We start from the raw sequence: 230686 nt of genomic DNA, 5'->3' as shown, positions 1-230686 counted from the left end.
AGCCCCAGTAGCAGAACACCGCCACCACCATGCCCTGGGCCAGGGCGGCGAGCGAGGGGATCGTGAAGGGGTTGAACCAGTCCAGGCTGAACGGCTGGGTGCCGGCGAACAGGCCGTAGCCGCAGAAGCCCAGCAGCACCAGGTACTCGAAGGCCAGGAGATAGCGCTGCAGCCGTGCGGCGACGTCGGCCCCGGTGACGGCGGCGAGCGTGGCGGCCACCAGCACCGTCATTCCGAGCAGCGTCGACTGCAGCGTGCTGTCGGGATTCAGGGTCAGTCCGGCCAGGTGGTGCAGTCCCGCCTGGCCGGCGAGCTGTATCAGGGCCGACCCGGTCACGGTCGTCGTGTAGGCGAGGAAGACGACGGTTCCGACGACGTTCACCCAGCCGGAGAGGAACCCCAGCCAGGGGCTGACCGAGCGGCCGACCCAGACATAGCTGTTGCCGCAGTTGGGCTCGACCCGGTTGAGCCGGGAGTAGGCCGCGGCGATGCCCAGGATCGGCAGGAAGGCGAGCAGCATGATGATCGGCAGATGCAGCCCGACGATCCCGGTGAGCAGCCCCATCCCGAGGCCGATGCTGGTGGTCGCGGCGGTGGTGGACGCGGCGATGACCACGCCGTCCAGTACGCCGAGCGACCTTCTCATGTCTGTTGCCATCGGGCCACCGCTTCGCTCGGGACTGGGTTGGAGCGACATGCAATCCTGCGGGCTCTTAACACGTCAATGCTGTTGACATAAGCTCGCGCCATGACCGACCGGCAGATCCTCGGGACCGCGCGGCCGCGCCGCCGCCCCACGAAGCAGGGCACGGTGCTGTCCGAGGCGCTGATCGTCGAGACCGCGCTGCGGCTGATCCGCCAGCACGGATCGGCCGCGCTGACCGTACGGCGGCTGGGCGCGGCGCTGGGCGCGGACCCCAGCGCGCTCTACCGGTACTTCCGCAACACCGACGACCTGCTGCTCGCCGTCGCCGACGAGCTGATCGGACAGGCCTTCGCCGGCTGGTCCCCGGTCGGCGACTGGCGCGCCGACCTGCGCGAACTGGGCCTGCGGATCCACTCCGCCTATCTCGAGCATCCGCAGGCGGCGATGCTGGCGGCCTACCGGGTGACCGGGCGGCCGCACGAGGCCTTCGCCATCGAGTCGATCCTGAGCGTCCTGCGCCGCGGCGGTTTCCCGGATCCGGAGGCGGTCCGGATGTACCACACCTTCGTCGACACCGGCCTGGCCTACGCGGCCCTGGACGCCGCCAGCGCCGCCCTTCCACCGCAGGCGCGGGAGGCCGAGCGGCAGGTCTGGGAGCGGACCTACGCCTCACTGCCGGCCACCACCCACCCGCACATCGCCGCCACCTCGCGACTGCTGCAGGCCGAGATGGGGCGCAGCGCCTACGCCAAGACCCTGGACCTCTTCCTGGACGCGGCAGCGGCCCGCCTCGACGCGCTGACGGCCGGCCGGCCGTCGCCGCCGCTCGCTAGCATGGATCGATGACCACATCTCATGTGCTGACCTGGGCGGTCAGCGAGAGCGACGGGTACGAGACGGCGTGGATCGAGCTCGACGGCAGCACGCTGCGGGCCCACGGGCGCGTGGTCGGCACGGTGCCCGAGCCCTACTGGATCACCTACGAACTCGACACCACGGAGGACTTCGTGACCCGCCGGCTGCGGGCCACCTCCGAAACGGCCGGCGGGACCACCGAGTTGGACCTGCGTCGCGCCCAGGACGGACGATGGACGGTGAACGGCCGACCGGCGCCCGGCCTGGACGGCGCGCTCGACTGCGACCTCGGCCTGTCCCCGCTCACCAACACGATGCCGGTGCTGCGCCACGCCCTGCACCGTCTGCCGGGCGAGCAGGACTTCCTGATGGCCTGGATCCACGTCCCCGACCTCGCGGTCCGGCCCAACCGGCAGACCTACACCCACCTCGGCACGAACCGCGTGCGCTACGCCTCGGGCACCTACCGGGCGGACCTCACCCTCGACGCCGACGGCCTCGTCGTCACGTACCCGGGCCTGGCCCAGCGCCGCTGAGTGCCTCCGCGGGCCCGGGTCCGCCGCGTGGGTCAGCCCACGAGGGCGTTGTACATCTGCCAGCCGGTGGTGACGATCAGGCGGGCTGCGAACGGTGTGGAGGGGTTGCCGGTTCCGGGGTAGGTCCAGAGCCGGCCGGTGGTGTCCCGTGCGAGCAGATCCGGCTTGCCGTCGCCGGTCAGGTCGGACGTGCCGGCCAGGAGGTTGTACATCTGCCAGCCGGTACCGACCTTGAGCCGGGTGGCGAAGGGCGCCGCCGCGTTCCCGGTGCCGCGGTAGAGCCACAGGACGCCGGTGGTGTCCCGTGCGATCAGGTCCGGTTTCCCGTCGCCCGTCATATCGCCCCCTCCGACCAGCATGTTGTGCATCTGCCAGCCGGTACCGACCTTGAGCCGGGTGGCGAAGGGCGCCGTCGCGTTCCCGGTGCCGCGGTAGAGCCACAGGACGCCGGTGGTGTCCCGTGCGATCAGGTCCGGTTTCCCGTCCCCGGACACATCGCCCACGCCGACCAGGGCGTTGTAGATCTGCCAGCCGGATCCGGCCTTGACGCGCGTGGCGAAGGGAACCGCGGTGTTTCCGGTGCCCTTGTAGTACCAGAGGACGCCCGAAGGCTCCCGCGCGATCAGGTCGCCGGTCCCGTCGGCACGGAATCCGGAGAGGTCGATCAGGGCGTTGTAGCCCTGCCAGCCGGCACCGACGCGGTAGCGGTACAGGAACGGAACGGCGCCGCCGCCGCTGCCCTGGTACTGCCACAGCACACCGGCGCTGTCCCGAGCGACGACGTCGGAGCGGGTCGCGCCGCTCGCGGGGCGCGTACTGCTGATCTGCCGTACGTCGTCGGCCCGGACCCAGGCCAGGCGGTGGTTGAACCGGATCGGGAGGAACGTGGTGGTTCCGGTGACGAGCTTGTGGTCACCGGGGGCGCTGTTGTCGTAGTTCATGGCGTGGAAGTAGTCCCCGGCCACGGACGGGCCGCCGGGCACGTAGGCCTGTCCTGCCGGGAGGCTGTACTTCGTCAGCGCCTTGTCGGTGTCCGCCTGGACCGGGACGTCGGTGCCGGTGTAGTCGGCCGTCTGCGGATACGCGCGGCCGTACACGGGAATGGAGGCGAGCCCCGCCTTCGGGGTGACGACCGGCTGTGCGGTCGTGCCCGCGGGGGCGGTCAGCCGGCCGCCGGGGTTGTAGAACCAGCCCTGCCGCCCGCCGTACCAGATCGCCGTCCAGTCGTCCTTCACCGCGGCCACCACGTAGTGGCTGCCGGCGACGGCCTTGGCCGCCCAGTCCGGGCCCTGTGTGCTGCCCGCGGCGCCCGCGCGCAGATACGGGTCCGCGATCAGTGGCGAGCCGGTGGAGGCAGCGGTGTACAGATAGAGGAAGTTCGCCGGGCGCGGGGTCTGCGTCGCGCAGGTGGGGGAGCAGTACACGACGGCCGGCTGGTTGGCCGTGGTGAACGGCGGCGCGACGGTGATCTCCTGGCCGACCAGGACGGGACTGCCCGCACCGCCGTCGCCGGTCGGAGCGCCCATGAGGGCGAAGTAGTGGTTCCAGTCCCAGTAGGGCCCCGGGTCCCAGTGCATGCCGGCCACGTAGGCGTCGATCGGGCCGGGGACCTCGTCGTGGCCGATGATGTGCTCGCGGTCCAGCGGAATGCCGAAGCGGGCGGCGAGGTACTTCACCAGCGCCGCCGACGACTCGTACTGGGGCTCGCTGTACCAGGACCCCGTCTTGATGGCGAAGCCCTCGTGCTCGATGCCGATCGAGTGCATGTTGAGGGTCTTGTTGCCGGCGTGCCAGGCGGTGTCCTTGGTGGGCACCGTCTGGGTGACCAGACCGTCGGAGGCGCGGATGAGGTAGTGCGCGCTGGCGGACTTCGCCGGGTCCTGGAAGACGCTCAGCGAACTGTCGTAGCTGCCCTCGGTGTCGTGGATGACGATGTAGCGGATGTCGACACCGTCGGCCGGCCGGTTCGTTACGTCGTAGTTGCCGTAATCGGCCGGATCCGTCCCGTTCTTCTGAAATGCCGCGGCCCGGAAGTCGCAGTTCAGGCCCGAGGGACATTCGGGGACCGGGGCGACCGCGGTACTGGCGAACGTCGCGGCCAGGGTCAGCTTCGCCGGCTTCACGGGGGTGACCGACGGGTCGGCGGGCAGGGTGACCCGCTGCCCGTCCGACGTGACCCGGCTCCCGCCGCGGTTGATGGTCTGGAAGACCCGCTGCGTGAACAGCTGGGCGCCCTTGGCGTCCGGCGCCTGGCTGTAGCGCGCGACGGCCGCGTACCACCGGCCCGGGTCGTCGGGCAGCGAACCGGCGGCCTCCTTCTCGTACTTCGCCAGCAGCGCCGCCCCACCCCGCACGCTCTCCTCGCGATCGGTGCGCAGCGAGCCGGCCGACTCACCGGTCAGCTCGGCGGCCGCGTCCAGCGTGTGCAGGCGGGGATCGGAGGTGTCGGTCCGGTCGTCGCCGCCCCGCAGCGCACGGGTCGCGTTGAACTTCTTCATCCGGGCCGGATCGCCGCTCATGTTGAGATGCGACAGCCGCTCCGCCCGGGTGGGCTCCTCGACGTCCTCGGCCGTCACCTGGGTCAGGCCCATGACGTTGTAGTTCCCGGCCGTACTCGGCCGGCCCTGGTGCGTCTCCCACCGGGTCAGGTGGTACGAGACCGCCATCAGCACGCTCTGCGGTACGTGGAACTCCTGCGCGGCGTCCGCGAACTCCCGCTGCAGTCCGGCGGCCGGATCCACCGGGGGAGCGGCGCTGTCGGACGGGTTCGCCAGCGCGAACGTCCCTATGGCCGCCACGGATCCCGCGATGAGTGTCGCCGCGATGCCGATCGGCAGGAACTTTCCCGAGCGGCGGTGTGTACGGGTCAACGACCTGCCTCGATCTTCCGGCGCATCGCGCGCCCCCGGTGTGCCATGTGAGAGACAGGCAGGACGCTAGCAGCGGGAAGGCGGGACGAGCGCTCGGGGGGTCCGAGGGGACCCCTTCGGGGGCGGGGGGACATCCGAAACGGTGACTGGAGCCGTCCCGCCGCGGTCCGGGAGGCTGACCGCAGTACTCCGGGTGCGGTCGCGGGTGGGGCGGTGGCGGTGTGCTGTTCGCTCCTCATCAGCAGACCGCCGAAAGGGCCAGGGATGACGACCCCCAACAACGCGGGCAGCGGCGGCACGATGGCCGGTTACTCGGTCACTCCCGAGGGTGTCGCCGCGGCGGCCTCCTACGTGACCACCCAGGCCACCGATGTCGATGCCAAGATCGCCGCGCTGCGCAGCTACGTCGCCGGCCTGGGCAACATCTGGCAGGGCTCCGCACACGCCGCGTTCGAGACGCTGATGATGGATTACGACATCTACGCGCGGATGATGCACGACGCGCTCTCCGACATCGCGTCCGGGCTGCGCGGCAACTACGTCAGCTACACCGAGTCGGAGCAGGCGAACCTGGCCAACCTCCGCCAGGTGCAGCTGCCCGCGGCCCGGTTCTGACGATCCGTCCTCCGGCGGTCCGTCCCGCGCCCGCCCCCTTCACGACAGGAGCACCGGCATGAGCTTCTCCGACGCCGTCCCGATCAACGTCCAGCAGGAGCTGGAGACCGCGGGTCCTTATCTGAACGGGCAGGCGGCCGAGATCTCCGGGGAGCTGCACCGGCTCGCCCAGTACCTGGACCAGCTGCCGGAGATCTGGCAGGGCGCGGCCTCCGGGTACTACCAGGGGTTGCAGGCCGAGTGGAACGTGGCCGCCGAAGGGCTGTTCGGGCCCGAAGGGGTGCTCGGCCAGATCGCCCGCGCGATGAACGTCAACTGGGCCAACTACAGCGACGCCGAGTGGGCCAACTCACAGACGTGGAACCACCACTGACCGACCGCAGGGGTTGGTTCGACAGGCCTCGACGACGACCCCGCACCTCACTGAACGATCCCGAGAGAGTTCCGCATGGCTGACAAGCACTGCCGCGTGACGGTGATCGGCGCGCGCAAGCGGGTCGACCTCGCGGTCCCCGCCGCCGCCCCGATCGCGGAGTACGTCACGACGCTGGCCCATCTGTGCGGCGAGGAGGAGCTGGAGGCGCTGCCGGCCGCGTGGTCGCTGGCGCTGGTGAACGGCCGCACACTGCACCCGGTCTCCTCGCTGAGCGACGCCGGAGTGGTGGACGGCCAACTGCTGTATCTGCGGGACGCCGCCGAGGGGGAGTTCGAGGAGCCCCTGGTCAGGGACCTCGACGAGATGATCGCCGAGGTCGCCGACTCGTTCGGTGATCTGCGCTGGACCTCCCGTACCCGGGCCGCCACCGTCGCGGTCCTCGGGGCGGCCTGGCTGGTGGCCGCCTGTCTGGTACCGGCGGTGTCCGGTGCATGGCCGGGTACGTCGGCCGGTCCGCTGGCGCTGGGCACCGGCTTCGTCCTGCTCTTCACCGCCTGGGGCCTGCGGCGCAGCGGTACGGCCCCAGGCGGACGGCCGACCCCGCAGAACCGGCTGGCGCTGCCGCTCGCGCTGAGTACGGTGCCCTGCCTGGCGGTCGCCGGGTGGTTCCTGCCCGATCCGTCGGCCGGCAGCCCGCTCGGGGCGGCGCTCGGCGCGATGGTCGGCGCGGCCGCCGCGCTCGGCGCGGTGCCGTCGGTGGCGGGCGCGGCGGTGCTGGTGTTCGGTGTGGCGGGCGCGGCCGTCGTCGGTCTGCTGACGGGCCTGCGGACGGACCTGGCCGAAGGCGCGGCGGCCGTCGCGGTCGCCGGTTACGGCATGCTGCTGGCCGCCCCGTCGCTGGCCGGCCGGCTCGCCGCGGCCTGGCCGGTCGTGGCGGAGGAAGGCGGCCCCGCGGGCTCCGACGACAGCCTGGTCAGGACGGTGGTGCTCCGCGCCCGTAACGTCCTGCTCGGCTGGACCTGTGCGGTCTCCCTCACGCTCGCTGTCGCCCTCGCCGTGCTGGGTGCCTCGCACGGCGGGTACGCGCCGGCCCTGGCCGGCTGCCTGGCGGTCGCGCTCCTGCTGCGCGCCGGTACGTTCCGGCTGCTGGGCGAGGCGGTCCCGGTCGTGGTGTGCGGCGCGGCCGGCCTGTTCAGCGCGCTGCTGGCCGTCCCCGCGACGACGTCGGCCCCCGGCTGGACCGGGCCGGTGGCGGTCGCCGCGGCCGGGGCGGTGCTGCTGGGTACCGGTGCCGCACTCGCCTTCCGGCGCCCGGCCGGCCGGACCGAACAGCCGAAGGCGCTGCGGGCGGTGGCCGGACTCTGCTCGGTGGCCGCGATCCCGCTGGCGATCGGTGTGTTCGGCGTCTTCCAGCACCTGGCCACGTACGGACACCACCTGTGAGTCGGGTGAGCGGGACGGCTCCGATGCGCGCGCTCCCACCCGGACGTGTGTCTTCACTTGGACGCGCGCCGTCACCTGGACGGTCACCCGCCCGCGGACACGCGCTCTCACACGAGTACTTCGGACGCGGGCCGGATGTGGCCCGGCAGCCAGCGTGCCGGACCCGACTCGTCGACGTAGCCCAACGCGATCGCCTTACGGGTCAGTTCCGCCTTGTTGCCGGCGTTGAGCTTCGCCCGGATGCGCTTCACATACGTGTTGACGGTCGACTCGGTGAGCCCCATGCGGCGGGCTATCTGGCCGTGCGTGTACCCCTTGGCGATCAGGCGCAGCGTCTCCACCTCGCGGCGGGCCAGGCACTGGCCCTCGCCGGGCGACATGCGGCCGAGTTCGGCGTGCAGATGCGTGGCGAGCCCGGACGCGAGGTAGAAGCCGCCCCGGGCCACCGCCTCGACCGCGGACAGGAACTCGGTTTCGTCGGTGTGCTTGGTGACGAAGCCGTACGCCCCGGCCTTCACCGCGGCCAGCAGGTGGTCCCGCTCGTCCGACGGCGACATGATCAGTACCGCGCTGTCGACGCTCAGATCACCGATCGCCTGCAGGGACGCCTCGGCGAGATAGGGAGCGGGGTCGAGGACGATCACGTCGGGGGCGAGCCCGGTCTCCGCGAATTCCTCCAGTGTTCCCACCGATGCGATGACGTCGAGCCAGGAACTGCGGGCAAGAACTTGTTCGATCCCCATTCGGGTCATGCGGTGGTCTTCGACGATGCCAACGGTAGGCATGACTCGGCCCTTCGATCTACCCATCCCCGTACAGCCGTCTCCTGCGACCCTTCTAATGGGTGTTCATGCCAAGTTCTATCATTTTCTTCCACTTGCGGTAGTCACCGCCCGCACGCCCCCGCGCGTGCCATGCCGGCCGCTGCGGCGCAGCCCGGAACCCGACGTGGAACACCTCCCGCGACCGTCCTCAGAACGTCTCGAATTTCGTCCGAAACACGCGGGTGCCGCGCGCCCGCCCACACCCCGGAGTTGGGCAATGGCTGAATCCGAGCAGCAGTCCGAGCAGCACGAAGGCATGGACCGGCGAGGTCTCGCCGCTGCTTTCGTCAACGAGGTCAGGCAGCCGGGGACCCGGCCGCGGATGCTGCCGCGGGCCTGGGCGGTGGGCATCGTCGTGGCCGTGGTCGGCGCGGGGGCGGTGGGGGTCGGCATGATGGCCGCGAGCGGCGGTCACTCCGACGCCAAGGATTCCGTCAACGCCGCGGTGAAGCGGCCCGCGACCGGGCCCGGCAGCCCTTCTGCGGTCCAGAAGTACCCGACGCAGCCGTCGAACGGCGGCTCGGGCGGCCCGGGCGGTACCGGCGGCAACGGGCCGGGCGGCCCCGGCATCCCCGGCACGGTCGACGGCCCCGGCGGCCCGGTCCCGGCGGGCGGCGCCGACGCCGTCGTCCCCGGCGCGCCGTCCTCGACCAAGGGCCCCGTCCCGGGCGGCACCGCGGGCGCTCCGCCGGTCAACCGCAACAGCCTGCTGGCGAAGAAGGCCGCCTACACCGCGGTGGCCGGTTACGGCTGCGCGAAGACCGAGACGTACGGCTTCGCCGAGCACGGCCGCAACAGCAACGGGGTCAAGGGATGGCTCGCGGTGAAGAGCGGCGGATGGAAGGCCGACGGCTGCAACGGGCAGTTCGACGCGATGCCGATGTCGGGCAACGCCGGCAAGGACGACCCGGACAACTACGCCACGTGGTATTTCAGGCCGGTGGCGGCGGTCACCAAGGGGGCCTGCCAGGTCCAGATCTACGTCCCCAACGACAAGGACATCACCCATGTCGGCGGAAACCCCGCCCACTTCGAGGTGTTCAACTCCTTCAGCCTGTCCGACAAGCCGATCCACGCCTTCGACATGTCGCAGTCCGGACGCCTGGGGACCTGGGTGCAGGTGGGCTCCTTCCCCATCACCAAGGGACTGCTGATGATCAAGCTGGACAGCCGGGGGCAGGACTGGCACGGCAGCACGGTGACCTACGCGCACCTCGCCGTGACCCAGATGCGCGCGACCTGCAACTGACCCGCGACGCCTGCCTACCGCGACCGCCTGCCTACCGCGACCGATTGGACGGAGCCGAGTGAGCCAGAAGTGGGTCCGGGTCGCCCAGCGCGGCTGGGGTGTGCAGCACACCATCGGCGCCGCGGTGCGGGGCGCGGCCGACGGCGCGACCGTCTCCGTCATGCCCGGGGAGTACCAGGAGAGCGTCCTGCTGGAGCGCGACGTGTCGCTGGTGGCGGAGAAGGGACCGGGCACGGTACGGATCACGCCCGCCCGGGGCCCGCGCTCACCGTGTCCGCGGGCAGCCCCTCGGTGCGGGGGCTGGTCCTGGAAGGCGCGGACCCCGCGGAGCCGGCCGTCGTGCTCAGCGGCGGCGCACCCGTGCTCGACGGTTGTGAGGTCGTCGGCGGCCGGGTGGAAGTGACCGGACAGGCCGCCCCGACGCTGCGCGACTGCCGCGTCCACCGGGCGGCCGGCGCCGGACTGCGGCTGGCCGGGGACAGCCGGGCCGTCGTCGAGGACTGCGCGGTGGCGGACATCGACGGCATCGGCATCCAGGTCACCGAAGGCGCCGCTCCCGAAGTCCGCGGGACCACGGTCGGCCCGGCCACCGCGGAGGGCCTGCACCTCGGCGGAACGAAGGGCGGCACGTTCGAACGCTGCGAGGTGACGGGCAGCGGCGGCGCGGCCGTCCGCGTCGTCGGCGCGGCGGCCCCGCGGCTGCGCTCCTGCCGCTTGCACGGCAACCGGGCGGCGGGCGTCCACGTCTCGGCCGACACCCCCGTGCCCGCCGTGTCCCCTGCACCCGTCGCGGAAGGCGCGTCGGGGAGCGCCTCGGCGGACCGGGACGCGGCCGACGGCGCGGCCGACGCGAGCGGGACGGTACTGGAGGACTGCGAGATCTCCGGCACCGGAACGGCCGGCCTGCTCGCCGACGAGGACGCCAGGGTCCTGCTGCGCGACTGCCGGATCTCCCGCACCGGCGGCGCCGGGATCATCGCCGTCGACCGCAGCCGCCTGCGGCTGTACGGCACCACCACGGCCGACACCGGCGACACCGGCCTCGCGCTGGGCGGCCGGGCGGCGGTACGCGCCGACGGCGGCGGATTCCTCCGCGCCACGGGCAACGGGGTTTACGCCGCAGGGGACTGCGAACTGACCCTGACCGGCTGCGAGGTGGCCGCCGCCGGGTACAGCGGCATCCACCTCGGCGAGGGTGCCGGGGCGGTGCTGACCGGCTGCCGGCTGCACGACACCCCGGAACACGGGATCCGCGCCACCGGCAACTCCCTGCTGTGCGCCGAGGACACCGGCATCGAGCGGGCCAGGATGGCCGGGGTGTCGGTGGAGGAACGCGCCGACGCCGCGCTGCGCGGCTGCACGGTGAAGGGCACCGGCACCGGCGTACGCCTCCACACCCCGCACCGCCCGCTGCTCGACGACTGCGAGATCACCGCCACCGAAGGCACCGGGGTGGAGATCGGCCCGGGCACCGGAGCACTGCTGCACCGGACCCGGATCCACCACACCGGCGGGTCGGGGCTGCTCGCCGGGGAGGACAGCACCCCCGCCCTGGACGGCTGCGGGATCGCCGACACCCAGGGCAGCGGCATCGTGGTGCGTGCCGGTGCCCGTCCCGTGGTGCGCGGCACCTCGATCGCCCGCACCGCCAAGAACGGCGTCTACCAGGACGACGGTTCGCACGGCGTCCTGGAGGACTGCGCGCTCTCCGCGACCGGCTTCCCCGCCCTGTACGTCGGCAAGGCCGCCGACCCGGCCGTACGCCGCTGCCTGTTCCACGACACCGCCGAGGACGTCGCCTCGGCCGACGGGGCGGCGGCGGTGATCGAGGAGTGCCGGGCGGACCGGGTGAAGGTCTCCACCCTGCCGGTCTCCGAGCGTAGGGTGCTGCCGGCCGGCCCGGCCGGCATCGCCCGTGCCGTGCCCGGAAGCGCGGACGGCGCCGGCACGGAGAGCGGCGCCGGCACCGGTGAGGCCGCCGAGGAGTCGCTGGAGACGCTGCTCGCGGAACTGCACCGGCTGGTCGGCCTCGAACGGGTCAAGCGCGATGTCGGCACCATGGTGAACCTGATGCAACTGGTGCGCCGCCGCCAGGAGTTGGGGCTTCCGCCGCCACCCACCAGCAGGCATCTGGTGTTCGCCGGGAACCCCGGCACCGGCAAGACCACCGTGGCCCGGCTGTACGGGCGGATCCTGCACGCCCTGGGCATGCTCTCCAGCGGCCACCTCGTCGAGGCGGACCGCGGGGACCTGGTGGGCGAGTACGTCGGACACACCGCGCCCAAGACGCAGGCGGTGTTCCGGCGGGCGCTCGGCGGGGTGCTGTTCATCGACGAGGCGTACGCGCTGGTGCCGCGCGGCCAGGGCGGCGACTTCGGTCAGGAGGCCATCTCCACCCTGGTCAAGCTGATGGAGGACAACCGCGACGAGATCGTGGTCATCGCCGCCGGCTACCCCGGGGACATGCAGCGGTTCGTGGACGGCAACCCCGGCCTCGCCTCCCGGTTCACCCGCACCCTGACCTTCGACGACTACCTCGGCACCGAACTCGTCGACATCGTCCGCCACCAGGCGGAGCAGCACCGCTACGACCTGCCGGAGGAGACCGTCGCCGCCCTGGCCGGCTATTTCACCGCCCTGCCGAGGGACGAGGGCTTCGGCAACGGCCGTACCGCGCGGCAGGTCTTCCAGCGGATGACGGAACGCCACGCCCAGCGGGTCTCCGGCGTTGCCGACCTCACCGCCGAGGACCTGTCCCTCGTGCTGCCGGAGGACCTGCCGGAGCTGGGCGCGGCGATCTAGCGACCTGAGGAGTGGATCCGTCGTCGGTCGGGTGCGAGTCGCCGTCCTGGACGGAAGATCCCGCCGGATCAGGCCTTGGGGGTGGGGGTGATCGCCGGCATGATGGAGCTGAAGTCGGCGATGGCGTAGGCCTGGCCCGCCGTGTTCAGACGGCCCATGTAGGCGCCCGAGATCTCGATGGCGTCGGCGACCTGACGCAGCGCGTGGGTCAGCTCGGGATTGATGATCGGGGCGAACTTCGCCGCCGCTTCCCGGATGGGCTTGTTCTCCGCCACCCACGTGTCGATGTGGTCGCCCTGGCTGACCATTGTCGCGGCGCTGCGCCCCGTCGTGGTGGTGGTGGCCTCCTGGCCCCAGAACATGGGGCTGGCGACGACGACCTTGACCTGCTCGTGCAGGGCGTTGTAGGCGTCCACCATGGTGCGGTTGGCGGTCAGCATGGTCTCTTCCGCGGACCGGATCGTCCCCAGGTTCACCATGAGTGCCGAGTGGGGGTTCGGGGCGGCGGCCGGCGCCGCGCCGGGGGCCGGCTTCGTTCCGGCCATCCCGATGAAGGGCGGCGGTGCGTCCCACTGCATGGACAGGACCGGGTCGGCCACCGGATTCGGGGGAGTGGCGTCAGGGCCCCCCGAATCAGCGCCTTCGACCGGCGGCTTGTACAACGGGGAACTCTTCGGCTCGGCCACGATGACTCCAGTTCCGGGAGTGGGACACCGCTCCACGCGCCCGGAGAGCCCGGAGCGGTGGGGCACGGGCAGCATGCCGTCTTCCATCGTTCCGTACGGCCCGTCCCCATGGGAGGTCCCCGTTCGGGGACGCCGGGGCGGCAGAAAGCGGGGATGTCGTGCTCCCGGGACCGCTGCCTAGACTCCGTTGGAGCGAGCGGTACGGAACCCTACGAAACCCGACGAACGAGCCCCTGGGAGGTGCCTGCCGTGAGCCTCACCCTGCAGGATTTCAAGGTCGCCCTGCAGAACCTCCAGGACGTGACCGAACTGGTGCGGCGCAAGGGCGAGGACATCAGGGACGACATCACCCAGATCAATACGAGCCTGGCGAAAGTGGACTGGACCGGGCCGGCCGGCACCTCCTTCGTCGAAGTACACCGGGTCTACACCGGCAACATGGCCGAACTCACCTCGCTGCTCGACGAGATGGTCAGGCGGATGCGGCACTCCTACCGGACGTATCACGACATGGAGCTGGCCAACTTCAACAACGTCAACTCCTGAGCGGAGCAGTCATGGCCACGCCGACGCCCCACCCCGACCAGAACCTCGCCGTCGTCTCGGTGGACCTCCCGCCACTGACGCTCCCTCCCCAGCGCGACTACAGCCTCGACACCATCGCCGTGGCGCCCGAGCTCCTGATGACCGCCGCGACCGAGGTCACCACAGCCGTGCACGGGATCGTGGACAGCCTGACCGCCATCAACACCGGACTGGCCGAACTCCAGCTCGGCTGGGCAGGGGACACCGCGTCCAAGGCCAAGGAGTTCAGCGACCAGTGGAACGCCTGCATGACCGAGATGTTCGGCAGCAAGGGCCACACGGCGGACGGTGTACTCAACCGGCTGGTGGACGCGCTGAGCGGAGCCCGCAGCAACTACGACGGGGCTGAGGACTACATCATCAACGTCCTCTTCAATCCGTTCACCACCCTGCTCAACGCGGCTCCGCCGCCCCCACCGCCGGCAGGCGCTCCCCCGACGGACCCCGGGCCGGGGAACGCGCCGGACCCCGCACCCATGAACCCCGTCAAAGAGGTGTTCGAAAGCCCCGCCCCGTCCGCCTGACCGACGGTACGACCGAGCCCAGCCCGAACACCGAGAGGCACTCCAGGTGAGCACCCATCAGGCCCTGTGTGCGGCGCCGGCCGCCATGGGGGGAGTCCTCTCATGAGCAGGATCCCCTTCCACCGGCCGACCCGCGCGCTGCCGCCCGCCCTGCCCGATCAGCGGGTGGTGCTGCCCGCACCACCGGAGTCCCCGCAGAACTCCGGTGCGTCGGCGACCACCTGGCTGACCCTGCTGCTGCCGCTGATGAGCAGCATCAGCATGGCCGCGTTCATGGTGATGTACCGCAAGCCGCTGCTGATCGCGTTGGGTGTGGTGTTCGTGCTGGTCTCGGTGGGTGCCACCATCGCGGTCCGCTACCAGATGAACAACGTGACCCGGCAGAACAAGACGCGGCAGCGGGAGCGCTATCTGCGCTACCTGACCGGTGTCCGGCAGACGGCCCGCCAGGTGGCCGACGGGCAGCGGCTCGCCGCCGGCTGGCTGCACCCCTCACCCGAGCGGCTGTGGGCGCTGGCCGACCGCCGGCGCCGGGTCTGGGAACGGCGTGCCACCGACGAGGACTTCCTGCGGATACGGCTGGGCCAGGGGCGGGCCGCCCTGTCCACCCCGATCCAGCTCGGTTCCCGCGAGGACCCGATGGCGGACTACGACGAGAAGACCCACGCCGCGGCGCAGCGGGTCATCGAGCTGGCCGCCATGGTCGGCCGCCAGCCCGCCGTGGTGGACCTGTCCAAGGCCGGTGTGGTCAGCCTGCTCGGGCCCGTGGACCGGACCAGGGCGCTGGCCCGGTCCCTGCTCTGCCAGCTCGCCGTCCTGCACGCCCCCGACGACGTCACCGTCTCGGTGTGCACCGGCGGCAGCCCCGACTGGGAGTGGGCGAAGTGGCTCCCGCATGTGCACGAGGCGGGCGCGGCGGGTCCCGCCGGAGCGGTCCCGCTGGTCGCGGAGGACTTCGGTTCGCTCTCCGACGCCCTGGAGACCGCACTGTTGCGCGCCCAGACCGACCGGGCGGCGCGCCGGGGGCCGATGAGGGTCGGCCAGAATTCGGCGCCGGTGCACCGGCTCGTCGTCCTGCTCGACTCCTACGACCCGGCCGCCGACTGGGCGCGCGGCACGGTGGCGACCGCGCTGCTCGAAGCTGCCGGGCCCGACCTGGGCATCACCGTGATCTGCCTGGTCGCCGCCGAGCGCGACGAACCGACTCGCACCGAGGTGCGCGCCCGGGTGGGCGAGGACGGCTCGCTGGTCCTGGAGGGCCGTCGCGGCGAGTTGTACAGCGCGGTCCAGAACGGCGTCGCGGACGCCCCTGACCCGGTCCTGTGCGAACTCACCGCGCGGGCCCTCGCCCCGCTGAGCCTGTCGGAAGAGGCCGAACAGCTCCTGGCGAGGACCATCACCCTGCCCGAGATGCTCGGCACCCCCGACGTGGCGTCCTTCGACCCGTCCGCGGGCTGGATACCGGCCGGGGACGAGCGGCTGCTGCGGCTGCCGATCGGTGTGTCGGGTGACGGCGACCCGATCGTCCTCGACCTCAAGGAGTCCGGGCAGGGTGGTATGGGCCCGCACGGCCTGGTCGTCGGAGCCACCGGCTCCGGCAAGAGCGAGCTGCTGCGCACCATGGTCACCGGCCTCGCCATGACGCACTCTCCCGAACTGCTCAGCCTGGTACTGATCGACTTCAAGGGCGGCGCCACTTTCGCCGGTGTCACCGGGCTGCCGCACGTATCCGGCCTCATCACCAACCTGGCGAACGACCTGTCGCTGGTCGACCGGGTGCGAGCCGCCCTGCAGGGCGAGCAGCAGCGCCGCCAGCGGCTGCTGCGCGACGCCGGGAACGTCGACTCGCTGCGCGAGTACCAGCTGCGCCAGGCGGCGGGGGAGAGCGACGTCCACGGAAAGCCGCTCGAACCGCTGCCGTATCTGCTGATCATGGTCGACGAGTTCGGTGAACTGCTCTCCCAGCGGGCCGACTTCCTCGACCTGTTCGTCCAGATCGGCCGGGTGGGCCGCAGCCTCGGCATGCACCTGCTGCTGGCCACCCAGCGGCTGGAGGAGGGCCGGCTGCGCGGTCTGGAGTCGCACCTGTCGTACCGGATCTGCCTGCGGACCTTCAGCGCCGCCGAGAGCCGCGCCGTCATCGGCACCCCGGACGCGTACTCGCTGCCCTCGATCCCCGGGTCCGCCTACCTCAAGGTGGACGAGTCGATCTACCAGCGGTTCCGTGTCGCCCATATCTCCGGCCCCTACGTGGCGCCGGGCGAGGGACAGGGGCCGGGGAAGGCGCCCCCCGTCGTCCCGTTCGAACTGCGCACTCCCCCACAGGAGGAGCCGGCGGAACCGGTGGTTCCGCAGCGGCCGGTCCTGCTGGCAGGACCGACCGAGATGCAGGTGGCGGTCGAGCACGTCTGCCGGTTCGGGCAGTCGGTGCACCAGGTCTGGCTGCCCCCGCTGCCGCCGGCCATCCCGCTTGACAGCCTGCTCGGCCCCCTCTCCGACGTGCCGGGACGGGGGCGCCAGGCCGGACTGTGGTCGGGAAGCGGCCGGCTCGCCTTCCCGGTGGGTGTCATCGACCTGCCGCTCCAGCAGCAGCAGTTGCCCCTCCAGTTCGACTTCGACCGCACCCACGGCAACCTCGCGCTGGTGGGCGCGCCGCAGACCGGCAAGAGCACGATGCTGCGCACGATGCTGATCTCCGCGATGCTCACCCACACCCCCGAGGAGGCGCAGTTCTACTGCCTGGACTTCGGCGGCGGCAGTCTCCACCCGCTGGAGAGCGCCCCGCACGTGGGCGCGGTCGCCGGGCGCCGGGACGTACAGCGGGCCCGCCGGGTGCTGGCCGAGACCGGGCGCCTCATGGCGGCCCGCGAGCAGCTCTTCGGTGAGCTGGGTGTCGATTCGGTGGCCGGGTTCCGCGCGATGCGGAAGGCCGGCAAGCTGCCGGCCGGCACCAGGGCCGCCGACGTGTTCCTGCTGCTGGACAACTGGGGTGCGATCAAAACCGAGTTGGAGGACGCCGAGGCGTCCGTGGTGGAGATCGCCTCGCGGGGGCTGGGCGTCGGGGTCCATGTGATCCTGACCGCCAACCGCTGGGCCGATGTCCGGATGAACCTGCGGGACAGCATCGGCGGGCGGCTGGAACTGCGGCTGAACGACCCGACCGAGTCCGAGGTCAGCCGGCCGGTGAGCCGGCAGATCCCGCACGGCGTCCCCGGCCGCGGAACCGTACCGCCAGGAGTGCTCTACCAGGCGGTGCTGCCCCGGCTCGACGGCCAGGAGAGCACCGAAGGCCTGGCCGAGGCCCAGGAGGAGGCGGTCGCCAAGATCACCGCGTCCTGGTCCGGCCCGGTCGCCCCACCCGTGCGGATCCTGCCGGAACGCGTCCTGCTCTCGACCATCGACCGGCAGGCTCTGGCGGACGACGAGGTGGCCGTCGGTCTCGGCGAACTCGACCTGGAACCGGTCGGCATCGCGATGGGCGCCGCCGATCCGCACTTCCTGGTGCTCGGCGACGCCGCCAGCGGAAAGTCCTCCTTCCTGCGCACCTGGATGCGCGGCACTGCCGCCCGCCGCACCGCCTGGGAAGCCCGGTTCATGGTCATCGACTACCGGCGCAGCCTCCAGGACGCCGTCCCGGAGGACTATGTCGGCGCCTACGCGGGCGACGCCCACGCCGCCGAGGCCTACACGCAGCAGCTCATGGCCAAGCTGGACGAGCGGATGCCGCCGCAAGGGATCTCCGCCGCACAACTGCGGGCCCGCGACTGGTGGGAGGGGCCCGAACTGTACGTGGTGGTGGACGACTACGACCTGGTCGCCTCAGGCCGCCAGTCCCCGGTCGCCGGACTCGCCGACTACGTCACCCAGGCCCGGGAGATCGGCCTGCACGTGATCCTGGCGCGCCGGGTCGCCGGCGTCGGCCGACCGCTGATGGCCGACCCCCTGCTGTCGCGGATCAAGGAACTGGGCTCCGGGGGACTCATCCTGTCCGGCGACTCCCGCGAGGGACTGCTCCTCGGCGACCAGCGGGCCGCCCAGCGGCCACCGGGCCGCGGCGTCCTGGTCCGGCGGAGCAGCCCCGTGTCGCTGCTCCAGGTCGCCCTGTCCGATGAGGACGTGTAACGCCGGCTCGTCACGCGGTTCGTATCGCCGGCTCATTGCGTCAGCAGGCGGTGCCTGTCCGGAACGCGTATCCAGCAGCAGTGCTCAGCGGCGCTCAGCCAGAGGGTGGTAAAAGATGGACGCTCCCAATTCCTCGGATTTCGGTCCCGGCAACATCTTCGCCCTGGGCAATGCCTGGATCGACATGGGCCAAACGATTCAGGACGAGGCCACCGTCCTGTATACGGCGGTCGAAGGAATCGCGTGGACCGGGGACGCCCGATTCGCCGCCCGTGAAGGCATTGTCGCCGTCTACAACAATGTCCTCTTTCCGGCCCGGACAACGTGCTGGGCCATCGGCGATTCCATCAACGACTACGGCCGGGCCATCGAGACCATCCTGGCCAAACAACAGGCGGCGGCCAATGCGGCGGGTCTGGCCGAAATCATCGGCACTATTCTCGGATTCGTTCTTCCGCTCGGCCTCGGTCTGCTGGCCAAGCTGATCGCGCCGCTGCTCGAGGGCCTCATAGCGGGCATCACCTCGATCATCAAAGCGCTCGGCGCCGCCATGCAAACAGTGGTCAAGCTGGCCGGATTCATCGCCGGGGTCGTCGGCGGGGCCGCGACGCAGCTGGGTGTCGACCTGCTCTCCCAGTGGATCGGCGACAAGGCCTACGACGTGCCCTTCGAGATCGACTGGAAGAGCGAGGGCATCAGCATGGGGGTCGGGGGCCTCTTCGGTGGCCTCACCGTCCTGCCCCACCTGTACCCCGGCGGGGGCAAGGGCCCTAAGGGCGGCACCATTGCCCCAGAGGTCCCAGTGCCCAAACCGACCGTCCCCAAGACACCCGGGACAGCGGGGGTCGGCGAGGGGGGCGTTCACCAGGTCCCGGTTCCGGGGGAGATGCCGCCGCCGGCCCTCCGCGGGCCGGGAACGGGAGGCCCCACCCCGGTCGGCGGCCTGGGCCCGAACGGGCCCCGGCCGGTGGAGCCCATCCTCGCCCCCGGCGGGCGCCCGCCCGAAACGACACCGCCCAGGCCCGGCCCGGGCGGCGGCGGGGAAACCCCGGTGCTCAACTCGGGCAACAGCGCTCCGCCCATCACGCCGGGCAGGTCGGGGACACCGGGCGCGCCGGGCGCGGACGCGCCGAGAATCGGTAGCGACCGGGCCGGCGGCCAGGGGACCGGCCACGAGCCGGTTCTGGGGATCCCGGACGGGAAGAACGCGCACACTCCCGGCGCCGGGACGGACCAGCCGGGCACTCCGGGGCTGGGCGGCCCCGGTACGGCGCCCGGCTCCGGCCACTCGGGGAATCCGTCCCCGGGACGGGGCATCGGCGAGAACGCCGACACCCATTCCCCCGCAGCACAGCGGACCGCGACCCCGGATCCCGCCTCCCGCGCAGTACCGGACCCGTCCACGTCCACTCCCGGGCACGGCACCAGGGCACCGGGCGAGCCGAGCGCGTCACCGGGCGGTGGCAACCGAACGTCCGAGAGCCCCAACTCCCAGAACTACAAGTCCTCCTTCGAGCAGCAGCCCAAGGAGATGGGGAAGGGTACGACAGGTGACGGAACGTCACCGAACGTCCGGAGCGGGCAGGACCCCGCGTCGCTCAACCAGACCAACCCCACCTCCACGAAGTCCGCTGCCGCGGGGGACGGAGTCAAGGAGGCGTCCGGCTCCGGCTCCGACTCCGGTGCCGGCAAGCACGGCATCATCAAGAAGTTCACCGAGGTCCCGCAGACAGCGCGCGGCACCGCACGGCCGGTGAACGAGGCCGGGTCCGGCTCGAATTCCGTGAACACTTCACAGAAGACGGCCTCCGGTTCAGAGACCACCACCCTGGAGAATTCCGCGAACACCTCGGTGTCCGCCAAGGGATCCAGGGACGGCAGCAGCGCTCCGTCGAAGGGCGGCGACGGCAAGGCCGGCCAGGGTGCGCCGGGCGGGAGGCCGGGGGCGTCCGAGGCGTCGCCTGGGGAAGGCCGGAAGTGGACGGTTCACGAGAATGACAAGGCTCTGAAGGCGGTGACGACCAAGTCGTTCTCGGGCGAAGGCAACTCCCTCGGAAGGAGCGAGGGTTCGGCGGCGGGCCGGCCGGCGGAGGTGTCCGGGCCGCCGACTGAGGGAACCGTCAAGGGCAAGGCCGCGGCCGAGGTGGCGGCGGTGCGGAATCGTGATGCGCAGTCGCGTGCCAATGCGGCCGACGATCGCCGGTTCACCGTAGAGCCGGCTCGTGAACCGGGCGCCGAGGGTGCTGCGGCTGACCGGCCGGGTTCGACGGCACGCGTATCACCGCGTGCCGGCGAGGTGGGGACGTTCGCCGATCTGGGCAAGGCTCCGGCACCGAAGCCGGAGCCGTTCACCGGAGAGGGCAACTCCCTGGGAAGGGGCGAGGGTTCGGCGGCGGGCCGGCCGGCGGAGGTGTCTGGGCCGCCGACGGAGGGCACTGTCAAGGGCAAGGCCGCAGCTGAGGTGGCGGCGGTGCGGGATCGTGATGCGCAGTCGCGTGCCAATGCGGCCGACGAGCGTCGTTTCACGCTGGAACCAGCGCGTGAACCTGAGGTCGGGCCGGGATCGACGGCACACGTATCACCGCGTGCCGGCGAAGTAGGCACGATCGCTGACCTGGGCAAGGCCCCGACACCCAAGCCTGAGCCGTTCACCGGAGAAGGCAACAAGCCGGGTACCGGGAAGGGTTCGGCGGCGGGCCGGCCGGCGGAGGTGTCCGGGCCGCCGACTGAGGGGACCGTCAAGGGCAAGGCCGCGGCCGAGGTGGCGGCGGTGCGGGATCGTGATGCGCAGTCGCGTGCCAATGCGGCCGACGAGCGTCGTTTCACGCTGGAACCAGCGCGTGAACCTGAGGTCGGGCCGGGATCGACGGCACGCGTATCACCGCGTGCCGGCGAAGTAGGAACGATCGCTGACCTGGGCAAGACCCCGGCACCGAAACCTGAGCCGTTCACCGGAGAAGGCAACAAGCCGGGTACCGGGAAGGGTTCGGCGGCAGGCAAGCCGGCGGAGGTGTCCGGGCCGCCCACTGAGGGCACCGTCAAGGGCAAGGCCGCAGCTGAGGTGGCGGCGGTGCGGAATCGTGATGCGCAGTCGCGGGCCAATGCGGCCGACGAGCGTCGTTTCACGCTGGAACCAGCGCGTGAACCTGAGGTCGGGCCGGGATCGACGGCACGCGTATCACCGCGTGCCGGCGAAGTAGGAACGATCGCCGACCTGGGCAAGACCCCGGCACCCAAGCCGGAGCCGTTCACCGGAGAAGGCAACAAGCCGGGTACCGGGAAGGGTTCGGCGGCGGGTAAGCCGGCGGAGGTGTCCGGACCGCCGACGGAGGGCGCCGTCAAGGGCAAGGCCGCGGCCGAGGTGGCGGCGGTGCGGGATCGTGATGCGCAGTCGCGGGCCAATGCGGCCGACGATCGCCGTTTCACTCTGGAACCAGCGCGTGAACCTGAGGCCAGGCCGGTGCTGAAGGCGGCCAAGTCGCCGAGGGCCGGCGAAATGATGACGATTGCCGACCTCAAACCCGACGAGCCGCCGACGGGGGGACCGATGGGTCGCGGTGAAGGCGGGGACGGCGGGGGTGGTACCGCGACCCGAGGGAAGTCCTCGGGGAGCAGCACCGAGACGGCGCCGGCCGGCCGGCCGGCGGAGTCGAGCGGGTCGTCGTCGCGTACGACGGAGCACGAACCTTCGGGGACCGCGAACGAGAACTCCGCCGATGGCCACTTCCCCGGCGAGGGTGAGGCGCTCGGCTCGGGAGAGCACGGCGACGCAGCCGTCGGCGGGAAACCCGGCGCGGGAGAATCCGGCACGGCGGGCGACGCCGCCGAGGCGCGGGCCAAGACGTACGCGGAGAGCCCGGAGGCCAAGGCCCGGCTGCAGAAGAGACTCAATGCGACGGCCCAGGCCAAGGCGGACGCCGACGCCAGATGGCAGATGTCGGAGGACCGACGGCAGCGGGTCGCCGAGGAGAATGTCCGCGCGGATCAGCAGCATCAGGACAGGCTGGCCCGAGACGAATCCGCGTGGCAGAAGCTGGTGGCCGATCAGCGCGACAAGTCGGGTGGTGACTCCGGGAAGCTCGGCGACATCTCGCTCTCCGATGCCCGGGCGCGCATCCAGGAGCGAGTGAACGCCCGGCTGGATGTGGCTGCCCGCGACTACCAGGGCCCTTCGGACTTCGACGCCATCGACCGGCACTTCGCCTCTGTTCAGCGGGAGGCAGAGCGGACGGCATGGCGCGAGCTCGCCGGCGACCTCGGCATCAATGTCGAGTCGTTGGAGCGTCGGGGACTCCTGTCGACGTTTCCCGGGCACGAGCCGGCCGTACCGGTACGCCCGGCTGCGTCCGACGTACCCAGCTCGTCGGGCCGCCTCACGCTCGACCCTCCGCACCGGACTGCCCCGGTCACCGTTGAGCCTGTCGAGACGCCGGCGCCGCACGCCCGACCGGAAACGCGCCCGGAGACGCGCCCGGAGACCCACCCGGAAGGCGGTACCACACCCACCACCCGGACCTCCACCAGCGTTTCGCGGTTCCTGGCCGGTGACGAAGAATCCGCCTCACGACCGCCGGTGGCATCAGGCCCGTCCGCCCCCGCGGTGACGCCCGACCCCGATCGGGTCGACGCCGGTGGCGCGGGCGGCAGGGTCACCGAGGAGGACCTGATCCACACCTCCGAGGTGCTGGCACCTGCGACCAGTACCAGCAGCACCCCGACCAGGGAGCAGCGGCTTGGTGCCGGGGCGCTTCTGAAGGTGCACGACGACCTCTTCCCTGAGGCGGGCCCTCGCAACGACTCCACCGTGCGGGCGCTGCGGGAACTGGAGACCTTCATGCGCGCCAGGTACCCCGCGATGGACGGGTTCCTCACCGGGGGCTGGCTCTCCGCTCTGACCCACGAGCTGCTCGGCCTGCACCCTCTTGAGCACGCCACGCCTCAGGACCTCCGGGCGGTGGTCGAGGCGGTGGCGGGCGTCGAGGAACCGGGACCCGTCGAATGGGATCGGCTGTTCGCCGCATTGGCGCCACGACGGCCCGAGGCCATCCTCCCGGTCGAGCCCATCGCCGATCCCGGTTCCACCGCCGAACCCGAACTCGATGTCGCTGCCGCGCCCGTACAGCCGGTGACGACCGGAAAGTCGCATCTCCCCGGCAAGCTGCTGGGCCAGGACGAGAAGACCCAGGTCGGAATCGCCTTCGGCAAATCCAGGAGCAAGCCGCCGGCGGACGCGATCGTCGATGACTTGACGACGTACGACTGGTACTGGCCGCGTCAGAAGGAGACGGAGCCGGAGAAGGGCGGGATGGCCCCCGCCAAGCCCGCACCGGTGAAGCTCACCAAGCACACCCGCGACCTGAGCGAGATCTCGAAGGCGCCGCTGTTCCTGGTCGTTCTTCCCAAGAGTGCCCACGAGGAGTTCATCGCGGAGGACGTGGCCGAGGCGGTGCGGGTCTCTCCCGCTGTGGCCGTATTGCCGGCCGATCACCAACTCCTTCTTCTCGGTTCGCGCGAACTGGCCGACAGCCTCGAGTTTCCGCGGGCGATAGCCAAGGCCACCGGGCGGACCGTGTGGATCAACACCGCGTCGTCCACGGTGACGGATCAACGCATTCGAGTAGAGGCGAAGAAGAAGGCGGGGGCGGAACACGGCTTCTGGATCCGGGAGGTTCCCCCGCTTCCCGGCCAGTCGGTGCCGGCGGCCGAGACGGCTCCCCAGACGATGGCGTTGCCGCGTATCGAGACCATGACGGTCAAGAAGGGGGACGACGGCCGGTGGGCCGATGCCAACATTCCGGACACGTTGGACGATGAGGAGCTCTTCACCCAGGCGGCCGTTTTCCCGTGGAACAGGCAGTCGGGCGGCCGGTTCTACTACGAGGAGTCCCGCGAGCGGGAATTCGAGCTCACCCGCCGTGGCTTCGACGCCACCAAGCCGCATTTCCAGTATCTGCCGACCAACTACACAGTGCCCGAACCCGGGGCGGAAACCGCGGTCGAACTGGCCCCCGACCTCGATTCGATCGCGCTGGTTCCGTGGGATGTGACGCAGCCCATGTACACGGTCTTCACCCATGCCACGCATCTGGCCGCGTGGATGCCGACCATGGCAGCGGCGGAGGAGGGGAAGTACCAGCAGAAGCACGTCAACGTGCCGGGCACGTCGCTCGGTGCGGCGCTGCGCCGCAGGCCGAGCCTGCAGCGGATGCCTCCGCGGGCGCAGATCCTTCTGATGGCGTGCCAGGCCGGGGCCAGAGGTGTTCACGGCCAGGTGGTCGCCCAGCAGGTGGCCGATGCGACCCAGCACGTGGTGTGGGCGTCCACGACGACGATCTGCCTTTTCAACGACCGCCAGGACATTTCCATCGGCATCATCCGCAATGAGCACGGGACAACGGGCCGTTGGGTGAAGTTCGTTCCAGGAGGCACGTCCGAAACGGAGCTGGGATCGCACGCTCCGCCGAAGGCGAAGCCCGTGGAATCGGCCAAGGCCAAGGCGAAAAGAGTCAAGAACAAGGCAAAGGTCGAGGACATACGGGGTGTCCGGAGGTTTGCCGCGGAACCGGTCTCAACGATGACGGAGCCGGCGGCACCTGTCGCACCCGCAGAACCGACCGCACCCGCAGAACCGACCGCGGTGTCCGCGGCGTCCGCGACAGCCGACCCCGGCAAGGTGGCTGCCGGCGGCGTGGGCGGCAGGGTCACCGAGCTGAAGCTGCGCGCGATCGCCGAGACACTGACCAAGGACGCGACGCCGACCGAGGAGAAGACGTCGTCGACGGAATCCGCTCCGTCGCGGAAGGAGCTGCTCGATGCCGGAGCGCTCCTGAAGCTGCACGACGACCTCTACCCGGAAGAGGGCGACCTCGCTCTCAAGGTGCCGGCGCTCCAGAAACTGGAAGTCCTCGCACACACCCGATATCCCGTGATGAAGGCCCGCCTGACCGGCGGCTGGCTGTCGGCTCTGACACACGAACTGCTCGTCCTGCAGGCGCACCAGCACGCCACACCAGCGGAGATCCGTGCGGTCGTCGACGCAGTGGCGGCCGTCGACGGACCCGTGGTCTGGGACGAGCTGTCGGAGAAGCTGGTCTCGCAACGGCGCCCTGTCGCCACGCCGGACCCTGCCGCCGTCCCGGACGGCCCTGCCACCGTCACGGAGTCCGACGCCTCGGAGCCGGCCGGCCTCACGCCCGCGCCCATCCCTTCGCCCATCCCCGCGCCGAAGGTGGAACCCAGGAAGCCGCATGTTTCCGGCGCGTTGACAGATGCCGACGGCACGACCGTGGTCGGAATCGCCTTCGGTAAGAACAAGAGCAAGCCCCCGGCCGCCGCGGTCGTCGGCGACCTGACGACGTACGAATGGCACTGGCCGCGTCAGAAGGAGACGGAACCGGAGAAGGGCGGGAAGGCCGCCGCCAAGCCCGCACCGGTGAAACTCACCAGGCACACCCGCGACCTGAGCGAGATCTCGAAGGCGCCGCTGTTCCTTGTGGTCCTTCCCAAGAACGCCCACGAGGACTTCATCGCGGAGGAACTGGCCGAGGCGGTGCGGGCCGATCCGGCCGTGGCGGGACTGACCGCCGATCACCAGCTCCTGCTCCTCGGTCCCAGCCGCATGGCCGAGACCCTGGAGCTTCCGCGCGCGATCGCCAGGGCCACGGGGCGGACCGTGTGGACCAGCACGGTGACGTCCGGCGTGGTGAAGGGTCGCATTCGAGTCGAAGCGGAAGAGAAGGCGGACGGGGAGCACGGCTACTGGATCCGTGAGGTTCCGCAGGAGTCCGGCGACGAGCCGGAGACCGAGGGCTTCAGCCTGCCGAGCGTCGCCACCATGGTTGTCGAGAAGAAGGACGGCCGGCGGGTCGACTCGGGGGTCAAGGGCTCCATCGACGACGAGGACCTCGACAGTCAGGCCCTGGTGTTCCCGTGGAACCAGCAGTCGGGCGGGCGGGTCTTCTACTCGGACTCCCGCACCCGGGGTTTCGAGCGCACGCGCAGCGGGTTCGACGCCACCAGTCCGCATTTCCAGTACCTTCCCCTCGATTACGAGAAGGTCGAGGACTCCGACTACTCGAGCGACATGACGCCCGACATCGATTCCATCGCGCTGGTTCCGTGGGACGTGACGAAGCCCATCTACACGGTCTTCACCCATGCCACGCATCTGGCCGCTTGGATGCCGACACGCGATGCGGTGGAGGGGGACGAGCCGCTGGTGCACAAACACCTGCCGGGTACGTCCCTCGGAACGTTGCTGAGCCGCCGGCCGAGCCTGCGGCGCTTGCCGCCGGAGGGCCAGATCCTGCTGTGCGCCTGCCAGGCCGGTGCCAGAGGGGCCGACGGCAGCGTGGTCGCCCAGCAGGTGGCCGACCGGACCAACCACGTGGTGTGGGCCTCCACGACGTCGATCTACATCTTCCACAACCGGCCCGACGTGCCCTTGAGCATTCTCCGCAACGAAGACGGCACACGGGGTCGCTGGGTCAAGTTCGTCCCGGGGGGAACTCCGGAGACGGAGCAGGGCTCCTACCCGCCGGTGAAGGTGCAGCCTCCAGCCGTCGTCGCGCCCGACCCGAAGACGAAGGGCCAGAAGAAAAAGGAGGTCAAACCCCGCAAATCGAGGGCCGGCGAGACGTCGACGTCGGTGGAGACGTCGGTGGAGACGGGGTTGGAGACGGAACGGGAAGCCTTCGAGATACCCGCCCGGATCCCGTCGTCCGCTCCGTTCAAAACCTCCAGCAGTGCGGCCTCGACCGCGGAGGGCTCGCACTCGGAGGAGGGGGCGCCCGCCGACCCCGCCGACCCCGCCGCTTCCCAGCGGGAGAAGGCGGCTGCCGCTGCCGAGGCGCGGATCGCCGCTGAGCTGAACGATCCGGCTGCTCGAGCCCGTGCACAGGTCCGGGTTGATGAACAGCGGCAGGCGGCGGAAAGGGAGACGAAGCGGAGGGCCTGGGCCGACGCCATGGACAAGGCGCGGCTCGTCGCCCGGCTGGAGGTCGCCCAGCAGGCGCAGCGGCGGGCCGCCGAGGAGAACGCCCGGCGGGAACAGGAGCAGGCCGCACTGGCCGCGGCCGATCCCGCAGGGCTGTACGAACCCCAGCGCGTGCCAGAGGAGTTCGCGAGCGACCACCGCTTCGACCTCGACCCGAAGTCTCCCCGGAATCGCATCCCGTTCCCGGGCCACACCCCGTGGGAGACGACCCCGGAGGCAACTGTCGGCGAAGCGGGTGACATCGGCCCGTCAGTAGCCGCGTCCGAAGCTGCATCCGAAGGGACGGACGAGCCCGCCGAGCCCGACGAGGCGCCCCGGATCCCCGCGCAGGACAAGGGGAAGGGAAGGGCGACCGACCAGGGCGACGCCGTCGACGGCGCCGGAAGTGACGCCGTTGCTGAGCAGCCTGAGCAGCCGTTTCCCCGCTACAACCGTGCCGATTACGAACCGGCCGGCGACGCCGACCTCAGCGGCCCCAGCGGGACCAGCGGAGTCAACCCGTCGGCCGAGCAAGCGAAACCCGCAGAACCCGCAGAACCCGCAGAACCCGCTGAGTCCGTCGAGCCCACGCAGTCGGTCGAGCCCACGCAGACCGTCGAGCAGCCGCCGGCCGCTTCCCTCGCGGCTCCGGCCCCGCCCGCTCCGTCCCTGCCGGCCGGTCCGCTGCCGGCCGGGTTGGCCCGGTTCGGGCTGACCGAGGTGAAGGACGTCGCCCAGGCGGACCTGGACGCGGTTCTGGCCTCGATCAGGAGAGCTCTGCCCGCGTCGCTCTCCCATCACGCCGACGTGGACGGCCTCTTCCACATCGCCCTCTCCGAGAAGGGGTTCAAGGAGATCTTCGAGGCCGCGCGCGGGGACGGCTGGGCCGTCACCGTCGGTGCCGGGCCGGACGCCCACGAGGCCGTGGTCAAGGTCGAGCTGACCAACGGGACGGGTCAGGACGGCGCAGAGGAGAGCAAGGTCGCGCGGAGCCAGGGGGACAGCAAGACCGGCGCCGTCGACCAGAGCGACAAGGCCAACGAACGACCCGAACTGACGATCGTTCAGGTTCCGCTCACCATCGGCCAGGGCACCGACGCGGCGCTGCGGACCATCAGTCCCACCGTCAGCGTCAAGGGGCTGATCAGTACGGTCGCCCGCGAGTCCACGGCGAACCGTGCGGTCCAGCAGTCGCGCGCCAGCACCAGCACCGGATACTGGCACCCGGTCGCCTTCGACTCTGCCTGGCAGGTCACCGTGCGCCCGGCCGCCGGCACCGGGACCTCCGCGACGTTGAGCGGTACCCCGGGCGGCCTCGTCCTCAAGGTCCCCGCCCACGTGGTCACGGCCGCGGCCCGGGCGGAGGAACTGATCCGGGCTGCGGAGACGGCGGGCGCCGGAACCACGGCCGTGGCAGGAGCACCCCAGCCGATGCGGCTGCCGCCGCTCCATGTGCCCGAGTACGTCAGCACCGGCGACGGACGCCTGCTGCGGGACGTACTCGCCTTGCTGCCACCGGAGTTCAGGGTGGTCGGCAGCGGTGCCTACGAGACGCTGCGGGACTTCCTCAGCAGGCCGAACATGGAGGCCTCCTTCGAGCAACTCGTCAACGAGCGACTGATGTCGCCGACCCTGGAGGCCGCGACCCTCCTGGGGGCCAGCCGGGCCGTGGTCCGCGTGCGGGCCAGGCTGGACGCTCCTCAGCTGCTCGGTCCCACCGATGACGTGTCGCTGGACAACGGGACCAATCTCGGCACCGAGAACAAGACCGCCACCGGCGCCACACACTCCGTTGCCGTCTCGGTCGGAGCCACGTTCGGGTGGCTGGTCAAGCAGTTCGAAGGGAAGAAGGGGAGCGGCAGTTACGACGGCGTGGGCGCCAGCGTGAACCTGGCGGCGGGCGCGAAGGACACGCACACGTCGACGACCACCACCGGCGTGAACGCGGAGCAGACGCTCGGCTACTCGGGCACCACCCACCTGTACAGCGGCCGGATCACCTACGACGTCACCGTGGCGGTCGAGGGCGGGGGCGAACGCACCACCGTGGTACCCGTCGACCGGGGCGTCCGGGTGCGGGTTCCCGACCCGGGCTCCCCGCTGGGCGTTCACCCCGCCGACGCGTACGAGCGGCAGGGGCCGGCACGGCACCTGGCCGCCGACGGCCTCCGGGCCGGAACCGTGCTGTGGGCGGGTGGGTCGCAGGACGTCATGGACTCCATCGCCCAGCGGCTCAGGCTCAGGCTCAGGCTGGAGAGTGAGGGGCAGCAGTTCAAGGAGACCGCCAACGCACTCCGGAACCTGACGACGGCGTTGTCGCAGTCGGGCATGCAGGGTGTGTTCTGGGGCGGCGATTCCCTGCTGCTGAAGGTCCACACCCGGCGGACCCCGTACCCGCATCCGGAATACGTGCAGGTCATGATCCGGCCGCGCGCCACCGGTCCCGCGCTGTTCCGGGGAACGAGCGACAGCCTCGAGGTGACCAGCAGCGCGAAGAGCAGCGGAAAGCTGGAGGGGAAGCAGGCGCAGACCCGGTCGCTGGAGGGTGGAGCGGATCTGTCCGTCACCTTCGGCCTGGGGACCGCCACACCGCTGCGCGCACTGGTCCCCAAGGTGGCGGGCAAGGGCACCTACGAGTGGGAGAAGACGACCACCGCCACGACGAGCGTCGGGCGTACCCAGCAGGCGGTGGGCCCCAAGGAAGCCGCCGTGTTCCTGGTCCCGGTCGAGTACGAGATCACGATCCGCCACCAGTCCGGCGCGCTGGAGCCGGTGCCGTCGGTGCCCGCACAGGTACAGGTGCTGGTCCCGATCGATCTGGCCCCGGAGGGTGCGAGCCCCCGTCCGGTCGCCGGGACGGATGTCAGGAGGGACGCCGGATCGCTGACCACCGTGGCGCACGAGCAGCCGACGGTGCCCAACGGGGCGCGGACGGTGGAACTGCCCGGCTTCCACGCCGTACTGCGGGTGAACGGGGTGGACCCGCTGCCGGAGGGCGTCCGACAGGTCCTGCTGGCCAGCGCCACTCACGAGGAGCCGGCCCCCGCACCCCGGCCGACCCGGTCCGCCCGGCCGTACGAACGGGCGATGGCCTACCTCGCCCAGGTGTCGGCGGCGCTGCCGCTCGGCCCCCCGGTGGCCGGCGGATACGCCACGATCGCGTCGCAGCAGGTGGAGTCGGCGTTCAACGAGGACATGGTACGGGCCAACTTCCAGCGGATCCTGCACGACGGCTACGGGACCGGGCCGCTCTTCCGTTACGGGCGGATGACCGACGGGATGGACCAGGCACGGCTCGCCGGGGCCCTGAGCAACCCGCGCATCGTGGGCCGTGGTCAGGTCGAGCTGAAGAACACCACCACCGGCGGGAACGCGGTCAAGACCGCCGCGAAGTCCGGCTCTTCGCGTGAAGTCGGGCTCGCCTTCGGCTTCTCGGTGGCGGTGCAGCGGTGGACGGTCACTCCAGGTGTGGGCGCCAAGCCGTACACGGCGAAGTCCTTCCGTACCACCGCGCTGGATTCCGGCGCCGGCCAGGAGAGTGCGGTGACCTACACCGGCCCCGGACTGTTGGTGAGCCTCGATGTGACCTACCTGATCAGTGGGAACAGCGGGTCGCGGAACGTCGTCACGGACGTACTCGGCGGGTTCGCGGGACCGGTCGTCCGCAAGCAGCTCCATGTGCCGGGCGGGGTGCAGGTGTGGATTCGCGAGCAGGACGCGGCTCAGTACTTCCACCTGAATCCGGACGGCACCCCACTGACCGCGACCTCGTCCGTGACCGCAACCGCAACCGCAACCGCGACCGCGACCGCGCCGGTGACGGTGCCGTTGACGGCGGCGGGTATCGGCGGGTCGTCCACCGGGGCGGTCTCGCCGCCGACCCAGGTGACGCTGGATCCGCCCCCTTACTACCGGCCTCTCCGGACGGCGGCCCCGACGCCTGCCACCACCACCTCCCCGGCCGTGCCGAGCGGGTACTCCCTGGGTGACTCGGACCTCGGTCCCGTCGATCCCCGGCCGGTGGTACGGCAGTTGCGAGAGGCCCTCGGCAGGCTCCCGAACACCTGGCTGACGGGTTCGGCCGCCGCCCGCACCCGTGCCCGGCTCGAACAGCAGATGATGCTGCTCGCCTCTCCCGAGGGGCTGGGCGGGCTGTTCGACGTGCTGACCGGTGGCGGACTCTCGGTGCACGAGTACGACGACGGCCCCTTCGGCCGCTACCAGCTCCAGGTGCTGGTGAAGGCGGAGCTGTCCAACCCCCGCCACGTAGCTCCCCAGGTGACGGAAGGCACCACCGCGGCCGAGATCACCTCGAACGCCACCATCGGCCAGGAGGACATCGCGGAGAGCTCGCGGGGCGCGGAGGCCTCGGTCGGCCTCACCTTCTCCAACAGCCTCCAGACCAAGGACTTCGCCCGCGCCGGCGGCAGCGGAGCCGACGCGAAGTACGTCCGCGAGCGGGGGCTGACGGCGACCGGGAGCAAGACCGGCAAGACCGGTTCGACCAGCAAGCACGGAGCCGCCGGAACGGCGTCGTGGGTGCACGATGTCACCTGGAGCGTCAGCGTGCGCCGGGTCCAGGGCTGGGGCAGGCTTCCCCAGCTCGCCACCCTGGGAGTCTCACAGCTGGCGGGCCGCGGGGGAGTGTGGCGCCATGCGCCACGTTTCCCCGTCGCGGACGGAGTGCGTTCCACGACGCCCGCGGACGACTCCGTCGCGCATGTCGGTACCGTCCCGGCGACGGTCACGGTCACGGTGCCGCCACCGGGGGACTTCGTCCTGCCCGCGAACAGCCGGGTCCTCACCTACCACTTGCCGCCCGCCGTGTGGGTGGCGGTGGACGGTCTGCTGCCGGCCACACTCACCGCGCCGTGGACCGACCATGTGCTGCGCAGCCAGCTGAACTCCACGGCGCTGGCAGCACAGTTGCAGCGTGATCCGCAGGCCGTGTACCGGATCGGCGGCCTGGCCGGCGAGCCCGGCGTGGTCAGCCTCCTGCGGGAGATCCAGGTGCGGACCCAGTTGCGGAACCCCCGCGTGGTGTCCTCCAGCGAGACGCTGACCCTGGCCGGCAAGACCGAGGCCGCCGGCGGGGACAAGGTCAAGGTGACGGGATCCCAGGGCGTCAACGCCGGGTTGCAGGGCACCGCCACCTTCCAGGTCGCCACCATCACCGAGGTGGGCAACGGCCCCGGCGGCGCGGACACCTGGACGCCGTCGGTGGCGCTCCCGCCGTACAAGACCGACTTCACGAGGGAGGCCACCTCCGAGGCATCGGCGAAGAAGAAGGGGAGCAGCAGCGGCGAAGGCCGTACGTACCTGATCCAGGCGGACGCCTCGATCTCCCTCACCGGCCTGGGCAACTGGTGGGGCCGCGGCGGCGAGAGGAACGTCGTCGTCCCCGGCGGAGTCTTCTTCCGCACCGATGAGGAGGGCGCCCGCGAACTGGGCCTGTTGCCACCGGTGGTTCCCGAACCGGTGGTCGCTGAGCCGGTCGTTCCCGAGCCGGTCGTTCCTGCGCCTGTGGTTGTCGAGCCGGTAGTGGCGGTCGAACCGGTTGTTCCCGCGTCGGAGGAGCGCGCCCCGGAGCCGGTCATCACACCGCCGGTTGCCGAACCAGTGGTCGTCCCGCCGGTCGTGCACGTAGCGCCGACCGTCAACGAGCCCGCCGTCAACGTGCCGACCGCCAGGCAGCAGGGCGTGCGGCCGGAGGACGCCCGGGCCTTCCACGGCCCGGTCACCGCCACGGACGACAGCTCGGACATTCCCCTCCAGGACCTGGCGCCCAGGAGCAGTGCGTCCGCCCCCGCCCGCCCGGCCCGTTCGACCCTCCCCCCGGCCGCCTTCGGACCCGTACCGTCGGGCGCGCGGAGTACCCTCGGCGTCCCCGCGCCGCCGCTGCTGGCGCCCGGGGACTGGGCCGACGTCCGGCGCTTCGCGGAACCCGCGCTGATGGTCACCGAGCGGTTCGATCCGGAGCTGGCAGGCCAGGCGGGGACGGGGCCGATCGGTGGTCCCACGCTGCCCGGCCGCTATGCGTCCCGGCAGCGCGAGCTGCGCTGGCTCCAGGGCCAGGAGACCACGATCACGTACGACCTGCGGCACTTCGAGGTGCGGCCGGGGCAGTGGGTACGCGAGTTCACCTTGCGGCTGCACCTCGAGCCGTACCAGGGCACGACGCTGACCTACGCCGGGCGAACGGAGCTGTGGAACGCGGCGACGGCCGCGGTCGACCGGTACTTCAACGGCAGGTTCCGGCTGCCGGGCGGGGCGCAGGTCCATCTGCACCTGGAACTGTCCGGTACGGCCGAAGGTGCGCACCGGACGATCCAGGTGCGCCCCGGCGACGGCACGAGCAACCAGCTGGTCTGGTTCGCGCAGAGCTCGGCGGGCGTGCTGCTGCACGAGCTGCTGCACTTCCTGGGACTTCCGGACGAGTACGCCGACGCGTTGATGGCGCTGCGCCAGGAGTCGCGGACGAGCCGGTTCGCGGATGACCAGGGGGTCATGGGAGAGTCCGCCAACGAGGCGGCCTTCGCGGTACTGGACCGGCATCTCCAGAGGATCGAGGCGGTGTCGCAGTCCGGTCCTGTGGTGCGGGATCTGTCCCACACCCGCTATCTGGAACTGCTGGCGGACGACCACACAGCCCCGGATCGGACTCCGGACCACTCCGCCGCCGCAGGCAGCCCCACCGACGACGGACCGGTCCACAGCCCGACCTCGGCGCCGTCGAAGGCGAAGCCCGTCGGCAAGTGGAAAGCCGTGATGCGACGGAAGGACCAGGCGAACTGGCAGGGGATCGTGGACCTCCTGCGGCCCCCGCTCCCTGCGGAGTCGAGCACGGCCACGGCGGGCGCCGGTCCCGGCACGGTGAACAAGAGTCCGATCCCCTTGACCCTGTCCATCGGCGACCCGCGGGTGTCCGGCGACACCGTGCTCGGTCACCTGAAGCGGTGGATCGGTGAGCAGCTGGCACCGGTGGGCGGCCCGGTCACCGCGCCGAGCTTCACGCTGACGGGGGACAAGGTCCCGACAGTGTGGAAGGCCGGACTCCATGAGGTGCAGCTCTTCGTACCGGCGAGGGACGTGCCGGAGGAGGTACCGACCCCGCTCACCGGGCAGGCGAACGTGTTGGTCACTTTCCACGTCACCATCGAGCTGCCGGTCGAGGTGGGATCCGCGAGCACCGCCTCCCCGGACACTGCGGCGACCACCGTCGTGCCGGCCGAACCCAGCGACGAGCAGAAGCTGGTGGTGGGACGGGAGTTCAGCGAGGTCATGCTGCAGGTGACACCGAGCTTCTTCCTCTCCGGCGGTGCCGGAGTGAAGCTCATGTTCGGCAGCCCCCGGCCGATCGCGGATCTCGACTTCCGTCTCAACGACCGGGACCTGTCACCGAGGAATCTGCTGGAGGACATCAACGCCCGGCTCGTGGAGGATGTCCGCTTCACCGGAACGTTCGCCGTGGATGCCAAGGACAAGCAGGCCATCACCGGGGTCATCAACGGTGTGGAGATCACGGTCGGACCGAACAGGACCGTGGTGTACGAGCCGGGCACGGTGATGGAGGGCATACCCGTCCCGAGCATCGCGGACATGGTCTCCGACAAGGCACACGCGCTGGCCGACCGCCAGGGCGAAAAGGTGTACAAGGATCTGTTTGATCTGCTGTGGTCGGTCAAGGGCCTTCCGGAGGGCGGTGCCGTGTTGCTCAGTGAGCTCGGCGATCGACGCGGCGACGCGCACGCCGGTCGGCAAGGCATCGCCGTGGGCGCTGCCGGCCGGGTACAGCTCCTCAACGCCTTCAAGTGGAAGCTGCAGACCCTCACCAGGGGTACCAAGATCGGCTTCCTGAAGAATCATTGGAGCACGTTCGGTTCGGAGGTTGAACTGAAGGAACTGGTCACGACGTTGAAGGCGCTGCTGAAAGCGCTGAAGGTCCCCGAGACCCCGGACCCCAGCAAGCACCGTCTGATCGTGATGGCCGGCAACTTCACCGGGGACATGTTCGGGGTGTCCGCGGCGCTCCTGGTCAACCCCCATCTGCATGTGGCCGTGGTGTCCGGGGGCACCGTCACCGATCAGGTGAGCGGATTCCTGCGGGATTCGCTCGGCGGCGGCGCGAGCCGGGTGCACGTGGTCACGGACGCCCAACCGCACGACCTCTACCGGCGAGCCACCGACAACCGAGGCGACAGGCCGGTGCCCGAGGAGTTGCCGTACGGAGATGCCGTGCCGGCGATTCCCCACGGTCTGCGAAATCCCAGGTTCCAGGACCCGGTGTCCCGGGCGACCGGGCAACTGGCGGACAGCTGGGCGCAGACGAGCAGAGAGGCGGTCCGCCGCGCCTGGGGGATGAGTTCCACCGCGCAGGACACCGCTGTCGAGGGATTTCTTCAGACGGCCGGGGTACCCACCCGTGGCACGTTCGTCATGCTGTGGACCCGGTTCAGCGGCAAGAAGGGCGGCCCCCACCCCCAACATGACACCAGCATCACGGGGGTTCGGCAGCTGATCACCGAGCTGCCCCCCCATGTGCAGGTGGTGCTGGTCGGTGACAAGGATCGGAACGCGGTCAAATTCCAGCAGATGGCGACCAATGCCACGCGCGTCCACGACCTGACCGAGTTCTGGAGCAGCGATGCGTGGCTCGCCGGATTCCCTGATGGTGGTCGAACCCATCAGTTCCAGCTCTTCGACTATCTGCACCGCATGAACCCGCAAGGGGTGCGGCACCTGGGCTTCCGGAGCGGAAACCTGGAGATCTACGCCCTGCTCGGACACCACGTCCGTTACCTGGAGGAGGAGGGCAACGGCCAGGCCACGCGGATGACGCGCCTGGAGAGCATCGGTTACAAGCGACTCGAGGTGTCGAAGCCCCCGAGCCTCACCGGTCAGTTCATCGTGATGAAGGAGCGGGAGAAGAACGGCAGGGGCGCGGAGACGAAGCTTCCCTGGCGCGTGACCGGTCCGCAGGCGGTCGGTCAGCAGTGGAAGACGCCCGGCTGGAAGGAGCTGAAGTGGGTCGAGCTGGAGACGGTCCAGCTCAACGACCGGACGCTGCGCGGCTTCGCGCCCACGGATCTGACCAGAATCATCGATGAGCTCACGCGCCCTGCGGAGCCCACTCCCTCGCGCCCCTCGAAGCCCCCTCGGGTTGCCGCCGAACCGGTGGGCACGCCTTCGCAGGCACCCCCGCGGGCGCCCGCTCCCGCACTCGTCCCCGAACCCGTCCCCGAAGAACCCGAACGCGAACCCGCACCGGCACCCGCACCCGACCTCGTATCAGTGCCCCTGATCCAGAACCGCGCGCTGCTGCGGGGGCGTCTGCAGGTACTCGACTGGATCACCGACGATCCACTCACCGGGCGGGGCCACCGAGGTTCCGGCCGGGGGCAGTTGCGCTACGGACGGGGCACCCTCGACGCCGGCGGGCTGACCGGGGACCATCCCGTCCGGGCCCTCCTCGATCCGTCGGCGGGTGGCGCGGGCAGGCCGCCGGAGGTCATGTCGGTGACCGGCATGGTGTGGGACGGCGACGGCGACCGGTCGGCAGCGGCCGTACGGGCCCTGCTCCAGGACGTCGCACGGATCGCGCGGACCGGCAACGTCGACACCGTCCTGGTCGGAACCGATCCGCGGACCGGCGAACAGCTGCTGGAACCGCTCGGTTTCCATCCGCTGGACCCCGCCCAGACCCTCTGGCAGGGCTCAGCGGACCACCTCCAGCACGCCCTGACAGCAGTACCCACCGACCTGATCGTGGACGACTGCGCCTCCGACACCCGCTGACGGCCGGGGCCGGGGCCGGGGCTCCGGCCCCGGCCCGCAGGCCGTCCCGCTCGCACTTCATGAGCCGTCGCACCGTGGACCTTCCGTCCGACGATGGGCCGAGTGCCGATCGACATGACAGATGTCATAGCCTGACCACGACGAACATCTCTGGTGCGCACATCACGCCCTGAACCAGAATCGTGCCTCGTAAGGCACACGGATTCCAACGTTCGGGGGACAGTCGTCATGAGCAGCATCACCGACCCACACGACGCGGCCACGCCTTCCGAGGCCACGCCTTCCGAGGCCACGCCCTCGGAGGCGGGGACCGCGGCGGACGCGGCCGGGCTCGCCGGGATCAGGCCGCTGCCGGTCTGGTTCTTCGCTTCCGAGGGCATCGCGGCCGGAGCCTGGGACTTCCTCAAGGCCGACTCCGACTCATGGATGATTCTCGCCGTGCTGGCCGCGATCAACATCGTCATCGGCGTCACGGTCTTCGCCAAACGCCGCAAGCTCCTCAAGGCCATGCTGAAGAACAACCACACCCGCGCCATCTTCATCGGCCTGGTCGCCCTGCGCCTGGGACTGCACGTGGCCTTGAACCTGGTCGGCGCCCCGATCACCACCGTCGCCGGGCACTGGGCCATGGCGGCACTGATGACCGCGACCACCGTCGGCCTGCTGTGGTTCGACCAGCGGACGTGCTTCCGTGCCCTCGGTCTGACCCCCGCCCGGTCCTGAACGACAGTTCCGGGACGGGACCCGTCAGCACAGGACCCGAAGCGCTCCGGGTTGCACCCTTGCCGTCATGGGGAGGACGTTGTCGACCTCGCCGTCCGCCCCGTAGGGGATCTCGCGGTCCGCCTCGATGCGGACTTCCTTGCCACGGAGGACCTCTATCTCCGGCCGGTTGATGTGTGCGCCGGTCTTCAGTTCGTTCATGATGGTGAAGAAGAGGCGCTTGGGTGCTTCACGGATGATGACGACGTCCAGCAGTCCGTTGTCGAGGCGGGCGTCCGGGGCGATGAGGCGACCGAAGCCGTAGTAGGCGGAGTTGGCCGCCACGACCGTGTAGCCGCGCCGCTCCCGCGAGACGCCGTCCACGGTGATCCTGAAGTCGGCGGCCCACCAGGTGGCCACCGCGCGCAGCCCGCCCGCGTAGTAGGAAGCGGAACCTCGCAGGAGCCGTGAGGTGTTGGCGTGACGGTTGGCCAGCGCGTCGACGCCCGCGTAGACGCTGCCCAGGACGACGGTTCCGGTGTGGGCCGCCGACTCGACCGCGATGGTGTCGATCCGTCGCGGTGTGCCCTTCAGGAGCAGTTTGGCCAGAGCGGGCGGCTCGTTGGGAAGGCCGAGGGCGCGGGCGAAGTCGTTGCCGCGGCCGGCGGGGACGATTCCGAGGACGGCTTCGGTGCCGCTGAGGGCGCCGCCGACGCAGCCCACTATGCCGTCGCCGCCGACGGCGAGGACGATGTGCCCCTGCTCGGCCGCCTTCAGCGCGATCTCCCGGGCGTGTTCCAAGCTGTTGCTGTACTGCGTGTCGAGCTGCGCTCCCGCTTGCCGGAGCAGACGGGCCAGCGGGAGCAGGGCCGCTGTTCCGGTGGCCCCCCCGGCCGAGGGGTTGACGACCGCTGTGAACTGTCGCATGAAGGTGCCTCCGAAAGGCATGAGTGACCAGTCAGCGGATGGGGAGCAGGATGCCGGGGTTGAGGATTCCCGCGGGGTCGAGGGCCGCCTTGACGGCTTGCAGGACGCCCACCCCGAGCGGGCCGATCTCCCGGGCGTACCAGTCGCGATGATCGGTCCCCACGCCGTGGTGATGGGTGATGGTGCCGCCGGCGGCGAGGATGGCGTCGTTGGCGGCGCGCTTGGCGGGCGCCCAGTGGGCGACCGGATCCTCCCCCTGGGCCGAGACGACGGTGAAGTAGAGGGATGCGCCGGTCTCGTAGACGTGGGAGATGTGGCACATGACCAGGGGCGGGGTTCCCGCCTCGGTCAGGGTGGCGGTGAGCGCCTGGCGTACGGCTTCGTAGAGTGCCGGGATGCGGGACCAGAAGGCCGCGGTCTCCAGGGTCTCGGCGAACGCGCCCGCGTCGAGCAGCGAGTCGCGGAGATAGGGCGCGTTGTAACGGCCGTGGGCCCACTTCTCACCGGCCGCGTCCACGAGTTCACCTCCGCATGCGCGCAGGACGGCGGTTGCCCGGGCCCGCCTGTTCTCCGTGTCCTCGGCGGTGCCCTCGTACCCGGCGATGGCCATGACGCCGGCCGGCTGGGGGTCTGCCGACTCTCCGCCGATGCTGTCCGGCTGAGCCAGCCCGACGAAGGTCTCCGTCTCGTCCGAGAGGCGCAGCACGGTGGGGAGCGGGCCGTCCTGGGCGAGTCGGCGCAGCGCGGTCGCCCCGGCCTCGAAGGTGGGGAATCGCCAGCCCTCGTAGACCTTGGTCGTGGGCAGCGGCCGGATGCGTACGGTCACCGAGGTGATGACGCCGAACGCGCCCTCGGAACCCAGGATCAGCTGGCGGAGGTCCGGGCCGGCGGCGGACCGGGGCGCACGGCCCACTTCCAGGGTGCCTTCAGGAGTGGCCACCGTCAGCCCGAGCACCATCTCGTCGAAACGGCCGTAGCCGGCCGAAGCCTGCCCGCTGGAGCGGGCCGCCGCGAATCCGCCGATCGTCGCCCACTCGTACGACTGCGGGAAATGTCCCAGGGTGAAACCGTGTGCGGCGAGCAGGGCTTCCGCCTGAGGTGCGCGGAGCCCGGACTGCAGGGTCGCGGTGCGGGAGACCTCGTCGAGGGAGACCAGGCTGTTCAGCCGGCGCAGGTCCAGCGCGACGAAGGGGCCCGGCCCGGTAGGGGCGAGTCCGCCGACCACCGATGTGCCGCCGCCGAAGGGAACCACCGCCACGTTGTGCTCGGCGCAGATCCGCAAGACGTCGAGGACGTCCTGGTGGGATCCCGGCAGCAGTACCGCATCCGGTATGTCGTCGACCTCGCCGGCGCGGATCCGCAGGAGGTCGGGGGTGGACTTGCCGCGCGTGTGCCGGATCCGGGTCTCCGCGTCGGTCCGCAGACGGGCCGGGTCGCCAAGACGTTCGGCGAGGGCTCGGCGGGTCCCGTCACCGAGGCCGGACTCGGGCACGGCGATGTCGCCGAGCTCGGCCGCCCCGGCGCTCCGGGGCTTGACGCCGAGCAGGTCTCGCAGCAGGCCGAGCACTGAATCGGGCAGCGGCGCCGCCTTGGCCGGGTCGCCCCAGCCGCTCCACAACATGTCCACCATCAGGGCTTCCTTACCGATCGGATCCGCGGGCGCTGTGTTCTGCGGCCCCCGCTGGTATTACACTGTGACAGATGACGCCCATTCGTCACAAGCACTCGGACGGCAACGCCGTACTCGACGCCGCACGCGACTGCGTTCTCGCCGTCGGCGTGCGCCGGACCACCCTGACCGACGTGGCCCGGCGTGCCGGGGTCTCGCGCATGACGCTGTACCGCAAGTGGCCGGACGTACGGACACTCGTGGGCGACCTGATGACCCGCGAGTGGGTCGCCGTCGCAACGGACGCCCTGCCCGGGCACGACCCCACGGCTCCCACCCTCGTGCGACTGGTCGACGGCCTGACGGCCGGCGTGCGGGCGTTCCGCGCCCATCCGCTCTTCCACAAGATCATCGATGTCGATCCCGAACTGCTGCTCCCCTATGTGCTCGACCGCCGGGGAGCCAGTCAGGACGCACTGCTGGAGCTCCTCGTCGCGGCCCTGCGGGAAGGGCACGCCGACGGATCCGTCCGTGCGGACCACCCCGTCCGGCAGGCCCGTTCCCTGCTGCTCATCGCCCAGGCCTTCACGCTTTCGCTGCGCACGATGTCCGACGAGACCGACCCCGACCTGACCGCGGCAGCTTTCGACGATGAACTGCGGATGATCCTGGAGAGGACCCTCACGCCATGAGCCCCCACCCGCTGCCCCGCCCGGCCCGAGCCTCTTCCTCCCTGAACGCCGGGCGCCGGTCCCGGGAACTGACCGAGGTCGCCGCCGGCCTGAAGGTCGACGTCCTGGTCGTCGGGCTCGGCGCGACCGGCGCCGGCGTCGCCCTCGACGCGGCGTCCCGCGGTCTGTCGGTGGCCGCGATCGACGCCCACGATCTCGCTTTCGGAACCTCCCGATGGAGCTCGAAGCTGATCCACGGCGGCCTGCGCTACCTCGCCTCCGGCCAACTGGACGTGGCCTACGAGAGCGCGGTCGAGCGGGGGGTGCTGATGGAGCGCACCGCCCCGCACCTGGTCCACGCCCAGCCCTTCGTGCTGCCGCTGACCCCGTTGGTCACGCGGCGGCAGGCCGCACTGACCTGGGCCGGATTCACGGCGGGCGACCTGCTCCGCGTATCGGCCGGCACCTCCCGCCGCACCCTGCCCGGCCCCCGCCGGCTGTCCGCGGTGGAGACCCGGCATCTCGCCCCCGGTCTGCGCCAGTCCGGGCTGCGGGGCGGACTCCTGTCCTGGGACGGCCAACTCAGCGACGACGCCCGGTTGGTGACCGCTCTCGCCCGCACCGCCGCGACCCGTGGCGCCAGGATCCTGACCCGGGTCCGTGCGCTGGAGCTCACCGGCGCCGGAGCCAGGGTGCGTGATGAACTGACCGGTGAGGAAACGCAGATACGGGCCCGCGCCGTGATCAACGCGACCGGAGTGTGGGCCGGCGGTCTCGTCGAGGAGGTACGGCTGCGCCCGTCCCGCGGCACCCATCTCGTGCTGCGGTCCCAGGATCTCGGCCTGATGGCGGCCGGGATGCACATCCCGATCCCCGGCGAGAGCAACCGCTTCGCCCTCGTGCTGCCGCAGGGCGACGGACGGGTCTACGTCGGACTGACCGACGAGCCCATCGAGGGGCCGGTCCCGGATGTCCCGGAAGTGCCCGAGACGGACATCGGCTTCCTGCTCGATGTCCTGGGATCAGCGCTCGAGGTGTCCCTCGACCGTACGCACGTGGTGGGCGCGTTCGCCGGCCTGCGTCCGCTGCTCGACATCGTCACTCCGGAGACGGGCTCCCACGGACCGGATCGCACCGCCGACATCTCCCGCCGGCACGCGGTTCTGACCTCGCCTCAGGGCGTCACGACGATCGTCGGCGGCAAGCTCACGACCTACCGGCGGATGGCCCAGGACGCGGTGGACGCCGCCGTCACCACACGCCGCCTCGCCGCCGGACCGTGCCGCACCACCTCCATTCCGCTGGTCGGAGCCGCGCCGCCGCGAACCCTGACCACGCTCGACGCACCCGCCCGCCTGATCGGGCGCTACGGAGTCGAGGCCCCGGCCGTCCACGCCCTGGGCGCCTCGGACCCAGCTCTCCGCACCCCCGTCGCCCCCGGCCACACCGTCACAGCGGCCGAGTTGCTCTGGGCGGTGCTCCACGAAGGAGCACTGGACACGTCCGACCTCCTGGACCGTCGCACTCGCACCGGCCTGGTTCCCTCCGACCGGGAGGCGGCCATGGGCGCGGCGCACGAAGCACTCGCCAGGGGCAACGCGTCGGAGCTCCCCACCTGAGGGTCGGTCACCACGGGCCCGGTCGTGGATTCATGCGCAAGTGCCGCGGACCGGCGCGCACACGGGGGCAGTGCCCGGCCGATTTGTGGCGACTACTATGAGAGACGATTCGGTCACATGAGGTAACGGAGGCGTGATGCTGGGTCTGGTTCCCGGAGCGAAGACCGGGTCGGGGGTACGCAGCCTGGGGCTCGACGAGATCACCTCGCGGCCCACGGTTCTCAAGTGCATGGGCCGCAGTTACAGTGCCGCACGGTCCGGCGGTGCGGTGGTCATTCAGGACGTCACCGACATCACGCATCCGCTCCCGATGGGCAGGGCCGAACCCCGCTCGGGAAGCATGTGGAGCGTCCATACTCCCCGAGGCCGGCTGGCCGCCCGCACCGATGAGACCCTGCAGGCGATCGCGGCGCTGAGGGAAGCCAACTGGCCGCCCCGTGACCCCTGCCCGCAAGGGGGGCGGGGGCCGGGAACCGTCTAGCGGAGGCCGTGTTCCGCGGCCTCAGCCGGTGCTGTCCGCGCGCCCCGCGCGGTGCAGGAACGCGTCCACGAGCCGGTCGGTGAAGTCGCGGCCGATCGGTTCGCCGGTCACCAGGAAGCGGTAGTAGACGGGGCCCACGAGTTGGTCCGTCTCGGCCGCGACGTCCAGGCCGGCGGGCAGGTCGCCGCGGTCCACGGCGCGGTCCAGCGGGAGGCGGTCGCGGCGGCGCTGCTCGTCCAGATACCGGCCCTGGAGGTCGGCGGCGAAGACCGGGTCGAGGTGCGCCTGGGCCATCAGGGCCTTGAGGACCGCTCCGGAATCGGACCGGCCGAGGAACGCGGCCAGCCAGCCCAGATGGTCGCGCAGATCGCGGGCCACGTCGCCGTGGTCGGGCGGGGCGGGTTCCTCGGCCACGTCCTGGAGGAAGGCCTCCATGAGGATGTCGGTCTTGGTGTTCCACCAGCGGTAGATCGTCTGCTTGGCCACACCGGCGCGCGCCGCGATGCCTTCCACCGTGACGCCCGCGAACCCCTTCTCGGCGAGCAGGCCGTCGACGGCCTCCAGTACCGACTCCCGGGCCTTCGCGCTCCGTCCGTGACGGTTCCCGTGGTGGTCCCGGCCCGCGCCGCGGGGGGCGGTGTCCGCTGCGGCGCCCTTCGCGACACTGCCCGCCACGTCAGTGCCCGCCACGTCATTCCTCGTCACGACGGTGCCCTCCTCGGCGGTGCTCTCCTCGGCGGTCCCCGCCGAACCTGCTGTTCCGCCTGTGCTTCGCCCCAGGATAGACCTACCCCCTAGACGCAACGCAACGGTGCGTCTAGTCTAGAGCCATGACTTCCACCAACACCCTTACCGACCCCCGTGTCGAGTCCGCCCTCCGCAGCATGTTCGCGGACGCGGCGCGGGACGACGCGACCGTGGCCCGCATCATGGCGGGGCGTTCCGACGACTGCGGATGGCAGACGCCGCAGGAGCACGCCGACGCCGTGGCCGAGGTCTACATGCCGATCTCCGCAGCGGGCGGCCAACTGCTCTACAACCTGGTCAGGGCGATCCGGCCGGCCACCGTCGTCGAATTCGGGATGTCCTTCGGGATCTCCACGCTGTACCTGGCGGCCGCCGTGCGGGACAACGGCACCGGGCGCGTCGTCACCACGGAACTGAGCGAGGCCAAGATCGCCGCAGCTCGCCGCACCTTCTCCGGGACCGGCCTGGAGGACGTGGTGACGGTGCTGGCGGGAGACGCCCGCGACACCCTCGGCGGGCTCGGCGTCCCCGCCGACTTCGTCCTGCTCGACGGCTGGAAGGACCTCTGCCTGCCCGTACTGCGGGTACTGGAACCGCACTTGAAGCCCGGCACCCTCGTCGTGGCCGACGATGTCGACCTGCCCGCCCTGGGCCCGTACCTGGAGTACGTGCGCACCCCGGCGAACGGGTACCAGAGCGTGACCTTCCCCGTCGAGGACGGCATGGAGATCAGCTGCCGCCTCTGAACGGCGGTTGAGCGGACGACCACCGGGGCGACAGCCGCCGGTGGCACCCCGCTGTCATCATCCCGTCCCACGAGCCGGATCATGTTCCCGGCCGGCGGAATCGCCGAAAACCCCGAGAGGAGGAGACCGAGGTTGTGTGCCGCCTGCGGAATCCCCACCCACATATCCGAGCCTGAAGTGACCGCGCCCGACGCGGAGCTCGTCGCACCCTCGGGTGCCGCACCGCCACCGGCGAACACCTCCCGCCGGTTCGCCGCACTGCGCAACCGTGACTGCCGGCCCTATCTCCTCGGCTCGATGCTGGCGATGATGGCCGACAACATCGAACACGTCATCACGTACTGGGTGCTCTGGCAGACGTTCCACTCACCGGTGCTGACCGGCTTTCAGGTGATCAGCCACTGGGTGCCGTTCCTGCTGCTCTCGATGTGGTTCGGCGCGCTGGCCGACCGCTACGACTGCCGCCGCGTCATCCAGGTGGCCCAGGTGGTGTTCATGGGCGTCTCCGCGGCCTGGGGGATCCTGTTCCTCACCGGCTCGCTGCACATGTGGGAGGCGTGCGTGCTGCTCGTCCTGCACGGCCTGGCCGGGTCACTGTGGGGGCCGGGCGAGCAGTTGATGCTCCACGACTTCGTGGGCCCGTCGGAACTGCCCAGTGCGGTACGCCTGAACGCGACGTTCCGCAGCCTGGGTGTGCTGTTCGGGCCGGTGATCGGGTCGGCGTTGCTGCTGGGGCTCGGCCCGACCGCCGGTATCTTCGCCAACATCGCCTTCTACCTGCCGCTCACGCTCTTCCTCTTCCGCACCAAGTTCACCGGCCACACCCGGGACCGGCACAGCCGTCCCCGGGTCGGAGCCCTGGAGTCACTGCGGGTGCTGCGGGAGGTCGGATCCAACCCCACCCTGGTCAGCATGATCGTCCTGGCCGGCCTGGGCTCCTTCTTCGTCGGTTCGTCCATGCAGTCCTCGATGCCGATCTTCGCCCACGACCTGGGCGCCGGCGCCGTGGGCACCGCCTACGGTGTCCTGCTCTTCGCCAACGGCGCCGGCGGGGTCATCGGCGGCATCGTGCTGGAGGCCACCGGCTGGGTCAGGCCGCATGTGGCCGCCGCCGTCCTCAGTACCGCCCTCTACGGCGTGACCAGCATCTTCTTCGCGCTCACCACCAGCTACCCACTCGCACTGGCGCTCCTGCTGGTCGGCGGCGTCGCCAACCTGGCCTCGATGTCGATCGGCCAGACCGTCGTTCAACTGCTCGCACCGGCCGCCGACCGCGGCCGGGTCCTCGGCGTCTACGGGATGTCCGCGAACGGCCTGCGCGCCGGCAGCGGCTTCACCGTCGGCCTCCTGGGCGCCGTCATCGGCGTCCGCACGTCGCTCGCGTACAGCGCGACCGCACTGTGCATCGGCACGGCCGCCGCCGGGCTCCACGCACTGCGCGGAGCCCGCCGACCGGGTGGAAGCGGAAGCGGAACCGGAACCGTGCTGGAGGACCACCGCGAGACGGCGCCAGGTTCCTGACTTCTCCGGTCAGCAGCCAGCCGTCGGCCGTCGGCCGCGTGGGCCGTCAGCCGTCAGCCGTTGGTGGCGGCCGGTCAGCGGTCGGCGGTCACGGTGCCCGGTGGTCGCGCGGCGGGAGTCGGTTGGGCGGGGACCAAGGCAGGCCAGCGGATCCGGGTGGCGCACAGGGAGACCAGGACCGCCGAGACGGCGATGGCGCCCATGCCCCACGTCAGACTGCTGCCGCTCGCGATGAAGCCGATCACGGGCGGTCCGGCCAGCAGGCCGATCGTCCCCATCGCGGCGACCAGGGCCAAGGCGTCCGGCCCCTGCCGGGCCGCGGCAACGTAGACGCACGGCGTGACGGCCGCGACGCCCAGGCCCACGCAGGCGAACCCCAGCAGCGCGGGGAACACACCGCCGGCCACCAGGGCGACCGCCAGTCCGGCCCCCGCGAGCGCGCTCCCGGCCACGACGATCCGTCCGTCGCCCCAGCGGGCGCGCCAGCCGTCGGCGAAGATCCGGGCGAGCACCATCATTCCGGAGACCACGGCGATCCCCAGCGGTGTCACCCGCGGTCCCGCTTCGGCGATGTCCTTCAGGTAGAGGGAGGACCAGTCGTTCATCGCACCCTCGGTCACGGTGCCGAACACCATGGCGAGGCCCATCCAGATGGTCACCCGCGTCGGCAGGACCAGCCGGCGCTTCGGCCGCACTGCCGGCTCCGTCTGCTCCGCCTGCTCGGACGTGGAGTCCGCCTCCTGCTCCGGAGTGGAGTTCAGCGTGGCGTCGGGCGCGGACTCCACCTGCTGGTCCTGCGGCAGCAGCCCGGACTGCGTCAGGCCCACCGCGAGCAGCAACAGCAGGGCGGCCGCCGTGAAGTGCACCGCCAGGGACGAGGTGAACAGGTTCACGCCGACGGCGAGCAGCGCCGCGGAGAGCGAGCCCGCGCTGAACGTGGCATGGAACCTGGCCATCACGGTCCGTCCGTACTCGACTTCGAGCGCCGCTCCCTGCGCGTTCATCGCGACGTTGAGGAAGCCCACCGCCACGCCGTCGAGGCAGATGACCAGCAGGGTGACCGGGTAGTTCGGCAGTACCGCCAGGACCAGCAGGATCAGGCCCAGGACGAGGGCGGACAGCAGCGACAACAGCCGGGAGCCCAGCCGCTTCATCGCCGGCGGAACCAGCGGGAACGAGATCACCGCCCCCGCACCGCCTGCCATCAGCAGCAGGCCGACCTGCGCCGCGCTCAGGTCGAGGTGCGTCTTCAGCGTGGGCAGCCGCGAGACCCAGGTGGCGTACTGGAACCCGAGGAAGAGGAACAGCGCCGCGATGGCCAACTGCGCTCTGCGGAAGGGGTCGTGCATGCGAAACATGTGTGAATCAGCCTACTTCGTCCGACGATGGTGATCCGCGCGGCGGATCCGCTGGGTACTGCTGTCCCGGTCCGGGGCGCGCTCTACAGCGCCTTGGACATGTAGACGGCCTCCGTGCCATAGCTCTCGGGGAGGCCGACCTCCGCGTGGGCGGCGTAACCGAGGCGACGCCAGAGGACATGGCTGCGCTGGACGGCCACCATGGAGATCCGGTCGAAGCCCTGCGACCGCGCCTCCTGCTCGATCTGCCGCACGAAGTGCGGCGACAGCCCCCTGGCGCGGAGTGCCTCGGTGATCACGAAGTCGTGCGCGTGCAGATTCGCCGACCTGTGGTCGGACGCTTCGGTCAGCGTGAGGTCCGGGCACTGGCCCGGCGGATAGGGGAGGGCGAGCAGATAGCCCCCGAACTGCCCTTCGTGCTCCAGGACGAAGCAGGTGGCCGGTGATACGCGGCCCCTGGACCGCAGCACCTCCGGTCCTTCGGACAGGCCGCTCGCGGCGTAGGCGCGCGCTTCCAGCGCCACGACCTCGTCCCAGTCGGTGTCTGCCAGCCGGCGGAGGCGGATGGTGTCGTCGGCCACTCTTCAAGCCCTTCCGGTGGATCGACCGGTGGATCGACTGGTGGACTGACCGGTGGGTCGACCGACGGCTCTGCTCGCCGCCACCAGTGGACGCCACGCGTCGATCAGCAGCGCGAAGTGCTCGGTGTCGACCTGGGCCCGGTCGAGCAGTCCCTGCCGCAGCGGCACCAGATGGTCGGCGAACTCGGCGTACTTGCGGCCGAGTTGCCGGTAGCAGCGGTCGATGACGTCCAGCCGCCGGATGTTCTCCGTGCGGTCCGCACCGGTGGACCGCCGGACGAAGCCGGATATCGAGGCGGCGCGCACATGATGCTGCGGGTCGAGCAGTGCCGGACCGGCTTCCTCCAGGTCGAAGTAGACGGGATGGAGATAGAGCATCGACAGCAGGAACTTCACGAACCGCACCTGGTAGTCGGTGAATCCGCTGCCGGTCCGCCGCTCCGCGGTGTAGAAGTTGACGATGTGGCGGTTGTGCACGACCGCGGGCAGCGGGGCATGACGGACGACGTGCAGCAGGAAGTAGTCGCTGCCGATCGTGTCGGTCGCGGGCGGCAGCGGGACGCGCTCGTACAACTCGCGGTCGAAGCCGATGTTGCACATGTCCAACCGCCAGATGTCCGGGACGTCCAGCACCGACCGGTCGACGCTGAACGGCTCGGTGCCGGCGCCGATGAACGACTCCTGGACCAGGCCCTGGACCTCCTCCGCCGGCCACTCGGGCGGGGCCCACAGGCTGACCACGTCGTGGTAGATCCCGGGGTCGGTCTCCTTGATCTCGCTGACGTCGACCGACAGTTCACCCACGAACGATCCGCCCACCATCGACACCGGCTTCCGGCCGTGCACCGGGTCCAGCGCGTTCTCGGTGACGCCGTCGGCGGCGTCGGCCCCCGGCTTCCCGAGGGACAGCAGCTCGTGGTGGATCGGGAAGACCGGCTTGCCGTCCAGGGTCTGGTAGCCGCTGTCCGAGTCCCGGCGGTGGATCGACTCGCAGCCGAGTGCGGCGGCGAGCAGGAAGGCCCGGTTGGTGCAGGCTCCGTAGGAGACGGCGGCCGGCAGCATCAGGTCGAGCAGCAGCTCGGGTTCGGCCTGACCGGAGCGCTTGATCACCTCCCGCAGGAAGTCGCGCTGCCGCGCCTCGCCGAGGTGGTGCACGATCACGTTCGGCACAGCTGGGAGTGCGTCGACGGCTTTGGCGTGATCGGCGAACGTCGAGGCGTCGGAGGAGTCGAGGATCAGCAGGTGGACCTCGACGTCGAACCGCCCGGCGGCGTAGGCGGCCTCCTCGCCGATGTCGGCGATGGTCGCGGTGCAGGCCCGGTTGGTGGGAAGGGTCAGGCAGATCCTGCGCAGGTCGGTACCACGACCCACTGTGCGGAGACTCACTGTGCGGACTCCGTTCCGTGCCCGGAGGTTCCGTGCCCGGAGGTTCCGTGCCAGGAGGTGAGGCCCAGCAACTTCTCTCCGAGCTCGTTGAGTTCGGCGGCCTTGTACCGGAGCGACTCGTGCGTGACGGCGTCGCCGACCAGGGTTCCGTTCCAGTCCGGAGTGCTGAGGGTCTCCCAGGAGCTGATCCGGGAGCGGCGTAGCTGCTCGCTCTCCTCCAGAGCGGGCATCATCGAGACGTACTGGACCGCCCGGACGCCGTTCTCGGAGGTGTTGCGGGCGACGCCGTGGGCCAGGGCGCCGTTCCAGATCAGCAGGTCGCCGGCGGACAGCTCCGGCCGGACCACCGGGTATGCGTCCCGGTCGACGGCGGGCCGGATCGGATCGCGGTCGGCAGGCTGGCCGAGCTTCCACTCGTCGAACCGGCGGAACAGCTCGGGGTTGCACTGGAAGCCGCCGTGGTCGGGCCGGGTGTCGGTGAGCGCGATGATGCCCTGCACCCGCTGCGGTATGACGCCGAGCGTGCTGTCGATGTCCCAGTGGAGTTCGATGTCGAAGCCCTTGTCGGTGGGTTCGATGAGGGCGCGGTCACGGTTCTTGATGTTGGGCGGGTTGAGGTTGAGACGGTCGAGGGTGACCCAGAGCTCCTCGCAGTCCCAGACGTCGGCGAAGGCGTCGTAGACGCGCTGCGTCTGCCGGCTGTCCCAGACCAGCTGGTGGTGGTACGCCTCGACGAAGCCGTAGACGTGCAGATGGCGGTCCAGCTCGTCACGGTAGGGCCGCTGCTCGTACCAGGTGTCCGGACGGTTCGGGTCGAGGCCCTGGAAGTCCCAGGCGAAGTCCAGCAGGCTCCTGGCGGACTCGGCGGGGACCGCCTCCTTGACCACGACATAGCCGTAGGTCTGCCAGAAGGCGAGGTCCGCCTCGGAGAGCACGCGCAGGGGCTGTTCCTTGCGGAGGTCCCTGAGCGGGGTCGGCGCGAGGTACGTCTCGCCGTCCGCACTGAAGTACGGGCGGCGGGAGGCGGCTCGGTGAAGATACTGATCGGGGGCGGGCATGTAGGAACTCCAGAAAACGGGTGGGTCAGGTGGGCCATGTGGGTCAGGCGGGCGTATGGCACGCGCGTTTCGCGCCGGTGGCGGCGAACGGCCGGAGCGTGCCCGCGGGGGATCAGGCCGGCGGACTCGCCTCGTCGTCCGTCACCGCGGATCTTTCGGGCTCACCGGCGGTCCAACCGCACGGAAGCGGATCGAAGCCGTTGAACCCCTGGGTCATGTAACTCGTCGCGTAGGCGCCGCTGGAGAGGATCCACACCGGATCTCCGGAGGCGACCGCCCTGGGCACCTGGACCCGACTGTGCTCCTGGGCGTAGGCGTCGTCACTGTCGCAGCTGGGGCCCGCGACGACGGCCGGAACGTACTCCCCGTCCCGGTGGGACGGAAAGACCAGCCGGTACTGCAGCTCGTCCATCTCGTAGAGGCCGTTGAACTTCCCGCAGCTCAGGTAGAGCCAGTACTCGCGCTCGCCGTCGAGCTGCCGGCGCGACGACAGGCGGAGGACGTGCGCCTTGATCGCGCCCTGGTCGGCGACCAGGTAGCGGCCCGGCTCCATGACGAAGTCCAGCTCGGAGCCGGAGATCTCCCGCAGCCGCTGCATGCCCTCCCGGATCACCACGAACATCTTGTCCAGCGGCGGGTCGAGCGGGTTGCCCCGGCGGTCCAGATAGCCGAGGGCGGGCAGGCCGCCGCCGAGGTTGACGTGGTCCAGCAGGATCCCGCTCCGCCGCAGGCTCACCAGCAGGTCGCCGATGCGATGGAAGGCCTCCCGCCAGGCGTCGCACGTCATCTGCTGCGAGCCGACGTGCACCGACACCCCGGCCGGTGACAGTCCCGCCGCCCGCGCGGCCTCCAGGACGAGCACCGCGTCGGCAGCCGAGCAACCGAACTTCCGGCTGAGCCCCCAGAGCGCGCCCTCCCCGCTGGTGGCCAGCCGGCAGAACATCCGGGCGCCCGGAGCGTGGGTCGCGATCGCGGCGACGTCCTCCAGGCTGTCGGTCGCGAAGTCCCTGACACCCAGGCGGTACGCCTCGGCGATGTTCCGGTCGGACTTGACGGTGTTGCCGTAGTGGATCCGACCCGGTGACACGCCGGTCCTGACCGCCTGAGCGATCTCGTTGGGACTCGCCGCGTCGAAGCCCGCGCCCTGCGCCACCAGGTGGGTCAACACCTCGTCGACCGGGCACGCCTTCATTGCGAACCGGACGTCGACGCCTGGTAGTTCCTCGGTCAGTGACCTGTACCGCTCGCCGATCCCGGCGAGGTCGTAGATGATCCGGTCCTCGGACTCGGTCGCGAGGGCGGCGTGCAGAGCCGCACTGATCGGGGCCGGTCCCGGTCTCCTCATCGCAGTACCTGGCCGATGCCCGTGGCTTCGGCCGTCCGGGCCGCGTCGGTGAGGGCCTATGGCCGGCCCTGATTGCTGTTGGCGTGCCATGTCTATCTCCGCGCTCGGGTCATGTTCACGTTCCTTGCGAAGGCGGACACCCTCGCAAGGTCCTGGACCTGGACCGCCCTGACGGCATTCTCGGGGCAATTGCGGACACTCTGCGGGACGGGTAGCGGTGGTGAAGATGGTGCAGGTGTCGGTCGGACTCGGTCATGCGGTCCTTCCAGGCTCGGGTCTTCGGTGGCGGGGGGCGGATCGAGGGCACGACGAATCCAGGGTCGACTCCCGGCGCGCTGGGCACCACTTTCGTGGAGCCCATGACGGTCGGTGGGCGGCGGACGCACCCCTCGAGAGGCTGGACACGCGCACGGACCCTGGGCTCAACATTGGACTAGACCAGCTTTCGACGTCAACCCTTTCCGGTCGCCAACTCGCCTTCCCGGACGGCAATTCACCCGCAATCTGCTTGCCACGGCCGGAATTTGACGCTCTGTCATGTCTGCTGGTCAGTCGGTTAGGACGAGGGACGTCATTCAGTCGTCACCGCCGCGACCGACCCCGGCGGGGCGTACTTCCCGGCAGCCCGGAAGGTGGCCGGCTGCGCCGCCTGACCAAAGTGCCATCAGCTCCCGGCGGGGGCGAGCGGAAGCCCGCCGGAGGCGCGGGCCCCGGCCAGTCTTCGACCTGGGACACAGCCTGTGCATGACGACGACGAGCCGGTCTTCAAGCGAAGCAACTGGGGAACCAGCCGCTACTACTACAACCCCCGCAACCCTCTCGGCCTTGCCCTCATCGTCATCACCCTGCTCGTCGCGGCGACGATGCTGATCCTCATGGCCAACCGGGCAGGACCGTTCAAACTCCCGCCCGCCCAAGCCCCCTGGAGCCCGCCACCATACGACTACTCCTGGCCACCACCCTCAGCCGCCCCAACCCCCTGGCCGCCCGTATCACCGATCACCGACCCGCGGTGCCATAGCCGTACATGACGCCGAGGTCGTCGCGGCCGTCGCCGTTGTAGTCACCGGCGACCATGTGGGGCATGGAGGCGTAGTAAAAGTTGCCTGCAGGGCTGGGGCGGGCGTCCCACCCCCGCCGAACGGCTTCAGATCCTCACGTCGAGGACTGCATGACGACCCGCTCACCCTCTCCCCTCGGTTCCTCGAAGTTGGCCAGGTAGCGGTTGAACAGCGTCTCATCCACGGTGACGGCATTGGCACCCTCTACGCCGCTCCGTACTTCGAGGCGGCGCTCCAGCGTCGTCCGGTCAGCCTTGAGGTGGACCAGTTCCCATTGGCAACCGTGGCTTTCAATCAGCGCCTTGTAGTCGTCGCGGGCGGCCCGACTCCAGAAGCTGTAGTCCACCACCACGTCACGCCCGGCCAGCATCAGCTCGACCAGTTCCTGCCGTTGCTCGCGGCGGATCACTTCCTTGAGCCGGTCGAACGCCTCAGATTCCAGCACCAGGCCGGCGTCGCGCTGCCCGAGCCGTTGCCAGACCACTTCGTCGATCGACAGCCGGGCGTAACCGCGTCGCACCAGATCCATCGCGTAGGTGGTCTTGCCCGCTCCGGGAAGACCGCACATCAGCACCACCGTGCTCACTTGCCCCGTCATGGAGCCAGGTTAGACCGGCCAACCCGGCGAACCTATGCGGTCAGAGCAGTAGATCGCCCTTGGCCATCTACTGGTGCGGCCCGTCCCAACTCATCCCGCCGGCAGATCCACGTCCCGCCCTCGTGCGGCTCGCGGAAGACGTCAAACAGGAACTGACCGCTCGCCGGATCCCGCAGCCAGGTCTGGTACGTGGCCGCCAGCGCTTCAGCTCCCGCCCCCGGGCGGACCCGCCCCGAACCCACCGCGTCAAACACGCACTCGGGGAAGCGGTCCCGGATCTCCGGGAACACCGCCGCAGGCACGCAATCTCGAGATCGCCGTGTGGCCGCGACTGCCCCCCGCGGAACAGATCCAGCGCCCACCCCGCCGCGACGCACCAGGGCGCATCGATCCCGCTCAACCGCTCCGCGACTTGTTCCGGACGCCAGGCATCCGCCCAGCGGGCTTCCAGTTCGTCCGCATCGAGCACAGCGCCGCCAGGCGGCAGGGATTCGGTCATCGGCACAATTTACGCCGCAACCCGACCGGGGCGCGGTTATCTGTTGGACCGCAGCCAGGCCCGCTACCAGGGGCGGATACGGCTTCATTGTTGTGTGTGGCTTCTCGGGGTTGAGAGGTAGTGGCCGGCCGCGCAGCCCAAGGCATCCTCCGGGGACCGAGGAAGTCAGTGGGCAGGAAGCCGTCTTCGTGCTTGTCGGATCTGTTCAGATAGGGGGCGCGGGAGTGTCAGGTGATGGCGGAGTCGCCGTAATCGATGGGCTCGCGCAGTAGCTCGCTCGCCGCCCGATGGACCTTCGCCAGGGCGGTCAAGAGGGATTCACGTTCGGTCTCGGTGAGATCCGCCGTGACCTTCTCCTCGATCAACCGCCGTTCCGCTGCGACCGGTTGCTGCAGCGCACGCCCCGCGTCGGTGAGCCAGAGCCGGACGAGGCGGTTGTCCCGGTCATCACGGCGACGGGTGAGCAGCCCGGAGGCGGTCATCCGGTCAGCCATCTTGACGACGGTGGGCGTCGTGACGTTCAGCGCGGCGGCGACCTCGCCTGGCGTGCTGCCATCACGCTCCCACAGCGCCGCGAGCAGGTAGTTCTGTCCGACGTGCAGCCCATGGCGTCGCATGGCCGCGTCGGCCAGGGCTCGGAGGACCTTCGACGTTCTGCCGTGCAGGTCCAGGAACTCTGCCATCGGGGCCTTTCGGTGATGTGCGGAAGCGGATGCCCGAGCCGCAAGCAAGTCGATTGACGGCTAATCATTCACCGGCTAACGTTCCTTGCGATTCGTTAGACGGCAAACGACTTTGGGAAGCCACGATGATACTGGTCACCGGAGCCACCGGGCACATCGGCCGTGAACTCACCTGCGAACTCGACGCGAAGGGCGCGAAGTTTCGTCTCCTCGTCCGCGACCCCGCCCGCGCTGCCGGACTGTCCGACCGCGCCGAGCGCGCCGTCGGCGACCTGGGGGATCCCTCTACACTGACGCCGGCCTTCGCCGGCGTCGACAAACTCTTCCTGCTCACCCAGGGCATCGGCACTGACTACACCGCCGCCGCCATCGCCGCGGCCGAGGCCGCCGGGGTGAGCCACATCGTGCACCTGTCTTCCCTCCACGTCGCCCTTGACCCGCTGCCCGCGATGGCCCGCTGGCATCACGAACGCGAGGAGATCATCCGCGCCTCCGCAATACCCGCCACATTCCTTCGGCCCGGCGGTTTCATGACCAACGCCTTCGACTGGCTACCCACCATCCGCGAGGGAAACGTCCTCGACCCGGTCGGCCCGGGCCGCTACGCGCCGATCGACCCCGCGGACATCGCCGCGGTCGCCGCCCTCGTCCTCACCGAGGCCGGCCACCAGGACAAGGAGTACGTCCTCACCGGCGATGAGACGTTCACCGTCACCGAGCAGGTTCGGGTCATCTCCCAGACGATCGGCCGCGACATCGAGGTCCGAGAAGTGACCACACCGGACGAGGCCGTACGGTTCCGCTTCCCCAACGGGGCACCCCAGGCACTCGCCGAAGCCGTCACCGAGGGCTTCAACCTCATGCGCGCCGACACCATCGGGTTCCGGACGGACACCGTCGAGCGACTACTCGGACGCAAGCCGCGGACTTTCGCGGACTGGTGCGCGCGCAACGCCGACGCGTTCCGACGGCCTGAAACCGCCTGAGCCGAGAGACGACCACGCGCTCTTCCGATTCTGCTGATCGGTCTGCCCACCATGCCGGTCTGCGCCGCCCCGCCCGCTGGGCCTGACCGCCTCCGAAACGGTTGCCCGCCGAGACCGGCACGCCGTTATCGCGCTGGTCATGTCCCGGCTGACCGCGGCGTTCCCGAACGATGTCAGGGTTCATTCCCCCGTGCACGCCTCGTGGACGAACCAGAAGGCGTCCAGCCATTCGTCGCTGTTCCACATGACGGGCATGGCGCCGGCCGGGTCGAATGGAATGTCGGGGGCGTTGCTGTGGACCAGGCAGATCAGCCGGCGCTGAAGTACGGCCGCACGATGGGCCCGGTCGGAGATGATGGCCTGGATGACGACCCGGCGCGACTGGTCAGCCCTCGCCGTCCGCAGGCGGCGTCGGGGGATCCTCCGACCGTATGCAGGTCGAACAGCCGCACCACGGCTTCCCGATCCTGTTCAGGGGTCAGCGGAACTGGACGACCGGCACGGTGAGCCTGACGACCAGCCCTGACCAGGTCAGATTGTGGCCCTCTCCGAGCTTGAGGACCAAGAACTCACGGAACCCGAACAGGAGAGCGTCCCCGCTCCCTACGTCCATTCCGAGAAGGAAGGTCACCGCCTGGTCGAATCCCAGCGGGTCGCCCTTGGGGATGAACATGCCTGGCCTCTTCCTGAAGGCCCGGATCAGTTCTCGCCCGTCCATTCTCACCTCACGTTGCTTTGTGACCTCACGCCATGCGGCATCCTCGCAGTGCTGGCTCACACGATCCCAATATCGGGGTCGCGGATTGCGGGGAATCCGTTCGCGAGGGTTGGCGCACGGTTCGGCGCACGCCGGCGGTGTGGTTGACGGTGTCGCAGGGTGTGCGTCGCCGGAGAGCAACAGCACGCCCGAGCGCCTCTCCTGAGCCTGACCTGCGGTCACGACTCTGGGTGACCGTTTGTCAGTGGCGGCGGCTACCTTGAGATCATGGAAGATCGGCCGCGCTGGCCGGTCCGTGGGGAGGGGTGTGTCATGGCGGCTGCGCGGGCGGAAGAGACGACGTATTTGGAGCTGTCGCAGGACGACGGCGGGGCGCACAAGTTCTACGAGGTGACCGTCGACGGCACGACGGTTTCCGTGCGGTACGGGCGGATCGGCGCGGCCGGGCAGCTGCAGATCTCGACGTTTCCCACGGGGGAGAAGGCGAAGGCCGCGGCGGCGAAGAAGGTTGGTGAGAAGGTCCGGAAGGGATACGCGCCGGCGGTGGCGGGGCAGCGCGCAGCGCGTGCGGTGACGCGACGCCAGGTGACCTCGGCGCCCTCCACGGCGCGGGCGACGGCGCCGGTGTTGTGGCGGTTCCGTACGGGCGCTTCGGCCTTCGGGATCCATATCGACGAGGACCGCTGCTGGGTGGGGAACCAGCGCGGCGATGTCTACACCTTGGGCCACGACGGCGAGGTGCTGGCCCGGTTCTCGCTGCCGGACGGGGTCAAGTGCCTGGTGGCGGACGACTTCTGGATCTATGCGGGGTGTGACGACGGCAAGGTGTACGACCTGTCGTCGAAGGTGCCCTTCGCCGCCTATGAAATCGCCGACGACGTGGACATCTTCTGGCTGGACATCCACGAGGGCGTGCTGAACGTCGCCGACCGCAACGGCGGTCTGACCGTCATCGACCACGAGGACGAGTTCCAGTGGTCGCGCAGGTCGGCGGGCTCGAGTGCGTGGATGGTGCGGGCGGACGACCGTGCGGTCTTCCACGGGCACAACCAGGGGGTGACGGCCTACGCGGCCGACGGCAGCGGGGAGTTGTGGCACACCCGCACCACGGGGAACGTGCTGTTCGGGTGGCAGGAGGACACCGCGGTGTACGCCGGCACGGGGCGGCGTGTGGTGGAGCGCCTGTCGAAAGCAACGGGCCGGATCGAGGCGACGTACGCCTGTGACACCGCGGTGTACTCCTGCGCCACGTCCCAGGGCGGCCAGTACGTCTTCGCGGGCGATTCCGCCTCCTCGGTCTACTGTTTCGACGCGGATGGCATCCGGCTGTGGAAGTTGGGCACGGGCGGCGGCTCGGCGCTCTCGATGCAGTACCGGGACGAGAAGCTCTACATCGTGACGACGGACGGCTCGCTGGCCTGCATCGACGCGAGCGCGGCGGCGATCGCGGCGGCGCAGACCGGCACGGTGCCGGTGGCGAGGGATGTCAAGGAAGCTGCCGCGCTGCCGACTTACACCCCGGCGGCGACCGTGGCGACGGTGAGCGCGGTGCCCGCGCCCGGGGCCGGGATCGTCGTGGAGTGCGTGCAGGTTGGCGGGCGGCTGCGGGTCCACGTCGTCTCGGACGGCTTTGAGCCGACGTGGCACGTCCAGTTCCCGCGCTCCATGCGGCAGATCGGCGCCCGCTATGTGGTGGACGCGCTGCACACCTCATCCGGCGGTTTCTACCGGGTGCGGGGCGAGATCAAGCGGCTGGTGTAAGGCTGCGGACGGGTGCCGCTGGCCCCGGCACCCCTCCCCGCCGACCGGCCGCGCCTCGGCCGGCGCCCCGCGCTGTGCCTGGCCGCGCTCGCTCGGCCCGCGGCGCGTGCCGTCGAATCCACCCTCGACCTCATCAACAGCTACTGACCTCTCCGTCTGCCCGGGCCCGGCCGAACACCCGGCCCGGGCAGCGCCGGCCCTGAAGGCCAACCGCAATGCGCCGTCGCCGCTACCCCATCCCCGGCGCCGAGCGGGCCCTGATCGAACCCCTCCTGCCCGTCCCGGCCTGCGAAACAGCCACGGGCGTCCCGAGAAGCACCATCGCCGCGAGATCGTCGACGCGATCCGCTACGTGGTCGACACCGGCTGCAAATGGCGGGCTCTGCCGGCGGATTTCCCGCCATGGAGAGCGGAATCTGGTGTCAACTACTGCCCGAGTGGATCAGGTTGCCGCGACCCGATCAGGCGGTGCTTGCGGGCCCGGGCGCGTTGAGGCCACAGCCCCAGCAGATGACCCGGTCGGCGCCCTTGGGACAGCAGCTCACGGCCCAGTTCAGGCCGCGGAGGTGATGTAGCCCTCAGGGTCCAGTCGCCGATCGGTTTGGTTGTGCGGCGGCGGGTTGGGCGGCGGCGGCTTGGCCGGTCGGCGCCCAGGGCGAGTCGTGCTGAGGGAAGGGACCGCACGTCGGTTCCATTGTTCGCAGACGGGAACCGCAGGTGCCCGTGCTCCGCCATGCTGACTCTCATGAACGACACGGTGGATGTGCGGGTGGCGGCGGCCAGGTTCGACCGGAGCGGTGCGGCCGAGGACCAAGCCCTGGCCGAGGACGAGCGCAAGCGGGTACTCACCGAGTTCCCGCTGCAGGAATGGCCGACGCTGCCACTGGAGCGCTACGCGCTGGGCCTGGACCCGGCGGGGTCGCTCATGACGTACTGCCGGCTGATGGAGTTCGGCGTCCCGCGTCTGGGCAGCATCAAGGGCGGCAGCGCCGCGAAGCACATCATGTACCGACACAACTCCGGCGAGTGGCGCGTGGCGGCGCCGCTGCGCAATCTGCAGCAGCAGGATGCCTGGGCGCAGCTACGGGGCCAGTACGTGCAGGCCTTCGAGGCGGCGGCCGCAGGAGACTTCGAAGCCCTGGACGACCTCGATGTCCTGCGGTTCGGGCCGGCGCTGGTGACCAAGTCGCTGGCCACCTATTTCCCCGAGCATTTCCTGCCCGTCTATTCGTCGGACCATCTACGCCGATTCCTGACCCTGCTCGGCGCGGCGCCCGAGCGTGATGCACCGACGTGGCGCCTCAACCGCAAGCTGCGGGAACTTGTCCGGTCGCGGCCCGAGTTCGAAGCCTGGACCGGGCACGAGGTGATGCACTTCCTCTACCAGGACTTCGATCCGCGTCCGCGGCAGCGCACGATCTGGAAGATCGCCCCCGGTGAGCGCGGCCGCCTGTGGCAGGACTGCCTGGAGGGCGCGTTCATCTGCGTCGCCTGGGACGAGGTGGGCGACCTGGGCCAGTACCAGAGCGACAGCGAGCTGAAGCAGGCTCTGGACGTGGCCGGGCCCGACAACACCGGCGGCAGCCTGAGCACTGCGCGGAGGCTGCTGGCCTTCCGGGACCTGGAAGCCGGTGACCGGGTGGTGGCCAACCGCGGCGTCTCCGAGATCCTGGCCACCGGTACCGTCACCGGGGGCTACCGCTTCGATCCGGACCGCTCGCAGTTCCAACACCTGGTCCCGGTGCATTGGGACACTTCCCACGCGCAGGTTCTGGCGAAACCGCAGCACGGCTGGCGCTCCACCTTCGCCAAGGTGGACCCCGAACGCTTCGCCAAGTTCACCGCGCGCCGCGCCGGTTCCGCCGCAACCGGGAGCTCACCGAACGGAGCACAGCCGCTGGAGCTCCCCGAGGAGGTCCAAGGCGTGCTGGACGCGCTGCAGCGCAAGGGGCAGGTAATCCTGCACGGACCGCCCGGCACCGGCAAGACCCGGCTCGCGCTCAATGTCGCCCTCGCCCTCGGTGGCCGGGCCGACGCGATCACCGCCGACTCCGCCCCACGTGCCGAGGCGCTGGCAGACGTGCTGACCGGTGAACGGGTGCGCTTGGTGACCTTTCACCCTTCCTACGGCTACGAGGACTTCGTCGAAGGATTCAAGCCCGACCTCTCCGCCGTCGGTCCCGGGTTGACCCTCGCACTGTCCGACGGGCTGTTCCACACCCTGTGCCAGGCGGCCACCGCGCAACCCGAGCACACCTTCCTGCTGGTCATCGACGAGATCAACCGCGGCGACCTGCCGCGAATCTTCGGCGAGCTGATCACCTTGCTGGAGATGGACAAGCGCGGCCTGCCGGTTACCCTCCCGATCAGCAAACGCAGCTTCTCGGTGCCACCGAACCTTCGCATCATCGGGACGATGAACACCGCAGACCGCAGCACCAGCCACCTGGACGCCGCCATCCGCCGCCGCTTCGCCTTCCTGCCCGTCGCCCCGGACCCGGACGCCGTCTCGGGCACGGTCGGCCCCCTGGATCTGGCCGCGTTCTTCGAGTCCCTCAACACCCGCATCACTCGACACCTCGACGCCGACCACCAGATCGGGCACGCCTACCTGCTGTGCGCGAGTGGGCCGATCGCCACCGAAGGCGAACTCGCTGCCGCCTTCCACCACGAGGTGATCCCGCTTCTGGAGGACTACTGCCTGGGTCGGGCCGACCTGCTGCACCAGATCCTCGGCCGTCTGGTCGACGCGGACACCGGACGCCCGTCGCTGATGACTCCCCAGGACCTTGTCGCCGCCCTGGCCACCGAATTCACCAGCGGCGAGCCGGGCCCCGATGCCTGAACGCACCGAGATCCGCCTCGGCGAGTACCAGTCCGCCCGAATCGGAATCGAGCAGCTCACTTCGCGCGATGTCGACCGGCTGCACGCACTCCAGGACCGCGGCGGCCTCACTCTGACACCGGATCGCACAGGGTGGCGGCTGAAGGCGGATGCCACCGTCGGCGTCCTCATACTGGACCGGGTCCGACTCGTCCTCGAGCCCAAGTTCGCCATCCCCGGCGCACAACTCATGCGCTGGCTCGCCTACGCCCTCGCCGCGCCGGTGCCACACCAAGCCACCGCGCGGCCTTGGGCCACCGACCACGACGGCTATGCGGACCTCATCGCCGCCGCACTTCTGGCGGAATGCCAGGCACTGCTGCGAGATGGGCTGCGACGGGACTACGTGCGCCAAGAACGACTGGAACCCCTGGTGCGCGGACGGTTGGATGTCGCCGCTCAGGCCACGCGCCGATACGGCCAACTCGACCAGCTGCATGTGCGCACCTTCGACCGTGAACCCGACATCTGGGACAACCGCGTGCTGGGCACGGCGCTGAAAGCCGCGCTGCCACTGGCGCGCAATCCCGACCTTGCCCGCGCCCTGCACCAGACCGCCGCAGCGTTCTCGCACGCCCCTACTCCTGGCGCGGCCCTGCGCGCCTTGGACCGAGTCCAGTACACCCGCCTGAACGTCCGCTACCACGCTGCCCACAGCTGGGCCCGTCTGCTCCTGCGCGGCGGCGGTGTCACCGACATCCTTGCCGACCACGGGGCCACGGCGGAGAGTCTGCTGTTGGCCATGCCCGCCCTCTGGGAATCAGTCGTCCGACGCCTCGTCTCCCAGGCTGCGGCAGCCAACGGCGGGCGAACTGTCCCCGCCGGCGGCGCGACCGGGATCACCGTCCGCGGCGACCTGGGGAACAGCTCGACATTCCGCCCCGACGTTCTGGTGAGTCTCCCCGCCCGTGACACGGCACAGCCGCGGCTGCTGCCGGTGGACGCCAAGTACAAGCGCTACGACCGCCAGAGCGTTGGCGCCGACGACGTCCACCAACTCCTCACCTACATCGCCGGCTACGCCCCCGATGACACCCCGACCGCCGTGATCATCCATCCTCAGCCGGGCGGCCATACCCATCGCACTCTGCGCGTTGTCGGCCCGGCGCGGACGCTCGGCACCATTCACGTGCTCGGCATCGACACGCACGCAACCCCCGATGAAGCAGTCACCATCGTGCGGTCCGCGCTGCGGTAGACACCCGCAAACGGGCGATGTGCCCGCCGCGGACAGTCCCGCCAGCACGAGGAACACCGGATGGTCGCCGCCGAGCGGTCCGGCCAGCGCGGCTCCGGCGAACGGTGAGCGCGGTGGCGTCGGTGATCGGCGCGGCCAGCAACCCCGACAGCCGTCCGTGGGCGGCCGTGCTGCAACCGGTTGGTTTTGGCCTCCGGGGAAGCGTCGGAGCAGATTCGGCGATGTCGTGTTCGCCACGATGTGCTCCGTGAAACCCCATTCGCGCCCTGGTCACGGCTACACAGTGTTGCCTACGATGGCACCTTGCGTGAATCGAGCGAGTTGAGCGTGCCTGCACGGCACGATGGGGGCCCGATGAGCTACAGCGACACACCTCTGCCCGTGACGGTCGACGTGAACGTGCCCAGCGTCGCCCGAATGTACGACTTCCTACTCGGCGGGAAGGACAGCTATCCCGTCGATCAGGACGCATGCGCAGCATTACTCGAAGAGGTGCCCAGCACCAAGGCACTTGCGGTCAACAACCGGCGCTTCCTGCAGCGGGCCGTACGCACCCTGGCCTCGGAGTACGGCATCCGCCAATTCGTCGACCACGGGTCGGGCCTGCCCACCCAGGACAACGTCCACCAGGTCGCCCAGCGCGTCGACCCGTCCTGCCGTGTCGTTTACATCGACAACGACCCGATGGTCATGGCCCATGGGCGGGCCATCTTGGAGGAGAACACCTCCACCACGGTCATCCACGCCGACATGCGCGACACCGACACCATCTTCGAACACCCCGACACCCGCCGGCTCATCGACCCGGACCAGCCCACCGCCGCATTGTTCGTCTCGGTCCTGCACTGCATCCCCGACCAGGACGACCCCGCCGCCCTGGTGCGCCGGGTCGCTGACCGGCTGGCACCGGGCAGCTTCCTGGTGGTGTGCCAACTCGTCAGCGACGACCCCAAGGTCCGGGACTTCGTCACCACCTTCATGGACGAACAGACACACGGCCACTGGGGCCGGGTCCGCGAGGAGAAGGACGTGCAGGACTTCGTGACCGGCATGGACATCCTCACCCCGGGCCTGGTGGAAGTCTCCACCTGGCGTCCGGATACCGATCTGTTCCCCCATCAGGCCACTCAGGAATGGACCGAATTCGGCGGGGTCGTCCGCCTCCCCTGAGCGGCTGCCGCAGGGGTCCGATCAGCTGTAGCGCTCTCTGATCGTGGCGCGCAGCAACGCCCGGGTATCAGCCGGCGTCAAGGCGATCTGCGACAGCAGGTCCAACTGCATCCGGTAGTCCGCGGTGTGTTCGGGGTCCTCCTCGAACACACCGCCCTTGGGCAGCTCGGTGTAGGCCACATCCGCCAAGTCCTGGTGCGGGAACCGCAGGTAGGTGAAGGCCATGCCCGGTGCCACCGCCTCCGGAGGACACTGAGGGATGATCTGCAGACGGACACGCGAGGCGTTCTCGGACAACTCCGACAGGGCCAGCAGCCGCTGCAGCTGCTCCGCCATCACCTGCGCCCCACCGTAGTTCCGGTAGAGCACGGATTCGTCGATGACCGCCCACAGCGTGGCGCCGCCGGGACGCACCAAGAGCTCCTGACGCTGCATCCGCAAGCGGACAGCGCGCAGGATCTCCGATTCCGACGTCGGCCTCCGGCCACGACGGATCACTGCCTCGGCGTAGGACTCCGTCTGGAGCAAACCCGGCACCAGCATCAGCTCGAACGTGCGGATGAGCGATGCGCCTTCCTGCAGATCGATGAACCGATCCAGCCAGTCCAAAAGCTTGGGGTTGCCGCGCTGCCACCACCCGCGCCGGTCGGCGTTGGCCAACAGTGCCAACAGCACGGCGGCATCGTCGTCCTCGACACCGTAGAGATCGAGCAGAGCGACCACATCGGACTCGTGGGCAGGCCGCTTGCCCTCACCGCTCTCAATCCGGCAGAGCTTCGCGGTCGACATCCCCAGATGATGCTTGACGTCCGGCCCCGTGAAGTCCGCCTCCAGGCGCATGCGCTGCAGAAGACTGCCCACCAGCTTCTTCAACACGAAAGGTGTCGGGGTGACCGGATTGAGGTAAGGCTCAAGTGCGGCAATGTGCAGACGCTCGGCGGACACGTGGGCTCCTAGTCAAATACGTCGGGAATAACCCTTCCATCTCGGAGCCCACGGTGCACTCGAACGCCGATTTGTCCCTCTGTGGGAATCAGATGAAACGATCGAACTCCCCGTCCCGGGCTCCCGCCAGGAAAGCGGCGATCTCCGACCGTGTGTACACCAGCGCCGGCCCCTGTGGGTGGCGGGAGTTGCGCAGTGCCACCTCTCCGCCGGGCAGTGCAGCGGCTTCCACGCAGTTGCCGACCGGATCGCTGTGGGAACTCTTGACCCATACGACACCCGTCAGGGCCGTCGCTGAAATGCCATTGGTGACGCTCTGCATAGCCTTCTCCATCAATAGCGTGTTCGATTCAAGCCGATGCCCGATCGCGTGGGGCCGCCCCCTGACGGGGACGCGCGTGCCATGGAGATCGGAACTGCCGAAATTCCCCGTGGAATTCCACGAGGCGTACGGATTGCAGGGATACTAGTCATGCCGAGGCGTCAGATTCGGCAGGCTGTGGACGTCCTCCGGGGGAGGAAACGTGCCACCACGCGCCGGGCACTGCGCGCTTGCCCAGCGAACACCCGAGCGTGCGCGATCCCATCGGGTCAGTACATTCACCCGAACGGGGCGTTGAGAACATGGTCCGATCGGCGCGAGCGTGCTGACGCGGTTCTCGTACTCGCGACGGGCCTTGCGCCGGGCCGGAACAGCCGGGACATCCTGGCCGCCGTCGAGCGGCTGGCAGCGGTCGAGGAACTGACGGTGCACGGCGGGGACTGTGGTCACGCGCAGGGTGTAGCCCTGGCCGCGCCGAACCGTTGCCCCCTTGTCGAGCGCAGTCCGCTCGGCGGGTTCCAGGCCGGCCGAGCGGAGGGGTCGGCGACCTTGACCGGCATGCCGAGGGTGACCGACAGTTCCGAGGCGGGGACGTCCTCCTCGATGGCGGTGTGGTCGGGCGGGAGGACGGCGACAGCCGTGCGGATCGCGCCGCGACTGACGCTGTGGTCGCGCGCGGTCAGAGCTTGCAGGAGAGCCGCTGCATGTCCTGTGCGGTGGGTTTGAAGATGGATTGGTAGTCCCCGGTGGAGGTGTCGGCTCCGGAGTACTTCTGTGCGGCTACGGGGAAGTTGTTCTTGAAGTCCTGGGCCCACTGGTTGTCGAGGAAGGCGCTCAGTAGTTCGTCGAGCTTGGCGCAGTCGGCGTGATGGCCCCCAAGGATGCCGATGCCCGTGTACTGGAGTTCACCGAAGACGCCGGGGAGTACCACCTGGTACTTCGTGGGGTTGGAGTTCACGTAGCCGTAGAGGATGAGCGCGTCGCTGAAGACGGCGTCGGTGTCGGAGCGGTCCAGGAGGTTGAGGCAGTCCTGTGTGGTCTGCACCTGGGTGGCCATGTTCGCGCCGGGAATCTTCGTCCTGGAGCCGGTCGATCCCTCGACGGTGCAGACGCTCTTGTCCTTCAGAGCGGCCTTGTGCGTGAACCGCTTGTCGTCCGCACGAACCAGGAGTGCTTGCGGGGAGACCATGTAGGGGCCGGCGAAGTCGATGCCCTTCTGATTCCGCTCCGGGGTGATCGAGTACGTGGCGATGACGAGTTTGAGGCTGCCGTCCAGCAGTCCGCTCTCCCGGCTCGCGTAGTCGATGATCGTCGATACCGTCTTGGCATTCTGCGCGGCGCCGATGTTCTTCATGACGTCGATGTCGAAACCGGACTGGTTGATGGTGCCGGTATCGAAGCCGGGTGCGTCGTTCACGGTGCCGACGACGATAGGGCTGGTGAGTACGGAATCGCCGCCTGACGAGCCCGGCCCGGAACAGTTGACCACCAACGCGAGGGTGAGCAGGCCGGCAAGCGTGATCGCGGTGTGGCGCGCCTGGCGCACGATGGTTCTCCCGCCATGGTGGGTGTACGGAGGGGTGATGGGGGAGTGCTAGTTGGAGAGCGTGACTTTGGACAGGCTCAGGTCGACCGCGCAGTTGGGATCCCGGGGGTTTTCCACGCGCACGGTGAGAGTGATCTGCCGCTGGTTGGGGAGCAGCCGAATCCTGGCCGGTTCGCCCGGGACCGTGGTGATGGGAGTGGCGGGGCCGGCCGCCGAGGCATTGAGCAAGGACAATCCGGTCTCTGGACTGCAGTTGCCCTGCGCGCCGTCGGTATCGACGGCCTCGATGGTGACGGCGATGGTCTTCCGGGACACCGTGACGGGACTGTGGAAAGTGGCGGAGCCGCCGGGCAGCACTCCTCTGTTGCCCGTGAGGCTTGCCTCGGCCGTCACGTTCTTGTCCGTGTTCGCCTGGTGATACGCCCACAGTGGCCACATCGCGGAGGTCAGCAGGTCCAGGCACAGGATCGCGACGACCGACCAGGTGACCGCCTGCTGCGGAACTGACGGCATTCGCAGCGGTGCGAACAGGCCGAGGACCGCGACGACGACCGCCACCAGGCCGCCGAAGCCGGCGACGACGCGCGACAGTCCGTCGGTAGTGATCGCGAGAGTGACCAGCAGAGCCACTGTCCAGATCGCAGCTACCACGCAGGCTGGTAGGAACCAACCAGGAGGTGCTGGTACGGGAGGAGGTGGGGCCGGGTCGGGATCGGCGGGGTCCGGGGGCGTTGCCCCGTCGTCCGGATCATCGCCTGGTAAGGGTGGTTCGGCCATGGCAGTGCATCCCCCGAAGTTCCGGCCGACGGTATGTCAGCTGAAGCGGAACCCAACCCTTGCATGCCGCACGGCCGCCCCGCAGGGAATACGCATGTTGGCCCGCCGGGCCTCTGTACCCGTCCGGTTGTGGTTCATCGGTCTGTCGTGGATCAATGCGGTACGACTGCGCGCAGTCCTGGCTGCAGCCCGAGGCGGATGCCCCTGAGCGCAGAGTCTCCGCACGTCCTGAGCCGCACCGCACCAACTGATTCGCGCTCGGTGTCGGTCTGGCTTCGCCAACGGAGGTAGTGGCGCGCAACCGGCATGACGCCAAGAAGAAAAGAGCAAATTCCCGCACTGGCGTTCGTGTCGAATCGATGACGCGCCGGAAAGAAGATATTTACTTCGGTACAGGGTAGGACGTAACCATGATCGCCGAGATAGGCTGCTGCTTCACTCTTTGTATGAGTGAACTATTGGGGGGATCATGGAGGTTGCTGTTCAGGCTGCGTATATTACCGGCTCCGGCTTTGTGCTGGCAGCGGTCGTTTCGGCGAGTGCGGCGATCTATCAAGCGAGACGAAACAGTGTGACGGGCCCAAATGCTCCCATCGGCTCTGCTGTGAGACCGGGCTCCAGTGGGGACCCGTCGAGATACGACTCGAGTCCTCAAAAACTATGGATGTTAACATCTGGGTTGCTCTTCCTGTCCATTGCCCCGTTGCTGGTATTGCTGCTCTCCGATGGGTCGGAGAGCAGCAATAGTGGTGCTCCATCGGGGGTCAATTCGACCAGTGCGCCTTCCGCGAAGCCCCCGCCGGGCAGCCTGGTCCCAACGACCGGCGCGTCCTCTTTCGATGGGCCGCAGGGAGGTTCCGCCCCGCCAACTGGGGCCCCTTGCTCGGCAAAGGTGAGAATCGTCTCGCCAGTCAGCGGGAGCCAGGTCGATGGTGCGCGCGGCGTACGAATCGAGGGCGACGCCTGTGGCCTGAGCAATGAGTCAGCATGGCTCTTTGATTACGACTACGGAAGCAAGTCGTACTACGAGGACTACGGAGATAGCCCAGGGCCCATTGTATCCAGAAATGGAAAATGGACCTTTATCAACAGCCCGATCGGGAATAAGGGCGATGATCGGGTCAAGTACACGCTCACACTTGTTCTCGCTTCTCCGGATTGCAATGGCAAATTACGTGCAATCAAACCGGACGGCACTGAATACTCTATTTCGGAAATGCCTCCCGGTTGTGTAATCGCCCAAGGAGTCGATGTCTATGTAACTTATTGAATTCGGGCGTTCGAAGTTGGAGTTCGACGTCCTTCTTTGATTTCCAGTGTGGTGGACACATCGCTCCAGGGGCGCTCTCCGCCGAAGCCCCGCATCTCGCCGAGGACTCGCCCCTCCGCCTGCGAGTCAGTCGAGCCCCCGCCCCGCCCACGCTTCACCACGCCCGAGACAGCGCAGAGATCAACTACGGGACGGCCTTCGGTGGATGAGTCATGCCTGTGCGGCGTTGACGCTCGTGCAGTGGTGGATCTGGATAGGTGCGCCCGCCGTGAGCGACCCTCCGGACGCGTCCAGGCATCGGCTGCCGACTGCGGAGACGACCTGGGCCGGAACAGCATTGGGGATCGCCGGCGCGAAGCCAGCGGATGACCTGTCGTGCACGGGTCATGCGTCCCAAAATTCGAACCCTGCCGGACCTTCATCCGACGTCGCCCGCCCGCCCGCTGTTCGGCCAGTGGGTGAGCGGTCGTGCCCGTCGGGTGTGCCCTGTGCGGTGAAAGATCGTCGGCGACCTCGACACCTTCGTGGATACCGGCATGCGCTCCTGCAGCGCTGGGGACGAGAACCCGTACCGCCTGGCCCGGGGGCCCCGGGGGGGCACTGTCAACCACCCATTAGAAGGAGACACGCCGGAAGATGATCGTTCCTGCAGCCCTGACCGCCTAATCTGCAGGCGGATCGCTGAGCGGTCGTCGGTACGGCCGCCCAGCGGCTGTTCCCAGTTTTCTGTAGCGGAGGTAGCTGTCCTGTGTCGCCCCACGTCAATCCCACTGTCGGAAGACGCCGACTGGGATCGGAGTTTCGCGCGCTTCGACAGAGCAGGGGTTTGACAGCCCAGCAAGTGGCAAAAAAGTTGCTGGTCTCGCAGGCAAAGATCAGCCTTCTGGAGAACGGTCGCCGCAGGGTCAACTCACGCGATGTCCGCGATCTCTGCGAGGTGTATGAAGTTCAGGATCCACAGGTTGTCGATGCCCTGATGCGAATGGCCGAGGAATCGGGTCAATCCGGGTGGTGGAAGGAGTACGGCGACATCCCGCACAGCGTCTACATCGACCTCGAAACCGATGCTGCGGCCATCCGCTGCTACGAATCCATGGTGATCCCCGAACTGCTGCAAACTCCGGCCTACGCCCGAGCAGTTATTGCAGGAACGATCCCGCACGCTACGGCAGAGCAGGTCGACACGTGGGTTCACGTACGGTTGCGCCGTCAATGGCGGGTCGACGACCTGGACCACGCACTGCACTTGTGGGTCGTGCTGGACGAGTCGGCCTTGCGTCGCGTCGTAGGCGGTGGCGAGGTCATGCGGGAGCAGCTGGAGCGGCTGCTGGACCTCGGCGGCCGACCGCACGTCACCGTGCAGGTCATCCCGCACCACGCGGGAGCGCATCCTGGCATGGCTGGGCGGTTCTCGATCGTCGAGTTCGCCGACGCCTCGGACCGGAAGGTTGTGTACCTGGAAGGGTTGACCAGCGATCTCTATCTGGAGAAACCCCCCGACGTGCAGCGCTGCGGCGTCATCTACGAGAGTTTGCAGGCCAGGGCGCTGGACCCGGTCGCTTCCGGGCAGCTCATCACTGATGTCATCAAGTCGTATATCGGGGCGGAGTTCCAAGACTCCACACGGCCCGATGCGTCGCCACCGCCCGGAGGCTGACCGGCGAAGAAGCTGATGGGCAGGGTGCCGCCGCCGCGGCGGACGAAGACACCTGCTCGCGCTGGCGGCGCGCGGCGGAGTCGATGACGATCCGCCGCGCGCTGCTCGTAGCCGTCGCCTGTGCGGGCGACGGCTACGAGCGCTCAACGCGCTGCTAGGTGCAGGTTCAGCTGCGGCCTCGCCCATCCGCACGGTGAGTGGGCATCACATGCCCTGCCCCGGCGTTGGTGCTACGCGCAGTCGCTGTCGTGATCTCAGTGATCGGCGCCGTAGGCACCGTGGATGTCGTGCGGCTGGCCCTGGTCATCGTGACCCTGAGGCTGGTCACCGTAGCCGTGGTTGCCGGATTCTCCGCCGTTGTCACCGCCGGGGTAACCACCGGTTTCTCCGCCGTTGTCACCGCCGGGATAGCCACCGGTCTCTCCGCCGTTGTCGCCGCCCGGGTAGCCGCCAGTGGTACCCGCGGTGGGGCTGCCGGTGGTGCCTGCCGAGGCGCTGCCCGTGGTTCCGGCGATGAGACCGCCAGGGGTGCCGCCGATGACTCCACCGGTCAGGACGCCGCCGAGCAGACCGCCGTTGGTGCCACCCGTTGTCACTCCGGCGATCAGGCCGCCCGAGGTGGTTCCGCCGGTTGCGGTGCCACCGGTACTCGTGCCGGCGATCAGGCCGGTACCACCGGTGATCACGCCACCCGCGGTGCCGGCCGCACACGTGGCCCGGGTGATCTTGTTGGTGTCCAGGGTCACCGAGCCGTTGCGCGCCAGCGCCCGGCCGTCGATGCTCGCACCCGTGGTGGCATTGATGGAGGTCAGCGCCATGATGGTGCCCACGAAGGTGGAGTTGGTGCCGAGAATGGCAGTACTTCCGACCTGCCAGAACACGTTGCACGGTGCGGCACCGTTGACGAGGAGCACGCGGCTGGCGGACGCCGTCGTCAGACCGGAGCCGACCTGGAAGACCCAGACGGCGTTCGGGTCGCCCTGGGCGTCCAGGGTCAGAGTGCCGGTGAGCCCGAGCGTGGAGGAGGCGGTGTAGACGCCCGGAACCAGCGTCAGGCCACCGGCGTCCGGGGGAAGGGCGCCGTTCGTGGCCTGGCCGGCAGCGTTGTTGTAGGCCGCGACCAGGTCGCTCTTGGCTTGCAGCGCCACCGCGTCGTGGGAGTGCTGAACTCCGTTCACCAGGCCGGGCGGGAAACCGGTGATCGACGTACCCGGATCCACTCCGAGGTCTCCGGTGATCACCGAAGGACCGGTGTTGGTGACCGACTCACCGGACAACACCGCGAAACTGGCCGCCGTCGCCAGCGGTACGGGGGTGGCGATGGCCTGGGCCGGGCTCGACGTCATGGCGACCATCAGAGCGGCCATGACTGCCGCGACCACCGCCGCGATCCAGGCCGAAAGGGTGCGTGCATGGGGGACTACAGGGGCATTCAGGGTCATCGAGGGGCCAACTCCTGTGTGGGGGTAGTGGCGCAATCGGTGCTTCTTTGCCAAACAGAGGCGCCGACTTCTGTCACCGGCATATTACGGAGTCACGTAATCCGGAATGCGACGCATTCGGGTGATCGGGGAACGTCACCCATTTGCGACCGTGCTGCGATAACCATACGAACTTGTTCGGCGGACGTGTCCGTTAAGCAACGGATCTCTAACGCCGTTTCATATGTGGGGTGTTGGAGTTTCCCTGCGGGCTGAGGGAGATTGCGGAGCTCTCTTTCCGTTCCGCACTTACCTGGCCTTCCGCGGATTTCTGCGGTCCCCGCGGCCGGCCTTGCGGCAGACCTCTGCCGCTACCAACGACCCCTCCGCCTCGCCGCATACGAAACGGTCTTGATCTTCAGTGGCACGAACTCGCGTCCGTCATCGTTCGGCCCGGTCCGCTCCATGATCTGGGCAGGACGAGAACCCCCGCGCCGATGACGTCGGACTCGGCCACGGCCACGGCCACGGGGAGCCTGCGGAGCAGGTTCGCCGTGGCCGTGGCCGATCAGGTGAGTCAACGGCGCCGCGACCCTGCCGCGACCGGGTTGCCGATGGTCATGGCCGTGCCGGCTGCCCGATGTCGAGTTGGTCTTCGAGGGCGACGATGCGGCAGGCGGTTTCGATGGCGGTGCCCTGGTCGACGAGTTCGCGGGCGCGGGCGGCGATGCGCAGTTGGTAGCGGGAGTAGCGGCGGTGGCCGCCCTCGGACCGCAGGGGGGTGATCAGGCGGGCTTCGCCGATCGCGCGGAGGAACGCTGCGTTGGTGCCGATCATTTCGGCGGCGCGGCCCATGGTGTAGGCGGGGTAGTCCTCGTCGTCGAACCGGTCGGACGGGCTCGGGCCGGCGGGATTCGTAGGGGGCTGGTCGGTCATTACGCCTCTTCGTGTCTGATGGTCATGCGGCCTCCTGGGGAAACGCGTGGAGGGGCCCCGGGAGCCGTACTGGCTTCCGGGGCCCCATGGGGCGGATCAAACACCATCTACTTCTACTACCGGCGCGTGCGTGCCGGTCCTGCCGTATTCGCATCGCCGCGTCGGGGGAACACGGAATGCAGGGATCTTGAATGCCTGACCGGGGACCACCTTCCAATCCGGGGCCTTGCGAGTGCCTGCACACACCTGCCGTGCGGGCGATCCTGATGGTGTCGCTCCGAACCTTTCCTGCTCGTACCTGAACGACGAAAAACTACTGACCTGCTGGTACTTCAGATACTGCGGTCCTGCGATCACAACTGCTGGTGGCCTTCACTGCACCGCCGTCCGGCAGCCAGCCCCGTCGCCCGTCCCGCAACTGCTCTGGCTCAGAACCCCACTGCCGAACCTCCTGGCGCGCGCGCCCGCAGCCGGCGCCTTCACCAAGAGACCACTCATCCACTGCTGTACTGCTGGTACCGCTGTCAGAACTGCACTTGCTCTCCTGCGCGGCAGTTCGTGTCTGCCGCGCCCTGCTTCCCTCTTGGCTACGACAGGAACACTACCCACACTCGCAGGCGAATGTCTACTGCCATCAGGATAGATTTCCGTGCCAGTGGGGGGCAGGCATACTGCTCCCGCCCAGCACGACCAGAGAGTGCGCCAGAGCCCGGAAGGGGCAGGAGAACGGCATGCGAAGCGAACGCTCCCCGGTCCCGGAGACCGACATCTGCGACCTGTGCGCCCGACGGCTTACCCAGGGATGCCAACTGGGCGTCGTCCCGGACTCCTCCGCGATCCACGCCCGCAGCCCGGCGCGCGACGGCCGGCGACCGGTCGTCGCCTGCTCCCCCGAGCAGTTGGCCGTCCTGCAGCAGGAGTACCGGACGCGCCCGTACGTGCCCGAGGAACTGTGGGCCGGGCAGATCGACCGCGCGCAGGCGCTTCAACCCAAGGCGCTCAGCAGGGATGCGCTGTCGGCGGCAACGGGCCTCAGCCACCTGGAAATCCAGCGGGCCCTGGCCTGGAAGAGACACCGCGACAGGCGACTGTACGAGCAGGACCGGCAAACACCCGAAGTCGGTTGAAGGAGCCGACCGTCCTTCTGTTCCCTTGCCGGTGCTGCCGGTGCTGCCGGTGCTGCCGGTCCCGCCGGTCCCGCCGGTCCCGCCAGTGCGTGGCGGACGGCACGGCGGCTTGTGGAGTGGGGGCGAACATCCTGCCGTCCGTCGATGGGGTCGGTCGGACCTCCGGAGGGTCCCGGTAGGCCCTGCTGTGCCCACTCCGGCTGCCTCAATGTGGAAGCAGGGACCGGTTCCCGCCGGGTCGTGTCGCCCCCTGATCCATCTGCCGAGAAGACGTGAGACCGTGCAGCACCGCACCGTACGAGATGTCATGACCCACCAGGTTGTGAGCGCCGACGCAGAGTGTTCCTTCAAGGAGCTCGTCGGGATGCTGGCCGACAACGACATCAGCGCCGTGCCGGTGGTCGATGGCCAGGGCAGGCCGGTCGGTGTCGTCTCCGAGGGGGATCTGCTGCGGAATCAGGCCTCCCGGCCGGACCCGCTGGGGCATGGGCAGCTCGCCGACCCCTCGGACCCGACAGGTGTCCAGCCCGAGGCCGCCGTCGGCCTGATGACCGGCCCTGCGCTCACCGCCCGGCCGGAATGGTCGGTCGTCGAGGCCGCCCGCGCGATGGAGCGTGACGGAGTGAAGCGCCTCGTGGTCGTCGACGAGATCGGGCGGCTGGCGGGCATCGTGAGCCGGAGCGACCTGCTGCGTGTCTTCCTGCGCACCGACCGCTTCATCCGGGAAGAGATCGTCAACGACGTCCTCGGCCGGACACTGCGGATCGCCGAGGGCGCGGTCCAGGTCCAGGTGCGGGAGGGCGTCGTCACCCTCCGCGGAACGCTCGGCCTGCGCAGCCTGGGCCTGCTCGTGGTCCGGCTCACGCAGGGCGTCGACGGGGTGGTGAACGTCCACGATCTGATGGTCTTCGACGTCGACGACGCCCCGGCCTTCCCGGAGCCGTCGGCCGCGCTGCCGGCGACCCCGTGACCGTTCTCGCATCCGCACCGCAGGCCACCGGCTCCGGAATCACCACGGCGGCCGGCCGGCCCGTCGACGACGCCCTCCGGGCGGCGGGTACGACGCGGGACGGTCTGTCGGCGGGCGAGGCGGCCGAGCGGCTGCGCACCTGGGGGCCGAATGCGGTCACCTCCCATCAGGCCAGGCTGCCGGCGGTGCTGTGGCGTCAACTGCGTTCCCCCTTGCTGGGGTTGCTGCTCGCGGCGGCGACGGCCTCGTACTTCGTCGGGCAGCGCGGTGACGCCGTGATCATCGGAGCCATCGTGGCCCTGTCGGTGGGGCTCGGGTTCGTGAACGAGTACCGCGCGGAGAAGGCCGCCGAGGCGCTGCACGGCCAGATCCACCACGAAGCGGTGGTTCTTCGGGACGGCCGGCCCTGCAAGGTCGACGTCACCGAGCTGGTGCCGGGCGATGTCGTCGAGCTGAAACTCGGAGAGATCGTTCCGGCTGACATCCGGCTTCTTGACGTTGTGAGTCTGGAGTGTGACGAGTCGGTCCTGACGGGGGAGTCGCTGCCGCTGCCCAAGGGCACGTCCGCGGTGCCGTCCGGTACCCCGCTGGCCGAGTTGTCGGGCTGCGCACTGATGGGCACCGTCGTGCATGCCGGCAGCGGCAGGGGGGTGGTGGTGACCACCGGCGCCGCGACGGAGTTCGGGAAGATCGCGGCAGGCCTGGGCACGCACCAGTTGGAGACCGAGTTCCAAGTCGGACTGCGCCGGTTCTCGATGCTGCTCGTCTACGTCGCGGGTGCGCTGACCACGTCGATCTTCGCCGTCAACGTCCTGCTGCACAAACCGCTGTTGGAAGCGCTGCTGTTCTCGCTGGCGATCGCCGTCGGGATCACGCCGCAGCTGCTGCCGGCCGTGGTGTCGACGAGTCTGGCCGCCGGGTCCCGGCGGATGAGCCGGCGGAAGGTGCTGGTCAAGCGACTGGTGTGCATCGAGGACCTCGGGGACGTCGATGTGCTGTTCACCGACAAGACGGGCACGCTGACCGCCGGCCGTATCGACTTCATGCGGGCGCTGCCCGCCGACGGCTCCACCGGGGACGAGCTGCTGCGCTGGGGTCTGCTGTGCACGGAGAGCGGCGGCGCGGACGGTCCGGCGGTGGGAGGCAATCCGCTGGACGCGGCCCTGTGGGAGTCTGCCGCGTCGCAGCGCCTGCGCGGGACCCTGGCGGGCAGTACTCGGCTCGGGTTGCTGCCGTTCGACCACGACCGGCGCATGGTCTCCGCCGTGGTGCGTGACAGCGCGGGTGTGACGACGCTGGTCACCAAGGGCGCTCCTGAGAGCGTGCTGGAGCGCTGCGTCGACGTACCCGACGCGGCCCGCGAAGCGCTGGCCGCCGAGTTCGCCGCAGGGAACCGCGTGGTCGCGGTGGCCACCCGTACCCCGGTGGGCGGGGAACGGCCCACCGCCGCGGATGAACGAGGCCTGCGTCTCGCCGGCCTGTTGGTCTTCCTCGACCCGCCCAAACCCGACGCGGCCGCGGCGCTGCTGAGGCTGGCCGGTCTGGGGATCACGGTCAAAGTCGTCACAGGGGACAATCCCGCGGTCGCGGTCAAGGTCTGCGACGACCTCGGACTGCCCGCCGGACGGGCATTGACCGGGGTGGATCTCGACGCGCTGGACGACGCCGAACTCGCCGCGGCGATCGTACGCACCACCGTCTTCGCCCGGGTCAGCCCTGAGCACAAGGCACGTATCGTCCGGATCCAGCGGACGACCGGCGGTGACGTCGCGTTCCTGGGCGACGGCGTCAACGACGCACTGGCTCTGCACGCCGCCGACGTGGGCATCTCCGTCGAGTCCGGCACCGACGTGGCGAAGGACGCCGCGGACGTGATCCTGCTGGAGAAGAACCTGGACGTGCTGGCGGACGGCGTGGTGGAGGGGCGGCGGATCTTCGCCAACACCATCAAGTACGTCCTCATGGGCACGTCCAGCAACTTCGGCAACATGTTCAGCGCGGCCGGCGCGTCGTTGTTCCTGGGATTCCTGCCGATGCTGCCGTCCCAGATCCTGCTCAACAACCTGCTCTACGACACCAGCCAGCTGGCGATCCCCACCGACCATGTCGACGAGGAGCAGCTGCGCAGGCCCTCGCACTGGGACATCGGCTTCATCCGCCGCTTCATGGTCTGCTTCGGTCCGATCAGCTCGGTGTTCGACTTCGCCACGTTCGGCGTCATGCTGTGGGTCTTCCACTCCGGACCGGTCCAGTTCCGCACCGGCTGGTTCGTGGAGTCCCTGGCGACCCAGGCGTTGGTGATCTTCGCGATCCGCACCCGCCGCAGCCCGTTCTGGCGCAGCCGTCCCAGCCTGCCGCTGACCCTGGCCGCCTTCGGGGTGGTCGCGGTGGGAGCGGTACTGCCGGCAACACCCCTGGCGCACACACTCGGCTTCGCGCCGCTCCCGCTGGGCTTCTTCGCCGCCCTGGCGGCCATGGTGGTCTGCTACCTGGGTCTCATCGAGATCGGGAAACGGCTCTTCTACCGGAAGCAGTCCGCCGCTCCGACCGATCCGATCCGAAAGCGGGACCCCTGGCGGCATCTGCGGCGTCGTGGGGCCGGCTTCAGCGTCCCCGGCCGGTTGGGCCACCACAGCCCTGTACGAGCCGGCTGAACGGGGACGGCCGGACCCCTGCGGCGAGCCCTCGCCGGCCGTGCAGGCCGCCGGCAGGGCCGTTCGGCCCCCGGAGGGACCCGCAAGGCCCCTCCGCTTCCGTTCCTCCGCCTGTGAGGCTGGAAGTGAGCGGGATACCGCACACCACTCCGCGACTTCGCGCGGTACACCATCGACCGCGGTCCGACGACTCTCCGGAGGGCTCCATGTCCGACACGAGCGCGAACTCTTCTGACCGCCCCATCGTGGTGGGTACGGACGGCTCACCGCCCGCCCGGCACGCCGTGCTTCTCGCGCTGCGCGAGGCACAGCTGCGCGGTACCGGGCTGCGGGCCGTCTGCGCCTACGACTACGGGCCGGACCGCTACGCCGGCTACGAGTGGCTGACCGCGTCGGACGACGCCGGCCTGTACGTACAAGTGCGGGACATCGCTGAGCAGGCGGTGACCGACACGGTCGCCGAGCTCCAGAAGGAGCTCGGCGGCACACCGGTGGAGGTGGAGGTCGTGGTCGAACCGGGTCGCCCGTCGCAGGTGCTGCTGGAGGCCAGCGCGGACGCCTGCCTGCTGGTGGTCGGCTCCCGGGGTGCCAGCTCCTGGGGGCGTCTCATGACCGGCGCCGGTCCTGCCCGCCACACCGCCGCGCACGCTGCCCCGTGGGATGTCATCTGAGGGAGACATCGCACGACGTACGGAAAGGGCCGGCCTGAGGGCCGGCCCTTTCCGTCGATGCGCCGTTCAGCGGGTCCGGCTCAATCGCGCGGGGGAACGGTTAACTCGCTCTGCGGTGTCCCGGGAACGAGTAGGACCGGGCAGTGGGAGTGATGCAGCAACGCGGTCGCGACCGGACCGAGTTGAGGTCCCAGCAGGCCCGGCCGGAGGTGCGCGGTGACCACGATGACGGCCGCTCCGCAGGTGGCCTCCAACAGGGCGTGCGTAGCACCGGACCGTACGGTCCGTGTCTGCACGGGAACCTGCGGATACGTCTCCCGCAGCGGTGCCACGACCTGGCCGGGTACCGCCTCCTCCGTTCGCGCCCGCCGTGTGATGTCCTCCTGAAGGCGGCTGGTGGGTACCGGGGCGTATCCGACGGGCGGCAGATGCCGGTAGGTCCAGGCATGCAGGACCCGCAGCGGCGCTTCGCGCCGTGCCGCCTCGGCGAAGGCGTACCCGGCGGTGTCGGTGTCGGTGTCGTTCTCCAGCCCGAGCAGGACCTCACCACCGGGCCCTGAGCGGTCGTGCCACGCGGCGTGGTCGCCGCGCACGATCAGGAGGGGGCTCTGGGCGCGGGCCGCCACCCGCAGACTGACCGACCCGAACAGCCTCCCGGCGAACCCGGGCAGATCACGGGTGCCGACGACGGTGAGGGCCGCGTCCCGGCCACGGCTCACGATGGCCTCGGCCGCGTCGCCGACCACCGCAGCGGTGCTCACCGCGAGCGCCGGGTAGCGGTGGCGTGCGCGGGCCACAGCCGACGCGAGAACCGGTCCGGCCTCGTCGAAGCCGGGCACGGCATAGACGATCTCCAGACCGGTGGCGCGCCGGCCCGCCTCGACGGCGGCCTCGTCGAGCGCTCGCATCGATACGATCGAGCCGTCGACGCCGACGACGACGTGTCCAGCGGTCATGTCCGGTCCTTCGCGGGTCCGCTGCTCAGGACGACCTTCAGTGCACCGGTGTCGGCGGCCCGGGAGAAGACGTCGTACGCCTCCTCCATCCGGTGGAGCTCGAAGTCGTGCGTCACCAGGGACGACGTGGGCAGCCGCCCGGCGGCCATCATCCGCAGCAGGGCGGGGGTGGAGTACGTGTCGACGAGTCCGGTGCGGATCGTCAGGTTCTTGCTCCACAGGGTTTCCAGATGGAGTGTCGCGGGCTTGCCATGGACCCCGACGTTGGCCACCCGCCCGCCCGGGCGCACCATGCGGGTGCACATCTCGAAACTCGCGGGCACGCCCACGGCTTCGATGACCACATCGGCCCCCAGGCCGTCGGTCAGGTCCGAGACCAACTGCTCGGGGTCCTCCGCGGCGTTGACCACCGTGTCGGCGCCCATGCGCTTCGCTGCTTCCAGGCGGGCCGGCGCGAGGTCGACGGCGATGATCCGGCCCGGCGAGAACAGCTGAGCCGTGGTGATGGCGGCAAGTCCGATGGGGCCGGCGCCGACCACGACGACCGTGTCGCCAGGACCCACCCGCCCGTTCAGCACGCCGACCTCGTACGCCGTGGGATAGATGTCGGCCAGCAGAACGGCGTCCTGGCTGTCCACAGCGGCGGGCAGCAGGTGCACCGACAGGTCGGCGAACGGTACCCGGACGTACTCGGCCTGCGTGCCGTCGATCGTGTGGCCGAGGATCCAGCCACCGCCGCCGAGGCACTGCCCGTACGCGCCCTCCCGGCAGAAGCGGCAGCGTCCGCAGGCCGAGATGCAGGAGACCAGGACCCGGTCACCGGGCCGGACCGTACGAACACCGCTGCCGACCTCGACGACCTCGCCGACGGCCTCGTGGCCGAGGACGGTGCCTGGTGGGACCTCCGGTACGTCGCCCTTGAGGATGTGCAGATCCGTACCGCAGATGGTGACGGCATCGACGCGGACGATCACGTCATCAGGGTCCTGGATCCCCGGGTCGGGAACGTCCTTCCACGCGGACTGCCCAGGGCCGTGGAAAACGAATGCCTTCATGGCCGTTCCCTTCGTCGAATGCGTCCGGCGGCCCACTACGGCTTCCGCCCGGGAAATCCCGGCCGCGGGAACGGCCCGGCGGGGCCGGTGCCCGCTCCGCAGTCCCTCAGGTACAGCCTGACCCGGCACCGGTGCCGGCCGCTTGGGCCACTCGGACCCGGTACGGGGGTCCAACCGGCCCGCATCGCCGAAAGGCCATAGCGTGGACCCTCAGTACCTTCAGCACTCGCTCCCTGATGGAGGCCGCCGTGGCAGCCGGCAAGAAGTCCCGATCGAGCGCCCCGCGTCAGGAACGGCTGCCGCGGCGGCTGTACGAGAGCGAGCTGCTCCGACTGCAGACGGAACTGGTCAAGCTGCAGGAGTGGGTGCGTGCCGAGGGCGTCCGGCTGGTCGTGGTCTTCGAGGGACGTGACGCGGCCGGCAAGGGCAGCACCATCAAGCGCGTCACCGAGCGCCTCAACCCGCGGGTCGCCCGGATCGCCGCGCTGCCCGCGCCGACCGAGCGCGAGCGCACGCAGTGGTACTTCCAGCGCTATGTCGAGCAGCTCCCCGCCGCAGGCGAGATCGTGCTGTTCGACCGCAGCTGGTACAACCGGGCCGGTGTCGAGCACGTCATGGGGTTCTGCACCAAGGAGGAGTACGGACGCTTCCTGCACCAGTGCCCGATCTTCGAGCGGATGCTGGTCGAGGACGGCATCCTGCTGCGCAAGTACTGGTTCTCGGTGAGCGACGCCGTGCAGGAGGAGCGCTTCCGTGCGCGGCTCGAAGATCCCACCCGGCGCTGGAAGTTGTCACCGATGGACCTGGAGTCCGTCACCCGGTGGGAGGCGTACTCACGCGCCAAGGACGAGATGTTCGTGCACACCGACATCCCCGAAGCGCCCTGGAACGTCGTCGCCAGTGACGACAAGCGCAGCGCCCGGATCAACATGATCAACGATCTGCTGTCGGCGATCCCGTACCGCGAGGTGACGCGGCCGACACTGGAACTGCCCCCACGCCCTCCCTCCACCGGCTACGAGCGGCCGCCGCGCGACCTGCAGACCTACGTACCCGACCACGCGGCCGCCCTGGCGCGTGGCGGCGGGGCCTCCGACTGAGCCGGCGCCGCCGATGACCGGGCCTTGACGCCGGTGGCCGTCCGGATACGGGCCTTGGCGCCGTAGCCATCCGCCCCGCCACGTGTCACATGACCCTCTTCCGGGCCACCGCTGCCGTCCAGGGAGCTGCCGGCGGCACGGTCCGGAGACGTCAAGGCGTGCAGGACTGGTAGCCGTTCAGCCCTCCCAACTGCGGGACCAATGGCCCTCCTTGTGGCCCTGGCAGGCCCTCCATGCGGACTCGGACCCGAACCAGGATGAGGGCAGACGGCGATCCGGCCGTGCTCTGAAGTGGCGAGACGCACCGCCAGGCCTGACGACCACGGCCGCCGGCAACGCTCTCGCCCGCCAATCGAACCGAGGCACGCCATGCCCGTCCTGATGATTGCTGTCGTGGTCCTGCTCCTCCTGCTGATCGGTGCGATGGCCGTGAAGATCGTCAAGCAGTACGAGCAGGGGGTGCTGTTCCGGCTCGGCCGGGTGCTGGGCGAGCGCAAGCCCGGTCTGCGGCTGATCATCCCGTTCGTCGACGTCCTGCACCGGGTGTCGCTGCGGATCGTCACCATGCCGATCCAGTCGCAGGGCATCATCACCCGCGACAACGTCAGCGTCGATGTGTCCGCGGTCGCCTACTTCCGAGTGGTCGACCCGGTGAAATCCGTCGTCGCCATCGAGAACGTGTACGCGGCGATCGACCAGATCGCGCAGACCACGCTGCGCAAGGTCGTGGGCCAGCACACCCTGGACGAGACGCTGTCCGAGACGGACACGATCAACCTCGACATCCGCGAGATCCTCGACGTCACGACGGTCGAGTGGGGCGTCCAGGTGACGCTGGTGGAGCTGAAGGACATTCAGCTGCCCGACAGCATGAAGCGGGCGATGGCCCGGCAGGCCGAGGCCGAGCGGGAGAAGCGCGCGAAGATCATCAACGCCGAGGGCGAGTCGCTGGCCGCCGCGGCCCTCGGTGACGCCTCGGACGTCATGATGGCCCACCCGCTGGCCCTGCAACTGCGCAACCTGCAGAGCCTGGTGGAGATCGGCGTGGACAAGAACACCACCGTCGTCTTCCCGGCCCCGCTGATGAGCACCATCGGCGAACTCGGCTCCTTCCTGGCCCGCGAGACCGCGGCGGCGATCCCGGTCGCCCCGCCGGCGGCCAAGGACGCGGAAACGCCGCCCGTCACCAAGCCCGCGTTCGTCGACATCACGACCACCGACGCACTGGCCGGTTCCTCCAACGGCAGTCCTCGAGCGATCGGCAAGTAGCGGTGGTCGAGCCGGAGCCGGGATCGATGTGACGAACCGGACCCACTCCGGCCCGCAGGACGCCGTTCCCGTCGGGTGACACCGGCGCTACGGCCGTACCGATCGACGGCGGGTCCGTCGCCTTGACAGTGATCAGAAGTGAGGACGATCCCGTGACCGAGAAGGTCAACAACGCGCCGACCGAGGACGATACGACGTCCGGCTCCCCTGGCCGGACACCCGGGAAAGGGATGTTCGGGCTGCCGACCGCGACCGCGCTCGTCATCGGTTCCGTGATCGGTACCGGGGTGTTCGCCCTGCCGACCGCACTGGCACCGTACGGCCCGATCAGCCTGGTCGCATTCGTGCTCGTCACCGTCGGCGCGCTGGCCCTGGCCTTCACCTTCGGCGCACTGTCCAAGCGGGTACGGGGATCCGGCGGCCCCTACGTCTACGCCCGGGACGCCTTCGGCGACTTCGCCGGCTTCCTCAACGCGTGGTCCTACTGGATCACGGCGTGGGCGGGCAACGCGGCCATCGTCGTGGCCTGGGTCGGGTACGTGGAGGTGTTCTGGAACACCGGCCACGCCAAGGCCTGGTCGATCGTCATCGCCATGGTCGGACTGTGGATACCGGCGGTCATCAACCTCTCCGGCGTCCGGAACATGGCGGTCACCCAGATCGTCACCACCGTCCTGAAGTTCGTGCCGCTGCTGTTCATGGCCACCGTCGGGCTGCTGTTCATCAAGGCGCACAACTTCGGCGCCTTCAACGCCGGCGGCACCTCCGCCGGTGCGGCGATATCCGCCGCCGCGGCCATCGCCCTGTTCAGCTATCTCGGCATCGAGACCGCGTCGGTTGCCGCAGGCCGGGTACGGGACCCGCAGCGCAACGTGGGCCGGGCGACGATCCTCGGCACCGTCGGCTGCGCGGTCGTCTACATCCTGGGCACGGTGACGGTGTTCGGCACCGTCTCCAACGCGGCTCTGCAGAAGTCGGCCGCGCCGTTCACGGACTCGGCGGATGCCATCTTCGGCGGCCGGTGGGCCGGCCAGGCCGTTGCGGTCGCGGCGATCGTCTCCGGACTGGGCGCCCTGATCGGCTGGACCCTCATCGTCGCCGAGATGCCGATGGCCGCGGCGAAGGACCGCCTGTTCCCGGCCGCGTTCGGCCGCACCCGCAAAGGCGTTCCGGCGTTCGGGATCGTCAGCTCGACGCTGCTCGCCTCCGTCCTGACCGCTGTCAGTTACAGCCAGTTCGAGAAGGTCTTCACCACCCTCGTCCTGCTGTCCGTGGTCACCGCCGTGATCCCCTACATCTTCAGCGCCGGTGCCCAGCTGTACTGGCTGCTCACCCGCGGGCGCCAGACCCGGTGGCCGCACCTGCTCCGCGACTGCGGAGTCTCCGCCGTCGCCCTGGCCTTCTCGTTCTGGTCCCTCGCCGGCAGCGGCTACCAGGCCGTCTACTACGGGCTGTTCTGCCTGCTCCTCGGTCTGCCGGTCTACATCTGGCTCAAGGCCGCCCGCAACGAGTACGGCGAGACACCGGTGATCCCGGCCGGCGAGCCCTCCAGGACCCTCGCCACAGACGTCCCGCCCCAGCCGGTGGCTCCGGTGGACCCGCTCGTGGGGCACACGACGTGACCCGGCCCCCGACACCTTCCGGCACCGGCCCCCGACCTTCCCCGCTCGTCAAGGAGACCACCATGACCCGCACCCTCGGAGTGCATTCCGAAGTGGGCCCGCTGCGCGAGGCCATCGTCCACCGCCCCGGGCTGGAGCTGAACCGCCTGACGCCCGGCAACTGCGACGAACTCCTCTTCGACGACGTGCTGTGGGCCGACAAGGCCCGCGAGGAGCACGACACCTTCGTCCAGGTACTCCGCGACCGCGGTACGACGGTCCACCACTTCGACCACCTCCTCGCCCGGACGCTGGAGCGCCCGGAGGCACGGGCCTTCGTTCTGGACCGCATCTGCACTCCGGAACTGGTGGGCCCGACCCTGGCGGCACCTCTGCGACGGCTCGCCGACGAGGCGGACCCTTCGACGCTGGCCGAACTGCTCATCGGTGGAGTGACCCGCGCTGACCTGTCGCCCCTGCGAGTGCGCAGCCTGCGCTGGCAGAGCCTGGAACTGGACGACTTCGTCCTCGCGCCGCTGCCCAACACGCTGTTCCAGCGCGACAACTCGGCCTGGATCTACGGCGGCGTCACCATCAACCCGATGGCCAAGGCCGCCCGGCAGCGCGAGTCCCTGCACAGCCGCGCCGTGTACACGTTCCACCCGCTGTTCGCGGACGCGACCTTCCCGGTGTACTACGGCAACGACGACACCAACCATCAGCCGGCCACCCTCGAAGGCGGCGACATCCACGTCCTGGGCCGAGGTGTCGTCCTGATCGGGATGGGGGAGCGGAGCACCCCGACGGGCGTGGAGATCCTCGCCCGTGAACTCTTCCGCAGCGGACAGGCCACCACCGTGATCGCCGTCCAACTCCCCAAGTCACACGCCTTCATGCACCTGGACACCGTGCTGACGATGATCGACGTCGACACCTTCGTCCGCTATCCCTACCTCGACCCGAAGTCCCTGCGCACCTGGGTGATCGTCCCCGCCGACCCGCGGGAGACCGTCGAGCACGACACCGGCGGCCTGCACGTCGAGCAGCGGGACGACCTGTTCGCCACCATCGCCGACGCCTTGGGCCTGGACAAGATCAGGGTGCTGTCCGCCGACGAGGACGCGCGGGCGGCCGAACGCGAGCAGTGGGACGACGCCAACAACTTCCTCACCGTCGCACCCGGGGTCGTGGTCGGCTACGAACGCAACACCGTGACCAACGCGATGCTCCGGGACAACGGCATCGAGGTCATCAGCATCCCCGGCAGCGAGCTGGGCCGCGGCCGGGGCGGGGCACGGTGCATGACCTGTCCGACCCGGCGCGACGGGATCTGACCCCGCCCGCGACCCGCGCCCCGGCGAGCCCGTCACCATCCTCGATCAGCCCATTGTGAGGACTTCCCCCATGCCCGCTCAGACGCCCACGACCACCATCCACCACCGGCCCGGATCCCTCCTGAAGGAGCTCGACCTCGACAAGGCGGGATTCCTGGCGCTGATCACCGCGGCCGGGCAGCTCAAGGCAGCCAAGGCGAACGGCTCCGAGCGCCCCCAACTGGAGGGCAGGAACATCGCGCTGGTCTTCGAGAAGAGCTCCACCCGCACCCGCTGCGCCTTCGAGGTCGCCGCCCACGACCAGGGCGCACAGGTCACCTACCTGGGACCGGAGGGTTCCCACATCGGACGCGAGGAGTCGATCCGTGACACCGCCCGGGTGCTGGGCCGGATGTTCGACGGCATCGAGTTCCGCGGATTCGCCCAGGACACCGTGGAGGAACTGGCCGACCACGCCGGCGTCCCGGTGTGGAACGGACTCACCGATGAATGGCACCCGACCCAGATGCTCGCCGACGTCCTCACCATGACCGAGCACCACGCCGGCCCCGTCGAGGAGATCGCCTACTGCTTCCTGGGCGACGGCCGGAACAACGTGGCCCGTTCCCTGCTGATCACCGGCGCACTGCTCGGCATGGACGTCCGCATCGCCGCACCGCGCGACCTGTGGCCCCCGGACGAGGTGATCGCCGAAGCTGACAGGCTCGCCGTGACCAGCGGGGCCCGCGTGCTGGTGACCGAGGACGTCGAGCAGGGCGTGGCGGGCGCCGACTTCGTCTACACCGATGTCTGGGTCAGCATGGGGGAGTCGGACGAGCAGTGGAGTACCCGCATACCGCAACTGCTGCCCTACCGCGTCACCGAGAAAGTGCTGCTCGCCTCCGGCAAACCCGACACGAAGTTCCTCCACTGCCTGCCGTCCGTCCACGACCGCAGCACGCAGCTCGGCCGGCGGCTGTTCGACCGCTTCGGCCTCGACGGGGCGGAAGTCACCGACGAGGTCTTCGAGTCGCCGCACTCAGTGGTCTTCGACCAGGCCGAGAACCGCCTGCACACCATCAAGGCCGTCCTCGTCGCCGCCCTGGGCGCCTGAGATGCGCATCGTGGTCGCGATCGGCGGCAACGCACTGCTGCGGCGCGGTGAGAGGCCCGACGCCACCGTGCAGGTCGACCACATCCGCGCGGCCGCCCAGGCCCTCGCACCACTGGCACTGCACCACCAGCTGATCATCTGCCACGGCAACGGTCCCCAGGTCGGAATGCTCTCCCTGGAGAGCGAGAACGACCGCGAACTGACCCACCCGTACCCGTTCGACGCACTGGTCGCGCAGACCCAGGGCATGATCGGCTACTGGCTGGCCCAATCGCTGCGCAACGCGGGAGTGACCAAGCCCGTCATGAGCCTGGTCACCCAGACGCTCGTCGACGCGTCGGATCCCGCCTTCGCGGCCCCGACGAAATTCGTCGGCCCGGGATACCCACACGAGCAGGCCCAACGGCTCGCCGACCGGCACGGCTGGACGATCGCTGTCGACGGCGACCGCTGGCGCCGGGTCGTCGCCTCACCCGAACCACGGCGGATCATCGAGCAGGAGTCGATCGACCGGCTGCTCGACCACGAAGCACTCGTCATCTGCGGGGGAGGCGGCGGAATCCCGGTCACCGAGGGCGGTGTTGGCCAGCTGCAGGGCGTCGAGGCGGTCGTCGACAAGGACGCTACGGCCGCTCTTCTCGCGGTGGCCGTCAAGGCCGACCGGCTGCTGATCCTGACGGACGTGCCCGCCGTGATGGAGGGCTTCGGCACCCCTGAGGCCACCCCGCTGCGCCGGCTGGCCCTGGACGGTTGGGAAGCACTGCACTTCCCCGCAGGCTCCATGGGACCCAAGATCGCGGCTTGCGCCCACTTCGTCGGAAGCACCGGCCGACCAGCCGCCATCGGATCACTCGACGACGCTGCCGCGGTTCTCGCCGGCGACGCCGGGACTGTCATCGTCCCCAGCGATGCGCCGGACACGAGCGGCCGGATCACGGCCGGGACGACCGCGGCGATCCAGCGCTGAGGCCCTTCGCCGGTCCGGTTGCCGGACCGGCGGAGGGTAGGAGAGCGCCCGGCGGGATCCCCGCCGGGCGCTCTCTCAGTGGAACTGGCCGAAGGTCCCACCGAACAGCTCCCTCAACTCAGCGGCTGTCCGGAGTGGGTGGCCGGCGGCACGTCACTCAGGAATGACGACGACCGGGCACGGTGCGTGCTGGACGCAGTGTTGGCTGACCGAGCCGAGGAGGATCCCGGCGAAGGTGCCGTGTCCCCGGCTGCCCACGGTCAGCAGCTGTGCCCCGGCCGCGGCCTCCAGGAGCACCTCTGCCGGATGCCCCTGCACCACTCGCGCGAGTACCTCGACGGGCTGGTCGAGGTGCCCGGACACGTCGGCGATGGCTGCGTCGAGGTTCTTGCGGATACTCGCTGCGATCTCACTGGTATCGATCGCACCGGGCGACCAGCCGTAGCTGTAGACATAGGTGTCGGGGTTCTGCCAGGTGGTGATCGCCTCAACGCTGGAGCCGGTCAGCCGTGCGTAGGTCATCGCCCATTTCAGCGCCGACTTGGAGCACTCCGATCCATCGATTCCGACGACCACGCGTCGTGCGAGTTCCGGGGTCTGCTGCGGCATTGTCGAGCTCCTGGGATCGAGGCGGCCGGCCCACGTGGGCCGGCCGCGGTCTGCGTGCGGGGGAGTGCGGGGTGCGGCTCGGCCGGACAGGCCCTAACCGACCACGGTGGGCGTGCGGGGATCGGTGGGGATCGGCCGGATCTGCTCGCGGGCGGCGATGAGCGCCGCCCCGATGTCCCGGGTGCCGGTGGAGACGCACAACGTGTAGGCGATGTCCTGGAGCTGTCGGTGGACATACGGGTCGACGGCGTCGGTTCGGGCCTGTAACTGCAGGGCGTCGTAGCGTTCCAGCAGGTTCCGCAGTACGGCGGGGTGGGCCATCAGCATCGTGGGGTCTCCCTCGGCTCAGCGTTCGGTGCGGCTGTTCAGATGCAGGCGCGGCGCCGTAGGCGTGCGCGAGCGAGTAGCCCGGCTCCCCGCCCTCGTGGATCTTCGGCATTGTCAAGGCAGCTGTCCTGGTGGGTCGGTGAGCTGGTGCCAGGCATATCCATCGCCTCCGCAAGCGCCGAACCGGTGTTGCTCCTACTCTGCGACACGGTGCGATGCTGCCTCTTGGGCCGATGAGGGACATCCGGGGGGGCCGAACGGCCCTCGTTGTGCGTGACGATGCGTCGGGTGACCGACGGGTCAGCGGACGTGAATCCGGCGTCCGGTGATCCGGTCCGCGTCGATCCGCACCCACAATGCGCGGTCCCCGCCTGCCCACGGGCCGCTGTGGGTCCGTTCGATGAGCTGCCGGACGGTGTCGGGATCCGTGACGTGTTCGGCGCTGCCGACCACGAGCACGCTCCATCCCTGGCTCAGCGCCTCGTCGATGTGGTCCACCTCGAAGGCGACCCGGGTCCCGATCGACAGCGCGGGCGCGGATCCCGGCGACGTTCTGAAGGCCGGCGACCCGTCCGCCATCTGGTAGTTGACGGGGACGATGGCGGGACCGCCGTCGCCGGTCACGGCAACACGTCCCACCCCGTGCGTGGACAACCGGGCCCGGCACTCCTCCGGCGTCATCTCCACCAGTTCCGGATGGCGGGCGGCCTTTCCGAGGCCGGGCGGCAGGTCCGTGCGGCCCCCGCGCAGCTCGGAGACCGTGGTCTGCAGCGCGTCGGCGAGGCTCAGCAGGAGGACCGCGCTGGGGACGGCGGTCGGCTGCTGTTCCAGATACTCCAAGTAGGGCGTGGCCATACCCGCCTGGTCGGCCACCTGTTCGCGGGTGAGGCCCAGTTGCTCGCGGCGCGATGCCAGCCGCCGTCCCATGTCTCCGACAGGCCGTGGCCGGACGGAAGCGGCGTCTGTTCTCGTCTGCTGGTTCATGGCCAATCGCTTCCCTTTTGATGTCGGTCGGTGCTCCGGGCGGTGGCGTCAGCCGTCGTCCTCCGGGCCGCCCACCGATACGGAGGCGCCGCGGTTCACGCCGAAGGGGCCGTACAGATCGAGCAGCCGGGTGCGCGTGTTGTGCAGCCGGCTGCCGATGACCGCCGCGCAGAGCAGCACGAATTCCTGTCCCAGTCCGGGATCGGCCGAACACAGGTCACGAACCGCCGCCGCCGGGAACTCCGTGGCCTGCACGGCGGTGCGGGCCTGGGCTCCGAGCTGCCACCGGAACGGCGGGAACAGCCAGGACCAGCCGAGGAGTTCGCCTGCGGAGAGGGTTTGCACCACGACGGCCTGGCGCCCGGGAACGTGCAGGTCCAGGGCCACCTCGCCGCGGTCCAGGACCCAGAAGCGTTCGGCGGCCCGGTCCGCTTCGAAGATGCGTGCGCCGGTGGGAAAGGAGACCGGTGTGGACAGCGCCAGCAGTCGGTCACGGTGTGCGGTGGTGAGGGTGTCGAGAAGGTAGTGGGTCGTGGACATCGCACTGTCCGTTTCCGCGGCTACGCGGGATCCGACGTGGTGCAGGCGGTGGTCGCTTCGCCGCTGTGGTTGTCCATCAGTCCTGCCTGCCCTCTCATCCTCACCCCGGGCGGGCGGACGCGGGCAGGGGCCGAACGTCCTCAGCTGCCGGCAGGGCGGCCCGGGTACGCCGCCGACCGATCACGGAGGGTGACGGTCGGCTGCGCATCCGGGCGCGCACCGCCTCTTGGTGATCCGGCTGGCTCAAAGGGCGGGCACCACGGCCACCGGGCACGGGGCGTGGTGCAGCATGGCGTGGTTCACCGAACCCAGTTGCAGGCCCGGGTGGCCGCGCCGGCGGTGTGCGCCGACCACGAGGAGGTCAGCCCCGGCAGCTGCCCGCAGCAGAGCGGGCGCCGGCCTGGCCTGCTCGGCCTTGCGCCGCACCTCGACCTCGGTGTCCCCCAGGTCCGGAAGTCGCACCGCGTTCAGCAGGGACTGGGCCCGGTCGGACGCCGCGCCGACGTCCATGAGGACGGACATCCCCGACAGGTCGACGTCCGGGTGCCAGGCGTGGACGAGCTCCAGGTCGGCGTGGCCGGCCACCGCCTCCTCGACCGCCAGATCCACCGCCGCCGAAGCATCGTGCGGCCCCACACCCAGCACGACCCGACGGTGCCCTGGCTCCGCAGGTGCTCCTTCTCCGCGTACCACCACCACGGGGTACGGGGCCCGGGCGGTGACCCGCAGGGCCACCGAGCCGAGGAGCAGTCCCGGGAACCCGCCGTGGCCACGGGTCCCCAGCACCAGCAGCGGTGAATGGCGCTGCAGGCCCAGCAGCGCGGACAGGACGTCCTCGGCGAGCAGCTCGGTTTCCACCGGCACCCCGGGCCGGCGCTTCACCGCCCGCTCACCCGCGGAGTCCAGGATCTCCTGCACCGCTTTGCGCTCCGGAGCGAGTTCGCTGTCGTCCAGGGTTTCCTGCTCGTAGCGCTCCCACAGACAGGCGTGGACCAAGCGCAGCCCCAGCCCGCGGCGGAAGGCGTCGTCGGCCGCCCAGTCAACGGCTCGCAGACTCTCCGGCGAACCGTCGACCGCGGCCACTACACACGCGATAGTCATGATCTCCTCCGCTTCGCGGGGGTCACCGCCGGTGTCCGGCGCCGTGTTGGCCTTCCTGGTTCAGGCGGTCCTGGGCCTGGGTCGCGATCACGGCGGCCTGGACGCGCCGTTCCACCCCCAGCTTGGCGAGCAGCCGGGAGATGTGGTTCTTGACGGTCTTCTCCGCGAGGTAGAGCCGCTGTCCGATCTGCCGGTTGGTCAGTCCTTCGCCGACCAGCGCCAGGATCTCCCGCTCCCGTTCGGTCAGGCTGGGCAGTGCCACCGCTTCCGGTGCCGGTTCCTCCGCGCCGCGCAGCTTGGCCATCAGCCTGGCCGCGGCGCTGGGGTCGAGCGTCGACTGTCCGGAGGCGACGGTGCGGACGGCCGAGACCAGGTCGGAGCCGCGGATCTGTTTCAGCACGAACCCCGAGGCGCCGGCCATGATCGCGTCGAGCAGCGCCTCCTCGTCGTCGAAGGACGTGAGCATCAGGCAGGCAAGATCGGGCATCCGGGAGCGCAGTTCCCGGCAGACCGTCACTCCGTCACCGTCCGGCAGCCGCACATCCAGCACAGCGACCCGCGGGCGCAGCGCGGGAATACGGATGAGGGCTTGCTCCACGGTGCCGGCCTCGCCGATCACTGTGATGTCCGGTTCGTCGTCCAGCAGGTCACGCACCCCCCGCCGCACCACTTCGTGGTCGTCGAGGAGGAAGACCGTGATCCCGGCCGCGGGAGTGGGAGGGTCGCTGTCGGACATCAAGAGCTCCTGAATCCTGCGCCGGGATGCTCCGTCCAGCGGACAGGTCCCGAACCGCGCTCACCGATCAGTCTGCGGCTCCCCGCACGGCGGTACCAGGGCCAGGTGGCCCTGATCCCAAGGCATCACCGCCACCGCATACCTCCCATTCTCCGCCCTTCGGAGCCCTGGCACAGCAGCTGGCGCCCGCGGGCGGCCTTGCGGCGCACTGGGGCGAGTACGGTGGAAGGGGCTGGGAAGGTAGGCCTCCGTCCTCTCACCATGCACCTGGAGGCATATCGGTGGATAACGTCGACGAGGGCCTCGGGCAGTCTCCGCAGGTGCGGCTCGATGAGCTTCTCGAGGAGTTGCAGAGCCGGCTGGACGTGGCGCGCGGCACCCGGGACCAGGTCCGCGGCCTGCTGGAGGCGGTGCTCTCCGTCGGGCGTGAGCTGGATCTGGAGCAGGTGCTGCGCAATATCGTCGAGGCGGCGGCCGTGCTGGTGAAGGCCGAGTACGCGGCGCTGGGCGTGATCGGGCCGGACGGCGAGCGGCTCGCCGAGTTCCTGACCGTCGGTTTCACGCCCGAGCAGATCACGGCGATCGGCGCCTACCCGTCGGGGCACGGAATCCTGGGTGTGCTGATCCGCGATCCGCACCCGTTGCGGCTGCCGCGGATCTCCGATCACCCCTCCTCGTACGGTTTTCCGCCGAACCACCCGCCGATGGACTCCTTCCTGGGGGTACCGATCCGGGTGCGCGACCACGTCTTCGGCAATCTGTATCTGACGGAGAAGCGCGGCGGTGGGCAGTTCGACGCCGAGGACGAGTCCGTCCTGGCCACGCTGGCTGTGGCCGCCGGGGTGGCGATCGACAACGCGCGGCTGTACGAGGAGTCCAGGCGGCGCGAGCGGTGGCTCCAGGCCAACGCGGAGATCACCCACACGCTCATGGCCGGCAGTCCGCGCAGCGCGGTCATCAGCCTCATCGCCGAACGCGCCCGCGAGATCACCGGCGCGGAGCTGGCCCTCGTCGCGCTGCCCGTGGACGACGCGGCGGCGCTCTCCGTCGAACTCGTCATCGGGCGGGACGCGCCCGCGCTGCGCGGTCTGGTCGTGCCGGTCGAGGGCAGCCTCGTGGGTGCCGCCTTCTCCTCCGGGAGGCCCGTGACCAGCGAGAACATCAACCTGGACGAGTCGGTCCGCACGGACGTGCCGCGCAATGACCGGCTGGAGGCCGCGGTCGCGGTCCCCATCGGTACGGGTGACGGCCCGCGTGGCGTACTGCTGTTGGTCCGCGCGGCGGGCGGGACGGCCTTCACCGATGAGGAGATCGAGCCGCTGCAAGGGTTCGCCGGGCAGGCGGCGGTGGCGATGGAGCTGGCCGAACGGCGTACCGACGCCGAGCAGATCGCGCTGCTGGAGGACCGGGACCGGATCGCCCGTGATCTGCACGACCTCGCGATCCAGCGCCTCTTCGCCACCGGGATGACGCTGCAGAGCGCGGGCCGCTTCATCGAGCACCCCGAGGCCTCGGAGCGGGTCCGGCGCGCTGTCGACGATCTGGACGAGACCATCAAGATCATCCGATCGACCATCTTCGGTCTGCGGTCCCGTGAGACCGGCGCCGAACACACCCTCCGGGCCCGTACGGTGCGTGCCGCATCCGATGCCTCCGCGGTCCTCGGCTTCACTCCGAGCGTGCGGATGGAAGGGCTGCTCGACACCCAGGTGCCGCGGGAGGTCGCCGACCATGTGATGGCGGTGCTGGCCGAGTCGCTCAGCAACGTCGCGAAGCACGCCCACGCCACCCGCGTGCAGGTGGCCCTGGAGACCGACGGCCGGCACGTCGTCCTCACGACGACCGACAACGGCGTCGGGCTCCCGGCGGAACGGAACGGCAACGGCCTGCGGAACATGCGGGAGCGCGCGCTGCAGCTGGGCGGGGACATGGAGTTGGTCTGCCCGCCGGACGGCGGGACGACCCTCGTCTGGCAGGTGCCGGTCAAGGCGGAATAGCCGATCCCGACCGGCTTCCTGCCGGCGCTCGCCTCCGTCAGGGCATATCGGCGGGAGACAACTGGACCCGCTCCGCCGGAACGTAGCCATTTCCGTCCACGACGCGCCCTGCGACGAGTTCGGGTTCGACATGGATGAAGACTCCGTCATCCGTCCCCAGCCACGGCCGCGGACCGCTCGACCGCAACCGCGCTTCCTTCACCGGGTTGGTGACCACGGAAGCCCGGCCGGTGACCACCACACTCCAACCGGTGTGGCCCGCCTCGTCGAAGTGGTCCGCCTCGAACGCGACCACCGCACCCCGCACCGCGCGGGCCATGTGCGATGCGGCGGACGCCTGGAACAGCACGGCACCGTCCGGGTCCAGGAGGAAGTGCACCGGCAGAACGGTGGGCAGGGCATCCTCGGTGTAGATGACCCGGCCGATCGTCACCAGAGACAGCAGACGCAGGCTCTCCCCGCGATCCAGCTCCCGAAATCCGTTGTGCCGGTGCATCGTTCCGTCCTCAATACCGCCCATGTGATCATGGCGGGCCGATCGGCCCCCGTGCGGTGATATGGGCGCTGTGCAACCACGAGTGCGAGTCGGGCCAGGGACCGGGAACGGTCTCCCGGTCGGGCCAGAAGCGTTGTGCACAGTCGCCCACTGACCATGCTTCCTCATGACGCCCGCACACGATAGGGCCGCACGTCCCGCACCAGGGCCACATGGCCCTGGGCACCACCGGGCGGACGTGCTCAGCCGTGCTCAGCCGTGCTCAGTCGTGCTCAGTCGTGCGGGACGACGGCGACCGGAACGGCGGCGGGGTGCAGCACGGCGTGAGTGACGGAGCCGATGTGCGCGCCGATCTCCGGCGTGCGGGTGCGCCGGCCGACGACGACCAGGTCCGCGCTGCGCGCGGAGTCCACCAGATGGTGGGAGGCCCGGCCGGTCCCGCCTGTGCGGTGACCTCCACGCCGGGGAACTTCTCCCGCCACGGACGCAGCGCGTCGGCCGGCGCGGTCTTCTTCTGCTCCGCCGGTTCCCCGCCGACGTCCTGGTTCACGGCGAGGTCCGGGGTCCCGAAAACGGTCAGTCGGAGAGGGGGAGAATGCGGGAGGTGCCCGGGGCGATGGTGAGGGAGCGGCCCCCGAGCCGGATGCGGACAGGAGGCTCGTCCGAGGGCGGAACGCTGATGCTCAGGCTCCCGGCGTGCATCGTCAGTCCAATCCCCCAGTGACTGAGGTAGCGGATGGAGAGACGGTATTCCGACAGTTCCGGGAGCGGCGCCGGGTCGAGTGACAGCTCGTCCCCGTGGACCTCCAGTCCGGTCAGGCCGCGCTGGACGAGGTCGAGTGTGCCGGCCATGGCGCCCAGATGTATGCCCTCGGCGGTGGTGCCGCCCTGAAGGTCGGCCACGTCTCCGGTGAGCGCCTCCTGGCAGTACTTCCAGGCGCCGGCGCGGCGGGCGCGGGCCAGTACCCATCCGTGGACCAGTCCGCTGAGTGTCGAACCGTGGCTCGTTCTGCGCAGGTAGTGGTCGACGGTCGTGCGCCACATCTCGTCGTCGAGGCCGTACCCGAGCCGTCGGAAGAGTGTGGTGAGTTCGGCCGGGGAGAAGAGGTAGCCGAGCATCAGCACATCGGCCTGCTTCGACGCCTGGTACGCGTTGACGGTGTCGCCCTCGGCCTCCAGGATCCGGTCGAGGCGCCGGATGTCGCCGTGCCGGGCCCGGTAGGCGTCCCAGTCCAGTTCGGCGAGGTCGCCGTAGCCCTCGAACTGGCTGATGACCCCGCGGTGGAAAGGCACCCGCAGCCGGTGCGAGACGTCCTCCCAGAGCTTGAGTTCTCCCGCGTCCAGCGCGATGCGCTCGAACAGCGCTTGGCGGCGCGGAGCCGGCAGGCCCTCGGCGAGTTCCAGAGCGCGGGTCAGCACCCAGGCGGCCGTCACATTGGTGTACGCGTTGTCGTCGAGCCCCGGCTCTGCGGCACCGGGGTACGCGTCGTGGTATTCGTCCGGGCCGACCACACCACGGATCCGGTAGCGGCCGTATTCGTCGTCCCAGACCGCGCTGTTCGCCCAGAAGCGGGCGATCTGCAGCAGCATCTCGGCGCCCGCCGTGTGCAGGAACTCGGTGTCCCCGCTGGCCTGGCAGTACTGCACGACGTTGTAGGCGATCGCCGAGCCGACATGGTGCTGGAGCCGTGAGTGATCGGGCAGCCACCGCCCTGAGCGGGGGTTCAGATGCAGCGTCTGGGTCTCCTCGCGGCCGTCGCTGCCGCTCTGCCACGGATACATGGCACCGGTCCGGCCGGCCGCGGTCGCCGAGCGGCACGCCTGGCCCAGCCGCCGGTAGCGGTAGGACAACAGGGCCCGGGAGACCTCCGGAAGGTGCAGGTTCAGGAAGGGCAGGACGAACAACTCGTCCCAGAACACGTGGCCGCGGTAGGCCTCACCGTGCAACCCGCGGGCCGGCACGCCCACATCGAGATCGGCCGTGTGCGGGGAGAGGGTCTGCAGCACATGGAACAGATGCAGCAGCAGTACGTCTCCGGCCTCGCCCGGCACCTCCAGCTCCGCCCGCTGCCACAGGCGCTCCCACGCGGCTTCGTGGGACGCGAGCAACGCGGTGAAGTCACCGGCCTGCTGTACCCGGCCGATGGCCGCGTGCAGCGGATCGCTGATCGCCGGGTCGCGCGAGGTGTGCAGCGCGACGGTCTTCTCGACGATGACAGGGGCGTCGGGCCCGATGGGCAGCGTCAGCGCATGGGTGGCGGTGCGGTCTCCGGTGACGAGCCGGACCGAGGCGGGGATGCTGCCGGTCACCTGGGTACGGGCGGCCATCGCGATGAGGATGTCGGAGGCGGTGGTGCGGCATTCCAGCCATACGGTGTTCGGCCCGGCGGTGCCGGTGTGCCAGCGGCCGAGGTGCCGGCCGTTCAGATCGCGATAGCGGTCGACACCCGAGTTGGTGATGTCACCGTCGAGGGCGGATTCCACCTCCAGCTCGCCCGCCCAGCCTTCGGCGGTGAACTCCGTTCGCAGGGCGGCCAGATGCGGATCGCCCATGTGCACGAGTCGGGACTGCACGACGGTGATCCGGCGACCCTGCGCGTCACACAGCCGCATCCGTCGCGTCAAGGTGCCGCGACGCAGATCCAGGACCTGCCCGTATTCCAGAAGTGCACCGTCGCCCGGGGAGAGCCAGGGGCCGGGCGCGGTATCGCTGTCGGGATCCGTGTCGGAATCCGTGTCGGAGGTCGCGTCGCGGGCGCGGAAGCGCAGCGGCAACCAGTTCGGCAGGTTGACGATGTCCTCGTTCTCGACCGTCCGTCCCGCTACGGTCGACGTCAGCCGGTTGTAGCAGCCGGCCGCGTAGGTACCCGGATAGTGCGCGGTGCCCGCTGTCGCCTCGGGTGCGGCGCCACGGGTGGCGAAGTAGCCGTTGCCGAGGGTGCACAGCGATTCGCGCAGCCGCTCCTGCGCCGGGTCGTATCCCTCGTAACTCCAAGTCCAGTCGGACATCGTCAGTTCTCCCCGCCGGTCAGCAGTTCGGCCAGGTCGCGGACGACGATGCTCGCGCCGTGCTCGCGCAGGTCGGTGGCGCTGGTCGGTCCTGCGGTGCGGTCGACGCCGACCACCAGGCCGAAGCCGCCGCGGCGGCCCGCTTCCACACCGGCCAGCGCGTCCTCGATCACCGCCGCTTCCGATGCCGGTACGCCCAGCCGCCGGGCGGCTTCCAGGAACAGTGCCGGGTCGGGTTTTCCCGCCAGTTTCAACCGGGCCGCCTCCTTGCCGTCCACCACGGTCCGGAACAACTCCCGTACGCCCGCGCCCGCGAGGAGTTCGGGCGCGTGGCGGGAAGCGGAGACCGCGGCGCACGGGACGCCGGCGGCGTGCAGCGCGTGCAGCACCCGTACGGTGCCCGGCCAGGCGGCGATGCCCCCCGCACGCAACTGCCGCGTGAACAGCTGCTCCTTGCGGGCGGCGACCGCCTGCACGGTGCCCGTTCCGGGCGGGTCGTCGGGGTCGCCCAGGGGAAGCCGCAGGTCGCGCGAGGCGAGGAAGGCGGCCGCGCCGTCGAGCCGGTTCCTGCCGTCGACATAGCGCCGATAGTCCTCCACCGGGTCGAACGGGTGGTCGTGTCCCGCTGCCCGCAGGCAGGCATCGAAGGCGGTCCGCCATGCGGCGGCGTGCACCCGGGCCGAATCGGTGATCACCCCGTCGGTGTCGAACACCACAGCCCGCACCGACCGCAGGGCCGGTCCGAGCATGGCGGCCGGGGCCGTGGCGGTGTTCCGTCCCGGACGGACAGGCGTCTGCCCGGCGCTGCGGCCGGCGGTCTCAGGTACGGCCATGGTGGTGCCTCCTGGTTCGGTCGGGACAACGCCCGTCCGGCCCGGCACGTCATGCGACGCGGCGGGCCGGACGGGGTGGGGTGGGGTGGGGTGGGGTGGGGTGGGGTGGACGGGGTGGGGCGGCCGGCTCGGGTGGGTGTCAGAGCAGCCAGCGGTGGTCGCGGACGACCGGCAGGCGGGCCCAGATCCGGCCGAGGCCCCAGACGGTGCCGGCGGAGGCGACGGCGAGCGCGATCATGACGGCCGCGTACAGCAGGTGGTAGTCGACGAGCGGGTTGCTGGACATGCTCAGCGAGCCGTCGGAAGCATGCCGGGCCGGCGGCCATTCCGCCATCCACATCAGCCCCATCATGGCCGTGCCCGCCACGGCGGCGAACCGCAGTGCGACCCCGGCCGTCAGGGCCACTCCGATGCTCAGCAGACCGAGCATGAACAGCCAGTTCGCCCAGCCGGCGCCCGCCCAGGAATGGAACGTGGACTCCATGGGACCTGCGGAGACCCCGCTGAGGAAGCCCTTCGTCGGCGAGCCGCCGTCGACCCAGCCCTTGCCCGACGAGGTCGCGTAACCCCAGCCGAACGCCTTGTCGAGGAAGGCCCACAGGAAGATGAACCCGGTCAGGACCCGGATCCCGGCGAGGACGCGAGCGCCGGTCGACGTGACCGCCAGTGCGGGCGACGTACCGGACACCGCTGCCGCACCGGCCCTGTGCCGTGACGGCAGGTGGAACCCGGTGTGCTGCTGCGGGTGCTCGTGGACTGCCATGATGGCCATCCCTTCCGGGACTTGGAGGAGTGACGCGGCAACCGCGTCCGGTCTCAATGTGCCGTTCCAGGGGCCGGGACCCCAGGGGCTCGCAGTCCCGGCGAACGGGCCGAACGTCCCTACTCCGAGGACCCGTTCGGCCGACCGGGGACAGAACCGGGTTCGGTTCCGGGCTCGGCGTCCTTCGGCACGCGGCAGCGGGGCCGCGCTCCGGGTGAGCGCGCGTATCTCACTCCGGGCGCCGGCCCTGCGGCCCTCAGCCCGTTCATGGTGTCGCGGGTTCCCTGGTCAGTTCACGCGCGACCCTGTGCGCCCAGAGCCGGATCCGTTCGGGGTCCCGGAAGTCCCCGCCCCGGCCGGACTTGAGGATCATGCGGGCGATCCGGCCCCTGGCACCGTCCTGCAGACAGCCGCCGAAGGTGACGTGCCCGCGGACCTTGAGGCGGTCGGCGATGCGCTGGACACCTGCCACCGGTGGCAGGACGAGCTCGCCCGCCGTGGCGTCCAGCGGGCCGCTGCTGAACAGCCAGACGGGCCGCTCGGCCAGATCCGCCCGGTGGTGCCGGGCGAAGCGGACCGCTTCCGGGCGCCATCTCCCGGCGTAGAGGGCGCTGCCGACGATCACGGCGTCGTAGGAGCCGACACCGTCCACCTCGGATACGGCCAGCACCTCCACCGCGAGGCCCTGCTCCCGCAGCGTCTCGGCGACCATTCCGGCGATGGCGGAAGTCGAACCGTTCTTCGACGCGTACGCGACGAGCACACGTTCGCCGGTCATGAAGGCCTCAGCACAGTCTCCGCGGTCATGACGGGTCGGCTCACAGCTTCCGCAGCCAGTCGTCCGCAACGCCCTGCAGCGACTGTTCGGTAGGCCGCAGGTGGGAGTCGTCCAGTGCGAAACTGAGCTTGTCGAGCACCCCGACCACCCCGTCGATCTGGCGTGCCAGGTGGATCGCGATCCCACATTCGCTGCGCCGCTCCAGCCGGCCCTCCAGCGTGACGACGCCGTCGCGCACGCCGACGCCGATGCTCAGCGGAGCCAGCCACAAGGTCTTGACCACTACCTCGTCGATCACTTCCTGGCGGATCTCGTCGTCCGGTCGCAGGAAGATCTGCAGCAGATCGCGCCGGGTGACGATCCCGACCAGCCGGTCCTGCTCGTCGACCACCGGCAGCCGTTCGACGCGGTGTTTCGCCATGACGCGCGCGGCGTCCGCGATCGACTCCTCGGCGTGCACCAGGACCGGCGGCTGGGACATCAGCTCCCCCGCGGTACGGGCGCGGGCCTTGGCCTGCTCCCTGCGGGCGGAAAGGGACCACACGAACGGTCGGCGTCCCCTGTCGTCCATGGAGGCGGCCTGGCGCGCCAACAGGTCGGTCTCGGAAATGACGCCGATGACCTTCTCATCGTCGTCGACCACGGGAAGCCCGCTGATCCCGTGCCGGACAAGGCGCTCGGCGACCACCTTGAACGGTGTGCTGTAGACCGCCCTGACGACTTCGCTCGTCATCACGTCGGTCACCCGGTTGTGTTTCATCACGCTGTCTCCTCCTTGGCGTCTGCGGGAGTCGGCACGGCGGTTCCGCGAATTCACTTCACCGAGATCGCCGTGACCCAGCAGGCCGGTACTTTCAGCGTGCTGGCCGTGGAACGGCTGAGCGAGGGGCCGCAGGTCCCTGCCGGAGGCCAACCGGCCCCAGCCCGCGGTGGCCGGTCGAACCGACCGGGATGCCCACGGCCTACCGGACAGCGGGCGGAGCCGTCAGGAGGAACCGTCCCTCAGGCGAACAGCGTTCAGAGCCTGTCGGCCACGGCCCGGGGGCCTGGTCGCAGAGGCACGAGGGGGCTGGTGTTGAACATGTTCGCCTTGATGGGCGGCCGTACGTCCAGGCCGTGGAGGCACCGGCGGAGTACCGCGCGACGTTGGTGCAGCGTGCCTTTGTGCCAGGCGTCGATGAGGTCCTGCTGGGAGATTCGGGGGGCAGGTTTCCTCTCTGCGGAGGCGAGGGCCTCGTGCAGGAGGGAGATCTTGCAATTGGTGCCGGCGAGCATCTGGAAGTAGGTACTCGCTGATGAAGGGGTTTCGGCTCGTGCCGGCGGGGATGCCGCGGAGCTGGCGGCGCAGCTGTGGTTTCCGTCGAACACAGGGGCTTGGCCGCGCCGGGGTGCAGGGGGCGGTTCGCGATCGACTTGTGTGGATACTGGCTGGCATGCGCATCGACTTTGATCCTGCGGACGTGGACCGGACCGCCTTCTACAAGCTGCTGACCTCGGTGGTTGTGCCTCGGCCGATTGCTTGGGTGTCCACCGTCAGCCCGGACGGCCTGACCGACAACCTCGCACCTGCGAAGTTCTGAGGAAAGCGATATCGGGGCATCCGACTCTAGCGCGGGCCGGAAAGCCGCAGCACGGTCTATCGAAGTCGGCGCTGACGTACCGAGCGACGGCTTCGAGTCCGCGGATTCATGGACAACGGAGGCAAACCCTGCCCTGCGCCGATTCGGGGGAGTGTGGGGCGCGGCGGCGTAGACCGGGTGGATCCACGGGACTGATGCCGAGCAAGGAAGAGCCCGGCGGGACCATCTGTTCTCCCGATGGTCCCGCCGGGTCTGGTCGTGCGGTCAGCGGTCAGCTGTGGGTGTTGAAGAAGTGCACATCCGTGTTGGTCCACGTACCGGTGGGGGAGGTCCAGGCGCCGGTGGTCATGGCGTTGAACGTTCCGCTGTTGTCGCTCTTGGCTGTCCAGGTGAGCATGCGGGAATTGCCGGTGCCATAGCCGTACATGACGCCGAGGTCATCGCGGCCGTCGCCGTTGTAGTCACCCGCGACCATTTGAGGCATGGAGGCGTAGTAGAAGTTGCCTGCTGTACTGGACCAGGCGGAGTACGGGGCCTGGAAGGTGCCGGTGGAGGTGCCGAGGCTGACGAACGTGTTCAGGCTGTCGTGGCCGTCGGAGTAGTCGTACCAGGCGGTGATGTCGTCCTTGCCGTCCCCGTTGAAGTCGCCGGCCTGGATGTGGGCCTGGTTCCAGCTGCCCCAAGTGGTGCTGGTCCAGGAGGTGGTGGTGTAGGCGAAAGCACCGGTCGTGTCGGTCAGGAAGGTGTGCAGTTTGACGGTGTTCATGTCGCCGTATCCGTACAGAATTCCCAGGTCGTCGCGGCCGTCACCGTTGTAGTCACCGATCGCGAACTTGGCCTGGTTGAGTTCCCAGTTCCCGGCCGCGGCGGTCCAGGAGGCGAAGGGTTCGCTGAAGCCTCCGCTGGGGGTCGCGATGTAGGTGAACAGGGTGTCGTGGCCGTCGGTGTAGTCGTACCAGACCGCGAGATCATCACGGCCGTCGCCGTTGAAGTCGCCCGACTGCAGGGACATTCGACTGAGCCACCAGCTGCCGGCGGGCCGATACCAGGAAGGGGCTGGGGTGCTGAATCCGCCGCCGGCGTTGCCGAGTGCGGTGAACAGGCGCACGCTGCCGTCGTCGTAGCCGTACAGGATCGCGAGGTCGCCCCGACCGTCACCGTTGTAGTCGCCGGTGGCGTACTTCATGTTTGCCGCCCAAGCGCTTCCAGCGGTGGCGGCGTAGCCCTTGAACGGTGCGGCCAACGTGCCGTCCGCGTTGGCCTTGAAGTCGTACAGTTCGTAGCTGCCGTCGGCGTGGCTGTACAGGGCGGCCATGTCGCTGCGGCCGTCGAGGTCGTAGTCGTGACGTTGGCTTCGCAGGGACTGCGCATGAGTGGGCGCGTTCAACGTATCGCCGGTGCTGAGGTAGCTGCTGATGTTCTGGCGCCGGGAGGCATCGATTGCCCAGACGTCCGGCTTGCCGTCGTGGTTGGCGTCGCCGGCCGAGACCAGCTGGGGGAGCTTGCTCTTGGTCCAGCCGGAGTCCGCGACGGTGACGGGGATGCTGGCGGTCGAGCCGGGCTCAACGTTTTCGGCGCCGTCGTAGCGGATCAGGGCTCCGGTGGAGTCATCACGGGCCCAGAGGGAGTGATATCCGTTCACAAGGCCCGCACTGAGAATCGTTCGTCCGGCCCATCCGGTCGTGGCGAGTTGGGCCTTGGCGACGTAGGCGCCGGGAGTTGACAGTGCCCTGAGGTACCACAGGGCGCCGTCCGTGGTGATGGTGAACAGGTCGTTGGGCCGTCCGTCGGTGTTCTCCACAGCGGCCAGTTGCGTCACGTCGGCCCAGGCGAAGGGCACAGTACCCCTCAGGCTCACGGGGACGCCGGTCTCGCCGGCGAGGGGCGCGCCACCGCCGTCGCCGGGATAGAAGGTGAGAGTTCCGTCGCTGCGACGCGCCAGGATGTCTTGGGTGAAGCTGTTGTCGAAGTCCCCGGTCGCGAGCAGCGCTTGGGTGAAGTCGCCGGTGGTGGTGAGGGCTGACGGTGTGGACAGGGCTCCGGATCCGGTACCGGGGTAGAGACGGATGTTGCCGTCACCGCCGATGGCGGTGAGGTCGGCGGTTCCGTCCGCGGTGAAGTCGCTCGTGACATCCGGCGCGGTGAGTTCGGCGGTACTGAAGGAGTAGGAGCCGACGGTGTTCTTGAGCGGGTCGAAGGAGATATTTCCTGAGGCGTCGATCGCATAGAAGTACAACGTGTTGGTGAGGGGCGACATCGGCTTCAGTTCGATGCTGGTCGGGGCTGTCCCTCCGGCCGCGTCGTGCACGTGGGGAGGATCGATGGTGGGAGGCGGCGATCCCCAGTTGTACGCGTATTTCACGATGTCGCTGGTTCCTGCGGGCGGCGTGAAGACAAAAATTCCCTTTTGGCGGGCCGCCGGTGGAGCCTGCCCGTCGGCCAGGGTGTCGGGGAACTGGGCCGACGTCACTGTGGGGTTGAGCGGTGCGGTTGAGTCAACAGTGAATTTGCACGTGACGACGGCGGATCGGTACTTTCCGTCATTGGCCTGAACGGTCCAGATGTAGCCCCCCGACTGCAGTGCGGGGATCCCCTTCCAGACGACCGTTCCCGGCTGGGTGATGTCGTTGCTGTTGTAGTTGTAGGTACTCAGAGGGGCTCCCGCGACGTCCTTGGGGATGGCCCCGCTGCTTGTGCGAAGTGTGAAGTCGGCATCGATCGGGGCACCCTTGTCGGGATCCTGGAGAGTAGCGACGAGGTCGAATCGGGTGAGGCCGATCGTGCCTCCCTTGGCGCAATCGGTCGCAGGATTGCTCGTGGCCTTGGTGACCTTGGGAGTGCTGTCGTATTCGACGACGAGAGTGGGGTTGTTGCTGAAGCGCTTGAAGGTGTTGGAGTCGCCGCTCTCATCTGCTGCGGTCATCACCAGAGCAAGGTTGGACCAGCCTTGGTTCGACGCCACGGTCACGGCGTTCAGAACACTGAATCCGGTTGCGGGCTGTTCAGTGCAGGCGGGGCCGATGGAAACCTGGTCCTGGAGGGTGGCGGGCGCGGGCGCGTTCGTCCAGTTGGTGGCGGAGCTGACCCCCGCGGAGCCGCTGACCTTGACCGTTCCGGAGATCCCGCACGAGGCGGAATACACCTCCGTGGTCTTGAAGGTGGCCTTGAGGATGTGTACCGGGTTGGCCGCGGTGTTCCAGATACGTGAGTCGACTCCGTATTGGAAGTAGGAGTGTTCCCGTCCGATGCAGCCGCTCCATCGGTTGTTGCCGACGCCCGGGGTCTTGTAGTCGTAGTCGGTCCGGTTCCAGTTCTCTTGGCCGGCGCACCCCTCCTGCGCGGTCACATAGGAGGGCTTGTTCGGCGCCCATGAGGCGGGGTTGAACGAAGGGTCGATGAATACGGGGTACTTGGTCTGAGCACTGTGGAGGATCTCGGAGTCGGGCGCCAGGTTGATGGTTCCCGAGGTGACCGATACTCCGACCGGGGAGGTGACGGCGTGGGCTCCGGGTCCCTGAATCGTGGAGCCCTCTTCGGCCGGGGACGAGGTGGCCGATTTGCTCGTTCGTGCAGAGGCCGGGGCGGCGGCCACCGTCCGGGAGTCCCACATGTGAGGAGCCGGTGCGTGGAACACCGCGTCTCCTTGGGTGTCCTTGACGGTGATGTTGCCTGTGGGGTCAGCCGTCAGTCCCATCCCCTCAGCGGTTGCCTTGAGGGAGAGCTGTGCCAGCTGCGGATTGGCGGCCGCTTCGGCGCTCTTGACGACCAGGACCTCCGAGACTCCCCCTAGCTCGCTTGCCGTGACGGTCAGGTCCACGCTCGGCAGCACCTCGGCATAGGTGGCCGTCGAACCCGTGATGGTCGGCTTGGGCAGCTGCTGCGGCCAGGTGAGGACGAGGGTCCTACCCGAGGAAGTCAGTGTGGCCAGTGGGGCGTTGCCGCCGCCGGACAGCCGCAGGCCCGATGGTACGGCGTTGGGTGCCAGGGAACCGTCCGGCGTGACCTGAAGATTCGTGTCGACAGGAGTCCAGGCATCGCCCTTGCGTACCCGGGTCGGCAGCAGGGTCTCGCTGAGTTCGAACGTGCCCTGGGGGGTGGCCGTGACTGTCTGGGTCGGCGACGTCAGCCCGGCAATGGTCACCGCGGTTCCGGTCGCCTTGGCCTTGGCGACGGCAGTTGCCGCCTCCGATGAGGGCGTGGTGCGGGAGTTCGCGGGGGGCTGGGCGTGAGCGGACTGCGGCTGCGTGAACTGCACGACCCCTGTGGCGAGCAGAGCGCAGGCGACAGCCGCTGCTGTTCCGGTGGTCATCGCCGGTATGCGGCGCGTTCTTGGGCGGGTCCTTCGGGATGTGAGATGCACGGATTCCCCCTCCTGTGTTCTTGGCGACGTACTGGGTGCATCGGGTCGCCGAGCGGCGACCGGTGACGCGCTGTCACCTTTCGCGGGTCAGGTCTGCACCAGGCGTGAAGCATGACTGCGGGATCTTCATGCTTAACCCATGTGGAGGTAAACCGGAGGTCAAAGATCTATCCAAGATCGTCAAACTGCGCCTACGGTTCGGGCTGCTGTTCGATCTGGAAGGGGTGGGCATGCGCCTACTGGGGGTAGACCGGTTCGGTACCGCGACGCGGCGTCGACGCACGGTGCGTGCTATGACGGCGATTGCGCAGGTCACCAGCTTGGCCGTGGTGACAACGGCCTTGTCGGTCAGCCCCGTTCAGGCCAGCTCGGACATCGACACACCGACGCCCTCCCAGGTGCGATCAGTTGACGTTCGTCCCGTGACGGGCAAGCCCGTCACGTTCAAGGACGACACGACCAAGAACCGCGGTGGAGCCGCACGGACGACATGGCCGAAGGCCGGGTCCGCCGTCGTCGACGTCCCTGCTCCGACGCCCCCGCAGAGCCGCGCCGCCACTCAGGGGCAGGCGACCCCAGCCTCCAAGGCCAAGGCCGGCACGCTGCCGGTATCGATGGTGCAAGCGCCGCAGTCCAAGACGCCACGGCTGAGCACCATGGCGACGAACCCCAAGGTGGAAGTGCAGCTGCGCGACCATGCCGACGCCCAGCGCGCAGGTGTCGACGGCGTTCTGTTCACCGCGGAGCCCGTTCAGCAGTCGGCCGCCCCTCCCGTGGTCAACGTCGGCGTGGACTACACGGCATTCAAGGATGCCTACGGCGGTGGCTGGTCCTCCCGACTCCACCTCGTACAGATGCCAGCGTGCGCACTCACTACGCCCGACGTGCCGCAGTGCCGCACCCAGACACCTCTGAACTCAGCAAATGACCCCGTCGGCCAGCAGGTGTCGGCGACGGTCCAACTGAACGCCACCGCCGTACCCCTTCTCACCCAGCCTGCGGCGAAGTCCTTTGCCGCCGCCCCCGCGGCCACGGTTCTCGCAGCCACGGCCGGCACCTCCGGCAGCGGCAGCGACTTCGGTGCCACACCCCTGTCGGCGACGGGTACGTGGAACGCCGGCGGAGCCAGCGGCGACTTCAACTACAGCTACCCGATCGCCGAGCCCCCGGTACCCGGCGGTCTCGCGCCCCAGGTGGCGCTCGGGTACTCATCGCAGTCGGTCGACGGCCGTATGTCGGGTGGTAACTCCCAGGCCGGATGGATCGGTGACGGCTGGGAGTACGCGCCCGGATCGGTGACCCGGACCTACATGCCGTGTACCGAAGACCCGGCCGGTACCGCTCCCAAGGTGGGCGACCAGTGCTGGGCCGGCCAGCTGGTGCACATCAACCTGGCCGGACACTCGGGCGACCTGGTCTTCGACGCCTCCAAGGCGCAGGACTGGCATGTGTCGAACGATGGCGGCGAGAAGGTCGAATACCTCAAGGGCGCGACCAACGGCACCTATGACGGTGGGTACTGGAAGGTCACCGCGGCCGACGGCACCCAGTACTTCTTCGGACTGAACCGTCCCAAGGGATGGACGACCGGCAAGACCGAAACGAACTCGGCCTGGACCGTCCCCGTGTACGGCGCGCACGCCACCGATCCCTGCTACAACGCCTCCGGCTTCGCGAACTCGCGCTGCGACCAGGCGTGGCAGTGGAACCTCGACTACGTCGTGGACAACCACGGCAACGCGATGTCCTACTACTACACGAAGGACACCAACTACTACGGCGTCAACGCCACCTCCACCGGTGTCGCCTACACCCGCAGCGGCTCCCTGCACCACATCGACTACGGATTCACCGACGGGTCGGCCTACTCCGCCGACGCTCCGGCGCGGGTCACCTTCACTCCCGGAGACCGCTGCTTCGCCACCACGTGCAATCCGATCGCCGACAACAAGGCCAGCTGGTACGACGTCCCGTACGACCTGACCTGTGCGAAGAACGCCACCTGCGCGAATCACGCACCGTCGTTCTGGACCACCAACCGGCTGGACAAGATCACCACCCAGATCCTGGATGCCGGCACGGCCAAGTACACCGACGTCGACTCCTGGGCTCTGAAACAGAGTTTCCCCGACCCCGGTGACGGAAGCGACCGCTCGCTGTTCCTGGACTCCATCCAGCGCACCGGCTACACCGGAACCGCCCTGCCGGCACTGCCACCCACCACCTTCGCCGGACAGCAGCTGGCCAACCGTTTCAACACCGGCAACGGCTATCCCAACTTCACCCGCTACCGCATCTCCGGAATCACCAACGAGAGCGGCGGCAAGACCGCCGTCACCTATTCCTCGGCGTCGTGTGCCCACCCTGCGGACCCCTCGGCCAACGTCGCCCCCTGCTACCCGGTCTACTGGACTCCGGCAGGGAAGACCAAACCCATCCTGGACTGGTTCAACAAGTTCCTGGTGAAGGAAGTCTCCGACAACGACACCACCGGCGGTGCCCCCGGAAACCTCACCCACTACGACTACCTCGGTGACGCGGCCTGGCACTACGACGACAACGAGCTGACCAAGCCCGCCTATCGCACCTGGAGCCAATGGCGCGGCTATTCCCGAGTCCAAGTTCGTACCGGCACGGTCGACAAAACGCTCAGCGAGACCTTGTACTACCAGGGCATGGACGGTGACAAACTGCCGTCCGGCAAGCGCACGGCCACCCTCTCCCTGCTCCCCGGCGTGACCGTAACCGGGGCTGCCGCCTCCGTGCCCGACCGCGAGGAACTCACCGGCCAGGCCCGGCAGACGGTCATCTACCGCGGGGAAGGCGGGGCGGTCGACCGCAGCACCGTCACCGATCACTGGGTGGGCGCCCCGACCGCGACACGGAACCGAGCGGGGTTGGACCCGGTCACCGCCCGTATGACGCGGGTGGAGAGTGTACGGACGACCACCGCCATTACGTCCAGTACTCCGACCTCGTGGCTCACCACTCGTTCCGACAGCGGCTACGACACCGCCACCGGTGCGGTGGTGTACACGCAGGACTTTGGTGACATCACCAAGCCGGAACAGGCCACCTGCACGACACAGACATACGCGCCGGCGAACACCACCACGAATGTCAGGAACCTTCCCGCCGAAACAGAGACGGTCGCCAAACCCTGCGGAACGGGTGGCAGCACGTCCAACGGGATGGCCGCGCCCGCGGGTGTCGACCGGGCCAAGGACGTGATCTCCGACGCCCGCAACTACTACGACACCGCCGCTCCCACCACCTGGCCGCCGGCCCTGCCCACCTGGCCACAGGATCCCCCGGCTCGCGGCGACGTCACCCTCGTGGCACAGGCCACCGGCTACACCTCCGGCGCCTACACCTACCAGGTCTCAAAGGCGGAGCAGTTCGACTCCACGGGACGCACCATCGCCTCCTGGGACCAGGCAGGCACCAAGGGCACCACCGCCTACACCGTGACCGGCGGCCACACCACAGGTGTGAAGCTCACCAACGCACTCAACCAGTCGGTCACCAGCACCCTGGACCCGGCCCGCGGCCAGACCCTCAGCGTCGTCGATGCCAACGGCGGACGCACCGACGCCACCTATGACGCCTTCGGCCGCACGACGGCGGTGTGGAATCCGGGCCGCCTGAAGTCAGCGGGCAAGAGCGCGAACACCACCTTCGCGTACCAGATCACCGCCACAGCCCCGTCGTCGGTGACGACCAAGTCACTTCTGGAGAACGGCTCCTACACCACCTCGATCCAGCTCTTCGACTCCCTGCTGCGGCCCCGTCAGACCCAGGACCAGAGCCCGAGCGGTGGCCGGGTCCTGTCCGACACCGCCTATGACAGCCAGGGCCGTAAGAACGTCGTCAACCATGCCTACTGGGACGGGTCGACCGCCCCGAACACCACGTTGGTGACCGGAACCGATCAGCAGATCACCAACCAGGACCTGATCTCCTACGACGGCATGGGCCGCGTCGTCCTGATCCGGTCGATGGACATGGGCCACGAGATCTCGCGCACCACCACCGTCTACGGCGGCGACCGCAGCACTGTCATCCCGCCGACGGGCGCGCGCCCGGTCACCACGGTCGTGGACGCCCGTGGCCGCACCACTGAACTGCAGCACTACACCACCGAGCCGACCGTGACCGGCGACCAGGTCAGTGGCGGCAACCCCATCCGTACGCAGTACGCATACGACGCTCTCGGCCGACCGAGCAGCATCACCGACGCCGAACAGCACGTGCGCACGTACGGCTACGACTTCCTCGGCCGCAAGATCACCCAGACAGACCCCGACACCGGGACGTCCCTCACCTCGTACAACGTCAACGGGCAGGTGAAGTCGGCCACCGACGCAGAGGGGCGCAGCACCGCCTACGCCTATGACGCGTTCGGCCGCAAGACCGCTCAGTACAACGGTCCGGACACCACCTCGCCCCTGTCGGCCTCCTGGACCTACGACGATCCGGCCGTACCCAACAGCGCCGGCCGCGCAACCTCCTCCACTCGCTACGCCGACGGCGCTACGGGGACGAAGAAGTACACGCAGTCGGTCACTGGCTTCACCGTCTCCGGAAAACCGCTGGGCACGAAGATCACCATTCCGGATGCCGAAGGCGCGCTCGCGGGTACGTATCCCTACAGCTCGTACTACACGCCCAACACGGAGCTCCCCTCCGACACCGACATCCCGGCCGTCGGTGGACTCGGGGAAGAACTCGTCTCCCAGACGTACAACGTCCTGGACCTGCCCACCGCGGTCGGCGGCGACGCCGCCCTGACGACTGCCACCACCTACGACGCCTTCGGCCGTGTCGCCCAGACGACTCTGGGCAACGCGGGCAAACGGGCCATCATCGGCTTCGACTACGACCAGCACACCGGTGCGATCAACCAGATCGCCACCGACATCTCCACGCAGACGGGCCGCACCGACCAGGTCAACTACAGCCGCGACAAGGCCGGCAACGTCACCGGGATCAGAGACACCCGTCAGGGCGGCAGCGTCGTCGACACCCAGTGTTTCCAGAACGATCTGCTGGGACGTCTCGTCCAGGCCTGGACGGTGACCGGTGACTGCGCCGCCGCTCCTGTCGAGGTAGGGCCCAATGCCGCTCTGGGCGGACCCGACGCCTACTGGACCAGCTGGAAGTTCGACAACGTCGGAAACCAGACCCAGCGCACCCAGCACGGCGTAGCGGGTACGGCCGGCAACACCGTCACGGATTACACCTACGGCCGCCCCAGCGACCGGACCCAACAGCCGGACACCCTCGCCGAGACCCTCAGCACAGCACCGGACGGCACCAAGACCGGCACCGCCTACACGTACGACAAGGCGGGCAACACCACCTCGCGCACCACCACACCCGGCAGCGACAGCCTGACATGGGACGGCGAAGGTGAACTCGTTCAGCTGAAGTCGACAGGCCAGGACTCCGCGAGCACCTACCTGTACGACGCAGACGGCACGCAACTCATCCGCCGCGATGCCGACGGCAAGGCCACCCTGTTCCTGCCGGGACAGGACGTCGTCCTGGACCCGGTGACCCACACCACCAGCGCCACTCGTTACTACTCGCTGCCCGGCGGTGAATCCGCCACACGCACCAGTGCCACTACCTACTCCTTCATCCTCAATGACCTTCAGGGCACCGGCCAGCTGCTGCTGGACAAGAACGCGGCGTCTCCCACCTGGCGCAGCTACACCCCTTACGGCGCGCCGCGCTCCACGAGCAGCACCCCCTGGCCCGGCAGCGAGGGCTTCGTCGGCGGAACCGACGACAAGAACACCGGCCTCACCCTGCTCGGCGCACGCCACTACGACGCCGACATCGGCCGCTTCGTCTCCGCCGACCCGGTCTTCGAAGCCACCGACCCGGACCAAATGGGCGGCTACGCCTACGCCGGATCCAATCCGGTCACCAAGTCCGACCCCTCCGGCCTGATGAACGCCGCTGACTGCGCCACCTACGCCTGCTGGCAGTCGATCACCGAAGCGTCGCGGGCCGACAACATGCGGCGCGCTCAATCGACCTGCACCACGGCCGAATGCGCCCGTTCCATCCTGGGCAGTGACTGCCACTGCACCGGGACCTCCACCTACACGAAGCCCTCCGGCGGTACCCACAGCGGCGGCGGCAGCAGCTTCCTCCACGGCCTGAAGAAGTTCGCCACCCATCCGATCGACACCGGCGCGAATTTCGTCAAGAAGCACAAAGTCGTCATCGTCAGCACCATCGTCGCTCTGGAAGTCGGCGCGGCCTGTTATGCGGCTGCGGGGGGAGCAGGTGCCGTTACTGGGGGTGCCGGATTCGCCTTGGCCGTCGGATGCGGAGCCCTGGCCGGCGCCGCATCATCGGCAGTCGAAAACGCCATGGACCCCAACGGGGACCACAGCGTCGCCGGATACGCCAACTCCGTTCTCACCGGTGCGGTCGTCGGTGCGGTGACGGGAGGTGTCTTCCACGGAGCTGCCACCCTGGCGGCCAAGGCGCTCAAGCCGCTGGCAGACAAGGTCGCCCCAGCAGTCAAGAGTGCCATCGCCAAACTTGGGGGGAAGTGCAACTCCTTCCTCGCCAACACGGCCGTCGCCATGGCCGACGGTTCCACCAAACCGATTCAGTTCATCACCGCGGGTGACCAGGTACTTGCGACCGACCCGGTCACGAAGGACACCCGGACCGAAAAGGTCACTGACACCATCGTCACCGACGCGGACAAGGACTTCACCCGCGTCACCGCCCACACCGAGACCGGCGCCACGGCAACCATCACCGCCACGGCCCACCACCCTTACTGGGACAACAAGACCAAGCGCTGGGTCAACGCCGCGGACCTCGCCCCGGGCGCCGAACTCCGCACTCCCGACGGCAGCACCCTCACCGTCACCGAGGTCGAAACCACCCGAGAGACGCACCGCACGTACAACCTGACGGTCGCCAACCTGCACACGTACTATGTGCTGGCGGGGGCCACGCCGGTCCTGGTCCATAACTGTGACGTTGTGAGTGCGGTCCATGCGGAGGCAGAAAAGGCAGCGGACCTGTCAAATACGCAGCGCCCGGAGGTAATTGAAGCTGTGCAAGTCGCGGGTCATGACCCTGTCGTGGGTGTAAGCGATGGAGGGGAAGGCCTGCGGCGTGTGCATCCGGTCATCCAGGAAATCCTCGATTCCATCGGGACTGCGCGAGGGAAGAATCATGGAGGGTGTGGTCTGGTTCAGTGCCTGACGGAAATCTTGGATGCCGGTCTTGATCCGACTGGAGCCACCGCTGCGGCCGTCAGGGGGCGCGCCAGAACGAACAAGAACTTCAAAGTGCTCATTGGACCGTGTGATAGTTGCAAGGTTCTCGTGCGGCACTTCGGTATTGATTTTGGGGGAGTGGAGTAGGTGTCTCGGTTCTCTCCGGAAGTAGACGTCGTTCTTCGGGAAAGTGGTTGGTTCCCGGGTCGCCGGACTGAAATCTTCCGATGGAAGGTTTCGGTGCCAGATTTCATCTGGCATGCGGCGGCGGAGAAGTTCCTGGAAGAGTTTGGTGGTATTAACGTTCATATCAGTGGTCCTGGTATTACATGCGCGCGGGAACCCTTCGAGATTGATCCAGATCTTGCCATTGGCGAGGAGGGGAGATTTGCGGAGCTTTCTGAACTGTTCGGTCGCAGATTCTTCCCGTTGGGAGAAGTCGGGCGAGGGGAATTCTTCTTGGCAATCGACGAGGAGGGTTTGATGTATCTCCTTGCAACTGCCGTGCTCAGCCTGGGTGCAGCGGATTTGGCCTTGGAGAACCTCGTTACCGGGGTTTCGGCGGAAAGGCTTAGCCCTCCGACTGGAAGCGGTTCCTAACGAGATTTTCCTCACTCCGGACGGCTGCGCCAATGGCTCGATGACGTTGATGAGGCGACGCCGGCTTCCAGGCCGAGGCGATCCGAGGAGATGCGGAGGTGGGCCCCGGGCCGTTTGGACACGTAGGCGGAGAGCTGGTCGTACAGGTCGGGGCTGCCTTCTGCGCGCTGTTTACCTCGGCGCAGCGCGCCTCGGCCGGTTGCTTGGGTTCTCACCGTCAGTCCGGGCGGACTGACCGATAATCTCGCGCTTGCGAAGTTCCGAGGAAAAGCAATGTCGAGTCAGTGATATTAGTGCAGGCCAGGCGGTGTTGCAGCGGTTTCGTCCGTTGTTGGTTCAGGAGTCATGGACGCGAGATTTTCAGTAAGCCGTGTGCAACGCCGGGTTAGCCGGCGGACGGAATATCGTCAGAGAGTCGACTGCCTGTCGGCAACCAGTCGGAGTCGAGCTCGAACGTGACACGGTAACCAGCACGGTTTCCCTCAGCATTCAGCTCCTTCACCGCGTCGAGTGCTATCCCGTCAACGTAATTGCTGGCGAAGACGCGGCCGGAGACCCACACCTGAACCGCTACGCGGCGGGAGAGGGCCGAGACCATGGACAGGTGTAGGGCTGGCCACGGATTCGCCGATCGCCCGAAGACGTGGTTCAGGTCGATGGAGTCGGCGCTCTCTGTGCCGGGAAGGTTATGCCCGTGGACGTCGATGACCAGCCGGGCCGGCGGCTCGATCTCAACGGCGAACGACTCGACGAGACCGGCGGCGACGGCCTCCTCATACTCGGTCCGTAGCGCTCGGACGATGCGATCCGGCAGGGTTGGATCGGTACGCCTCACTCCGAAGTACATCCCGGGGCGCATCCGGATCGCCGTGAACCATTCGAGTGCAACGATCTGGGCCCCTGAAAAGTACTCAGATATGGGGAGCTCACAGGTAGCTATGGCACTCCAGATGGCGCGATCCGCACTGATGCCGCAGCGGGCGAAGAGCGCCGTGCGGGCCTCTTCAGGCAGAGACCACAGCTCCTCCCGCTCTGCAATCGCTCGGGCGAGGGTCTGCTGAAGCGGATTCGGCTGCGGCTGGGGGTCACCGTCAGGGAAGAACACGGGCAGATACGGGGCCAACGAACTTGCGATGGACCTCTGTGACAGCGTCACAGCGGCGAGCGCGCCGGAGATCAGGGCAGGAGGGCTGTCCACGCGCTGGACCAGGACCTCCGCGATGAGGTCCGGGTAGGGCGGAACCATGAACTGGAGCGGTACGGCCATGCCTCCAAGGGATTCGCCAAAGGCGCGCGGGGAACGGCTCAGCGCAAGCAGCACGCTCGTGGAGGCCTCGTCGTCCGCGAGTGTCGCGGCCAGGGCCGCGCTGCCGCGTACAGCGGGGATGGGATCGTTCAGCCAGTGTCGAGGCACCCCGCCAAGATCTCCGATGGCGAAGACCAACGTAGCGCGGTCGTAAGGGCACTCGGCGAGCGCTGTCATCTCCTCGATCTGCTCAATCAATGCGTGGCGCAGCGTCGCGGCACTCGGATGGCGTGCGAGTCTGCCGACGGCCGCGGCTGCGCAGATCCGCTGCCGCGAACGGTCAGCTTGGAGATGAGGCAGCACTTTCGCCAGGATTTCCGGTGCTCTGTCGTAGCAGGCGAGCGCCTCGGACTGTTCGCCGCGTGCCCGGAACATCTCCGCGTCCTCGCCCAGGTCACCAACGACGGCTACCCGGTGGAGATAGGCAAGCATGGCGTCGCGCATCGAAGGGTCGTCAGGTCCCAGACGAGGATCGTCCAGGAACTCTGTGACGACGAGGGCGACGGGCGCCGTGACCGACCAGGCACCGCCGTCCGGGCGCAGCGTCTCGGACCAGAGGTGGGAGTAGCCGGCCACGAACGCTCGGGCATCGTCACCGAGCAGTGCACGCAGATGCCCGGGCGTGTCCGTCGCCGGACCGCGTGCGTGGGTGAACCGGGAACAGTCGAATGCGTCGAGGTGCCCTGCCACGTTCGCGCCCCTTCACGGTCGGTCGGGCCCGCCCAGGTCAGCTGGCCGGAGTGTTTCGGGCCCTGGAAGTAGGTCCATGAGCGCCGTCGGCGGATGGTACGTGAGAGCGCCTTCTACGGCAGGTCTAGGCCGCTGCCGACGCTGCGGCGAGATCGACTGGTACGTCTCGGTGGATTCCACCAGAGGACGGGCCCACCGGCACGCGGCTGGGCGCCAGAACCGACCCGGCGCCCAGGTCGCGCACAACTGAAGGAGGGACACGGCCGGTCGATGGGACCTGAAATCAGTCAGAAGTTCAGGCCGTACCGGGATGCTCGGTCTATGAGCGAAGACAGCCAACGGCAGGAAACCAGCCGACGCTGGTGGCAGCGTCTGTCGGTGTGGGGGATCACCTTCCCACTCCGCAGACCAACACCACCCGCTGTTTCCCGCAGAAGTACCAGCCCGACAACGACGTCCCGGCCACCACCGAATGGTTCAACAAGTACGTCGTCGACGCCGTCATCGCCACCGACCGCACCGGCGGCGCCCCGGACATGGTCACTCACTACACCTATCTCGACGGCGCGGCCTGGCACTTCGACGACAATGACGGCATCACCAAGGACAAACTCAAAACCTGGTCCCAATGGCGCGGCTACGCCCATACCCGGGTGGAGAACGGCGGCACATCCGGGATGTCCACCCAGGAGGAGCACTACTACCTGCGGGGTATGGACGGCGACCGCACCGACCCGGACGACAAGACCAAAACCCGCTCAGTGAGCGTTCCCAACGGCGAAGGAACGACGCTCACCGACGACCAGGCCTGGAGCGGATACGAGTACCGCAGTGAGGCCCTCGACGGCTCCGGCGGGAAGATCCTAGCCAAGAGTGTCAACGTCCCGTGGAAGCAGGAGAGCGCCAAGCGCGTCCTCGACTGGGGCACCACCACCTCCACCCGTGCCGGCACCGCCACGACCCGCAACTTCACCTCGCTCGACGCCGGAGCGGGGAACGCCTGGCGTGAAACCCGCACCAACACCACCGTCGACGCCTATGGACGCCCCAGCCAGGTCGAGGCACTCGGCGACACCGCCGTCACCGGTGACGACCAGTGCACACGTACCAGCTATGCCGACAACACCACCGCCTGGATCCTCACCGGCGTCATCCACACCGAGACCGTCGCGGCGAACTGCTCGGCCACGGTCAACCGCGACACCCAGGCCGACGGCACCTCCGCCGTCGTGGCCGACACCCGGATCCGCTACGACGGTCAGGCTTACGGAGCCGCTCCCACCAAGGGGCTCCCCACCCTCACTGAGACACTCAAGTCCCGGACCGGCACTACCGCCACCTACGTGGACAACGCGGTCACCTATGACGTCTACGGACGCGTCGTGACAAGCACCGCGCTCCCTTCCACCAGTGTCTTCGATCCCACCCACGACACGACTGCACCGGTCACCACGCCCGCGCCCAACCCGCGGACCACCACGACGGTGTTCACACCCGCGGTCGGGCGACCGACCAAGAGCGTGGTGACCAAACCTCCCGCCACGGTCGGCACGCCTGCCAGCGCACAGGTGACCACCACGTACCTCGACCTGCTGCGCGGCCTGCCGATCCTTACCACCGACCCGAACAAGCGGCGCACCGATCTGCAGTACGATGCACTCGGCCGCACCCAAAAGGTCTGGCTGCCCGACCGCTCGAAGAACGCCAACGAAACCCCTAACGACGAATTCCGTTATGCCAGCGCTGATGGGGCCATCCGAGCGGTCGCCACGCTGTCGTTGAACAACGACAGCTCCCAGGACACCTCCTACACCCTTTACGACGGCTTCGGTCGCGCCCGCCAGACCCAGACGCCGGGCGCCGACGGCGGCCGCATCCTCACCGACACCTTCTACGACGAACGCGGACAGGCCGTCCTCGCCTACGCCCCGTACTACGCCACCAACCCCGCCTCTCCGATCTTGTTCAAGGTCGAGGACGCCACCGGGGTCGAGAGCCAAACCGCAGTGAAGTTCGATGGCCTGGGCCGCCCGGTGAAGTCCACGCTGCTGTCCGGAAACGGAGTCGGCACCCCGCTGGCCACCACCACCACGGTGTACGGCGGCGACCGAACCACCATCACCCCGCCTAAGGGCGCTACACCCACCACCACCATCACGGACGCCGCCGGCCACACCACCGAGCTGCGCCAGTACAAGTCGGCCACCCCCACTGGCGTCTACGACGCCACGACCTACAGCTATGACTCGGCCGGTCATCTCACCAAGCTCATCGACCCGTCGAACGCCGTCTGGACGTGGACCTACAACCAGCTCGGGAACCAGGTCAAGGCCGTCGATCCGGACAGCGGAACTTCCACACAGACATACAACGACCGCGGTGAACTCCTCGCCACCACTGACGGCCGCAGCAAGACCATCACTCACGTCTACGACAACTTCTCCCGCCCGACCGAAACCCATGACGGCACCGCCACCGGGCCCCTGCTGACATCGCAGACGTGGGATCCCTCCGGCAATCAGGGACTTCCGGACACCACCACCCGCTACGTCGCGGTGGGCAGCACGACCTACCAGTACAAGACGAAGGTCACGCTCTACGACAACCTCGGCCGCCCCAACACGACGGTTCTCACCGTCCCGTCGATTCCCGGTCAGGAAGCACTCGCCGGCGACTATGTCACCGGGATGGCCTACAACCTCGACGGCACTGTCCGCGGCAACTCGTACCCGTCGGCCGGTAACCTCCCAGCCGAGTCCGTCGCCACGATCTACGACAAGCTGCACCGTCCGGCCACAATCAGCAGCCCGCTGTCGGGATACCTCGGCAACCAGACTTACAGCCTGACCAACAAGCCGCTGAAATCCACCTTCAACGCAGGCGGCAAGAGCACCTACGTGACCAACGCGTACGAGCCGGGAACCCAGCGCCTGTCCAGCAGCCGCACTGACGCCGAAGGCGATCCGGTCCCCGTACGCGCGGCAGGCTACTCCTACGACGAGGCCGGCAACGTCAGATCGCTGACCGAGGTGTCCCACGACGGCACCGATCGTCAGTGCTTCCAGTACGACTACCTCGCCCGCCTCACCGAGTCCTTCACCCCCAACGCTGCCGCCTGCCCCGATACACCCGACGGCACAGCCCTCGGCGGCCCGGCCCCGTACTGGACCAGCTACACCTACAACCCCGACGGCACTCGCAAGACGGAGACCCAGCACGACCCCACCGGCGCCACCGCTCTGGACAAGGCCCGGGCCTATACCTACCCCGCGACCGGGGCCCCCCACCCCCACTCGCTGACCGGCACCGACACCCTCACCGGCGGAACCGGCAGCCCCGTCAATGAGGCGTACGGCTACGACGCCTCGGGACACACCACCGAGCGCCATCTCAACCCCAGCCCCACTCTGGCCAATGACCAGAGCCTGACCTGGGACTCCGAAGGCCACCTGGCCAAGGTTCAAGACACCGTCAAGACCAAGACCGGCTCCACCACCTTCACCACGACCAAGACCACCGACTACGTCTACGCCCCGGACGGAACCCGCCTCACCGCCCACACGGTCGACACCGCCCATCCGACTGCGGAGAACACCACCCTGTACCTCGGCTCCACCGAGCTCAACCTCGTCAAGGGCGCAACAAAGGCCACCGGCACCCGCTACTACCCCCTGGGCGCCGCCACCGCGGTACGCACCAACGACAACAAGGTGGCCTTCCAGGTCACGGATCACCACGGCACCGCCGCTGTCAGCATCGACGCCACCACCGGCGCTGCCACGCAACGCCGCTCTACCCCGTTCGGAGCCGACAGGGGAACCGCCCCCGCCGTCTGGGCCGGAACCAAGGGATTCGTCGGCGGCACCAACGACACCGACACCGGGCTCACCCACATCGGTGCCCGCGAATACGACTCGGCCATCGGTCGTTTCATCAGCGTCGACCCGATGATGGTCACAGCGGACCCCCAGTCCCTCAACGGCTACACCTACAGCGATAACAACCCCGTCACGCTCAGCGATCCAACAGGCCTCAGGATCTTCGAGGGCGATAGCGACGGTGGCTACGACACCAACGGACCTGGCGGAGCCAGCGGATCCTACGACCGTGTGGGGAAAGCCCGCTCGGGTGGGGGAATCAATAATCTGGCCGCCATCGGGGACCCTCACGCCGGCGATGACGAAGACAGCATCGGTGATGACCTCAAGCAGACCTGGAATGGCTTCTGGGGAGCGACGAAGAGCACCGGAAGCGGAATCAAAAAGGCCGTCACCAGCCATGCCAAAAATATCAACAACTGTTTCGGCGGCAGCGGTAGCGCGTGCGTCGACGTAGCAGCCACCTACTGGTCGTACAGCCCCATGAACTACCAGTTCTACATCGACAACTACCACGGGATCGTAGACCCGGCAAAGGACATAGCGGACGACTACGCTCATGGCCGCGACGAAGGCGGAGGGAAGCTCCTATTCTTCGAACTGAGCATCCTCATAACCCACAAGGCGCCTGAACTTGTCAAGGGTGGTAACGGCGCCAAATCGCCACCGTGCAGTTTCCCTGCCGGAACTCTGGTACTCCTTGCCGACGGCACGACCAAGGCCATCGACCAAATGGCAGTCGGTGACGAAGTTCAGTCAGCAGACCCAGAAACGACAGAATCCGGGCCACAGCCTGTCGATGCCACCATCGCAACCCCCGACGACATCAACTTCACCACGCTCACCGTCGCCGGCACTGCCGGAACCAGTGCACTCACCTCCACTGACAACCATCCCTACTGGTCGCCGAGCGAAGCGGCCTGGATTCACGCAAGCGACGTGCTGCCTGGTATGACTTTGATCTCCCAGGAGGGCGAGATCCTGCAGGTTGTTGCGGCCAAGCACTTCCGCAAGCTGCAAGCCGCTTACAACCTGACAGTCCGAGGATTTCACACGTACTATGTGCTGGCAGGCGCCACGTCGGTCCTCGTTCACAATTGCGGCGGCTATTTCCCTGGTCATGCAAAGTCGTGCGCCTGTGAAGGAATCGGAGACATCACTCTCGGTAAGGTTCCTCAGGCGCCAGTTGTTTCGCGTGGCGCTACCGGAATCAGCAGGGCGGAGCGTATATCGGATGCGGGATCTATCGCGCGCGGGCACGCGAACGCTAAGCATGGCAGTGAATTTCCCGGAATGTCTGCTAGCGATCTCGAGGGCTTGGTTCGGGGTACGATGAGTAATCCTTCCCGAACGAAACCGCTAGGTAGCGGCAGGGAGGCATATTTGGGTCGCGATGGTTCTACGGTCGTAATCCATGACCCCATGAGCCCGGATATGGGAACTGTGTTCAGTCGAGGTGCGGAAACGATAGATGACTACTGGAAGGGTTTGAATTGATGGTAGATCATTCGTTGCAGCCGAGTCAGATGCTGACAGAATCTGAGGTGCACTTGATAGGGCGCGCCCTCCTTGAGTGGGGAGGGCCCGCTCGATGTAGCGATGATCTCGCTGTGGCGATCGGGTTTGCCGACTTCTCGGATCTAATCGATAGGAGCCGCGGGCTGCGCGAGATGCTGGCGAATGATAGTCCCATTTCACGCGCTGATTGGGCTCGGATCCTCTTGGGGGTAGAACTTGTCTTCATCAGCGATCTCGCTGGGTCAGGTGTTGAATGGTCGACAACCACAGGGTTCAGTGATGAATTCACCGTGTCGGCCATCCGATCGATTCAGAGGAAGCTTGCTGGATTTGTTCGTCCGTACTACGGAAAGCGCCCAGAATAGATCTACTTACGGATAACGGCGGGTCGTTGCATGTCGATTTCATCTATAGGAACTGCTCTCCTTCGCGCCGCCCGGTGAAGGGAAAATTGGTATTGAAGAGGATTTTCTCGTAAGTGCTCATCGCGATGGGCTCGTATTGTCGGAGTTCGATCATTAATCGAGTTCGCGAGAAGCCCCGCCGTGTTTCATTCCGGCGGGGCTTCTGGAGTGTTTGACGGCAACGTCAGCGGACGATGGCTGCGGCGGGCGGATCGTTGGGGTCTGCGTCGGTGGGCCGAGCGCGGCGCCCAAGGGGTCGATGGCTTGGCGTTGCAGGCGGAGTCGGACGTGGGCGTAGACGCTGGCGGTGAAGCCGGCGTGGCCCAACAAGTCCTTGATGACGACGAGGTCGACGCCTTGTTCCAGGAGTAGGCGGCGGTCGTGGAAGCGGATGCGGCGGGTGACGTTGGCGGGGTCGAGGCGCCGGCCTATCGGCGTGGTGAAGACGAGGCTGCTGTCCTACCAGACTGACCCAGCGGTCTCTCGCTCCTTCGCCTGCCGTCCCTTGTACTTCTTGAAGGAGCGGAGGCATTCCGTGGGGAGGGCGATGCGGCGTTCGGGTGCTCGTGTTTTGGTAGGTAGGTGGGGTGAGGCCGCCAGTGCGGGTGCATCCGCAGCGGCAGCGGGCGGAGCCGTTGACGTGTCGTCCGTGGACGGGGCCGTACGAGGGCGCGGTGAAAGTGGCGAAGACGCGGGGGTGGGTGGTGACCTGGTCGGGGATGGTCTTGCCGCCGCGCAGGCCGGCGGTGATGAGCTGGTAGGTGTCCTGACGGTAGAGCTCGGCACAGGAGGGGCAGCGGGTGGTGAGGCGGTTGCCGCAGCGGACCAACGGGTGCCCGGCGGGCAGTTCCTCGGACTTCAGTTCGCGCAGAATCTCGCCGGTGAAGGCGTCGATCTCGGTGCGGTGGCCTTCGAGCCGGATCGGCTGGGCGCAGCCGCCGAGCGAGGACATTTGCCGTACCACGCCGAGCAGGTCGCGATACCCGGTGAATGTGGGCAGCGCGTGTGCAGCCGGTTCGGGGCGGGGCATCGTGGTGGTGGGGTCGTGCGGTGGGATGCTGGCGGGGACCTCGCTGCACTCGGCACACGTGTGCCGTATACAGATGAGAGGGAGGCCCCTGCCGGGGCGAGGGTTTGGCGACTACACGCCCTTGCCGGGGATCACAGCGAAGGGGGACCAGGAGGTGGCGGTCACGCTGCATTGTCCAGTTCGATGTGGTCGGGCAGTTCGCGGACCTTGAGCCCTTCGGCGCACATCAGGTCGTTGATCTGCCAGCAGGCTTCGGTGGGTAGGTAGACCGAGCGCAGTCGGACGGGGGGCATGTCGCCTACGGAGGCGATGGAGACGCCTTGTGCATGGTGCGGTCGGCGGCGGTGATGTCCAGCTCCCGGTCATCGGGGAAGTCGTGTAGTCCTCGACGGTGTCGACGCGGTGGCAGATCCGGGCGGACAGGTTTGTGCGTACAGCGGTGGTGAGCACGTCGGCGGAGGGTTTCTCGGTGAGGGGCCACAGCCGTATGCCGAACTTGGCGCCCTGGCTGGCGATGGCGAGCGGTTCGGCCTTGAAGCGATAGCGAGCCTTGCGCTCCGGGTGGCAGGTGTAGTTCGCCACCTCGTCGATCACCACGAGCAGCAGAGGCAGTTCGGGGCTGAATTCGGTGATGCGGTCGGTGCGACCGGACCAGAACAGCCGCTCGCGGCGCTGCATCTCCTCGCGGACCCAGCGCAGGATCTCGGTTCCAAAGCCTGCCCGAGTTGAGCCAGCGTACGGCTTCCTGACCATGCCCGGCCCTAACCCGGGCAGGACACCGGCCAAACCACACTCCACCGCCCTCACGCGCGTAGCCGTCTGACGGCAACACGGGCGCACAGCATGGGACTTCCACGTACGCCCACGGACAGGCCGGAATTCGCTGACCAGCGAGAACGCAGATGATGCCCGCCCGGCGAGCACACGTACTTTGTGCTGGCAGGCGCCACGGCGGCTTTGGTCCCATAATTGTGGCGGCTCTTTCCCGGGGCACGCCGACTCGTGCGGATGTGAGGGCATCGGTGACATCACGCCCAGGGAGGTCCCAAAGGCCGCCAATCCGGCTGATGACTTCACGCATCACGCAATGCAGCGGCTGGAGCAGCGTGGGGTTTCGGAAGAGGATGCTCAAGCCGTTCTTGGGAAAAAGCCCTTCTCCGAACATCATGATGATCAGTGGAAGATGGGCTACTGCGATCCCAATTCCAAGGTGTTTGTCGCCAAGGCAAACGATGGGAATGTAAACACGGCGATGACCAATGTGGGCAGGTCCTACATCAACCGCCTTCAGGGCGGGGGCTGATTATGGCGGATGCCCGAATCGCATACGACCAGAAGGCGAACGTTGCGTACGTCTACTTCGCTGATCCGCAAGCGAATCCGAAGGCGGCACGCATGTATCCCTGCGATCCGTCCGAAGTCGAAGGTGTAATCAACCTCGACTTTTACGAGAACGGGTGCCTCATCGGAATCGAAGTGCTTGCAGCCAGTTCAAAGCTGCCGCAGTACATGCAACGTCAGTGGTGCTGTGCTTGGCCCTGCGGAGCAGGGCGTTGAAGCGTCGGGTGGTGGTGGCTTCCTCAGTGAGGGCGCCATGGGGCAGGCGAAGGCGTAGTCGGGGTCCCCCCACCAGCGGACCGCCGCTTTGCGCATCAGGCGATGCCGCGAGGACGAGGGGAGGCAGCTGTTCAGAGTTTCATTACTTGATCAAGGTGCTGCGGGCGGCGCAGGGCCAGTGGCGGGATTTGACGAACAGCTGGACCGCGGCAGGGCAGTTGTGCTGACACCATCGATGTTGCCGCTGGTCAGAGGTGTTCGGTGCGCCTGCCCAGTCTCACATCGAAGGACAGACATACTGGCAAAATGCGCATCGACTTTGATCCCGCGGACGTGGACCGGGCCGCCTTCTACAGGCTGCTGACCTCGGTGGTCGTGCCTCGGCCGATTGCTTGGGTGTCCACCGTCAGCCCGGACGGCCTGACCGACAATCTGGCACCGCACAGCTTTTTCACCGTGGCCTGTGTCAGTCCGCCGATCGTGCAGTTCACCTCGGTCGGGCGGAAGGACTCGTTGCGCAATATCGAGGGGACGGGGGAGTTCGTCGTGAACTTTGCGCCGGAGCATCTCTTCGAGCAGATCAATGCGACGGCGACGGACTTTCCGGCCGGGGTGAGTGAGTTCGATGCGGTGGGGATCGCCCGGGAGCCGAGTCTGCGGGTGAAGCCGCCGCGGGTGGCGGCGTCGCCGGTGGCGTTGGAGTGCGAGATGCACAGCATGGTGCGGATGGGGGACTCGACGGTGGTGTTCGGGCGGGTCGTGCATGCGGCGGTGTCCGAGGCGGTGCTGGTCGACGGGCATCCTGAGGTGCGGAAGCTGCAGCCGCTCGCGCGGTTGGGGAAGGACGAGTGGGGTGCGCTCGGGGAGATCCTGGAGATCTCCCGGATCCGGTTCGAGGACTGGCCGGGCGCAGGCGGCTGAGGATGCGTCACATGGATCGCCGGTAGCCCGGTTGGGCTGACGTCGTTGCCTCCCAGGGGTGACTGCTGTCGCAGGTCCCACGGTTGCGTGGTGGGATCGAACGACAGTCAGATTTCCTGATCATGGAGTCGCGTCGATGACGATCCGCACACGACACGGGGCGCTGGCCGTGGCCGCCGCTCTGCTCGGAACCGTTGCTGTCAGTGCCTGTGGCGGTGCCGCCGGGCCGCAGGCCGGACCCGTATCGAAGGGGGATGTCGGGCAGGCGGGCTCGTCCGGCGCTGCTTCGCAGCTGAAGGGGTTCACGCTCGTCGCCTCCGGGGACGTGCTGCCCCATGCGGTGATCATCCGTCAGGCCCAGGCGGACGCCGGAGGACACGGCTACGACTTCCACAAGATGCTGGCTGGCGTGAAGCCGGTGGTCAGCAAGGCGGATCTGGCGATCTGTCATATGGAGACGGTGTACGGCGCGAAGGACGGTCCCTTCACCGGCTATCCGACGTTCAAGTCGCCGCCGCAGGTCGCCCAGGCGCTCAAGGACACCGGTTACGACTCCTGCTCCACGGCCTCCAACCACACGCTGGACGACGGTGCGGACGGGGTGCAGCACACGCTCGACGCCATGGACGCGGTCGGTGTCCGGCACGCCGGTTCGGCCCGTACCGCCGCCGAGGCCGACAGGCCGGCGCTGCTGAAGGCCGGGAGCGCCACCGTCGCGCAGCTCGCCTACACCTACGACACCAACGGGTTCCCGCAGCCCGAGGGGCATCCGTGGGCGGTCAACCTCATCGATCCCGACCGGATCATCGCCGACGCGCGGGCCGCCCGGAAGGCCGGGGCGGACGTGGTGCTGGTGAGTCTGCACTGGGGAACCGAGTGGCAGGACGAGCCGGACGAGATGCAGCTGACCGTTGCCCAGCAGCTCACCGCGGCGCGGACCGGCGGGCGTCCGGACATCGATCTGATCCTGGGTACCCATGCCCACATTCCCCAGGCGTACGAGAAGGTCAACGGCACCTGGGTCGTCTACGGGATGGGCGATCAGGTCGCCGGTGAGATGTTCAACTACGACGACAAGCAGGACGCGCGCGGCAACATGGGGTCCATCGCCCGGTTCACCTTCGCTCCGCCCGCGACGGCCGGACAGCGGTGGACCGTGCGCAAGGCCGAGTTCATTCCGCAGCTGATGGACCTCAGCGCGCCGTACCGCGTCGTGACCCTCAACGACGCGCTGCGCCAGAACCCGCGCCGCGCCGACTACCTCAGGGCTCGCGATCACATCCGCACCATGGTCCTGAGCCGTGGCGGTGCCGCCGCCGGGCTCACGATGGTCCCCTGACCATGTCTCCGGAGTCGAGGGCCGGGAGTCAGGGGATCAGGCGACGGTGATTCCGGCGATCCCGGTGATTCCGGCGATCCCGGCGGCGCGGGCCAGCAGGTGGGCGGTCCGCGTCCCGGCGTCGACGGCGTGGGCCGCCGTACTGGGCAGGCAGCGCTGGTGTTCCACGCTGTACTCGGTCATGACGATGCCGGCGTGGTCGGTCGCGAGCTCTTCTAGCGGCGCCGGCCAGCCGCGTTCCTCCAGTGCGTCGCGCAGCTCACGTGACTGCTCGATGTCCACCATCGGATCGGCGGTGCCGTGCACCAGGTGGACCGGAATCGGCGGCACCGGGTCACCGGCCCGGGATGCGTCGTCGATCGGAATGGTGCCCGTGGTCGGCGCCGCGGAGCGGTATCCGCCGGCGATGCCCACGACGGCGCGCGGCCGCCAGCCGCCGAGCGCGGCGGGGTTGAGGGCCACGCCCAGCACGGCGTTGGCGCCCAGCGACCAGCCCGCCAGGACCAGCCGCTCGGCATCCCCGCCGAAACGGGCCGCGTTCGCGCGCACGAACGCCACCGACTCGGCCAGCTGCGTCCGGCCGCCGTCAGGAGCGTCGGGACGCCAGTCCGGTACGAAGGCGACGACTCCGAGCCGAGCGGCGCTCCGGGCGAGCGGCGCGAGCACGTCCCGTTCATCGGGGCCGCGGCCGTGCCAGAGCAGCACCACGGGTGCCGACGCCGCCGACGCCGCCGACGACGCTGATGACGATGAGGGCGCGGGCCGATGGACATCCATGTGCCGGCCACTGGTCCCGTAGGCGAGCTCGGTCACCACATCAACATCCGCCGTCACGGCGCCACCCCCGAATCGTCACAACCCTACGAAACACCACGGAACGCGAAGAACGACGTCCCGGGCTGCCCCGCCCCATGATCCGTTCCTGCCGGCCCACGGTACCCGGAACCGCCGTTACCCGACTCACGTCGAAGGGGCACGCCGCCGGGGCGTGGTCATGGAGGAACCGTCATGCGCAGCCGTGCCGCAAGGGGTACCGACCGCTCGACCAGGCGGAGTGGCTTCCACCGGACGCGTTCCGCAGCGAGGGGGACAAGGTCGCGTTCATCAGCGGGCACCTCGACCTCGTCACGCAGCTCCCGGCGTCCGGATCCGGGGGGCCGGAGGCAACGGTGACGTGGCAGGACGGATCGACGGTGTGAGCTCGGCGGGGGACTGGAACGGACTGTCCTCGGACGGCCTCGTCCTCAACGCCGGGGTGTCGCACGGGTCGTGCGTGAACACCCTGCCCGGCCAGGTGCACGAGACGAAGGACGCCGTCGTCCTCATCGGCCGCGTCGAGCAGCTGCCCAAGGGCACGATCTGCGACGCGGATCTGCGGGTGACGCCCGTGCGGTTCCGGTTGTCGCGCCCACCGGGCACCCGGACCGTGCTCGACGCGGTGACCGGGGACCCATGGCGCTGGTGACGCCTGGGGGCGCGGCTCGGTAGCCGGCCCCTGGCGGATGGCTGGTGCCGCGGGGAACACTCGCCAGGAAATAGGCAGAGGATTCTCTGCAGATACATCTTTGCAGAGAAGTCTCTGCAATCTATGATGGCGGCCATGGCCGATGAATCAGCACATCCATCGCACCCGTCCGAGCCTGAGTCCGCGCCCGAGTCCGCGCCCGCCGCCGATCCGGAGAAGACCGTCCGGCACATCGACGCCCGCAGCCTTCGCGGGCTCGCGCATCCGCTGCGCATGCGGATGCTCGAATTGCTGAACCTTGACGGACCCGCCACCTCGACCGGGCTCGCCGAGCGGCTGGGTGAGAACACCGGCACCGTCAGCTGGCATCTGCGTCAGCTCGGCGAGCACGGCTTCATCGAGGAGGTCGTCGGTCGGGGCACCAAGCGCGAGCGCTGGTGGCAGGCGGTCAAGGAGCGGCGCACGCTCGACACCACGGAGTTCCGCTACGACCCCGACACCCGGGGCGCGCTCTCCGTCTACATGCACGAACTGATCCAGCAGACCTTCTCCCGGGTCGCCGACTACCTCGCCGACGACTGGGCGGGCCCATGGCAGGGCATCGGCACGCTCGTCGACCGGTCCGACCTGCGGATGACGCCCGCTCAGCTCGCTTCGCTCAACGCGGAGTTGGCGGCCGTCATCGAGCGGCACACCCCGGCTCCCGACGCAGAGCCCGGCGAGGACGCGCTGCCCGTCATCGTTCAGTTCCAGTCGTTCCCCCGCAAGGAGCGTGGCGGCGCATGAACCAGGACACGGACAACGGTCTGCGCGAAGACGCACGCCCGGACGACGACAACCGCCTCGACGCCGGCACGCGCTCCGACGACGGCCTTCGCCCCGACGGCGCCCTTCGCTCTGACGGCGCCCTTCGCCCCGACGGCGGCATACGCGGCGGCCTGCTGCGCCGGCACCGCGACTTCCGGCTGCTGTGGTGCGGTGAGACCGCCGGCAAGTTCGGCGCGTCCGTCACCGGTGTGACGATGCCCCTTATCGCCGTCACCACGCTGCACGCCACCACCTTCCAGGTCGGCTTGCTGACCGCCGCCACTTGGCTTCCCTGGCTGATCATCGGCCTTCCCGTCGGCGTCTGGGTGGACCGGCTGCGCCGCCGCCCGATCATGCTCATAGCGGCGGCGGTCTCCCTCGTCCTTTACGTCAGCATCCCGGTCGCCGCCTGGTCCGGCGCCCTGAGCATCGGCCTGCTGCTCGCCGTCGCGCTGCTGACGGGTACGGCCGTGGTCTTCTTCCAGACCGCCTACACCGCCTATCTGCCCAGCATCCTGGCGCCGGCCGATCAGCCCGAGGGCAACGCCAAGCTGCACGGGAGCGCATCGGCCGCGCAGATCGCGGGCCTCGGATCCGGCGGTCTGATCGCCCAGTTGGCGGGCGCGGTCAACGGGATGTTCGCCAATGCCGCGACGTTTCTCGTCTCGCTGCTCTGTCTGTCGGGCATCCGGCACCGCGAACCGCGCGCCGTCAGGACCGAACGTCCGCCCAGGGCGCTGGTCCAGGAGGTCGGGGAGGGGCTTCGGCTGGCCACCCGCGACCCCTGGATCCGCAGCCTGACGCTCTTCGGCGCCACCTCCAACCTCGCGCTGATGGGATTCCAGTCGATCCTGGTGGTCTTCCTGGTGCGGGAGGTCGGCGTGGGATCCGGCACGGTCGGCGCGCTGATCGCGGCCGCCGGCAGCGGCGGGGTCGCCGGTGCGTTCGCCGCCCGCCGGGTCGCCGCCCGCGTCGGTACGGCGCGCGCCACGCTCCTGTTCGAGCTGGGGTTCGCGGTGTTCGCGCTGTTCATCCCGCTCACCGTCGGCGGTGCCGGGATGCTGCTCTACGTGGCGGGCGGCTTCTGCGTCTCCGCAGGGGTGGTGGCGGGCAATGTCATCAAGGCGGGCTTCCAGCAGAGTTATTGCCCGCCGGAACTGCTCGGCCGGCTCACCGCGAGCACGTCGTTCATCAACTTCGGCACGATCCCGCTGGGCGCGCTGCTCGGCGGCACGCTGGGTACCGTACTCGGCCTCCGCGCCGCCATGTGGATCACGACGGCAGGTGTTCCGCTCGCGGGTCTGATCCTGGTCTTCTCGCCGGTGCGCAGTGCCCGCGACCTGCCGACGTCACCGCTGCCCGGCACCCGGTCCGCCGCGCTCCCGCACTGAGCCGCCCTGCGATGCGTCGGTCGTCAGGTCCCCGTCCGGCTGTCGTAGGACTCGCGCGCCGCGTCGACCGCCTCGATGTGCTGCTCGGCCCAGTCCTTCACCGCGCGCATCACAGGCAGCAGGCTCTCGCCGAGCGGTGTCAGTTCGTAGTCGACGCGGATCGGCACGGTCGGCGTGACGGCCCGGGTGACGAGACCGTCGCGTTCGAGGGCGCGCAGTGTCTGGGTGAGCATCTTCTGGCTGACGCCCGCGACACGGCGCGCGAGATCGCCGTAACGCATCGGGCCGTCGGCGAGCGCGCTGAGCAGCAGGCTGACCCACTTGTCGCTGATGCGGTCGAGCAGTCGGCGCGCCGGGCAGGCGGCGAGGTAGGCGTCGTACTCCTGCCGGGCCTCGGCCCGGATCTCGGCGGCGGTTCGTGTCGGCATGGTGGGTCCCCCGGGGTGCGTTGGGCACTCTCAAGTGCGTACTTCCTGTTGGAGAGTAGCTCTCTCTAGGTTGGTGATCGAGGCCCGGCGCGGGCTGCTTCATCGTCTTCAGCGTCATCGATCCACGGAGGTACGCAATGCGCGCACTGATCGCCCGATTCACCGAGAGTTCCGAGGGTTTTGAGGGTTCCGCCGGTTCCGACGGCTCCGCCGGGATGCTGGAGGTCGTCGACGTGCCGGTACCCGGGGTCGGCGCCGGGCAACTGCGGATCTCGGTCGGGGCCGCCGCCGTCAATCCCGTCGATCTGCTCGTGTCGGCGGGGGCGCCGGTCGCCGCCGGGCTGGTCGGTGCCCGGCCGACCTTCGGCCTCGGCTGGGACGTCGCCGGGACGGTCGACGTCGTCGGCCCCGGCGTGACGGCGTTCGCGCCCGGCGACCGGGTCATCGGACTCCAGGACCGGCTGGACGTCCGCACCGGCGCCCAGGCGGAGTACGTCGTCCTCGACGCGGACGCCGTCGCCTCCGCTCCCGCCGGGATCCCGCCCGAGGCCGCGGCGACCCTGCCGCTCAACGCACTGACCGCCGATCTGGCGCTCGACGTACTCGGCGCGCTCGGTCTGGAGCCCGGCGGAACACTGCTGGTCACGGGGGCGGCCGGGGCCCTGGGCGGATACGCCGTCGAATTGGCGGCCCTCCGGGGGCTGCGGGTCGTCGCGGTCGCGGGTGCGGCGGACGAATCCTCGGTCCGGGCGCTGGGGGCCGCTCACTTCGTCGAACGGGGAGCGGAACTGGCCGACCGGGTCAGGCGGTTGGTGCCGGGCGGGGTCGATGCCGCGCTCGACGCGGCGATGCTGCGGGCCGACGCGCTGGACGCGGTTCGCGGCGGCGGCGCGTTCGCCTCCGTCAACGCGGGCGCCGCGCCGGTGCCGCTGCGCGCAATCCACGTCCGCGACGTCTGGGTCCGGGCGGACGGCGCGCGGCTCGCCGAACTGGCCCGGCTCGCGGAGACGGGCGCGCTCACCCCGCGCGTCGCGGGGGTGCTGCCGCTGGAGCGCGCGGCCGAGGCGCACGCGCGGATGTCGGAGGGCGGAGTACGAGGCCGGTGGGTGCTGGTGCCGTAGCGCGCGGGGCGCAGCCCGCCCTCCGCCCTCTCTGCCCCCCTGCCCCTCCGCTCCTCCGTCCTCCGCCTCTCTGCCCACCCGTCAGTACTTCAGGACCGCCCACACCAGCGCGCCGGCGACGGCCGCCGCGTAGCAGCCCGCTGCCGCGACCACCGCCCGGTACCGGGCTCGCGGAGTCCAGGGAGTGAAGGACAACAGCCAGGCCAGCACAGGGAGAACCAGGATGGCGTGCAGGCTGACGCCGTGCAGGGGCTTGACGGAGGCGGTGCTGCGGTAGCCGGCGGCCTGGTGGCCGGTGCGGGTCAGGATGACACCGCGCGCGATCATCGCCGCACCGGACAGGAGTCCGATGAGCAGGATGGCGAAACCGGTCCGCAGCGCGAGCGGCATACCGGTCGGCCCCTCGGGCCGCCGGGTGAACGAGATGACCGCGAACGTGGAGAGGATGACGACGAGCAGCGCGCCGCCGAAGGCGAGGGACATGGACACCGAGGTGTTGAAGGGCGACTCCATGTTGAAGTGCGACGGCACGCGGCGCCACGCCTGGAGCGTGATGCCGCCCACCTCCAGTACGCAGTCGGCCGCGAACAGGGTGAGCAGCACGGCGCGGGCGCGTGCCCCCATCCGCAGATACGACGTCACCCAGGTGATCGCGATCAGCGTCAGTCCGAAGGAGAGCCCGAAGGTGAAGGGCTTCCGCCAGGAGACCGGCCCCTCCCACGGCCCTCCGTCGACGGCGAACACCCCCAGGTGCACCAGCCCGGAGACGACGAGGACGGCGCCGGTCGCGTAACAGAGCCGCTCGCTGCTCCTCGTCGCCCGCCACACGTCTCCCCGCCACATCGCGGGCGGCGCTCCCGTGGCTCCCGGCGGGTTCGTGCCCGTCGCAGGGTCGGGCTGGGGCACTGCCGCTCGCACGTGCATGGGACATCTCCTGGCGGAACGTGGGAGGGGGCTGGGTGAGTTGGGAGGCGGGGCTCGATGTCAGACGCGGACCGCGGACTCCTTGCGGCGGCTCATCCGCAGTACGGAGACGGCGCCGGCTATGACGATGCCCAGGAGGGCGGCGAGCTGCACCACGGTCGAGGCGATGAGTAGGCCGTTGCCCGACCCGAGGTGATCGCTCGTGTTCGGCGTCGTGATCGATCCGATGCCGATGAAGAGGCCGACGGCCGTCGCGATCGCGGCGGTCCAGACGCGCGGACGCCAGGCCAGCAGCCCGGCCGCGACCACCGGAATGACGGCGCCGGGCGGCACGACCGGGTAGTCCGCGCCCGCTGCCATCTGCACGAGAATCGACAGCGCCATCAGGACCAGCATGGCGAGGGTGATCTTGACGGGTCCTCGGTAGGTTTCCATACCCCAAGAATCCCGAGCGGCCGTCCGGGTGTCGTCGTCCGGCCGAAGGCACCCGCTCTACGCCCGGGGGAGTAGGGGGAGCGGACCAGGGCCGCCGGGCGGACAAGACCGTCGGACCCAGGCCTTGTCCTGGGTCCGACGGTCCGACGGTCCGACGGTCCGGGGAGCGGGGAGCGGGCGGGGGAAAGGGAAGGCGGGAAGCGCTGGTTACGCGGCGCTCGCGCGTTCGGCGCGGCGCGCCGTCAGATAGGCGTCCCGGAGGCGGGCGAGTTCCGTGAGTTCGGCGGGTGTCCAGGATCGGTCGCCGTGCGCCTGGACATAGGCGCGCAGTCGATCATTCGCATGGGTCGAGAGTGTGCCGCGCATGCGATAAGACTATGGGTCCTTTGCGGCGATCGGAATCCAGCTGCCAGGAACGGCATATGCGACCTCAGGACGGCGCGGCATTCCGGGCCCGGCCGGAACCCTCGTACGCTGACGGGGTGATCGAGGCAATGGTGTTCGATATCGGCGAGACTCTCATCAGCGATACCCGGTACTGGGAGTCATGGGCCGACTGGCTCGGAATTCCGCGACATACGATGTCCGCCCTGGTCGGCGCCGTTGTGTCCCAAGGCCGTGACAACGCCGACGCGTTGCGGCTCATTCGTCCCGGGCTCGATCTCCCGGCCGCCCACGCGGCCCGCCGGACCGCCGGCCGCGGTGAGTTCCTCGACGAATCCGACCTCTACCCGGATGTGCGTCCGGCGCTGGGCGGGTTGCGGAAGCTCGGAATCCGGGTGCTGGTCGCGGGCAACCAATCGGCGCGTGCCGGTGAGCTGTTGCGCGGTCTGGACCTGCCTGCGGACGTGATCGCGACGTCCGAGGAGTGGGGTGTCGCCAAGCCCAGCCCGGAATTCTTCGCCCGGATCGTCGAGTTGGCGCAGGCCGAGCCGCACGAGATCGTCTACGTCGGGGACCATCCGGCCAACGACGTCTTCCCGGCGAAGGATGCCGGACTACTGGTCGCACATCTCCGGCGCGGGCCGTGGGGCCATCTGTGGGCGGACGATCCGGAGACGGTCCGGGCAGCCGACTGGCGCATCGGTTCCCTGACCGATCTGACCTCGATCGTCTCGAACCAGACGGTGTGACCGAACCGCCGGCCCCACACAGCCGACCTGACGGCCCAACATTCCAGTAAACACCACGGCGGCCGCGAAGGACCCGTATTCGCCGGAGGGCGGGAAATCGACGCCGTCGCTCTGGGATTGTGCAGCGGGGTCGTCTGGGCAGGATCTGATGAGGGCGCGTGAATTCGTGGAGCGGTGATTGCCGGATCTGGCAAACAGTTCGAATTCCCGTCGCGCACAAGTACATGTGTTCGGCTCGTAGTTCGTAGGAGCGAGATGGCAGCAGCGCAGTGGAATCGGCTGATGGACCACGTCATGGCGGTCCCGGAGCGGACCTACGAAGGATGGAACAGCCACGACGGCTGGGACAACCACACAAAATTCGGAGAGGAGTTCGGCGAGGACGGGTACTCCTGGTGCGTCATGTGGGAATGGGACATGTACCACGACGTGGGGCTCGACGCGATCGTGCCCAAGGTCGACAACGTCTCGGCCTTCACCGCCTGGGCACAGCAGCGGGGCCAGTGGAGCGAGTATCCGAGCATCGGTGCCTGGGTGAACCTCGGCAACGGCGCCCACACCGAGATCGTGACCGGCTTCGACGCCGTCAACATCCGCACCAAGGGCGGTAATTCGATCAAGGAGGGCGCCGCCGACAACGGGCAGGGCAACGGCGTCTGGTCGCACACCACCGCCCGCCGCTCGTCCCGCGTCGTCGGGTACTTCGCCCCGCGCTTCCCGGACGGCGTGTGCCCGCCCACCGCGGACCCCGGCGATCACCGCGGCGGCAAGGCCGTCGCCTTGTACCACTGGACACCGCAGTCGACACCGGGAGCGCCCGCGTTCCCCGGACGGCAGTACTTCGTACTGGGGGCGAGCAGCGACTACGCACTGCAGCTGCAGACGTGGCTGCAGCGCGGCGACTGGGGGCCGCCGTACAAGGTCGGACCGAGCCGCACCATGTCCCAGCTGGACCTGATCAAGGTCAAGGCACTGCAGCAGCACTACCTCTCCGTCCTCGGCCCGGCCGACGGGCTCGCCGGTCCCCGGACGTGGCAGTACGCGTACGAAGTCGCCTACGGCCTCCGGGCGAAGTGATCCGGGCGAAGTGATCCGGGTGGTCTCCCTGGAGGCCACCGTGCGGGACGAGGTCGGATAATGTGCGAGGTGAGAGTGCCGGGCCCAGCCGTTCAGCGATGCGGAGACGCAGCAAACCGTGCCGGCGGCTGCGGGCGGCACCGCTGCTTCGTAACGGGAGACCGAGCACGTTGTCCGAGAACCGCGAACGCGAACGTGAACGTGAACGTGAACGTACACAGGCCGAACCGGAACCCGGTTCAGGGCCGGCCGCCCTGCGGGCCGACTGCGGGAACTGCTTCGCGCTGTGCTGCGTCGTACCGGCGTTCTCCGCCTCCGTCGACTTCGCGATCGACAAGAACGCCGGTCAGGCCTGCCCCAATCTGGGACAGGACTTCCGCTGCGGCATTCACACCCGGCTCCGGGACAAGGGCTTCCGGGGCTGCACCGTCTACGACTGCTTCGGCGCCGGGCAGAAGGTCTCGCAGCTGACCTTCGGCGGCCAGGACTGGCGGCAGGCACCCCGCACGGCGCGGCAGATGTTCCAGGTCTTCCCCGTCATGCGGGACCTGCATGAGCTGCTCTGGTACCTGACCGAGGCGCTGACGCTGCGGCCGGCCCGCTCGCTGCACGCCGAGCTCGGGGCCGCGCTGGAGGAGACCGAACGCCTCACCCGGTACAACCCCGAACTTCTCGTGGAGCTGGACGTGCCGGCCCACCGCGGCGACGTCAACGCCCTGCTGCTGCGGGCCAGCGAACTCGTGCGGGCCGAGGTAAATGGCAAGAAGAAGGACCGCAGAGGAGCCGACCTCATCGGCGCCCGGCTCAGAGGGGCCGACCTGCGGGGCGCCAACCTGCGCGGGGCGTATCTCATCGGGGCCGACCTCTCGGGCGCCGATCTGCGGACGGCCGACGTGATCGGCGCCGACTTCAGGGACGCCGATCTGCGCGGCGCCGACCTCACCGGGGCCATCTTCCTCGTCCAGTCCCAACTGGACGCGGCGCGCGGGGATGCCGGAACGAAGCTGCCGCCCGCGCTCAGCCACCCCGAACGCTGGTAGGACCCACCGCCCGTATCCGCGCCTTCGGCGACGCCGCCGCCGACACCAACGCACACGCCTCGTGGACGGAGCCCCGCACCCGGAGCCCCGCAGACAGAAGCCGCCCACACCGGCTGGCGGTGTGGGCGGCGGGACGGTCGTCGGGTGCGGGGCGGCCGGTGAACGGCGGCCCGCGGGAAGGTCAGTCGCTACGCGGCTTTCCGGTAATGGGCGCGCTGCGCTGCCAGGAACGCGGACCGCAGGCGTTCGAGCTCGGCGAGCTCGGCCGGGGTCCAGGCACGGGAACCGTGCGCGTGAAGGTAGGCGCGGAGGGCGTCGTTCGCCTCGGCCACGGGTGTTGCATGCATACCGATCAGGTTACGGTGCGCCGGTGGCCGCTCCGACCAATCCAGGCGGAATCGCGTGTGCGAATGGTCACGCTGTGAAACGTCGCCCGGTCGGAGCGGCGCCCCGCGGCCGGTGAGCGGGCCGGTGACCCGTGCCGCGCGGACCGGTCGGCTCCGGTTACTCGAACGCGGCGGCCTTCGGGTCCAGCACACCGGCCGCCACCAGCGCGAAGAGCGCGATGCCGAGCACGACGCGGTAGATCACGAAGGGCATGAAGCTCTTGGTGGAGATGTAGCGCATGAACCAGGCGATGACGGCGTATCCGACGCCGAACGCGATGACCGTGGCGAGGATCGTCGGTCCCCAGGAGAGATGTGAGTCACCCCCGACGTCCTTGAGCTCGAAGACCCCGGACGCGAGGACCGCGGGGATGGCGAGCAGGAAGGAGTACCGGGCCGCGGCCTCGCGGGTGTAGCCGAGGAAGAGGCCGCCGCTGATGGTGGCGCCGGAGCGGGAGACACCGGGGATCAGGGCCATCGCCTGGCACAGGCCGTAGACCAGCCCGTCGCGGGTGGTGAGGTCGCGGAGCGTCTTGCGGGGCGGTGCGGCGCGGTGCCGGCCGCCCTGGTCGTCGGGGCCGCCGCGCGCGGCGAGGCGGTCGGCGACGCCGAGGACCAGGCCCATGACGATCAGGGTGGTGGCGATCAGCCGCAGATCGCGGAAGGGTCCGTTGATGGCGTCCTGGAAGAGCAGTCCGAGCACACCGATCGGGATGCTGCCGACGATCACCAGCCAGCCCATCCGGGCATCGAGCTCCGAGCGCAGCCGCCGGTCGAACAGCGAGCGGGCCCAGGTGGAGACGATCCGGCCGATGTCCTTCCGGAAGTAGATGATGACCGCGGTCTCGGTGCCGATCTGGGTGATCGCGGTGAAGGCCGCACCGGGGTCGTGCCAGCCCGCGAAGGCCGCGGTGAGACGCAGATGCGCACTGGAGGAAATGGGAAGGAACTCGGTCAGCCCCTGGACGAGGCCGAGAATGATGGATTCGAACCAACTCATGGGCGGTGGCACAGGTCCTTGCGGTCGTCGGGCGGTGGAAAGCGGTGCCGGAACGTCAGCCGGGGCTGAACGGCCGGCAGGTCAGGCGGACGACCTGGAGCTCTGCGAACGGCGGGCCCGGACGGCGACCAGGACGGCTCCCAGGCCGGTCACCGCGATGAACCCCATGGCCAGCAGGAAGGCCGGTGAGGTCGGTGATGACGCGCGGCTGCCCGCTATGACGTACGCGGCCGTGTTGGGGATGCTGCCGATCGCGGTGGCGAGCAGGAACGGGCCCAGGCGCATGTGCGAGACGGCCGCCGAGTAGTTGGCGGCGGCGAAAGGCACACCGGGGAAGAGCCGGATCGCGAGCATGCTGCGGAAGCCGTGCTTGCTCAACTGCCGGTCCACCGAGGTGATCAGGCGGCCGCGCAGCAGGGGTCGGAGCGCGTCGCGGCCGAGCACCCGGCCCAGACAGAAGGACAGCCCGGCGCCCAGTACGGTGCCGGCCAGCGAGGAGAGCAGCCCGGCCTGCGTCCCGAAGAGCGCGCCGGCCGCCACGTTGAGCAGCGGGCGGGGCACGAACGCGAACGCGCACACCCCGTACGCGGCCGCGAAGAGCACCACCGCGGCGCCGCCCGACAGCTGGGGCCAGCCGTCCATGACCAGGTGCTGCGGCTGCCAGACCAGGACGGACGTGGCCGCGCCCGTCAGCAGCGCTACCAACAGGGCCAGCCGCGCCCACGGCGAGAGCAGCGCACGGGTGCACCGTACGGCGGGGCCGTCGGACGTCGGGAGGCGGTCGAGCATCCAGGGAGCCTAACCGAGAGCGGTGAACGTGCGGAGTGAGCGGGGGTCCCCGCAGGTTTCCCGCACCGTCCCCGCACCGCCCCCGCGGGCGGAAAACCGTTCGACGCCGGGCCGCCGGGTGACGGATCATCAACGCCATGAACCGGTATGCCTTCGCAGATACGTCCGCAGTCGCGGACGCGCTGGAGGCTGCCCTCGCTGCATTCCCCGACGGCGCCCGAAGCTGACCCTCCCCGGACATTCCGGCGGACCCCGCAGGGGGAGGGTCGGTCCGGCCCAGGGGGTCCCCGCGTTCCCGTGCGCGATCACCACGTCATCCGGTCACCAGGCCAGGCCATCCGGCCACGCCACCCGGTCATGCCGTCGTGCCGCCGCGCGCAGAATTCCGAGGAAGAAGCGAACAACCATGTCCAAGACGGCATACGTGCGCACCAAGCCGCACCTCAACATCGGCACGATGGGCCACGTCGACCACGGCAAGACGACGCTGACCGCCGCGATCACCAAGGTGCTCGCCGACCGGGGGACCGGCACCTTCGTGCCGTTCGACCGGATCGACCGGGCGCCGGAGGAGGCCGCCCGCGGGATCACGATCACCATCTCGCACGTCGAGTACGAGACCGCCACCCGGCACTACGCGCACGTGGACATGCCCGGGCACGCCGACTACGTGAAGAACATGATCACCGGTGCGGCCCAGCTCGACGGGGCGATCCTGGTCGTCTCGGCGCTCGACGGCGTGATGCCGCAGACCGCCGAGCACGTGCTGCTCGCCCGGCAGGTGGGGGTCGAGCACATCGTCGTGGCGCTCAACAAGGCCGACGCCGGTGACCCCGAGCTGACCGACCTGGTCGAGCTGGAGGTGCGCGACCTGCTCAGCGCGCACGGATACCCGGGGGAGTCGGCCGCGGTGGTGCGGGTGTCGGGGCTGCGGGCGCTGGAGGGCGATCCGCGGTGGACGGCGGCGGTCGGTGAGTTGCTGGACGCCGTCGACACCCAGGTGCCGATGCCGGTGCGCTACACCGACGCGCCGTTCCTGCTCTCGGTGGAGAACGTGCTGACCATCACCGGTCGGGGCACGGTCGTCACGGGCGCCGTCGAGCGGGGGACCGTGCGGGTCGGCGACCGCGTCGAGGTGCTCGGTGCGGACACGGCCTCGGTCGTGACCGGCCTGGAGACCTTCGGCAACGCCATCCATAGCCTATGCACCCCGTAGGCGCGGCACACGGTTTTTGGCACGCCCCTCCTCTTTGCCCAGGTCAGCGGCTTGCCGTTGACCTCGAACGCATGCCCGGACGGCGGACGGCCGTCAGGGTCGCCAGCGGAGCGGCCGACCAGGGCGACCATGCCAGACAGGGCGGCAAGATCACGGCGGGCGGCTGGGCGGTCCCCCTGCCCTGCCACTGGTAGATGCGCGCGTCGAGGCGCTGCCCGAGAAAGAAGGGACAACGGTGGGGTGCTGGACACGCTTTTGCTTGCATTGCTTTCTACTACATGAGATAAAAGTTGATTCATGCCGCACCCCTGCTGAGGGATAGGGGTGCGGTCTGGATATAGAAGCCAGGCCACGACCAAGTGAGGCTTGGTATGAAAGAGAAGCTCAGACTTGATGCTACGCACCCGAGCATGCGCCTGCATCACCCCGCGCCTGGTGTGCTGTTTTACTCGATCGATGACATCTTCGAATGCATGAAGTCGAGTCGACGGGGCGCACCGAAGTCATTGATGTTTGAGGCGTGCGGCTCCCTAACCGCCCTGGATGAGATCAGCAGGTTTCCTCTACGCATCTGTCCCACGAATCTTCGCGTCGTCTACAGCCCGGACATCGATGACGGCCTTCCTTGCTATGAGTTTGAGGGACTGGTCGTCGGTGACTACCCGGAGAAAATTTGGGTTAACGGCATCCTCTATACGGGCATTGAGGGGCAACTCGAAGAGGGCCACGTGATCCGGCTCGCCAAAAGCAAGGAGGCAGGAACGACGCCTACGCCTAATGGGTGGATGTAGGCAGCGAGACGCTCGCAGGTGCAACCATTTCCGAGGAGCCGTGGCTCACGCTACGGCTCCTCCATAAATTTACGGAGCCATTCGCCCCAGTCTACGTTTGATGAAGTAGCCAACTTATGAAATTCCCTGTCCCTCTTGCCTGGTTCGTCTTTCCAATGTATTACCAGACCGAAAGGGCGGCCAGCGGCTAGGGAATCGAACTGGTATATGCTGTGATACGTATTGCCTATGGCTTGAAAGGCATTGAAGATGAGGCGGCGAGAATAACCAACCTCGCTGATTTCTATCGGTCTTGGTGTAGTAATTTCTATCGAAACGGTTCCCTTCATGTTGCCCGCTGGGATCGCGATCAGCTCGTAATTCTCGTCTCCAGGGCGGGCGCATGTGCTGCGATCACTGAGAGGGTATGTGATCGAGTAGCTGTAGTGCGAACCCCCGAGCTCCCAGAGGCCCCTAAAAGGTACGGTCAAAACAGGGTTTCTCTCCTGGTCGGTATCCTCCTCGCCATGAGAAATGATGTCAGCTAGGTGGACATTTTTCGGCGCGTAGTCGGAGTAATGAGCTAGTTGGCTATAGATATATTGAGTGAACGGGGTACTGGGCTTCAGTACGCCTCTCCATGGAATCAAGTAGAAGCCAGTGTCTTCGAATGATCTGTGTGCGCGCAGAGTTTCCACGGAACAAGACACGTAGGCACTTTCAAGGCGGATGCCGAACGGCGATTCATATTCCTCAAAGAATTTGTAATTTATTTCAATCCTCTCAAACCTGACGGGCCTCCGTTGGAGCGCTATCAATTTCCGGGCCAGTAGGCACATCAGTTGGAACTCGGGGCCCACTTCGCGACGCCTCATCGAAGTGACAGCGATGCCAAGCTCTAGCAATCCGATGACATGATCTCGTCGCTGCGTTCCCGTGGATTTAAGGGGTTCGACGACCTCGTTAAGTAGATGGCTGATGGCATCGCGAATCTTTCTGGATGAAACCAGCTCTGGCGACCAAGCGCGCCCGCGTCTGAGCACTTGTTGTGGTTCGGTGATGGCCGAGATTGCTTGCGTAACTGACGCGCGCACAGCTAGCAGTTGGTCGGCTGGGGTGCTGAACTCATTTAGTTGGCGGCGTACTTGGGGAAGTTCAAGCAGCATGCGTAGTTCACCAATTGCTTGGTATTGCAATCCCCCGGTCTGACTGATGGCGTCTTGCAGCGCCGAGGCAAGTTGTTGTTCGAGTTCGTCGTCCTCGGTGCCGTCCATCTGACCCCGTTCCGTCCTATCGATCTTGCGTCTTGCCAGTCCCTTGCCAGGAGGGGGCTTTCGAGTGTGGTGCTGTGGATTGCCAGCGTCCCACCTGGGATGCCGACCCGGAAGAGGACAGGAAGGAACAACCCACATGAGCGCACACGAAGGCCAGCACGACGACGAGTGGGACCGCGGCCTACGCCGCGAGCTGCACGCCCTCATGGAGCAAGTGGGCGGACGCCACCGCTTCATCAAGGTCGTGATCGGTGCCGACGCCATAGCCGTCGGCTACTTGCGCGAGATCGAGGAGTCGTACGCCCGGCTCTGCCGCCACGTGTCGAGCGGCTGGAGCCGGAACCGTACCCGTGACTGACTCCGCTGCCGCGCCGGAGTGAGTAGCCGCCGGCGCGGCAGCGGCGAGGGAGGAAGCGTTGGAAGAAGACGAAATCGACTGGGCTGATGACGACACCAGTTGGGAGGAGCTTCAACTAGAGCGCCTGATTGAGACGCACACGAACTTTCAGAAGTACGTGGCGGCCCAACGGCAAATCAGAGGCAGCGACTGGACAACCTACCTACAGCAGAGGAGAGCAAACTATGTCCGTGGAGCGCTACACACCCGACGACCACAACCTCATACCGATGCGGGACAGGGCACCGATGCAGGAGATACGAGCCCTGGAGCGGACGGCTCGGCAAGCGATCTTCCTGACACGACTTGAGGGCGCCGTGAAAGCACTTCGCCTGGAAATCGCCCTGGGCCTCCGCGAGGTGCAGATGGAAAAGCACGTCGAGCTCATGGAACGCATCATGGGCGTGCTGGTCAAAAACGAAAACCCCCGTGTGCAACAGGCTCTGGAGAACGTCTTTGACGAGTGGGAGCGCGACAGTAACCGCATCATCGGAGGGGGCTTCTGATGACGGAGATTCAAGTACTCGGGTTCTGCGTCCTGTCGCCCATCGCAGTGCTGATCTGCGCCGTAATAAGTTCGTTGTTCGAGGGCAATGGGGCCTCAGAAGCAGCCAAAGACAAGCTACTAGAAGACAACATGCGGTATCAGCGAGACGAGGCCATCAGAAACATTGCGGCGAACGAAGTGCGGGTACACCAACGGCTCAACGATCTGGAACGCAAAGCCCAAGAGAAAATAGATCGTATTATGGGTGAGTGATTCTAGTTTGGTTCGACATCGCTGTCACTTTCAGCGGCCTGCTCATTGGAGGTCTCTTCGTCACACGAAATTGGGGACAACATCAATTGGACACCGGCCATGCCACGTACCACCTCACCTTCCCGCGCGAGCTCAAGCACGACGACGCGGCGTTACTCTTCACCTCGCTCCGGGGGCTGTACCGGCCCGTGCGTCGTGTGGGTGAACCCTTCGGCCGCAACACGATTGCCTTTGAAGTCCTGGCGACCCACACAGGCATTCACTACCTGATCAGCTTCCCGCCGAACGTGGCGGACATCGTGCGCGGCCACCTCTCCGGTGTCATACCCGGCATACGGGTTGAAGAGGTGGCCCAGCAACCTCGGCGCTGGAACTACGCCATTGAGCTTGCCCGCCGTGACGTCATCGTGGAGGACGAGCACGGGGCCTTCAAGGAGATACATCCCGACCCCCGACTCGTCCCGGTGTTGCTCCGTAGCATGACCGACTTGCACGAAAATGAAGCCGTCATCGTCCAGTTCGTCATGACGCCCATCGGCAACGTCATCGACCCCAAGCAAGACTCTGCCTTCTGGGTAGTGGGGCGGCTGGCGGCATCTGGCAACGACATCCGCGCCAAAGCCCTCATCAAACGCACGCTCTCGGCCTACAGCGGCTTGCAAGTCTTCCAGGCGCGCAAGCTCCGCACGGAGTGGACGACCCGAGTTAACAACCGCTCTGCTCCAACCATCCGTTGGCCCGGACAACTCAAAGCCCACGCCCTGGCTGTCGTGTGCGCCCTCCCCATCGGGACGCCGCAAGTACCGGGACTGGCACTTGGGCAAAGCCGTAGGTTGGCAGCCGGCCGAGACATGCCGCGGGACGGTATCCGGGTGGGAGTGAGTAACTACCCTGGCGATACGCGCGACCTGACGATGTCGGTGGATGCGCTCACACGCCATATGCATGTCCTAGGAGCCACGGCAACCGGCAAGACGACCGTACTAGAGAATCTGTTTCTTCAGACGGTTCAGAGCGGCTCTGGTGGCGTCTTCATCGACCCACATGGCGATGCGGCGAACAACATAGTTGACCGCATCCCCCACCACCGTCTCAACGATGTGGTGTGGTTCAACCCGGCAGACAGTAGCCGCTCGATCTCGCTCAACGTCTTCGCTGGCGACCCGTACATCGTCATGGACCAAATCCTGGCCGTCTTCGACAAGTTGTATGACATCCACCGCTTGCCCCAGACGGCCGATGTGCTGCGGTCGAGTGTGCTCACCCTTGCCCAGGCCGGTATGACCCTCATGGACATACCCGCGCTACTGGGAGTAGACGCAGCTTCCAACACCTTCCGGCACCGGCTAACGAAGGACTTGGACGACCCAGCGCTAAAGAACTTCTGGCAGTGGTACAACGGCCAATCTCCAAACCGGCAACTCGACGTCACCGCGCCCGTGTTGCGGCGGCTGCGGGCCTTTGAAGTCCGGCCGAACCTTCGGGCCTGCCTCGGGCAAGCCGGGAGGGGCCTCGACCTTGAAGCTATTATTCGGCAGCGCAAAATCCTGATTGTCTCACTCAGCAAGGGTCAACTCGGCGATGAAACGTCCCGACTGTTTGGGGCATTGCTCGTCGCGAAGGTACTGCAAGCCGCCCAAGGCCGTAGTGCCATCCCCGTGCATGAGCGCTCCCCTTTCGCTGTCTTCATCGACGAGTTCCAGAATTACGTCAGCACTCCAACTAACTTCGCCGATGTGTTGGCCGAGTCGCGTAAATACGGCGTCGGCTTCGTGCTGGCGCATCAGTACATGAGCCAGCTCTCACCCAACATAAGGGATTCCATCATGCCTAACACCCGCTCCAAAATCGTGTTCCCCTGCTCGGCCGCTGACGCACTCGTCATAGCGCGCGAGTTGGCGTGTGAGCTCACCGCCGCCGACTTTCAGACCCTCGAAAAGTTTGAGGTGGTGGTGAAGCTCGACGGCGGCGTGGCGGCTACTGCCCGAACGTTCCCGCCGACTCCATCACTTGGAACCAGGCAAACAGCTATTGAGAAGTCAAACAGCCGATATGGCCGGAGCATTGATGAAGTCCTCGGCGACCAGCGCAAGAGGCAGGGCCAGACAGCCACCACGGCGGCCCCGGAGGTGGCTTGGTGACGGTATGCATCGCTGTATGGATCGGTGTATGGATCGCGAGACACCCCATAGGGCCGCTGGCCGGGTCAAACGGGCCGCGCAACGGCCGGACTGGGGGCGCCTGGTGACCCCTCATTCCCCACTCTCCCCCCGCCACCTGTCCATCGTCCAAACCGTCCTCGACTTCCACCAAGTCACCACGAGCCAAATATCCCGACTCCACTTCTACCGGGACGGCACCGACCGGTCACGCCCTACTCGGGTCCAACGCACTCTGAGAAGTCTGGTACTAAAGGGCGCGATAAAGCGGATGCCGGGCGTACGTTGGGTTGGCGGCTTTGAAGGTGGCAGCGGCGGTTACGTCTACATCCCGCCGACGAGCGCGGCCCGTTCCCGCCGGATGCACACGCACGACATCGTTGAACTTCGGGTGCAACTTGCCATGGCTGAGCATGACGGACTGTGCGGGCCCGTGAGATTCCACCCAGAAGAGCAATCCGCTTTGACGGTTGGCATGACGCCCCTTCGGCCAGACGCCCGGGTGCAAATTCAGCTCGGCGACAACTTGCGGGACTGCTTCATCGAAGTGGACGAGGGTAGCGAGTGGGGCCAGAAGATTCCCGCAAAGCTCAGGGCGTACACCGCCGCGCACCAGCAATGGACTGGGGGGAGGTTCCCCGCTGTTGTGTTCGTCGTGCCCGACAGCACGCGGGCGCGCTACATCCAGCGAAAGATTAACGACCACGGCGGCGCGGACTTGTTTCGCCTTACTCAACTCGACGACGCCGCACAGTTTCTCACCACCTAGGAGGCATGATGCAAGAGGTTTTGATCGAGGACGTTGCGAACCAACTGGGCCTGTTGTATTCTCTGGCAACCGATCTCAGGGCGGCCTATTACGACTACGCGGATACCGTGCGAGGGTCGATAGCCCTGGCCGCAGACGGTACGGATGGCCAGCTGCACGATATCTATCAACAGATCGGCCAGCTTGAGCACGCTATCGGCGCGGTCATTTTCGAGCTTGCCAGATTGAAGCAGCAGGAGCCGCAGCAAGAAGAGCGCGAGTGGGGCTAGAACGTGTCCAATCCAGCGGAGTTGGACATAACTGACACAATGTCACGTTTTTAGTATGCTCAATATGCGGCCGAGAGAAGGGAACTTGTATGGCTGACTCTTCGCCTGGCCGCAGTTGGGCGCGGCTAGGATTTGGTGTAGGAATCGTGGCATCTATTGCCGCCAACGTTGCCCATAGCTACCTCAGACCGAGCAAGGCGGCTGCCACCTGGACGCCGCAAGCGGGCGCCATCGTGGCGGCGGCATTCTGGCCGGTGGCGCTGCTAATTTCCATCGAAGTCATCTCACGCGTGCACTGGCCGGACGGTTGGTTGTGGAAACTCGTGCGGCACGGCGGCCTAACTGCCGTTGCCGGGATCGCCGCTGTGATCTCGTATCGCCACATGGCCGCGCTCCTGGCGGCCTACGGCGAGGACCCCGTGAGCGCGGCAATCGGGCCCGTGGCCGTGGATGGCTTCATGGCCGTCTGTTCAGGTGCTTTGCTGGCCATCGGGCACACAGCGGCCCGGCAGGCGCTCCATGATCGACTGCCGCAGATTGCCGGGCCGGACCCCCTGCCCGACCTTGATCCATTGCCGCCGCCAACGGCGGCCGCAGCGGCAGTCGATCTTGTAAAAGTAGCCGAGTCCCCGCAAGATCATCTGCCGCCAGACGGTACTGACTCCCCCCAGGAGCCAGAGAAGCCGCAAGATCACTCGGCGGCACTGCCGCCGCCGGCCGATTCTGGGCACGGCATTCAGTGGGCCAGAACTGGGCCCAAACGGCAGCGGCTCCATGCCATCGGGCGGCAGGAAGAGGCTCAACGGGCTTACCTCCACAGCCTCAGGAGCGGCAACCCACTCACCGGCAAGGAGCTCGGCGAGCTGTTCAACCGGGGAGAACGGTGGGGCCGCACCATCATCGCGGAGGTCAAACCGTCGCCCACACCCGAGTCCGAGAAGCAACCCGCCGCCGCCTCGTAAGAGGTTGTGGCACCCGGCCCCGTTCATCCAGAGCGGGGCCTCGGCTGTGTAGGTGCTGCCCCGGGCGATACGGTGACGCCCCAACAGTTGGTCGTACTCCTGGGGGCATCCATGGCACAGAAGCGCGAGCGCGTATTTCATCGGGTGCTGGAACTGCCGGACGGGCGTAAGGCCCGGGTGTCGGCGTATGACGACGGGTCGGTCCGCTTCGGGCTCACAGACACTCCCTACGTGCTTCAGGAAGCGTTCTTGGGTGGCATGGACGATGAAGCCGTAGTGATGCTGTCGCCCGGCGGACAAGGCAGTAAGGCCATGCACGGCAGGGTGCAGATGCCAGCAGAAGACGACAGTTGAGCCGGACGCCCGTTCATGCCTCACGGAGGACCTGAGTGAACGTTGCAGCGTTGGCGTTATCCATCACGGCCGTGGTCGTGTCGGTACTGGTGTCCCTCCGGCAACTCACGCTGGCCCGCCACTCCAACACGTTGCCGGTTGTCATTGGGCTCTTCCGCGAGCATCGGGACGACTACCTCACCGAGGCGCGGACTTTCGTCTACTGGGAGCTCGACACCTTCGATCTCTCGCAGGGGCTCGACGCCCTCCCGCCGGCCAAACAGAAGCTCGTGCGCGACCTCGCCTGGTTCTATGACAACGTCGGCGCTCTGGTCACGCACAACGTGGTCGACGTGGAGCCCGTCTCGGGGTACTTGGGCGGTTCCGTCATCCTGATTTGGGAGAAGATGGAGCCGCTGATTCAAGCGGAGCGCGCGAGGCGAAGTCCCTCCCTGCAAGACCCCACCCGCTGGCAGATCTACTTCGAGAATTTGTACCATTTGGTGCGGGAGACATCGCCGTCCGAAGCCAGGTCGCGCGAGAAGCGGTGGCGGCTGTAGTCATCGCGCCGTCCGCGGCCCAAAGGGAGCCTAATCGGGGTCGCCCACGCGACGGAACGTCGTCTTGCCTGCTTGAGCTGCGGGGTACCGCACTGCTAAATCTGAGCCGTAACGCCCTGGCTTGTATGGTGCCATGTGTTGACAAAGCGTCTCGTTTATTGTGTCGCCCGTCATCCCTTACAAGCCGTTTTAGACTCGCGCGGGGCTGCACGCTCGGCGAACGCTCCTGACGATGCAAGCGCCTCAACCTGAATGATTTCAATCCGGCGAAGCCAGCGGCCGAAGGTCGCTCACCCCCCCAAACCGACGGTCCGTAGGACCCGAGGTTAACCAAGCGAAGCACGGTAGGTAGCTGAAGCGGCTCCAGGAGGACATGAAGGGGGCCTCTACGGCCACACTGGTGCCCTACCTGCTCGGCAACGTCCGAGTACGATTTCCTTTGTCTAACGCTCGTGGGGGAGCCTACTAACAACTACTCCGCGCCCAGGTCCGGCATTACCGCGTATGTTTCGTTGTTAGGGGGTGTGGCCGGGACGCTCTCGTCTGGGTGGCTCCATTTGACTGCGGGGGTCCGTTTGCTAGGCAGTGACGTTTACCCGAAGATAATTCCTTGTCGTTTTGCGCCCACGCGCTAGGTTCTGGTGGCAGTGGCGAAGCTGAGGTATCGACGTTTTCCCAGTTCGTCAGGCTCGAAGGCCGCCCGGGGGCCGACATAGAGAAGGCCCCGACAAGTCGGGGCCGCAGTGCGAAAAACGTGTGATTACATAAATCTTAACACACCACCCGTGGGAATCAAGCCTTTTGTTTGGCTTTCCATGGGACGCACTAGAACCCGTCTTGTGGGCTAGTGCGAAAAAGGTAATCACACGTTTTCCGAACTAGCTTAGTGTCAGCATAATGGTAATGTTTACAACAATCAATAGCGGTATGGGTTGGGATGTCGCTTTCTACTTCCCTTTTCTGCTCGGGTAATGCCGCTTAACGTACTCCTCTAGCGCCTGGTCGATGATCTGCCAGGGCTTCCGGCCTTCGAGGTAGGCCATATCGCCTAGCTGGGTATGACGCGACGGGTACATGGCTGACGTCCGCGCGATGAGCTTCTCGGCCTCATCAACCTCAGTGATGAATGGAACGCGGCTTTCGGTACTGCCCACTTTCGATTTTTTTCGTGGCTTCACTGGAGAGGTTTGCTCTTGGGGCCTTGGCTCATCGACAGCCTCCGCCAAGGGCTGCTCACTCTGTTCAGGTTCCGCACTGCTGGCTATTGCAACGCTCTTAGGCTTTGGCTTGCCAAATGGGTCAAAGTCTACGAAGGGGGCCGACTTGGCGCCGGTTCCGCGTAATTTGTCGTAGGTTGAACTACCCATTGATGAATGTCTCCGCAAGCTGCATGTATGGTTGCGTGGCCTCATCTGAGGGCCGAGCAACGACCGCAGGCACGCCGTTATTGTTGGCCCAGTTGTAGAGTGTTCTGCGTGGCACTCGGAACGGGTAGATATGGCCCGAATACTGGTCCATGCTGTCCACCTCCTCTTTCGAGAAGAGCGTATTGTCGGTCTTCGTGAACAGGATGCCGTGGATTGTGAGGTTAGGGTTAGAGTTCAGCTGAACCTCCCGGAAAGTCTTGAACGCGTGGACTAATCCGTCGTCGTTAAACGCACCCAACTCGTAGGGGATGAGCATATCGTCGCCAGCCGATAACGCCGCGAGTGTTAACGGGCCTGGGTTAGGGGCCGTATCAATGACGATGTAGTCATAAGACGTCTCAAATATCTTTAGAAGACCGGCAATGCTCTGCATGGCGTCTACTGGGTCATCGCCCATGCCGAGCTGAGCTAGCGCCGTCTGAACGGCCATACCCATTTCTGTATTACCTAGCTTCTCGTGGGATGGCAACACGTCTAGGGACTGATCTTGGGCATACTGGTTCCATGCTTTCGATACGACGGCATCCTTAACGTTAATTGCTCGCCCAGCGAGGATGTCTCTTACGGTAAGGGTTATAGCCTCGCGGTCGACGCCCATGGCGCGAGTAGCATTCCCCTGTGAATCCAGATCGACCAGTAGAACTCGCTTGCCGAGAAGCATCAAGGCGCCAGCTAAGTTCACTGCTGTCGTGGTCTTACCGGAGCCCCCCTTGCGGATGGCCACTACTATCTTTCTTGCCACTGCCATCATGCGTGCCTGCGGTTACTTATTGCTCAATGATAACCGCAATAAATAACTAAAGCAATAAATAGTCATTTAGCTAACTATTTAGTTATTTATTTAAATAGTTATTGATTTAGTTATTTATTGCGCGCACAATGGAGAAGTAAGAAAAGGCACCGCATATGCAATCCCCAAAAGAACTCAACGCCTATAGAACCTTCGTTGCGATGCGGCTCGGCCTCGACGTAAGCACATGCGACAGAACGCGTGAGGCCACGTGGGTGCATCTTGCACACCGCCTCATGGAGAGCGACGAGCAGGCGCGGCGCGTACGTGCGACAGCCTGACCGCTCCGCCGCTACCACGGAAGGCCGTACTTGCCGCCAGGGAGGCAACCGCGGCCGTATCTACTCATGACAGCGGCCCGAGAAGGAACACGCCTTCTCGGGCCGCTGTACGCAGGCCGGCGGGGGACTGCCTCCCCACACGGAAGCACCCCCGACGCCGGAGCCAAGGCTCCGGGCTCCTCAGGGAAGGAACCCACTACGGCGTCGGGGGTGCGTTTGGTGGGCCAACTACGGCCAGGGGTCTATGGGTACCGATGCCCTCACTATCGCGAGCATGGGCACCCCGTACACAGCTATTTGCACCTGGCCGTCACGGGTAAGGAAGCCCACGGCCCACTCACCGCCCAGCTCCATCGTGCGAACAGCGCTGCGGAGGTCTTCACTTGCACCAATCCAACCGCGCGACTCCAGGAAGCCGCCCTTCCCACTCTGGGGCAGCTCGCGCATCTGGTGGTACATCCAGCGCAGGCCCTCGGAGGGGGAGTGGACGAGCCGGTATGCCAGGTGCACCGGGGTCGTGGTGTCGTCGCCTCTATGTACGGACCGGAGGTAGTGGCACCAGTAGCCAAGGCCGAGCGGCTTATCCATGTGCCCGCCCCTGCCGGACTCGGCTCGTAGTGAGGGGATCGTTCTGCGGGTAGGCCCCGCCGCCGTTACGTGGCGGCGGTAGCGGGAGTTCGGCGCTGCTTGCTACTACGTCAGACGGCATTGGGTGGCCGGGGAGCAGGAGCTTGGCGTAGACGCTCTTTCCCGATGTGGGCGTCGGGTAGGTGTAGCCCCACTCGGCGCTTAGGGCTTCTACGAGAAGCAGGCCACGCCCGCCCGCCAGGGTGGGGGAAGGCTGGCGGCGTACCGGCGGTGTGCGGTCCCCGTCGTACACATAGATGAGCAAGTACCCGGGCGTGTACCAGAGAGTTATTACGCAGCTCTCCGACGACCTGGCCGTCGCCCAGGGTGGCGGAGCGTCCGGCTTCTTGGTGTGCCGGACGGCGTTTGTGACCAGCTCGGAGATTACGAGTAAGGCGTCGTTGGCGGCTTCCTCTGGGATGGCCCACTTCCCCAGTACATCCCGCGCATGTGCGCGCGCCCAACGCGCCGCCGTGTCCTCGCAGGCCAGCTCTAAGCGGCTGTGCTGCGGTGAAGGGTGGTTCGGCACGATCTGCCCCCAGTGGATCGGGGTTGGCTGTTACGTTCTTTGCACGAGTCTCCTCTGTTAGCACGACATCGCGCAATAGCATCATGCCATGCAATTGCATGTGCGCTTGCTACAGCGACGGATTGTGACGACACTGGTCGGTATGACGACAACCAGCCCAGTGGTACGCCGCAGGCGTCTTGGCCTGGAGCTTCGTGCGCTTCGCGAGGCCGCTGGACTCAACGGGGACGAGGCCGCCAAGCGGCTCCGTTGGTCGAACTCGAAGCTCTCGCGCATCGAGCTGGGACGTACTCGGGTGGTGGCGGCAGACGTCGCACAACTGGTCGATCTGTACGGCGTAAAGGACCAGGCGCGCAAAGACGAGCTGGCCGTACTGGTGCGCGAAGCCAACCGCAAAGGGTGGTGGCAGCTCTACAGCGACGTTCCCTACTCCACGTACATCGGGCTGGAAGCTGAAGCCACGACGCTACTGACCTACCAGCACGTCATCCCCGGCCTCTTTCAAACCGAGGAGTACGCGGAAGCGATCAACCGCGACCCGGTTGCCGGGGTGACAGACGACGGCCTCGATCAACAGCTCGAAGTGCGGATGCAGCGGCAAGGCATCCTCTCCAAGCGGCCCAACCCCGTTGAGGTTCGGGCCGTGTTGGACGAGGCGGCTTTGCGTCGCGTTGTCGGCGGCCAAGAAGTGATGCGGGCTCAGTTGCTCAAGCTGTTGGAGCTGGGCACCCTTCCCAACGTCATCATCCAAGTGATCCCGTTCTCGGCCGGAGCGCACCCGGGTACGAGGGTAGGGCCGTTCGTCATCCTCCAGTACACCCACCCCGCTGACCCCGATGTGATCTACATCGAGAGCGACAGCGACCCTTACCCTGACCGCGAGGGCACCGCCCAGCGGTACGGCCTCATCTTCGACAACCTCCGGTCGAGTGCCATGAGTGTTGCCGGAACCAAAGCCATGATTCAGAAGCTGGTGGACGAGCAGTGATAGAGAGGAAGGTGCGGGCAATGAACGTTGACCTCACCCGCGCCGAGTGGCGCAAGGCCCGCGCAAGCCAGGCAAACGGGGAGTGCGTCGAGGTGGCCTTTATCGACGACGTAGTGGCTATGCGGGACAGCAAGGATACAACCGGGCCGGTACTCGTCTTCACCGCGCGCGAGTGGGCCGCCTTCAAGGGCGGCGTGCAAGCGGGAGAGTTCGACAACTGACCCTCTAGGCGCCCAGACAGAAGCCCCCGGCCGGCAGATGCGGTCGGGGGCTTCTGTCTTGCGAGCGCAGCTGTTAATCCGTATGGGAACTGCACCCGACTAGACTTGCCCGCCCATGTGGGGCAAACCTAGGGGAAGAATACCGCTCTGGAGCATCCGTCGGCGAGCGCCTTGACCCGAGCAGGCGAACTCCTGCCACTGATAGTTACGTGCGTGGCCGAGCGGCGGCTTCACTACCCGGTGCGGTCAACCGCATCCGCGGGAGCCGGTACAGCGCCTCAATGTCGAGATCCTCGGCTTCGGCCTGCACCACGGCCGTTTGATTCTTCGCGCGCTTTACCAGGGCGTCAGCGAGTGCTTTTGCCAGGTTTAGTAGCTGCCATACACCCTGCGCGTCCGTCGATGTGTGACGCATCGACAGAGTGGCGATGCCTTCAACCTGCCGGACTGATCCCGCGTCGGGTGACAAGATGGCACCCACGCCTACCTGCTCAAAGGGATTTACAGAGTGGGCGATATGCTTGTCGCGTAGCATCAGGATGAGTTTGTGGAACTCCAACACCTCGCCTTCGAGCGGGAGTGACGTGATGTCAGCGTTTTGAAGCCGGTGTTCTCGTTTGCCATCCTTGAAGCAGCGGGCGTAGGCGATCACCGCAGCCGACCAGAGGGCATCCGTCAGCACGGCGTCTCGCTCGTCCTCCGGGCCGTTCATGAGAGTGAGCAGGCGAGAGCAACATCCCTCTACGAAGCGCAGGTCCTGAAGGATCGCCAACATGCTGCCGAGATTCTGGGCAGACGGTAGGTCGAGCTCGACGGTCGGGAGCGGCACGGTCTCTTCCATGTGAACTGCCTTCTCTTCTGGGCTTCATGGCGTCTGCTACTACGAGTCCAGGTTGTCCCACTCGTCACCCAACACCCAACGCAGCGCCGACAACTTCCCGCTCACCATGCCCCATTCAAAGTCAGAGTAGGGGCCAAGGTTCTCCTTGCCGTATTTGGCCTCCATCTCGCGGCAAGCTGCCCGCATGGTGGCGATAACGGCGTCAGAGAAGGACGCATCACCAGCCGCGAGGCGCTCCTCAAGGATCATCTTGCGGTTGTACCAAACCCGATCAAAGAGCTCCTGTTCCGCCTCGATCACCTCCGCTTCGATGCGCATCTCGGTTCGAAGGTACCGGTTGATGAACTCATCGCGCCCTTCAAGGAGACGCGCAATATTGGGCCGCTCCCAGTACCGCACGCGGAACGGTGGCCGGTTGTTCACCTCGTAGGACTTTAGGAAGTCCTTGCACGGATTCGAGAGAAAGTTGCTGGCGACCACCAACGCGACATCGGCTCGCTCCGCCGTGGCCCAGCTGAGAAGTCCGGCGATTTTGTCCGGCGGGACGCCCCGCTGGTAGTGCTTGCAGTCGACGAACCACGTCTCTAGGTACTGCCGTCCATCCAACTCCTCCCGGGGGAGTTGGGCGACGATGTCACGCCCTGAGTCGCTGGGGCTGGCCACCAAGCCCGTTCCCTTACGCCAATCCAGATTGACGAACCCAACCTCGCGCATGAGCTCAAAGCAGAACTCTTCGAACTGGGTCTCGTCCATGTCGTCGTAGGGCATGTCGGCCATCATGCGTGCACAGTAGCCGCCGGGCCTCGCCCCGGTGGTGTGTACGAGTAACCGCCGCTTGACAGTGCTGCCGACTATCGTTGGTAGATGCCGCGTTCGGTGGGTGCGTAGCCGCACCACTTGGGCCCGACCGGCTGCCTTCTCGGTACCTAGCAAGGTGGTCACGTGGTCATCAACACCGTCGACACGGCAGTGAAGGACGCCAGCATCGTTGCCAAGTGGGTGCGCGCCGCCTGGGGGTGGGGGAGGGAGAAAGCCCGTGGCGACCATCACGCGATCACCGGCGCAGGCGGTATGGGACGCGGCCACACCGGGCGCTTCGTGGTCCAGGTCTGCGTGGCTCCGAGCCGGATGGTCAAGCCGGTGCCGTCGACGGCCTTCCCGGCGCGTGCCAATGCGCTCGCCCGGGAAGTGTTCGGTGAGCTGCCGTATACGGTGGACTACTCCGGCCCCATCATGGCGCGATTCGTTGTAAAGGGACCGCCTGAGTACGTTGCCCACCAACTTCATCAGCTCGTGGTTCATGCCACGGGGCTCGTCGACTTGAGCTGGGGACTGACGATGGGCGTGGTGGACGAGGTGGCCGACCCGCTGCCCGTCACTGAGGTGGTCGGCGTAGTGGTCCGCCTTCACGGCGTCGTCCAGGGCGCGGTGTACCGCAACCTCTACCGCAAGCGCCGGGGTGAGAACCGCCGGCGGCTGGACTGGCGGATCGGAGTGACGGGCACGACCAGCACCAACAACGGGCAAGTGGGGTGGACGCGACTAGACATCCCTGGTTCTGACGCCTTCACCAAAGCCGAGAACCGGTGGCCGGACTGCCCCATGAATGGCTTCGCCGCGGACCGCCTACTCTCGCGTAAATGCACTGCACCCACCCGCGACGTCGTCCGGCCGATGCTGGAGGAGCTGCTCCTCCACGCGGGCTACATGGACGCGCACGCCTGCGTTGAGGTGATCGAGCCCCTTCTAGGGCTGGATACCGCGCCGCGCCCGGCGCTCGCTTGAACAGAGGAAGATGCGACGCCGCACGATGGTGTGAAGAAATGCCACGGTAGACGAAGGTGGTTACGCTTTATAGAGCAACGTTTTCGATGTATAGTACGGGCAATTTATCGGCAGGAAAGGGAACTTAATGCCTACCGGATCTCGATTCGATCGATTCATCAGCAATATTGCCGTTACAAGCACTGAGCTCACTGACGCCAAAACCAAGTTGAACGGGGTCGGCAGCAAGCTCCATAGTCGCTATTATGGAACGACCTACGACGGCTCTACGGTGAAGCTCATCGGGTCGTACGGAAAGCAGACTCAGGTTCGGCCGCCACGTGACGTGGACATCCTTTTCATCATGCCCGTGGCTGAATACCACCGATACAGCAGCTACTCGGGGAACGGTCAATCCCAGCTCTTGCAGGACATCAAAGCTGTAATCCAACAGCGTTACCCTACTACCGACAAAATCCGTGGCGACGGACAGGTTGTTGTGGTGCCGTTTTCGGGTGGGCATACGGTTGAGCTGCTTCCCGCATGGCATAGCAACGGCAAGTTCATCATCCCCAACACACACAATGGTGGTAGCTGGAAACTCGTAGACCACGACGCCGAGATTGCAAATATCGCTGACTCTGATACCGCTACCAACGGGCAAACCCGGAGTCTCATTGAAATGATGAAGATCTGGCAGGCCAACTGCGCAGTCCCTATCAAGTCTCTGGTGTTGGAGCTCAGAGCAGTCAACTTCCTTAAGGATTGGGAGCATCGCGGCAAGGGCAGCACGTACTACGACTACATGGTGCGTGACTTTCTCGAAGAGCTCATTAAGCACGCCAACGCGACATGCAAAATCCCCGGGATTGACGAGAAGTACAACTACGGAGACGACTGGCTGAGCAAAGCCGAGATGGCGCTTGGTCGGGCCAAGAAGGCGTGCAACTACGAGCCGGATGACGTATGGGCCACCGAGGAGTGGCAGAAGATCTTTGGGTTCCAATATGCTGGGTAATCAGGCGCCCGAGGGCGCAAACGTTCAGGTGATCCGGGAGAGTTTTGGCCGGGTCGTCTACTCCCACAAGACCCATGAGAAGGCGCGGGAAATCGCGTCGACCAGAGCAGTGGTCGTGAAGTGGATCAATATCGGGCTCACGGCGTTGACATCCACATCGATCCTGGGCACGGTCATCACCGACCAAAAAGCCCTGCTTTACGTCAGCGTGGGTCTAGCGACCCTGGCTCTCGCGTTCACTATTTTTCAGCTGAGTTTCGATCCGGCCAAAGAGGCTGAGCGGCACCGCAGTGCGGCCAATGAGCTCTGGTATGTACGAGAGAAGTACGTTCACTTGTTGAGCGACATTGCTACCGAACCTGCTTCGGTGGACATCGTGAAACGCCGAGATGAGCTGATCGAGGAGCTTAAAGCTATCTACAAGCTCGCTCCTGACACCACCGGCCGAGCTTACCGACGGGCGCAGACGGCTCTTCAGATCAACGAGGATTTGACGTTCACTAACGAGGAGATCAATCGCTTTTTGCCGGATAGTCTGCGTGTTGATTGATGCGCTCAGTCTGAAGGTGCGATGTTTTGCCGACCGCCCGTCGTACGGTTTCGTGCCGAGAAGACCCCAGGCATGCGCCATCACCATCGGACGCCGTATGAGCGATACCGCTTTGGGTCGTCTACCTCGACGATGAAGTCGACGTGATCACTGGTCGCATCAACCTTACGAACGCACTTTGTATTCGACCCCGGATTTTTGGCACGATACCAAGTGTGTCCAGTCACCTCCATTGGCTCCTCGCCACGCGGAAAGCGGGTTATGACTCGAATCTTCTTAGCTCTCGCGAGAGTTGCTGCATCGTAGTGAAAGCGCTTCATCTCCTGGAGGTCATCTTCGAAGGTCTGGACAACGCTAATGGTCTCAGATTCTCCTCTATTCAGAGACCGCCCCAGGTATACCCAGCTGTACATGAGGTGATTTTCGTCTTCCCTGGGAGCGGTGAACGCCTTGTGGTCAGGATTTAGCGATTCGAGGGGCCCGATACGCCCAGGACCTGCTTGGCCCGTCCACTGGAGCCGCATTTCGAAGATGCGAAGATTATTCCTCCGGGCGGTTAGATGCACGATCCTTGTCCGCGTGTAGCGATGATAGTTGTCCTTGCGTTCGACGAGCAGAGTGGTTTCTAGACTGTCGACGACAAAACGACAGGGCTCGTAGTATCGCGTGACCCACAGCCAAATAGCACCGAAGGTGACGGTCACCACGGCGGCTACTATCAGCGCTAGCCTAAAATCTGCAAGGAAGCCCCACGCGGCGAGCCCAATGCCGATGACGTAGAGGACTGCTTTTATGGAGGCGACAGTGTCTCTTAGCGTCCTGAATACACCCGCAAGCCGTGTCATACGTGGCCGCCTCTGCTGCGATCCTTCGCCCACCCCGACAGGAGTGCCCGCAAGTGTAGTGAGCCATGACCTAGCGCGTCTAGCCGTGTGCGGAGCGTAGTTTCACGGGGTCGCTTCGGCTGGTAGGGAAGCGTTTGCGTCGACTGAATGGCACGCCTTCACCATGCATGAAGGTTCGCGAGTTCGATATTGAAGCTTGTCGCCGCTCTCTCGAAGGAGCCTCGGATTTTGCCCCCAGCCGCCGTATGCAAGTGGGTGCAGGAAGCGGCTACGTAGTGGGCCAACTCCAGCCATGTTCGACCGCTCCCACCGGCTGATGGGTTAGTAGCAACACGGCAAATTCCGCGGCTACTTTGCCGGGACGGCCCCGGCGGAGTCGCCGACGCCCTAACGTTCACCCGTGGCAACAGACGAAGCAGTACCGGCTCCCGCCGAGACGAGCAGCCCGGAGGTAGCCCCCTTCAATACGAGGGAACGCGTTGGCGCGGGGATAGTGGGGGCCCTCCTTGGTGGGGCGGGAGCCGTGTCCGTCTTCATGACCGAGAACCAGGCGGGGAGTGTCGCCCTCATCGCCGTGGGCGGCGCGTTCCTACTCACGGCCGTCAATGGCTCGCCGCTGATGAAGGCGAAGTTCAATGACTATGAGGTCGAGCTCGGCCGACGGCGGCGGGCAGACGTTCTCGCTCAAGCGGTTGACTCTCCCCCCGACCAGGCCAGGCAAGCTCTGGCCGTACTCGAAGCGGCGGACCCCAACGCTGCCAGAGACCCGGCCGTGGCATCGGCGAACGCCTACGTCTACGAGCGATTGATTATGGAGAAGATCCGCTCATTCGCGGTCGGGGCGGAGGTTCGAGCCGAGAGCCGAGCCGCCGGCACTCCGCTCGATGCGCTACTGGAGTACCCCGACGGCCGGATCGCGGTTGAGGTCAAGTACATGCGTGAGGGCCGCCCGCTCACCCTGCGACAACTCCGGGACCATACGTACATGCTGTTGGCCGTCCCCACGCTGAACGCCCTACTGATCGTGACCTCGGGTCAACTGCCCAGGGAAGTTGATCGCCAGGTTGCAGAGCTTGAAGCCGCAGTCGGGAAGCCAGTACGGCTCGTCAGATGGTCCGATGAGCAGGACGACGCCGCGCTCACAGCAGCTCTCGCTGATCTCCGCGCGGTTATAGCCGGGCACTAACACGGTCTGCCATAGACGCGATGGGGGACGCCTACCATGTAGGCCAATGCCTACTGTTCGGCAGGCGTGGAGTCCTCGTCATTGTCGATCACCCCTAGGACAAGGTTGGCCTCAAAGCTGAGGTCCGCTCCATCGGGTTGCTCGACTACCAAGAACATTGATCCGTCGGGAGCCGAGTGGATGACCATCTTTACGGTGGAGCCTTCATGGCTGAACTCAGCGCTTGCACCTTCGATCAGTGGGCCATCGTCACCGAGGTACTCAAAGCGAGCGATGGGTACATTCCGCTCGTCCACCCGAAAGTCGGCCACAATAACAACCTCGGTGATGGGTACCGTGTCGTCCGTGATCGGGATAGCGAACCATTGACCCGGGTCGCTGGGAAGCAGGTGGACCGTACCGCGCTTCGTCTCGCCTGGGCGTAGTGAACTCAGTAGGTCCGACTGGGGTGCCGCTCGCCAGACATCCAGGACGGACGCTGGCGTGCCATCGCTTGTCTTCACGAGAATCAGTGCATCGGACGCCGCTCCCGAGACGATGCTCAGCGCCTCTGAATTCGCTTCCGTGGACACGGAGTCGGGGATGATGATCTGGGCACTCTTCATCTCCATGAGGTTGTTGACTCTCGCAGTCACGACTGCGACACCAAGCCAGTCCCACACCGACGCTCTATCTACTTCCCCTATGGTTCGCAGCTCGATCCCCTTGGCTTGCGCCTGCGCGCGAGCGTGAGAGGTGAACCCGCTCCGCGATACGGCGACTGCCTTATTGGCTCCTACCTCCTCTTGCTTGCCCGCGATTGCATCGATCCACTCGACAGTCTGCGGGTCACTCCGGTCCCGGCATTCCATGATCACGAGGATGTTGGCTGAACCAACACGCGTTCGCAAGGACACGTCGACTTCCCGCAGCCCGCCCCCGGTCTTTCCCCTGATGCGATCCGGCGACTTGATCTCGACGAGACTATCGGACAGTAGGGTTTCGAGCGTTGCCACCAGCTCTTCCAGAGCCCGCCCAGCTTTAGCCATCAAGGCACCTCCTCAAGCACCCTCCGACACTACGCGCTGTAGTGCCGACGGCGGCTCATTCCCTCGGCCACCGTGGCAATGATGAACTCGGGCGATTGCTGCGTCTGTGGAGCGGCGTACTTCGGATCGTCGTGAACGGCGCGGTCATGTTGCACCCCCGATCTCCAGCAAATCGAAGTCAGTTGGGCCGTCTTGGCGTACTAGCGCGAGCTCTCAACCGGGATGAGGGTGTCGCGAGTGCCGTGGACGATGTGGGCGTGAGCACGGCGAGCTCGTGCACGACTCGATGCCGCTGAAGGTGGAAGACCTCGGTGAGGCGTAGCCGCCCCGGCTTGAAAGGAGCCGTATTCTCACTCGCGCGGATTGTGCTGCTCGAAATATTCTGCCTCTTCCAGCAGAGCCCGCCCGATGTTGCCCCCTACGTCACGGCTGGCGTTAGCCCAGACGATACAGGAGCTGTTGGCCGCTGTGGCAACGGTAATGCGGCCAAGGCCCGGAGTACTATTGACCCGGGATGCCGCAGTGTACTGATGTCCTTCTAGTGACCACCGCAAATATATCATGGTGTATGGATACTCGACGTAATCGAATACGTCAATTTCGGCTCGCACCTCCCGTGAGAGCTCGGGCAGCTTGCGGATGCCGATGGTTTTGAATAGCTCCTTGAGCTGTTGGCGTAGAACCTTCTCTGTTGTCACCAAGTTTTGTTGATGGATCTCGGCAGCTTTGGCGGCAGCCTTCTCTTTCTCGGCTAATGCCTGTCGTTTGAGTCGATCATTCATGCTCATGGCGATCTTCACTCCTCCGGTAGAAGCTGGCGCCGTGATTGTCTCATATGCCCGTTGTACTTGGGTAGGGTCGCGCAACGGCGTCATCCGCAAGGACTGGGTGGATCATGTCGCACAATGGATGTTAGGCGACCCTCGACCGTGGCCGAACAGTAGCCGTACGTGGAGCTCGCGTTTTCCTTGACGGTCCTTAACGGATGTGGCGTGACCGGGTGCGGTTTGGCATCGTTAGGCCATGCCTCGGCAGACGCGTCAAGAGGCAATTATTTAGTGGTTGACGGTTCGGGGAAATAGTTCAAAATAAAAAGGCACCATAATCGGCATCTATCCCCTCAGGAAGGGGCAATAATGGCACGGCGTGTAATAACGGTTGACGACCTCGACCAAAAGAGTGAGTCCGCCGAAAACATCGTCTGGGGACTCGACGGCGAGTGGTACGAGATTGACCTCTCCGAGGCCAACGCCGCCAGGCTACGCGGGCTCCTCGAACCGTATCTGGCGGCTTCGCGTCCCACCAAGGCACCGCGGGCGCGGGCCAGTAACGGCGATGACTCGCAGGCCATTCGTGATTGGGCTGCCACCCAGCGCATCCCCATGAACGACAAGGGGCCGATTCCGGCCGACATCCGCCGGCAGTACGAAGCGGCAAAGGCAGCTGTCCCCGCTGCCGCTGCCCCGGCGGCTCCCGCTCCTGCGAGCGGGAGCGCTATCCCCAGGTAGGTCGTCTTCTCGGCCTGGCCGTGGGTTCCGGATACTCGGAACCCACGGCCTTTTTGCGCATGACGAAGGCCCGCCCAAACCGGAGTAGTCTCCGGCCCGGACGGGCCATGCTCTCTTAGCGTCAGAGCAGACGTCGGTACTTCAGGGCCTAGCCGACCGCGATGCGCGAAGCGGTGGCAGGATCGGTTTCCTGAACCCACGCCCCAATCGCGTCGGTAGCGAACACCGCCGAGTCACCCCGCTTGAACAGCTGGGTACCGTTGGTGCCCGCCGCGATGGCGGTAGCGTTCCCGCCGTCCGTCTCCTGTACCCACGCTCCACCGATGGTGTTGGTGGTGAAGACGGCGGAGTCGCCGCGAATGAACATCTGAGTGTTGCCACCCACGGCGATGGCGGCAGCGTTGCCAGGGGTTGTCTCCTGGACCCAGCCGCCGTTGCCGATGCCGTTCTTGGCGAACACGGCACCATCCCCTCGGATGAACATCTGGACGCCGGTATTGCTCACCGCAATGGCAGTGGCGTTGCCGGGATCCGTTTCCTGTACCCAGCCGCCGTTGCCGATACTGCTCTTGGCGAACACGGCGGAGTCACCACGGATGAACATCTGGGTGTTGCCACCGACCGCGATGGCAGCGGCATTACCCGGTCCCGCCTCTTGCGTCCAGCCACCGTTGCCGATGGTGTTCTTCGCATAGATGGCGTTGTCGCCGGTCCGCATCATCTGCACGCCAGTTGAGCTGGCGGCGATGAGGTTGGCCGTACCCGGATCGGTCTCTTGCACCCATCCACCGTTGCCGATGGAGCTCTTGGCAAAGACCGCCGAGTCACCCCGGATGAACATCTGGGTGTTACCACCCACGGCGATGGCGGAGGCGTTGCCGGGTCCCACTTCCTGGGTCCAGCCACCGTTGCCGACGGAGTTCTTGGCGTAGATGGAGCTGTCGGCGGCGATGAGCATCTGCGTGGCATTGCTCGCCGGGATGGTTTGCGCCGCAGTAGCGGGCTGAAGGTACTGGCTCGCCATAATCAGCGACGGAGAGATGGTGTCGGCCAGGCCAGACGCACGCTCGTTGCTGCATGGTTCGAACCATGTCCTCATGTCCTGCGGAGTAGCAGGTGAGGTTATCGCCTGAAAGTTCAGTGTCGCCGCGAACTGGAGCTCGCGAGATACAAAGGCGAAAACACTGCCCGGCGGAATGGTGACGCCCATGCACATATCGTGCTGAAGCGCGGACTGCGCTATAGCCGATATATTGCAGTCTGCGACCGCGCAGCCCAACTGGGTTGCAGCCCAGGCAGTCAGGACGGACTTGTAGGGCAGTGAGGCAAGTACGGCTACATCTATTTCAAGCAGACCAGCGCCTGAAAGGACCCCAACTACGCCCGAGGCTATGCCGAATTCCCTGGAGACTTCCTTCCACGTGGCATCGCGGCCGTAGCGAATTTCGATTCCGTTCGGACCGATGTAGTGCAACACCGAATGGTCGGTGTTGTACGTCGGTACGCCGCTTGCATCCGCCGGAAGTCCGGCGCCAACCATCTGGTTGTAGATGCACGTGGAGTCGCACAGTGCGTCGGCATGAGCCGATTCGACCGTTGGCGCCACCATGAGCAGACTCAGTAAAGCTGCCATGATGTACTTGATGAAACGACGGTCCATAGACGCCCCCAGAGTGTGCGGAATACAAGGGAGGTTCCCTCGGGTGGGGATTATGGGCTCTTATTATTGCTTCGTCAAGGGTTTTATGTAATCTTCTTGATCTGTAGTGATCGTTGGCGCATGAGATGTACAGGCAGCATTATGCTAAATCCGACGGCTAGCCAGATGAACTCATTGAATCACCTTTGGTCGATCCAGAATCCAAGGAGTGATATCATCAGCAAGAGCATGTCTAAAACAATGTGCGTCTTAGTGTGGGAGCTTTTCATCTGGTAACGATGCTTAAAGTAATCTTCGCGTAGGGAGAAGGAGGAAAAGACGAATAACATCGGATAACATATGTCTGTTCTACCGAAAATCGCCCCGACTATAAGGATGGCAAGCCAAGACCGCGACAGTATCTGAAGATGGCGCGGCATCGGTTCTGAATTGTGAGTTTGGCCTTGTTCCATAGATGTCGCTATATTAACACGAATTCGGCAATTCTCTCTATTTCGCAGCCATTCCAAGCGTGCGCTGTCGATCCAAAGCGCCTCGTTGCCACCGCCTTACCACCCACTCGGCCCGTCCTGCCGGACAGTAGAGGCATGGAACCCACGACACCTCACCACGTCGAAGCCACCCGGTACGCGGGTGACGCTTCTGTCCGACACTGACATTGCGGCATGGGTACAGCGCTCCCGCTTGGACCAGGGACTACCCGAGACAGTGACGGACGCCGACACGATTACGGCCCTGGCCAACCTCGTCGGCATCGCACGCGATACGGAAGAGGCTCGCCAGGGCCGGTATGAAGCGTGGAGCGTTACACCTTCCACGTGATCTCTATGTACTCCGGATTGAACTTGTAGCCGCGCCACATCCCGCGCCCGGACGTGGCGGGGTGGATGGTGATCCGCTCGACGACGAGCCGGATCACGTTCTGGCGCCAGGCCAACCCCGCCGTTGCCCAGGCTTCGCGCAACGTCTGATCGGCCCGAACGAGCGCCAGCGTTGAGGCATCTTGGTACTCACTCAGCGCCTCCCGCGCTTCTTCCATGGCGGCTTCCGCAATGCCCTTGGCTTGGGCGAACTGCTCGCGGTTGAGGAGGCCGGTGGCGTAGTCGGTAACGAGCGCCCCCAGCTTGGCTTTGCGGCGCTCGAACTCCGTGACCAGGGCCCGTACCGTCTTCTCATCCTGGGGCGGAGCCAGCATCACGGCGACGTGCGGGTTGTCGAAGACGTGCAGTACTGCTTCTGTCACCAGGAGCTCAAGCGGTTCAGCGGCGCGGTACACCTTGCCGCATCCCACGATGCCGCCGAGGTTGTCGGTTGCCTGGCAGCGATACCGCCGTTGGGCCGCCCGATCTGCCTCGGCCGTTCGGCCGCCGCCCACCATCTTGCCGCCGCATCGGCCGCAGTTGGCCGGGCCCGTCAGGAGGTAGCTGCGGGCGGGACCGCCTTTCTTCCGCCCGTGCGTGGTGGCGGTGAGTTTGCGCGCGGCCATCTGTTCATGCTGCCCATGCGTCAGGATGGCGGGCCATGCAGCGGGGTACTCCGCACCGTTGTACTCACGGATGCCGATGTACCGCCTCTTCAGCAGGATGCGGGAGAGGTTTTCGGTCCGCCACTGCTTGCCTTGGGCGCTCGGTACACCCCGCGCGTTGAGGTCGCGCACAATGCCGGCAATAGTCTCGCCGCTGATGTACCGCGTAGCACACTCCCGGATGATGGCAACCTCGACCGGGCGAAGCGTCACCCCGTCCGCTTCGTAGCCGTAGGGTCGCTTGCCGCCGTGGTTTTTGCCGTTCTGAGCGTTCTTCTTCTGCTTGCGCTTGACCCGCTTGGAGATGCGCGCCGCTTCAAGCATGGCGTTGTTCACGGCGTTGATAGCCGCGTGTACGCCCTCCTCGGTGGAGAGGTCGTAACTGATGCCGTCGGTGGTCTGGATCCGCCGAAGGGCGGTCGTCTCCGCCATGCGAATGAGCGTCAGCAGCTCTTCGAGCCGCCGGTACAGGCGCGGCATCTCCGTGATGAGGATGATGTGCACGCGCCCCAGCTGGATGGCCGACAGCAGGGCGTCATACCGGGGGCGCGGCTTCTTTGAGTACTTCGATGCGCCAATGTCGTTGTCGTCGTAGGTACCGACGAGGGGCCAGCCGTTGGCGGTGGCGTAGTCCTGGCACTCCGCAATCTGGATGCGGACGTTTTCACTCTCACCGCTGCGGTCTTCACTGAGGCGCGCATAGATGGCGGTGTTGAGGAAAAGTACGGGTACTTCGGCTAGTAGGGTCGGCATGGGTGGACTCCCTATTGTACTGATTCGGGAGCGTTCGCCTATCCGATCATTCCGGCGCAAATGCCGTGATTGCCCCCTCCGTTGGGCCTTGCACCGGCTGTGATCTGTTCCCGCTGGCGGGGTGGATTGGCTATACGTGGCGAAGCCGATGGAGTCCGCGCAGGCGGGCGACAACGTGGCGCTGCTGCTGCGCGGGGTGCAGCGGGACGTCGTGCGGCGCGGCCACATCGTGGCGGCGCCGGGCAGCGTGACGCAGAGCACGCGCTTCACCGCGCGGGTGTACGTGGTGCCGGCCGCCGAGGGCGGGCGCCGTACCCCGGTCTCCACCGGCTACCGGCCGCAGTTCTACATCCGCACTGCGGACGTGGTCGGGGACGTGGACCTCGGCGTCGCCGGGATCGCGCTGCCCGGTGACACCGCCGAGATGACGGTGGAGCTGGGCAGGCCCGTACCGCTCGAGGTCGGGCTCGGCTTCGCGATCCGCGAGGGCGGCCGGACGGTCGGCGCGGGGACCGTCACCGCCATTGACGGCTGACCGGTAACGGTCACCGGGGTCGTCCCGATCCGTGTCCCCCGCACCATCCGGTGCGGGGGACACGGCCCGTCGTCTGTTCGTCGCGCGACGCACACGGCACACTGCTCATCACACCTGTTCCCGGGAGCGCATCGGCCGCGGCCCGTGGCGAGAGGAACCTGGGCATGAAGGGCACAGCGCTGGTACTGGGCAGCGGCGGACTGACCGGCGTCGGGTGGGAGATCGGCATGATCGCCGGCCTCGCGGAGGCCGGGGTGGACCTCGGCACGGCCGACCTGGTGGTCGGCACCTCCGCCGGATCCATCGTCGGGGCGCAGCTCACCTCCGGCCGGCTCGGCGTCGAGGAGCTCTACGAGCGCCAACTCGTCGACCCGCGCGGGGAGGCCGTCGCCCGGATAAGCCGCCGGCTCATCTCCCGGTACGTCTGGGCCGCGGCGCGCTCGCACGACGTGCAGGGCTATCTCCTGCGCATGGGCCACATCGCGCGTACCGCGCGCACCGCCCCCGAGGCGGAGCGGCGGGCCGCCATCGCCGGGCGGCTGGTGTCGCACGACTGGCCGGAACGGCGGCTGCTGGTCACCGCGGTCGACGCGGAGAACGGCGAGTTCACCGTCTTCGACAGCGCCGCGGGCATCGGGGTCGTCGACGCGGTGAGCGCGAGCTGCGCCGTACCCGGCGTCTGGCCGCCGATCACCGCGGGAGGGCGGCGCTGGATCGACGGCGGCGTGCGGTCCAGCGCCAACGCCGACCTCGCGGCGGGCTACGAGCGGGTCGTCGTCCTCGCGCCGGTGGCCCGTGGCGGCGGCCCGGTCCCGGCGCCCCGGACGCAGACCGCCGAGCTGACGGCCGCCGGCGCCCAGGTGGTGCTGATCACTCCTGATCAGGCGGCACGGACCGCGTTCGGACGCAACGTGCTCGATCCGGCGCGGCGGGCCGGCGCCGCGCGGGCCGGCCGCGCCCAGAGCGCCGCGCACGCCGAGCAGGTCCGCGCCGTGTGGTGCGGCTGACCTGTCCGGCTTGGGACAATGACGCGGTGGATCCAGAACCGATACCGGTGACCCGTGCCGTGGACTTCGGCACCGCCAAGCTGCTGCCCGATGTGGACCGGGCGCGGGCCTGGCTGCTCACCGTTGACGGTGCGCCCCAGTCGTACGTGGACCTCGACGACCCGGTGTACCTGGAGTTCGAGTACGTGCGGCGGCTCGCCCACGCCGTGGACGCGGTCTTCGACGAGGGCCGGCCGCTGGACGTGGTGCACCTCGGCGGAGGTGCGCTGACCCTGCCGCGCCGGCTGTCCGTGACCCGCCCCGGATCGCGGCAGGACGTGGTGGAGGCCGACCGGGGGCTCGTGGCGCTGGTGTCGGAACACCTGCCGATGGACGATCCGGCGGTCGTCGTGCACACCGACGACGCGCGCGGCTGGCTGGAGCGGGCGCTGCCGGACAGTGCGGACGTCCTGGTGGCGGACGTGTTCGGCGGCTCGCGGGTGCCGGCGCATCTGACGTCGGTGGAGTTCCTGCGGTCGGCCGCGTCCGTGGTGCGTGCGGAGGGCGGCCTGTATCTGGCCAACCTCGCCGATGCCGCGCCGTTCGCGTTCCTCGGCTCGCAGATCGCCACCGTGCGCGAGGTCTTCGAGCACTTCTGTGTGATCGCGGAGCCGGGGATGCTGCGCGGCCGGCGCTTCGGCAACGCGGTGCTGCTCGGTTCGCACGGCCCGCTCCCGCTGGACCGGCTCGCCCGGCTGGCGGCGGCCGACGCGTTTCCGGCCCGGGTGGTCGACGGGAAGGCCCTCGCCCGGCTCGCGGCCGGGGCGTCCCCGGTCTACGACGCCACGGCGGTGCCGTCGCCCGAGCCGCCGGACGGCGCCTTCACCGTCGGCTGAGCCGGCCCGGCGCCCTCTTCCGCCGCCGTCCCGTGGACCGCGGCGGGCTCGCGGCGGGTCAGCCGGCGGACCTCGGGCAGCAGGAGCACCGCGGCGGTGAGCAGGACGACGAGCCCGGAACAGCCCCACAGGGCGGTGGACCGGCCGACCGCGTTCATGACCGGTCCTGCCAGTGCGGTGGCGACCGGGATCATCGCGACCGAGCCGAACCAGTCGTACGAGGAGACCCGCGACAGTTTGTCGCCGGGGATCTCCTGGTGCAGGGCGAGCATCCAGCCGACCGCGAAGACCTCGACCGCCACGCCGGTGACGAACATCAGCGCCGCCAGCCCGGCGGCGGGCACCACCAGGGCCAGGGCGGCGGGCGGCAACGCCATCGGGAAGATGCTGAGCGTGCCGGCCAGCAGCATGCGGCGCGGCTTCCAGCGCATCATCAGCACACCGCCGCTCACCGTGCCCGCGCCGAACGCCGCCAGCGCCAGGCCCCAGGGGCCGGCGCCACCCAGCCGTTCGTCGGAGACGAGCGGTCCGTAGACCGCCTCGGAGGCGGTGAAGACGGCGTTGACGACGGAGAACTGCAGAACGATGCCCCACAGCCAGCGCCGTGAGGCGAACTCCCGCCAGCCGTCGCGCAGATCGCGCAGCATGCCCCCGCCGGCCTCGGTGCGCAGGTTCGCGGTACCGGTGAGGAACGAGCGCAGCGCCGCCGCGACCGCGAAGGCCGCCGCGTCGACGGCGAGGACCCAGCCGGGGCCGATGGCGGCGACCAGGGCGCCGCCGAGCGCCGCGCCGCCGATGTTCGCGCCGTTCATGCCCACCCGGAAGACCGAGAACGCCTTGTTGGCGTGGGCCGGGTCGACGGTCGCCAGCAGCATGCCCTCGGAGGCGGGGGCGAAGAACGCGTGCGCGGTACCGCCGACCGCGGTGAGCGCGGCCATCTGCCACAGCTGCGCGTGCCCCGAGATGATCAGGGCGGCGAAGACCGCCTGGGAGGCGGAGTTGAGCACGTTCGCCGCGACCATCACCTGGTTGCGGGGCAGCCGGTCGGCCAGCGCTCCGCCGATGAGCAGGAAGACCACCAGCGGGAGGGTGCGGGCCGCGGCCACCAGGCCGACGTCGGTGGCGCTCCCGCCGGACTCGATGACCGCGAAGGCGGCCGCTATCAGGGCCCCGGAGTTGCCGAGGCTGGTGATGATGGACGCCGCGGTCAGCAGCCGGAAGTCCCGCCCGGCCCAGGCGGGCAGTCGGGGCGGGCGGCCGGGGGACCGGAGTGCGGCGTCGGGAGTCACCCGGCGACTATCGCGGCCCGTCCGCCGCGGTGCCACCGGATTTCGGCGGTGGGCACCCGTCCGGCCCACCGCCGTCGGCGGTCACTTCTTCTTCAGCTCGCGGATGCTGCCCATGATGGTGGTGATGGTCGCGTCCGGCAGCCCGTCGGTGACGCCCGCGCCGCGGTCGGCGTACAGCACCCACACGGTCAGGGCCTTGGTGGAGTCCACCCAGGCGACCGTGTAGACGACACCGTCGGACGTGCACTTGTTCTTCTTGGGCACGTTCTTCGCGGTGGCGGAGGAGGAGAAGCCCGTGATGCCGTGCGAGTTGCTGAACGGTTTGGCGGCCGTCTTGGCGACGGTGACCTTGCCGTCCTCCTGGTATCCCCAGTACGCCCACGACTCGGCTTGGACCTCGGCGGCCTCCTGGACGCTCTTGGCGCCGTTGGCGCCCTTGGTCCCGACCGCGGCGCGCTCGTCCTTGTCGCACCAGTTCTCTTTGTAGAAGGCGGGCGCGCCCATGGTGACGGCGGGCTTGCCCTTGTCCTCGAAGCCGATGAGGGTGCCCTCGCTGGCCAGCGTCCAGTTCGCCGGCACGTCGAAGGCGACGTTGCGCTCGGTGCGCCGGACGACCTGCCAGCCCGGGACCACGGGCTTGATCTCGACGGCGTTCGGATCGCCGCGCGAGTCGTCGCCGGTCCCGCCGGTGCCCGCCGCCGTGGTGTTCGAGGCGGAGGGGGTGGGGGTCGGCTTGGCGCTCTGCGAGACGCTCGGGCCGGCGCTCGGGTCGGCGACGTCGGCCTTCTTGTCGTCCCCCGACAGGTAGACGCCGCCGATGACCACGGCCGCGATCACCGCCACGGCGGCCACGATCGACACGGCGATCGTCATGTTCTTGCGGTTGCCGGGCTGCGGGCCGCCGGGGCCGGGGCCGCCGGGCATGGTGGGCGGTCCCCACTGCGGCGGCGGGCCGGGCGGCTGTCCGGGCTGCTGGTACTGCCCCTGCTGCGGCTGTTGCTGCGGTGGCTGCTGCGGGTAGCCGTAGCCGGGTGTCTGGTACGGGGACGGCGTCTGGTAGGGCGACGGCGCCTGGTACGGCGGTTGCTGGTTCGGGTCCTGCGGGTACTGCCCCTGTGGGTTCTGCTGTGGGTACTGCTGTCCCCCGGGCTGCTGCTCTCCTGGCCACATGGCCAGAAACACTAGGGGTGAGGGCTTCCGGTTCCACGCCGCCCCTCATTACTGGTCAGTAATTTATGCTGACGGCCCCACGGATGCCCTGGGCAGGGTTACTACTCGCTGGTAACATCCAGGCATGTCCGAGACCCTGCCTTCGACCGGCGAACTGCTTGCGGCCACTGTGCCCATGGTCCGCACCCTGAACCTGCAGTTCGGGGAGACCAGCGCGGAGCGTGCCGTCGTCACGCTGCCCGACCAGCCCGACTTCCACAACCACGTCGGCGGCCCGCACGCCGGCGCCATGTTCACCCTGGCCGAGTCCGCCAGCGGTGCGATCGTCCTGAGCGCCTTCGGCGACCAGCTCTCCCGCGCCGTGCCGCTCGCGGTCCGCGCGGAGATCGCGTACGCGAAGCTCGCGATGGGCCCGGTCACGGCCACCGCGGAGCTCGGCCGCCCCGTCGCGGACGTCGTCGCCGAACTCGACGCGGGCGAGCGCCCGGAGTTCCCCGTCCGCGTCACGATCCGCCGCGAGGACGGCGCGGTCACCGGCGAGATGAGCATCATCTGGACGCTGCGCCTCAACCGCTGATCCACTCCGGGCGGCCAGGTCCGCCGCACGTCTCCTCAGGGCGCGGCCGGTTCATCCGGCCGCGCCCTTTGTGCGTCATCCGGGCCGCCGACGGACGCCGGGTGGGTCTTGTCACCCCTCACCGACCACTGCTGATCGAACAAAGATTCGATCTGTGGTTTATGGTGAAGAGGCAGGTCCGAGGGTCGGACCGGGGGCAGGGGGCACATGAGCGGCAGGAGGCGTGTATGTCGTTTACGCACCTCCACACCGCGAGCGGTTTCTCCCTCCGCTACGGGGCCAGCCACCCCGGGGCCCTCGCCGAGCGGGCCGCGTGGCACGCCATGGACGCCCTCGCGCTGACCGACCGGGACACCGTCTCGGGCCTCGTGCGGTTCGCGGCGGCATGCACCGCGGGCGGTGTGCGCCCGGTCTTCGGCGTGGACCTCGCCGTCGAACCCGCCCCTCCCGTTTCCGTCCTCGGCCCGGCTCCCGGGACCGCCCCCGCCCGGCGGCGCACCCCGGTGCGCGGTGGCGCGTACATCGACGAGTCGGCGCCCCGGATCGTCCTGCTGGCGCGGGACGCGGCCGGCTGGGCCGCGCTGTGCCGGCTGGTCAGCGCCGCCCATGCGGGCGGCGACCGCCCGCTGCTGCGCTGGGCGGACCTGGAACGGCAGTCGGCCGACGGTCTGACGGTGCTGCTGGGACCGGCCTCCGAGCCGGTACGGGCGCTGTCCGCGGGCCGCCCGGACATCGCGGAGCGACTGCTCGCACCGTGGCGCGAGCGGTTCGGCGAGGACCTGCGGCTGGAAGCGGTGGACCACGGGATCCCCGGTGCGGGACCGGGCTCCCTGCGGCTCGCCGCGCACACGGTGGGGCTGGCCGACCGGCTGGGCATCCCCGCCGTCGTCACCAACGCGGTCCGCTACGCGGATCCCGCGCAGCACCGGGTGGCCGACGTGCTGGACGCGGCCCGGCTGCTGCGGCCGATCGACCGCCGCCGGCTGGACTCCGGACAGCGCTGGCTGAAGAGCCCGCAGGACATGGCGCGGGCCGCGGAACGGATCGCCGGGGCCGCCGGGCGCGGGCGCGGTGGCGCCGCCCGGCTCCTGGCGGCGACGCGGGAGACGGCGGACGCGTGCCGGATCGACCCGAAGGCCGATCTGGGCATGGGCAGGCCGCACTTCCCGGAACCCGAACTGGCCGGGGCGACCGCGGCCACCGCCGGCCGGGTGCTGCGCGAGCGCGCCGAAGCCGGTCTGGCCCGGCGCGGCCTGGAGCACGCGCCGGACGCCCGGCGCCGGCTGGACGCGGAACTGACGATCATCGGCAAGCTCGGTTTCGAGACGTACTTCCTCACCGTCGCCTCCGTGGTCTCCGACGCCCGGGACCTGGGGATCCGGGTCGCGGCCCGCGGCAGCGGCGCCGGGTCGATGGTCAACTACGCGCTGGGCATCTCCAACGTCGACCCGCTCGAACACCATCTGGTCTTCGAACGGTTCATGTCGCTGCGCCGCCACTCCCTGCCGGACATCGACCTCGACACCGAGTCGGCCCGCCGGCTCGACGTCTACCGCGCGGTGATCGGCCGCTTCGGCCCCGCGCGGATCGCGACCGTCGCGATGCCGGAGACGTACCGCGCCCGGCACGCGATCCGGGACACCGGGGCCGCGCTGTCCCTGCCGCCCTGGGAGATCGACCGGCTGGCGAAGTCGTTTCCGCACATCCGGGCCCGCGATGTGCGGGGGGCGCTGGCCGAACTGCCGGAACTGCGGGAGGTCGCCGCCCACGCGGACCGGTACGGCCCGCTGTGGGAGCTGGTCGAGGCGCTGGACGGGCTGCCGCGCGGGGTGGCGATGCACCCGTGCGGCGTCCTGCTGTCGAACGCGTCCCTGCTGGACCGCACCCCGGTGATGCCGACCAGCGGTGAGGCGTTCCCGATGAGCCAGTTCGACAAGGAGGACGTCGAGGCGATGGGCCTGCTGAAGCTCGACATCCTCGGCGTGCGCATGTGGTCGGCGATGGCGCACGCCACCGCCGAGATCCGGCGGGCCACCGGCCGGGACATCGACCTGGAGGACCGCGCCCAGGTGCCGCCGGACGACCCGGCGGCGTTCGAGCTGATCCGCGCCTCGGACACCCTCGGCATGTTCCAGCTGGAATCGCCCGGCCAGCGCGACCTGCTGGCCAGGCTGCAGCCGACCACCGTCGACGACATCGTCGCCGACATCAGCCTGTTCCGTCCCGGACCGGTCGCCGGGGGCATGCCGGAGCAGTACATCGCCGCGCGGCACAGCACCCGGCCGCCGCGGTATCCGCACCGGGACCTGGAGCCGGTGCTCCGGGACACCTTCGGGGTGACGATCTGGCACGAGCAGATCATCGGCATCATCGCCGCGCTGACCCGCTGTGAGCCCGACCTGGCGGAGGAGGCGCGGCGCTGTCTGGCCGACCCCGTCCGGCGGCCGAAGGTGCGGAAGTGGTTCCACCGCGAAGCGGCGGCGCACGGCTACGCGCCGGCGGTGCTGGCCGAGGTCTGGGGGATCCTGGAGGCGTTCGGCGCCTACGGTTTCGCGCGCGCCCACGCCGCCGCGTTCGCCGTTCCTGCGCTGCAGTCGGCGTGGCTGAAGGCGCACTTCGCGGCGGCGCTCTACGCCGGGCTGCTGGAACACGATCCGGGGATGTGGCCGAAGCGGGTGATCCTGGCGGACGCGCGCCGGCACGGTGTGCCGATCCTGCCGCTGGACGTGAACGCGTCGCGCTCCGCCTATGTAATCGAACTGGAGTCTGATAAGTGGGGGTTGCGGCTCGCCCTCTCCGAAGTGCGCGGCATGTCGGAGGCCGAGGCCGGACGGATCGAGGCCGGGCAGCCCTACTCCTCGCCGGCGGACCTGTGGGAGCGGGCGAGGCCGTCCCGTCCGGTGCTGGAACGCCTCGTCCAGGTGGGAGCGCTCGACCCGCTGGCCGCCGGGCTCACCCGCCGCGACCTGCTGCTCCAGGTCTCCGAACTGCACCGGCAGGGGCGCGCCGCCGTACCCGGCGGACAACTCGCGCTCGCCGCGCAGGAGTCCGCGGTCCCGGCCGGCCTGCCCGACATGAACGCCGGTGAGCGGACCGGCGCCGAACTGGAGGTGCTGGGCATGGACACCACCCAGCATCTGATGGAGCATCACCACGCGCTGCTGGAGGAACTGGACACGACGCCGGCCCGGCGGCTGCACGAGGTGCGGCACGGCGAGACCGTGCTCGTCGCGGGCATCAGGGCCTCCACCCAGACACCGCCGATCGCGTCCGGGAAACGGATCATCTTCGTGACGCTCGACGACGGGTCGGGCCTCGTGGACCTGGCGTTCTTCGAGGACAGCCACCAGCAGGCCGCGCACACGGTGTTCCACTCCGGCCTGCTGCTGGTCCGCGGCACCCTCCAGCGGCGGGGGAAACGCGCCTTCAGCGTCGTCGGCTCCGCCGCCTGGGACCTCGCGGAACTCGCCGACCTGCACCAGGACGGCGGCCTCGCGGCGGTCGCCGCCCGTCTCGCGGAGCCGGCGGCCGGACCAGTGGCCGATTCGACGGCTGATGCGGCCGCCGGGTCGACCGCGGACCCGGGCGCACGCCCCGGCGCGGACGCGGCCGATCCGGTCGGCGGCCGGCGCATCCGGCACGAGACGGGCGCCGAGCTGCACCCCTGGGCCGACCTCCAGCCGCCCGGCGACCGCACCGCCCCCAGCAGAAAGCTGTGGCACTCCAGCCAGGGGAGCGCAGGATGAGCCGCCACCCAGCCGGCCGGGCCGCTCACCCGGTCGATAGGGGAGCCGGTCCGGTGCCGCACATCCTCTATGTCCACCTCCACGCGCCCGCCGGCTCCGTGCCGCCCGAGGACGTCTACGAGATGCTCCTCGACCTGCTCCGCGGCATCACCCCGGTCGTCCAGGCGCTGCCACCCGACGCGGCCCTCGCCGACGTCCGCAGCGCGCTGCGGTACTTCGACCGGGACGCCGCCGGCCTCGCCCAGCTCATCCGGGTGCGGGCCCTGGCCCTGCACGGCGTCGACTCCACGATCGGCGTCGGGCCCAACCCGCTGCTGGCCCGGATGGCCGCCGCGGACGGCCCCGCCTGCGCGGTCCGGGTGCTGAGCGGTGACGGGCCGGCCGTCGAGGACTTCCTGCGGAACAAGCCGGCCGCCGCGCTGGACGGCATCGGACCCGCCTCCGCGAAAACCCTGGCCGGCTACGGGCTGGACACCGTCGGACGCATCGCCGCCACCCCGCTGGGCACCCTGCAGCGCGCACTGGGCGCGACCGCCGGCCGGCGGCTGTACGACAGGGCCCGCGGTATCGACCCGACGCCGGTCGTCCGGGGCGCCCCCGCCCGTTCCATCGGCGGTGAACGGCGCTTCGGACAGGACGAGCTGGATCCGGAGCGGCACCGCCGGGCGCTGCTGTCGCTCACCGAGGAACTCGGCGCCCGGCTGCGCACCGAGCGCCAGGCGGCCCGCTCCCTGACCCTCACCGTCCGCTACGCCGACCGTTCGACGACGACCCGCACCCGGACCCTGCACGAGTCGTCGGGGCACAGCGCGGTGCTGCGGACCACCGCCTACCAGCTCTACGACGCGCTCGGCCTGCAGCGGGCCCGGGTCCGCACCCTTTCGCTGCGCGCCGACGGCCTGCTGGCGGAGGAGCTGACCGCCCGGCAGCTGAGCCTGGAACCGGGCGACGACAAGTCCCGGCTGATCGAGGCCGCCGCCGACCGCGCCCGCGCCCGCTTCGGCCCCGCCGCCGTCCGGCCCGCCGGTACCGCGCACCGGGCGCCCCGTCGCGCATGATGGAGGGATGGACATTCGTGACGAGCGGGCGGTGGGCCGCCTGGGGGCATGGGCCGGGGACGAACTGATCGGCCGGATCAACTATTTCGTGCTGGAGGACGACGGGACCGGTGGCGGGAGCGCACTGGTCGCCGTGCACACGGTGGTCGAGCCGGGGCACCAGGGGGAGGGCATCGCGGGCGCGCTCGCCGGGGCGCTGTACGAGCTGGCCGCCGCGGAGGGCCGGGCCGTCGTACCGCTGTGCCCGTACGTGGCGGCCTGGTCCGTCAAGCACTCCGACCTGGCCCCGGAGCCGGATCCCGCGCTGGCGGCCCGCGCGCAGGAGCGGCTCCTGGCCGATCCCGACCTGTGGTGAGAGGGGCCGGGGGAGCGGTCCGCCGGCCGCACTGCCGTGCGGAGCGGTTCGGTTAGGCTTCACTGACGTGGGCCGCGGCGCACGGTCCGGATGGTGTCCAGGGGAGGACTCGGCAGTGCACGTGCAGGAATGGATCGAGACGATTCCGCCGCTCGCCGTCTACCTGGTGGTGGGGCTGGTCATCGGGATCGAGAGCCTGGGCATCCCGCTGCCCGGCGAGATCGTCCTCGTCACCGCGTCACTGATGGCCTCGCAGGGCACGATCAACCCGTGGATCGTCGGTGCCTGCGCCATCGCGGGCGCGGTGATCGGTGACTCCATCGGCTATTCGATCGGCCGCAAGGGTGGCAAACCGCTGCTGGACAAGCTCGGCCGGAAGTTCCCCAAGCACTTCTCGCCCGGCCATGTCGCCACCGCCGAGCGGTCGTTCGAGCGCTGGGGCATGTGGGCGGTCTTCGTCGGCCGCTTCGTCGCGCTGCTGCGGATCTTCGCGGGCCCGCTGGCGGGCGTCCTGAAGATGCCGTACTGGAAGTTCTTCATCGCGAACGCCCTCGGCGGCATCGTCTGGGCGGGCGGCACCACCGCCGTCATCTACAACGTCGGCGTGGTGGCGGAACCGTGGATCAAGCGGTTCGGCTACTTCGGTCTGGCGGCGGCCGTGCTGTTCGGGATCGCCTCGTTCCTCTTCGTCCAGCGGCGTGCCAAGGCCCACACACCGGATGAGACGCCGGAGGCGGACGCATCGGCGACGCCGGGAACGCCGGTGGAAGGCACGGCCGAAGCCGTGGTGGCCCCCACCGGCGAGTGACCTCGCGAAGGGCCCGGCGGACCGGGCACGGGGCCGCTCAGGCCCCGTCGGCCGGTTCCCCGGCCGGCTCTTCAGTGGCCGGTTCGAAGGCCGCCCGGTGGGCGCGGGACAGCTCGACATAACCCGCGGCGTTGAGCAGCACCGACTCCCGCTCCTCCGCGGTCAGCTCACGCCGCACCTTGGCCGGCACCCCGGCCACCAGTGACCCCGGCGGTACGCGCATCCCCTGCGGTACGAGCGCGGCCGCGGCGACCAGCGAACCGGTCCCGATGTGCGCGCCGTTCAGGACCGTGGCGCCCATGCCGATCAGTACGTCGTCCTCGACGGTGCAGCCGTGCAGCACCGCGTTGTGACCCACCGAGACCCGCTCGCCGACCACGACGGGGAACCCGGGGTCCGCGTGCACCGAGCAGTTGTCCTGGATGTTGCTGTCGGCGCCGATGCTGATCGACTCGCAGTCGCCGCGCAGGACCGCGTGGTACCAGGCGCTGGAGCCGGCCGCCATCGTGACGTCGCCGACGACGACCGAGGTGGGCGCGGTGAACGCCGCCGGATCCACCTGGGGCTTGCGCCCCGCCACATCGGCAATCAGTGCCTGCTCCGCCATGGAATCCACCCTCGCATCCGCGCATCCGCGCCTTCGCTGTCGAGCAGCACGGTATATGACGGGCCGGTCCCGGCGACGGGTCGGTAGGTGCATACGGCATCGAAGCGGGGCAGGGACTGTTTTCGGTCAGAGGTGCGATTCCTGGCGCGTTGCCGGTGATCGTCCGGCCCCGGCCGTGCGGGGGCTGTCCGATCCTCTTGTCGCGGGGCCCCAACGTGCATAGTTCATCCCGAGGTTGCCCGGATCCGACGGAAGATTTGCTGATTTAGTGGAGGTAGTGCAAAAGATTCGACCGAAAGTGTTCTTTGCGCTTTGACTGTTAACGGCGTTTGCGGTGAAGGTCTGGCACATGTCCCCTTTACCCCGAACCGCGTCGAGCGGCCCGCTGCGCATGCGCGACTTCCGTCTGCTGCTCGCCGGCGCCGCGGCCGGCCAGGTCGGTGCCCAGGTCACCCTGGTCGCGCTGCCCCTGGTGGCGGTCCTCGAACTCAAGGCGCCCGCGTTCCAGGTGGGGCTGCTCACCGCCGCGGAGACCGCCGCGTTCCTGCTGATCGGCCTGCCCGCAGGGGCGCTGGTCGACCGGATGCGCAAGCGCTCGCTGATGATCCGCGCCGACATGGTGCGGGCGCTCGCCATGGCGAGTGTCCCGCTGGCCGCGGTCGCCGACGTCCTGACGATGGTGCAGCTGTACGTCGTCGCCCTGGTCACCGGCGCCGCGACCGTCTTCTTCGATGTGGCCGACCAGAGCTATCTCCCCGAACTCCTGCCCAGGGAACAGCTGATGGCGGCCAACGGAGCGCTGGAGACGGTCCGCTCCTCCGCCCAGGTCACCGGTCCCGGCCTCGGCGGCGGGCTGGTACAGCTGGTCGGGGCGCACCTGGCGATCGGGGCCGACGCGATCGGCTACGTCGTCTCGGCACTGTTCCTGTCGCGCATCGACAAGCCGGAGAGCAAGCCGGAACCGGTGCCGGGCGCTTCGCTGCGCAAGGAGATCGGTGAGGGGCTGCGCTTCGTGCTCGGCCACCGGCTGCTGCGCGTCATCGCGACCAGCACCGGCCTGAGCAACTTCTTCACCGCGATGCTGATGGCCACTCAGACCATCTTCCTGGTACGGGTGATCGGGCTGCAGCCGGCCGCCATCGGTCTGATGCTCTCCGCGTCCGCCGCCGGCGGACTCGCCGGTGCGCTCTGCGCCGGCAGGCTCGCCGCCCGGCTCGGCCAGGCCCGCATCATCTGGCTGTCCGCCCTGGTGACCGGCCCGTTCGCGCTGCTGTGGCCGCTGTCAGGCCGGGGAGCCGCCGCCGTGCTGTTCGCCGTCGGTTCCGGAGTGGTCTCCTTCGGCGCGGTCGTCTACAACGTCGCCCAGGTGAGCTTCCGTCAGACGCTCTGCCCGCCCCGGCTCCTGGGCCGGATGAACGCCACCCTGCGGTTCCTGGTGTGGGGCACGCTGCCGCTCGGGGCCCTGGTGGGCGGCGCCGTGGCCGACGGCTTCGGGGCGCGCGCCGCCCTGTGGGTCTGCGCGATCGGGTTCCTCGTCGTACCACTGCGGCTGCTGCTGTCCCCACTGCGCCGGATGCGCGATCTGCCGGCCGCCCCGGACGACCTCGAGGACGCCGTCGCGGGCGGCTCCGACGCCTCCGCCGGCCGTAGCGAGCCCGCTTCCGTCAGCTGACCCGGTGGGGCGTCCGGCCGGACCCGGGACCCATCGCCCGGCCCGACCACGCCCGGAACCGCCACGCCCGGAACCGCCACGCCCGGAACCGGCACGTCACGGAACGCTCCGTCCCGAACCGCCCTGCCACGTCAGAGAGGATCACATGCCCCGAACCATCACGGGCCAGTACCTGGCCCGCTACCAGCGCGTTGCCGCCGACGACGGCGGTACCTCCCTCCTGCCCGTCACCGGAGCCCAGCGGCGCTTCGTGCTCGTGCGCGCCATGGACCCCTCGGGCCGGCCCGACATCGTCCCGATGTTCTTCGCCTTCCCGGGCGGCACCGTGGATCCGGTACGGCTGCGCGCGGCCGCGAACCGGCTGGCCGCCCTGCACCCCGTGCTGCGCGCCCGCCCGGAGGTGCTGCGCGGCACCCCCGTGCTCCGTCTGACGGAGCCCGACGTACCGGTGGAACACGTCGTCCGCGCCCCCGGCGAGGACGCGGCCACCGCGCTGCGCCGGGTCCTGGCCGGCTGGACCGCGCAGGGCTCGCCGCTGCGGCTGTACCTGGTCCAGGACGGGCCGGCCGCCGGGGACGAGGTGCTCGCCGTCGTCCTTGACCACACCGCGTGCGACGGCCAGTCCCTCGCCCGGATCGTCGAGGAACTCACCGCCGCCTACCGTGACGAGCCGGGATCCGCGGGCCCGGAGCCCGCCGAGGCGGCCGCGGAACTCGCCGCCTACCGGGAGGCGGTCCAGCTGCAGCTCGACGCCGAACAGCGCGCGGGATCCTCCGGCGCGCTGGAGTACTGGGGCGACCGGCTGCGCGTGGTGCACGAACGGGCCCCGCAGCTCCCGCCGCGGACCCCCGTCACCGGCTCCCTGCCCACCGGCGCCGCCGAACTGCGGCTGCCCGCACCGGCGTCCGGCGTACCGTTCCCCGCCCTGCTCGACGCCTGCCGGGCCGCGGCCCGGGTGCTGTACGGGGCCGGCCACGTGCTGCCGATCGGCTACCCGTGGGGCGGCCGCCCGGCCGGCGCACCGCCGGTCCTGGGCTGCTTCCTCAACACCGTGGTCTTCCCGGCCGCGACGGTCGACGTCCCGCACGCCCCGGACGAGACGGCCACCCAGTGGTGGGACGACCTGGACCGGGCCGACACCCCCTTCGACGAAGTGGTGCACGCCGCCCGCTCGGCCGGTTCCCAGTGGTCCGGCCGGCTGGACGGACTGCTGACGGTGGACGACGCCCGGCGCCGTCCCGCGCTGCGGCTCGGCGGGGTGGAGGGCCGTGAGGTGCACATCGACGGCCGGCAGGTGCGCGCCCCGTTCGCGGTCTCCGTCACCCACGGATCCGAACTCCACATCCGGATGGTGTGGGACCGCACGGTGCTCGACGACGCCGCGGCCCGGGACGGGTTCGCCGTCTTCCGCGACGCGGTGCGCGCCCCCGTCCGGGCCGACGTCCCCGTCGGCTGACCCACAAGCCGCACCCGCACCCGCACCCGCACCCGCAGTCACCACCGCACCCACAGCGGCCGCAACCGCCGCAGACGAAGCGGCGCGCGACATCACGCAGTCCCGCCCGTCACGCCGTCACGCCGTAGGGCCGTGACGCCTTGAGGACGCTCTGAACCAGCACGCCCTGAACCAGCACGCCCTGAACCAGCACGTCCTGAACCGTTACTGCCCTGAACCAGCACGGCCGGCCCGGACCGCGTGATCCGCGGACCGGCCGGCGAACCGCGGGCGGAAGCACGACCGTGCCTCCGCCCGCACCCGAAGACACCGACCCGACAACCCCAGGGATCGCCGATGCTCCCCCTCTCTCCGTCGCAGGAGATCGTCTGGCTGCACGAACAAGTGCAGCCCGGCAGCCGCGCCTACAACTTCACCGCCTCCCTCGACCTGTGGGGCACGCTGGACACCGAGGCGCTGCGCCGCGGACTGGCCGCGGCCCTCGACCGCCACCCCGGACTGCGGCTGGAACTCGTGGCGGTCCCCGGCTCGATGCCCATGCAGCGCGCCGCGGACCTCTGCGAGCCGCGGCTGCGCACCGTGGACCTGACCGGGGAGGCGGACCCCGAGGCCGCGTTCGCGCGGCTGCTCCGCACCGAGGCGGAGACCCCGCTCGACACGTACCAGGCGCCGCTGCTGCGCTGGACGCTGGCCCGGCTCGCCGACGACCAGCACCGGCTCATCCACGTCGAGCACCACCTGATCCACGACGGGCACTCCTTCGCGATCCTGCTGGGCGACGTCTTCACCGTCTACCGCGCCCACGTCCTCGGTGAGCCGACCGCGCTGCCGCCCGCCATCTCCTACGTCGACCACGTACGCTCCCTCGACGCGGACGACGACCGGGCGACCGCGGAGCGGCGGTCGAGCCTGGAGTACTGGGCGGCCGAACTGCGCGACGCCTCCTTCGACATGCCGCTGCCCGGTCTGGCACGGCCCGGCGCGCGGCGCCGGCACCACGGCGGGCAGCTGCGCCAGTCGATCGGCGCGGATCTGACGGAGCGGCTGCGCGCCCACACCCTGGACCGCGGACTGACCCCGTTCTCCACGCTGCTCGGGCTCTTCGCCGAACTGCTGCGCCGGCACAGCGGGCGTGAACAGATGGTCGTCGGCACCGCCGTCGGCAACCGCCCGCGCGGCTTCGAGGGCGCCGTGGGCATGTTCGTCAACACGATCCCGCTGCGGCTGCGGCTGGACCCGGCGGCCCCGGCCGAGGACACCATGGACGAGGTGACCGACACCCTCTTCCGTGCCCTGCCGCACCAGGAGGTGCCGGTCCAGGAGCTGACGCGCGCACTGGGCCTGCACACCTCGGGTGCGGACAACCCGCTGTTCAGCGTCATGTTCAGCGCGCACGACGCCGCCCTGCCGGAGATCGACGTGCCCGGTCTGGACGTCACGCTCTTCGAAGGGTTCAACACCGGCACCACCCGCTTCGACCTCGACGTCGTGCTGCTCCCGGACGACCGGCGCGGCGTGAGCCCCCGGCACGGCGCACGCGGCATGACCCTGGTCTGGGACTACGACGCCGACCTCTTCGGCGAGGACACCGCGAAGCTGCTCACCGAGCGCTTCCTGGACCTGCTGCGCGCCTATCTGGACGCTCCCGGCACCCTGCTCGCCGACCTCGCGCTCCCGGCACCCGCCGCCGTACCGGTGCCGGCCGAGCCCGCCGCGTCCTCCGGCCCGGATCCGCTCGACCCGGCCGCCGCCCACGACTCCTCGCTGCCCGCGCTGTTGATCGGCGCCCGCCGGCTGACCTACGGGGACCTCGACGAGCAGGTCGCCGCGGTCGCGCGGCGGATGCTGGCGGCGGGCGTGACGGCCGGTCAGCCGGTCGCCGTCGTGCTGCCGCGCGGCGCCGACTCGGTGGTGGCGCTGCTGGCCTGTCTGCGGACCGGCGCGGTGTACTGCCCGCTCTCCCCGTCCGACCCGGAGTCCCGGCTGGAACTGCTGCTGAACCGGCTGGGTCCGGCGCTCGTGCTCACCTCCGCCGCCGCCGGGGTGACGCTGCCCGCAGGCCTCCCGGTGACCGCGCTCGACGCCGGTTCCTACCCGGCCGCGCGCCCGGCCGCGGTGGTGCCCGGTGCGGCGTACATCATCCACACCTCCGGATCGACCGGCATACCCAAGCCCGTGGCCGTGGGCAGGGCCGCGCTGGAGAACCATCTGACCGGTGCCGCGGACCGGTTCGCGCTGGCGGCCGGCGACCGGGTGCTGCTCTTCGCCCAGCCGTCGTTCGACGTGGCCCTCGAAGAGGTCCTTCCGTCGCTGTACGCCGGCGCCTGCCTGGTCGTACCGGAGCGGGAAGTGCCCACCGGGGCGGAGCTGGCCGAGCTGCTGGCCGCCGCCCGGGTCACCGTCGCGAACCTGCCCACCAGCTACTTCCTCGCCACCCGCGAGGACTTGCGGCCCGCGCTGCGCGACCGCCGCTGGGCGCCGCGGCTGCTGGTGCTCGGCGGTGAGCGCATCCCGGCCGACGCGATGCGCTCGTTCCTGGCCGACACCGACGCCACCGTGCTCAACGTCTACGGCGTGACCGAGGCGGCGATCAGCTCCACCGTGCACGAGATCACCCGCGAGAACCTGGCGGACGGCGCCGAGATCCCCCTCGGCACCGAACTGCCCGGCGAGCGGATCCACGTCCTGGACACGGCACTCCGTCCGCTGCCGGCCGGCGCGGTCGGTGAACTGGCCATCGCCGGAGCCGGTCTTGCCGAGGGCTACGTCGGCAACCCGGAAGCGACCGCGGCTCGTTTCGTGACGATCCCGGCGCTGGGCGGCGAGCGGGTCTACCTCACCGGCGACCTCGGCTACCGGGGCCGCGACGGGCTCCTGCACTTCCTCGGACGGCGGGACAACCAGATCAAACTGCGCGGCTACCGGATCGAGTTGGAGGAGGTGGAGGCCGCCGCCTCCGCCGTGCTCGGCGGCCGGTCCTGCGCGGTCGTCCTGGACCGCGAGGCGGCCGGCGGACCCCGGCTGGTCGGCTTCCTGGAGAGCGCCGACGACCGGGAGCCGTGGGACGAGCAGATGATGCACCTCGAGCTGAGCCACCGGCTGCCGGGCGCGCTCGTCCCCGGCCGCTGGGCGCGGCTGGACGCCATGCCGACGCTGGCCGGCGGCAAGCCCGACCGGGTCGCGCTGGCCCGGCTGGCCGCCGCGCTGGAGCCCACGACCCCCGCGGACGAGGCCGCCCCGGACCTGGACCCGGCCGCGTTCGCCGCCGACCCGGCGCTGGCGCTGCTCGCCGAGGGCTGGAGCGAGGTGCTGGGCCACCGCCGGTTCACCGCGTCCTCGCACTTCTTCCAGATCGGCGGGCACTCCGTGCTCGCCGCGCATCTGGCGGCCTGGCTGGAACCGCGGCTCGGTGAACGGCCGCCGCTGCGGCTGCTGTTCCGCAACCCGGTGCTGGCCGACCAGGCCCGCGCCCTGGACTCGCTCGCCCCCTCGCCCGTCGCCGCGTACGCCGCCGCATCCGCCGCCGCATCCACGCCGAAGGAGTCGTGATGACGAACACCCTGATCACCGACATGACCACCGACACGCTGACCACCCGGCCAAGCGTGGCCCACGGCGCGGCGCTCCCCGCGACCGCCGCCTCCGGCGTGCTCTCCCGCTACGAGGACTGGGTCCGCAGCTCCCCGCAGGCCCCCGCCGTGGTGGACGGCGGCCACACCTGGAGCTACCGGCAGCTGGACGAGGCGGCCGATGAACTCGTCCGCGCACTCGACGGCCGGGTACGTCCCGGCGACATCGTCGGTGTCTGCCTGGACCGTTCGGCCGCGCTCGCCGTCACCGCGATCGCGCTGGCCCGGCTCGGCGCGGTCTATCTGCCGCTGGGCCCCCGCCCCGGAGAGCGCCGCATCGGGGCGGTCACCGAGGACGTCGCGGTGGTCTGCCTGATCGGCGACCCCGCCGTACTGCCCGCGCACCACCAGGCCGCCGAGCGGATCGAACTGCCGCTGCCCGCTGAGGGAACGAACGCCGCGGCCACGGTCGTCGCCGCCTTCGCCCCGCCCGCGGCCGGCGCCCGCCCGGCACCGCCGGAGGCGTTCTACGCCGTACTGACCTCCGGATCCACCGGCCGCCCCAAGACGCTCGCCGTGGCGGAGCCCGCCCTGGCCACGCTGCTCGACTGGTACCGCGCCGAGACCGGCCTGGCCCCCGGCGACCGGCAGTCCCTGCTGATCGGCGTCGCGTTCGACCCGCACGTACTGGAGCTGTGGGCCGGACTGACCTCGGGTGCCGCGCTGGTGCCCGCTCCCGACGCGGTCCGCTGGGACCCCGCCGAGCTCACGGACTGGTGGCGGGACGCCGGGGTGACCGTCTGTGTCGCGGCCACCCCGATGGCGGAGCCGGTGCTGGACCGGCCCTGGCCGCAGGATCTGCCACTGCGTCATCTCGTCGTCGGCGGCGACCGGATGCGCCGCAGGCCCGGCCAGGACGTGACCGCCACCGTCCACAACGCCTACGGGCCGGCCGAGGCCACCGTGATCACCACCACGCACGCCATGCGGCCCACCGACAACGAGCCGGACGACGCGACCGCGCCGCCGATCGGCTCCCCGCTGCCCGGCACCACGGTGGTCGTCGCGGGCCAGGACGGTCGCATCGCCGCCCGCGGCGAGACGGGGGAACTGGTCATCGGCGGCGCCTGTCTGGCGATCGGCTATCTGGACCCGGAGCTCACGGCCCGGCGCTTCACCGCACCGCCCGAGGGGCTGGACGCACCGGGCGTTGACCGTTTCTACCGCACCGGGGACCGGGTGCGGATGCTGGACGACGGGCGGTTGGAATTCCTCGGCCGGCTCGACGACCAGGTGAAGATCAGCGGTGTGCGGATCGAACCGGCCGAGGTGGAGGCCGCGTTCGAGCACGACCCGGACGTACGCAGCGCGGTCGTGACCGCGCCCCGCTCCGCCGACGGCCGCACCCGGCTGGTGGCGTTCGTGCTGCCGTCGGCCGGCGCCGCCCCGACCGCGGACGCCCTGCTGTCGGCGGTCCGGGTCTGGCTGCCCGAGCAGGCGGTCCCCTCGACCGTACGGATCGTCGAGGCCTTCCCGCTGGACGCCAACGGCAAGGTGGACCGCGCCGCGCTGCTCGCCGGTGAGGTGGCCGCGTCCGGCCCGACCGCCGGCACTGTCGCTCCGGACGACACCGCGACGGACAGCGAACGGCTCGTCCTGCGGGTGGTCCGCGACCTGCTCGACCGCCCGGACGCCGCGCTGGAGGACGCCTTCACTTCGGTGGGCGGCACCTCGATCATCGCGGCCCGGCTGCTGGCCGCCATCGAGCGCGAGACGGGCACCAGGCTGCGCGCACCCGAGGTGCTGCGGCAGCCGGACCTCCGCGCGGTGGCCGCCGTGCTCGACAAGCGCCGCGCGGCCGCGTCACCGGCGGTGGTCTGAGATGACGGCCTCCTCCCCGCGGATCCCCGACGTCCGGAAGACCCCGACGACCGGAAGGACAACCCCGTGACCGCCCTGCCCGCCCTGGTGGCCCGGCACGCCGAACGGACCCCGCACGCGCTGGCCGTGATCGACGGCGACACCACCCTGACGTACCGGCAGCTCGTGACCTCCGCCCGCTGTCTGGCCGCGCACCTGCACACCTACGGGGTGCGCCCCGGCGACCGGGTGGCGCTGCTGATGCCGCGCTCGGCCCGCACCCTGGTCACCCAGCTCGCCCTGTGGTGGGTGGGCGCGGCCTGCGTACCGCTCGACCCGGCGCACCCGCGCCCCCGTATCGAGGCGATGCTCGCCGACTCCGGGACGACGCTGACCGTCGGCGACAGCAAGCTGCTCGCGTCCGCTTCCGGTACCGGAGTGACGCTGGCGCTGCCCGAGGACCCGCTGCTGTCCGGCGAGGAGATACCCGCCGCCGACACCGGCCCGGACGCGACGGCGCTCGTCCTGTTCACCTCGGGCTCCACCGGCCTGCCCAAGGGCGTGACCGTCACGCACGGCGGCATCGCCGGACTCGTCACCGACCCGGGTTACGTCACCGTCACCGCCCGGGACCGGGTGCTGTTCCACTCGCCGACGACGTTCGACGCCTCGACCTTCGAGGTGTGGGCGGCCCTCGCCAACGGCGCCTCCGTCGTGGTGTGCACCACCGAGCGGCCGTCGTTCGAGGACCTCGCGCAGCACGTCGAGCGGTACGGCGTGACCGTCGCCTTCTTCACGACCGCACTGTTCCACCAGCTCGCCGCCCGCCGCTCCCGGCTGTTCTCGGTGCTCCGCACCGTCGTCGTGGGCGGTGAGGCGATGGCCGCCCAGCAGGCCCGCGCGGTACTGCGCGCGTTCCCCTGGCTGGAACTGGTCAACGGCTACGGCCCGACCGAGACGACCACCTTCGCCACCACCCACCGCGTCACCGACGCGGACTGCGAAGGACCGGTGCCGATCGGCCGCCCGTGCGCGGGAGCCACGGCCCATGTGCTGGACGAGGCGGGCCGGCCGGTCGCGGACGGTGCACGCGGTGAGCTGTGGATCGGCGGCAGTCGGCTCGCGAACGGCTACGCCGGACGACCGGAGCTGACCGCCGAGCGGTTCGTGGAGCACGCCTCGCTGGGCCGGCTCTACCGCACCGGCGATCTGGTCTCGTGCCGCCAGGACGGCGTGCTGGAGTTCCACGGCCGTGCCGACGACCAGGTCAAGGTGCGCGGCTTCCGGATCGAACCGGGCGAGATCGAACACCTGCTGCGCGAGCAGCCCGAGGTGGACGACGCCGCCGTCACCGTACGGCGGCCCGCGGCGGACGACGCCCGGCTGGCCGCCTTCGTGGTGGCGGCGCCCGGACCCGTGCCCCGCGCCGAGACCCTGCGGACCCGGCTCGCCGAACAACTGCCCGCGCACCTCGTCCCGGACGAGCTGACCTTCGTCGAACGGCTCCCGCTGACCGTGTCCGGGAAGGTCGACCGCCGTGCGCTCGCCGACCTGCGCGGCGTCACCGCCACCGAGGACCGTGCGGAGCCGCTGACCCCGCTCCAGCAGGCCGTCGCCGAGGTGTGGAGCCACGCACTCGGCTGCGAAGTGGCCCGGGCGGACGCCGACTTCATCGCCTACGGCGGCCACTCCCTCCTCGCGCTGATCGTCACGGACGACCTGCGCGAGGAGCTGGGAGTGACGCTGTCGCTGCCCGACTTCTTCGCCGCTCCCACCGTCGCCGGCCACGCCGCGCTCGTCGAACGCGCCCTGCTGGCCAACCACAGCGACCTCCACCCCGACGCGCCGGAGGACACCGATGGCCACTGACACCCACCCCAGCTCCGCCGCCCTGCAGGAAGAGCTGCTGCGCCGGGCCCGCGCCCGTAAGAACGCCCGCCCGGCCGAACCGGCGCCCGCCGCCCGTGGCCAGGGGCCCACACCGCTGTCCCACGCCCAGCGCCGCATGTGGCTGATGGACCGGCTCGGCCAGGGCGGCTCGCTGTACAGCGTGCCGTTCGCCACCCGGCTGCGCGGGCCGCTCGACCTGGACGCCCTGGGCACCGCGCTGACCACGCTCGTCCAGCGCCACGAGATCCTGCGCACGCGCTACGGGCAGCACGGCGACGAGCCGTACCAGGAGACGCTTCCCGCACCGGACGCGATCGCCGTGCCGGTGATCGACGCCGTCGGTGACGGCCTGTCCGCCCTCGCCGAGGAGGCACGCCGACCGTTCGACCTCGCCGCCGGCCCCCTGCCGCGCGCCCTGGCGCTGCGGCACGGTCCGCAGGACCACACCGTATTGGTGACGTTCCATCACATCAGCATCGACGGCGGGTCGTTGGAGACCGTCGCTGCCGAACTGGCCGAGCTGTACGCGGCGGCCGTCGGCGGGACCCCGTGCGAGCTGACCCGGCCGCCGCAGTACGCGGACTTCGCGGTCCGCGAGCACGCGGCGGCCGGCCGGCTCGACGAAGGGCTCGCGCACTGGACGCACCGGCTGGCGGGCGCCGCCCCGCTGCGCCTGCCCCGCCCCGCGCTGCCCGCCGCCGACCTGACCGCACGGCCCGCCGCCGTGCACAGCACGCCGCTGGACGAGGAGGTGCTGCCCGCTCTGCGCGAGCTGGGCCTGCGGCACCGGGCCACCCTGTTCACCGTGGCCCTCGCCGCCGCCTTCGCCGCACTGCACCGCTTCACCGGCGAGGACGACCTGGTGATCGGCTGCGCCGGCACCCACCGCGAGGGCGCCGCCATGCGCGGCCTGGTCGGTCTGTGCGTCAACACCCTGCCCATCCGGGTGGAGCTGTCAGGCGACCCGGAGTTCGGGACGCTGGTGGACCGGGTGCGGGATGCCCTGCTGGAGGCACAGCAGTACCGTGACGTGCCGTTCGACCTGGTCCTGGAGCGGCTCGGCGCCGCCGCCCGGGACGCCGACGGCACACCGCTGGTCCGGGTCACCGCCGATGTGCTGGGCGAGCCCACCGCGCTCCGGCTGCCCGGTCTGGCCGCGGAACCGGTCGACGTGGCGCTCGGCGAGGCCAAGTTCGACCTGTCGTTCGGCCTGTCCGACACCGGTTGTCCCACCGGCCTGGTCCAGTACGGCCGGGCCGCCCTCGACGACGCGGCGGGGGAGCGGCTGGCGGACGGCTTCGCCGGACTGCTGGCCGCGGTCGCCGCAGACCCGGAGCTCCGGCTGTCCCGGCTGCCCGGCGGTCCGCCGGTTCTCCCGGCCGCCGGCACCCCGGCCACCGACGGTCATCCGGCGGAAGTGCTGCTGCACGCACACCCGTTGGTGGCCGACGCCGCCGTGCCGGCCCCGGCCGGCGGACCGCTGCTGGCCTACGCCGTCCTGCGCGGGACCGGCGGGCCCTCGCCCGTCGAACTCCGCTCGCACCTGCGGGCCGGCCTGAGCCGTGAACTCGTCCCGGCAGCAGTGACGTTGCTGGACGCGATGCCCCGTACCGCCGACGGCACCCTGGACACGGCCCGGCTGCCCGGCGCCCCGCCCGCGCCCGCACCGAGCGGCGTCCGTGCCGACGCGGTGACGGCGGCGTTCACGGCGCTGCTGGGCCGCGTCCCCGGCGCTGACGACGACTTCTTCGTACTCGGCGGCCACTCGCTGATCGCCGTTCAGCTCGCCGAGCGGCTGCGCACCGGACTCAAGCTGCCGCTGACCGGCCTGGACGTCATGGAGCACCGCACTCCGCGAGCGATCGCGACGCTGCTGGACGCGCGGGAGACAGAACGGGAACGGCTGGCGGCCGCGACCGGCACACCGGCGACCCGCACCCGGCGGACCCGTGAGGGCACGGTCCTGGTGACCGGCGGCACCGGCGGTGTCGGCGCCTTCGTCCTGCGCGAACTGGCCGCCAGGGGACGGCCGGTGCTGGCGCTGTCCCGGCCCGAGTCGGCACACCTGGTCGCGGGGGAGGGCGTGGAGGTCGTCGAGGGCGATCTGACCGACCTGGACGGGCTGCGCGCCGCCGTCGGGAGGGCGGACGCGGTGATCCACGCAGCCTGCACCTTCACCCGTCCCGAGGTGGACGTGGCGGCGATGGCCGCGATGGTGGAGGCCTGGAACCGCGGCCCGTTCGTCTTCGTCAGCAGCGTGGACGCCTACGGCCGGCCCAGCGGCCCGCGGGTGGCCGAGGAAGCGGCGGCGGAGCGGCCGCTGAGCGCGTACGGGCAGGCGAAGCTCGACTGCGAGCAGCTGCTGATGCGGGCGGCGGGCACCGGCGGCCGGGGCGGGGCGAGCGTCGTGCGCTCGCCCATCGTCTGGGGTCCGCACGACCGGTTGCGCGACCAGCTGCGCTGGGGCGCGACCGGGCTGCTCTACCAGGCGGCCCTCGCCGGGGAGCCGATCGACCTGCCGCGGCCTGGCACCGCCGGCCACGACTGGTACGGCGCCCCATGGGTGCACGCCGCCGCCCTGGCGCGCGCGGTCACCGACTGCCTGGGCACCCCGGTGCACGGGGTGGCCAACGCGGTGAGCGGACATGTCGGCTGGCCCGAGCTGGCCGCCGAGCTGAAGGGGCTTCTCGGCAGCGACAGCGAGATCCGGCTGGTCGACCGGGTGCACCCGGACCTCGACCACCGATGGCACTACGGTTCCGGCCGGCTGGCCACCGCGCTGGACGAGCGGCCCGGCGAGGACCGGCACTCCGTACTCGCCGCGATGACCGGCTCCGCCGGGCGTTGATACCCGGAGGAGCCGCGGCGGTCCGCGCGGCTCCTCCGTACGGCCGGATCCCCTCTTCGCACGCGCCCTCACATCCGGGACTTCACCGGCGGGCGGCACCGTATACGGTGATCCCGTGCCGAAGAACGAGAACGTGTTCTCCTCCTGGGCGGCCTGGCGCCGCCGCACCGCCTCCCGTCTGGTCCACCGTGGATGGCGGTGGGTGCAGAACGCGGGCGCGGTGACCGCGCAGCGCCCCGGCCCCTACCGCTTCCGCAGCTTCGGCACGGGCTCGCGGCTGGCGTTCCCGCTCGGCACGGTCTTCGGCGAGCAGTGGATCGAGATCGGGGAGCACTGCGTGGTGGGCGAGCAGGTGACCCTCACCGCGGGCATGATGCCGGACCTGGACCTCGGCCCCGATCCGGTCCTGCGGCTCGGCAACGGCGTGGTGCTCGGCCGCGGCAGCCACGTGGTGGCCTCGGCGCCGGTGGTCTTCGGCGACAACATCTTCGCCGGCCCCTATGTGTACGTCACCAGCGACAACCACTCCTACGACGACCCCCACGAGCCGGTCGGCAAGCAGTGGCCGCGCTCGGCGCCCGTCGAGATCGGGTCCGGCAGCTGGCTGGGCACGGGAGCGGTCATCCTGCCCGGCGCCCGGCTGGGCCGCAATGTGGTGGTCGCGGCCGGCGCGGTGGTGCGGGGGGACGTGCCCGATCACGCGGTGGTCGCGGGCGCTCCCGCCAGGATCGTCCGCCGGTGGGACCCCGAGGCCGGCTGGCAGCCCCCGCTGCGGACGCCGCCGCCGGTGCCGATACCCGAGGGGATCACCCCCGAGCAGCTGATGGCGCTCGCCGGGGTCGAGGACGGGCCGGGGACACTCGACGACCGGACGGACCGGGCGGACCGCGCGCCGGATCCGGCGGTTTGAGGGCCTGCTCGCGGCCCGGCTATCCCGCCGCGAGCAGGATCGTGCCGGCCATCGCGAGTCCCGCGCCCGCCGCCTGGATCGCGAGCAGCCGTTCCTTGAGGAAGCCCCGGGCGGCGAGCGCCGTCACCACCGGGTAGAGCGAGGCGAGTACCGCGGCGACGGTGACCGGGCCGTGCTGGGCGGCCAGCGAGTACGTGCCGTTCGCCGCGACGTCCGCGAGGCCGACCAGGGTGAGCGCCGGCATGGCGGCCCACACCACGGCCATGCCGCCTTCGGGGGCGGCGGCCGGGTCACGCCGTACGGCCACGGCCAGCGCCGCTCCGCCGACCAGTGAGTTGCACACCCGCTGGACGAAGAGCGCGAGGAACAGTCCGGTGAGCGTCGATGACGCCTCGGCGATCAGCGCGAACACCGAGCCGAAACCGAAGGCGGCGACGAGGGTGAGCAGCACCGTCTGCCGCTGCACGGGCGCGCCGCGCAGCTGCGGGCCGCCGGCCAGGACGACGCCGACGACGGCCACCGCGATCCCGCCGTACTGCAGCAGCCCGGGGCGTTCGCCGAGCGTCAGCCCGACGCCGAGCGGTATCACGACGCCGACGGTGGCCAGCGGCGAGACCACACCCATCGGGCCCTGGGCGAGGGCCTTGTAGAAGCAGATCATCGCGACGGGTCCGACGACACCGGCGGCGACGGCGTACCAGAGCTGCGGGCCGATCTCGCTCCACGCCCCGGTCGCCACGACGATGACGCCGAGGACGATGGCGGCGGCGATCTGCGAGGCGACGACCACGACGAGCGCAGGCAGCCGGCGGGTGAGCAGCCCGCCTCCGAAGTCGGCGAGCCCCCAGAGCAGGCTGGTGGCGAGCGCGAGAACCGCTGTCATGGGACTTCCCCCGCAGTACAGTGTGATGAACGTGTTGGTACACCACACCGTAGTGCACTCAAATGAACTCTGTCATTCATAATATTGGACGGAAGCGTGCCGGACCTCGAAATCGTCGCCCAGTCGCTCGCCCGCAACGTCAAACGACTGCGGCTGGAGCGCGGATACAGCCTCGACGCGCTCGCCGCCCGGGCGGGCGTCAGCCGGGGCATGATCATCCAGATCGAGCAGGCCAGGACCAACCCCAGCATCGGCACCGTGGTGCGCATCGCCGACGCCGTCGGCATCAGCATCGCCAACCTCCTGGACTACGCCGACAGCCCCCAGGTCCGGCTGGTCCCCGCCGACCGCGCCGTACCGCTGTGGAGCACCCCGGCCGGCAGCTACGGCACGCTCCAGGCCGGCACCGAGGCACCCGGCCCGCTGGAACTGTGGTCCTGGCGGCTCATGCCCGGCGAGGGCCACGACTCCGACGCCCACCCGCCCGGCAGCGCCGAACTGATCCGGGTGGACGCGGGCGAGCTGACGCTCGTCGTCGAAGGCCAGGAGTACCGCGTCCCCTCCGGGACCACCGCGAGCTTCGACGCCCATGTGCCGCACGGCTATCACAACGCGGGTCAGGTCCCGGCCGAGATGACGCTCGCGATCGCCGTCCCGCCGCCCAGGTGACGCCTGTTACGTTTCCAGGTATGCGCGCACCGATCGGCAATTTCGACGAAGCCCACCCCGCCACCGAACGGCTCGACCTGCTCCCGGCTCCGGTGGCCGCCGCGGTGACCGCCGAGGTGCTCTACGTCGACACCGACCCCGAGAAGGCCGACACCGCCGTCTTCGTCGAGACCTACGGCGCCGACCTCCTGGACGCCTCGGCGAACTGCGTGGTCGTCGCGGGCAAGCGCGGCCAGGACGTCACGCTCGCCGCGTGCCTGGTGCTCTCCACCACCCGCGTCGACGTCAACGGCGTGGTCCGGCGCCATCTCGGCGCCCGCAAGGCCTCGTTCGCTGCGATGGACGCCGCGACCGGCGCCACCGGCATGGAGTACGGCGGCATCACCCCCGTCGGCCTGCCCGGTGACTGGCCGCTGCTCATCGACGCGGCCGTCGTCGACGCCCCGTACCTGGTGATCGGCAGCGGCGCCCGGCGCGGCAAGCTGATCGTGCCGGGCAAGGTACTCGCCGCCCTGCCGGGCGCGGTCGTCCTCGAAGGCCTCGGTATCTGAGCGGCTGCGGTCAGCGCCGGTCCGGCGGCCCGCCGGACCGGTCCTCGTCCGCCGCGTGCAGGGACCGGTGCAGCCGCCGTCCCGCCCGCACCACGATCACACCGACGCCCACCGCGACCACCGCCGCCAGCACCTCACCCCACCAGTGGTCGGGCAGCACCCCGAGCAGCACCGCGAAGACCCCGAAGGCCAGCACGAAGCCGAGCACCGGCAGGGCGTAGAACCACAGATCGGCGTAGGTCTTCTCATCGAGCCCGAAGGGCGGCGGCGGAGGCTTTCGGTCCTTGCTCACCCCGCCACCGTAGGCTTCCTGGCCCGGTATCGCGCGTCAGCCGAGGCGCGGAATCTCGATCGCCGGGCAGCGGTCCATGACCATCTCCGCGCCGGCCGCCCGCGTCCGCTCGAACGCGGCCTCGTCGATCACCCCGAGCTGGAACCACACGGCCTTCGCCCCGGCCGCGACCGCCTCATCGGCGACCGCGCCCGCCAGCTCGGAATTGACGAAGACGTCGACCACGTCGACCGGGAACGGAATGTCGGCGAGCGAGGCGTACCCTTGCTCGCCGTGCACGGTCTCGGCCTTGGGGTGGACGGGAACGATCCGCTTGCCGAAGCGCTGCAGCACCCGCGCGACCCCGTAGGCGGCCCGTGCCTCGTTGTTCGACAGACCGACCACCGCCCAGGTGTCACCCGTCCCGGTCAGGATCTTCCGTACCGTCGCAGCATCGCCGTACACGTCGTCCTCCAGAGGGTGTCCCGCTCGTCGTGCCTGGTCAACGAGCGACCGGCCCGGCCCATTCCCGGCTGGCGGCATAGGGTGGCCGGATGGTGGACCGGTATCTGACGGTGGGGCGCGAGGGCGTGCACGAGAGCGAGATCAAGCGCTCGCGCTTCCTGTGCGCGCTGGCGCCCGCGGGCAGCGAGCAGGCCGCGCAGGCGTTCATCCAGAAGATCCGCAAGGAGCACCCGGGCGCGACCCACCACTGCTTCGCCTACGTCATCGGAGCTGAGGGCCGCCTCCACAAGGCCAGCGACGACGGTGAACCCGGCGGCACCGCGGGCACCCCCATGCTGCAGGTACTGCTGCGCCGCGAGGTGCGCGATGTCGTCGCCGTCGTCACCCGCTACTACGGAGGGGTCCAGCTCGGCGCCGGCGGGCTGGTGCGTGCCTACGGCGGCGCCGTGTCCGCCGCGCTCGACGAACTGGGCACCGTCGAACGGCAGCGCCTCGCACTGCTGACGGTCGCGGCCGACCACCAGCGGGCGGGCAGGCTGGAGAACGACCTGCGGTCGGCCGGGCGGACGGTGCGCGGGGTGCGGTACGGCGCCGATGTACGGATCGACATCGCGCTGCCCGAGTCCGAGGTGGCGGCGTTCCGCTCCTGGGTCGCCGACAGCACCTCCGGTGCCGCCACGGTGGAGGCCGGCGGCACCGAATTCGTCGACGTCTAGCCCGGAACCTGTTGTCGCAAGAACGGCGTCAGCCCAGTTCGAGGCTGGTGACGCCGTACATCCCGGCCTGATCGGTCTCCGGCACCGGACCGGTGTACATCCGGGCGGTCTCGAAGGACGGCGCCAGGCCGAGCTGTTCCATGAGGTGCACCGCCGGCTTGTTGATGTCGGGCACGTCGATCGACACCGGCTCGCCCGGCACGGTCGCCGCCAGCGCGCCGACCAGGGCGCCCGCCACCTCCGGCGCGTCCGCGTGGACCGGCCCGATGCGCGAGGCCTCGCGGCACGCGCGCAGCACGGCGAGACCCTGCAGCTCTCCGTCGCGCACCGCGGCCAGCGCGGTGCGCTGGGGTGCCGCGATCCAGGTGGCCAGGAAGCTGTCGCGGGGCGCCGGGAAGAAGCGGCGGTCGTAGGCGGCGAGTTGGTCGAAGGGCAGGGTGCGGGCGTCCACCAGGGTGACGCCGGCCGGCGCCGGCGCGTCCGCGGCCGGAGTGCCTTCGTAGCGGATGTTGTTCCAGGCGGAGCGGAAACCGGACTTGCGATAGTTCTCCTGCTGGGCCACCACCCCGTCGAGCCCGACGTTGCGCCCGGCGAGCCGCGCCATGCCGGCGCGCCAGAGCTGGATGCCGTAGCCCTGGCCGCGCAGCGACGGCTGGGTGATGTAGAAACCGAGGAAGCCGAAATCGGTGCCGTACCGGACGACCGAGACGCAGGCGACCGGATCACCGTCGAGGCGGCCGATCAGGAAACCGTGCGGATCGGCCGCGAAGAAGGCGGAGCCGTCGGTGCGGCCCGGGTTCCAGCCCTCCGCGGCGGCCCAGTCCGCCATCAGCCCGATGTCGGCGGCGCTCGCGGCCGTGATCTCGAATGTCGGCACTTCTCACTCCAAGGGCGTCGGTGGCGGGGCGTGTTCGGTACTGGTTCACCCCTGGCGTGATCGTTTCGTAACGGACCGGATCACGGCAATACCGCCCGCCGTCCGGCCCCGGCACCGATGACAAACCGAGGTCCGTGGTGGATGAGAGGCGTCCGGGCGCTAGCGTGGTCGGTGCCGACAGCTGGACCCCAGGCTGGTCCGGTGCGGGTTCTGGGGTGGAGGAGAGATAAACGTGCAGGTCGGAGCACCCCAGTGAGACTTCTGCACACATCCGACTGGCATCTGGGACGCTCGTTCCACCGCGAGAGCCTGCTCGCCGCCCAGGCGGCCTTCCTCGACCACCTCGTCCGTACGGTCCGCGACGAGGCCGTCGACGTGGTGCTCGTCGCGGGCGACATCTACGACCGGGCGGTGCCGCCGCTGTCCGCCGTCGAGCTCTTCGACGACGCCCTGCACCGGCTCGCCGACCTCGGCGTCCCGACGGTGATGATCTCCGGGAACCACGATTCGGCCCGGCGGCTGGGCGTCGGCGCAGGGCTCATGGGCCGCGCCGGCATCCACCTGCGCACCGACCCGGCCGGCTGCGCGGTCCCCGTCGTCCTGCCGGGCGCCACCGGCGACACCGTGCTGTACGGGCTGCCCTACCTCGAACCGGCGCTGGTCCGCGCCGAGTTCGACGCCGAGCGGGCCGACCACACCGCCGTGCTGGGCGCGGCCATGGACCGGGTACGCGCCGATCTCGCCACCCGCCCGGCCGGCACCCGCTCGGTGGTGCTGGCGCACGCCTTCGTCACCGGGGGCGCGCCGAGCGACAGCGAGCGCGACATCACCGCGGGCGGGGTGGAGGCCGTGCCCGCCGAGATCTTCGCGGGCGTGGACTATGTGGCGCTCGGCCATCTGCACGGCTGCCAGACGATCACCGAACGGGTCCGGTACTCCGGCTCGCCGCTGGCGTACTCCTTCTCCGAGGAGCGGCACCGCAAGAGCATGTGGCTGGTCGACCTCGACCCGGACGGCTCCGTGACCGCCGGGCGCGTCGACTGCCCGGTGCCGCGCCCGATCGCCCGGATCCGCGGCCACCTGGACGACCTGCTCGCCGATCCGGCGCTGGAGCGTCATGAGGACGCCTGGGTCGAGGCCACCCTCACCGACGCGCTGCGCCCGCCGGAACCGATGGCGGCCCTGGCCAAGCGCTTCCCGCACGTGCTCAGCCTCGCCTTCGACCCCGAGAACTCCGGCACCGACCCGGCGGTCTCCTACGCCCAGCGGCTGCGCGGCCGCACCGACCAGCAGATCGCCGAGGACTTCGTGGCCCACGTCCGGGGCTCGGGCCCCGACGGGCGGGAACGGACGGTGCTGCGCGAGGCCCTGGACGCGGTACGCGCGCACCACGCAAGGACGGAAACGTAAGCGATGCGGCTGCACCGGCTCGACCTCACCGCCTTCGGCCCCTTCGCGGGCACCGAGAGCGTCGACTTCGACGAACTGTCCTCGGCCGGACTGTTCCTCCTGCACGGCGCGACCGGGGCGGGGAAGACCTCCATCCTCGACGGCGTCTGCTTCGCCCTGTACGGCGACGTCCCCGGCAGCCGGCCGGCCAGCCGGCTGCGCAGCGACCACGCCGACGCCACCCTCAGTACCGAGGTGGTCCTCGAACTGCACGTCGGCGGCCGGCACCTGGAGATCACCCGGCGGCCCGAGCAGCAGCGCCCGAAGAAGCGCGGCTCCGGGACGACGCAGGAGAAGGCCGTCACGCTGCTGCGGGAGCGCAGCGACGGCGAGTGGCGCGCGCTGTCCAAGTCCCACCAGGAGATCGGTGAGGAACTCAAGCAGCTGATCGGGATGAGCCGGGAGCAGTTCTGCCAGGTGGTGCTGCTGCCGCAGGGCGAGTTCGCCAACTTCCTGCGGGCCACCGCCGCCGAACGCGGCGCCTTGCTGGGCCGGCTCTTCGACACCCGCCGCTTCAAGGCCGTCGAGGAGTGGCTCAAGGAGCGCCGCCGCGCCGCCGAACAGCGGATCCAGACCGGTGACCAGGAGCTGGACAACCTGGCCGGACGCCTCGCCCAGGCGGCGGGCCCGGGGGCCGAGCCGCTGGACGGCTGGCTGCCCGAGGAGGTACCGGCGCGCGCACCGGCGGTCCTCTCCGACCTGGCCGCGCCGATCCTGCAGTGGGCGGCCGTGCTGCGCTCCACCGCGCGCGAGCGCCACGACATCGCCGTGAGCGCGCTGGAGCTGGCCGAACAGGCCCACCTGCGGGCCCGCGACGAGGCCGGCGCCGTCCAGGAGCTGTACGGCCTGCAGCAGCGGTACGCCGCCGCCCGCCGCCGGGCCGACGGCATCGCCGGGGCGCAGTCGGAACGTGACGAGCAGCGTGCCCGGCTGGAGCGGGCGCACCGCGCCTCCGGTGTCGAATCGGCCCTGGAACTGCGCGAGAAGGCCGCGACACAGCACCAGCAGGCGCTCGCGGCCCGGCGCACCGCGCGGGCGCAGCTCCCCGCCGACCTCGCCGAGGCGGCCGCGGAGCAGCTGACCACGACCGCCAACCAGCTGCGCGAGGAGCTCGGATCGCTCACCGAGGCCGGTGAGCTGGAGCAGCGCGCCGCCGAACTGGCGGTCCGGCGCGACCGGTTGGAGGCCGAGGCGCGCGGTGACGACGAGGCCGTACAGGAGGCCGACGGCTGGCTGGCGGGCTGGGAGCCGGAACGGCTGCGGCTGCAGCGCCGTGTCGACGACGCGCAGACCGCCGCGGCCCGCGCCGGAACGCTGGACGCCGAACGCGACCAGGCCCGCCGCCGCCTCGACGCGGCCCGGGAGCGCGACCGTTACGCCCATGCCCTGACCGTGGCCGAGGACCGGCACCGCGCCGCCCGGGACCGGGCCGCCGACACCCGCGAGGCCTGGCAGGACGCCCGCGAAGCGCGGATCTCCGGCATCGCCGCGGAACTGGCCGCCGCCCTGGTGCCCGGAGAGAACTGCCGGGTGTGCGGCTCCGCGGAACACCCCGAGCCGGCTCGCCCCTCCGACCGGCAGGTCACCCGCGAGGACGAGGACGCCGCCTACGCCGCCCATCAGAGCGCGTCCGCCGCGCAGAGCGCTGTCCAGGACGAGCTGAGCCGCGCGCGGGCCGGGCGGGACGCGGCCCTGGCGGCGTCCGGCGACACCCCTGTGGATGAACTGGCCGCCGCGTACACCGCGTTGGACGGCGAGTACGTGCTCACGGTGCGCGCCGCCGCCGACACCCACGCCGCCCGCGAGGCGCTCGGCGAGGCCGAGCGGGAACACGACCGCAGGACCGCGGAGCGGCACGAGGCCCTGAGCCGGGCCGCGGCGCGGACCTCGCGGCGCGAGGAACTCGACGAGCAGTACGAGCGCATCGCCGAGCAACTGTCGCGGGCGCGCGGCGGCTTCGCCACCGTGGCCGCCCGCCGATCGCAACTGGCCCGGCACGTCGAGGTGCTGGCGACGGCCGCGCAGGCCGTCGACCGGGAGCACGATGGGGCCCAGCGGCTGAAGGAGGCCGACGCGGCACTGTCCGACGCGGCGTTCCGCGCGGGGTTCGACACCCCCGCCGACGCGGCCCGCGCGCTGTACGCGCCCGACCGGCGGCTGCGGCTGGAGCACCTCGTGGCGCAGTGGCGTGACGAGGAGGCAGCCGTCACCGCCGATCTGGCCGCGCCGGGCCTCGCGGCCGCCGCCGCGCTGCCGGCCGCCGATCCCGCGCGGGCGCGGGCGGCCGTCGACACCACGACCGCCCGGCTGCGCGAGGCGGCCGCCGCGCACGCCGCCGCGCAGACCCGCGGCGCCGACCTCGACCGGCTCGGGGCGCAGGCCGCCGCGAAGGCCGCGGAACTCGCCCCGGCCCGCGCCGAGTACGCCCGCATCCGGCGGCTGGCGGACCTGTCGGCCGGCACCTCCACCGAGAACCAGCTGAAGATGGAACTGGAGACCTACGTCCTGGCCGCCCGGCTGGAACAGGTCGCCGCGGCGGCCAGCGTCCGGCTGCAGCGCATGTCGTCGGGCCGCTACACCCTCGTCCACAGCGACGCCAGGAGTGCGGGCCGCTCCCGGTCCGGGCTGGGCCTGAGGGCCGTCGACGCCTGGACGGGCACCGAGCGCGACACCTCGACGCTGTCGGGGGGCGAGACGTTCTCCGCCTCCCTGGCGCTGGCGCTCGGCCTCGCGGACGTCGTCACCGACGAGGCGGGCGGCACCCGGCTGGACACCCTCTTCATCGACGAGGGCTTCGGCAGCCTCGACGAGCAGACCCTGGACGAGGTGCTCGACGTCCTGGACGCGCTGCGCGAACGGGACCGCGCCGTCGGCATCGTCAGCCACGTCGCGGACCTGCGGCAGCGGATTCCCGCCCAACTACGCGTCATAAAGGGCCAGTCGGGCTCCACTGTCGCGCAGGGCCCGTCCGGGCGCGCCGCTGCCCGTGCCACCGCCCCCGTCACAACGTGAGCGGGCGGCGGGACAGCGGCGAGGAGTAGACGATGCTGGTGGTGACCGATCCGAGGCCCGAGATCCGGCCGGCGGTCTCCTCCAGATGCCGCATCGAGCGGGCCGCCACCTTCATGACGAAGCAGTCGTCGCCCGTGACGTGGTGCGCCTCCAGGATCTCCGGCGTCGACGCCAGCAGGTCGTGGAACGGCTTGTAGTTTCCGGTCGGATACCGCAGCCGCACCAGGGCCAGGATCGGCAGACCGACCCGGTCGTGGTCGATGACCGCCGAATAGCCGGTGATCACCCCGGACTCCTCCAGCCGGCGGACCCGCTCGGTCACCGCACTGGGCGACATCGCGACGGCCCGCGCCAGCTCGGCGTAACTGGCCCGGCCGTCACGCTGCAGGGCTTCCAGGATGCGCCAGTCGGTGGCGTCGAGGGATTCACTGGTCATGACCGATGAATAGCAGGGGAAACCCCGGCTGGGCAAGAAAACCGCCGGGGAATCTCACTTCACGGTCCTGTCCGGATTCCGTAGATTTTCCGCCATGACACAGCTGATCGTTTCCGAGAACCCCGTCCTCCGCGTCCCCCCGGCCGCGCCCGCCGACGCAGCCGCCTACTTCGCCGCCAGCTTGGCCTTCCACGCCGACGTCTCCGACGTCGCGGCCGGTCTGCAGGCCGAGCACGCCGGCTTCGTCGTCGTCGACTCCCGCAGCACCGCGTCCTGGGACCAGGGCCACGTACCGGGCGCCGTGCACCTCCCGACCGCCCGGATCCCACAGCTCGCCGCGGAGTTCCTGGACCGCTCGGTCCCGGTCGTCGTGTACTGCTGGGGCCCCGGCTGCAACGGCGCGACCCGCGCCGCCCACGCCCTGGCGACCCTCGGCTATCAGGTCAAGGAGATGCTCGGCGGCATGGAGTACTGGATCCGCGAGGGCTACGCCTTCGAGACCTCCGAGGGCGAAGCCCGCCACGAAGCGGACCCCCTCACCGCCCCGGTCGACGCCGCCTGCGGCTGCTGACCGGCCGTGCGGCCGCGGTTTCAGGAGTCCCCGCCGCCCGTGACGATCCAGGAACGACGCGCCAGCTCGGAGAACTGCGTGTGCGCCGGCTGCCGGCCGGCGTGCCGCAGCGCCCAGTCCTGAGCCGTCGAGAGACTGTCCTGCAACGACGACGTCTCCAGACACCGGACACACTGCAACTCGAACACGGCGGGCGTGTCCTCCGCCCGGTGCCGCTGAAGCGTCAGCCCGCGCGCGGCCCTCATCGTCAGCCACCCCGCTTCCGCGCGCGGTCCTCGACCACCCGCGCTTGAAGCCGATCGCCGGTCGTCGCGGGAACGATGTCCTGGGGGTCCGCCTCCCACTCCCTGCCACCGTTGGGCGGCCGCAGCTGCACGAGTGAGTTCAGGCGATCCATGACGTAGCCGAGCCGGTCTGCGGCCTTGTCGATCACGAGCGCGCCGATCTCCGGCGCGTTCCCTTCATCCATGGTGACCCCCGACGGGACGCTGGCGCTGCCGTGTGCGGCGCCTGAGCGGCCGTCATACATCGACCGTAGGGAGGCCAGCTGGAGCACTTCAACGTTGTTGCACGGGATTGCATCACTTCATCCCAAGGCATCAATCGCGGATGTGATCAGAGTCCGAGCGGCCGACCCATAGACGGCCAATTCCTGCATGCTGGTGAACGCATGCCCGTACGTCGCGATATCGCCGGGGGCCACCACGTTCACGAAGGCGGTCAGCAACTCCACCTGCACCGAGTCGTCATCGAAGATCATGAACGTCTCGAGTGGCCACATCCCGCGCTGCGCCGTGAACGGGACGATGCCCAGCGCTACCGACGGAAGCGACATGATGGCCAGCAGGTGGCCCAGTTGGCCGGCCATGACCGATGGGTCGGCGATCCTGTTGCGCAGTACCGATTCCTCCACGAGAAATGCGAAGGTGTGTCGCGGCGCATGGATCACCCTCGATCGCGCCATGCGCGCCGCGACAGCCGACGAGACGTCGTCGGGCGTCCCCTGAAACGCCGTGATGGCGTTGAGGAGCGCCGACGCATATCCGGGGGTCTGCAAAAGTCCCGGTACGACGTTGGAGCAGTAGACGCGGAACGTTCGCGTTCTCTCGTAGAGCGGGACCATGGCGTTCTGGCTGTGCCGAAGGCCATCGCGATGGATCCGACGCCACTCGACATACAGCGAATCCACGGACCGGTTGGCCGCGACGAGGTCCGGGGCTCGCTCCTTCGCACCGCACGCCGTGCACCAAGCGTGGATATCCGCGTCCGACGGAGGCGTCTTGGCGTTCTCGATACGCGACACCTTGGCAGGGCTCCAGCCGCAGCGGGCGGCCAGAGCCTTGCCGGAGAGCCCCCCGTCGCGTCGGATCTCCCCGAGACGCGCGGCCAACGATCTACGCGCCTCCTGAGCGCTGGACGAAGGGGACGCGGGCATGATCCGACTGTACGTTGACTATGGGGACTGGAGGACGAACTCGGCGTGGGGGATGGCCCGTTCCCACACGGCGGCAAAGGCATCGGCGCACATCGCCACCGTGCGTGGGTCCTCCGTGTAATCGGGATCCACGAGCGATCCGTCACCCGCGAACAAGTTGAAGCGGACGGCGCGATCGTCGATCAGCCAGAAGTCGTTGCCCGGCAGCGCGAGATCGGACGCGAGGCGGCGCGGCAGCCAAGCCACCCGCTCTCCGGCGCCGACGTTCCAGTCCGTTGCCGCGTGCTCGAACCGGATGTATTCCGAGACCGGCTCGGACACGACGCGTGCTCGGCGCACCTCCACGCCGCGGGCCACGGTCTCCGCTACGAGATCCGTCCACGGTCGCCAGTACGCCTCGGCCCGTCCGCCCTCCCAGCGTCGCCCCGCGCTCTGCCAGAGAGCGAACTCCTCGGCTTCGCTCTCGACGGCATAGGAGTCGTGCATCTCCAGGTGACCCACACCGTCGGGCAGTTGCCCTGTCCGGTATCGGGATCGATCCCAATGAACCGCAGTGCCATGCCAGGCTCCTATGCCTAGTCGATTGCGTCAGGTTGCACGACCATCACCTATTCGGCAGCGGGCGTCAATTACGCAGGGTGATCAACCGACCACGCAATGGAGCGTGTTGGGGCGCCGGACAGCTGCTCCCCGCGCGCGCTGACACGCAGGATGCGACGGCTCAGGCGGCCGGGCCCGACAGTTCGAACGCGCGCAGCGCCCCGTGGTCCGCCACGCGAGTGAAACCCGCTCGTTCCAGGACGCGTTGGGACGGGATGTTGTCCGGTTCGGTGGTCGCGAGGAGGACGCGGACGCCGGGGCGGGCGAGGGCCCATTCGGTCAGGGCCAGCAGGGCGTCGGTGGCCCAGCCGGCGCCGCGGGCGGAGACCGAGAGGTCGTAGCCGATCTCGGCGACGCCGTCCGTGGGGGGACCATGGAAGCCGATGCCGCCGATCGCCGTTCCGTCCTCGGACCGCTGGATCGCGAACACTCCCCAGCCGGGCTGGAACACTCCGGCCGCGTCGGCCTGGACCGTCATCCCGGCGGCGCTCATCGTGCCCTCGCCGGGTATCCCGTCGATCCAGACGAGCTCGGCGGGCTTGCCCTCGGCCAGCTGCGCGCAGTCGGCGGGCAACTGCTCGCGCAGCGTCACCCGGCCGGATACGAGCACCTGTCGGCCGTCGTGGTGGGAGGTGCGCAGGGTCATGGATCGGAACCGTCCTGTCGGAGAAGGCAAAGGATCTGCAGAGTATCCCTCGGGGTCATCGGACGGAGGCGAGTTTTCCGGCCAGAGCCCCGGGGTCCGCGTCCCGCGGCAGATCGCTGACCTGGCCGTCCCCGACCTCGATCACCCGCCAGCGGCCATCGGCCCGCAGCGCGAGGTCGGTGCTGACGAAGCGGCAGCCGAGGGCGGCCACCAGCGGCTGTACCCGGTCCAGGTCCGGCTGGGGGCGGAGTTGCGGGGTGTCGGGGTGTGCGGTGACGAGAACGGGTTGCGCGTCCAGCCACCACACCCGTGCCTCGCCGGTGTCCGTGAACTCCTCGAAGGCCCGGACGACGACTCCGCCCGCGAGGAAGTCGCCCTGCCGCTCGACGAAGCACGTGGTGACGGCCGCGAGCCGTGCGGTGTCCGCGAGGTCGGGGACGTAACAGGCCTCGTCCCACTCGTGTTTGCGGGACTTGACGAAGTCCTTGACGATGCCGGGGCCGCCGCCCAGTGGTGCGGTGAGTGCGGCCAGCGTCGCCGCGTCCGGCGGTCGGCCGGCGTCGACAGGCAGCCAGACGGTGCGCGGCGTCAGCTCCTCGAACGTGCCGTACCAGCCGGGCAGTTCATGGGCAGCCCGATAGCGGTCCGGATCCGTCAGCAGCGTGCAGCCGCGCGCGTCGAGCGCCTGGGCCAGGGCGCCGTAGTGGTCACCGGGGATCATCCAGCCGCGGTACCAGGCGGTCCCGGTGCCGGGCGAGACGCGGGCGACGGCGGCCGCCGGATCTCCGGCGAGCAGGGCGTCGTGGTCGAGCAGCGCGACCGTCAGGCCCAGTTCCCGGGCGGCCCGCGCCTCGGGTGCGAAGTGGACGTCCGGTCGCCGCGGATTCAGCGGATCCGCGCAGAAGATGATGGTGGCCCCCATGCGGGCAGCCTAGACCGGCCGCGGACGGCACCATCCGGCGGCGCCGGGGGCGGCTCCGCGCGGAGGGCGGCGGAAGAGATCCGCAGCCGTCCGCACGGAAACGTTGCGAGGCCGGGGCCCCGCCGGGTTCCTACAGGGCTGAGAGCTCGGTGACCAGGTCGTCGAGGCCGAGGGAGCCCTGGGAGAGGGCGGCCATGTGCCAGGCCTTGGCGTCGAAGGCGTCGCCGTGGGCCTTGCGGGCGGCCTCGCGGCCGGTCAGCCAGGCGCGCTCGCCGAGCTTGTAGCCGATGGCCTGGCCGGGCATGCCGAGGTAGCGGATCAGCTCGCTGTCGACGAAGTCGGCGGGGCGGCCGCTGTGCAGACCGAAGAACTCCCGGCCCAGCTCCGGCGTCCAGCGCTCGCCGGGGTGGAACGGGGAGTGGGCGGGGATCTCCAGCTCCAGGTGCATGCCGATGTCGACGATGATGCGGGTCGAGCGCATCATCTGTGCGTCGAGGTAGCCGAGCCGGCGCTCGGGATCGGTGAGGAAGCCCAGCTCGTCCATGAGGCGCTCGGCGTACAGCGCCCAGCCCTCGCAGTTCGCGCTGACCAGACCGACGGTCGCCTGGTAGCGGGAGAGGGACTCCGCGACGTGCGTCCACTGGGCGAGCTGCAGGTGATGGCCGGGTACGCCCTCGTGGTACCAGGTGGACACCAGGTCGTAGACGGGGAAGCTGGTCTTGCCCATCGTCGGCAGCCAGGTCGTGCCCGGGCGGGAGAAGTCCTCCGACGGCTGCAGGTAGTAAGGAGCCGCGGCGCCGCCGGGCGGGGCGATCCGCGACTCGACGCGCTTGACGCGGTCGGCCAGCTCGAAGTGGGTGCCGTCCAGCGCCTCGATGGCCTCGTCCATCAGCGACTGGAGCCAGGCCCTGACCTCCTCGACGCCCTCGACGCGGGTTCCGTGCTCCTCCAGGTGGGCCAGGGCCTCCCAGGGAGTCGCCGCGCCGGGCAGGATCTTCGCGGCCTCGGTCTTCATCTCCTCGTGGATGCGGTGGTACTCGGACCAGCCGTACGCGTAGGCCTCGTCGAGATCGAGGTCGGTGCCGTTCCAGTACCGCGACCAGCGGGCGTAGCGCTCGCGGCCGACGGTCTCCGGCGCGCCCTCGACGCTCGGGGCGTAGATGTCGCGGAGCCAGTCGCGCAGGGCCACGAGGGCTTCGGTGGCACCGGCGGCTGCGGCATCGAGCTCACCGCGCAGCTCCTCGGGGCCGGGCGCGGCGATGGTCCCGAAGTAGCTGCTGTCGGTGCCGATCCAGCCGGTCAGCTGGCCGATGACGGTCGTCACCTGGAGGGGGCCGGCCGGCAGCTTGCGGTCGAGGCCTTCGGCGAGCGAGGCGCGGTAGCCCTCCAGCGCGGCCGGGACGGCGCGCAGCCGGGCGGCGATCGCGGTCCAGTCCTCCGTGGTCTCGGACGGGGTGACGCTGAAGACCTCGCGCATCGAGTGCAGCGGCGAGTGGATGTTGCTGACCGCGCGCAGCCCTTCCGCGGCCTCGTGCACGGCGAGTTCGGCGTTGAGCCGCTCGCGCAGCAGCCGGGCGCAGCGCCGCTCCGCGTCGGTGTCCGCGCCCGGCCGCGCCTCGGCCTGGGTCAGCAGGTCCAGCGTGGTGCGGGCGAGGTCGGCGACGGCGCTCGTCCCGGCGGGGGAGTAGTCGGGCAGAGAGGAGTTGCTCTGCGCGATGCCGAGGTAGGTACCCATGATCGGGTCGAGTTCGATGAGGTGGTCGACGTACGCGTCGGCCACCTGGCGGGGCAGCGGGCTGCTGGTATTCGTGGACATACGGCCATCCTCGTATGAACGGGGCCGCCGCGTCATCATTCTTCTTGGCTACGTACCTGTCGCCGCGGGCCCCGCGAGGCCGGCGGTCGGGCTGTCAGGCGCCCGGCACGGGCGGCAGCAGGGGGCCGCAGTCCCACTGCTGGAAGATCAGCCGGGTCTCCACCCGGGCGACCTCGCGGCGCGAGGTGAACTCGTCGATCACCAGCCGCTGGAGGTCGGCGGTGCCGGTCACCGCGACATGGACGAGGTAGTCGTCGGGGCCGGTGAGGTGGAACAGCGCCCGCGTCTCGGGGAGGGCGCGGATCCGGGTCACGAACGGGCTGATCAGTTCCCTGCGGTGCGGCCGCACCTGCACGGACAGCAGCGCCTCCAGGCCGCGTCCGAGCTTGGCGGGATCCAGCCGCAGCTCATGGCCGAGGATCACTCCGGTACGGCGCAGCCGCGCCACGCGGTCCAGGCAGGTGGACGGGGCGACGCCGACCGCCGTCGCAAGATCGCGGTTGGTGGTCCGGGAATCGTTCTGCAGGACCCGGAGAATCTCGAGATCGATCGGATCCAAAGTGACGGAATCGGTCATCGGCCGAACGTAGCACGGGATCCGGTCACCGATGGGCGCCGATTGTTCAGGCTCTGCGCATGGAACAACACACTGTGACACCGCCGCGTTCCCTGGCCACCGAAGCGGTGCACGCCGGCCGCGAGGACCTCGCCGGGCTCGGCGTGCACGCCGTACCCCTGGATCTGTCGACCACGTACCCGTCGTACGACAGCCGGGGCGAGGCCGCCCGGCTCGATGAGTTCGCCGCCACCGGCGCCCGGCTGGAGGGCCCGCCCGTCTACGGCCGGCTGGACAATCCGACCGTCAGCCGTTTCGAGACCGCCCTGGCCCGGCTCGAGGGCACGGACGACGCGGTCGCCTTCGCCAGCGGCATGGCGGCCCTGACCGCCTGCCTGCTGGCGCGCGGCTCGCTGGGCCTGCGGCACGTGGTCGCGGTCCGCCCGCTGTACGGGTGCAGCGACCATCTGCTGACCGGCGGGCTGCTGGGCACCGAGGTGACCTGGGTGGACCCGGCGGGCATCGCCGACGCGATCCGGCCCGACACCGGCCTGGTCCTGGTCGAGACCCCCGCCAACCCCACCCTCGCCGAACTGGACCTGCGGGCCATAGCGCACGCCTGCGGAACGGTGCCGCTGCTCGCGGACAACACCTTCGCGACGCCGGTACTGCAGCGCCCCGCCGAGCTGGGCGCGAGCATCGTGCTGCACAGCGCCACCAAGTACCTCGGCGGTCACGGCGACGTGCTCGGCGGGGTGGTGGCGTGCGACGAGGACTTCGCCCGGCTGCTGCGCAAGGTCCGGTTCGCCACCGGCGGCGTCCTGCACCCGCTGGCCGGCTATCTGCTGCTGCGCGGCCTGTCGACGCTGCCGGTGCGGATGCGCGCCGCCTCGCAGAGCGCCGAAATCCTCGCCGGGCGGCTGGCCGCCGACCCGCGGGTGGCGGCGGTGCACTACCCGCGGATCGGCGGCGCCATGGTCGCGTTCGAGGTGCACGGCGACCCGCACGAGGTGATCGCCGCGGTCCGGCTGATCACCCCGGCGGTCAGCCTCGGCAGTGTCGACACCCTCATCCAGCACCCGGCCTCGATCAGCCACCGCGTCGTCGACGAGCGGGACCGCCGGGCGGCGGGCGTCAGCGACCGGCTGCTGCGGATGTCGGTCGGCCTGGAGGACGTCGAGGACCTGTGGCGCGACCTCGACGGCGCGCTGCGGGCCGCGGCCCTCGCCGAGTCGGTCAGTTCCGGCTCGTGACCTTCGGCGAGGACGGCACGCCCGACGGCGTCAGCGTCGCGGTGATCACCAGCGTGCCGTCCTCGACCTGGTAGTCCAGCGGGAGTCCCAGATCGCGCATGGTCGCCACCATGCCGGTGTTGTTCGCCCGGGTCACGGCGTAGACGCTGCCCCGGCCCGCCTCGACGGCATGGCCGACGAGCTTGCGCAGCAGTTCCGCGCCGATGCCGCGGCGCTGCCAGTCGTCCTCGACCAGCAGGGCGACCTCGTTCTCGTCGCCGTCCCACAGCAGGTGCGCGAGCGCGACCAGCCGGCCCGACGCCGTCTCGACGGCCAGCGTCCGCCCGAAGCGCGGGCTGAGCAGATGCTTCAGATAGCGGTCCGCGTCGGGGACCGGGCCGTGATAGCGCTGCGCGAGCGTCGCGGGGGAGCAGCGGTCGTGCATGGCGCGGGCGGCGGGCAGGTCCTCGGGGCCGGCCCGGCGGATCGTGATCTCGTTGCCCTCCGGCAGCGTCAGCACGTCCTTGCTCCCGGGCATCCGCGCGCCCAGCCGCGAGTCGAGCTCCACCAGGGCCCGCGCCCTGGCGAACTCGGTCGGGGTGAACGGCAGATAGGCACGCTCGACGGTGATCGTGCCGCCGGACGGGTCGCGCAGCGTCATCACGGTCTCGGTCAGGGACTCCTCCGGCGCCGGTGCGCCGTCCTTCGCGGCCGGGACCGAGCGGATCGTGCACCGGCCGAAGAGCTGGCGCAGGGCGAGCGGCAGCTCCGCGGCGTCCAGGGCGGTGCGGGTGGCGAGCGTCAGCATCCTGGTGGGGGTGTCCACCAGGTCGTGGGCGTCGGCCCGCTCCGTCCAGGTGTCGCGTCCGCCGGCCGCCCCGACGACCTGGGACAGCGCGAGGGCCGGTACCGACCCGGGCGCCCGGAGCAGGAACTCGTCGACCGTGCCGTCGGCCAGCGGATGGGTCTGCAGCGTCAGGATGTCGACACCGGCGTCGGCCAGTGCCATGCACACCGCGCCCAGGCTGCCGGGGGTGTCCCGCACCGTGGTGCGCAGCCGCCACAGCGTCGCCGGGCCCGGTTCCTCGGCCCCGTCCGCCGGAGCCGGTCCAGGGGGCGCATGACTGTGGCGGCGTGCCCACCAGGTGTGGAAACCGGCCGTCGCCAGCAGTGCGACGGCCGAGGCGGCCAGCAGGACGGGCCCCTCCGGACCGTGCACCACCACATCGGCCACCAGGTCGGCGGCGGCCACCGCGGTGAAGAGAGCGGCGAGTTCCACCAGGTCGCGCCGCCAGTGGTGGCGGTGGGAGCGGGAGGGGCGTGGGTTCGACGGAGTCAGCTGAGGCATGAGAACACCATGTCGAACATGTGTTGCGTGATCACGAACGTTCTATGACCGGTGGGTTAAGGGTGATTCCTGGTGGTTAATTTGCGCTTTCAACGGTTTTGCCGTCCGCCGGGCGGTGTCCCGCGACCGGCGGACGGCAGAACCGCGGACGAAGCGGGCCGGGTGCCCTACTGCCCGACGCGGCCGGGCTGCAGCACCTTGGTGAACAGCACCGTGCCGTCCTGCTCGCGCAGCCGCACCGTCAGCTCGCCCGACTGCCCGTCGATGTCGACCTGGCCGAAGAACTGGTACCCCTCGGCGGGCGAGACGTTGGCGCGCTCGGGCGCCTTGACGAACACCCGCTCGGGACCGAAGGTGCCGTCCAGCGCGCTGGCCGGGAACGCGCCGGCGTTCAGCGGACCGGAGACGAACTCCCAGAACGGCGCGAAGTCCGTGAACGCCGCGCGGGACGGCTGGTAGTGCTGCGCGGAGGTGTGGTGCACATCGGCCGTCAGCCACACCGTCCCGGTGATCCGCCGGTGCTTGACGAACCGCAGCAGCTCGGCGATCTGCAGCTCACGTCCGAGCGGGGCGCCCGGGTCGCCCTGCGCGACCGCCTCGATGTTCGGCCTGCCCTCCGTGGTGTCCGGCACCACCAGGCCCAGCGGCATGTCGGCGGCGATCACCTTCCACACCGCGCGGGACCGGGACAGCTCCCGCTTGAGCCACTCCAGCTGCGCCCGGCCGAGGATGCCCTGCGCGTCCTGCGTCTGGGTGTCGGGGGAGTTGGCGTTGCGGTAGGTGCGCATGTCCAGCACGAAGACGTCCAGCAGCGGGCCGTGGTGCTGCACCCGCTGGACCCGGCCGTCGGCGTTCGGCCGCAGCGTCGAGATCGGGAAGTACTCGGAGAACGCCCGCCGGGAGCGGGCCGCCAGGACGTCCACGCTCTTCTGGGCGTACCGCGCGTCGTCCATGATCTCGCCCGGGTACCAGTTGTTGCGCACCTCGTGGTCGTCCCACTGGATGACCGAGGGCACCCGCGCGTTGAAGGCGCGCAGCTTGTCGTCGAGCAGGTTGTAGCGGAAGGCGCCGCGGAACTCCGCGAGCGTCTCGGCGACCTTGGACTTCTCCGGGGTGGTGAGGTTGCGGTAGATGCTGCCGTCGGGGAGTGCCGCGGTGGGCGCGATGGGGCCGTCGGCGTAGATGTTGTCACCGCTGCAGAGGAAGAAGTCCGGGTCGAGCCGGCCCATCGCCTCGTAGATGCGGTAGCCGCCGATGTCCGGGTTGATGCCCCAGCCCTGTCCTGCGAGGTCCCCCGACCACAGGAAACGCACATCGTCGCGGCGCCGTGCCGACGGGGTGCGGAAGGTGCCGTCCACGGGTGCGCCGGTACGCCGGTGGTCGTCCGGATCGGCCAGCAGCACCCGGTAGTGGATCTGTTCACCGGACGGCAGCCCGCGCAGCGAGGTCGTGCCGGTGAAGTCGGTGTCGGGACCCAGCAGCGGGCCCTGCCAGCGGCGCGCGTCGCGGAAGGAGCCGCTGACCGACGTCTCCACCACCATCCGGGCCGGCCGGTCCGCCCGCACCCACACCAGGCCGGACGTGGCCGTGACATCACCGCTCTGCACACCCCACGGGGCGGCCGGCCGCCCCGACAGCGCCAGCGCGGGCGCCGCCGTCACGGCGGGAACGAGCAGCGCTCCGGCCGCGGCGAGGCCGCCGCCGAGGACCGTCCGGCGGTCCACCCCCGTGACCGAAGGCCGCGACCGCGGCGAACCCTGCTCCTGGTGTGCTGTGTTCGGCATCTGCGACATGTGCGACTCCCGCTGCTCGGCTGCCCCTGCGTCGTCCCCGTTCCTACTGGTCCCGGATGCCGTCCGGCCGAACGGCCGGTGAACACGGCGCCCGGGGCGGGACGGCCCGCACGCCGAAACCCATGGTCAACACCGGGGCAGCGGCCTACGATGGCCGGAATTCATCCCCTGTACGGCTGAGACGATGACTGCTGATCACATACCGCACACCTTCCAGGTCGATCTCCGCGGCCTGGTGGACCTGCTCTCCCACCACCTCTACTCCAGCCCCAAGGTCTACCTGCGGGAACTGCTGCAGAACGCCGTTGACGCGATCACGGCGCGTCGCGCGGAGCAGCCGGACGCGCCCGCGCGGGTGCGGCTGTACGCCGGCGAGGGCCGGCTCCGGGTCGAGGACAGCGGCATCGGTCTGACCGAGAACGACGTGCACACCCTGCTGGCCACCATCGGCCGCAGCTCCAAGCGCGACGGCCTGGAGTCGGCGCGCGCCGAGTTCCTCGGCCAGTTCGGCATCGGACTGCTCGCGTGCTTCGTCGTCGCCGAGGAGATCCGCGTCGTCAGCCGCTCCGCCCGCACCCCCGACGCCCCGCCGGTGGAGTGGACGGCCCGCGACGACGGCTCGTACACCGTCCGCACCCTGCCGCCGGACGCGCGCACCGAACCCGGCACCACGGTGTACCTCAGCGCCCGGCCCGGGGCCGCCGAGTGGCTGGAACCCGCCCGGGTCACCGCCCTCGCCCGGGACTTCGGCTCGCTGCTGCCCTACGACGTCCGCGTCGGGGACGAGCCGGTCACCGATCTGCCCGCGGTGTGGGAACGCCAGCACTCCAGCCCTGCCACCCGGCGGATCGCCCTCGCCCGGCACTGCCACGAGCAGTTCGGCTTCACCCCGCTGGACGCCATCGACCTGGACGTGCCGCTCGCCGGCGTGCGCGGAGTCGCCTACGTGCTGCCGGAGGCCGTCAGCCCCGCCCGGCGCGCGGGCCACCGCGTCCACCTCAAGGGCATGCTGCTCACCGAACGGGCCGACGACCTGCTGCCGGACTGGGCGTTCTTCGTCCGCTGCGTCATCGACACCGACAGCCTGCGCCCCACCGCGTCCCGCGAGAGCCTGTACGCCGACGAGACACTGGCCGCCGTCCGCGACGCGCTCGGCGGCCGTATCCGCGAGTGGCTGACCGCGCTCGCCGCGGGAGACCCCGAACGGCTCGGGCAGTTCCTGTCCGTGCACCACCTCGGGGTGAAGTCGCTGGCCCGGCACGACGCGGAGATGCTCCGCGTGATGCTGCCGTGGCTGCCGTTCGAGACCACCGACGGACGGCTGTCGCTGGAGGAGTTCGCCCGCCGCCACCCGGTCGTGCACTTCACCCGCACCGTCGAGGAGTACCGGCAGGTCGCGCCCATCGCGTCCGCCCAGGGCATCGGGGTCGTCAACGGCGGCTACACGTACGACGCCGACCTCGTCGAACTGCTGCCGCGGGTGCGGCCCGGCACCGCCGTCGCGGAACTCGACGCCGACACCGTCACCGCGCACCTGGACGCCGTCGACCCCGCGGAGGAGCTCGCGCTGGCCGGCTTCCTCACCGCGGCGCGCACCCGGCTCGACGCCCTGGGCTGCGACGTCGTGCTGCGCACCTTCCACCCGCTGACCGTCCCCGCCCTCCACCTCGACGACCGCGCCGCCCGGTTCGAACGGGCCCGCGCCGAGGAGGAGACCCAGGCGGACGGGCTGTGGGCCGGCATCCTCGGCTCGCTGCGCGGCTCCGCGCCCCGCGCCCGGCTCGTCCTCAACCACCACAACCCGCTGGTCCGCCGGATCAGCGCCCTCGACGACCCCGAACTCGCCGGCACCGCCACCGAGGCGCTCTACGGCCAGGCCCTGATGCTGGCCCAGCGCCCGCTGCGCCCGGCCGACTCGGCACTGATCAACCGTGCGTTCCTGGACCTGCTGCAGTGGGCCACGCACCCCGAAGGCCAGGAGGAGAGCCGATGACGGCGGCCGCGCACGAGATCCACCAGGCGCTGGAGGAGAACCGCTCCGCGCGCAACGGCACGGTGCGCAACGCCCGCGCCGAGGAACTGGTGGCCCTCGCCGAGACCACGGGCGACCGGCCGCTGCTGCTGGATGCGCTCTTCGACCTCGTCAGCGCCTACGAGTACAGCAGCGAGCGCGCCAAGATGTTCGTGCCGTTCTCCCGTCTGCTGCGGATGTGGGACGAGCACCCGGAGGACTTCGGCGAGCGCGCCGTCTACCAGCTGCACTGGCGCTTCAAATGGGTGAGCACTGGCATGATCGGCTACTCCGACATCCCGCTGGAGTCCATCCGCCGGTGGCTGGTGGAGATGGGCCGCCGCTACGCCCTCGGCGGCTACTCGCAGCGGCCCGTACGCGCCGCCGAGTACAGCCTGGCCCGGCACACCGGCGACATGGCCGCGGCCGCCGACTCGCTGGCGGCCTGGACCGCCGCCGACCGCGACATCATGAGCGACTGCAGGGCCTGCGAACTCAACGACGAGGGCGAGTGGCACGCCGACCTGGGTGAGGACGAACGCGCCGTCGCCGCCTGGGCGCCGGTGCTGGCGGGCGAGCACAGCTGCCAGGAGGAACCGCACCGCGTCCTGGCCCTGTCACTGCTGCCCCTGGTCCGGCTCGGGCGCACCGACGAGGCCCGCGGGAACCATCTGCGCGGCTACCGGCTGGCCCGCGGCAACGAGAGCCTGCTGCCCTCCATCGGCCGGCACATCGAGTTCTGCGCGCTGACCGGCAACGAGGCGCGCGGCCTGGAGATCCTCGCCGAACACACCGCGCACCTGGAGGGCGACGGAACGCCCCTGTCCCGGCTGCACTTCCTGGGCGCCGCCGCCGTCCTGCTGCGCCGGCTCACCGCACTCGGGCACGGCGACCGTCCCGTCCCCGCGCCAGGGGCGACGACGCGCACCGCGGCCGAGCTCCTCATCCGCACCGAAGCCACCATCACGCGCCTCGCCCGCGGATTCGACGAGCGCAACGGCACGGACACCGTCAGCACCTGGGTGACGGAACGCCTCGGCAGCACCCCGCTCCTCGACCGGCTGCCGCTCGGGGTGCGCGCCGCGCGCCTTCCAGAGACAGCACCGGCCGCGGCGGCCGACATGCCGTCCGCGGACGCCGCCGCGGAACGGAGTGACGACCTCACGGAGCTCATCGCCCGGGCCCGTGAGCTCAGCAGAGCGCAACGCGACGCGGCCTACCGGGCCTGGGCCGCGGTCGGCCGCGCCGCCGACCGCACCGGGACCCCGCTGGACCCGATGGTCCGCGCCGAAGTCGCCGACCACGCCGGCATGGACAGCCTCGACGACCCGCCGGCGGCGCTCGCGCTGCTGACCGCGGCCGTCGCGGACTTCGAGGCGGCGGGGGAGTACGGGGAGGCCGCCGCGTGCCGCGGCCGCGCCGCCTACGCCATGGCCCTCGCCGGACCCGCGCAACCCGCCCTCGCCGCGGCCGACGCCGCCTGCGAACAGCTCAGGGAACTGCACGCCAAGGAGCGGGCCACCACACGCCAGTTCACCGGCGCACTGCTGCTGCGCGCCAGGATCCGGCTGGGAACGATCGGGCAGGCCGCCGACCCCCAGGCGGCCGCGGCCGCCGTGGAGGCCAAGGTCTCCGACATCCTGGTCCTCGCCGAGGCCCACCGCGACGAGGACCGCGTCCTCGGCCGGATCGCCGACGCGACCTGTCTGCTCGGCCGGCTCGTCGCCGGCCGCGGCGATGTCCGGGGCGCGGCCGAGGCGTTCACCCGGGCCTCCGCACTGCACCAGGAGTCCGGACGCCCCTGGCTCGCCGTCGAGGGCGAGGCGATGCTCGCCGAGCTCGCCCTGAACCACGGCGATCCGCACACCGCCGCCCGCGCGGCCCGGTCCGCGCTGGACCTCGGCGCCGGGATCCTCACCCCCGCGCACCACGCCCATCTGCTCACCGTCCTCGCCCAGGCGCTCGCCGACACCGGCCAGGACGACGAGGCCGCCGACCACGCGCTGGAAGGCGCGCACCGGGCCGACGAGGCGGGCGACGGCGAGGACACCGGCGGCTGGGCCCGGCTCGTGCTCGGCGGGGCGCTGAACCGCCTCGGCCGCGCCGCCGAAGCGGCCGCCGTCCTGGAGACCGCGCTGCCCGACCTGCGCGCGGCGCACCACGAGGGCCGGGTCGTACAGGCCCGGTGGTGGCTGGGCGAGTGCCTGCTGCAGCTGGCCGAACCCCGCGAGGCCGCCGAGCAGTTCCTGCTCGCCGCGGAGATCGCCAAGGAGTGGGAGGAACAGCAGGACCACGCGAATCTCGCCCACCTCGCCGCCGACGCCCTCAACCGCGCCGGGCTCGACGACCAGGCCGTCCAGGCCTACGAGCGCGCGGAACAGCTGTGGCGCGCCCTCGGGCGGACCCCGGCGGTGGTGCGCGCACTGCGGGCCCGCGCATGGATCGAGCTGCGCGAGGGCCGGCCGGGACTGCCCGCCGCCCGCCGGGCGATGGAGTCCGCCGCACAGGCCGCCGCCGCCGCGCTCGCCGCGGCCACCGACGAGGACGAGCGGGACATGCTGCGCGCCGACCTCGCCGACACCCACCTCCAGACCGGCCAACTCCTGGTCCGCGGCTGCCCCGGCGAACCCGGGGACGCGGACACCGACGGCTCGGCCCGCGCCGCCTATGAGGAGGCACTCGTACACACCGGGCGGGCCGCCGCGACCTACGGGTCCCGTGACGGCCGCTCCGCCGCACAGCTGGTCGCCGCCTGGATCGAGGCCGACCTCGGCCGGCGCGACGCCGCCGCGGACCGGGCGCGGGCGGTGCTCGCCGACTACGGCGACGAGGAGGGCGAGACGGCCGAACGGAGGCGGGCCGAAGCCGGATCCGTCCTCGACCACACCAAGCAGCCGCCGGACGCGGATCCCGCTCCCTAGTCATCGGGAGCACCGGGCCGATCGCGCGGATGATCAACGGCCCGGTAGGTTCCTCCGTATCGGGTCGCCGCAGGTGGCGGCCCCTGGGCAGGGGGTTTTCATGGCGGTCAACGGCACGGCACACGTCCGCATCGCGCGGCCGTCGAAGGATCTGGCGGCGGCCGAACGCTTCTGGATCGGCGGTCTCGGTCTCGATGTGCTCTACCACCACGAAGGGGACGGCACCCCCGGGGACCACTCCCTGCTGATGGCCGGCTGGCCGGACGCGGCCTGGCACCTGGAGCTGGTGCACGACCCCGGACAGCCGGTCGAGCCCCGGCCGACGGCCGAGGACCTGCTCGTCGTCTACGTCGACGGCGAGGTCCCGGCCGACCTCCTCGCCCGCCTGCTGGAGCACGGCGGCACCCGCGTGCCCGCGCACAACCCGTACTGGGACCAGTGGGGTGTCACGATCGAGGACGCGGACGGCTACCGGCTGGTCCTCTCGACCCGCCAGTGGTCCAACTCATGACGCCCACAGCCGTGCGCTAGACCGACGCGAGCTGCGCCGCCGTCTCCTCGCGGGGGGCCGGCAGCGCCGCCGTCGGCGGGGCGAGTACCGCTTCCAGTACGGGCATCGGGGCGACCTCGATGTCGGTCACCACCAGTTCGGTGCCGCCCAGTTCGGGTACGGCCCCCGCCGGGGCGCCGGCCGCGCCCGCGACAGCCGCCGCGGCCGCGCCACCGCGCCGCCGTACGGTGCCCGGCAGCAGGACGCGGCCGCCGCTGTGCAGCGCGACCGCGGTGAGCGGCACGGCGGTGGCGAACAGCACGCAGGCCAGTACGGCGCCCATGACCGGGTAGCCGGCATGGCCGGCGAGCAGCGTCCCGGCCAGCGGTCCGCAGGCGACGCCGAGGTTGGAGGCGGAGCCGGCCAGCACGGCCCAGCGGCCCTGGCCGTCGAGTGAGGCGGCCAGGCCGATCAGGTAGGAGAGCACCACCGGGTAGACGGTGTTCCAGAGCACCTCGCCGGTCGCGAACGGCACGGCTCCGCCGGCCGAGGCGCTCACCGCGACACAGGTGGCGATGACCGCGGTGCCCACGCCGATCGGGACGGCGCGGCCGAGCCGGGAGCCGAGCGCGCCGGCCGCGCCGACCCCGGCCAGACCGCCGCCGAGGGCGACGGCGAAGACCAGGCCGAGCGCGGCCTCGGAGAGTCCGGCCCGGTCGAGGCCGATGCGTCCGCTCACGCCCCACAGGGCGTTCTGCGCCATCGACCAGCACAGCATGGCGACGGCCAGTACGGCGCCGGCACGGCGGTGCGGCAGCCGGGCCGGGACGCCGGCGTCGGGGCGCGGTGACGCCGCCCGGTCCGGTGCGGCGGGCAGCCGCCCGGCCGCGGGCAGCGCCAGCGCGGCGGCGCAGGCGATGGCGGCGAACGGCAGTGCGTGGCCGCCACCGAGTCGCGGCAGCACCAGATACAGCGCGCCGGCCGTCGCCGAGGTGGTCAACAGACCCAGTACCGAGGCGCGGTGCGGATCCGGGCGGGCGGCGATCCCGACGGCGGCCACCGCCGTCGCCGTCCCGGAGCCGAAGCCGCCGATGACGCAGCCGGCGACCACCAGCGGGACGTGGGACGTGCCGGCGGCGAGGGCGAAGCCCGCCACCATGAGCAGCAGTCCGGCGCGGGCGAGGCGGACGGGCCCCAGGCGGTCCACGCGGGAGGCGAGGGTCAGTCCGGCACCGGCCGACGAGAGCAGCAGGGCGCTGCCGACAGCGCCCGCATGAGCGCTGCTCAGGCCGAGGCCACCGGGGGAGGAACCGAGGTGCCCGACGATGGTGGGCAGCAGATAGGCGGCGAGATACCCGGCGGCGAAGACCGCGACCAGGGGCAGGACCGCCGCGCGGGGGCGCGGAGGCATGGGCGTACCTCTCAACAGGACGAAGGCCAAAAGGGGGTGGAGCGCCTATCGACCGACAGGAACGCGCTGCGTCATATCTATCAAGGGGGACGACTGCGACAGAAGGGGGTATCGAGAAGTTAAACCTCTCGTTGCCGATTCGAGATCAAAAGCCCTCGGCCAGCAGGGCGACGGACCGTTCGATGTCCGCGGGCGACAGGTGCGCGTACCCCATGACGAGGTGCACCCGGCCGTCCTCCGCACCGCCGCCGCGCACGGTGTAGTCGGACAGCGGCCGTACCGCGACACCCGCCGCCGCGGCCGCCGCGAGGAAGCGCGGCTCGGGTCCGTACCGCGCGGGCAGGGCCGCGATCACATGCAGTCCGGCCGCGATCCCGCTGACCAGGGAACCGGGGAAGTGCCGTTCCAGCGCCTCGGCCAGGGTGTTGCGGCGGATGCGGTAGAGGCGCTGGCAGCGCCGCAACTGCCGGTCGTAGTGGCCGCCGGAGATGAACTCCGCCAGGACGGCCTGCTCGGTCACCGGATTGCCGAGGTCCATCGTCCGCTTGCGTGCCGCGACCTCGGCCGCGAGCTCCGCCGGCGCGACCAGCCAGCCCAGCCGCAGTCCGGGAGCCAGCGACTTGCTGACGGATCCGGTGTAGGCGACCCGGCCGGGGGCCAGGCCCTGGAGGGCGCCGACGGGGGCCCGGTCGTAGCGGAAGTCCCCGTCGTAGTCGTCCTCGATCAGCAGTCCGCCGCTCTCCCGGGCCCAGTCGGCGAGTTCACCGCGCCGCCCGGCGGTGTACGCCACCCCCGAAGGAAACTGGTGGGCCGGGGTGACCACGGCCGCCCGCACCCCGGTGGCGGCCAGCGCCGCCGGGTCCAGGCCGTCGCAGTCCACCGGCACCGGCACGGCCTCCAGCCCGGCCGCCGCGAACAGCGCTGTGTGTTCTGGGCTGCCCGGATCCTCCACCGCCACCCGGCGCTCCCCGCGGTCCCGCAGGACCAGGCCGATCAGGGTGTGCGCCTGCGCCACCCCGGAGCACACCACGACCCGGTCCGGCTCCACCGCGACCCCGCGGCGGCGGGCCAGCAGATCGGTGAGCGCGGCCCGCAGTTCGGGCAGCCCGCGGGGATCGGGATAGCCGAACGCCCGGTGCGGCAGCCGCGTCAGGACCCTGCGATGGGCGGCCGACCAGGCGGCGCGCGGGAAGAGCGACAGATCCGGCAGCCCCGGCCGGAAGTCCGCGGGGCCGCCCCGGTCGTCCGCCGCGAACGGTCCCGGGGCAGGTGCCGCAGGACCCGCGCACGCGCTGGTCACCCACGTCCCTGAGCCCTGCCGGCCGCTCAGGTACCCCTCCGCGGTCAGCTGCGCGTACGCGTCCGTCACCAGCCCGCGCGACACCCGCAGATCGGCGGCCAGCTCCCGGCTCGACGGCAGTTGGGTGCCGGGCGCCAGCCGGCCCGACCGCACCGCGTCGCGCAGCGCCCCCTGCAGCGCGCGGCCACGGCTGCGCGCCGGGGCGGTGGCTGAGGGGAGCAGCAGCTCCCAGGCGGCGGTCCCGCCCGCGCCGTCACCGTCACCGTTGCCGTCGTCGGAAGTGGTCCTCGAAGCAGCCATGGGATTGGACCTTAATCCGGACCGGTTCTCTTCATAGCGTCATCGCATGAACTCATTCCAGCGCCGTGGAGCGCTCCTGGCAGCCCTCGCCTGTGTCCTGGTCGGCGGCTCCTTCACCGCCAACGGCGCGCTCGTCGACTACCCGCACGCCGGAGGCCAGGGACTGCGGTACGGCATCGCCTTCGTGCTGCTGGCCCTGCTCACCCTCAGAAGCGCCGGCGACACCGCCGTCCGGCTGCGCGCGCTCACCGGGCGGCAGTGGCTGCGGCTCGCGGTGCTCGCCGCGACCGGCATGGTCGGCTTCAACCTCGCGGTGCTCGCCGCCGAGGGCAGCGCGGAACCCGCGGTGCCCGGCGTCCTGGTGGGCTGCGCACCGATCGTCGTGGCGGTGCTCGTGCCGCTGCTGGCCGGCCGGCGCCCCTCCCGCGCGGTACTGGCCGGGGCGCTGCTCGTCGCGGGCGGGGCGTTCGCGGTGCAGGGGTGGGGCGGCTCGGACACCGCCGGGCTGCTGTGGTCGGTGGCGGCGCTCGCCGGAGAGGTCGCCTTCGCGGTGGTCGCGGCACGGCTGGTCGGACCACTGGGTCCGCGACTGCTGTCGACCTGCGTCTGCGGCTTCGCCGCCGTCGAGGCCGGGCTGCTCGGACTGCTGCTCGACGGGCGGGCCGCGCTGCGGCTGCCGGACACGGGCGAGGCGGTGGCGCTGGGCTGGCAGGCCGTCGTGGCGACCGTCATCGGCTTCGTCTGCTGGTACGCCGGGATGCAGCGCATCGGCGCCGAGCGCGCCACGCTCTTCTCCGGGCTGATCCCGGTCTCCGCGGCGCTGACCGCGCCGCTGGTCGGCGTGGGCACGTTCGGGCCCGGACGGCTGGCGGGCAGCCTGCTGGTCGCGGCGGGAGTCGCGGTGGGCTCCGGAATGCTCGCCCGGCGCGCGCCGGGCGAACGGACCGGAGCCCTGACGGGCCGGGCGGCGGAGGCCCGGCCGGCGGTCAGCGCGAGCCGTCGAGGATGACCCGGGCCACCAGCTCCGGGTCGTCGTTCATCGGCACATGGCCGCAGCCGGGCAGCCGGATCAGCCGGGCACCGGGGATGGTGCGCTTGGCGCGGATCCCCTGGCGGCGCAGCAGGACGCGGTCCTGGGAGCCCCAGGCGATGGTCACCGGGACATCGGGGACGTCGTCGCTGAAGACGACGCCGGCCCGGCCCGCCGCCAGCGTGGCCTCGAATCCGGCGGCCTCCCGCATGGCACGCGTCTCGGCCACCACCGCCTCCGGCGAACGCTGACCGGGGCGGGAGTAGATCGCGCTGGTGAGCGCGGCGCGGCCGGCCGTACTGCGGGCCATCCGCTGCACGGTGGTCGGCGGCAGCAGCAGGGCGCCGCGCCGCATCGCCCCCAGCACGGTGAAGGCGTAGCGCCGTTCCGACTCGGTCCAGAACCCGGCGGGGGACAGCGCCGTCACACTGCGCACGAGCCGTTCGCGACCCAGGTGCAGTGCGACGAGGCCGCCGAGGGAGTTGCCGGCCACATGCGGGCGGTCGAGCCCGAGCGCGGTGAAGAAGGCGTCGAGCGCGGCGACGGCGGTCGGCAGGTCACTGGGGACGGACTCGTGCTGAGCGGGGGACTGGCCGAAGCCGGGCAGGTCCACGGCGATGACGTCCCGCTCGGCCGCGAGCAGACCGGCCACCGGGTCCCATGCCTGGAGGTGGTGCCCGATGCCGTGCAGCAGCACCAGCGGCTCTCCCTTGCCGCGGCGCTCGTAGGCGACGAGAACGGGCGGGAGACCGGCGGGGGAGACCTCGACGAGGGAGGCGGTTCGGGGCATGGAGCGCTCCTGACCGTTGATAGACATGACGTCAGGAAGGGTATCGGGGAAGCCCGGGAACTCCTATGGGGCACCGTGAGTTCACTGGATACGGGCCGGTGTTCGCTGCCGGCCCGGCCAGCAGCCCCGACCGGGCGCCCCCGTCTCGGTCGGGGCTCCTTCCCTCCTCCGTGGCGGGCAGGACAGCGGTCAACCGGCCCGCTGCAGTGTGACGTTGAAGTCGGCGTGCCCCAGGGCGCCCATGGCCTTCACCCACAGCAGCAGATAGGCCTCGGTACCGCGGGCCGACGTGATCCCGCCGAGGTCCACGACCCGCTCGCGCGGCCAGCCGAACTCCGCCAGCAGCGCGGCCGTCTGCTCCTTCGCCGCCGTGTCCTCCCCGCTCAGGAACAGCACATGCTCACCCGGCACCCGTGAAGGATCCACCATCACCGCCGAGTTGACCGTGTTGAGCGTCTTCACCACCCGGGCCTGCGGAAACGCCCGCTGGATCCGCTCGCCGAGACTGTCGGAGCCCACCGGGTCCAGCACCATCTCCCCGGCCGCGAACGCCAGCGGATTGGCGACGTCGACCAGCAGCTTCCCCGCGAGGTTCGCCGCACCCGCCGCCTCCAGCGCCTGCAGCGACACCATGCCCCCGGTGGCGTTGACGACGACCTCGCCGAAGGCCGCCGCATCCGCGAACGTCCCGTGGTGCCCACCGGGCCCGGCCTCCTGCGCCCACGCCAGCGCCGCCGGGTTGTCCTTCGTACGCGACCCGAGCGTCACCTCGTGGCCCAGCGCGACGAGCTTGCCCGCGAGCGTCCGGCCGACCTCGCCCGTACCCAGTACCGCGTAACGCATCCGGTTCCCCTTCGTTCCCGCAGCGGCCGCCGCTGCGGCGGCCCGGCCTCATTGTGGCTCCGTGCCCGCCGCCCCGCCCGGACATCGGCACGGCCGGTCCCACCGGAGTGCCGCCCCGGTCACCCCCGGCCGGCGGCGACGCTCCGTGACCGGCCCACGCCCCTGTGGCGCGGCATCAACATCGCGTGAACGTCATGCGTACGAGGCGTCCCTGGTCAGGGACCGGATCGATGATTGGTCTTGACCAAGGGGGAGGCCCGCCCTATCGTCGCCTTAGTAGTGCAAGAACCTTTAATAAACAGGGGTTCCGAAACAAGGCTGAACAAGGCCCGCTCAGGGCCCCAGCGATTGCGAGGACAGGGTGGGGACCACGCAGCTCGACGCGACGCAGGACGTTCAGGAGCCGAAGTACTGGCACCTGAAGACCGTGCTCAATGACGCGCTCGACTCCGAGTTCTCGGTGGGCGAGATCCTGCCCAACGAGCGTGACCTCGCCGCCCGCTTCGGTGTCGCGCGGGCCACGCTCCGCCAGGCCCTGGAGCAGCTCGAGCTCGAAGGACGGCTGCAGCGCCGCCGTGGTGTCGGCACCACCGTCGCCCCGCCCCGCATGGGTGTGGCCGTCGGCCCGGCGGACAACGCCTGGCCCGGTATCGGCAACGACACCTGGCGCACGGTCGGCTGCGCCGAGGCCGTCGCCCCGGCCGCCGTCGCCCGGCTCTTCGACAGCGGTGCCGGGGTCCCGGTGCACACCATCCGGCGCGAGCGCGTCATGAACGGCCAGCCGGTCGCCACCGAACTGCTCTACGTTCCCGCCGAGTCGGTCCCCGGACTGCCCGGTCTGCTGTCCCCGGCGACCCACGCGCCCGCCGTGCTGCGGGAGCTGCAGCGGCTGGACCTGGAGGGTGAGGACCGCGCCGTGGAGCTGGGCTCGGCCCGCGCCGAGGACGCCAAGCAGCTCGACCGGCTGCCCGGTGCCCCGGTCCTCGTCGTCACCACGCGTTACTTCGCGGCCGGCCAGGTCGCCGCCGTCGCGATCTCCACCTACCGCGCGGACACCTGCCGGCTCACCTTCGGTGACTCCGGCGCCGTGGAGGTCACCCCCCACGAGGAGCAGGAGCGCCGCCAGGCGTCCTGAGACACAGCGTCGTACCCACATGAGCACCGGGACCCTGGGGGTTCCGGTGCTCAGTGCTGTCGGGAGGGCGCCGTCGGCTCAGCGCCGGGGGAGCGAGGTCTGCTCGACGGCGAACAACTGCTCCTCGACGTGGTCCAGCGCCAGCCGCAGCGCCCCGGTGGCGATGGCCTCCTGGCCCAGCGCCGACAGCGTCACCTCCGGCGGCCGCAGGCAGTAGCGCGCCAGCTGGTCGCGCAGCGGCTCCAGAACGCCGTCCAGGCCCGCCGCCCAGCCGCCGATCACCACCAGCTCGGGGTCGAGGGCGAGCACCAGGGCCGCCACATCGTGCACCAGCCGCCGCAGATACCGGTCCACGGCCTCCTTGGCCTGCACATCGCCACCCTTGGCGAGCGCGAAGACCCGGGCGACGGCCGACTCGTCCAGCGGGTGCAGCGGCGTCCCGGTGGTCGACAGCAGATGCTCCGGTGTCACCTCCTGCCCCAGCAGGTGCAGCGCCCCGATCTCGCCCGCCGCGCCGCCGAAGCCGCGGTGCAGCCGGCCGCCGATCAGCGAACCGGCACCCGGGCTCAGCCCGGCCAGCACGAAGACCATGTCGTCGGTCCCCATGCCGACGCCCTTCCAGTGCTCGGCGACGGCCGCGACGTTCGCGTCGTTCTCCACCAGCACCGGACAGCGGAACGACCGCTGCAGCCGCTCGCCGAGCGGCAGACCCGTCCAGCCCGGCAGCGCCGTACTCAACCGAACCGCGCCGTCGGCCTCGACGATGCCGGGGCTGCCGACACCGACCGCCCACAGCGTGCTGCGCGCCACCCCGCACTTGCGGAGCAGCTCGGCGACGGTGCCGCGGACCCGGTCCAGCCGGTCGTCCGCGGACGCCGCCTCCGCCACGTCATGACCCAGCGAGCCCAGCAGCTGGCCGCTGAGGTCGGACAGCACCGCACGCACCTGGTGCGCGCCGATCTCTATGCCCAGCAGATGGCCGGCCTCGGCGTGGAACCGGAAGCGGCGGGCCGGCCGGCCCTGCTTGCGGGCGTCACCGGGCTCGGCCGGGGCCTCCACCACCAGACGGGACTCCGTCAGCCCCTCGATGACGCCCTCGACGGTCGGCCGGGAGAGCCCGGTGCTGTGCACCAGCTCGGTCAGAGTGGGGGTCTGGGACCCGCGCAGCGCATGGAGGACCACCGCGGAATTGATCCGTCGCAGCAGGGACGGGTCCCCGCCGGTGAGCCGCCCCAACGTATGTCCTCCCAGCCGGCGCGTGTATGTGGGCGGATCGTACCTGGCCAGCGGCCGCGCGGCGAGTGCCGTTGCAGCCCGCGCGGCGCCGGTCGCGGCCGGAGCCTCACCGGAGCACCCTCAAGTGCCTAGCGGGCGGCCGGATCCGGGTCGCCGGACGCCGCGCGCAGCCGTCCGAACTCCTCCGCCATGGCCGCGGCCGTCCAGTGGGCGTTGAGCCCGCTGGGGTTCGGCAGCGCCCAGATCCGGGTCCGGCCGATGGTCCGCTCCTGCGGGCCGATCCGGGCGTCCTTCTCACCGAAGGCGACCCGGTAGGCGGTGATGCCGGCCACGGCCAGCCACGCCGGCTCCAGCTGCCGCACCTTGGCGTCCAGGATCCGGCCGCCCTCCACCATCTCCGCGGCGCTCAGCTCGTCCGCCCGCGCCGTGGCCCGCGCCGCGACATTGGTGATGCCGAGCCCGTACGAGAGCAGCTCGCGCTGCTCGGCGGGGAGCAGCCGCCGGGGAGTGAAGCCCGAGGCGTGCAGCACCGGCCAGAACCGGTTGCCCGGCCGGGCGAAGTGGTGGCCGGTCGCCGCGGACAGCAGCCCCGGATTGATCCCGCAGAACAGCACACGCAGACCGCCCGCGGCCACATCCTCGATGGTGCGGTCGCGGGCGGCTTCGAGTTCCTCCGGCGTCAGAGGATCGCTCCGGGCGCGTACGCGGCCGCCTTCGGGTGCCGCTCGGCGACCTCGGCGATCCGCTGCACGACGGCCGCGACCTGTCCGGCGGCGGCACCGGTGAACGACAGCCGGTCGGCCATCAGCGCGTCCAGCTGCGCCCGGTCCAGCGGCATCCGCTCGTCCTCGGCGAGCCGGTCCAGCAGCTCGTTGCGCTCGGCGCCCTTCTCGCGCATCGCCAGCGCGGAGGCCACCGCGTGCTCCTTGATGACCTCGTGCGCGATCTCCCGGCCCACACCGGCGCGCACCGCGCCCATCAGCACCTTCGTGGTGGCCAGGAACGGCAGGTAGCGGTCCAGCTCACGGGCGATGACGGCCGGGAAGGCGCCGAACTCGTCCAGCACCGTCAGGAACGTCTCCAGCAGGCCGTCGAAGGCGAAGAACGCGTCCGGCAGCGCGACCCGGCGCACCACCGAGCAGGACACGTCGCCCTCGTTCCACTGGTCGCCCGCCAGCTCGCCGACCATCGAGGCGTAGCCGCGCAGGATCACCGCGAGACCGTTGACGCGCTCGCAGGAGCGGGTGTTCATCTTGTGCGGCATCGCGGACGAGCCGACCTGGCCCGGCTTGAAGCCCTCGGTGACCAGCTCGTGCCCGGCCATCAGCCGGATCGTCTTGGCCAGCGAGGAGGGGGCTGCGGCCAGCTGCACCAGCGCGGTCACCGCATCGTAGTCCAGCGAGCGCGGGTAGACCTGGCCGACGGAGGTGAAGGCCCGCGAGAAGCCCAGGTGACCGGCGATCCGGTCCTCCAGCTCGGCGAGCTTGGCGGTGTCGCCGCCCAGCAGGTCCAGCATGTCCTGCGAGGTGCCGACCGGGCCCTTGATACCGCGCAGCGGGTAGCGGCCCAGCAGGTCCTCGACCCGCTCGAAGGCCACCAGCAGCTCGTCCGCCGTCGTCGCGAAGCGCTTGCCCAGTGTGGTGGTCTGCGCGGCGACGTTGTGCGAACGCCCGGCCATGACCAGCTCGGCGTACTCGGCCGCGAGCTTCCCCAGCCGGGTCAGCACCGCCACCGTACGGTCGCGGACGTGCTCCAGCGACAGCCGGATCTGCAGCTGCTCGACGTTCTCGGTGAGGTCGCGCGACGTCATGCCCTTGTGGACCTGCTCATGCCCGGCGAGGGCGTTGAACTCCTCGATGCGGGCCTTCACATCGTGCCGGGTGATCTTCTCGCGCTCGGCGATGGAGGCGAGGTCGACCTGCTCCAGCACCCGCTCGTAATCGGCGAGCGCCTGCTCCGGCACCTCGATGCCGAGGTCCTTCTGCGCCCGCAGGACGGCGAGCCACAGACGGCGCTCCAGCACCACCTTCTGCTCGGGGGACCACAAGGTGGCGAGCTCCGCCGAGGCGTAGCGGCCGGCCAGGACGTTCGGGATACGAGGCTTAGCAGTCACGTGCAGAGAGTCTACTGCGCGTCGGCGCAGGCCAGCGCCCCGGCCGGATCGGCCGCCGGCAGAGCGCGTCGGCGCTGGTCAGCCCTGGTCAGCCTGGTCGGTCCGGTACGGGAGCAGCTCGCCGCGCTTGGGCGGCATGCCGTCCCCCGAGGAGCGGCCGGTCAGCCGCCGCCCGATCCACGGCACCAGGTGCTCGCGCGTGAAGCGCAGGTCGGCGCCGCGCCGCGTCACCCAGCCCGGCGGCACGGCGGGCGGCAGCAGCTCCGTCCAGTCCGACTCCGGCTCGTGGCCGAGCGCCTGCCAGACCGCCTCGGCCACCCGGCGGTGGCCCTCGGCGTTCAGATGCAGCCGGTCGTCGGCCCACATCTGCGGATCACCGAGCACCCCCGACCCGTAGAGGTCGACCACGACCGCGCCGTGCCGTTCCGCGAGGGTGTCGAGGAACGCGAAGAGCTGCTCCATACGCGGCAGGAAGCGGGCCGCGACGGGTCCCCGGCGGATCGGGCTGCGCATGAGGACGAGCTGCCCGCAGCTGGGCGCCAGCTTCTCCACGGACTGCTCCAGCAGCGCGCAGACGGCGTCGACATCGCACTTGGGCCGCAAGGTGTCGTTGAGCCCGCCGACCAGCGTGACGAGGTCGGCGCGCATCGACGCGGCGGTGTCCACCTGCTCGTCCGCGATCTGCCGGATGAGCTTGCCCCGCACCGCGAGGTTGGCGTACCGGAAATCAGGGACGCGGGCGGCGAGGCGCCCGGCGACCAGGTCGGCCCATCCCCGGTACGAACCGTCCGGGAGGGCGTCCGACATTCCCTCGGTGAAGGAGTCGCCGACCGCGACAAAACTGGTGTACGTGGCATTCATCTGCATGGCGCGGGCGATCCTACCCGCCACCGGGCCGGGTCCGCTCGGCGATCGATGATGATCAATAATTCAATCGCACGAACCAGCGATACCGGTCACGCTGCACCGGACACCCATGACCCGATCAGGAGCAGCCGTGACCGACCTCGAAACCCTCGTCAAGCCCGAAGACCTCGTCGCGGCCATCGAGTCGGGACACGTCTCGCGCAAGCAGCACCCCGAACTGCCCCTCTCGATCTACACCTACACGCGCACCTGCCAGTACGAGCGCGCCTGGACCGACGTCACCATCCGCTGCCGCGGCCTGGTGGCCGACGACGGGACCGGTGCGATCGTGGCGTGGCCGTTCGAGAAGTTCTTCAACGTCGGGGAGCACGGCCTCGGGCTGCCGTACGCGCCGGCACTGCCCGTCGAGCCGTTCGAGGTCTACGACAAGGTCGACGGTTCCCTCGGCATCGTCTTCCACTACGACGCCCGCTGGCACGTCGCCTCCAAGGGCTCGTTCACCTCGGAGCAGGCCACCTGGGCGACGCGGCGGCTGCGTGCCGCCGACACCGGTGCGCTCGACCCGCGGAGCACGTACCTCGTCGAGATCCTGTACCCGGAGAACCGCATCGTCGTGAACTACGGCGAGCGGCGCGACCTCGTGCTGCTCGCGGCGTACGCGCACGACGGCACCGAACGCGCCCTCGCCGAGGCCGCGGTGGAGTGGCAGCCGATCGGCTCCGTCGTCCGCAGCTGGCCCGCGCCCGATCTGGCCCGGCTGCTCGCGATGACGGCGGACAACATCCGCGTCGACGGCCAGGAGGTCACCGGAACGGACGCCGAGGGGTACGTCCTGCGATTCGACTCCGGGGTGCGGACGAAGGCCAAGACCGCGGACTACGTGCGGCTGCACAAGGTCATCACCGGTGTCACCGAACGGGACATCTGGCGCAGCCTCGGCATCCAGCGGTTCGCCGACCGCGACCCCAAGCGGCTCGCCCAGACCCTCGGCTGCCGGGCCGAGGAACTGGCGGCGTACGCGGCGGGCGGCACCGGCCCGCTCGACGCACTGCTCGAACAGGTCCCGGACGAGTTCGACGCCTGGGTGCGCGGCATCGTGGAAGGTCTGGTGGCCCAGGCCGAAACGCTGGCCGCGAGCGCCCGGGAGGAGTTCGCGGCTCTCGCGCCGCTCGGCCACGACCGGGCCGCGTTCGCCCGCGCCGCCCAGCGGATCAGCGACCGGACGGTGCGCGGCACCATGTTCCAGCTGCTCGACGGACAGAACGTCGATCTACAGTTCTGGCGGGCGATCAAGCCCGGCCCCTCCGACCCTTTCGCGAACGACGAAGAAGGCTGAACCCGATGCCCACCGTGCACGTCATGACCGGTCTGCCCGCCTCCGGGAAGACCACCGCCGCCCGCAAGCTGTGCGCCGACTCCGAAGGCCGCGTCCGGCGCGTCAACCTCGACGACCTGCGGGTGATGCTCGGCGACGGCGGGAGCGGCGGCGGCCGGCAGTGGTCGCACGAGCACGAGCAGACCGTCCTCGCCATCCAGGACGCCGCCGTGCGGGAGACGGTCGCCGCCGGTTTCGACGTCGTCGTCGACAACACCCATCTGACCCCGCACATCCCCAAGCGGCTCAAGGCCGCCGTCGGCGGGCTGGCGGTCTTCGTCGTCCATGACTTCACCGATGTGCCGATCGAGGAATGCCTGCGCCGCGACGCGGCCCGCGACAACCCCGTGGGCGAGGAGATCATCCGCATCCTGGCCGACAAGCACACCAAGTCCACCCGCGGTGGCTGGCGGCTCACGGACGCCTGGATGAACGACACGCCCGCCGTCCTGCCCTACACCGCGGACCCGGCCCTGCCCGACGCCGTGATGTGCGACATCGACGGCACCCTCGCCATCAACCGGAACCGCAACCCGTACGACTTCAGCCGCTGCGAGCAGGACGGCCTGAACACCTCGGTGCGCGACGCCCTCGTCGCCTTCCAGAAGGCGAACGGCGACCGGATCGTGCTGCTGTCCGGCCGCGGCGAGGAGTTCCGGGCCCAGACCGAGGCCTGGATCGCGGCACACGGCGTGCCCTGCGACGAGCTGTGGATGCGGCACGCCGGAGACACGCGCCGCGACGACGTCGTCAAGGCCGAGCTGTTCGACGCGCACGTCCGGCACCGCTACAACGTGCGCGTTTGCCTGGATGACAGGGACAGGTGCATCAAACTTTGGAGGAACATCGGACTGCCGACTTGGCAGGTGAACTACGGGAATTTCTGATGGCGGAACAGCTCACGAGGGAGTGTCCGTCGTGTGGTGCGGGAATCGGCTACAAGCACCGCGACAATTCCGGAGGGCTGAGCGCGAGGGCCGCAAGTGCAAGGAGTGCCGTCACCAGCGGCTCCCTGGCCTGTCGAAGAAGCTTCGTGCCTCTTACGACAAGGGGCTGACGAACCGGGAGATCGCCGCCGTCGTGGGTTGCGCTCACAAGACCGTTGCGTATCGACTGAAGAAGATGGGTCTTGTGTCCCACCTGTCGCGAGGCGTTCCTCCCGAACGGGTGGACGATGAGCGCTCACGGTGTCGCAGATGCGACACCGTGCAACTCAAGGACCAATTCCCCTTTGTGCGGGGGCGCATTGACGCTCGGCGACTGTCCATCTGCCGGGCATGCCGCGCGAAGGATGCGAGGAAAGCGCTCGGAGCCACACCGGAGTCCTACTTCAACGACCGACAGCGCCGCCTGGCCAGCGGCGAGCGCGGGATGCGTCCCAGCCGCCAACTGCTTGAGTACGACTTGCCGAACGGCTACCTCGCGGCTCTCTGGCACTGGCAGGGAGCCGCGTGCTTCTACACAGGCAAGCCCATGTTGACGGGGTACGGCATCGGCCGCAATCCATACGGCGTCTCGATCGACCGAGTCGATTCGTCCAAGGGCTACGTGGTCGGCAATGTGGTGCTGTGCTGTGCGCGCGTGAACAGTGTGAAGAACAACCTGACTCTCGGCGAACTCGCCGAGTGGATTCCGAGCTGGTTCCAGGAGGTGACTCACCGCCTTCCAGCGCTCGTCAAGGAGGTACACGCTGCAGCTGACGACTGGCCGCGCAATGCAAGAGGCCACCGCCTCCCGGCCTGGATTGTCGAACGCCGCGAACGTATGGCGGCGCTCAAAGTGGAGTAGCTGGCGCCGGATGGGCCTGCCCACCTGGCAGGTAAAATACGGGAGTTTCTGAGCCGGGGGCCGTGGCTCGAGGGCCGGCCGGCGGCTGAAGCGGAT

General features: G+C 69.4%; 185 protein-coding genes and 5 pseudogenes (1 of these 190 running past the window's edge). 104 read left to right on the top strand and 86 right to left on the bottom strand.

Annotated features, from left to right (window positions below):
• Window positions 1–646, bottom strand: partial view of an APC family permease gene (locus LNW72_RS06750; protein ID WP_250974544.1) — the 5' end (the start) only. The gene continues 839 nt to the left of window position 1, outside the view; only the first 646 of its 1485 coding nucleotides appear in the window; its start codon is at window positions 644–646; the stop codon falls past the left edge of the window.
• Between the two features lie 102 nt (window positions 647–748).
• Here LNW72_RS06750 and LNW72_RS06745 point away from each other — a divergent pair, with 102 nt between their 5' ends.
• Together LNW72_RS06745 and LNW72_RS06740 are read left to right on the top strand one after the other, a co-directional pair.
• On the top strand, window positions 749–1492 hold the full coding sequence (locus tag LNW72_RS06745) for a TetR family transcriptional regulator (protein WP_250974543.1): 744 nt from the start codon (window positions 749–751) through the stop codon (window positions 1490–1492).
• Window positions 1489–2037: a putative glycolipid-binding domain-containing protein gene (locus LNW72_RS06740; protein ID WP_250974542.1), complete on the top strand. Its 549-nt coding sequence runs from the start codon at window positions 1489–1491 to the stop codon at window positions 2035–2037. Before LNW72_RS06745 ends, LNW72_RS06740 begins: the two co-directional genes overlap by 4 nt.
• A gap of 32 nt (window positions 2038–2069) precedes the next feature.
• Here LNW72_RS06740 and LNW72_RS06735 read toward each other — a convergent pair whose 3' ends face one another.
• Window positions 2070–4907, bottom strand: a complete 2838-nt coding sequence (locus LNW72_RS06735; protein WP_250974541.1) for an N-acetylmuramoyl-L-alanine amidase — start codon at window positions 4905–4907, stop codon at window positions 2070–2072.
• Window positions 4908–5171: 264 nt separating this feature from the next.
• Between LNW72_RS06735 and LNW72_RS06730 the strand changes: the two genes are divergently transcribed.
• From LNW72_RS06730 to eccD, 3 genes are all read left to right on the top strand, one after another.
• Complete coding sequence (locus LNW72_RS06730; protein ID WP_250974540.1) at window positions 5172–5522, top strand: WXG100 family type VII secretion target; 351 nt, start codon at window positions 5172–5174, stop codon at window positions 5520–5522.
• A gap of 58 nt (window positions 5523–5580) precedes the next feature.
• Window positions 5581–5895, top strand: coding sequence for a WXG100 family type VII secretion target (locus LNW72_RS06725; protein WP_250974539.1), 315 nt, complete (start codon window positions 5581–5583; stop codon window positions 5893–5895).
• A gap of 75 nt (window positions 5896–5970) precedes the next feature.
• Window positions 5971–7341, top strand: coding sequence for a type VII secretion integral membrane protein EccD (gene eccD / locus LNW72_RS06720; protein WP_250974538.1), 1371 nt, complete (start codon window positions 5971–5973; stop codon window positions 7339–7341).
• Between the two features lie 107 nt (window positions 7342–7448).
• Here eccD and LNW72_RS06715 read toward each other — a convergent pair whose 3' ends face one another.
• Window positions 7449–8126 carry a response regulator transcription factor gene (locus tag LNW72_RS06715; protein ID WP_250992091.1) on the bottom strand — a complete coding sequence of 226 codons (678 nt, stop codon included), beginning with the start codon at window positions 8124–8126 and terminating at the stop codon, window positions 7449–7451.
• Between the two features lie 256 nt (window positions 8127–8382).
• Here LNW72_RS06715 and LNW72_RS06710 point away from each other — a divergent pair, with 256 nt between their 5' ends.
• Together LNW72_RS06710 and LNW72_RS06705 are read left to right on the top strand one after the other, a co-directional pair.
• Complete coding sequence (locus tag LNW72_RS06710; protein ID WP_250974536.1) at window positions 8383–9414, top strand: hypothetical protein; 1032 nt, start codon at window positions 8383–8385, stop codon at window positions 9412–9414.
• Window positions 9415–9684: 270 nt separating this feature from the next.
• The gene (locus LNW72_RS06705) at window positions 9685–12216 is read left to right on the top strand and encodes a right-handed parallel beta-helix repeat-containing protein (protein ID WP_250974535.1); all 2532 of its coding nucleotides are present in this window, start codon (window positions 9685–9687) and stop codon (window positions 12214–12216) included.
• Between the two features lie 68 nt (window positions 12217–12284).
• Here LNW72_RS06705 and LNW72_RS06700 read toward each other — a convergent pair whose 3' ends face one another.
• Window positions 12285–12815: a hypothetical protein gene (locus LNW72_RS06700; RefSeq protein WP_250974534.1), complete on the bottom strand. Its 531-nt coding sequence runs from the start codon at window positions 12813–12815 to the stop codon at window positions 12285–12287.
• 336 nt (window positions 12816–13151) lie between these two features.
• On the opposite strand from LNW72_RS06700, the gene LNW72_RS06695 reads away from it, so the two are divergent.
• The 5 genes from LNW72_RS06695 (at window position 13152) to LNW72_RS06675 (ending at window position 37625) form a co-directional block, all read left to right on the top strand.
• On the top strand, window positions 13152–13448 hold the full coding sequence (locus tag LNW72_RS06695) for a hypothetical protein (RefSeq protein ID WP_250974533.1): 297 nt from the start codon (window positions 13152–13154) through the stop codon (window positions 13446–13448).
• 11 nt (window positions 13449–13459) lie between these two features.
• Window positions 13460–14011, top strand: coding sequence for a WXG100 family type VII secretion target (locus tag LNW72_RS06690; protein WP_250974532.1), 552 nt, complete (start codon window positions 13460–13462; stop codon window positions 14009–14011).
• 102 nt (window positions 14012–14113) lie between these two features.
• Window positions 14114–18133 carry a type VII secretion protein EccCb gene (gene eccCb / locus LNW72_RS06685; protein WP_250974531.1) on the top strand — a complete coding sequence of 1340 codons (4020 nt, stop codon included), beginning with the start codon at window positions 14114–14116 and terminating at the stop codon, window positions 18131–18133.
• Window positions 18134–18248: 115 nt separating this feature from the next.
• Window positions 18249–36902: a nucleotidyl transferase AbiEii/AbiGii toxin family protein gene (locus LNW72_RS06680; protein ID WP_250974530.1), complete on the top strand. Its 18654-nt coding sequence runs from the start codon at window positions 18249–18251 to the stop codon at window positions 36900–36902.
• Between the two features lie 228 nt (window positions 36903–37130).
• Window positions 37131–37625, top strand: a complete 495-nt coding sequence (locus tag LNW72_RS06675) for a hypothetical protein (protein WP_250974529.1) — start codon at window positions 37131–37133, stop codon at window positions 37623–37625.
• Between the two features lie 24 nt (window positions 37626–37649).
• On the opposite strand, the gene LNW72_RS06670 is transcribed toward LNW72_RS06675, so the two are convergent.
• Both LNW72_RS06670 and LNW72_RS06665 read right to left on the bottom strand, forming a co-directional pair.
• Complete coding sequence (locus LNW72_RS06670) at window positions 37650–38531, bottom strand: YegS/Rv2252/BmrU family lipid kinase (protein WP_250974528.1); 882 nt, start codon at window positions 38529–38531, stop codon at window positions 37650–37652.
• Between the two features lie 31 nt (window positions 38532–38562).
• Window positions 38563–40158, bottom strand: coding sequence for an FAD-binding oxidoreductase (locus LNW72_RS06665; protein WP_250980042.1), 1596 nt, complete (start codon window positions 40156–40158; stop codon window positions 38563–38565).
• Between the two features lie 74 nt (window positions 40159–40232).
• Here LNW72_RS06665 and LNW72_RS06660 point away from each other — a divergent pair, with 74 nt between their 5' ends.
• From LNW72_RS06660 to LNW72_RS06650, 3 genes are all read left to right on the top strand, one after another.
• Window positions 40233–40832, top strand: a complete 600-nt coding sequence (locus LNW72_RS06660) for a TetR/AcrR family transcriptional regulator (protein ID WP_250974527.1) — start codon at window positions 40233–40235, stop codon at window positions 40830–40832.
• The gene (locus LNW72_RS06655; protein WP_250974526.1) at window positions 40829–42430 is read left to right on the top strand and encodes a glycerol-3-phosphate dehydrogenase/oxidase; all 1602 of its coding nucleotides are present in this window, start codon (window positions 40829–40831) and stop codon (window positions 42428–42430) included. The genes LNW72_RS06660 and LNW72_RS06655 overlap by 4 nt, the downstream gene beginning before the upstream one ends.
• Before the next feature lie 136 nt (window positions 42431–42566).
• The gene (locus LNW72_RS06650; protein WP_250974525.1) at window positions 42567–42911 is read left to right on the top strand and encodes a hypothetical protein; all 345 of its coding nucleotides are present in this window, start codon (window positions 42567–42569) and stop codon (window positions 42909–42911) included.
• 21 nt (window positions 42912–42932) lie between these two features.
• On the opposite strand, the gene LNW72_RS06645 is transcribed toward LNW72_RS06650, so the two are convergent.
• Complete coding sequence (locus LNW72_RS06645) at window positions 42933–43616, bottom strand: TetR/AcrR family transcriptional regulator (RefSeq protein WP_250974524.1); 684 nt, start codon at window positions 43614–43616, stop codon at window positions 42933–42935.
• 125 nt (window positions 43617–43741) lie between these two features.
• On the opposite strand from LNW72_RS06645, the gene LNW72_RS06640 reads away from it, so the two are divergent.
• A complete protein-coding gene (locus LNW72_RS06640; protein ID WP_250974523.1) occupies window positions 43742–44404 on the top strand; it encodes a class I SAM-dependent methyltransferase in 663 nt (220 codons plus the stop codon).
• Window positions 44405–44581: 177 nt separating this feature from the next.
• On the top strand, window positions 44582–45925 hold the full coding sequence (locus LNW72_RS06635) for an MFS transporter (RefSeq protein WP_250974522.1): 1344 nt from the start codon (window positions 44582–44584) through the stop codon (window positions 45923–45925).
• Window positions 45926–45999: 74 nt separating this feature from the next.
• On the opposite strand, the gene LNW72_RS06630 is transcribed toward LNW72_RS06635, so the two are convergent.
• From LNW72_RS06630 to LNW72_RS06610, 5 genes are all read right to left on the bottom strand, one after another.
• Window positions 46000–47283 (bottom strand): MFS transporter, encoded by a 1284-nt coding sequence (locus LNW72_RS06630; RefSeq protein ID WP_250974521.1) that lies wholly within the window; start codon window positions 47281–47283, stop codon window positions 46000–46002.
• An 83-nt stretch (window positions 47284–47366) separates the two neighbouring features.
• Window positions 47367–47864 (bottom strand): GNAT family N-acetyltransferase, encoded by a 498-nt coding sequence (locus tag LNW72_RS06625; RefSeq protein ID WP_250974520.1) that lies wholly within the window; start codon window positions 47862–47864, stop codon window positions 47367–47369.
• A gap of 3 nt (window positions 47865–47867) precedes the next feature.
• On the bottom strand, window positions 47868–49217 hold the full coding sequence (locus LNW72_RS06620; RefSeq protein ID WP_250980041.1) for a DUF6271 family protein: 1350 nt from the start codon (window positions 49215–49217) through the stop codon (window positions 47868–47870).
• 29 nt (window positions 49218–49246) lie between these two features.
• Window positions 49247–50308: a YbiU family protein gene (locus tag LNW72_RS06615; RefSeq protein ID WP_250974519.1), complete on the bottom strand. Its 1062-nt coding sequence runs from the start codon at window positions 50306–50308 to the stop codon at window positions 49247–49249.
• Window positions 50309–50420: 112 nt separating this feature from the next.
• Window positions 50421–51653, bottom strand: coding sequence for a type III PLP-dependent enzyme (locus LNW72_RS06610; RefSeq protein WP_250974518.1), 1233 nt, complete (start codon window positions 51651–51653; stop codon window positions 50421–50423).
• Window positions 51654–52393: 740 nt separating this feature from the next.
• Between LNW72_RS06610 and LNW72_RS06605 the strand changes: the two genes are divergently transcribed.
• Entirely contained in the window at window positions 52394–52684 is a 291-nt protein-coding gene (locus LNW72_RS06605; RefSeq protein WP_250974517.1) for a hypothetical protein, read from the top strand.
• A gap of 124 nt (window positions 52685–52808) precedes the next feature.
• Here LNW72_RS06605 and LNW72_RS06600 read toward each other — a convergent pair whose 3' ends face one another.
• The 3 genes and pseudogenes from LNW72_RS06600 to LNW72_RS06590 form a co-directional block, all read right to left on the bottom strand.
• Window positions 52809–53312 (bottom strand): ATP-binding protein, encoded by a 504-nt coding sequence (locus tag LNW72_RS06600; RefSeq protein WP_250974516.1) that lies wholly within the window; start codon window positions 53310–53312, stop codon window positions 52809–52811.
• 89 nt (window positions 53313–53401) lie between these two features.
• Window positions 53402–53811 (bottom strand): annotated as a pseudogene (locus LNW72_RS06595) (nucleotidyltransferase domain-containing protein); the annotation flags it as partial.
• A 227-nt stretch (window positions 53812–54038) separates the two neighbouring features.
• Complete coding sequence (locus tag LNW72_RS06590) at window positions 54039–54494, bottom strand: MarR family winged helix-turn-helix transcriptional regulator (RefSeq protein ID WP_250974515.1); 456 nt, start codon at window positions 54492–54494, stop codon at window positions 54039–54041.
• A 125-nt stretch (window positions 54495–54619) separates the two neighbouring features.
• On the opposite strand from LNW72_RS06590, the gene LNW72_RS06585 reads away from it, so the two are divergent.
• Together LNW72_RS06585 and LNW72_RS06580 are read left to right on the top strand one after the other, a co-directional pair.
• Complete coding sequence (locus LNW72_RS06585) at window positions 54620–55480, top strand: NAD(P)H-binding protein (protein WP_250974514.1); 861 nt, start codon at window positions 54620–54622, stop codon at window positions 55478–55480.
• 139 nt (window positions 55481–55619) lie between these two features.
• The gene (locus LNW72_RS06580) at window positions 55620–55802 is read left to right on the top strand and encodes a hypothetical protein (RefSeq protein ID WP_250974513.1); all 183 of its coding nucleotides are present in this window, start codon (window positions 55620–55622) and stop codon (window positions 55800–55802) included.
• A 156-nt stretch (window positions 55803–55958) separates the two neighbouring features.
• On the opposite strand, the gene LNW72_RS06575 is transcribed toward LNW72_RS06580, so the two are convergent.
• Entirely contained in the window at window positions 55959–56258 is a 300-nt protein-coding gene (locus tag LNW72_RS06575) for a hypothetical protein (RefSeq protein WP_250974512.1), read from the bottom strand.
• A gap of 252 nt (window positions 56259–56510) precedes the next feature.
• On the opposite strand from LNW72_RS06575, the gene LNW72_RS06570 reads away from it, so the two are divergent.
• The 6 genes and pseudogenes from LNW72_RS06570 to LNW72_RS06550 all read left to right on the top strand — a co-directional run bounded on the left by LNW72_RS06570 (window position 56511) and on the right by LNW72_RS06550 (window position 63211).
• Entirely contained in the window at window positions 56511–57959 is a 1449-nt protein-coding gene (locus LNW72_RS06570) for a WGR domain-containing protein (protein ID WP_250974511.1), read from the top strand.
• A 12-nt stretch (window positions 57960–57971) separates the two neighbouring features.
• Window positions 57972–58106 carry a hypothetical protein gene (locus LNW72_RS41130; RefSeq protein ID WP_285369348.1) on the top strand — a complete coding sequence of 45 codons (135 nt, stop codon included), beginning with the start codon at window positions 57972–57974 and terminating at the stop codon, window positions 58104–58106.
• Window positions 58107–58174: 68 nt separating this feature from the next.
• A pseudogene (locus LNW72_RS06565) lies at window positions 58175–58375 on the top strand (transposase); the annotation flags it as partial.
• Window positions 58376–58704: 329 nt separating this feature from the next.
• Complete coding sequence (locus LNW72_RS06560) at window positions 58705–60804, top strand: AAA family ATPase (protein WP_250974510.1); 2100 nt, start codon at window positions 58705–58707, stop codon at window positions 60802–60804.
• Complete coding sequence (locus tag LNW72_RS06555) at window positions 60797–62041, top strand: McrC family protein (protein WP_250974509.1); 1245 nt, start codon at window positions 60797–60799, stop codon at window positions 62039–62041. The genes LNW72_RS06560 and LNW72_RS06555 overlap by 8 nt, the downstream gene beginning before the upstream one ends.
• 354 nt (window positions 62042–62395) lie before the next feature.
• The gene (locus LNW72_RS06550; protein ID WP_250974508.1) at window positions 62396–63211 is read left to right on the top strand and encodes an SAM-dependent methyltransferase; all 816 of its coding nucleotides are present in this window, start codon (window positions 62396–62398) and stop codon (window positions 63209–63211) included.
• A 21-nt stretch (window positions 63212–63232) separates the two neighbouring features.
• Here the strand turns inward: LNW72_RS06550 and LNW72_RS06545 are convergent, their stop codons facing one another.
• The 4 genes from LNW72_RS06545 to LNW72_RS06525 all read right to left on the bottom strand — a co-directional run bounded on the left by LNW72_RS06545 (window position 63233) and on the right by LNW72_RS06525 (window position 66654).
• Window positions 63233–64156 carry a helix-turn-helix transcriptional regulator gene (locus LNW72_RS06545; RefSeq protein WP_250974507.1) on the bottom strand — a complete coding sequence of 308 codons (924 nt, stop codon included), beginning with the start codon at window positions 64154–64156 and terminating at the stop codon, window positions 63233–63235.
• Between the two features lie 88 nt (window positions 64157–64244).
• Window positions 64245–64478 (bottom strand): DUF397 domain-containing protein, encoded by a 234-nt coding sequence (locus tag LNW72_RS06540; RefSeq protein WP_250974506.1) that lies wholly within the window; start codon window positions 64476–64478, stop codon window positions 64245–64247.
• A gap of 679 nt (window positions 64479–65157) precedes the next feature.
• Window positions 65158–66024: a transporter substrate-binding domain-containing protein gene (locus tag LNW72_RS06530; protein WP_250974505.1), complete on the bottom strand. Its 867-nt coding sequence runs from the start codon at window positions 66022–66024 to the stop codon at window positions 65158–65160.
• 48 nt (window positions 66025–66072) lie between these two features.
• On the bottom strand, window positions 66073–66654 hold the full coding sequence (locus LNW72_RS06525; protein WP_250974504.1) for a hypothetical protein: 582 nt from the start codon (window positions 66652–66654) through the stop codon (window positions 66073–66075).
• Window positions 66655–67693: 1039 nt separating this feature from the next.
• Between LNW72_RS06525 and LNW72_RS06520 the strand changes: the two genes are divergently transcribed.
• Window positions 67694–68071 (top strand): hypothetical protein, encoded by a 378-nt coding sequence (locus LNW72_RS06520; protein WP_250974503.1) that lies wholly within the window; start codon window positions 67694–67696, stop codon window positions 68069–68071.
• A gap of 748 nt (window positions 68072–68819) precedes the next feature.
• Window positions 68820–69728 (top strand): helix-turn-helix transcriptional regulator, encoded by a 909-nt coding sequence (locus tag LNW72_RS06515; protein WP_250974502.1) that lies wholly within the window; start codon window positions 68820–68822, stop codon window positions 69726–69728.
• 254 nt (window positions 69729–69982) lie between these two features.
• Here LNW72_RS06515 and LNW72_RS41125 read toward each other — a convergent pair whose 3' ends face one another.
• Both LNW72_RS41125 and LNW72_RS06505 read right to left on the bottom strand, forming a co-directional pair.
• Entirely contained in the window at window positions 69983–71170 is a 1188-nt protein-coding gene (locus LNW72_RS41125) for an ice-binding family protein (protein ID WP_285369346.1), read from the bottom strand.
• Between the two features lie 597 nt (window positions 71171–71767).
• The gene (locus tag LNW72_RS06505) at window positions 71768–72085 is read right to left on the bottom strand and encodes a MerR family transcriptional regulator (RefSeq protein ID WP_250974501.1); all 318 of its coding nucleotides are present in this window, start codon (window positions 72083–72085) and stop codon (window positions 71768–71770) included.
• 731 nt (window positions 72086–72816) lie between these two features.
• Here LNW72_RS06505 and LNW72_RS06500 point away from each other — a divergent pair.
• The 4 genes from LNW72_RS06500 (at window position 72817) to LNW72_RS06485 (ending at window position 77507) form a co-directional block, all read left to right on the top strand.
• Complete coding sequence (locus tag LNW72_RS06500) at window positions 72817–73212, top strand: hypothetical protein (RefSeq protein ID WP_250974500.1); 396 nt, start codon at window positions 72817–72819, stop codon at window positions 73210–73212.
• Between the two features lie 307 nt (window positions 73213–73519).
• Entirely contained in the window at window positions 73520–74182 is a 663-nt protein-coding gene (locus LNW72_RS06495) for a CBS domain-containing protein (protein ID WP_285369344.1), read from the top strand.
• A complete protein-coding gene (mgtA, locus tag LNW72_RS06490) occupies window positions 74179–76836 on the top strand; it encodes a magnesium-translocating P-type ATPase (protein ID WP_250974498.1) in 2658 nt (885 codons plus the stop codon). The genes LNW72_RS06495 and mgtA overlap by 4 nt, the downstream gene beginning before the upstream one ends.
• A gap of 206 nt (window positions 76837–77042) precedes the next feature.
• Window positions 77043–77507 carry a universal stress protein gene (locus LNW72_RS06485; protein WP_250974497.1) on the top strand — a complete coding sequence of 155 codons (465 nt, stop codon included), beginning with the start codon at window positions 77043–77045 and terminating at the stop codon, window positions 77505–77507.
• A gap of 80 nt (window positions 77508–77587) precedes the next feature.
• Here LNW72_RS06485 and LNW72_RS06480 read toward each other — a convergent pair whose 3' ends face one another.
• A complete protein-coding gene (locus tag LNW72_RS06480) occupies window positions 77588–78463 on the bottom strand; it encodes a universal stress protein (protein ID WP_250974496.1) in 876 nt (291 codons plus the stop codon).
• The gene (locus tag LNW72_RS06475) at window positions 78460–79518 is read right to left on the bottom strand and encodes a zinc-dependent alcohol dehydrogenase family protein (RefSeq protein WP_250974495.1); all 1059 of its coding nucleotides are present in this window, start codon (window positions 79516–79518) and stop codon (window positions 78460–78462) included. The genes LNW72_RS06480 and LNW72_RS06475 overlap by 4 nt, the downstream gene beginning before the upstream one ends.
• 248 nt (window positions 79519–79766) lie before the next feature.
• Between LNW72_RS06475 and ppk2 the strand changes: the two genes are divergently transcribed.
• From ppk2 to LNW72_RS06445, 6 genes are all read left to right on the top strand, one after another.
• The gene (ppk2, locus tag LNW72_RS06470; protein ID WP_250974494.1) at window positions 79767–80618 is read left to right on the top strand and encodes a polyphosphate kinase 2; all 852 of its coding nucleotides are present in this window, start codon (window positions 79767–79769) and stop codon (window positions 80616–80618) included.
• Between the two features lie 381 nt (window positions 80619–80999).
• Window positions 81000–81887 carry a slipin family protein gene (locus LNW72_RS06465; protein ID WP_250974493.1) on the top strand — a complete coding sequence of 296 codons (888 nt, stop codon included), beginning with the start codon at window positions 81000–81002 and terminating at the stop codon, window positions 81885–81887.
• 152 nt (window positions 81888–82039) lie between these two features.
• Entirely contained in the window at window positions 82040–83509 is a 1470-nt protein-coding gene (locus LNW72_RS06460; RefSeq protein WP_250974492.1) for an amino acid permease, read from the top strand.
• A gap of 62 nt (window positions 83510–83571) precedes the next feature.
• Window positions 83572–84822 carry an arginine deiminase gene (locus tag LNW72_RS06455; protein WP_250974491.1) on the top strand — a complete coding sequence of 417 codons (1251 nt, stop codon included), beginning with the start codon at window positions 83572–83574 and terminating at the stop codon, window positions 84820–84822.
• Window positions 84823–84892: 70 nt separating this feature from the next.
• Entirely contained in the window at window positions 84893–85915 is a 1023-nt protein-coding gene (gene argF, locus LNW72_RS06450; RefSeq protein WP_250974490.1) for an ornithine carbamoyltransferase, read from the top strand.
• A gap of 1 nt (window position 85916) precedes the next feature.
• Complete coding sequence (locus LNW72_RS06445; RefSeq protein WP_250974489.1) at window positions 85917–86882, top strand: carbamate kinase; 966 nt, start codon at window positions 85917–85919, stop codon at window positions 86880–86882.
• A 153-nt stretch (window positions 86883–87035) separates the two neighbouring features.
• Here the strand turns inward: LNW72_RS06445 and LNW72_RS06440 are convergent, their stop codons facing one another.
• From LNW72_RS06440 to LNW72_RS06415, 6 genes are all read right to left on the bottom strand, one after another.
• Window positions 87036–87491, bottom strand: a complete 456-nt coding sequence (locus tag LNW72_RS06440; RefSeq protein WP_250974488.1) for a universal stress protein — start codon at window positions 87489–87491, stop codon at window positions 87036–87038.
• Window positions 87492–87584: 93 nt separating this feature from the next.
• Window positions 87585–87818: a DUF5133 domain-containing protein gene (locus LNW72_RS06435; protein ID WP_250974487.1), complete on the bottom strand. Its 234-nt coding sequence runs from the start codon at window positions 87816–87818 to the stop codon at window positions 87585–87587.
• Window positions 87819–88118: 300 nt separating this feature from the next.
• The gene (locus LNW72_RS06430) at window positions 88119–88745 is read right to left on the bottom strand and encodes a pyridoxamine 5'-phosphate oxidase family protein (RefSeq protein ID WP_250974486.1); all 627 of its coding nucleotides are present in this window, start codon (window positions 88743–88745) and stop codon (window positions 88119–88121) included.
• Window positions 88746–88850: 105 nt separating this feature from the next.
• A complete protein-coding gene (locus tag LNW72_RS06425; protein WP_250974485.1) occupies window positions 88851–89342 on the bottom strand; it encodes a cyclic nucleotide-binding domain-containing protein in 492 nt (163 codons plus the stop codon).
• Between the two features lie 243 nt (window positions 89343–89585).
• Entirely contained in the window at window positions 89586–90443 is an 858-nt protein-coding gene (locus LNW72_RS06420) for a universal stress protein (RefSeq protein WP_250974484.1), read from the bottom strand.
• A 22-nt stretch (window positions 90444–90465) separates the two neighbouring features.
• Complete coding sequence (locus LNW72_RS06415) at window positions 90466–91179, bottom strand: response regulator transcription factor (RefSeq protein ID WP_250974483.1); 714 nt, start codon at window positions 91177–91179, stop codon at window positions 90466–90468.
• A gap of 281 nt (window positions 91180–91460) precedes the next feature.
• Here LNW72_RS06415 and LNW72_RS06410 point away from each other — a divergent pair, with 281 nt between their 5' ends.
• Window positions 91461–93176, top strand: coding sequence for a GAF domain-containing sensor histidine kinase (locus tag LNW72_RS06410; protein WP_250974482.1), 1716 nt, complete (start codon window positions 91461–91463; stop codon window positions 93174–93176).
• 37 nt (window positions 93177–93213) lie between these two features.
• Here LNW72_RS06410 and LNW72_RS06405 read toward each other — a convergent pair whose 3' ends face one another.
• The 7 genes from LNW72_RS06405 to LNW72_RS06375 form a co-directional block, all read right to left on the bottom strand.
• On the bottom strand, window positions 93214–93696 hold the full coding sequence (locus LNW72_RS06405) for a pyridoxamine 5'-phosphate oxidase family protein (protein WP_308401890.1): 483 nt from the start codon (window positions 93694–93696) through the stop codon (window positions 93214–93216).
• Between the two features lie 248 nt (window positions 93697–93944).
• Window positions 93945–94154: a universal stress protein gene (locus LNW72_RS41585; protein ID WP_250974481.1), complete on the bottom strand. Its 210-nt coding sequence runs from the start codon at window positions 94152–94154 to the stop codon at window positions 93945–93947.
• Between the two features lie 94 nt (window positions 94155–94248).
• Window positions 94249–96681 carry a glycosyl hydrolase family 65 protein gene (locus tag LNW72_RS06395; RefSeq protein WP_250974480.1) on the bottom strand — a complete coding sequence of 811 codons (2433 nt, stop codon included), beginning with the start codon at window positions 96679–96681 and terminating at the stop codon, window positions 94249–94251.
• A gap of 2 nt (window positions 96682–96683) precedes the next feature.
• Window positions 96684–97430, bottom strand: a complete 747-nt coding sequence (locus LNW72_RS06390; protein ID WP_250980039.1) for an HAD-IA family hydrolase — start codon at window positions 97428–97430, stop codon at window positions 96684–96686.
• Between the two features lie 223 nt (window positions 97431–97653).
• Window positions 97654–98277 carry a hypothetical protein gene (locus tag LNW72_RS06385; RefSeq protein ID WP_250974479.1) on the bottom strand — a complete coding sequence of 208 codons (624 nt, stop codon included), beginning with the start codon at window positions 98275–98277 and terminating at the stop codon, window positions 97654–97656.
• Between the two features lie 265 nt (window positions 98278–98542).
• Window positions 98543–99055 (bottom strand): flavodoxin domain-containing protein, encoded by a 513-nt coding sequence (locus tag LNW72_RS06380; RefSeq protein WP_250974478.1) that lies wholly within the window; start codon window positions 99053–99055, stop codon window positions 98543–98545.
• 40 nt (window positions 99056–99095) lie between these two features.
• Window positions 99096–99815 carry a CBS domain-containing protein gene (locus LNW72_RS06375; protein WP_250980038.1) on the bottom strand — a complete coding sequence of 240 codons (720 nt, stop codon included), beginning with the start codon at window positions 99813–99815 and terminating at the stop codon, window positions 99096–99098.
• Between the two features lie 673 nt (window positions 99816–100488).
• Between LNW72_RS06375 and LNW72_RS06370 the strand changes: the two are divergent.
• Window positions 100489–100632: pseudogene (locus LNW72_RS06370) on the top strand (flavin reductase family protein); the annotation flags it as partial.
• Between the two features lie 274 nt (window positions 100633–100906).
• Here the strand turns inward: LNW72_RS06370 and LNW72_RS06365 are convergent.
• Entirely contained in the window at window positions 100907–104944 is a 4038-nt protein-coding gene (locus LNW72_RS06365; protein WP_250974477.1) for a VCBS repeat-containing protein, read from the bottom strand.
• A 473-nt stretch (window positions 104945–105417) separates the two neighbouring features.
• Between LNW72_RS06365 and LNW72_RS41580 the strand changes: the two genes are divergently transcribed.
• Window positions 105418–112398 carry a polymorphic toxin-type HINT domain-containing protein gene (locus tag LNW72_RS41580; RefSeq protein WP_250974476.1) on the top strand — a complete coding sequence of 2327 codons (6981 nt, stop codon included), beginning with the start codon at window positions 105418–105420 and terminating at the stop codon, window positions 112396–112398.
• Window positions 112399–112851: an SUKH-3 domain-containing protein gene (locus LNW72_RS06355; protein WP_250974475.1), complete on the top strand. Its 453-nt coding sequence runs from the start codon at window positions 112399–112401 to the stop codon at window positions 112849–112851. It begins immediately after the preceding gene.
• Window positions 112852–113236: 385 nt separating this feature from the next.
• Here LNW72_RS06355 and LNW72_RS06350 read toward each other — a convergent pair whose 3' ends face one another.
• Entirely contained in the window at window positions 113237–114847 is a 1611-nt protein-coding gene (locus LNW72_RS06350; protein ID WP_250974474.1) for a hypothetical protein, read from the bottom strand.
• 380 nt (window positions 114848–115227) lie between these two features.
• On the opposite strand from LNW72_RS06350, the gene LNW72_RS06345 reads away from it, so the two are divergent.
• Window positions 115228–120222 carry a polymorphic toxin-type HINT domain-containing protein gene (locus LNW72_RS06345; protein WP_250974473.1) on the top strand — a complete coding sequence of 1665 codons (4995 nt, stop codon included), beginning with the start codon at window positions 115228–115230 and terminating at the stop codon, window positions 120220–120222.
• 609 nt (window positions 120223–120831) lie between these two features.
• Here the strand turns inward: LNW72_RS06345 and LNW72_RS41575 are convergent.
• The gene (locus LNW72_RS41575; RefSeq protein WP_374117402.1) at window positions 120832–121599 is read right to left on the bottom strand and encodes a replication initiator; all 768 of its coding nucleotides are present in this window, start codon (window positions 121597–121599) and stop codon (window positions 120832–120834) included.
• A 239-nt stretch (window positions 121600–121838) separates the two neighbouring features.
• Window positions 121839–121970: a hypothetical protein gene (locus LNW72_RS41110; protein ID WP_285369340.1), complete on the bottom strand. Its 132-nt coding sequence runs from the start codon at window positions 121968–121970 to the stop codon at window positions 121839–121841.
• Between the two features lie 109 nt (window positions 121971–122079).
• On the opposite strand from LNW72_RS41110, the gene LNW72_RS06330 reads away from it, so the two are divergent.
• The 5 genes from LNW72_RS06330 (at window position 122080) to LNW72_RS06310 (ending at window position 125494) form a co-directional block, all read left to right on the top strand.
• Window positions 122080–122406, top strand: coding sequence for a hypothetical protein (locus tag LNW72_RS06330; RefSeq protein WP_250974472.1), 327 nt, complete (start codon window positions 122080–122082; stop codon window positions 122404–122406).
• Window positions 122407–122764: 358 nt separating this feature from the next.
• Window positions 122765–122980 (top strand): hypothetical protein, encoded by a 216-nt coding sequence (locus LNW72_RS06325; RefSeq protein WP_250974471.1) that lies wholly within the window; start codon window positions 122765–122767, stop codon window positions 122978–122980.
• A gap of 2 nt (window positions 122981–122982) precedes the next feature.
• Entirely contained in the window at window positions 122983–123234 is a 252-nt protein-coding gene (locus LNW72_RS06320) for a DUF2283 domain-containing protein (protein WP_250974470.1), read from the top strand.
• Window positions 123235–123540: 306 nt separating this feature from the next.
• Window positions 123541–124155 carry a flavin reductase family protein gene (locus LNW72_RS06315; protein WP_250974469.1) on the top strand — a complete coding sequence of 205 codons (615 nt, stop codon included), beginning with the start codon at window positions 123541–123543 and terminating at the stop codon, window positions 124153–124155.
• A 136-nt stretch (window positions 124156–124291) separates the two neighbouring features.
• Complete coding sequence (locus tag LNW72_RS06310) at window positions 124292–125494, top strand: CapA family protein (RefSeq protein ID WP_250974468.1); 1203 nt, start codon at window positions 124292–124294, stop codon at window positions 125492–125494.
• 36 nt (window positions 125495–125530) lie between these two features.
• Here the strand turns inward: LNW72_RS06310 and LNW72_RS06305 are convergent, their stop codons facing one another.
• Window positions 125531–126328 (bottom strand): carboxylesterase family protein, encoded by a 798-nt coding sequence (locus tag LNW72_RS06305; RefSeq protein ID WP_250974467.1) that lies wholly within the window; start codon window positions 126326–126328, stop codon window positions 125531–125533.
• A gap of 340 nt (window positions 126329–126668) precedes the next feature.
• Between LNW72_RS06305 and LNW72_RS06300 the strand changes: the two genes are divergently transcribed.
• From LNW72_RS06300 to LNW72_RS06290, 3 genes are all read left to right on the top strand, one after another.
• Entirely contained in the window at window positions 126669–126959 is a 291-nt protein-coding gene (locus tag LNW72_RS06300; protein ID WP_250974466.1) for a hypothetical protein, read from the top strand.
• Window positions 126960–127094: 135 nt separating this feature from the next.
• A complete protein-coding gene (locus LNW72_RS06295; RefSeq protein ID WP_250974465.1) occupies window positions 127095–127745 on the top strand; it encodes a winged helix-turn-helix domain-containing protein in 651 nt (216 codons plus the stop codon).
• The gene (locus tag LNW72_RS06290) at window positions 127742–129157 is read left to right on the top strand and encodes an MFS transporter (protein ID WP_250974464.1); all 1416 of its coding nucleotides are present in this window, start codon (window positions 127742–127744) and stop codon (window positions 129155–129157) included. The genes LNW72_RS06295 and LNW72_RS06290 overlap by 4 nt, the downstream gene beginning before the upstream one ends.
• Window positions 129158–129180: 23 nt before the next feature.
• On the opposite strand, the gene LNW72_RS06285 is transcribed toward LNW72_RS06290, so the two are convergent.
• Window positions 129181–129585 carry a helix-turn-helix domain-containing protein gene (locus LNW72_RS06285; RefSeq protein ID WP_250974463.1) on the bottom strand — a complete coding sequence of 135 codons (405 nt, stop codon included), beginning with the start codon at window positions 129583–129585 and terminating at the stop codon, window positions 129181–129183.
• A gap of 137 nt (window positions 129586–129722) precedes the next feature.
• Between LNW72_RS06285 and LNW72_RS06280 the strand changes: the two genes are divergently transcribed.
• Complete coding sequence (locus LNW72_RS06280) at window positions 129723–130706, top strand: NADP-dependent oxidoreductase (RefSeq protein WP_374117156.1); 984 nt, start codon at window positions 129723–129725, stop codon at window positions 130704–130706.
• Window positions 130707–130787: 81 nt separating this feature from the next.
• On the opposite strand, the gene LNW72_RS06275 is transcribed toward LNW72_RS06280, so the two are convergent.
• From LNW72_RS06275 to LNW72_RS06265, 3 genes are all read right to left on the bottom strand, one after another.
• Entirely contained in the window at window positions 130788–131549 is a 762-nt protein-coding gene (locus LNW72_RS06275) for a hypothetical protein (protein ID WP_250980036.1), read from the bottom strand.
• A 141-nt stretch (window positions 131550–131690) separates the two neighbouring features.
• Window positions 131691–132065, bottom strand: a complete 375-nt coding sequence (locus tag LNW72_RS06270; RefSeq protein WP_250974462.1) for a hypothetical protein — start codon at window positions 132063–132065, stop codon at window positions 131691–131693.
• Between the two features lie 207 nt (window positions 132066–132272).
• Window positions 132273–132431, bottom strand: coding sequence for a hypothetical protein (locus LNW72_RS06265; RefSeq protein ID WP_250974461.1), 159 nt, complete (start codon window positions 132429–132431; stop codon window positions 132273–132275).
• Window positions 132432–132547: 116 nt separating this feature from the next.
• On the opposite strand from LNW72_RS06265, the gene LNW72_RS06260 reads away from it, so the two are divergent.
• The 3 genes from LNW72_RS06260 to LNW72_RS06250 all read left to right on the top strand — a co-directional run bounded on the left by LNW72_RS06260 (window position 132548) and on the right by LNW72_RS06250 (window position 135315).
• Window positions 132548–133198 carry an HAD family hydrolase gene (locus LNW72_RS06260; protein WP_250974460.1) on the top strand — a complete coding sequence of 217 codons (651 nt, stop codon included), beginning with the start codon at window positions 132548–132550 and terminating at the stop codon, window positions 133196–133198.
• A 255-nt stretch (window positions 133199–133453) separates the two neighbouring features.
• Window positions 133454–134275, top strand: coding sequence for a hypothetical protein (locus tag LNW72_RS06255; protein WP_250974459.1), 822 nt, complete (start codon window positions 133454–133456; stop codon window positions 134273–134275).
• 170 nt (window positions 134276–134445) lie between these two features.
• The gene (locus tag LNW72_RS06250; RefSeq protein ID WP_374117154.1) at window positions 134446–135315 is read left to right on the top strand and encodes a pentapeptide repeat-containing protein; all 870 of its coding nucleotides are present in this window, start codon (window positions 134446–134448) and stop codon (window positions 135313–135315) included.
• Window positions 135316–135503: 188 nt separating this feature from the next.
• Here LNW72_RS06250 and LNW72_RS06245 read toward each other — a convergent pair whose 3' ends face one another.
• The 3 genes from LNW72_RS06245 to LNW72_RS06235 all read right to left on the bottom strand — a co-directional run bounded on the left by LNW72_RS06245 (window position 135504) and on the right by LNW72_RS06235 (window position 137490).
• Window positions 135504–135662: a hypothetical protein gene (locus tag LNW72_RS06245; RefSeq protein WP_187144761.1), complete on the bottom strand. Its 159-nt coding sequence runs from the start codon at window positions 135660–135662 to the stop codon at window positions 135504–135506.
• Between the two features lie 157 nt (window positions 135663–135819).
• Window positions 135820–136701 carry an undecaprenyl-diphosphate phosphatase gene (locus LNW72_RS06240; protein ID WP_250974458.1) on the bottom strand — a complete coding sequence of 294 codons (882 nt, stop codon included), beginning with the start codon at window positions 136699–136701 and terminating at the stop codon, window positions 135820–135822.
• An 81-nt stretch (window positions 136702–136782) separates the two neighbouring features.
• Window positions 136783–137490, bottom strand: a complete 708-nt coding sequence (locus LNW72_RS06235) for a TVP38/TMEM64 family protein (RefSeq protein ID WP_250974457.1) — start codon at window positions 137488–137490, stop codon at window positions 136783–136785.
• Between the two features lie 406 nt (window positions 137491–137896).
• On the opposite strand from LNW72_RS06235, the pseudogene LNW72_RS06230 reads away from it, so the two are divergent.
• From LNW72_RS06230 to LNW72_RS06225, 3 genes and pseudogenes are all read left to right on the top strand, one after another.
• Window positions 137897–138676 (top strand): annotated as a pseudogene (locus LNW72_RS06230) (GTP-binding protein); the annotation flags it as partial.
• 101 nt (window positions 138677–138777) lie between these two features.
• Window positions 138778–138900 (top strand): hypothetical protein, encoded by a 123-nt coding sequence (locus tag LNW72_RS41105; RefSeq protein ID WP_285369335.1) that lies wholly within the window; start codon window positions 138778–138780, stop codon window positions 138898–138900.
• Between the two features lie 177 nt (window positions 138901–139077).
• Window positions 139078–139497 carry a hypothetical protein gene (locus LNW72_RS06225; protein WP_250974456.1) on the top strand — a complete coding sequence of 140 codons (420 nt, stop codon included), beginning with the start codon at window positions 139078–139080 and terminating at the stop codon, window positions 139495–139497.
• 50 nt (window positions 139498–139547) lie between these two features.
• Here the strand turns inward: LNW72_RS06225 and LNW72_RS06220 are convergent, their stop codons facing one another.
• Window positions 139548–140750, bottom strand: coding sequence for a hypothetical protein (locus LNW72_RS06220; protein ID WP_250974455.1), 1203 nt, complete (start codon window positions 140748–140750; stop codon window positions 139548–139550).
• Between the two features lie 136 nt (window positions 140751–140886).
• Here LNW72_RS06220 and LNW72_RS06215 point away from each other — a divergent pair, with 136 nt between their 5' ends.
• From LNW72_RS06215 to LNW72_RS06175, 9 genes are all read left to right on the top strand, one after another.
• Entirely contained in the window at window positions 140887–141108 is a 222-nt protein-coding gene (locus tag LNW72_RS06215; protein ID WP_250974454.1) for a hypothetical protein, read from the top strand.
• A gap of 230 nt (window positions 141109–141338) precedes the next feature.
• Entirely contained in the window at window positions 141339–141653 is a 315-nt protein-coding gene (locus tag LNW72_RS06210; protein ID WP_250974453.1) for a hypothetical protein, read from the top strand.
• Window positions 141653–141907 (top strand): hypothetical protein, encoded by a 255-nt coding sequence (locus tag LNW72_RS06205; RefSeq protein ID WP_250974452.1) that lies wholly within the window; start codon window positions 141653–141655, stop codon window positions 141905–141907. Before LNW72_RS06210 ends, LNW72_RS06205 begins: the two co-directional genes overlap by 1 nt.
• Window positions 141904–144048 carry a type IV secretion system DNA-binding domain-containing protein gene (locus LNW72_RS41570; protein WP_250974451.1) on the top strand — a complete coding sequence of 715 codons (2145 nt, stop codon included), beginning with the start codon at window positions 141904–141906 and terminating at the stop codon, window positions 144046–144048. Before LNW72_RS06205 ends, LNW72_RS41570 begins: the two co-directional genes overlap by 4 nt.
• 289 nt (window positions 144049–144337) lie before the next feature.
• Window positions 144338–144835, top strand: coding sequence for a replication-relaxation family protein (locus LNW72_RS06195; protein ID WP_250974450.1), 498 nt, complete (start codon window positions 144338–144340; stop codon window positions 144833–144835).
• A gap of 5 nt (window positions 144836–144840) precedes the next feature.
• Complete coding sequence (locus LNW72_RS06190; RefSeq protein ID WP_250974449.1) at window positions 144841–145104, top strand: hypothetical protein; 264 nt, start codon at window positions 144841–144843, stop codon at window positions 145102–145104.
• A 146-nt stretch (window positions 145105–145250) separates the two neighbouring features.
• Window positions 145251–146066, top strand: a complete 816-nt coding sequence (locus LNW72_RS06185; protein WP_250974448.1) for a hypothetical protein — start codon at window positions 145251–145253, stop codon at window positions 146064–146066.
• Between the two features lie 111 nt (window positions 146067–146177).
• Entirely contained in the window at window positions 146178–146420 is a 243-nt protein-coding gene (locus LNW72_RS06180) for a hypothetical protein (protein ID WP_250974447.1), read from the top strand.
• Window positions 146421–146455: 35 nt separating this feature from the next.
• Window positions 146456–146959 (top strand): hypothetical protein, encoded by a 504-nt coding sequence (locus LNW72_RS06175; protein WP_250974446.1) that lies wholly within the window; start codon window positions 146456–146458, stop codon window positions 146957–146959.
• 947 nt (window positions 146960–147906) lie between these two features.
• Here LNW72_RS06175 and LNW72_RS06170 read toward each other — a convergent pair.
• The 3 genes from LNW72_RS06170 to LNW72_RS42045 all read right to left on the bottom strand — a co-directional run bounded on the left by LNW72_RS06170 (window position 147907) and on the right by LNW72_RS42045 (window position 150613).
• On the bottom strand, window positions 147907–148326 hold the full coding sequence (locus LNW72_RS06170; protein WP_250974445.1) for a hypothetical protein: 420 nt from the start codon (window positions 148324–148326) through the stop codon (window positions 147907–147909).
• Window positions 148319–149134 carry a ParA family protein gene (locus tag LNW72_RS06165; protein WP_285370088.1) on the bottom strand — a complete coding sequence of 272 codons (816 nt, stop codon included), beginning with the start codon at window positions 149132–149134 and terminating at the stop codon, window positions 148319–148321. The genes LNW72_RS06170 and LNW72_RS06165 overlap by 8 nt, the downstream gene beginning before the upstream one ends.
• A 903-nt stretch (window positions 149135–150037) precedes the next feature.
• Window positions 150038–150613 carry an ATP-binding protein gene (locus LNW72_RS42045; RefSeq protein WP_374117153.1) on the bottom strand — a complete coding sequence of 192 codons (576 nt, stop codon included), beginning with the start codon at window positions 150611–150613 and terminating at the stop codon, window positions 150038–150040.
• A gap of 88 nt (window positions 150614–150701) precedes the next feature.
• On the opposite strand from LNW72_RS42045, the gene LNW72_RS06160 reads away from it, so the two are divergent.
• Complete coding sequence (locus LNW72_RS06160) at window positions 150702–151601, top strand: helix-turn-helix transcriptional regulator (protein ID WP_250974443.1); 900 nt, start codon at window positions 150702–150704, stop codon at window positions 151599–151601.
• 20 nt (window positions 151602–151621) lie between these two features.
• Window positions 151622–151822: a DUF397 domain-containing protein gene (locus LNW72_RS06155; protein ID WP_250974442.1), complete on the top strand. Its 201-nt coding sequence runs from the start codon at window positions 151622–151624 to the stop codon at window positions 151820–151822.
• 205 nt (window positions 151823–152027) lie between these two features.
• Here the strand turns inward: LNW72_RS06155 and LNW72_RS06150 are convergent, their stop codons facing one another.
• On the bottom strand, window positions 152028–152663 hold the full coding sequence (locus LNW72_RS06150) for a hypothetical protein (RefSeq protein WP_250974441.1): 636 nt from the start codon (window positions 152661–152663) through the stop codon (window positions 152028–152030).
• Window positions 152664–152702: 39 nt separating this feature from the next.
• A complete protein-coding gene (locus LNW72_RS06145; RefSeq protein ID WP_250974440.1) occupies window positions 152703–153443 on the bottom strand; it encodes a restriction endonuclease in 741 nt (246 codons plus the stop codon).
• A gap of 162 nt (window positions 153444–153605) precedes the next feature.
• Between LNW72_RS06145 and LNW72_RS06140 the strand changes: the two genes are divergently transcribed.
• The 3 genes from LNW72_RS06140 to LNW72_RS06130 all read left to right on the top strand — a co-directional run bounded on the left by LNW72_RS06140 (window position 153606) and on the right by LNW72_RS06130 (window position 155995).
• Complete coding sequence (locus LNW72_RS06140; protein WP_250974439.1) at window positions 153606–154448, top strand: hypothetical protein; 843 nt, start codon at window positions 153606–153608, stop codon at window positions 154446–154448.
• A 127-nt stretch (window positions 154449–154575) separates the two neighbouring features.
• A complete protein-coding gene (locus tag LNW72_RS06135; protein ID WP_250974438.1) occupies window positions 154576–155445 on the top strand; it encodes a nucleotidyltransferase in 870 nt (289 codons plus the stop codon).
• Entirely contained in the window at window positions 155435–155995 is a 561-nt protein-coding gene (locus tag LNW72_RS06130; protein ID WP_250974437.1) for an SLATT domain-containing protein, read from the top strand. The genes LNW72_RS06135 and LNW72_RS06130 overlap by 11 nt, the downstream gene beginning before the upstream one ends.
• Before the next feature lie 80 nt (window positions 155996–156075).
• Here LNW72_RS06130 and LNW72_RS06125 read toward each other — a convergent pair whose 3' ends face one another.
• Window positions 156076–156840: a hypothetical protein gene (locus tag LNW72_RS06125; RefSeq protein ID WP_250974436.1), complete on the bottom strand. Its 765-nt coding sequence runs from the start codon at window positions 156838–156840 to the stop codon at window positions 156076–156078.
• A 400-nt stretch (window positions 156841–157240) separates the two neighbouring features.
• Here LNW72_RS06125 and LNW72_RS06120 point away from each other — a divergent pair, with 400 nt between their 5' ends.
• Complete coding sequence (locus LNW72_RS06120; RefSeq protein ID WP_250974435.1) at window positions 157241–158026, top strand: hypothetical protein; 786 nt, start codon at window positions 157241–157243, stop codon at window positions 158024–158026.
• Between the two features lie 50 nt (window positions 158027–158076).
• Here LNW72_RS06120 and LNW72_RS06115 read toward each other — a convergent pair whose 3' ends face one another.
• Both LNW72_RS06115 and LNW72_RS06110 read right to left on the bottom strand, forming a co-directional pair.
• Window positions 158077–159054, bottom strand: a complete 978-nt coding sequence (locus tag LNW72_RS06115) for a restriction endonuclease (protein WP_250974434.1) — start codon at window positions 159052–159054, stop codon at window positions 158077–158079.
• A gap of 350 nt (window positions 159055–159404) precedes the next feature.
• On the bottom strand, window positions 159405–159842 hold the full coding sequence (locus LNW72_RS06110) for a hypothetical protein (RefSeq protein WP_250974433.1): 438 nt from the start codon (window positions 159840–159842) through the stop codon (window positions 159405–159407).
• Between the two features lie 348 nt (window positions 159843–160190).
• On the opposite strand from LNW72_RS06110, the gene LNW72_RS06105 reads away from it, so the two are divergent.
• Window positions 160191–160562 (top strand): Lsr2 family protein, encoded by a 372-nt coding sequence (locus LNW72_RS06105; RefSeq protein ID WP_250974432.1) that lies wholly within the window; start codon window positions 160191–160193, stop codon window positions 160560–160562.
• A gap of 148 nt (window positions 160563–160710) precedes the next feature.
• On the opposite strand, the gene LNW72_RS06100 is transcribed toward LNW72_RS06105, so the two are convergent.
• Window positions 160711–162222 (bottom strand): hypothetical protein, encoded by a 1512-nt coding sequence (locus LNW72_RS06100; RefSeq protein ID WP_250974431.1) that lies wholly within the window; start codon window positions 162220–162222, stop codon window positions 160711–160713.
• A gap of 805 nt (window positions 162223–163027) precedes the next feature.
• Window positions 163028–164500 carry a recombinase family protein gene (locus tag LNW72_RS06095; protein ID WP_250974430.1) on the bottom strand — a complete coding sequence of 491 codons (1473 nt, stop codon included), beginning with the start codon at window positions 164498–164500 and terminating at the stop codon, window positions 163028–163030.
• Window positions 164501–164642: 142 nt separating this feature from the next.
• Between LNW72_RS06095 and LNW72_RS06090 the strand changes: the two are divergent.
• The 3 genes and pseudogenes from LNW72_RS06090 to LNW72_RS06080 form a co-directional block, all read left to right on the top strand.
• A pseudogene (locus tag LNW72_RS06090) lies at window positions 164643–165035 on the top strand (elongation factor Tu); the annotation flags it as partial.
• A gap of 164 nt (window positions 165036–165199) precedes the next feature.
• Window positions 165200–166042, top strand: a complete 843-nt coding sequence (locus LNW72_RS06085; protein WP_250974429.1) for a patatin-like phospholipase family protein — start codon at window positions 165200–165202, stop codon at window positions 166040–166042.
• 26 nt (window positions 166043–166068) lie between these two features.
• Window positions 166069–166917: a fused MFS/spermidine synthase gene (locus LNW72_RS06080; protein ID WP_250974428.1), complete on the top strand. Its 849-nt coding sequence runs from the start codon at window positions 166069–166071 to the stop codon at window positions 166915–166917.
• Here LNW72_RS06080 and LNW72_RS06075 read toward each other — a convergent pair.
• Both LNW72_RS06075 and LNW72_RS06070 read right to left on the bottom strand, forming a co-directional pair.
• On the bottom strand, window positions 166857–168206 hold the full coding sequence (locus LNW72_RS06075) for an MFS transporter (RefSeq protein ID WP_250974427.1): 1350 nt from the start codon (window positions 168204–168206) through the stop codon (window positions 166857–166859). The genes LNW72_RS06080 and LNW72_RS06075 overlap by 61 nt on opposite strands.
• An 81-nt stretch (window positions 168207–168287) precedes the next feature.
• Window positions 168288–169376 carry a hypothetical protein gene (locus tag LNW72_RS06070; RefSeq protein WP_250974426.1) on the bottom strand — a complete coding sequence of 363 codons (1089 nt, stop codon included), beginning with the start codon at window positions 169374–169376 and terminating at the stop codon, window positions 168288–168290.
• A 124-nt stretch (window positions 169377–169500) separates the two neighbouring features.
• On the opposite strand from LNW72_RS06070, the gene LNW72_RS06065 reads away from it, so the two are divergent.
• From LNW72_RS06065 to LNW72_RS06045, 5 genes are all read left to right on the top strand, one after another.
• Entirely contained in the window at window positions 169501–169953 is a 453-nt protein-coding gene (locus tag LNW72_RS06065) for a DUF4442 domain-containing protein (RefSeq protein WP_138355457.1), read from the top strand.
• A 227-nt stretch (window positions 169954–170180) separates the two neighbouring features.
• Window positions 170181–173699, top strand: coding sequence for a DNA polymerase III subunit alpha (locus LNW72_RS06060; protein ID WP_250974425.1), 3519 nt, complete (start codon window positions 170181–170183; stop codon window positions 173697–173699).
• Window positions 173696–174757 (top strand): hypothetical protein, encoded by a 1062-nt coding sequence (locus LNW72_RS06055; RefSeq protein WP_285369328.1) that lies wholly within the window; start codon window positions 173696–173698, stop codon window positions 174755–174757. The genes LNW72_RS06060 and LNW72_RS06055 overlap by 4 nt, the downstream gene beginning before the upstream one ends.
• A 7-nt stretch (window positions 174758–174764) precedes the next feature.
• Complete coding sequence (locus LNW72_RS06050) at window positions 174765–175112, top strand: GNAT family N-acetyltransferase (RefSeq protein ID WP_250974423.1); 348 nt, start codon at window positions 174765–174767, stop codon at window positions 175110–175112.
• Between the two features lie 115 nt (window positions 175113–175227).
• Window positions 175228–175920: a DedA family protein gene (locus LNW72_RS06045; RefSeq protein ID WP_250974422.1), complete on the top strand. Its 693-nt coding sequence runs from the start codon at window positions 175228–175230 to the stop codon at window positions 175918–175920.
• A 37-nt stretch (window positions 175921–175957) separates the two neighbouring features.
• Here the strand turns inward: LNW72_RS06045 and LNW72_RS06040 are convergent, their stop codons facing one another.
• The gene (locus tag LNW72_RS06040) at window positions 175958–176527 is read right to left on the bottom strand and encodes a gamma carbonic anhydrase family protein (protein ID WP_250974421.1); all 570 of its coding nucleotides are present in this window, start codon (window positions 176525–176527) and stop codon (window positions 175958–175960) included.
• 349 nt (window positions 176528–176876) lie between these two features.
• Here LNW72_RS06040 and LNW72_RS06035 point away from each other — a divergent pair, with 349 nt between their 5' ends.
• The 7 genes from LNW72_RS06035 to LNW72_RS06005 all read left to right on the top strand — a co-directional run bounded on the left by LNW72_RS06035 (window position 176877) and on the right by LNW72_RS06005 (window position 190732).
• Window positions 176877–178199 carry an MFS transporter gene (locus tag LNW72_RS06035; RefSeq protein ID WP_250974420.1) on the top strand — a complete coding sequence of 441 codons (1323 nt, stop codon included), beginning with the start codon at window positions 176877–176879 and terminating at the stop codon, window positions 178197–178199.
• 145 nt (window positions 178200–178344) lie between these two features.
• Window positions 178345–179655: a non-ribosomal peptide synthetase gene (locus LNW72_RS06030; RefSeq protein ID WP_250974419.1), complete on the top strand. Its 1311-nt coding sequence runs from the start codon at window positions 178345–178347 to the stop codon at window positions 179653–179655.
• A 336-nt stretch (window positions 179656–179991) separates the two neighbouring features.
• Window positions 179992–183204 (top strand): amino acid adenylation domain-containing protein, encoded by a 3213-nt coding sequence (locus LNW72_RS06025; protein WP_250974418.1) that lies wholly within the window; start codon window positions 179992–179994, stop codon window positions 183202–183204.
• The gene (locus tag LNW72_RS06020) at window positions 183204–185105 is read left to right on the top strand and encodes a non-ribosomal peptide synthetase (protein ID WP_250974417.1); all 1902 of its coding nucleotides are present in this window, start codon (window positions 183204–183206) and stop codon (window positions 185103–185105) included. Before LNW72_RS06025 ends, LNW72_RS06020 begins: the two co-directional genes overlap by 1 nt.
• Window positions 185106–185171: 66 nt before the next feature.
• The gene (locus tag LNW72_RS06015; RefSeq protein WP_250974416.1) at window positions 185172–186953 is read left to right on the top strand and encodes a non-ribosomal peptide synthetase; all 1782 of its coding nucleotides are present in this window, start codon (window positions 185172–185174) and stop codon (window positions 186951–186953) included.
• A complete protein-coding gene (locus LNW72_RS06010) occupies window positions 186943–189822 on the top strand; it encodes a condensation domain-containing protein (protein ID WP_250974415.1) in 2880 nt (959 codons plus the stop codon). The genes LNW72_RS06015 and LNW72_RS06010 overlap by 11 nt, the downstream gene beginning before the upstream one ends.
• 115 nt (window positions 189823–189937) lie before the next feature.
• On the top strand, window positions 189938–190732 hold the full coding sequence (locus tag LNW72_RS06005) for an acyltransferase (RefSeq protein WP_250974414.1): 795 nt from the start codon (window positions 189938–189940) through the stop codon (window positions 190730–190732).
• 19 nt (window positions 190733–190751) lie between these two features.
• Here the strand turns inward: LNW72_RS06005 and LNW72_RS06000 are convergent, their stop codons facing one another.
• Window positions 190752–191615, bottom strand: coding sequence for an EamA family transporter (locus tag LNW72_RS06000; RefSeq protein WP_250974413.1), 864 nt, complete (start codon window positions 191613–191615; stop codon window positions 190752–190754).
• Between the two features lie 96 nt (window positions 191616–191711).
• Between LNW72_RS06000 and LNW72_RS05995 the strand changes: the two genes are divergently transcribed.
• The gene (locus tag LNW72_RS05995) at window positions 191712–192284 is read left to right on the top strand and encodes an XRE family transcriptional regulator (RefSeq protein ID WP_250974412.1); all 573 of its coding nucleotides are present in this window, start codon (window positions 191712–191714) and stop codon (window positions 192282–192284) included.
• Window positions 192285–192304: 20 nt separating this feature from the next.
• Window positions 192305–192835 carry a YbaK/EbsC family protein gene (locus tag LNW72_RS05990; protein WP_250974411.1) on the top strand — a complete coding sequence of 177 codons (531 nt, stop codon included), beginning with the start codon at window positions 192305–192307 and terminating at the stop codon, window positions 192833–192835.
• 10 nt (window positions 192836–192845) lie between these two features.
• Here the strand turns inward: LNW72_RS05990 and LNW72_RS05985 are convergent, their stop codons facing one another.
• Together LNW72_RS05985 and LNW72_RS05980 are read right to left on the bottom strand one after the other, a co-directional pair.
• The gene (locus LNW72_RS05985) at window positions 192846–193127 is read right to left on the bottom strand and encodes a hypothetical protein (RefSeq protein ID WP_250974410.1); all 282 of its coding nucleotides are present in this window, start codon (window positions 193125–193127) and stop codon (window positions 192846–192848) included.
• Window positions 193128–193163: 36 nt separating this feature from the next.
• Window positions 193164–193571, bottom strand: a complete 408-nt coding sequence (locus tag LNW72_RS05980; RefSeq protein WP_250974409.1) for a CoA-binding protein — start codon at window positions 193569–193571, stop codon at window positions 193164–193166.
• A gap of 89 nt (window positions 193572–193660) precedes the next feature.
• On the opposite strand from LNW72_RS05980, the gene LNW72_RS05975 reads away from it, so the two are divergent.
• Window positions 193661–194287, top strand: coding sequence for a YigZ family protein (locus tag LNW72_RS05975; protein WP_250974408.1), 627 nt, complete (start codon window positions 193661–193663; stop codon window positions 194285–194287).
• Window positions 194288–194315: 28 nt separating this feature from the next.
• On the opposite strand, the gene LNW72_RS05970 is transcribed toward LNW72_RS05975, so the two are convergent.
• Window positions 194316–195164, bottom strand: coding sequence for a GNAT family N-acetyltransferase (locus LNW72_RS05970; protein WP_250974407.1), 849 nt, complete (start codon window positions 195162–195164; stop codon window positions 194316–194318).
• A 252-nt stretch (window positions 195165–195416) separates the two neighbouring features.
• Between LNW72_RS05970 and LNW72_RS05965 the strand changes: the two genes are divergently transcribed.
• Both LNW72_RS05965 and LNW72_RS05960 read left to right on the top strand, forming a co-directional pair.
• Window positions 195417–196574 (top strand): exonuclease SbcCD subunit D, encoded by a 1158-nt coding sequence (locus LNW72_RS05965; protein WP_250974406.1) that lies wholly within the window; start codon window positions 195417–195419, stop codon window positions 196572–196574.
• A gap of 3 nt (window positions 196575–196577) precedes the next feature.
• Complete coding sequence (locus LNW72_RS05960) at window positions 196578–199625, top strand: AAA family ATPase (RefSeq protein ID WP_250974405.1); 3048 nt, start codon at window positions 196578–196580, stop codon at window positions 199623–199625.
• Here the strand turns inward: LNW72_RS05960 and LNW72_RS05955 are convergent.
• Window positions 199615–200061 (bottom strand): Lrp/AsnC family transcriptional regulator, encoded by a 447-nt coding sequence (locus tag LNW72_RS05955; protein ID WP_138357223.1) that lies wholly within the window; start codon window positions 200059–200061, stop codon window positions 199615–199617. The two genes, LNW72_RS05960 and LNW72_RS05955, sit on opposite strands and share 11 nt — an antisense overlap.
• A gap of 94 nt (window positions 200062–200155) precedes the next feature.
• Between LNW72_RS05955 and LNW72_RS05950 the strand changes: the two genes are divergently transcribed.
• A complete protein-coding gene (locus tag LNW72_RS05950) occupies window positions 200156–200632 on the top strand; it encodes a rhodanese-like domain-containing protein (RefSeq protein WP_250974404.1) in 477 nt (158 codons plus the stop codon).
• 20 nt (window positions 200633–200652) lie between these two features.
• Here the strand turns inward: LNW72_RS05950 and LNW72_RS05945 are convergent, their stop codons facing one another.
• The 8 genes from LNW72_RS05945 to LNW72_RS05910 form a co-directional block, all read right to left on the bottom strand.
• Entirely contained in the window at window positions 200653–200877 is a 225-nt protein-coding gene (locus LNW72_RS05945) for a hypothetical protein (RefSeq protein ID WP_250974403.1), read from the bottom strand.
• A 2-nt stretch (window positions 200878–200879) separates the two neighbouring features.
• Window positions 200880–201161 (bottom strand): hypothetical protein, encoded by a 282-nt coding sequence (locus LNW72_RS05940; protein WP_250974402.1) that lies wholly within the window; start codon window positions 201159–201161, stop codon window positions 200880–200882.
• Window positions 201162–201218: 57 nt separating this feature from the next.
• Window positions 201219–202067, bottom strand: a complete 849-nt coding sequence (locus LNW72_RS05935; RefSeq protein ID WP_250974401.1) for a helix-turn-helix transcriptional regulator — start codon at window positions 202065–202067, stop codon at window positions 201219–201221.
• A gap of 18 nt (window positions 202068–202085) precedes the next feature.
• The gene (locus tag LNW72_RS05930; RefSeq protein WP_374117401.1) at window positions 202086–202580 is read right to left on the bottom strand and encodes a DUF6879 family protein; all 495 of its coding nucleotides are present in this window, start codon (window positions 202578–202580) and stop codon (window positions 202086–202088) included.
• 208 nt (window positions 202581–202788) lie between these two features.
• Entirely contained in the window at window positions 202789–203313 is a 525-nt protein-coding gene (locus LNW72_RS05925; RefSeq protein ID WP_250974399.1) for a GNAT family N-acetyltransferase, read from the bottom strand.
• Window positions 203314–203368: 55 nt separating this feature from the next.
• The gene (locus LNW72_RS05920) at window positions 203369–204235 is read right to left on the bottom strand and encodes an ATP-grasp domain-containing protein (protein ID WP_250974398.1); all 867 of its coding nucleotides are present in this window, start codon (window positions 204233–204235) and stop codon (window positions 203369–203371) included.
• A 130-nt stretch (window positions 204236–204365) separates the two neighbouring features.
• The gene (locus LNW72_RS05915) at window positions 204366–206051 is read right to left on the bottom strand and encodes a DUF885 domain-containing protein (RefSeq protein WP_250974397.1); all 1686 of its coding nucleotides are present in this window, start codon (window positions 206049–206051) and stop codon (window positions 204366–204368) included.
• Between the two features lie 94 nt (window positions 206052–206145).
• Entirely contained in the window at window positions 206146–206628 is a 483-nt protein-coding gene (locus LNW72_RS05910) for an Lrp/AsnC family transcriptional regulator (RefSeq protein WP_250974396.1), read from the bottom strand.
• Window positions 206629–206687: 59 nt separating this feature from the next.
• On the opposite strand from LNW72_RS05910, the gene LNW72_RS05905 reads away from it, so the two are divergent.
• A complete protein-coding gene (locus LNW72_RS05905) occupies window positions 206688–207860 on the top strand; it encodes a PLP-dependent transferase (RefSeq protein ID WP_250974395.1) in 1173 nt (390 codons plus the stop codon).
• On the opposite strand, the gene LNW72_RS05900 is transcribed toward LNW72_RS05905, so the two are convergent.
• Both LNW72_RS05900 and LNW72_RS05895 read right to left on the bottom strand, forming a co-directional pair.
• Window positions 207844–209187 carry a GNAT family N-acetyltransferase gene (locus tag LNW72_RS05900; protein ID WP_250974394.1) on the bottom strand — a complete coding sequence of 448 codons (1344 nt, stop codon included), beginning with the start codon at window positions 209185–209187 and terminating at the stop codon, window positions 207844–207846. The genes LNW72_RS05905 and LNW72_RS05900 overlap by 17 nt on opposite strands.
• Before the next feature lie 167 nt (window positions 209188–209354).
• Window positions 209355–210971 carry an alkaline phosphatase gene (locus LNW72_RS05895; protein ID WP_250980034.1) on the bottom strand — a complete coding sequence of 539 codons (1617 nt, stop codon included), beginning with the start codon at window positions 210969–210971 and terminating at the stop codon, window positions 209355–209357.
• A gap of 193 nt (window positions 210972–211164) precedes the next feature.
• Between LNW72_RS05895 and LNW72_RS05890 the strand changes: the two genes are divergently transcribed.
• From LNW72_RS05890 to LNW72_RS05880, 3 genes are all read left to right on the top strand, one after another.
• On the top strand, window positions 211165–212973 hold the full coding sequence (locus LNW72_RS05890) for an HSP90 family protein (protein ID WP_250974393.1): 1809 nt from the start codon (window positions 211165–211167) through the stop codon (window positions 212971–212973).
• Window positions 212970–215912 (top strand): tetratricopeptide repeat protein, encoded by a 2943-nt coding sequence (locus tag LNW72_RS05885; protein WP_250974392.1) that lies wholly within the window; start codon window positions 212970–212972, stop codon window positions 215910–215912. The genes LNW72_RS05890 and LNW72_RS05885 overlap by 4 nt, the downstream gene beginning before the upstream one ends.
• A gap of 100 nt (window positions 215913–216012) precedes the next feature.
• Window positions 216013–216423, top strand: a complete 411-nt coding sequence (locus LNW72_RS05880) for a VOC family protein (RefSeq protein ID WP_250974391.1) — start codon at window positions 216013–216015, stop codon at window positions 216421–216423.
• A 16-nt stretch (window positions 216424–216439) separates the two neighbouring features.
• Here the strand turns inward: LNW72_RS05880 and LNW72_RS05875 are convergent, their stop codons facing one another.
• The gene (locus LNW72_RS05875; protein WP_250974390.1) at window positions 216440–217813 is read right to left on the bottom strand and encodes an MFS transporter; all 1374 of its coding nucleotides are present in this window, start codon (window positions 217811–217813) and stop codon (window positions 216440–216442) included.
• 145 nt (window positions 217814–217958) lie between these two features.
• Window positions 217959–219413, bottom strand: coding sequence for a PLP-dependent aminotransferase family protein (locus LNW72_RS05870; RefSeq protein ID WP_250974389.1), 1455 nt, complete (start codon window positions 219411–219413; stop codon window positions 217959–217961).
• Window positions 219414–219459: 46 nt separating this feature from the next.
• On the opposite strand from LNW72_RS05870, the gene LNW72_RS05865 reads away from it, so the two are divergent.
• Window positions 219460–220422, top strand: a complete 963-nt coding sequence (locus LNW72_RS05865) for a DMT family transporter (RefSeq protein ID WP_250974388.1) — start codon at window positions 219460–219462, stop codon at window positions 220420–220422.
• Here LNW72_RS05865 and LNW72_RS05860 read toward each other — a convergent pair.
• Both LNW72_RS05860 and LNW72_RS05855 read right to left on the bottom strand, forming a co-directional pair.
• Entirely contained in the window at window positions 220400–221233 is an 834-nt protein-coding gene (locus LNW72_RS05860; protein WP_250974387.1) for an alpha/beta fold hydrolase, read from the bottom strand. The genes LNW72_RS05865 and LNW72_RS05860 overlap by 23 nt on opposite strands.
• A gap of 189 nt (window positions 221234–221422) precedes the next feature.
• Entirely contained in the window at window positions 221423–222076 is a 654-nt protein-coding gene (locus tag LNW72_RS05855) for an NAD(P)-binding domain-containing protein (protein WP_250974386.1), read from the bottom strand.
• Window positions 222077–222437: 361 nt separating this feature from the next.
• On the opposite strand from LNW72_RS05855, the gene LNW72_RS05850 reads away from it, so the two are divergent.
• Entirely contained in the window at window positions 222438–223211 is a 774-nt protein-coding gene (locus tag LNW72_RS05850; RefSeq protein ID WP_250974385.1) for a GntR family transcriptional regulator, read from the top strand.
• Window positions 223212–223289: 78 nt separating this feature from the next.
• On the opposite strand, the gene LNW72_RS05845 is transcribed toward LNW72_RS05850, so the two are convergent.
• The 4 genes from LNW72_RS05845 to LNW72_RS05830 all read right to left on the bottom strand — a co-directional run bounded on the left by LNW72_RS05845 (window position 223290) and on the right by LNW72_RS05830 (window position 227427).
• Window positions 223290–224447 carry an ROK family protein gene (locus LNW72_RS05845; RefSeq protein WP_138357209.1) on the bottom strand — a complete coding sequence of 386 codons (1158 nt, stop codon included), beginning with the start codon at window positions 224445–224447 and terminating at the stop codon, window positions 223290–223292.
• A gap of 128 nt (window positions 224448–224575) precedes the next feature.
• Window positions 224576–225130: a G/U mismatch-specific DNA glycosylase gene (gene mug, locus LNW72_RS05840; protein ID WP_250980033.1), complete on the bottom strand. Its 555-nt coding sequence runs from the start codon at window positions 225128–225130 to the stop codon at window positions 224576–224578.
• Window positions 225127–226560, bottom strand: coding sequence for an adenylosuccinate lyase (gene purB, locus LNW72_RS05835; RefSeq protein ID WP_138357207.1), 1434 nt, complete (start codon window positions 226558–226560; stop codon window positions 225127–225129). Before purB ends, mug begins: the two co-directional genes overlap by 4 nt.
• A 78-nt stretch (window positions 226561–226638) precedes the next feature.
• A complete protein-coding gene (locus tag LNW72_RS05830; RefSeq protein WP_250974384.1) occupies window positions 226639–227427 on the bottom strand; it encodes an SGNH/GDSL hydrolase family protein in 789 nt (262 codons plus the stop codon).
• Window positions 227428–227557: 130 nt separating this feature from the next.
• Here LNW72_RS05830 and LNW72_RS05825 point away from each other — a divergent pair, with 130 nt between their 5' ends.
• The 3 genes from LNW72_RS05825 (at window position 227558) to LNW72_RS05815 (ending at window position 230590) form a co-directional block, all read left to right on the top strand.
• Window positions 227558–228763 (top strand): T4 RnlA family RNA ligase, encoded by a 1206-nt coding sequence (locus LNW72_RS05825; RefSeq protein ID WP_250974383.1) that lies wholly within the window; start codon window positions 227558–227560, stop codon window positions 228761–228763.
• Window positions 228764–228768: 5 nt separating this feature from the next.
• Window positions 228769–229689, top strand: a complete 921-nt coding sequence (locus tag LNW72_RS05820; protein WP_250974382.1) for an AAA family ATPase — start codon at window positions 228769–228771, stop codon at window positions 229687–229689.
• 319 nt (window positions 229690–230008) lie between these two features.
• Window positions 230009–230590 (top strand): hypothetical protein, encoded by a 582-nt coding sequence (locus tag LNW72_RS05815; protein WP_250974381.1) that lies wholly within the window; start codon window positions 230009–230011, stop codon window positions 230588–230590.
• The last annotated feature ends 96 nt before the right edge of the window (window positions 230591–230686 follow it).

This window comes from Streptomyces sp. RKAG293, from assembly GCF_023701745.1.
GTDB lineage: Bacteria > Actinomycetota > Actinomycetes > Streptomycetales > Streptomycetaceae > Actinacidiphila.
The sequence above is the reverse complement of the archived record's forward strand: the minus strand, read 5'-3'. Positions and strand labels throughout refer to the sequence as shown.

Excerpts from the sequence above, each read along its gene's own strand:
- LNW72_RS06745 (WP_250974543.1), top strand. The coding sequence starts at position 749 with ATGACCGACCGGCAGATCCTCGGGACCGCGCGGCCGCGCCGCCGCCCC.
- LNW72_RS06740 (WP_250974542.1), top strand. The coding sequence starts at position 1,489 with ATGACCACATCTCATGTGCTGACCTGGGCGGTCAGCGAGAGCGACGGG.
- LNW72_RS06730 (WP_250974540.1), top strand. The coding sequence starts at position 5,172 with ATGACGACCCCCAACAACGCGGGCAGCGGCGGCACGATGGCCGGTTAC.
- LNW72_RS06725 (WP_250974539.1), top strand. The coding sequence starts at position 5,581 with ATGAGCTTCTCCGACGCCGTCCCGATCAACGTCCAGCAGGAGCTGGAG.
- eccD (WP_250974538.1), top strand. The coding sequence starts at position 5,971 with ATGGCTGACAAGCACTGCCGCGTGACGGTGATCGGCGCGCGCAAGCGG.
- LNW72_RS06715 (WP_250992091.1), bottom strand. The coding sequence starts at position 8,126 with ATGCCTACCGTTGGCATCGTCGAAGACCACCGCATGACCCGAATGGGG.
- LNW72_RS06710 (WP_250974536.1), top strand. The coding sequence starts at position 8,383 with ATGGCTGAATCCGAGCAGCAGTCCGAGCAGCACGAAGGCATGGACCGG.
- LNW72_RS06690 (WP_250974532.1), top strand. The coding sequence starts at position 13,460 with ATGGCCACGCCGACGCCCCACCCCGACCAGAACCTCGCCGTCGTCTCG.
- eccCb (WP_250974531.1), top strand. The coding sequence starts at position 14,114 with ATGAGCAGGATCCCCTTCCACCGGCCGACCCGCGCGCTGCCGCCCGCC.
- LNW72_RS06680 (WP_250974530.1), top strand. The coding sequence starts at position 18,249 with ATGGACGCTCCCAATTCCTCGGATTTCGGTCCCGGCAACATCTTCGCC.
- LNW72_RS06675 (WP_250974529.1), top strand. The coding sequence starts at position 37,131 with ATGAGCAGCATCACCGACCCACACGACGCGGCCACGCCTTCCGAGGCC.
- LNW72_RS06670 (WP_250974528.1), bottom strand. The coding sequence starts at position 38,531 with ATGCGACAGTTCACAGCGGTCGTCAACCCCTCGGCCGGGGGGGCCACC.
- LNW72_RS06660 (WP_250974527.1), top strand. The coding sequence starts at position 40,233 with ATGACGCCCATTCGTCACAAGCACTCGGACGGCAACGCCGTACTCGAC.
- LNW72_RS06655 (WP_250974526.1), top strand. The coding sequence starts at position 40,829 with ATGAGCCCCCACCCGCTGCCCCGCCCGGCCCGAGCCTCTTCCTCCCTG.
- LNW72_RS06650 (WP_250974525.1), top strand. The coding sequence starts at position 42,567 with ATGCTGGGTCTGGTTCCCGGAGCGAAGACCGGGTCGGGGGTACGCAGC.
- LNW72_RS06640 (WP_250974523.1), top strand. The coding sequence starts at position 43,742 with ATGACTTCCACCAACACCCTTACCGACCCCCGTGTCGAGTCCGCCCTC.
- LNW72_RS06630 (WP_250974521.1), bottom strand. The coding sequence starts at position 47,283 with ATGTTTCGCATGCACGACCCCTTCCGCAGAGCGCAGTTGGCCATCGCG.
- LNW72_RS06615 (WP_250974519.1), bottom strand. The coding sequence starts at position 50,308 with ATGCCCGCCCCCGATCAGTATCTTCACCGAGCCGCCTCCCGCCGCCCG.
- LNW72_RS06610 (WP_250974518.1), bottom strand. The coding sequence starts at position 51,653 with ATGAGGAGACCGGGACCGGCCCCGATCAGTGCGGCTCTGCACGCCGCC.
- LNW72_RS06600 (WP_250974516.1), bottom strand. The coding sequence starts at position 53,312 with ATGACGGGGCAAGTGAGCACGGTGGTGCTGATGTGCGGTCTTCCCGGA.
- LNW72_RS06590 (WP_250974515.1), bottom strand. The coding sequence starts at position 54,494 with ATGGCAGAGTTCCTGGACCTGCACGGCAGAACGTCGAAGGTCCTCCGA.
- LNW72_RS06585 (WP_250974514.1), top strand. The coding sequence starts at position 54,620 with ATGATACTGGTCACCGGAGCCACCGGGCACATCGGCCGTGAACTCACC.
- LNW72_RS06580 (WP_250974513.1), top strand. The coding sequence starts at position 55,620 with ATGTCCCGGCTGACCGCGGCGTTCCCGAACGATGTCAGGGTTCATTCC.
- LNW72_RS06570 (WP_250974511.1), top strand. The coding sequence starts at position 56,511 with ATGGCGGCTGCGCGGGCGGAAGAGACGACGTATTTGGAGCTGTCGCAG.
- LNW72_RS06560 (WP_250974510.1), top strand. The coding sequence starts at position 58,705 with ATGAACGACACGGTGGATGTGCGGGTGGCGGCGGCCAGGTTCGACCGG.
- LNW72_RS06555 (WP_250974509.1), top strand. The coding sequence starts at position 60,797 with ATGCCTGAACGCACCGAGATCCGCCTCGGCGAGTACCAGTCCGCCCGA.
- LNW72_RS06550 (WP_250974508.1), top strand. The coding sequence starts at position 62,396 with ATGAGCTACAGCGACACACCTCTGCCCGTGACGGTCGACGTGAACGTG.
- LNW72_RS06540 (WP_250974506.1), bottom strand. The coding sequence starts at position 64,478 with ATGCAGAGCGTCACCAATGGCATTTCAGCGACGGCCCTGACGGGTGTC.
- LNW72_RS41125 (WP_285369346.1), bottom strand. The coding sequence starts at position 71,170 with ATGACCCTGAATGCCCCTGTAGTCCCCCATGCACGCACCCTTTCGGCC.
- LNW72_RS06505 (WP_250974501.1), bottom strand. The coding sequence starts at position 72,085 with ATGACCGACCAGCCCCCTACGAATCCCGCCGGCCCGAGCCCGTCCGAC.
- LNW72_RS06500 (WP_250974500.1), top strand. The coding sequence starts at position 72,817 with ATGCGAAGCGAACGCTCCCCGGTCCCGGAGACCGACATCTGCGACCTG.
- LNW72_RS06495 (WP_285369344.1), top strand. The coding sequence starts at position 73,520 with ATGACCCACCAGGTTGTGAGCGCCGACGCAGAGTGTTCCTTCAAGGAG.
- LNW72_RS06485 (WP_250974497.1), top strand. The coding sequence starts at position 77,043 with ATGTCCGACACGAGCGCGAACTCTTCTGACCGCCCCATCGTGGTGGGT.
- LNW72_RS06480 (WP_250974496.1), bottom strand. The coding sequence starts at position 78,463 with ATGACCGCTGGACACGTCGTCGTCGGCGTCGACGGCTCGATCGTATCG.
- LNW72_RS06475 (WP_250974495.1), bottom strand. The coding sequence starts at position 79,518 with ATGAAGGCATTCGTTTTCCACGGCCCTGGGCAGTCCGCGTGGAAGGAC.
- LNW72_RS06465 (WP_250974493.1), top strand. The coding sequence starts at position 81,000 with ATGATTGCTGTCGTGGTCCTGCTCCTCCTGCTGATCGGTGCGATGGCC.
- LNW72_RS06455 (WP_250974491.1), top strand. The coding sequence starts at position 83,572 with ATGACCCGCACCCTCGGAGTGCATTCCGAAGTGGGCCCGCTGCGCGAG.
- argF (WP_250974490.1), top strand. The coding sequence starts at position 84,893 with ATGCCCGCTCAGACGCCCACGACCACCATCCACCACCGGCCCGGATCC.
- LNW72_RS06445 (WP_250974489.1), top strand. The coding sequence starts at position 85,917 with ATGCGCATCGTGGTCGCGATCGGCGGCAACGCACTGCTGCGGCGCGGT.
- LNW72_RS06440 (WP_250974488.1), bottom strand. The coding sequence starts at position 87,491 with ATGCCGCAGCAGACCCCGGAACTCGCACGACGCGTGGTCGTCGGAATC.
- LNW72_RS06435 (WP_250974487.1), bottom strand. The coding sequence starts at position 87,818 with ATGCTGATGGCCCACCCCGCCGTACTGCGGAACCTGCTGGAACGCTAC.
- LNW72_RS06430 (WP_250974486.1), bottom strand. The coding sequence starts at position 88,745 with ATGGGACGGCGGCTGGCATCGCGCCGCGAGCAACTGGGCCTCACCCGC.
- LNW72_RS06425 (WP_250974485.1), bottom strand. The coding sequence starts at position 89,342 with ATGTCCACGACCCACTACCTTCTCGACACCCTCACCACCGCACACCGT.
- LNW72_RS06420 (WP_250974484.1), bottom strand. The coding sequence starts at position 90,443 with ATGACTATCGCGTGTGTAGTGGCCGCGGTCGACGGTTCGCCGGAGAGT.
- LNW72_RS06415 (WP_250974483.1), bottom strand. The coding sequence starts at position 91,179 with ATGTCCGACAGCGACCCTCCCACTCCCGCGGCCGGGATCACGGTCTTC.
- LNW72_RS06405 (WP_308401890.1), bottom strand. The coding sequence starts at position 93,696 with ATGGGCGGTATTGAGGACGGAACGATGCACCGGCACAACGGATTTCGG.
- LNW72_RS06395 (WP_250974480.1), bottom strand. The coding sequence starts at position 96,681 with ATGTCCGACTGGACTTGGAGTTACGAGGGATACGACCCGGCGCAGGAG.
- LNW72_RS06390 (WP_250980039.1), bottom strand. The coding sequence starts at position 97,430 with ATGCTCGGACCGGCCCTGCGGTCGGTGCGGGCTGTGGTGTTCGACACC.
- LNW72_RS06385 (WP_250974479.1), bottom strand. The coding sequence starts at position 98,277 with ATGGCAGTCCACGAGCACCCGCAGCAGCACACCGGGTTCCACCTGCCG.
- LNW72_RS06380 (WP_250974478.1), bottom strand. The coding sequence starts at position 99,055 with ATGACCGGCGAACGTGTGCTCGTCGCGTACGCGTCGAAGAACGGTTCG.
- LNW72_RS06375 (WP_250980038.1), bottom strand. The coding sequence starts at position 99,815 with ATGAAACACAACCGGGTGACCGACGTGATGACGAGCGAAGTCGTCAGG.
- LNW72_RS06365 (WP_250974477.1), bottom strand. The coding sequence starts at position 104,944 with ATGACCACCGGAACAGCAGCGGCTGTCGCCTGCGCTCTGCTCGCCACA.
- LNW72_RS41575 (WP_374117402.1), bottom strand. The coding sequence starts at position 121,599 with ATGTCCTCGCTCGGCGGCTGCGCCCAGCCGATCCGGCTCGAAGGCCAC.
- LNW72_RS41110 (WP_285369340.1), bottom strand. The coding sequence starts at position 121,970 with ATGCCCCCCGTCCGACTGCGCTCGGTCTACCTACCCACCGAAGCCTGC.
- LNW72_RS06325 (WP_250974471.1), top strand. The coding sequence starts at position 122,765 with ATGCAGCGGCTGGAGCAGCGTGGGGTTTCGGAAGAGGATGCTCAAGCC.
- LNW72_RS06320 (WP_250974470.1), top strand. The coding sequence starts at position 122,983 with ATGGCGGATGCCCGAATCGCATACGACCAGAAGGCGAACGTTGCGTAC.
- LNW72_RS06315 (WP_250974469.1), top strand. The coding sequence starts at position 123,541 with ATGCGCATCGACTTTGATCCCGCGGACGTGGACCGGGCCGCCTTCTAC.
- LNW72_RS06310 (WP_250974468.1), top strand. The coding sequence starts at position 124,292 with ATGACGATCCGCACACGACACGGGGCGCTGGCCGTGGCCGCCGCTCTG.
- LNW72_RS06295 (WP_250974465.1), top strand. The coding sequence starts at position 127,095 with ATGGCCGATGAATCAGCACATCCATCGCACCCGTCCGAGCCTGAGTCC.
- LNW72_RS06290 (WP_250974464.1), top strand. The coding sequence starts at position 127,742 with ATGAACCAGGACACGGACAACGGTCTGCGCGAAGACGCACGCCCGGAC.
- LNW72_RS06285 (WP_250974463.1), bottom strand. The coding sequence starts at position 129,585 with ATGCCGACACGAACCGCCGCCGAGATCCGGGCCGAGGCCCGGCAGGAG.
- LNW72_RS06280 (WP_374117156.1), top strand. The coding sequence starts at position 129,723 with ATGCGCGCACTGATCGCCCGATTCACCGAGAGTTCCGAGGGTTTTGAG.
- LNW72_RS06275 (WP_250980036.1), bottom strand. The coding sequence starts at position 131,549 with ATGTGGCGGGGAGACGTGTGGCGGGCGACGAGGAGCAGCGAGCGGCTC.
- LNW72_RS06270 (WP_250974462.1), bottom strand. The coding sequence starts at position 132,065 with ATGGAAACCTACCGAGGACCCGTCAAGATCACCCTCGCCATGCTGGTC.
- LNW72_RS06265 (WP_250974461.1), bottom strand. The coding sequence starts at position 132,431 with ATGCGCGGCACACTCTCGACCCATGCGAATGATCGACTGCGCGCCTAT.
- LNW72_RS06255 (WP_250974459.1), top strand. The coding sequence starts at position 133,454 with ATGGCAGCAGCGCAGTGGAATCGGCTGATGGACCACGTCATGGCGGTC.
- LNW72_RS06245 (WP_187144761.1), bottom strand. The coding sequence starts at position 135,662 with ATGCATGCAACACCCGTGGCCGAGGCGAACGACGCCCTCCGCGCCTAC.
- LNW72_RS06240 (WP_250974458.1), bottom strand. The coding sequence starts at position 136,701 with ATGAGTTGGTTCGAATCCATCATTCTCGGCCTCGTCCAGGGGCTGACC.
- LNW72_RS06235 (WP_250974457.1), bottom strand. The coding sequence starts at position 137,490 with ATGCTCGACCGCCTCCCGACGTCCGACGGCCCCGCCGTACGGTGCACC.
- LNW72_RS41105 (WP_285369335.1), top strand. The coding sequence starts at position 138,778 with ATGCCCGGACGGCGGACGGCCGTCAGGGTCGCCAGCGGAGCGGCCGAC.
- LNW72_RS06225 (WP_250974456.1), top strand. The coding sequence starts at position 139,078 with ATGAAAGAGAAGCTCAGACTTGATGCTACGCACCCGAGCATGCGCCTG.
- LNW72_RS06220 (WP_250974455.1), bottom strand. The coding sequence starts at position 140,750 with ATGGACGGCACCGAGGACGACGAACTCGAACAACAACTTGCCTCGGCG.
- LNW72_RS06215 (WP_250974454.1), top strand. The coding sequence starts at position 140,887 with ATGAGCGCACACGAAGGCCAGCACGACGACGAGTGGGACCGCGGCCTA.
- LNW72_RS06205 (WP_250974452.1), top strand. The coding sequence starts at position 141,653 with ATGACGGAGATTCAAGTACTCGGGTTCTGCGTCCTGTCGCCCATCGCA.
- LNW72_RS06195 (WP_250974450.1), top strand. The coding sequence starts at position 144,338 with ATGCCGGGCGTACGTTGGGTTGGCGGCTTTGAAGGTGGCAGCGGCGGT.
- LNW72_RS06190 (WP_250974449.1), top strand. The coding sequence starts at position 144,841 with ATGATGCAAGAGGTTTTGATCGAGGACGTTGCGAACCAACTGGGCCTG.
- LNW72_RS06180 (WP_250974447.1), top strand. The coding sequence starts at position 146,178 with ATGGCACAGAAGCGCGAGCGCGTATTTCATCGGGTGCTGGAACTGCCG.
- LNW72_RS06170 (WP_250974445.1), bottom strand. The coding sequence starts at position 148,326 with ATGGGTAGTTCAACCTACGACAAATTACGCGGAACCGGCGCCAAGTCG.
- LNW72_RS06165 (WP_285370088.1), bottom strand. The coding sequence starts at position 149,134 with ATGGCAGTGGCAAGAAAGATAGTAGTGGCCATCCGCAAGGGGGGCTCC.
- LNW72_RS06160 (WP_250974443.1), top strand. The coding sequence starts at position 150,702 with ATGCAATTGCATGTGCGCTTGCTACAGCGACGGATTGTGACGACACTG.
- LNW72_RS06155 (WP_250974442.1), top strand. The coding sequence starts at position 151,622 with ATGAACGTTGACCTCACCCGCGCCGAGTGGCGCAAGGCCCGCGCAAGC.
- LNW72_RS06150 (WP_250974441.1), bottom strand. The coding sequence starts at position 152,663 with ATGGAAGAGACCGTGCCGCTCCCGACCGTCGAGCTCGACCTACCGTCT.
- LNW72_RS06145 (WP_250974440.1), bottom strand. The coding sequence starts at position 153,443 with ATGATGGCCGACATGCCCTACGACGACATGGACGAGACCCAGTTCGAA.
- LNW72_RS06135 (WP_250974438.1), top strand. The coding sequence starts at position 154,576 with ATGCCTACCGGATCTCGATTCGATCGATTCATCAGCAATATTGCCGTT.
- LNW72_RS06130 (WP_250974437.1), top strand. The coding sequence starts at position 155,435 with ATGCTGGGTAATCAGGCGCCCGAGGGCGCAAACGTTCAGGTGATCCGG.
- LNW72_RS06125 (WP_250974436.1), bottom strand. The coding sequence starts at position 156,840 with ATGACACGGCTTGCGGGTGTATTCAGGACGCTAAGAGACACTGTCGCC.
- LNW72_RS06115 (WP_250974434.1), bottom strand. The coding sequence starts at position 159,054 with ATGGCTAAAGCTGGGCGGGCTCTGGAAGAGCTGGTGGCAACGCTCGAA.
- LNW72_RS06110 (WP_250974433.1), bottom strand. The coding sequence starts at position 159,842 with ATGAGCATGAATGATCGACTCAAACGACAGGCATTAGCCGAGAAAGAG.
- LNW72_RS06105 (WP_250974432.1), top strand. The coding sequence starts at position 160,191 with ATGGCACGGCGTGTAATAACGGTTGACGACCTCGACCAAAAGAGTGAG.
- LNW72_RS06100 (WP_250974431.1), bottom strand. The coding sequence starts at position 162,222 with ATGGACCGTCGTTTCATCAAGTACATCATGGCAGCTTTACTGAGTCTG.
- LNW72_RS06095 (WP_250974430.1), bottom strand. The coding sequence starts at position 164,500 with ATGCCGACCCTACTAGCCGAAGTACCCGTACTTTTCCTCAACACCGCC.
- LNW72_RS06085 (WP_250974429.1), top strand. The coding sequence starts at position 165,200 with ATGAAGGGCACAGCGCTGGTACTGGGCAGCGGCGGACTGACCGGCGTC.
- LNW72_RS06070 (WP_250974426.1), bottom strand. The coding sequence starts at position 169,376 with ATGTGGCCAGGAGAGCAGCAGCCCGGGGGACAGCAGTACCCACAGCAG.
- LNW72_RS06065 (WP_138355457.1), top strand. The coding sequence starts at position 169,501 with ATGTCCGAGACCCTGCCTTCGACCGGCGAACTGCTTGCGGCCACTGTG.
- LNW72_RS06060 (WP_250974425.1), top strand. The coding sequence starts at position 170,181 with ATGTCGTTTACGCACCTCCACACCGCGAGCGGTTTCTCCCTCCGCTAC.
- LNW72_RS06055 (WP_285369328.1), top strand. The coding sequence starts at position 173,696 with ATGAGCCGCCACCCAGCCGGCCGGGCCGCTCACCCGGTCGATAGGGGA.
- LNW72_RS06050 (WP_250974423.1), top strand. The coding sequence starts at position 174,765 with ATGGACATTCGTGACGAGCGGGCGGTGGGCCGCCTGGGGGCATGGGCC.
- LNW72_RS06040 (WP_250974421.1), bottom strand. The coding sequence starts at position 176,527 with ATGGCGGAGCAGGCACTGATTGCCGATGTGGCGGGGCGCAAGCCCCAG.
- LNW72_RS06035 (WP_250974420.1), top strand. The coding sequence starts at position 176,877 with ATGTCCCCTTTACCCCGAACCGCGTCGAGCGGCCCGCTGCGCATGCGC.
- LNW72_RS06030 (WP_250974419.1), top strand. The coding sequence starts at position 178,345 with ATGCCCCGAACCATCACGGGCCAGTACCTGGCCCGCTACCAGCGCGTT.
- LNW72_RS06025 (WP_250974418.1), top strand. The coding sequence starts at position 179,992 with ATGCTCCCCCTCTCTCCGTCGCAGGAGATCGTCTGGCTGCACGAACAA.
- LNW72_RS06020 (WP_250974417.1), top strand. The coding sequence starts at position 183,204 with ATGACGAACACCCTGATCACCGACATGACCACCGACACGCTGACCACC.
- LNW72_RS06010 (WP_250974415.1), top strand. The coding sequence starts at position 186,943 with ATGGCCACTGACACCCACCCCAGCTCCGCCGCCCTGCAGGAAGAGCTG.
- LNW72_RS06000 (WP_250974413.1), bottom strand. The coding sequence starts at position 191,615 with ATGACAGCGGTTCTCGCGCTCGCCACCAGCCTGCTCTGGGGGCTCGCC.
- LNW72_RS05990 (WP_250974411.1), top strand. The coding sequence starts at position 192,305 with ATGCGCGCACCGATCGGCAATTTCGACGAAGCCCACCCCGCCACCGAA.
- LNW72_RS05975 (WP_250974408.1), top strand. The coding sequence starts at position 193,661 with ATGGTGGACCGGTATCTGACGGTGGGGCGCGAGGGCGTGCACGAGAGC.
- LNW72_RS05960 (WP_250974405.1), top strand. The coding sequence starts at position 196,578 with ATGCGGCTGCACCGGCTCGACCTCACCGCCTTCGGCCCCTTCGCGGGC.
- LNW72_RS05955 (WP_138357223.1), bottom strand. The coding sequence starts at position 200,061 with ATGACCAGTGAATCCCTCGACGCCACCGACTGGCGCATCCTGGAAGCC.
- LNW72_RS05950 (WP_250974404.1), top strand. The coding sequence starts at position 200,156 with ATGACACAGCTGATCGTTTCCGAGAACCCCGTCCTCCGCGTCCCCCCG.
- LNW72_RS05945 (WP_250974403.1), bottom strand. The coding sequence starts at position 200,877 with ATGAGGGCCGCGCGCGGGCTGACGCTTCAGCGGCACCGGGCGGAGGAC.
- LNW72_RS05940 (WP_250974402.1), bottom strand. The coding sequence starts at position 201,161 with ATGTATGACGGCCGCTCAGGCGCCGCACACGGCAGCGCCAGCGTCCCG.
- LNW72_RS05935 (WP_250974401.1), bottom strand. The coding sequence starts at position 202,067 with ATGCCCGCGTCCCCTTCGTCCAGCGCTCAGGAGGCGCGTAGATCGTTG.
- LNW72_RS05925 (WP_250974399.1), bottom strand. The coding sequence starts at position 203,313 with ATGACCCTGCGCACCTCCCACCACGACGGCCGACAGGTGCTCGTATCC.
- LNW72_RS05920 (WP_250974398.1), bottom strand. The coding sequence starts at position 204,235 with ATGGGGGCCACCATCATCTTCTGCGCGGATCCGCTGAATCCGCGGCGA.
- LNW72_RS05915 (WP_250974397.1), bottom strand. The coding sequence starts at position 206,051 with ATGTCCACGAATACCAGCAGCCCGCTGCCCCGCCAGGTGGCCGACGCG.
- LNW72_RS05910 (WP_250974396.1), bottom strand. The coding sequence starts at position 206,628 with ATGACCGATTCCGTCACTTTGGATCCGATCGATCTCGAGATTCTCCGG.
- LNW72_RS05905 (WP_250974395.1), top strand. The coding sequence starts at position 206,688 with ATGGAACAACACACTGTGACACCGCCGCGTTCCCTGGCCACCGAAGCG.
- LNW72_RS05900 (WP_250974394.1), bottom strand. The coding sequence starts at position 209,187 with ATGCCTCAGCTGACTCCGTCGAACCCACGCCCCTCCCGCTCCCACCGC.
- LNW72_RS05895 (WP_250980034.1), bottom strand. The coding sequence starts at position 210,971 with ATGCCGAACACAGCACACCAGGAGCAGGGTTCGCCGCGGTCGCGGCCT.
- LNW72_RS05890 (WP_250974393.1), top strand. The coding sequence starts at position 211,165 with ATGACTGCTGATCACATACCGCACACCTTCCAGGTCGATCTCCGCGGC.
- LNW72_RS05885 (WP_250974392.1), top strand. The coding sequence starts at position 212,970 with ATGACGGCGGCCGCGCACGAGATCCACCAGGCGCTGGAGGAGAACCGC.
- LNW72_RS05880 (WP_250974391.1), top strand. The coding sequence starts at position 216,013 with ATGGCGGTCAACGGCACGGCACACGTCCGCATCGCGCGGCCGTCGAAG.
- LNW72_RS05875 (WP_250974390.1), bottom strand. The coding sequence starts at position 217,813 with ATGCCTCCGCGCCCCCGCGCGGCGGTCCTGCCCCTGGTCGCGGTCTTC.
- LNW72_RS05870 (WP_250974389.1), bottom strand. The coding sequence starts at position 219,413 with ATGGCTGCTTCGAGGACCACTTCCGACGACGGCAACGGTGACGGTGAC.
- LNW72_RS05865 (WP_250974388.1), top strand. The coding sequence starts at position 219,460 with ATGAACTCATTCCAGCGCCGTGGAGCGCTCCTGGCAGCCCTCGCCTGT.
- LNW72_RS05860 (WP_250974387.1), bottom strand. The coding sequence starts at position 221,233 with ATGCCCCGAACCGCCTCCCTCGTCGAGGTCTCCCCCGCCGGTCTCCCG.
- LNW72_RS05855 (WP_250974386.1), bottom strand. The coding sequence starts at position 222,076 with ATGCGTTACGCGGTACTGGGTACGGGCGAGGTCGGCCGGACGCTCGCG.
- LNW72_RS05830 (WP_250974384.1), bottom strand. The coding sequence starts at position 227,427 with ATGCAGATGAATGCCACGTACACCAGTTTTGTCGCGGTCGGCGACTCC.
- LNW72_RS05820 (WP_250974382.1), top strand. The coding sequence starts at position 228,769 with ATGCCCACCGTGCACGTCATGACCGGTCTGCCCGCCTCCGGGAAGACC.